Source organism: Ramlibacter lithotrophicus (assembly GCF_012184415.1).
In the GTDB taxonomy this organism is placed as follows: domain Bacteria; phylum Pseudomonadota; class Gammaproteobacteria; order Burkholderiales; family Burkholderiaceae_C; genus Ramlibacter; species Ramlibacter lithotrophicus.
Map to the genome: position 1 here is coordinate 892264 of NZ_VTOX01000001.1, position 221255 is coordinate 1113518.

The 221255-nt window shown below is 69.0% G+C and carries 210 protein-coding genes and 3 tRNA genes (1 of these 213 running past the window's edge); 82 read left to right on the plus strand and 131 right to left on the minus strand.

Annotated features, from left to right (window positions below):
* Positions 1-135: 135 nt before the first annotated feature.
* From RAMLITH_RS04185 to RAMLITH_RS04220, 8 genes are all read right to left on the minus strand, one after another.
* Positions 136-1341, minus strand: coding sequence for a sodium ion-translocating decarboxylase subunit beta (locus RAMLITH_RS04185; RefSeq protein ID WP_168106036.1), 1206 nt, complete (start codon positions 1339-1341; stop codon positions 136-138).
* A gap of 1 nt (position 1342) precedes the next feature.
* Positions 1343-1486, minus strand: coding sequence for a hypothetical protein (locus RAMLITH_RS04190; protein ID WP_168106037.1), 144 nt, complete (start codon positions 1484-1486; stop codon positions 1343-1345).
* A 118-nt stretch (positions 1487-1604) separates the two neighbouring features.
* Positions 1605-1997 carry a RidA family protein gene (locus RAMLITH_RS04195; RefSeq protein ID WP_168106038.1) on the minus strand — a complete coding sequence of 131 codons (393 nt, stop codon included), beginning with the start codon at positions 1995-1997 and terminating at the stop codon, positions 1605-1607.
* Positions 1997-3169: an acyl-CoA dehydrogenase family protein gene (locus tag RAMLITH_RS04200; protein WP_168106039.1), complete on the minus strand. Its 1173-nt coding sequence runs from the start codon at positions 3167-3169 to the stop codon at positions 1997-1999. The genes RAMLITH_RS04195 and RAMLITH_RS04200 overlap by 1 nt, the downstream gene beginning before the upstream one ends.
* Before the next feature lie 21 nt (positions 3170-3190).
* Positions 3191-4051, minus strand: coding sequence for an enoyl-CoA hydratase family protein (locus RAMLITH_RS04205; protein ID WP_168106040.1), 861 nt, complete (start codon positions 4049-4051; stop codon positions 3191-3193).
* 20 nt (positions 4052-4071) lie between these two features.
* Complete coding sequence (locus tag RAMLITH_RS04210; RefSeq protein WP_168106041.1) at positions 4072-6429, minus strand: bifunctional salicylyl-CoA 5-hydroxylase/oxidoreductase; 2358 nt, start codon at positions 6427-6429, stop codon at positions 4072-4074.
* A 64-nt stretch (positions 6430-6493) separates the two neighbouring features.
* A complete protein-coding gene (dusA, locus tag RAMLITH_RS04215; protein WP_168106042.1) occupies positions 6494-7495 on the minus strand; it encodes a tRNA dihydrouridine(20/20a) synthase DusA in 1002 nt (333 codons plus the stop codon).
* Positions 7496-7583: 88 nt separating this feature from the next.
* Positions 7584-8777, minus strand: coding sequence for an MFS transporter (locus RAMLITH_RS04220; RefSeq protein WP_168106043.1), 1194 nt, complete (start codon positions 8775-8777; stop codon positions 7584-7586).
* A gap of 214 nt (positions 8778-8991) precedes the next feature.
* On the opposite strand from RAMLITH_RS04220, the gene RAMLITH_RS04225 reads away from it, so the two are divergent.
* Complete coding sequence (locus RAMLITH_RS04225) at positions 8992-9396, plus strand: RNA-binding protein (RefSeq protein WP_168106044.1); 405 nt, start codon at positions 8992-8994, stop codon at positions 9394-9396.
* Between the two features lie 45 nt (positions 9397-9441).
* Here the strand turns inward: RAMLITH_RS04225 and phbB are convergent, their stop codons facing one another.
* The 3 genes from phbB to phaC all read right to left on the minus strand — a co-directional run bounded on the left by phbB (position 9442) and on the right by phaC (position 13147).
* Entirely contained in the window at positions 9442-10179 is a 738-nt protein-coding gene (phbB, locus tag RAMLITH_RS04230) for an acetoacetyl-CoA reductase (protein WP_168106045.1), read from the minus strand.
* Between the two features lie 75 nt (positions 10180-10254).
* The gene (locus RAMLITH_RS04235; protein ID WP_168106046.1) at positions 10255-11436 is read right to left on the minus strand and encodes an acetyl-CoA C-acetyltransferase; all 1182 of its coding nucleotides are present in this window, start codon (positions 11434-11436) and stop codon (positions 10255-10257) included.
* A gap of 31 nt (positions 11437-11467) precedes the next feature.
* On the minus strand, positions 11468-13147 hold the full coding sequence (gene phaC / locus RAMLITH_RS04240) for a class I poly(R)-hydroxyalkanoic acid synthase (RefSeq protein ID WP_168106047.1): 1680 nt from the start codon (positions 13145-13147) through the stop codon (positions 11468-11470).
* An 86-nt stretch (positions 13148-13233) separates the two neighbouring features.
* Between phaC and RAMLITH_RS04245 the strand changes: the two genes are divergently transcribed.
* Positions 13234-13521 carry a hypothetical protein gene (locus RAMLITH_RS04245; RefSeq protein ID WP_168106048.1) on the plus strand — a complete coding sequence of 96 codons (288 nt, stop codon included), beginning with the start codon at positions 13234-13236 and terminating at the stop codon, positions 13519-13521.
* Here RAMLITH_RS04245 and pgeF read toward each other — a convergent pair.
* Both pgeF and maiA read right to left on the minus strand, forming a co-directional pair.
* Positions 13450-14226, minus strand: coding sequence for a peptidoglycan editing factor PgeF (gene pgeF / locus RAMLITH_RS04250; protein WP_168106049.1), 777 nt, complete (start codon positions 14224-14226; stop codon positions 13450-13452). The two genes, RAMLITH_RS04245 and pgeF, sit on opposite strands and share 72 nt — an antisense overlap.
* Positions 14227-14228: 2 nt before the next feature.
* On the minus strand, positions 14229-14870 hold the full coding sequence (gene maiA, locus RAMLITH_RS04255; RefSeq protein ID WP_168106050.1) for a maleylacetoacetate isomerase: 642 nt from the start codon (positions 14868-14870) through the stop codon (positions 14229-14231).
* A gap of 75 nt (positions 14871-14945) precedes the next feature.
* On the opposite strand from maiA, the gene RAMLITH_RS04260 reads away from it, so the two are divergent.
* Positions 14946-15890 carry an alpha/beta hydrolase gene (locus RAMLITH_RS04260; protein ID WP_168106051.1) on the plus strand — a complete coding sequence of 315 codons (945 nt, stop codon included), beginning with the start codon at positions 14946-14948 and terminating at the stop codon, positions 15888-15890.
* A gap of 58 nt (positions 15891-15948) precedes the next feature.
* On the plus strand, positions 15949-16260 hold the full coding sequence (locus tag RAMLITH_RS04265; protein ID WP_168106052.1) for an antibiotic biosynthesis monooxygenase family protein: 312 nt from the start codon (positions 15949-15951) through the stop codon (positions 16258-16260).
* Positions 16261-16305: 45 nt separating this feature from the next.
* Here the strand turns inward: RAMLITH_RS04265 and RAMLITH_RS04270 are convergent, their stop codons facing one another.
* Entirely contained in the window at positions 16306-16980 is a 675-nt protein-coding gene (locus RAMLITH_RS04270; protein WP_168106053.1) for a YiaD family glycine zipper/OmpA-like lipoprotein, read from the minus strand.
* A 153-nt stretch (positions 16981-17133) separates the two neighbouring features.
* Between RAMLITH_RS04270 and RAMLITH_RS04275 the strand changes: the two genes are divergently transcribed.
* The 8 genes from RAMLITH_RS04275 (at position 17134) to RAMLITH_RS04310 (ending at position 25103) form a co-directional block, all read left to right on the plus strand.
* Complete coding sequence (locus RAMLITH_RS04275; RefSeq protein ID WP_168106054.1) at positions 17134-18327, plus strand: 3-hydroxybenzoate 6-monooxygenase; 1194 nt, start codon at positions 17134-17136, stop codon at positions 18325-18327.
* Positions 18328-18331: 4 nt separating this feature from the next.
* On the plus strand, positions 18332-19672 hold the full coding sequence (locus RAMLITH_RS04280; RefSeq protein WP_168106055.1) for an FAD-dependent oxidoreductase: 1341 nt from the start codon (positions 18332-18334) through the stop codon (positions 19670-19672).
* Between the two features lie 21 nt (positions 19673-19693).
* Positions 19694-20749: a gentisate 1,2-dioxygenase gene (gene gtdA / locus RAMLITH_RS04285; protein WP_168106056.1), complete on the plus strand. Its 1056-nt coding sequence runs from the start codon at positions 19694-19696 to the stop codon at positions 20747-20749.
* Positions 20746-21447, plus strand: coding sequence for a fumarylacetoacetate hydrolase family protein (locus tag RAMLITH_RS04290; protein ID WP_168106057.1), 702 nt, complete (start codon positions 20746-20748; stop codon positions 21445-21447). The genes gtdA and RAMLITH_RS04290 overlap by 4 nt, the downstream gene beginning before the upstream one ends.
* Before the next feature lie 71 nt (positions 21448-21518).
* The gene (locus RAMLITH_RS04295; RefSeq protein WP_168106058.1) at positions 21519-21995 is read left to right on the plus strand and encodes a TRAP transporter small permease subunit; all 477 of its coding nucleotides are present in this window, start codon (positions 21519-21521) and stop codon (positions 21993-21995) included.
* Positions 21992-23308, plus strand: a complete 1317-nt coding sequence (locus RAMLITH_RS04300; RefSeq protein WP_168106059.1) for a TRAP transporter large permease — start codon at positions 21992-21994, stop codon at positions 23306-23308. Before RAMLITH_RS04295 ends, RAMLITH_RS04300 begins: the two co-directional genes overlap by 4 nt.
* A gap of 68 nt (positions 23309-23376) precedes the next feature.
* Complete coding sequence (locus tag RAMLITH_RS04305; protein WP_168106060.1) at positions 23377-24444, plus strand: TRAP transporter substrate-binding protein; 1068 nt, start codon at positions 23377-23379, stop codon at positions 24442-24444.
* A gap of 113 nt (positions 24445-24557) precedes the next feature.
* Entirely contained in the window at positions 24558-25103 is a 546-nt protein-coding gene (locus RAMLITH_RS04310; protein WP_168106061.1) for an NUDIX hydrolase, read from the plus strand.
* 13 nt (positions 25104-25116) lie between these two features.
* Here RAMLITH_RS04310 and RAMLITH_RS04315 read toward each other — a convergent pair whose 3' ends face one another.
* The 12 genes from RAMLITH_RS04315 to aceA all read right to left on the minus strand — a co-directional run bounded on the left by RAMLITH_RS04315 (position 25117) and on the right by aceA (position 37796).
* Positions 25117-27066 carry a serine/threonine-protein kinase gene (locus tag RAMLITH_RS04315; RefSeq protein ID WP_337786100.1) on the minus strand — a complete coding sequence of 650 codons (1950 nt, stop codon included), beginning with the start codon at positions 27064-27066 and terminating at the stop codon, positions 25117-25119.
* Between the two features lie 107 nt (positions 27067-27173).
* Positions 27174-28064 carry an adenylate/guanylate cyclase domain-containing protein gene (locus RAMLITH_RS04320; RefSeq protein ID WP_168106063.1) on the minus strand — a complete coding sequence of 297 codons (891 nt, stop codon included), beginning with the start codon at positions 28062-28064 and terminating at the stop codon, positions 27174-27176.
* 121 nt (positions 28065-28185) lie between these two features.
* A tRNA-Pro gene (locus RAMLITH_RS04325) sits at positions 28186-28262 on the minus strand.
* A 54-nt stretch (positions 28263-28316) separates the two neighbouring features.
* Positions 28317-28766 carry a MerR family transcriptional regulator gene (locus RAMLITH_RS04330; RefSeq protein ID WP_168106064.1) on the minus strand — a complete coding sequence of 150 codons (450 nt, stop codon included), beginning with the start codon at positions 28764-28766 and terminating at the stop codon, positions 28317-28319.
* 100 nt (positions 28767-28866) lie between these two features.
* Entirely contained in the window at positions 28867-29196 is a 330-nt protein-coding gene (locus RAMLITH_RS04335; protein WP_168106065.1) for an integration host factor subunit alpha, read from the minus strand.
* Positions 29197-29240: 44 nt separating this feature from the next.
* Positions 29241-31655 (minus strand): phenylalanine--tRNA ligase subunit beta, encoded by a 2415-nt coding sequence (gene pheT, locus RAMLITH_RS04340; RefSeq protein ID WP_168106066.1) that lies wholly within the window; start codon positions 31653-31655, stop codon positions 29241-29243.
* Positions 31656-31674: 19 nt separating this feature from the next.
* A complete protein-coding gene (pheS, locus tag RAMLITH_RS04345; RefSeq protein ID WP_168106067.1) occupies positions 31675-32730 on the minus strand; it encodes a phenylalanine--tRNA ligase subunit alpha in 1056 nt (351 codons plus the stop codon).
* 104 nt (positions 32731-32834) lie between these two features.
* Positions 32835-33194, minus strand: a complete 360-nt coding sequence (gene rplT, locus RAMLITH_RS04350; protein ID WP_168106068.1) for a 50S ribosomal protein L20 — start codon at positions 33192-33194, stop codon at positions 32835-32837.
* 29 nt (positions 33195-33223) lie between these two features.
* Positions 33224-33427 (minus strand): 50S ribosomal protein L35, encoded by a 204-nt coding sequence (gene rpmI / locus RAMLITH_RS04355; RefSeq protein ID WP_168106069.1) that lies wholly within the window; start codon positions 33425-33427, stop codon positions 33224-33226.
* Positions 33428-33590: 163 nt separating this feature from the next.
* Complete coding sequence (gene infC / locus RAMLITH_RS04360) at positions 33591-34193, minus strand: translation initiation factor IF-3 (RefSeq protein ID WP_168106457.1); 603 nt, start codon at positions 34191-34193, stop codon at positions 33591-33593.
* 100 nt (positions 34194-34293) lie between these two features.
* Positions 34294-36201, minus strand: a complete 1908-nt coding sequence (gene thrS / locus RAMLITH_RS04365) for a threonine--tRNA ligase (protein WP_168106070.1) — start codon at positions 36199-36201, stop codon at positions 34294-34296.
* Between the two features lie 269 nt (positions 36202-36470).
* Positions 36471-37796: an isocitrate lyase gene (gene aceA, locus RAMLITH_RS04370; RefSeq protein ID WP_168106071.1), complete on the minus strand. Its 1326-nt coding sequence runs from the start codon at positions 37794-37796 to the stop codon at positions 36471-36473.
* 376 nt (positions 37797-38172) lie between these two features.
* Between aceA and RAMLITH_RS04375 the strand changes: the two genes are divergently transcribed.
* Entirely contained in the window at positions 38173-39072 is a 900-nt protein-coding gene (locus tag RAMLITH_RS04375; protein ID WP_168106072.1) for a DMT family transporter, read from the plus strand.
* A 355-nt stretch (positions 39073-39427) separates the two neighbouring features.
* Positions 39428-39871 (plus strand): SWIB/MDM2 domain-containing protein, encoded by a 444-nt coding sequence (locus RAMLITH_RS04380; protein ID WP_168106073.1) that lies wholly within the window; start codon positions 39428-39430, stop codon positions 39869-39871.
* Between the two features lie 77 nt (positions 39872-39948).
* Here the strand turns inward: RAMLITH_RS04380 and RAMLITH_RS04385 are convergent, their stop codons facing one another.
* Positions 39949-41682 (minus strand): thiamine pyrophosphate-binding protein, encoded by a 1734-nt coding sequence (locus RAMLITH_RS04385; protein WP_168106074.1) that lies wholly within the window; start codon positions 41680-41682, stop codon positions 39949-39951.
* A gap of 38 nt (positions 41683-41720) precedes the next feature.
* On the opposite strand from RAMLITH_RS04385, the gene RAMLITH_RS04390 reads away from it, so the two are divergent.
* The 5 genes from RAMLITH_RS04390 to RAMLITH_RS04410 all read left to right on the plus strand — a co-directional run bounded on the left by RAMLITH_RS04390 (position 41721) and on the right by RAMLITH_RS04410 (position 46728).
* Positions 41721-42371 (plus strand): TetR/AcrR family transcriptional regulator, encoded by a 651-nt coding sequence (locus RAMLITH_RS04390; protein WP_168106075.1) that lies wholly within the window; start codon positions 41721-41723, stop codon positions 42369-42371.
* A gap of 74 nt (positions 42372-42445) precedes the next feature.
* Positions 42446-43426, plus strand: coding sequence for a tripartite tricarboxylate transporter substrate-binding protein (locus tag RAMLITH_RS04395; RefSeq protein ID WP_168106076.1), 981 nt, complete (start codon positions 42446-42448; stop codon positions 43424-43426).
* Between the two features lie 49 nt (positions 43427-43475).
* Entirely contained in the window at positions 43476-44639 is a 1164-nt protein-coding gene (locus tag RAMLITH_RS04400; protein WP_168106077.1) for a Gfo/Idh/MocA family protein, read from the plus strand.
* An 8-nt stretch (positions 44640-44647) separates the two neighbouring features.
* Complete coding sequence (locus tag RAMLITH_RS04405) at positions 44648-45832, plus strand: dihydrodipicolinate synthase family protein (protein WP_168106078.1); 1185 nt, start codon at positions 44648-44650, stop codon at positions 45830-45832.
* Between the two features lie 5 nt (positions 45833-45837).
* A complete protein-coding gene (locus tag RAMLITH_RS04410) occupies positions 45838-46728 on the plus strand; it encodes a sugar phosphate isomerase/epimerase family protein (protein WP_168106079.1) in 891 nt (296 codons plus the stop codon).
* 24 nt (positions 46729-46752) lie between these two features.
* On the opposite strand, the gene RAMLITH_RS04415 is transcribed toward RAMLITH_RS04410, so the two are convergent.
* The gene (locus RAMLITH_RS04415; RefSeq protein WP_168106080.1) at positions 46753-47298 is read right to left on the minus strand and encodes a bactofilin family protein; all 546 of its coding nucleotides are present in this window, start codon (positions 47296-47298) and stop codon (positions 46753-46755) included.
* 224 nt (positions 47299-47522) lie between these two features.
* Here RAMLITH_RS04415 and RAMLITH_RS04420 point away from each other — a divergent pair, with 224 nt between their 5' ends.
* The gene (locus RAMLITH_RS04420; RefSeq protein WP_168106081.1) at positions 47523-48242 is read left to right on the plus strand and encodes a DUF1444 domain-containing protein; all 720 of its coding nucleotides are present in this window, start codon (positions 47523-47525) and stop codon (positions 48240-48242) included.
* A gap of 45 nt (positions 48243-48287) precedes the next feature.
* Here the strand turns inward: RAMLITH_RS04420 and RAMLITH_RS04425 are convergent, their stop codons facing one another.
* The 12 genes from RAMLITH_RS04425 to hutG all read right to left on the minus strand — a co-directional run bounded on the left by RAMLITH_RS04425 (position 48288) and on the right by hutG (position 59894).
* Positions 48288-49292 carry a tripartite tricarboxylate transporter substrate binding protein gene (locus tag RAMLITH_RS04425; RefSeq protein ID WP_168106082.1) on the minus strand — a complete coding sequence of 335 codons (1005 nt, stop codon included), beginning with the start codon at positions 49290-49292 and terminating at the stop codon, positions 48288-48290.
* A 126-nt stretch (positions 49293-49418) separates the two neighbouring features.
* Positions 49419-49988, minus strand: a complete 570-nt coding sequence (locus RAMLITH_RS04430) for a histidine phosphatase family protein (RefSeq protein ID WP_168106083.1) — start codon at positions 49986-49988, stop codon at positions 49419-49421.
* Between the two features lie 8 nt (positions 49989-49996).
* Positions 49997-50821 (minus strand): general secretion pathway protein GspB, encoded by an 825-nt coding sequence (locus tag RAMLITH_RS26010; RefSeq protein WP_168106084.1) that lies wholly within the window; start codon positions 50819-50821, stop codon positions 49997-49999.
* 2 nt (positions 50822-50823) lie between these two features.
* A complete protein-coding gene (locus tag RAMLITH_RS04440; RefSeq protein WP_168106085.1) occupies positions 50824-52458 on the minus strand; it encodes an AAA family ATPase in 1635 nt (544 codons plus the stop codon).
* 91 nt (positions 52459-52549) lie between these two features.
* Positions 52550-52987 carry a DUF6691 family protein gene (locus RAMLITH_RS04445; protein WP_337786101.1) on the minus strand — a complete coding sequence of 146 codons (438 nt, stop codon included), beginning with the start codon at positions 52985-52987 and terminating at the stop codon, positions 52550-52552.
* 10 nt (positions 52988-52997) lie between these two features.
* Entirely contained in the window at positions 52998-53429 is a 432-nt protein-coding gene (locus RAMLITH_RS04450) for a YeeE/YedE family protein (RefSeq protein ID WP_168106086.1), read from the minus strand.
* 2 nt (positions 53430-53431) lie between these two features.
* Entirely contained in the window at positions 53432-53761 is a 330-nt protein-coding gene (locus RAMLITH_RS04455) for an ArsR/SmtB family transcription factor (RefSeq protein WP_168106087.1), read from the minus strand.
* A gap of 191 nt (positions 53762-53952) precedes the next feature.
* Positions 53953-54243, minus strand: coding sequence for a metal-sensing transcriptional repressor (locus RAMLITH_RS04460; RefSeq protein WP_168106088.1), 291 nt, complete (start codon positions 54241-54243; stop codon positions 53953-53955).
* Positions 54244-54349: 106 nt separating this feature from the next.
* Positions 54350-54574 (minus strand): YgaP family membrane protein, encoded by a 225-nt coding sequence (locus RAMLITH_RS04465; RefSeq protein ID WP_168106089.1) that lies wholly within the window; start codon positions 54572-54574, stop codon positions 54350-54352.
* Positions 54575-54608: 34 nt separating this feature from the next.
* Positions 54609-57887 carry an efflux RND transporter permease subunit gene (locus RAMLITH_RS04470; protein WP_168106090.1) on the minus strand — a complete coding sequence of 1093 codons (3279 nt, stop codon included), beginning with the start codon at positions 57885-57887 and terminating at the stop codon, positions 54609-54611.
* Between the two features lie 7 nt (positions 57888-57894).
* Positions 57895-58983, minus strand: coding sequence for an efflux RND transporter periplasmic adaptor subunit (locus RAMLITH_RS04475; protein ID WP_168106091.1), 1089 nt, complete (start codon positions 58981-58983; stop codon positions 57895-57897).
* A 110-nt stretch (positions 58984-59093) separates the two neighbouring features.
* Positions 59094-59894, minus strand: a complete 801-nt coding sequence (hutG, locus tag RAMLITH_RS04480) for an N-formylglutamate deformylase (protein ID WP_168106092.1) — start codon at positions 59892-59894, stop codon at positions 59094-59096.
* Positions 59895-60056: 162 nt separating this feature from the next.
* Between hutG and RAMLITH_RS04485 the strand changes: the two genes are divergently transcribed.
* From RAMLITH_RS04485 to RAMLITH_RS04495, 3 genes are read left to right on the plus strand one after another with little or no spacing between them, the layout of a single operon-like run.
* Positions 60057-60245, plus strand: a complete 189-nt coding sequence (locus RAMLITH_RS04485) for a hypothetical protein (RefSeq protein ID WP_168106093.1) — start codon at positions 60057-60059, stop codon at positions 60243-60245.
* Positions 60242-60442 (plus strand): hypothetical protein, encoded by a 201-nt coding sequence (locus RAMLITH_RS04490; RefSeq protein ID WP_168106094.1) that lies wholly within the window; start codon positions 60242-60244, stop codon positions 60440-60442. The genes RAMLITH_RS04485 and RAMLITH_RS04490 overlap by 4 nt, the downstream gene beginning before the upstream one ends.
* A gap of 17 nt (positions 60443-60459) precedes the next feature.
* Positions 60460-60918 carry an NUDIX hydrolase gene (locus RAMLITH_RS04495; RefSeq protein ID WP_168106095.1) on the plus strand — a complete coding sequence of 153 codons (459 nt, stop codon included), beginning with the start codon at positions 60460-60462 and terminating at the stop codon, positions 60916-60918.
* 81 nt (positions 60919-60999) lie between these two features.
* Here RAMLITH_RS04495 and RAMLITH_RS04500 read toward each other — a convergent pair whose 3' ends face one another.
* Positions 61000-61449, minus strand: coding sequence for a hypothetical protein (locus RAMLITH_RS04500; RefSeq protein ID WP_168106096.1), 450 nt, complete (start codon positions 61447-61449; stop codon positions 61000-61002).
* 212 nt (positions 61450-61661) lie between these two features.
* Here RAMLITH_RS04500 and RAMLITH_RS04505 point away from each other — a divergent pair, with 212 nt between their 5' ends.
* Complete coding sequence (locus RAMLITH_RS04505) at positions 61662-62435, plus strand: SDR family oxidoreductase (protein WP_168106097.1); 774 nt, start codon at positions 61662-61664, stop codon at positions 62433-62435.
* 6 nt (positions 62436-62441) lie between these two features.
* Here RAMLITH_RS04505 and RAMLITH_RS04510 read toward each other — a convergent pair whose 3' ends face one another.
* A complete protein-coding gene (locus tag RAMLITH_RS04510; protein WP_168106098.1) occupies positions 62442-62579 on the minus strand; it encodes a DUF3096 domain-containing protein in 138 nt (45 codons plus the stop codon).
* A 125-nt stretch (positions 62580-62704) separates the two neighbouring features.
* Between RAMLITH_RS04510 and RAMLITH_RS04515 the strand changes: the two genes are divergently transcribed.
* The gene (locus RAMLITH_RS04515; RefSeq protein ID WP_168106099.1) at positions 62705-62974 is read left to right on the plus strand and encodes a hypothetical protein; all 270 of its coding nucleotides are present in this window, start codon (positions 62705-62707) and stop codon (positions 62972-62974) included.
* A gap of 3 nt (positions 62975-62977) precedes the next feature.
* Here the strand turns inward: RAMLITH_RS04515 and acuI are convergent, their stop codons facing one another.
* Entirely contained in the window at positions 62978-63958 is a 981-nt protein-coding gene (gene acuI, locus RAMLITH_RS04520; protein WP_168106100.1) for an acrylyl-CoA reductase (NADPH), read from the minus strand.
* 188 nt (positions 63959-64146) lie between these two features.
* Here acuI and RAMLITH_RS04525 point away from each other — a divergent pair, with 188 nt between their 5' ends.
* The gene (locus RAMLITH_RS04525; RefSeq protein WP_168106101.1) at positions 64147-64635 is read left to right on the plus strand and encodes a hypothetical protein; all 489 of its coding nucleotides are present in this window, start codon (positions 64147-64149) and stop codon (positions 64633-64635) included.
* Position 64636: 1 nt separating this feature from the next.
* Here RAMLITH_RS04525 and RAMLITH_RS04530 read toward each other — a convergent pair whose 3' ends face one another.
* Together RAMLITH_RS04530 and clpB are read right to left on the minus strand one after the other, a co-directional pair.
* On the minus strand, positions 64637-64927 hold the full coding sequence (locus RAMLITH_RS04530) for a hypothetical protein (protein ID WP_168106102.1): 291 nt from the start codon (positions 64925-64927) through the stop codon (positions 64637-64639).
* A 96-nt stretch (positions 64928-65023) separates the two neighbouring features.
* Positions 65024-67642: an ATP-dependent chaperone ClpB gene (gene clpB / locus RAMLITH_RS04535; protein ID WP_168106103.1), complete on the minus strand. Its 2619-nt coding sequence runs from the start codon at positions 67640-67642 to the stop codon at positions 65024-65026.
* 99 nt (positions 67643-67741) lie between these two features.
* Here clpB and RAMLITH_RS04540 point away from each other — a divergent pair, with 99 nt between their 5' ends.
* Positions 67742-68320, plus strand: coding sequence for a hypothetical protein (locus tag RAMLITH_RS04540; protein ID WP_168106104.1), 579 nt, complete (start codon positions 67742-67744; stop codon positions 68318-68320).
* A 22-nt stretch (positions 68321-68342) separates the two neighbouring features.
* On the opposite strand, the gene moaE is transcribed toward RAMLITH_RS04540, so the two are convergent.
* The 7 genes from moaE to RAMLITH_RS04575 all read right to left on the minus strand — a co-directional run bounded on the left by moaE (position 68343) and on the right by RAMLITH_RS04575 (position 75000).
* Positions 68343-68816: a molybdopterin synthase catalytic subunit MoaE gene (gene moaE / locus RAMLITH_RS04545; RefSeq protein ID WP_168106105.1), complete on the minus strand. Its 474-nt coding sequence runs from the start codon at positions 68814-68816 to the stop codon at positions 68343-68345.
* 3 nt (positions 68817-68819) lie between these two features.
* Complete coding sequence (moaD, locus tag RAMLITH_RS04550) at positions 68820-69074, minus strand: molybdopterin converting factor subunit 1 (RefSeq protein ID WP_168106106.1); 255 nt, start codon at positions 69072-69074, stop codon at positions 68820-68822.
* Complete coding sequence (locus RAMLITH_RS04555; RefSeq protein ID WP_168106107.1) at positions 69071-70294, minus strand: molybdopterin molybdotransferase MoeA; 1224 nt, start codon at positions 70292-70294, stop codon at positions 69071-69073. Before RAMLITH_RS04555 ends, moaD begins: the two co-directional genes overlap by 4 nt.
* Positions 70291-70824 (minus strand): molybdopterin-guanine dinucleotide biosynthesis protein B, encoded by a 534-nt coding sequence (mobB, locus tag RAMLITH_RS04560; protein WP_168106108.1) that lies wholly within the window; start codon positions 70822-70824, stop codon positions 70291-70293. The genes RAMLITH_RS04555 and mobB overlap by 4 nt, the downstream gene beginning before the upstream one ends.
* On the minus strand, positions 70821-72245 hold the full coding sequence (gene thrC / locus RAMLITH_RS04565) for a threonine synthase (protein WP_168106109.1): 1425 nt from the start codon (positions 72243-72245) through the stop codon (positions 70821-70823). The genes mobB and thrC overlap by 4 nt, the downstream gene beginning before the upstream one ends.
* 176 nt (positions 72246-72421) lie before the next feature.
* Positions 72422-73777, minus strand: coding sequence for a homoserine dehydrogenase (locus RAMLITH_RS04570; RefSeq protein WP_168106110.1), 1356 nt, complete (start codon positions 73775-73777; stop codon positions 72422-72424).
* Positions 73774-75000: a pyridoxal phosphate-dependent aminotransferase gene (locus RAMLITH_RS04575; RefSeq protein ID WP_168106111.1), complete on the minus strand. Its 1227-nt coding sequence runs from the start codon at positions 74998-75000 to the stop codon at positions 73774-73776. Before RAMLITH_RS04575 ends, RAMLITH_RS04570 begins: the two co-directional genes overlap by 4 nt.
* Positions 75001-75100: 100 nt before the next feature.
* Here RAMLITH_RS04575 and RAMLITH_RS04580 point away from each other — a divergent pair, with 100 nt between their 5' ends.
* The 3 genes from RAMLITH_RS04580 to RAMLITH_RS04590 all read left to right on the plus strand — a co-directional run bounded on the left by RAMLITH_RS04580 (position 75101) and on the right by RAMLITH_RS04590 (position 77936).
* Positions 75101-75478 carry an Mth938-like domain-containing protein gene (locus RAMLITH_RS04580; RefSeq protein ID WP_168106112.1) on the plus strand — a complete coding sequence of 126 codons (378 nt, stop codon included), beginning with the start codon at positions 75101-75103 and terminating at the stop codon, positions 75476-75478.
* Positions 75479-75586: 108 nt separating this feature from the next.
* Positions 75587-76063, plus strand: a complete 477-nt coding sequence (locus tag RAMLITH_RS04585) for a peroxiredoxin (protein ID WP_168106113.1) — start codon at positions 75587-75589, stop codon at positions 76061-76063.
* Positions 76064-76235: 172 nt separating this feature from the next.
* Positions 76236-77936, plus strand: coding sequence for a PhoH family protein (locus RAMLITH_RS04590; RefSeq protein WP_168106114.1), 1701 nt, complete (start codon positions 76236-76238; stop codon positions 77934-77936).
* A gap of 58 nt (positions 77937-77994) precedes the next feature.
* On the opposite strand, the gene RAMLITH_RS04595 is transcribed toward RAMLITH_RS04590, so the two are convergent.
* Together RAMLITH_RS04595 and dnaB are read right to left on the minus strand one after the other, a co-directional pair.
* The gene (locus tag RAMLITH_RS04595) at positions 77995-78282 is read right to left on the minus strand and encodes a hypothetical protein (RefSeq protein WP_238343991.1); all 288 of its coding nucleotides are present in this window, start codon (positions 78280-78282) and stop codon (positions 77995-77997) included.
* Between the two features lie 106 nt (positions 78283-78388).
* Positions 78389-79795 carry a replicative DNA helicase gene (gene dnaB / locus RAMLITH_RS04600; RefSeq protein ID WP_168106115.1) on the minus strand — a complete coding sequence of 469 codons (1407 nt, stop codon included), beginning with the start codon at positions 79793-79795 and terminating at the stop codon, positions 78389-78391.
* Between the two features lie 216 nt (positions 79796-80011).
* Between dnaB and RAMLITH_RS04605 the strand changes: the two genes are divergently transcribed.
* The gene (locus RAMLITH_RS04605) at positions 80012-82246 is read left to right on the plus strand and encodes an alpha,alpha-trehalose-phosphate synthase (UDP-forming) (RefSeq protein WP_168106116.1); all 2235 of its coding nucleotides are present in this window, start codon (positions 80012-80014) and stop codon (positions 82244-82246) included.
* Positions 82247-82376: 130 nt separating this feature from the next.
* Here the strand turns inward: RAMLITH_RS04605 and rplI are convergent, their stop codons facing one another.
* The 6 genes from rplI to RAMLITH_RS04635 all read right to left on the minus strand — a co-directional run bounded on the left by rplI (position 82377) and on the right by RAMLITH_RS04635 (position 86516).
* Positions 82377-82829 carry a 50S ribosomal protein L9 gene (rplI, locus tag RAMLITH_RS04610; protein ID WP_168106117.1) on the minus strand — a complete coding sequence of 151 codons (453 nt, stop codon included), beginning with the start codon at positions 82827-82829 and terminating at the stop codon, positions 82377-82379.
* A gap of 12 nt (positions 82830-82841) precedes the next feature.
* Positions 82842-83123 (minus strand): 30S ribosomal protein S18, encoded by a 282-nt coding sequence (gene rpsR, locus RAMLITH_RS04615; RefSeq protein WP_048438842.1) that lies wholly within the window; start codon positions 83121-83123, stop codon positions 82842-82844.
* Positions 83124-83133: 10 nt separating this feature from the next.
* On the minus strand, positions 83134-83430 hold the full coding sequence (gene priB / locus RAMLITH_RS04620; protein WP_168106118.1) for a primosomal replication protein N: 297 nt from the start codon (positions 83428-83430) through the stop codon (positions 83134-83136).
* A gap of 14 nt (positions 83431-83444) precedes the next feature.
* Entirely contained in the window at positions 83445-83813 is a 369-nt protein-coding gene (gene rpsF, locus RAMLITH_RS04625) for a 30S ribosomal protein S6 (protein ID WP_168106119.1), read from the minus strand.
* A gap of 158 nt (positions 83814-83971) precedes the next feature.
* Positions 83972-84619 (minus strand): 3'-5' exonuclease, encoded by a 648-nt coding sequence (locus tag RAMLITH_RS04630; RefSeq protein WP_168106120.1) that lies wholly within the window; start codon positions 84617-84619, stop codon positions 83972-83974.
* On the minus strand, positions 84609-86516 hold the full coding sequence (locus tag RAMLITH_RS04635) for a DUF294 nucleotidyltransferase-like domain-containing protein (RefSeq protein ID WP_168106121.1): 1908 nt from the start codon (positions 86514-86516) through the stop codon (positions 84609-84611). The genes RAMLITH_RS04630 and RAMLITH_RS04635 overlap by 11 nt, the downstream gene beginning before the upstream one ends.
* A gap of 134 nt (positions 86517-86650) precedes the next feature.
* Between RAMLITH_RS04635 and RAMLITH_RS04640 the strand changes: the two genes are divergently transcribed.
* Positions 86651-87034 (plus strand): hypothetical protein, encoded by a 384-nt coding sequence (locus RAMLITH_RS04640; RefSeq protein WP_168106122.1) that lies wholly within the window; start codon positions 86651-86653, stop codon positions 87032-87034.
* A 68-nt stretch (positions 87035-87102) separates the two neighbouring features.
* Here the strand turns inward: RAMLITH_RS04640 and RAMLITH_RS04645 are convergent, their stop codons facing one another.
* From RAMLITH_RS04645 to ppsA, 6 genes are all read right to left on the minus strand, one after another.
* Complete coding sequence (locus tag RAMLITH_RS04645; protein ID WP_168106123.1) at positions 87103-89247, minus strand: sodium:solute symporter family protein; 2145 nt, start codon at positions 89245-89247, stop codon at positions 87103-87105.
* Positions 89248-89251: 4 nt separating this feature from the next.
* On the minus strand, positions 89252-89509 hold the full coding sequence (locus tag RAMLITH_RS04650; protein WP_168106124.1) for a DUF4212 domain-containing protein: 258 nt from the start codon (positions 89507-89509) through the stop codon (positions 89252-89254).
* 112 nt (positions 89510-89621) lie between these two features.
* A complete protein-coding gene (locus RAMLITH_RS04655) occupies positions 89622-90197 on the minus strand; it encodes a tetratricopeptide repeat protein (RefSeq protein WP_168106460.1) in 576 nt (191 codons plus the stop codon).
* Complete coding sequence (locus RAMLITH_RS04660) at positions 90197-90493, minus strand: hypothetical protein (protein ID WP_337786102.1); 297 nt, start codon at positions 90491-90493, stop codon at positions 90197-90199. Before RAMLITH_RS04660 ends, RAMLITH_RS04655 begins: the two co-directional genes overlap by 1 nt.
* Positions 90494-90586: 93 nt before the next feature.
* On the minus strand, positions 90587-92686 hold the full coding sequence (locus RAMLITH_RS04665; protein WP_168106125.1) for a VC_2705 family sodium/solute symporter: 2100 nt from the start codon (positions 92684-92686) through the stop codon (positions 90587-90589).
* Positions 92687-92864: 178 nt separating this feature from the next.
* A complete protein-coding gene (gene ppsA / locus RAMLITH_RS04670) occupies positions 92865-95255 on the minus strand; it encodes a phosphoenolpyruvate synthase (RefSeq protein WP_168106126.1) in 2391 nt (796 codons plus the stop codon).
* 184 nt (positions 95256-95439) lie between these two features.
* Between ppsA and ppsR the strand changes: the two genes are divergently transcribed.
* The 5 genes from ppsR to RAMLITH_RS04695 all read left to right on the plus strand — a co-directional run bounded on the left by ppsR (position 95440) and on the right by RAMLITH_RS04695 (position 99676).
* Positions 95440-96264, plus strand: a complete 825-nt coding sequence (gene ppsR / locus RAMLITH_RS04675) for a posphoenolpyruvate synthetase regulatory kinase/phosphorylase PpsR (protein WP_168106127.1) — start codon at positions 95440-95442, stop codon at positions 96262-96264.
* Positions 96265-96418: 154 nt separating this feature from the next.
* The gene (gene ahpC, locus RAMLITH_RS04680) at positions 96419-96982 is read left to right on the plus strand and encodes an alkyl hydroperoxide reductase subunit C (protein ID WP_168106128.1); all 564 of its coding nucleotides are present in this window, start codon (positions 96419-96421) and stop codon (positions 96980-96982) included.
* A 202-nt stretch (positions 96983-97184) separates the two neighbouring features.
* A complete protein-coding gene (ahpF, locus tag RAMLITH_RS04685) occupies positions 97185-98747 on the plus strand; it encodes an alkyl hydroperoxide reductase subunit F (protein ID WP_168106129.1) in 1563 nt (520 codons plus the stop codon).
* A 69-nt stretch (positions 98748-98816) separates the two neighbouring features.
* Complete coding sequence (gene bfr, locus RAMLITH_RS04690; protein ID WP_168106130.1) at positions 98817-99293, plus strand: bacterioferritin; 477 nt, start codon at positions 98817-98819, stop codon at positions 99291-99293.
* 140 nt (positions 99294-99433) lie between these two features.
* Positions 99434-99676 (plus strand): (2Fe-2S)-binding protein, encoded by a 243-nt coding sequence (locus RAMLITH_RS04695; protein ID WP_168106131.1) that lies wholly within the window; start codon positions 99434-99436, stop codon positions 99674-99676.
* Between the two features lie 14 nt (positions 99677-99690).
* Here the strand turns inward: RAMLITH_RS04695 and RAMLITH_RS04700 are convergent, their stop codons facing one another.
* Entirely contained in the window at positions 99691-100098 is a 408-nt protein-coding gene (locus RAMLITH_RS04700; protein WP_168106132.1) for a GlcG/HbpS family heme-binding protein, read from the minus strand.
* Between the two features lie 407 nt (positions 100099-100505).
* On the opposite strand from RAMLITH_RS04700, the gene RAMLITH_RS04705 reads away from it, so the two are divergent.
* A complete protein-coding gene (locus RAMLITH_RS04705; protein ID WP_168106133.1) occupies positions 100506-101192 on the plus strand; it encodes a Bax inhibitor-1 family protein in 687 nt (228 codons plus the stop codon).
* A 46-nt stretch (positions 101193-101238) separates the two neighbouring features.
* On the opposite strand, the gene rlmD is transcribed toward RAMLITH_RS04705, so the two are convergent.
* Genes rlmD through surE form a run of 6 tightly spaced genes read right to left on the minus strand, consistent with a single transcriptional unit; the run spans position 101239 to position 107011 of the window.
* Positions 101239-102645 carry a 23S rRNA (uracil(1939)-C(5))-methyltransferase RlmD gene (rlmD, locus tag RAMLITH_RS04710; RefSeq protein WP_168106134.1) on the minus strand — a complete coding sequence of 469 codons (1407 nt, stop codon included), beginning with the start codon at positions 102643-102645 and terminating at the stop codon, positions 101239-101241.
* Positions 102646-102670: 25 nt separating this feature from the next.
* On the minus strand, positions 102671-103468 hold the full coding sequence (locus tag RAMLITH_RS04715) for a 3'-5' exonuclease (RefSeq protein ID WP_168106135.1): 798 nt from the start codon (positions 103466-103468) through the stop codon (positions 102671-102673).
* 36 nt (positions 103469-103504) lie between these two features.
* Positions 103505-104524, minus strand: coding sequence for an RNA polymerase sigma factor RpoS (gene rpoS, locus RAMLITH_RS04720; protein ID WP_420376885.1), 1020 nt, complete (start codon positions 104522-104524; stop codon positions 103505-103507).
* A gap of 50 nt (positions 104525-104574) precedes the next feature.
* A complete protein-coding gene (locus tag RAMLITH_RS04725) occupies positions 104575-105474 on the minus strand; it encodes a peptidoglycan DD-metalloendopeptidase family protein (RefSeq protein ID WP_168106136.1) in 900 nt (299 codons plus the stop codon).
* 14 nt (positions 105475-105488) lie between these two features.
* Positions 105489-106238 carry a protein-L-isoaspartate(D-aspartate) O-methyltransferase gene (locus RAMLITH_RS04730; protein ID WP_168106137.1) on the minus strand — a complete coding sequence of 250 codons (750 nt, stop codon included), beginning with the start codon at positions 106236-106238 and terminating at the stop codon, positions 105489-105491.
* Positions 106235-107011 carry a 5'/3'-nucleotidase SurE gene (gene surE / locus RAMLITH_RS04735; protein WP_168106138.1) on the minus strand — a complete coding sequence of 259 codons (777 nt, stop codon included), beginning with the start codon at positions 107009-107011 and terminating at the stop codon, positions 106235-106237. The genes RAMLITH_RS04730 and surE overlap by 4 nt, the downstream gene beginning before the upstream one ends.
* Positions 107012-107109: 98 nt before the next feature.
* On the opposite strand from surE, the gene RAMLITH_RS04740 reads away from it, so the two are divergent.
* The 4 genes from RAMLITH_RS04740 to mepK all read left to right on the plus strand — a co-directional run bounded on the left by RAMLITH_RS04740 (position 107110) and on the right by mepK (position 110465).
* On the plus strand, positions 107110-108084 hold the full coding sequence (locus RAMLITH_RS04740) for an NADPH:quinone oxidoreductase family protein (RefSeq protein ID WP_168106139.1): 975 nt from the start codon (positions 107110-107112) through the stop codon (positions 108082-108084).
* 35 nt (positions 108085-108119) lie between these two features.
* Positions 108120-108195, plus strand: a tRNA-His gene (locus tag RAMLITH_RS04745).
* 133 nt (positions 108196-108328) lie between these two features.
* Positions 108329-109894 carry a L,D-transpeptidase family protein gene (locus RAMLITH_RS04750; RefSeq protein WP_168106140.1) on the plus strand — a complete coding sequence of 522 codons (1566 nt, stop codon included), beginning with the start codon at positions 108329-108331 and terminating at the stop codon, positions 109892-109894.
* A gap of 10 nt (positions 109895-109904) precedes the next feature.
* Positions 109905-110465, plus strand: coding sequence for a peptidoglycan L,D-endopeptidase MepK (gene mepK / locus RAMLITH_RS04755; RefSeq protein ID WP_168106141.1), 561 nt, complete (start codon positions 109905-109907; stop codon positions 110463-110465).
* Positions 110466-110556: 91 nt separating this feature from the next.
* Here the strand turns inward: mepK and RAMLITH_RS04760 are convergent, their stop codons facing one another.
* The 4 genes from RAMLITH_RS04760 to RAMLITH_RS04775 form a co-directional block, all read right to left on the minus strand.
* Positions 110557-112476, minus strand: a complete 1920-nt coding sequence (locus tag RAMLITH_RS04760) for a SurA N-terminal domain-containing protein (protein WP_168106142.1) — start codon at positions 112474-112476, stop codon at positions 110557-110559.
* Between the two features lie 111 nt (positions 112477-112587).
* Positions 112588-112663, minus strand: a tRNA-Val gene (locus RAMLITH_RS04765).
* Positions 112664-112674: 11 nt separating this feature from the next.
* Positions 112675-113067 carry an HU family DNA-binding protein gene (locus tag RAMLITH_RS04770; protein WP_337786103.1) on the minus strand — a complete coding sequence of 131 codons (393 nt, stop codon included), beginning with the start codon at positions 113065-113067 and terminating at the stop codon, positions 112675-112677.
* Between the two features lie 193 nt (positions 113068-113260).
* Positions 113261-114346 (minus strand): tartrate dehydrogenase, encoded by a 1086-nt coding sequence (locus RAMLITH_RS04775; protein ID WP_168106144.1) that lies wholly within the window; start codon positions 114344-114346, stop codon positions 113261-113263.
* A gap of 113 nt (positions 114347-114459) precedes the next feature.
* Between RAMLITH_RS04775 and RAMLITH_RS04780 the strand changes: the two genes are divergently transcribed.
* On the plus strand, positions 114460-115392 hold the full coding sequence (locus RAMLITH_RS04780) for a LysR family transcriptional regulator (RefSeq protein WP_168106464.1): 933 nt from the start codon (positions 114460-114462) through the stop codon (positions 115390-115392).
* Here the strand turns inward: RAMLITH_RS04780 and RAMLITH_RS04785 are convergent.
* The 3 genes from RAMLITH_RS04785 to uvrC are packed head-to-tail and all read right to left on the minus strand — an operon-like array spanning position 115367 to position 118835.
* Positions 115367-116203, minus strand: a complete 837-nt coding sequence (locus RAMLITH_RS04785; RefSeq protein ID WP_168106463.1) for a DMT family transporter — start codon at positions 116201-116203, stop codon at positions 115367-115369. The genes RAMLITH_RS04780 and RAMLITH_RS04785 overlap by 26 nt on opposite strands.
* Positions 116204-116236: 33 nt before the next feature.
* Positions 116237-116803 carry a CDP-diacylglycerol--glycerol-3-phosphate 3-phosphatidyltransferase gene (pgsA, locus tag RAMLITH_RS04790; RefSeq protein ID WP_168106145.1) on the minus strand — a complete coding sequence of 189 codons (567 nt, stop codon included), beginning with the start codon at positions 116801-116803 and terminating at the stop codon, positions 116237-116239.
* Between the two features lie 52 nt (positions 116804-116855).
* Entirely contained in the window at positions 116856-118835 is a 1980-nt protein-coding gene (gene uvrC / locus RAMLITH_RS04795) for an excinuclease ABC subunit UvrC (protein WP_168106146.1), read from the minus strand.
* A 24-nt stretch (positions 118836-118859) separates the two neighbouring features.
* Here uvrC and earP point away from each other — a divergent pair, with 24 nt between their 5' ends.
* Complete coding sequence (gene earP, locus RAMLITH_RS04800) at positions 118860-119963, plus strand: elongation factor P maturation arginine rhamnosyltransferase EarP (protein WP_420376886.1); 1104 nt, start codon at positions 118860-118862, stop codon at positions 119961-119963.
* A gap of 15 nt (positions 119964-119978) precedes the next feature.
* Here the strand turns inward: earP and RAMLITH_RS04805 are convergent, their stop codons facing one another.
* Both RAMLITH_RS04805 and RAMLITH_RS04810 read right to left on the minus strand, forming a co-directional pair.
* The gene (locus tag RAMLITH_RS04805; protein ID WP_168106147.1) at positions 119979-121652 is read right to left on the minus strand and encodes a phosphoethanolamine transferase; all 1674 of its coding nucleotides are present in this window, start codon (positions 121650-121652) and stop codon (positions 119979-119981) included.
* Complete coding sequence (locus RAMLITH_RS04810; protein ID WP_168106148.1) at positions 121649-122350, minus strand: phosphatase PAP2 family protein; 702 nt, start codon at positions 122348-122350, stop codon at positions 121649-121651. Before RAMLITH_RS04810 ends, RAMLITH_RS04805 begins: the two co-directional genes overlap by 4 nt.
* A 182-nt stretch (positions 122351-122532) precedes the next feature.
* Here RAMLITH_RS04810 and efp point away from each other — a divergent pair, with 182 nt between their 5' ends.
* Together efp and RAMLITH_RS04820 are read left to right on the plus strand one after the other, a co-directional pair.
* Positions 122533-123087 (plus strand): elongation factor P, encoded by a 555-nt coding sequence (efp, locus tag RAMLITH_RS04815; protein ID WP_168106149.1) that lies wholly within the window; start codon positions 122533-122535, stop codon positions 123085-123087.
* A gap of 61 nt (positions 123088-123148) precedes the next feature.
* The gene (locus RAMLITH_RS04820) at positions 123149-123943 is read left to right on the plus strand and encodes a heme-dependent oxidative N-demethylase subunit alpha family protein (protein WP_168106150.1); all 795 of its coding nucleotides are present in this window, start codon (positions 123149-123151) and stop codon (positions 123941-123943) included.
* Between the two features lie 4 nt (positions 123944-123947).
* Here the strand turns inward: RAMLITH_RS04820 and RAMLITH_RS04825 are convergent, their stop codons facing one another.
* Positions 123948-124634: a hypothetical protein gene (locus RAMLITH_RS04825; RefSeq protein WP_168106151.1), complete on the minus strand. Its 687-nt coding sequence runs from the start codon at positions 124632-124634 to the stop codon at positions 123948-123950.
* 69 nt (positions 124635-124703) lie between these two features.
* On the opposite strand from RAMLITH_RS04825, the gene RAMLITH_RS04830 reads away from it, so the two are divergent.
* On the plus strand, positions 124704-125567 hold the full coding sequence (locus tag RAMLITH_RS04830) for an LOG family protein (RefSeq protein WP_168106152.1): 864 nt from the start codon (positions 124704-124706) through the stop codon (positions 125565-125567).
* Here the strand turns inward: RAMLITH_RS04830 and RAMLITH_RS04835 are convergent.
* The 3 genes from RAMLITH_RS04835 to RAMLITH_RS04845 are packed head-to-tail and all read right to left on the minus strand — an operon-like array spanning position 125564 to position 129053.
* A complete protein-coding gene (locus RAMLITH_RS04835) occupies positions 125564-126715 on the minus strand; it encodes an MFS transporter (RefSeq protein ID WP_168106466.1) in 1152 nt (383 codons plus the stop codon). The genes RAMLITH_RS04830 and RAMLITH_RS04835 overlap by 4 nt on opposite strands.
* Positions 126716-126723: 8 nt before the next feature.
* Positions 126724-128067: a DNA recombination protein RmuC gene (locus RAMLITH_RS04840; RefSeq protein ID WP_168106153.1), complete on the minus strand. Its 1344-nt coding sequence runs from the start codon at positions 128065-128067 to the stop codon at positions 126724-126726.
* Positions 128064-129053 carry a 2-hydroxyacid dehydrogenase gene (locus RAMLITH_RS04845; protein WP_168106154.1) on the minus strand — a complete coding sequence of 330 codons (990 nt, stop codon included), beginning with the start codon at positions 129051-129053 and terminating at the stop codon, positions 128064-128066. Before RAMLITH_RS04845 ends, RAMLITH_RS04840 begins: the two co-directional genes overlap by 4 nt.
* A 239-nt stretch (positions 129054-129292) precedes the next feature.
* Here RAMLITH_RS04845 and RAMLITH_RS04850 point away from each other — a divergent pair, with 239 nt between their 5' ends.
* A complete protein-coding gene (locus RAMLITH_RS04850) occupies positions 129293-129514 on the plus strand; it encodes a CsbD family protein (protein ID WP_168106467.1) in 222 nt (73 codons plus the stop codon).
* A gap of 21 nt (positions 129515-129535) precedes the next feature.
* Here RAMLITH_RS04850 and RAMLITH_RS04855 read toward each other — a convergent pair whose 3' ends face one another.
* Entirely contained in the window at positions 129536-129982 is a 447-nt protein-coding gene (locus RAMLITH_RS04855) for an acyl-CoA thioesterase (protein WP_168106155.1), read from the minus strand.
* Complete coding sequence (locus RAMLITH_RS04860; RefSeq protein ID WP_168106156.1) at positions 129979-130929, minus strand: histone deacetylase family protein; 951 nt, start codon at positions 130927-130929, stop codon at positions 129979-129981. Before RAMLITH_RS04860 ends, RAMLITH_RS04855 begins: the two co-directional genes overlap by 4 nt.
* Before the next feature lie 186 nt (positions 130930-131115).
* Between RAMLITH_RS04860 and RAMLITH_RS04865 the strand changes: the two genes are divergently transcribed.
* From RAMLITH_RS04865 to RAMLITH_RS04880, 4 genes are all read left to right on the plus strand, one after another.
* Complete coding sequence (locus tag RAMLITH_RS04865; RefSeq protein WP_168106157.1) at positions 131116-131667, plus strand: phasin family protein; 552 nt, start codon at positions 131116-131118, stop codon at positions 131665-131667.
* A 316-nt stretch (positions 131668-131983) separates the two neighbouring features.
* Positions 131984-133027, plus strand: coding sequence for an extracellular solute-binding protein (locus RAMLITH_RS04870; RefSeq protein WP_181017743.1), 1044 nt, complete (start codon positions 131984-131986; stop codon positions 133025-133027).
* Between the two features lie 147 nt (positions 133028-133174).
* Positions 133175-133933, plus strand: coding sequence for a 3-hydroxyacyl-CoA dehydrogenase (locus tag RAMLITH_RS04875; protein WP_168106469.1), 759 nt, complete (start codon positions 133175-133177; stop codon positions 133931-133933).
* A 35-nt stretch (positions 133934-133968) separates the two neighbouring features.
* The gene (locus RAMLITH_RS04880) at positions 133969-135750 is read left to right on the plus strand and encodes a gamma-glutamyltransferase family protein (RefSeq protein ID WP_168106158.1); all 1782 of its coding nucleotides are present in this window, start codon (positions 133969-133971) and stop codon (positions 135748-135750) included.
* Here RAMLITH_RS04880 and RAMLITH_RS04885 read toward each other — a convergent pair.
* The gene (locus RAMLITH_RS04885) at positions 135699-136637 is read right to left on the minus strand and encodes a YihY/virulence factor BrkB family protein (protein ID WP_238344053.1); all 939 of its coding nucleotides are present in this window, start codon (positions 136635-136637) and stop codon (positions 135699-135701) included. The two genes, RAMLITH_RS04880 and RAMLITH_RS04885, sit on opposite strands and share 52 nt — an antisense overlap.
* Before the next feature lie 172 nt (positions 136638-136809).
* Here RAMLITH_RS04885 and RAMLITH_RS04890 point away from each other — a divergent pair, with 172 nt between their 5' ends.
* Positions 136810-137793 (plus strand): tripartite tricarboxylate transporter substrate binding protein, encoded by a 984-nt coding sequence (locus RAMLITH_RS04890; protein WP_168106160.1) that lies wholly within the window; start codon positions 136810-136812, stop codon positions 137791-137793.
* A gap of 3 nt (positions 137794-137796) precedes the next feature.
* Here RAMLITH_RS04890 and RAMLITH_RS04895 read toward each other — a convergent pair whose 3' ends face one another.
* A complete protein-coding gene (locus RAMLITH_RS04895) occupies positions 137797-139443 on the minus strand; it encodes an acyl-CoA synthetase (RefSeq protein ID WP_168106161.1) in 1647 nt (548 codons plus the stop codon).
* A gap of 99 nt (positions 139444-139542) precedes the next feature.
* Between RAMLITH_RS04895 and dnaG the strand changes: the two genes are divergently transcribed.
* Together dnaG and rpoD are read left to right on the plus strand one after the other, a co-directional pair.
* The gene (dnaG, locus tag RAMLITH_RS04900; RefSeq protein ID WP_168106162.1) at positions 139543-141408 is read left to right on the plus strand and encodes a DNA primase; all 1866 of its coding nucleotides are present in this window, start codon (positions 139543-139545) and stop codon (positions 141406-141408) included.
* Positions 141409-141650: 242 nt separating this feature from the next.
* The gene (gene rpoD / locus RAMLITH_RS04905; RefSeq protein WP_168106163.1) at positions 141651-144020 is read left to right on the plus strand and encodes an RNA polymerase sigma factor RpoD; all 2370 of its coding nucleotides are present in this window, start codon (positions 141651-141653) and stop codon (positions 144018-144020) included.
* Between the two features lie 477 nt (positions 144021-144497).
* On the opposite strand, the gene RAMLITH_RS04910 is transcribed toward rpoD, so the two are convergent.
* The 6 genes from RAMLITH_RS04910 to RAMLITH_RS04935 all read right to left on the minus strand — a co-directional run bounded on the left by RAMLITH_RS04910 (position 144498) and on the right by RAMLITH_RS04935 (position 151362).
* Positions 144498-145292, minus strand: a complete 795-nt coding sequence (locus RAMLITH_RS04910) for an enoyl-CoA hydratase (RefSeq protein ID WP_168106164.1) — start codon at positions 145290-145292, stop codon at positions 144498-144500.
* Positions 145289-146518 carry a CaiB/BaiF CoA transferase family protein gene (locus tag RAMLITH_RS04915; RefSeq protein WP_168106165.1) on the minus strand — a complete coding sequence of 410 codons (1230 nt, stop codon included), beginning with the start codon at positions 146516-146518 and terminating at the stop codon, positions 145289-145291. Before RAMLITH_RS04915 ends, RAMLITH_RS04910 begins: the two co-directional genes overlap by 4 nt.
* Positions 146519-146529: 11 nt before the next feature.
* Positions 146530-147600, minus strand: coding sequence for an ABC transporter ATP-binding protein (locus RAMLITH_RS04920; protein ID WP_168106166.1), 1071 nt, complete (start codon positions 147598-147600; stop codon positions 146530-146532).
* Positions 147597-149342, minus strand: a complete 1746-nt coding sequence (locus RAMLITH_RS04925) for an ABC transporter permease (protein WP_168106167.1) — start codon at positions 149340-149342, stop codon at positions 147597-147599. Before RAMLITH_RS04925 ends, RAMLITH_RS04920 begins: the two co-directional genes overlap by 4 nt.
* Positions 149343-149359: 17 nt before the next feature.
* A complete protein-coding gene (locus RAMLITH_RS04930; RefSeq protein ID WP_168106168.1) occupies positions 149360-150409 on the minus strand; it encodes an ABC transporter substrate-binding protein in 1050 nt (349 codons plus the stop codon).
* A gap of 176 nt (positions 150410-150585) precedes the next feature.
* Positions 150586-151362 carry an enoyl-CoA hydratase gene (locus tag RAMLITH_RS04935; protein ID WP_168106169.1) on the minus strand — a complete coding sequence of 259 codons (777 nt, stop codon included), beginning with the start codon at positions 151360-151362 and terminating at the stop codon, positions 150586-150588.
* Between the two features lie 126 nt (positions 151363-151488).
* Here RAMLITH_RS04935 and RAMLITH_RS04940 point away from each other — a divergent pair, with 126 nt between their 5' ends.
* The gene (locus RAMLITH_RS04940) at positions 151489-152520 is read left to right on the plus strand and encodes an alcohol dehydrogenase catalytic domain-containing protein (protein ID WP_168106170.1); all 1032 of its coding nucleotides are present in this window, start codon (positions 151489-151491) and stop codon (positions 152518-152520) included.
* An 18-nt stretch (positions 152521-152538) separates the two neighbouring features.
* On the opposite strand, the gene RAMLITH_RS04945 is transcribed toward RAMLITH_RS04940, so the two are convergent.
* The 7 genes from RAMLITH_RS04945 to RAMLITH_RS04975 are packed head-to-tail and all read right to left on the minus strand — an operon-like array spanning position 152539 to position 158472.
* On the minus strand, positions 152539-153561 hold the full coding sequence (locus tag RAMLITH_RS04945) for an aldo/keto reductase (RefSeq protein WP_168106171.1): 1023 nt from the start codon (positions 153559-153561) through the stop codon (positions 152539-152541).
* 5 nt (positions 153562-153566) lie between these two features.
* Positions 153567-154523: a Gfo/Idh/MocA family oxidoreductase gene (locus RAMLITH_RS04950; RefSeq protein ID WP_168106172.1), complete on the minus strand. Its 957-nt coding sequence runs from the start codon at positions 154521-154523 to the stop codon at positions 153567-153569.
* Entirely contained in the window at positions 154520-155380 is an 861-nt protein-coding gene (locus tag RAMLITH_RS04955) for a class III extradiol dioxygenase subunit beta (RefSeq protein WP_168106173.1), read from the minus strand. Before RAMLITH_RS04955 ends, RAMLITH_RS04950 begins: the two co-directional genes overlap by 4 nt.
* Positions 155380-155781: a protocatechuate 4,5-dioxygenase subunit alpha gene (gene ligA, locus RAMLITH_RS04960; RefSeq protein WP_168106174.1), complete on the minus strand. Its 402-nt coding sequence runs from the start codon at positions 155779-155781 to the stop codon at positions 155380-155382. The genes RAMLITH_RS04955 and ligA overlap by 1 nt, the downstream gene beginning before the upstream one ends.
* Positions 155782-155786: 5 nt before the next feature.
* Positions 155787-156710, minus strand: coding sequence for an amidohydrolase family protein (locus tag RAMLITH_RS04965; protein WP_168106175.1), 924 nt, complete (start codon positions 156708-156710; stop codon positions 155787-155789).
* Between the two features lie 9 nt (positions 156711-156719).
* Complete coding sequence (locus RAMLITH_RS04970; protein WP_168106470.1) at positions 156720-157769, minus strand: amidohydrolase family protein; 1050 nt, start codon at positions 157767-157769, stop codon at positions 156720-156722.
* Between the two features lie 13 nt (positions 157770-157782).
* Positions 157783-158472, minus strand: a complete 690-nt coding sequence (locus RAMLITH_RS04975) for a substrate-binding domain-containing protein (protein WP_168106176.1) — start codon at positions 158470-158472, stop codon at positions 157783-157785.
* A gap of 153 nt (positions 158473-158625) precedes the next feature.
* Between RAMLITH_RS04975 and RAMLITH_RS04980 the strand changes: the two genes are divergently transcribed.
* A complete protein-coding gene (locus RAMLITH_RS04980; RefSeq protein ID WP_168106177.1) occupies positions 158626-159522 on the plus strand; it encodes a LysR substrate-binding domain-containing protein in 897 nt (298 codons plus the stop codon).
* A 13-nt stretch (positions 159523-159535) separates the two neighbouring features.
* Here the strand turns inward: RAMLITH_RS04980 and RAMLITH_RS04985 are convergent, their stop codons facing one another.
* The 6 genes from RAMLITH_RS04985 to RAMLITH_RS05010 are packed head-to-tail and all read right to left on the minus strand — an operon-like array spanning position 159536 to position 164971.
* On the minus strand, positions 159536-160435 hold the full coding sequence (locus RAMLITH_RS04985; RefSeq protein ID WP_168106178.1) for an NAD(P)-dependent oxidoreductase: 900 nt from the start codon (positions 160433-160435) through the stop codon (positions 159536-159538).
* Positions 160432-161184 carry an ABC transporter ATP-binding protein gene (locus RAMLITH_RS04990; RefSeq protein ID WP_168106179.1) on the minus strand — a complete coding sequence of 251 codons (753 nt, stop codon included), beginning with the start codon at positions 161182-161184 and terminating at the stop codon, positions 160432-160434. Before RAMLITH_RS04990 ends, RAMLITH_RS04985 begins: the two co-directional genes overlap by 4 nt.
* A complete protein-coding gene (locus RAMLITH_RS04995; RefSeq protein WP_168106180.1) occupies positions 161177-161938 on the minus strand; it encodes an ABC transporter ATP-binding protein in 762 nt (253 codons plus the stop codon). The genes RAMLITH_RS04990 and RAMLITH_RS04995 overlap by 8 nt, the downstream gene beginning before the upstream one ends.
* Positions 161935-162903 (minus strand): branched-chain amino acid ABC transporter permease, encoded by a 969-nt coding sequence (locus tag RAMLITH_RS05000; RefSeq protein WP_168106181.1) that lies wholly within the window; start codon positions 162901-162903, stop codon positions 161935-161937. Before RAMLITH_RS05000 ends, RAMLITH_RS04995 begins: the two co-directional genes overlap by 4 nt.
* Positions 162900-163772, minus strand: coding sequence for a branched-chain amino acid ABC transporter permease (locus RAMLITH_RS05005; RefSeq protein WP_168106182.1), 873 nt, complete (start codon positions 163770-163772; stop codon positions 162900-162902). The genes RAMLITH_RS05000 and RAMLITH_RS05005 overlap by 4 nt, the downstream gene beginning before the upstream one ends.
* A 26-nt stretch (positions 163773-163798) precedes the next feature.
* Positions 163799-164971: an ABC transporter substrate-binding protein gene (locus RAMLITH_RS05010; RefSeq protein ID WP_168106183.1), complete on the minus strand. Its 1173-nt coding sequence runs from the start codon at positions 164969-164971 to the stop codon at positions 163799-163801.
* A 225-nt stretch (positions 164972-165196) separates the two neighbouring features.
* Between RAMLITH_RS05010 and RAMLITH_RS05015 the strand changes: the two genes are divergently transcribed.
* The 4 genes from RAMLITH_RS05015 to RAMLITH_RS05030 all read left to right on the plus strand — a co-directional run bounded on the left by RAMLITH_RS05015 (position 165197) and on the right by RAMLITH_RS05030 (position 169520).
* Positions 165197-166309 carry a 5-methyltetrahydropteroyltriglutamate--homocysteine S-methyltransferase gene (locus tag RAMLITH_RS05015; RefSeq protein WP_168106184.1) on the plus strand — a complete coding sequence of 371 codons (1113 nt, stop codon included), beginning with the start codon at positions 165197-165199 and terminating at the stop codon, positions 166307-166309.
* Positions 166310-166350: 41 nt separating this feature from the next.
* Complete coding sequence (locus tag RAMLITH_RS05020; protein ID WP_168106185.1) at positions 166351-167340, plus strand: Vgb family protein; 990 nt, start codon at positions 166351-166353, stop codon at positions 167338-167340.
* Positions 167341-167482: 142 nt separating this feature from the next.
* Complete coding sequence (locus RAMLITH_RS05025) at positions 167483-169003, plus strand: S8 family peptidase (RefSeq protein WP_168106186.1); 1521 nt, start codon at positions 167483-167485, stop codon at positions 169001-169003.
* Positions 169004-169163: 160 nt separating this feature from the next.
* Complete coding sequence (locus tag RAMLITH_RS05030; RefSeq protein WP_337786104.1) at positions 169164-169520, plus strand: SPW repeat protein; 357 nt, start codon at positions 169164-169166, stop codon at positions 169518-169520.
* Positions 169521-169550: 30 nt separating this feature from the next.
* On the opposite strand, the gene RAMLITH_RS05035 is transcribed toward RAMLITH_RS05030, so the two are convergent.
* From RAMLITH_RS05035 to RAMLITH_RS05060, 6 genes are all read right to left on the minus strand, one after another.
* Positions 169551-170330 (minus strand): SDR family NAD(P)-dependent oxidoreductase, encoded by a 780-nt coding sequence (locus RAMLITH_RS05035; RefSeq protein WP_168106187.1) that lies wholly within the window; start codon positions 170328-170330, stop codon positions 169551-169553.
* Between the two features lie 66 nt (positions 170331-170396).
* Positions 170397-171941 carry a hybrid sensor histidine kinase/response regulator gene (locus tag RAMLITH_RS05040; RefSeq protein ID WP_168106188.1) on the minus strand — a complete coding sequence of 515 codons (1545 nt, stop codon included), beginning with the start codon at positions 171939-171941 and terminating at the stop codon, positions 170397-170399.
* A 222-nt stretch (positions 171942-172163) separates the two neighbouring features.
* The gene (locus RAMLITH_RS05045) at positions 172164-173696 is read right to left on the minus strand and encodes a SpoVR family protein (RefSeq protein WP_168106189.1); all 1533 of its coding nucleotides are present in this window, start codon (positions 173694-173696) and stop codon (positions 172164-172166) included.
* An 11-nt stretch (positions 173697-173707) separates the two neighbouring features.
* Positions 173708-174985: a YeaH/YhbH family protein gene (locus RAMLITH_RS05050; RefSeq protein ID WP_168106190.1), complete on the minus strand. Its 1278-nt coding sequence runs from the start codon at positions 174983-174985 to the stop codon at positions 173708-173710.
* A 58-nt stretch (positions 174986-175043) separates the two neighbouring features.
* Positions 175044-176966, minus strand: a complete 1923-nt coding sequence (locus RAMLITH_RS05055; RefSeq protein WP_168106191.1) for a PrkA family serine protein kinase — start codon at positions 176964-176966, stop codon at positions 175044-175046.
* 254 nt (positions 176967-177220) lie between these two features.
* The gene (locus RAMLITH_RS05060) at positions 177221-179515 is read right to left on the minus strand and encodes a PAS domain-containing sensor histidine kinase (RefSeq protein WP_168106192.1); all 2295 of its coding nucleotides are present in this window, start codon (positions 179513-179515) and stop codon (positions 177221-177223) included.
* 175 nt (positions 179516-179690) lie between these two features.
* On the opposite strand from RAMLITH_RS05060, the gene RAMLITH_RS05065 reads away from it, so the two are divergent.
* Positions 179691-180863, plus strand: a complete 1173-nt coding sequence (locus RAMLITH_RS05065; protein ID WP_168106193.1) for a sensor histidine kinase — start codon at positions 179691-179693, stop codon at positions 180861-180863.
* 25 nt (positions 180864-180888) lie between these two features.
* Here the strand turns inward: RAMLITH_RS05065 and RAMLITH_RS05070 are convergent, their stop codons facing one another.
* Entirely contained in the window at positions 180889-181830 is a 942-nt protein-coding gene (locus RAMLITH_RS05070) for a 2-hydroxyacid dehydrogenase (protein ID WP_168106194.1), read from the minus strand.
* A 25-nt stretch (positions 181831-181855) separates the two neighbouring features.
* Positions 181856-183598: an L-arabinonate dehydratase gene (gene araD, locus RAMLITH_RS05075; RefSeq protein WP_168106195.1), complete on the minus strand. Its 1743-nt coding sequence runs from the start codon at positions 183596-183598 to the stop codon at positions 181856-181858.
* A 164-nt stretch (positions 183599-183762) separates the two neighbouring features.
* Between araD and RAMLITH_RS05080 the strand changes: the two genes are divergently transcribed.
* The 10 genes from RAMLITH_RS05080 to RAMLITH_RS05125 all read left to right on the plus strand — a co-directional run bounded on the left by RAMLITH_RS05080 (position 183763) and on the right by RAMLITH_RS05125 (position 193781).
* Positions 183763-185625, plus strand: a complete 1863-nt coding sequence (locus tag RAMLITH_RS05080) for a feruloyl-CoA synthase (protein ID WP_168106196.1) — start codon at positions 183763-183765, stop codon at positions 185623-185625.
* The gene (locus RAMLITH_RS05085; RefSeq protein ID WP_168106197.1) at positions 185622-186407 is read left to right on the plus strand and encodes an SDR family NAD(P)-dependent oxidoreductase; all 786 of its coding nucleotides are present in this window, start codon (positions 185622-185624) and stop codon (positions 186405-186407) included. Before RAMLITH_RS05080 ends, RAMLITH_RS05085 begins: the two co-directional genes overlap by 4 nt.
* A gap of 37 nt (positions 186408-186444) precedes the next feature.
* Positions 186445-187578 carry an ABC transporter substrate-binding protein gene (locus tag RAMLITH_RS05090; protein ID WP_168106198.1) on the plus strand — a complete coding sequence of 378 codons (1134 nt, stop codon included), beginning with the start codon at positions 186445-186447 and terminating at the stop codon, positions 187576-187578.
* 70 nt (positions 187579-187648) lie between these two features.
* The gene (locus RAMLITH_RS05095) at positions 187649-188686 is read left to right on the plus strand and encodes a branched-chain amino acid ABC transporter permease (RefSeq protein WP_168106199.1); all 1038 of its coding nucleotides are present in this window, start codon (positions 187649-187651) and stop codon (positions 188684-188686) included.
* 2 nt (positions 188687-188688) lie between these two features.
* Positions 188689-190509: a branched-chain amino acid ABC transporter ATP-binding protein/permease gene (locus RAMLITH_RS05100; protein WP_168106472.1), complete on the plus strand. Its 1821-nt coding sequence runs from the start codon at positions 188689-188691 to the stop codon at positions 190507-190509.
* Positions 190509-191249: an ABC transporter ATP-binding protein gene (locus RAMLITH_RS05105; protein WP_168106200.1), complete on the plus strand. Its 741-nt coding sequence runs from the start codon at positions 190509-190511 to the stop codon at positions 191247-191249. The genes RAMLITH_RS05100 and RAMLITH_RS05105 overlap by 1 nt, the downstream gene beginning before the upstream one ends.
* Positions 191246-191728: a MarR family winged helix-turn-helix transcriptional regulator gene (locus RAMLITH_RS05110; RefSeq protein ID WP_168106201.1), complete on the plus strand. Its 483-nt coding sequence runs from the start codon at positions 191246-191248 to the stop codon at positions 191726-191728. Before RAMLITH_RS05105 ends, RAMLITH_RS05110 begins: the two co-directional genes overlap by 4 nt.
* 106 nt (positions 191729-191834) lie before the next feature.
* Entirely contained in the window at positions 191835-192167 is a 333-nt protein-coding gene (locus RAMLITH_RS05115; protein WP_168106202.1) for a winged helix-turn-helix transcriptional regulator, read from the plus strand.
* A gap of 24 nt (positions 192168-192191) precedes the next feature.
* The gene (locus RAMLITH_RS05120; RefSeq protein ID WP_168106203.1) at positions 192192-193370 is read left to right on the plus strand and encodes a fumarylacetoacetate hydrolase family protein; all 1179 of its coding nucleotides are present in this window, start codon (positions 192192-192194) and stop codon (positions 193368-193370) included.
* A 60-nt stretch (positions 193371-193430) separates the two neighbouring features.
* Positions 193431-193781 carry an FKBP-type peptidyl-prolyl cis-trans isomerase gene (locus RAMLITH_RS05125; protein ID WP_168106204.1) on the plus strand — a complete coding sequence of 117 codons (351 nt, stop codon included), beginning with the start codon at positions 193431-193433 and terminating at the stop codon, positions 193779-193781.
* 118 nt (positions 193782-193899) lie between these two features.
* On the opposite strand, the gene RAMLITH_RS05130 is transcribed toward RAMLITH_RS05125, so the two are convergent.
* Together RAMLITH_RS05130 and RAMLITH_RS05135 are read right to left on the minus strand one after the other, a co-directional pair.
* Positions 193900-194670, minus strand: a complete 771-nt coding sequence (locus tag RAMLITH_RS05130; RefSeq protein ID WP_168106205.1) for a response regulator — start codon at positions 194668-194670, stop codon at positions 193900-193902.
* A complete protein-coding gene (locus tag RAMLITH_RS05135; protein WP_168106206.1) occupies positions 194667-195743 on the minus strand; it encodes a sensor histidine kinase in 1077 nt (358 codons plus the stop codon). The genes RAMLITH_RS05130 and RAMLITH_RS05135 overlap by 4 nt, the downstream gene beginning before the upstream one ends.
* Positions 195744-195985: 242 nt before the next feature.
* Between RAMLITH_RS05135 and grpE the strand changes: the two genes are divergently transcribed.
* The 4 genes from grpE to RAMLITH_RS05155 all read left to right on the plus strand — a co-directional run bounded on the left by grpE (position 195986) and on the right by RAMLITH_RS05155 (position 200633).
* Positions 195986-196567: a nucleotide exchange factor GrpE gene (grpE, locus tag RAMLITH_RS05140; RefSeq protein WP_168106473.1), complete on the plus strand. Its 582-nt coding sequence runs from the start codon at positions 195986-195988 to the stop codon at positions 196565-196567.
* A gap of 83 nt (positions 196568-196650) precedes the next feature.
* Positions 196651-198597 (plus strand): molecular chaperone DnaK, encoded by a 1947-nt coding sequence (gene dnaK, locus RAMLITH_RS05145; protein WP_168106207.1) that lies wholly within the window; start codon positions 196651-196653, stop codon positions 198595-198597.
* Between the two features lie 103 nt (positions 198598-198700).
* Positions 198701-199840 carry a molecular chaperone DnaJ gene (gene dnaJ / locus RAMLITH_RS05150; protein ID WP_168106209.1) on the plus strand — a complete coding sequence of 380 codons (1140 nt, stop codon included), beginning with the start codon at positions 198701-198703 and terminating at the stop codon, positions 199838-199840.
* A gap of 226 nt (positions 199841-200066) precedes the next feature.
* Complete coding sequence (locus RAMLITH_RS05155) at positions 200067-200633, plus strand: phosphoethanolamine transferase domain-containing protein (RefSeq protein WP_168106210.1); 567 nt, start codon at positions 200067-200069, stop codon at positions 200631-200633.
* Here the strand turns inward: RAMLITH_RS05155 and RAMLITH_RS05160 are convergent.
* Positions 200630-201718, minus strand: coding sequence for a PA0069 family radical SAM protein (locus RAMLITH_RS05160; protein WP_337786105.1), 1089 nt, complete (start codon positions 201716-201718; stop codon positions 200630-200632). The genes RAMLITH_RS05155 and RAMLITH_RS05160 overlap by 4 nt on opposite strands.
* A 131-nt stretch (positions 201719-201849) precedes the next feature.
* Here RAMLITH_RS05160 and RAMLITH_RS05165 point away from each other — a divergent pair, with 131 nt between their 5' ends.
* Positions 201850-203232: a cytochrome ubiquinol oxidase subunit I gene (locus tag RAMLITH_RS05165; RefSeq protein WP_168106213.1), complete on the plus strand. Its 1383-nt coding sequence runs from the start codon at positions 201850-201852 to the stop codon at positions 203230-203232.
* A 10-nt stretch (positions 203233-203242) separates the two neighbouring features.
* Positions 203243-204265 carry a cytochrome d ubiquinol oxidase subunit II gene (locus tag RAMLITH_RS05170; RefSeq protein WP_168106214.1) on the plus strand — a complete coding sequence of 341 codons (1023 nt, stop codon included), beginning with the start codon at positions 203243-203245 and terminating at the stop codon, positions 204263-204265.
* Here the strand turns inward: RAMLITH_RS05170 and RAMLITH_RS05175 are convergent.
* The 7 genes from RAMLITH_RS05175 to RAMLITH_RS05205 all read right to left on the minus strand — a co-directional run bounded on the left by RAMLITH_RS05175 (position 204262) and on the right by RAMLITH_RS05205 (position 212344).
* Positions 204262-205227: an NAD(P)H-dependent flavin oxidoreductase gene (locus tag RAMLITH_RS05175; protein WP_168106215.1), complete on the minus strand. Its 966-nt coding sequence runs from the start codon at positions 205225-205227 to the stop codon at positions 204262-204264. The two genes, RAMLITH_RS05170 and RAMLITH_RS05175, sit on opposite strands and share 4 nt — an antisense overlap.
* A gap of 56 nt (positions 205228-205283) precedes the next feature.
* On the minus strand, positions 205284-207086 hold the full coding sequence (locus RAMLITH_RS05180) for an acyl-CoA dehydrogenase (protein WP_168106216.1): 1803 nt from the start codon (positions 207084-207086) through the stop codon (positions 205284-205286).
* A gap of 207 nt (positions 207087-207293) precedes the next feature.
* Positions 207294-208226: an electron transfer flavoprotein subunit alpha/FixB family protein gene (locus tag RAMLITH_RS05185; RefSeq protein ID WP_168106217.1), complete on the minus strand. Its 933-nt coding sequence runs from the start codon at positions 208224-208226 to the stop codon at positions 207294-207296.
* A gap of 132 nt (positions 208227-208358) precedes the next feature.
* Positions 208359-209108 (minus strand): electron transfer flavoprotein subunit beta/FixA family protein, encoded by a 750-nt coding sequence (locus RAMLITH_RS05190; RefSeq protein WP_168106218.1) that lies wholly within the window; start codon positions 209106-209108, stop codon positions 208359-208361.
* 191 nt (positions 209109-209299) lie between these two features.
* Entirely contained in the window at positions 209300-210565 is a 1266-nt protein-coding gene (locus RAMLITH_RS05195) for a mechanosensitive ion channel family protein (protein WP_168106219.1), read from the minus strand.
* Positions 210566-210587: 22 nt separating this feature from the next.
* Positions 210588-211370 (minus strand): enoyl-CoA hydratase, encoded by a 783-nt coding sequence (locus RAMLITH_RS05200; protein ID WP_168106220.1) that lies wholly within the window; start codon positions 211368-211370, stop codon positions 210588-210590.
* Positions 211371-211390: 20 nt separating this feature from the next.
* Positions 211391-212344 (minus strand): arginase family protein, encoded by a 954-nt coding sequence (locus RAMLITH_RS05205; protein WP_168106221.1) that lies wholly within the window; start codon positions 212342-212344, stop codon positions 211391-211393.
* Between the two features lie 42 nt (positions 212345-212386).
* Between RAMLITH_RS05205 and RAMLITH_RS05210 the strand changes: the two genes are divergently transcribed.
* The 4 genes from RAMLITH_RS05210 to mltB are packed head-to-tail and all read left to right on the plus strand — an operon-like array spanning position 212387 to position 217561.
* Positions 212387-213307 carry an AAA family ATPase gene (locus RAMLITH_RS05210; RefSeq protein ID WP_168106222.1) on the plus strand — a complete coding sequence of 307 codons (921 nt, stop codon included), beginning with the start codon at positions 212387-212389 and terminating at the stop codon, positions 213305-213307.
* Positions 213304-214341, plus strand: coding sequence for a DUF58 domain-containing protein (locus tag RAMLITH_RS05215; RefSeq protein WP_168106223.1), 1038 nt, complete (start codon positions 213304-213306; stop codon positions 214339-214341). The genes RAMLITH_RS05210 and RAMLITH_RS05215 overlap by 4 nt, the downstream gene beginning before the upstream one ends.
* Positions 214332-216371 carry a transglutaminase TgpA family protein gene (locus RAMLITH_RS05220; protein ID WP_168106224.1) on the plus strand — a complete coding sequence of 680 codons (2040 nt, stop codon included), beginning with the start codon at positions 214332-214334 and terminating at the stop codon, positions 216369-216371. Before RAMLITH_RS05215 ends, RAMLITH_RS05220 begins: the two co-directional genes overlap by 10 nt.
* Positions 216371-217561 (plus strand): lytic murein transglycosylase B, encoded by a 1191-nt coding sequence (gene mltB, locus RAMLITH_RS05225; protein WP_168106225.1) that lies wholly within the window; start codon positions 216371-216373, stop codon positions 217559-217561. The genes RAMLITH_RS05220 and mltB overlap by 1 nt, the downstream gene beginning before the upstream one ends.
* On the opposite strand, the gene RAMLITH_RS05230 is transcribed toward mltB, so the two are convergent.
* The 4 genes from RAMLITH_RS05230 to RAMLITH_RS05245 form a co-directional block, all read right to left on the minus strand.
* On the minus strand, positions 217545-218300 hold the full coding sequence (locus RAMLITH_RS05230) for a hypothetical protein (RefSeq protein ID WP_168106226.1): 756 nt from the start codon (positions 218298-218300) through the stop codon (positions 217545-217547). The two genes, mltB and RAMLITH_RS05230, sit on opposite strands and share 17 nt — an antisense overlap.
* A gap of 117 nt (positions 218301-218417) precedes the next feature.
* Positions 218418-219377: an alpha-E domain-containing protein gene (locus RAMLITH_RS05235; RefSeq protein WP_168106227.1), complete on the minus strand. Its 960-nt coding sequence runs from the start codon at positions 219375-219377 to the stop codon at positions 218418-218420.
* An 8-nt stretch (positions 219378-219385) separates the two neighbouring features.
* The gene (locus RAMLITH_RS05240) at positions 219386-220876 is read right to left on the minus strand and encodes a circularly permuted type 2 ATP-grasp protein (RefSeq protein ID WP_168106228.1); all 1491 of its coding nucleotides are present in this window, start codon (positions 220874-220876) and stop codon (positions 219386-219388) included.
* A gap of 47 nt (positions 220877-220923) precedes the next feature.
* Positions 220924-221255, minus strand: the end of a protein-coding gene (locus tag RAMLITH_RS05245) for a DNA internalization-related competence protein ComEC/Rec2 (protein ID WP_168106229.1). Its footprint extends 2119 nt past the window's final position; only the last 332 of its 2451 coding nucleotides appear in the window; its start codon lies beyond the right edge, outside the window; it ends in the stop codon at positions 220924-220926.

Here is a 221255-nt window from a genome sequence, read left to right on the forward strand (position 1 = left end):
AGGGGACGGCGCTGCACGATGCTCCGCGCTTTCCACGTGCCGCTGGCGGAAATTTTCGCGCGCTATTTCTGCAGCGTCGGGAAGACGGATTCGCACGAGGCCATCACGCGGCCGAACACCCGGTCACGTCCACGGTCAGCGCAGCAAGGTCACGTAGATTGCGGCGAGGATGGCCGACGAGATCACGCCGCAGATGCTCGCCCCCATCGCCCAAGGCAGGATCTGCACGAGTTTGTTGGCGTCGCGCGCTTCCTTCTGCGCCACCTTGGCGGTCGTCGGCACGCAGGACACCCCGGCGATGCCGATGACCGGGTTGAACGTGCGGCCGTTGGCCCAGTAGACGATATAGCCCCCGATGATCCCGCCGATACCGGAGATCAACAGCGCGAGCATGCCGAGAACGAGCAGCGTGAGCACCTTGGGGTTGAGGATGGTCCCCGCTTCGCACAGCACACCGAGCAGCAGCCCGAGGAAGAACGTGGCGCCGTACAACAGGGGGCCGCCGATGAAATCGATGAACTGGGTCACTCCGGACTCGCGGATGACGACGCCCAGGAAGAAGGACATGAACAGCGGCGCCGCCACCGGGAACAGCAGGCAGAGCAGAGTGGACGCAACGACGGCGAAGGTCATCTTCTCGGCCTTGCTGGCCTTCGGATTCTGTCGGGTGTCCATCTTGATTCCCCGAAGCTCCTTGGGTATCAGCAGCCTGATGACCATCGGATAGACGGCGTAGGTCAGGCTCAGGTAGAGATAGGCCACGATCGTGATCGGAACGAAGAGGTCCTTGGCGAGGATGAGGGAGGTGTAGAGCACCATCGGCCCGTCGGCACTGCCGATCATTGCGATCGCCGCCGCCTCCTTGTAGCTGAAGCCGACCGCGACCGCGATCGGAAACGTCAGCACCGTGCCCAGTTCGGCACAGATGGCGATGAACATGCTGCGGAAGGGCGCAATCAGCACGTATCCAACATCAGAGATCACCCCGATGCCCATGAACACCAGGCAGGCAATCAATCCGTTGCTGAACATGAACGTGTAGATCGGCTGCAGGAAATCGATCTGCAGGACGGTGAGGAGCTGGCCGGTTTCGCTCGTCATCGGATCGAGAAAAATCGTTCCGGTGGTGTCTTTCGAGAGATAGAGAACGCCCGCGTTGACGGCAGACATTCCGAACCCCATCGGAATCATGATCAGGGGCTCGAGCGTCCCCTTGGCGCCCAGGTACACGAACAGAATCCCCAGCGCGATGAGCACGATGCGGGCGATCGCGATGGTCGGACCCGCCGCCACCATCGTGGCCACACCCTGAAAAAGGTGGAGGACGTCGATTTCCGGCATGTCAGGCCTCCGGCGTTGGCTTCGCCGGCGATCCGGGCGCCACCGCGCTTCGGGAGCCATGAAAGCGAATGGCGCTGAAGGTCAGCTTGATCACCCAGGCCACGAGGAACGAAACCACCGCCGCCATGCCGTAGATGATGAACATCAGCTTGGTTGCGTCCCAGACATTTTCCATGTTGGATTCCCCGGGGTATGGCGCCGCGGTGGGCAAGCCAGCGCTACCGGAAATTGGTAACGTGTTGCCGGATTGTATGAAGGATGAGCTACCCGGGCAATACCGCCGTCACCTCGATTTCAACCTTGGCACGGTCCTCGATCAGGGCCCTCACCTCCACCGCCGTCATCGCCGCGTTGTAGGCGCCGATGATTTCGCGATACGCCTGGCCGACCTCCCTCGAAGCAGCCAGGTACTCCCGCTTGTCCGTGACGTACCAGGTCATCCGGACGATATCTTCAGGCTTTCCGCCTGCTTCCCTGAGGACCTCGGCAATGTTCTGAAGCGCTTGCCGCGCCTGGGCCCCGAAATCGTCGCTGTGGAACCTGCCTTCGGCGTCCCAGCCGATCATCCCGGCGATGAAGAGCATCTCGCCGCGTGCAACGACACCGTTCGCATAGCCTTTCGGGCGCGGCCAGCCTGGGGGCAGGATCACACGCATCAGGCGGCCCTCCCAGCGACGTCCTTCAGCAGTTCGCGCGCGATGATCAGTTGCTGCACCTCGCTGGCGCCTTCGTAGATGCGAAGCGACCGGATCTCGCGGTACAGCCGCTCGACCGGCTGCTCGCTCACCACGCCCAGCCCGCCGAAGATCTGCACTGCGGAATCGATGACCTGCTGGGCGCCTTCGGTCGCCGTGAGCTTGGCCATGGCCGCCTCGCGGGTGATCGTCCGGCCCTGGTCGCGCAGCCATGCCGCCCGGTACACCAGCAGCGCCGAGCTGTCGATGGTGGTCGCCATCTGCGCCAGCCTGGCCTGCGTCAGCTGGAAGTCGGCCAGGGTCTGGTTGAACATCCGGCGGGTGGTCGCCCGGTGCAGCGCCTCGTCGAGCGCGCGCCGGGCGAAGCCGAGCGCGGCGGCCGCGACCGAGGTGCGGAATACGTCCAGCGTTCGCATCGCCACCTTGAAGCCTTCGCCCGGCTCGCCGATGCGCTGCGACAGCGGCACGCGGCACCCGGTGAAGCGCAATTGCGCGAGCGGGTGCGGCGCGATCACATCGATGCGCCTGGCGATTTCCAGGCCCGGCGTGCCAGCCTCCACGATGAAGGCGGAGATGCCGCGCGAACCGGCCGCCTCGCCGGTCCGCGCGAACACCACGTAGAAGTCGGCGATGCCCCCGTTGGAGATCCAGGTCTTCTCGCCATCGATGACGGCCTCGCCGCCTTCGATGCGGGCGCTGCACTGCATCGCGCCGACGTCGGAGCCGGCCTCGGGCTCGGACAGGGCAAAAGCCGGGATCGCCTCGCCGCGGGCGACCTTGGAAAGGTAGCGGTCGCGCTGTGCGGGCGTGCCTTGCAGGCTGATCGCCCCCGAGCCCAGCCCCTGCATGCCGAAGGCGAAGTCGGCCAGGCCGCTGTGGCGCGCGAGCGTCTCGCGGATCAGGCAGATGGCGCGGGTGTCGACCTGGTCCCCGCTGCCGTGCGGCACGCCGGCGACGGCATGCTTGAGCCAACCGTCGGCACCCAGTGCGCGCACCAGCGAGCGGCACTGCGCATCGACGTCGGCGCCGTGGTGCTGCGGCACATGGTCCCTGGCCCACGCCTCCAGCTCGCGCGCGAGGCGCCGGTGCCGTTCCTCGAAAAAGGGCCACTCCAGGTAGCGGGTATCGCTCATCGTCATCTCCTCGATGTGTCGTCAGTTGCCCTCAAAGCGGGGCCTGGTCTTCGCCACGAACGCGTGGTAGGCACGCGAGAAGTCCTCCGTCATCATGCAGATCGCCTGCGCCTGGGCCTCGGCTTCCAGCGCCTGGTCCACCGTCATCGCCCATTCCTGGTGCAGCATGGTCTTGGTGATGCCGTTGGCGAAGGTGGGACCTTGCGCGAATTCGCGCGCCAGCGCCTGCGCCTCGTCCAGCAGGGCCTCCGGAGCGCAGAGCCGGTTGAAGAAGCCCCAGCGCTCGCCCTCCTCGCCGCCCAGCGCGCGGCCGGTGAAGAGCAGCTCGCTCGCCCTGCCCTGGCCGATGATGTGCGGCAGGATCGAGCAGGCACCCATGTCGCAGCCGGCCAGGCCGACGCGGTTGAAGAGGAAAGCCGTCTTGCTGCGGGCGGTGCCCAGCCGCACGTCCGAGGCCATGGCGACGATGGCCCCCGCGCCGGCGCAGACCCCGTCGATCGCGGCGACGATGGGTTGCGGGCAGGCGCGCATGGTCCTGACCAGGTCGCCCGTCATGCGGGTGAACATCAGCAGCTCGGGCGCCTTCAGCCGCACCAGCGGCCCGATGATCTCGTGCACGTCGCCGCCGGAGCAGAAGTTGCCACCGGCGCCCGTGACGACCACCGCCGTGACGTCATCGGCGTACTTCAGCTGCGCGAAGAGGTCGCGCAGTTCGGCGTAGGACTCGAAGGTCAGCGGGTTCTTGCGCTCGGGCCGGTTCAAGGTGACGGTCGCGACCTTCTCGCGCACCTCCCACAGGAAGTGGGTGGCGCGATAGCCCGCCAGCTGCCTGCGGTTGCCCGCGGCCAGCGCCGGGTCGAGCCGCTCGTTCGTTTCACTCATGGTGCTCTCCTCGTTCGTGATCAGACGCCTTCGGCCTGCCGGGCCTGCTCCAGCGGCGAGAGGCCGGCGGTCTGCGTCGCGGCCGCCTTCTCGCGCTCCAGGTTGCGTTCGAGCTGGGTCTTGGCCGAGCGGTATTGCCTGGGCCACGACAGGTCGTGGTAGCCGACCTTCGCCGCTTCCAGCAAGGTCCAGGCGGGGTTGGCCAGGTGCGGCCGCGCGATCGCGCACAGGTCGGCGCGGCCGGCGGCGATGATGCTGTTCACATGGTCCGCCTCGGAGATCGCCCCCACCGCGATCGTCGGGATGCCGGCCTCGTTGCGCACGCGGTCGGCAAACGGCGTCTGGTACATGCGGCCGTAGACCGGCTGCTGCTGCTTGCTCACCTGGCCCGACGAGCAGTCGATCATGTCGGCCCCGGCGACCTTGAACGCGCGCGCGATCTCCACCGCGTCGTCTGGCGTGATGCCGCCTTCGACCCAGTCGTGCGCGGAGATCCGCACCGACATCGGCAGGTGGTCCGGCCAGGCGGTGCGCATCGCGCGAAAGACTTCCAGCGGATAGCGCAGCCGGTTCGCCAGCGAGCCGCCGTAGTCGTCGGTGCGCTGGTTGGTCAACGGCGAGATGAAACTCGACAGGAGGTAGCCGTGGGCGCAGTGCAGCTCCAGCCAGTCGAAGCCGGCCTGCGCCGCCAGCCGCGTGCTGTGCACGAAGTCCTCGCGCACCCGGTCCATGTCGGCACGGTTCATCGCGCGCGACCAGTCGCTCACCCCGTCGACGTATTGCTGCGGGGAGGCCGAGACCAGCGGCCAGTTGCCGGATGGCAGCGGCTGGTCCTCGCCTTCCCACGGCACGCGGGTCGAGCCCTTGGCGCCGGCGTGCCCGAGCTGGATCGCGATCTTCGCGTCGGTGTTCGCATGCACGAAATCGACGATCCGTTTCCAGCCGTCCCGCTGCCCTTCGTTCCACAGCCCCGGGCAACCGGGGGTGATGCGGGCGTCCGGCGTCGGGCAGGTCATCTCCGCGACCACCATGCCCGCGCCGCCCATGGCACGCGCCCCGAGGTGCACCAGGTGGTAGTCCGCCGGCAGCCCGTCGACACAGGAGTACTGCGCCATCGGCGACACCACGACGCGGTTCTTCAATGTGACGCCGCGCAGGCGGAACGGCGTGAGCATGGGCGGCACCGTTTGCTGCGCCGGCCCGCGCTGCAGCCCCGCATGCTGCGCGATCCAGTCCTCGTACTGTTCGACATACTGCCTGTCGCGCAGCCGCAGGTTCTCGTGGCTGATGCGCTGGCTGCGGGTGAGCAGCGAGTACGCGAACTGCTCTGGGGGCAGCTGCACGTAGCGCGCCACGTTCTCGAACCATTCCGTCGAATTGCGGGCAGCGTTCTGGATGCGCAGGACCTCGACGCTGCGCACGGCCTCGTAGTCGGTGAGCGCCCGCGGCAGGTCGCCGGGGGAGCGGGCTATGCAGCGGGCCAGCTCGATCGCGTCTTCCAGCGCCAGCTTGGTGCCAGAGCCGATGGAAAAATGCGCCGTGTGCGCCGCGTCGCCCATGAGGACGACCGGCGCGCGCCCGTTGTGGTGGACCCAGGTGCGGCAGAGCACGCGCGGAAACCGGATCCACTGCGCGGATCCGCGCAGGTGCGCCGCGTTCGACATCAGCGGCTGCCCGTCCAGGTATTTCGCGAAAAGCCGTTCGCAGAAGGCGATGCCCTCCTCCTTGCTCATTTCATCCAGCCCCGCCTTGCGCCAGACGTCCTCGGGTGCCTCGACGATGAACGTGGACGTGTCGCCGTCGAACTGGTAGGCATGGGCCTGGAACCAGCCATGTTCGGTCTCCTCGAAGGCGAAGGTGAATGCCTCGAACCGCTTGTGCGTGCCGAGCCAGACGAACCGGCAGCGCCGCAGGTCGATGTCGGGCTGGAACGTGTCGGCGTACTTCGCGCGGATGCGGCTGTTCAGGCCGTCGCTGGCGATGACCAGGTCGGCTTCGGGAAAGGCAAGCTCGTCCTGGACATCGGTTTCGAACACCAGTTTCACGCCGAGGTCCTCGCAGCGCCGCTGCAGGATGTTCAGCAGGCGCTTGCGGCCGATGCCGCAGAAGCCGTGGCCGCCGGAGCGGATCCTGCGGCCGCGGATGTTGACTTCGATGTCATCCCAGTGGTTGAACGCGCCCAGGATCTCCCCGGCGGTCTGCGGATCGGCGGCCTGCAGGTTGCCCAGGGTCTGGTCCGAGAACACCACGCCCCAGCCGAAGGTGTCGTAAGGGCGGTTGCGCTCGACGACGGTGATCTCGTGCGCCGGATCCTGCTGCTTCATGAGCAGCGCGAAATACAGGCCGGCCGGCCCCCCGCCGATGCACACGATGTTCATGTCCGCTCCAGGTGGATGCTTCAAGTCTAAAGCATCGGCCGGGATGCCATCCCCTGGATATCCCTCAGGCGGTTGCCGGCGCTCCTTCGCGCGCGAGCGCCATGACCTCGGTCGCGGTCAGGGATTTCAGCCGGTGGTCGCTCCAGACCTGGCGCCAGCGGCGGGCGCCGGGCTGCCCGTGGCGCAGGCCCAGCATGTGGCGGGCGATCGAATGCCAGGGCGTGCCGTGGGCGGCGGCCTCCCGCATCATGTAGGCGACCAGTTGCTCCTCCACCGATTCGCGGGTGCGCGGCGCCTCGCCGGCCGCACCGAAGAAGCGGCTGTCCCATTCGGCCAGCCACCACGGGTCGTGGTAGGCCTGGCGCCCCACCATCACGCCGTCGAGCTCCTGCAGTTGTTCCTCGACCTGCCGGCTGGTCGTGATTCCGCCGTTGATCGCGATCGTCAGGTGCGGAAATTCCCGCTTGAGGCGGTGCACCAGCTCGTAGCGCAGCGGCGGCACCTCGCGGTTCTCCTTGGGCGACAGGCCCTTCAGCCACGCATTGCGGGCGTGGACGAGGAAGACGCTGCAACCGGCTTCGCTCACGGCGCCCACGAAGTCGCGCACGAACTCGTAGCGCTCCTCCCGGTCGATGCCGATGCGGTGCTTGACGGTGACCGGGATCCGCACCGCGTCGACCATCGCCTTGACGCAGTCGGCCACGAGCCGCGGCTCGGCCATCAGGCAGGCCCCGAACGAGCCACGCTGCACGCGTTCGCTGGGACAGCCGCAGTTGAGGTTGATCTCGTCGTAGCCCCACTGCTCGCCCAGGCGCGCGCTGCGGGCCAGGTCGGCCGGTTCGCTGCCGCCGAGCTGCAGCGCGACCGGATGCTCTTCGGGATTGAAGTCGAGGTGCCGCGGCACGTCGCCATGGATCAGCGCGCCGGTCGTCACCATCTCCGTGTACAGCAACGCGTGCCGGCTCAGCAGCCGGTGAAAGTAGCGGCAGTGCCGGTCGGTCCAGTCGAGCATCGGCGCGACGCTCAGGCGCCACGGCGACAAGGGAGCTCCAGATTCTTGGTTCATGGTCGGGATTCGGGCCGGCTCTGGCGCGGGCGGGCCCGAACACGCCGCCGGCCAGCCGCTGCGCGCGCTGCGGTGCGGATGCCCGAGTCTACGCGCCGGCCTGCACGTCCCGGCGCGTGCGCAGCAGCGCCGCGAGGCACAAGGCGGTGGGCAGGGCGAGCGCGGCAAAGCCCGCCCGGTAGCTGCCGAACAGCCCCGACAGCGCGCCGAACAGCGGCGGCCCCAGCACCACGCCCAGGAACGTGATCGACAAGGTGCCTCCGGTCGCCAGCCCGGCCTGTCCCGGGGGCGCCTGGCGTGCCACCTCGGCCAGGTACACGCCGTTCCAGCCGATCGCCGACGCGCCGAACAGCAGCAGGATGGCCAGCACGAGCAGGTCCGGCATGCCCGGCTCGAGCAACGCGGTGGCGGCGGACAAGACGACCATCAACGCCGCCAGCAGCGCCAGGGTGCGGCGCGCGCCCAGTCCCCGGTCGCTGACCCAGCCCCAGAACACCCGGCCGCCGATGCCGCCGAACTGCGATACCGACAGCGCGAGGCCGGCGGCGACCAGCCCGTACGACAGGGTGTCGGTGAGGTACGTGACCAGGTACGTCGTCAGCGACAGTTGCGCGATCGAGAACACGAACGAACATCCGGCCAGCAGGCGCAGGCCCGGATGCGAGAGCGCCAGGGAGATCGGGCGGCCCAGGTGGCCCAGCACCATGGGCCGCGCGGGGTCGCGGTCCGCGTCCAGCGCCGCCCGCAGCGGCTGCGCCACCGCGGCGCAGGCCAGGCACGCTGCCGCCACCGCCACCAGTGCGCCTTGCCAGCCCACCAGGTGCTGCAGTCCGGGCACGATGGCGCCGGCCAGCGCGCCGCCCAGCGGCACCCCCGTCTGCTTGATCGAGAACACCAGCGACATGCGCTCCGGCGGCGTGCTGAGCGCCAGCAGGTGCGAACTGGCGGGCGTGACCGGACCGTAGCCGACGCCGATCAGGAACGCGCCGGTGGCGATGGCGGCCGGCGTCCCGGCCATGCTCAGGACCAGGCCGGCGGCGCACAGGAGCAGGCCGGCCTGGCTCACCCGGATCGCGCCGAAGCGCGCGACGGCGGGCCCCGCCGCCAGGCTGGCCACGATCGCGCCCGAATAGACCACGGCCACGTAGATGCCGATGTAGACCGCCGAAATCCCGACGGCCTGCGCCACCGCCGGCGCCATGGCCGGCAATGTCAGCAGCGCCATGGCGACCATCGCCTGGATCGCCAGCGTGACGCCCAGGACGGACCAGGCGCCCTTCACGCGGACGGTCCGCGCCGCAAGGCCGCGGCTGCGCGGCCCGGTCGTGTCGCAAGCGGCAGGAGTGGGTTCGTCATGCCCGCCACTGTAGTGCGAAACCGCGGCCCCCCGCGCAGCGCCGCCCGCGGCTCGGCAGGCGCGCAACTGTCGACGTCGTCCGACAGCCGGCCAGCGGCGGTCGGGCCGTAATGCTCATTTGCGACGACAAGGAGCCGACATGAAGCACTTCGAACTCGAACCCGGCATGCTGACCCTGCGGGGCGTGTTCTATCCGACAGGCCACCTGTTCCTGATGTTCCCGACGGAGGCCGACGCGCGCGAGGCCGAACGTGCGCTGGAAGACAAGGGCCACAACGGCGAGCACATTTCGCTGCTGACGCCCGCGGACATCGAGAAGCTGGCGCAGGCGCCCGGCGGCGCGGAATCGCCCCTGCCTTCACCGGGCACCGAGCTCGAGACCGTCCGCCATTTCGCGGAACTCGGCCGCCAGGGCCATCACGCGCTGCTGATCCACGCGCCATCGCACGACGAAACCGAGCACATCATGCAGGTGCTCAAGGGGCATAGTGTCTCCTACGGCCAGAAATACCGCCACCTGGTGATCGAAGACCTGGTGACCTGAAGACGGATCACGGCCGGGGCCGCGATCCCGCCTCGGCCCGCAGAATCAGTTCATGTGCAATCCGCCGTTGACGGAGAACTCCGCCCCGGTGGAATAGCCGCTCTCCTCGGAGGCCAGCCACGCGATGATCGAGGCGATCTCGCTCGGCTCGCCCAGCCGCTTGACGGGAATCGTCGCCACGATCTTGTCGAGGACGTCCTGCCGGATCGACTTGACCATGTCGGTGCCGATGTAGCCGGGACTCACCGTGTTGACGGTCACGCCCTTGGTCGCCAGTTCCTGCGCCAGCGCCATGGTGAAGCCGTGCATGCCCGCCTTGGCCGCCGAGTAATTGGTCTGGCCGGCCTGGCCCTTCTCGCCGTTGACGGAGCTGATGTTGATGATCCGGCCCCACCCCTTCTCCACCATGTCGCCGACGACCTGCTTGGTCACGTTGAACATCGAATTCAGGTTGGTCTCGATCACGGCGTCCCAGTCTTCGCGCGTCATCTTCAGGAACATGCGGTCGCGCGTGATGCCGGCGTTGTTCACCAGCACGTCGATGGGCCCGTGTTCGGCCTTCGCCTTGCTGAAGGCCTCCACGGTGGAGTCCCAGCTGCCGACGTTGCCGACGGATGCGTGGAACGTATAGCCCTGGTCGCGCTGCTCGCCGACCCAGCGCGAGAAGTCGCGGGTCGGTCCGCAGCCGGCGATGACCTTGAAGCCCTCGCGATGCAGGCGTTGGCAGATGGCGGTGCCGATGCCGCCCATGCCACCCGTCACGTAGGCGATTTTCTGGCTCATCATGTTCTCCCTTGCGTTGAAGTTGCGAGCTTCGCACAGCCCGCCGACGGCAGGCGCTAAATCCCTGTGGCGCGCTCAGGCGCGCTCCAGTGCCATGGATACGCCCATGCCCCCGCCGATGCACAGCGCGGCGATGCCCTTCTTCGCCTCGCGGCGGCGCATCTCGTGCAGCAGCGTCACCAGCACCCGGCAGCCGGAGGCGCCGATCGGGTGGCCCAGCGCAATCGCGCCGCCGTTGACGTTTACCCGCACGCTGTCGATCCCGAGTTCCTTGTTGACCGCGCACGCTTGGGCTGCGAAGGCCTCGTTCAGTTCGAACAGGTCCACCTCGCCCGCCTGCCAGCCGGCACGGCCCAACACCTTGCGGGTGGCCGGCACCGGGCCCAGGCCCATCGTCGCGGGGTCGAGTCCGCTGGTGGCGAAGGCGCGGATCCGGGCCAGCGGCGTGCAGCCGAGTTCCGCCGCCTTGCGGGCACTCATCACCACCACGGCGGCGGCGCCGTCGTTGATGCCGGAGGCGTTGCCCGCCGTGACGGAGCCGGCCTTGTCGAACGCGGGCCGCAGGCCGGCCAGGGCCTCGGCGTTGGTCTTGCGGTTGATGTATTCGTCGCTGTCGAACACCACCGGATCGCCCTTCTTCTGCGGGATCGCGACGGGAACGATCTCGTCCTTGAACCGGCCGGCCTCCTGCGCCGCCGCTGCCTTCTGCTGGCTGGCCAGCGCCAGGGCGTCCTGCGCTTCACGGCTGATGCTGTGCAGGCGGGCGACGTTCTCCGCGGTGATGCCCATGTGGTACTGGTTGTACACGTCCCACAGCCCGTCGACGATCATGGTGTCGACCAGCTTCCAGTCGCCCATGCGCTGGCCGTCGCGCGAATTCGGCAGCACGTGCGGCGCCGCACTCATGTTCTCCTGGCCGCCGGCCACCACGATGTCGCTGTCGCCCCAGGCGATGGCCTGGGCCGCGAGCATCACCGCCTTCAGTCCCGAGCCGCAGACGGCGTTGATGGTCATTCCCGGCACCTCCTTCGGCAGCCCGGCCTTGAGCAGCGCCTGGCGCGCCGGGTTCTGGCCGGAGCCCGCGGCGAGCACCTGGCCCATGATCACCTCGCCCACCAGCGCGGGGGCGACCTTCGCGCGCGCGAGCGCCTCGCGGATCACGATCGATCCCAGTTCGGGCGCCGCCACCCGTGCCAGGGAACCGCCGAACTTGCCGACCGCGGTGCGGACGGCGGAAACGATGACGATGTCTTCCATTCCTCAATCTCCTTCGCTGAATGTCCTGCGCTCAGGCCCTGGCGCGCACGTAGCGGCCCGGAGCCGCCTCGATCGGCTTGTACCTGGCGTTGCCGTAGCGCTTCGGCGCCGCGACCTGCTTGCCGCCATGCCGCTCGAGCCATGCGGCCCAATCCGGCCACCAGCTGCCCGGGTGCTCCTTTGCCCCGGCCAGCCACTCTTCGTGCGTTTTCGGCAGCTTCTCGTTCGTCCAGTATGAACGCTTCTTCCTGGCCGGCGGGTTGATGACGCCGGCGATATGCCCGGACGCCCCCATCACGAACCGCTTCCTGCCCGGCAGGTGCCGGGTGGAGGCATAGGCGCCGGCGATCGGCACGATGTGGTCCTCGCGCGAGCCGTAGATGTACACGGGGATGTCGACCTGGCGCAGGTCGACCTTCTCGCCGCAGACGACGCACTGGCCGGGCTTGACCAGGTTGTTCTCGAGGTAGGTGTTGCGCAGGTACCAGGCGTACATCGGGCCCGGCAGGTTGGTCGAATCGCTGTTCCAGTACAGCAGGTCGAACGGCGGCGGCGTCTCCCCCTTGAGGTAGTTGCCGACGACGTAGTTCCACACCAGGTCGTTCGGCCGCAGGAAGCTGAAGGTGGATGCCAGCTCCTGCCCTTTGAGGATCCCGCCTTGCCCCAGCTGCATCTCGCGGAACCTGACGAACGCGTCGTCGATGAACACGTCGAGCACGCCGGTTTCGGAGAAATCGAGGAAGGCCGTCAGCAGCGTGGCCGACGCGACCGGCTGCTCGCCGCGTGCCGCCAGCACGGCCAGCGCGGTACCGAGAATGGTGCCGCCGACGCAGAAGCCGAGCGCGTTGATCTGCGGCGCGGCGGCGATCTCGCGCACCACCTCGATCGCCTTGAGCGCGCCGTCGCCGACGTAGTCGTCCCACGTCACGCCGGCCATGGCCGCGTCGGGATTGCGCCAGCTCACCAGGAAGGTGCGATGCCCTTGCTCCACGAGGTAGCGAACGAGCGAGTTCTCCGGCTGCAGGTCGAGGATGTAGAACTTGTTGATGCAGGGCGGCACCAGCAGGAACGGGCGCTCGTACACCTTGGCCGTCAGCGGCTTGTACTCGATCAGCTGGAACAGCTCGTTCTCGAACACCACCGCGCCTTCGGTGGTCGCGACGTTGTGCCCGACGTCGAAGACGCTTTCGTCGGTCATCGACACGTGGCCCTGCTGGATGTCCTTGAGCAGGTTCTGCACGCCCCTGGCGATGCTCTCGCCGCGCGTCTCGACGGCCTTGCGCTGCGCCTCGGCATTCAGCGCCATGAAGTTGCTCGGCGCGGCCGCCGCCATCCACTGCTCCACGGCGAAGCGCAGGCGCGCCTTGGTCTTTTCGTCGGCCTCCGCCGCTTCGGCCAGGCCCAGCAGGGCGCGCGCATTGAGCAGGTACAGCGCCGCTGAATAAGCGGCGACGGGATTCGCGCTCCACGCGTCCGACGCAAAACGCCTGTCGCCGGCGGCTGGATTGCTGGCCAGGCCCTGGTTCCACAGCTGCGCGGCCTCGCGCAGGTACGCGTCGCGCAACTCCTGCAGCTTGTCGGGCGCGAACCGGAGCGGCGCGGCGCCGGGGCCCGCGGCCGGCACGAACGACTGCAGCGCCTTCGTCCAGTTGGCACCGAGGTCTTGCTGGAACTGGCGGGCGGCTGCCGTCCAGTCTGCGTCAGAATTCATGCTCTTTCCCCGCGACCGTTGTTGCCCGCGCCGGGCAAGTATCCCATCAACGATGTTGCGCCGCAACACGACACAACGCTTCCCGGATGTACCTCGTCGTCATTGCCTGGCTGTACGTGGCCCTCATGATGGCCGTGGCCGAAGCCACGCACAGCGCCGGCACAGTGCTCGGTGCATTCTTCACCTTTGTACTCTATGGCGCCGTTCCCGTGGCGCTGGTGATCTACCTGGGCGGGCGGCCCGCGCGGCGCCGCGCCGCGAAAGCGCGGGAAGCGGCGCAGCTGGAGCAGCAGCGGGCCGCGTCAGCGGCGCCAGATGGCAGCGGCGAAGCGGCCGCTGAGGCCCCTGTCGCGCCGGTGCGAAAAGAACCGTGAAGGATCGGCGACGGTGCACCAGGCGGTGCCGCCGTCGTTGCCGTGGATGCGCTCGATGCCAAGCGCGCGCAGGCGCCGGCGCGCGAGCCCCGGCAGGTCGGCCAGCCACTTGCCGTTGCCGTACGGCATGAAGAGGGCGGCGCAACCGGGATCGGCTGCCTCGAACGCGGCCTTCACTTCGGCCCCGACCTCGAACGCCTGCGGGCCGATGCAGGGGCCGAGCCAGGCCAGGGTGTCGGCGGCGCCGGCGCCGCCGGCTGCCCACAGCGCGCGGCACGCGGCTTCGAGCACGCCCTCGCCGGCCGAGCCGGCCAGGCCGCGCCAGCCGGCGTGCGCCGCGGCCACTGCCTTGCCGTCAGCGGTCGCGAACAGCACCGGCAGGCAGTCGGCGACCATGATCGTGCAGGCGATGCCGGCCTCGGTCGCCACGCAGGCGTCGGCCTGCACGCCGTCGCGGGTCGCGGAGGACAAATGCGCCACCCCGCGGCCATGCACCTGCTGCAGGAACACCGGCCGCGCCTGCACCGCGGCGGCGAAGATGCGGCGGTTGGCGCTGACCGCTTCCGGGGCGTCGCCCACGTGGTCGCCGAGGTTCAGGCTCGCGTACGGTCCCGCGGACACGCCGCCTTCGCGCGTCGTGCACACGGCCTGCACGCCGGCGGGCAGCGGGCAGTCGGGAATGATCCAGCCGGCGGCGGGCTGCATCTTCAGCCCTCGGCGTCGGGACAGCTCGATGGCTGGGCGCGCTGGAAGGCCGGCAAGGCCATGCACGCGTCGAAGGCGGCCATCGTCCGCGGCAAGCCGTCGAAGTCGACGTCGAAGCGACGGCCGTTGAAGATCTGCGGCACCAGGCAGCAGTCGGCCAGCGTCGGCGTGTCGCCGAAGCAGTAGGTGCCGGCCGGCAGCTGCGCTAGTTCGCGCTCGAAGGCTTCCAGCCCGTCGCGGACCCAGTGCCGGTACCAGGCGTTCTTCGCCTCTTCCTCCACCTTCAGGTCGCGCACCAGGTACTTCAGGACGCGCAGGTTGTTGAGCGGATGGATTTCGCAGGCGATGAGTTGCGCCAGGGCGCGCACCCGGGCCCGCGCCAGCGGGTCGCGCGGCAACAGCGGCGGCTGGGGATGGGTTTCGTCGAGGTACTCGATGATCGCCATCGACTGCCCCAGGTGCTCGCCCGTGTCGAGCTGCAGCGCCGGCACCAGCAGCGACGGCGACATGGCGGCGTATTGCGGCTGCTTGTGCTCGCCCTTGACCAGGTGCACCGGCACGTAATCGTAGGCCAACCCCTTCAGCTCCAGCGCGATGCGCACGCGGAACGACGCGGACGAACGGAAGTAGTTGTACAGTTTCATGGCGCAAGCATAAAGGAAGCCCCGCACGAATCCACTCGCGCCGGCGGCTTCGCACCAACAACCGGAGACCACGCGATGCTGCATCCGCAAGCACGGGCACTGCTCGACCTGATGGTGGAAAAGGGCGTGCCGCCGACCCACACGCTCGCCCCGTCCGAGGCCCGCGCGATGTATCGCGAGCGGCGCTCCTTCACCCAGCCCAAGCCGCCGCATTGCCTCGTGCGGGAACTCACGATGCCCGGTCCCGCCGGGCCCATCGCGCTGCGGCTGTACCGGCCCGCAGGCAGCGCCCCGTCGGGCGTGCTGCCGGCACTGGTCTACTACCACGGCGGCGGCTGGGTGATCGGCGACCTCGACACCCACGACACGCTGTGCCGCGAACTCGCCAACGGCTCCGGTTGCGCGGTGGTGTCGGTCGACTATCGGCTGGCGCCGGAACACCGCTTCCCGGCCGCCGTCGACGATTCGATCGCTGCCCTGCGCTGGGTGCACGACAACGCCGCGCAGCTCCAGGTCGACCCGGCCCGCCTCGCGGTGGGCGGCGACAGCGCGGGCGGCAACCTGGCGGCCGTCGTCGCCATTGCCGCGCGCGAGGCCGGTGGACCGGCCCTCGCCTTCCAGCTGCTGATCTACCCGGCCACCGACCAGCGCCGCACCGCGCCATCGCACCGCACCAACGGCCAGGGCTACCTGCTCACGAGCGACAGCATCGCCTACTACCACGACCACTACATCGCCGATGCGGCGCAGGACCTCGACTGGCGCGCCTCGCCCCTGCTGCACGAGAACCTGGAGGGGCTGCCGCCGGCGTTCGTCCTCACGGCCGGCTACGACCCGCTGCGCGACGAGGGCCTGCAGTACGCGCAGCGCCTGACGGCCGCCGGCAACCGGGCCGCGCTAGTGTGCTTCGAACGGCAGATCCACGGCTTCGCGCCAATGGGCAAGTTCATCGACGAGGCCAACGTCGCCGTGCAGCTTTGCGCCGCCCAGTTGCGGCAGGCGCTGCGGCCCGGCGCTTAGACTTGCCGCTCCCGCGGGCCGCGAGTGACCGGCCCGAACTCACCAGCCAAGGACCGACATGATTCTCGAGATTGCCGATATCCGCATCCAGCCTGGCCAGCAGGCGGCCTTCGAGGCCGCGATCCAGCACGGCGTCGCCACGGTGGCCTCCAGGGCCCAGGGCATGCGCGGCTACAAGGTCAACCGCTGCATCGAATCGCCGGAGCGCTACGTCCTGCAGATCTTCTGGGACCGCCTGGAGGACCACACGGTCGGCTTCCGCGAGGGCCCGCTGTTCGCGCAGTGGCGCGCCATCGTCGGTCCGTTCTTCGCCGCGCCGCCGCTCGTGGAGCATTTCGAGCTGGTCGCGAAGTCCCAGCTCCCCGAGTAGGCAAGGGCCGCCCGGAGGCGGCCGTGTGCCGTGCGCGCGCGCCCGTCACCGGGCAGCGACGTTGGCGCGTTCGCCGAGGAAGATCTCGACCCGCCGGTTGCGCGCGCGCCCGGCCTCGGTGCCGTTGTCGGCGATCGGCTCGCGCTCGCCGCGCCCGGCGATCGCGATGCGGTTGGGGTCGACGCCGCGCGCCGCCAGGTAGTTCTTCGCCGACTGCGCCCGCTGCACCGACAGCGGATCGTTCACTGCGTCGGAGCCGGTGTTGTCGGTATGCCCGACGATGCGGACCTCGGTGTTCTGCTGGTTGGCCAGGCCGCTGGCAAACTGGTCCAGGATCGGCCTGAGGTTGGGCTTGATGTCCGCGCGCCCGGTGTCGAACGAGATGTCGCTGGGAATGTTCAGCTTGAGCTGGTTGTCGGGCGTCTGCGTGACCTGCACGCCCGAGCCCATGGTGGCCCGCTCCATCGCCAGCTTCTTTTCCTGCATGTGGCGCGACCACACGTAGCCGCCGGCGGCGCCCACCAGGCCGCCGATCGCCGCGCCGCGGGTGTCGCCGCCGATGGCCGCACCGGCCAGGGCGCCCACGCCGGCGCCAATCGCCGTGCTCTTGGCCGTCGGCGACATGTTGCCCATGTTCATGTCGGCGCAACCGGCCGTCACCAGCGCGGCGGCGGCAGCCAGGGCCAGCAACGGCCGGCTCGCGATGTGTTTCTTGTCCATTTCTCTTCCCTTTCGTAGCTTGCGCCTCTTATTCAAGGCCACAAGCGCGCAAACTTCCAATCGGCCGCGGCTGAATGACATGTAGGACAACGCTGCGGATCGCGCGCGGCTGCCGCTATGCTGTCGCTCTTCGCGTTCGATCCGGGAGCCCCAGTGGCACAGCGCCTGAACCTCATCGTTGCCGGCGGCGGCATCGGCGGCCTGGCCGCCGCGTACGTGCTCGGCCGCGACGGGCATGCCGTCACCGTGCTCGAGCAGTCGCCGGCCTTCGGGGAAATCGGCGCCGGCATCCAGCTCGGCCCCAACATCTTCCGCATGTTCGAGTACCTCGGCCTCACCGACGCAGTGCGCCGGGTGGCGTACTTCCCGCCAGGGATGGGCATGAACGACGTGCGCACCGGCGAGCCGGTGGTGCGGGTTGCGCTGGGCGACACCGCGCTGGCCGCCTATGGCTTTCCCTATGGCGTGATCTACCGCGCCGACCTGCACCAGGTCCTGCTGGATGCCTGCCGCGCCCTGCCCGACGTGGCGCTGCGCACGTCGAGCAAGGTCGAGTCATTCGCGCAGGACGCCGGCGCCGTGACCGCGCGGCTGGCCGGCGGCGAGGAAGTGCGTGCTGATGCGCTGGTCGGCGCGGACGGCCTGTGGAGCCGCATCCGGGAGGCGGTGGTCGGCGACGGCAGGCCGCGGGTGTCCGGCCACATCGCCTACCGCGCGGTGCTCAGGCGCGAGGAAGTACCGGCCCACCTGTGGCACGACGACGTGGTGCTGTGGGGCGGCGAGAAGACGCATCTGGTGCACTATCCGCTGCGGCGCGGCGAACTCTTCAATCTGGTCGCCGTGTTCCACAGCAACAAGTACGACGAAGGCTGGAACACCTTCGGCGACACCGCGGAGCTCCACGAGCGTTTCGCGCAGGCCGTGCCCCGGGTGCGCGAGCTGCTCGGCAAGATCGAGACCTGGAAGATGTGGGTGCTGTGCGACCGCGAGCCGGTCAGCCACTGGAGCGACCGGCGGGTCACCCTGCTCGGCGACGCGGCCCACCCGATGCTGCAATACCTGGCACAGGGCGCAGGTCAGGCGATCGAGGACGCGGTGGTGCTGGGCGCCGCGCTGCGCCACACGCGGGGCGACGTCGAGCAGGCGTTCCTGAAGTACCAGCAGGCGCGCTACCTCCGCACGGGCCGGGTCCAGCTCACGGCCCGCTTCTACGGCGACATCTACCATGCATCCGGCGTCGCCCGCGAACTGCGCAACCGGATGTTTCGCAGTGGACGCGAATCGGCGGGTTTCGCCGGGCTCAAATGGATGTACGACGGCATCGCGCCCGACCAGTTGTTCGACTGACACCATGCGAGACACATTGACGGAGCCGGCGCGGCGCACGCCGGTGCTTGGCGAGTACGAGGTGGTGGTCCTGGGCGGCGGGCCGGCGGGGATGGCCGCGGCCGTGGCCGCGGCTCGGGCGGGACGCTCGACGCTGCTGGTCGAGCGCTACGGCTTTCTCGGCGGCATGGGCACGGCGGCCGGCGTCACCAACTTCTGCGGCTTGCATGCCAACGTGCACGGCGACATCCGGCAGGTGGTGCACGGCGTCGCCGACGACCTGCTGCAGCGCATCGATGCCTTGGGCGGACTCAATGCGCCGCATGCGCTCTTCGGCAAGACCGTGGCGCAGGCTTACGACACCGCGGCCTACAAGATCGCGGCCGACGACCTGCTCGCGGACGCTGGGGTGCAGGTGCTGTTCCATGCGCTGGCGGCGGGGGCCGTGATGGACACCGCCAGCCGCGTGCAGGCGCTGCTGCTGGAGACGAAGTCGGGACGGCGCGCCGCACTGGGCCGCACGTTCATCGACTGCTCCGGCGACGGCGACCTCGCCGCGTGGGCCGGCGCGCGCTACGAGAAAGGCGACGGCGCCGGGCACATGCTGTATCCGTCGACGATGTTCCGCATCAACGGCGTCGACCCGCGGCGCGCCGGCAGGGCCTGGGAGGCGATCCCGCGGCTGATGGCGCAGGCCGAGGCCGAAGGCCGCTGGCGCTTCCCGCGCAAGGGCGCGATCGTGCGGCCGCAGAAGAGCGGCATCGAATGGCGGGTCAACCTGACGCAGCTCGCGAACGCGGACGGCGACGCGATGGACGGCACCGACGCGCTGGAACTCAGCGAGGCCGAGATCCTCGGGCGGCAGCAGATTGCCAGCGTGGCCGGCTTCCTCAAGGAAGTGCCGGGGTTCGAGGCTTCGTACATCGTCGACATCGCGCCGCAGGTCGGCATCCGTGAAACGCGTCGCGTGATGGGCCACTACCTGTTGACCGAACGCGACGTGCTGGACTGCGCCAGTTTCGACGACACGATCGGCGTCAACGGCTGGCCGCTGGAACTGCACCTCAAGGGCGACGTGGAGTTTCGCTGGCCGAAGATCCCCGAAAGCCGCGGGTTCAACCACCTGCCGTATCGCATGGTCGTGCCGCAGGGCCTCGACAACCTGTGGGTCGCGGGACGCTGCGCGTCCATGACGCACGAAGCCCAGTCGGCGGCGCGGGTGACCGGCGCCTGCTTCGTCATGGGACAGGCGGCCGGCACCGCGGCGGCCCTGGCGCTGGACGCGGGCTGCAGCGCGTCGCAGGTGGACGTCGCGGCCTTGCAGTCGCGCCTGGAGGCCGCGGGCGCATACCTCGGCCGCAACTGACAGGCACCCAAGGAGATCGCCATGAACGCACCCCATCCCGCCGCGCAGCTGCGCCAGCAGCTCTATCGCGACATGGAGCCGCTCCATCTCACCCCGCTGTGGGAAGTGCTGCATGCGCTGGTGCCGCGGCAGCCGGCCAGTCCGTGCGTGCCCGCCTTGTGGCGCTACGAAGAAGTGCGCCCGTTCCTGATGCGGGCCGGCGATGCCATCACCGCCGAAGAAGCCGTGCGCCGCGTACTGATCCTGGAGAACCCGGCCTTGCGCGGACAGTCCGCGGTGACGCAGTCGCTGTATGCCGGCCTGCAACTGATCCTCCCCGGCGAAGTGGCGCCCAGCCACCGCCACACGCAGAGCGCGCTGCGCTTCATCGTCGAAGGCGCCGGCGCCTACACCGCCGTGGACGGCGAGCGCACCACCATGCATCCGGGCGACTTCATCATCACGCCGAGCTGGACCTGGCACGACCACGGCCACGAAGGGAACGACCCGGTCGTGTGGCTCGATGGCCTGGACATTCCGATGGTCCGGTTCCTCGACGCCGGCTTCGCCGAAAACGACACGCGCCGCTCGCAGGTGGTGACGCGGGCCGAAGGCACCAGCCTCGCCCGCTGGGGCCACAACATGGCGCCCGTGCGCCACGAGAAGCCCTTCGGCGCCACCTCGCCGATCTTCAGCTACCCCTACGAGCGCAGTCGCCAGGCGCTGGAGCAGCTGGAACGCGACGCCGCCGTCGACGAGTGGGACGGGGTGAAGCTGCGCTACGTCAATCCGCAGACCGGCGGCTCGCCAATGCCGACCATGGCCACCTTCATGCAGAAGCTGCCGGCCGGTTTTGCCGGCAAGCCGTGGCGCCAGACCGACGGCGCGCTGTACAGCGTCGTCGAAGGTTCGGGCGAGGTCACGATCGAGTCGGCCGCCGGTGCGTGGCGCTTCGCGTTCGGCCCCCGCGACCATTTCGTCGTGCCGTCGTGGCACACTGCGCGGTTGAGCTCGCAGCCAGGCTGCGTGCTGTTCAGTTTTTCCGACCGCCCGGTGCACCAGGCACTGGGCCTCCACCACGAAGAAAGGTTGTCATGAGCTACGTCATCCCTGCGCCCGCGGTCGCTTCCGTGCCGGTGGCCGGCCGCCCCGAGCGGTTTCCGGTGCACCGCATCTACTGCGTCGGCCGCAACTACGCCGAGCACGCCAAGGAGATGGGTTTCACCGGCCGCGAGGCGCCCTTCTTCTTCCTGAAGCCCGCCGACGCGGTGCTGCCGGTGAACCAGGGCGAGACCGGGACGATGCCGTACCCGACGCTGACGAAGGACCTGCACCACGAGATCGAGCTGGTGGTCGCGATCGGCACCGGCGGCAAGAACATCAAGGCCGCCGACGCGCACAAGCACATCTGGGGGTATGCGGTCGGCCTGGACATGACCCGGCGCGACCTGCAGGGCGAGATGAAGAAGCAGGGCCGGCCCTGGTGCATCGGCAAGGGCTTCGAGAAGTCGGCGCCGATCGGCCCGATCACGCCGGCGGCGCAGGCCGGCGACGTCGCCAATGCCGAGATCTGGCTGCAGGTCAACGGCAAGGATCGCCAGCGCAGCACGGTGTCGCAACTGATCTGGAACATCGGCGAGGTGATCGAGCACGTGTCCGCCGCATGGGAACTGCAGCCCGGCGACCTGATCTTCACCGGCACCCCCGAAGGCGTGGCGGCGGTCGTGGCCGGCGACACGCTGGTCGGCGGCGTCAAGGGCGTGGGCGAGGTCTCGGTGCGCATCGCCGCGGCCTGAGCCCGGGCGGCCCGGGGCCGCACCGGGCTTATCGAATCGAGAACAAGAACTGACAGAGGGGAGACAGCCGAGTGCGCGTCCTGGAGACCCTGGCCAAGCTGTGCGCCATCCTGGCCGGCGTCCTGCTCACCGTCATCACGCTGATGATCTGCGTGAGCCTGATCGGCCGCAATACCGTGGGCTGGACGCTGGTGGGCGACTTCGAACTCACCGGCGTGGCGGCCGGCGCCGCGATCGCCATGTTCATGCCGTGGTGCCAGGTTCGCCGGGCCAACATCATCGTGGACTTCTTTACGGCGCGCGCCAGCGACCGAACCAACGCCGCGCTCGATCGGGTGGGCGCGCTGCTGCTCGGCACGGCGATGGCCCTGCTGGCGTGGCGCTCGACGCTCGGCGGACTCAATGCGTGGACCAACAACTCGGGCACCATGATGATGGGCTTTCCCGAGTGGGTCGTGTACGCCGCGATGGTGCCGCCGCTCGCGCTGACGGCGCTGATCGGCGTCGTGCAGGCTCTGCGCGGCTTCGGCCCGAGGCCGGGCGAATGAGCCCGATCGTCCTCACCCTGCTGATCTTCGGCATCATGCTGGTGCTGATGGCCGTGCGCGTGCCGATCGCGATCTCGATGTTCACGGCCGGCGCGGTCGGCTACGTGGCGCAGGCGGGCTGGCTGCCGCTCGCCAACTTCCTGAACACCCAGGCCTTCGCGCGCTTCGCGAGCTACGACCTGTCGGTCATCCCGCTGTTCATCCTGATGGGAAATTTCGCGACTCAGGGCGGCATCTCCAAGGCGCTGTTCGAAGTGGCGAGCTCGATCATGTCGCGCTTTCGCGGGGGCCTGGCGATGGCGGCCGTGATGGCCAGCGCGGCGTTCGGCGCCATCTGCGGCTCCTCGGTGGCCACGGCGGCCACCATCACCTCGGTGGCATTGCCGGAGATGAAGCGGCACGGCTATTCGGGCCGCCTCGCCACCGGCACGCTGGCCGCCGGCGGCACGCTGGGCATCCTCGTGCCGCCGTCGGTGCCGCTGGTGATCTACGCCATCCTGGCCGAGCAGAACATCGCCAAGCTGTTCGCGGCAGCCATGATTCCGGGCCTGATCGCCGTGGCCGGCTACATGATCGCGATCGCCATCTACGTCCGGGTGGTGCCCGGGCACGCGCCGGCGCACGACGACGCGCCGCGGCTCACAGGCCGCTCCGCGCTGGGCGTGCTGCCGATCGCGATCATCTTCACCATCGTGTTCGGCGGCATTTACGGCGGCCTGTTCACGCCGACGGAAGGCGCGGCCGTGGGCGCCGCCTCCACCTTCATCGCGGCCCTGCTGCGCGGCGAAATGACGTGGCGCAAGTTCAAGCACTGCTTCTATGCGACGGCCGAAGGCTCGGCGATGATCTTCATGATCTTCCTGGGCGCGGACCTGATGAACGCGGCCCTCGCGTTGACGCAGGTGCCCAACCAGCTGGCCGCGGTGGTGGGCGGCTGGGGCCTCTCACCGCTGATGGTGGTCGGCGCGATCCTGCTGTTCTACGTGGTGCTCGGCGCCGTGATGGACGAGCTGTCCATGATCCTGCTCACGATCCCGATCTTCTTCCCGCTCGTCATGGGACTGGACTTCGGCCTGCCGAAGGAATCGGTGGCCATCTGGTTCGGCATCATGGTGCTGATGACCGTGGGCTTCGGCCTGCTGGCCCCGCCCGTGGGCCTCAACGTATACATCGTCAACGGTATGGCGCGCGACGTGCCAATCGCGGAGAGCTACCGCGGCGTCATGCCGTTCCTGATCAGCGACGCGCTGCGCACCTTGCTGCTGCTGTTCTTCCCGGCGATCTCCCTCTGGCTGGTGAAGTACATCGGTTGAGGGAAAGCCCCGAGCGCGGCCCGCAGCGCGGTGCAGTACCTTAGGCGGCTTTCAGGGAGAACGAGAGAATGATCCAGCGCCGCACGCTCCTGCAATCCTCGGCCGCCGTCGCCCTGGGCGCCCCCGGGCTCGCCGCCCTGGCCCAGCAGTCGGTCACCCTGAAGTTCCACACCTTCATGCCGCCGCAGTCGAACGTGTGGCTGACCATGCACAAGGCGTGGATGGACAAGGTCGAGAAGGCGTCGAACGGCCGCATCAAGTTCGAGGCCTATCCCGCGATGCAACTGGGGGGCACCCCGGTGCAGCTGTACGACCAGGCCAAGGACGGCGTGGTCGACATCGTCTGGACGCTGCCCGGCAACACCGCCGGTCGCTTCCCGCGGATCGAGGTGTTCGAGCTGCCGTTCATGATGAACAACGCCGAGGCTACGTCGAAGGCCTATTGGGAATACGTGCAGACGATGGCGCCCGACGAGTTCAAGGACACGCAGGTGCTGGCGCTGCACGTGCACGGCCCGGGCATGTTCCACACCAAGGACAAGCTGGTGAAGACCGCCGCCGACCTGCGCGGCATGAAGCTGCGGGGCCCGACGCGCCAGATCACGAAGATGCTCGGCTACCTGGGCGCCACGCCGGTGGGCATGCCGCTGCCCGGCATCCCCGACGCGCTGTCCAAGGGCACCATCGACGGCTGCGTGATCCCGTGGGAGGTGGTGCCTTCGGTCAAGGTGCACGAGCTCACGAAGTTCCACAGCGAGTTCGATCCGGCCGGCGGCGCCTTGTACACGACGACTTTCGTGATGGCCATGAACAAGGCGAAGTACAACTCGCTCGCGCCCGACCTGAAGAAGGTGATCGACGCCAACTCGGGCCTCGCCACCTCCGCCTGGCTGGGCAAGGTTCAGCAGGGCAACGACCCGGCGGGCCGCAAGGCCGCCGAGGCCGTCAAGGACACCACCATCTACACCATTCCCGCGGCGGAAGCGCAGGAGTTCAAGCGCAAGGCGCGGCTGGTCGAAGTCGAGTGGGCCGAGGACATGAACAAGCGCGGCTTCGACGGCAAGAAGCTGCTGGAGGGCGCGCGCGCGTTGATCGACAAGCACGGCAAGGGCGGTGCCCCGGCAAGGAAGGCCTGATCCGCAAAGGTTCGTCGAAGGGGTCCGTCGGGCCCCTTTTTCTTCGTGGGCGGCCCGCCGGCTCGGCGCCCGGCGCCGTCGCTGCACCGGCGGTTTGAAATTACACTCGCACGATGCTGCGCAGCCCCATCAGACATTGCCGGAATTGCGGGGCGGCGGTGGTCTACCGCGTGCCCGACGACGGCGATACGCGCGAGCGGGCGGTCTGCCCGGCCTGCGACACCATCCATTACGAGAACCCCCTGAACGTGGTCGGCACCGTGCCGTACTGGGGCGACCGCGTGCTGCTGTGCAAGCGCAACATCGAGCCGCGCTGGGGCAAGTGGACCCTGCCGGCCGGCTTCATGGAACTGGGCGAGAGCACCGAGGAAGGCGCGGCGCGCGAGACCGTGGAAGAGGCGGGCGCGCATTTCGAGATGGAGGACCTGCTGTCCGTGCTGAGCGTGCCCCGCGTCGGGCAGGTGCACCTCTTCTACCGCGCCCGCCTGCTGAGCGACCGTTTCGATCCGGGCCACGAAACGATCGAGGCCCGGCTGTTCGCCGAAAGCGAGATTCCCTGGGACGAGATTGCCTTCCGCACCGTGCGCGAAACGCTGCTGGCCTACTTCGCCGACCGGCGCGCCGCCCGCTTCCGCGTGCACAACCTCGTGATCACCTGACCGCCGCGCACGCCTAGTTCCGCACGCGGCTTTCCTCGCGCAGCTTCGCGTCGGCGCGCCGCTGCACGCAGAGCGGATGGTTGCGCGCGGCGGGCTTGTCGCACTGCTCCGCCAGGCACAGTTCCCGGGAGATGAAGACCTTGTCGCGGCATGCGTCGGCCGGATTGCTGGCCGCGGGGCGCGCCGGAGGCGGCGCCGGCCGCGGCTGCTCACGCGCTTCCGGCGCCGTCGACGGAGCAGGCTCGGGGGTCGCCACCCGCGGCGTGTCGACCGGCGCCGGCGCGGCGGGTGCCGGCTTGGCGACCGGCCGGGGTCTGGCCGGCGGCGGCGGCTTCGACGCGGTCGCGGCGGGCCGGCGCCCCGGCTCGGCTGCCACGGGAAGAGCGGCGGAAGACGGCACTTGAGGCGCCACCGCCGACGCGGCGGAGGCGGCCGCGACCGGCGCGGATGCGGCCCCGGCCGCCGCGTCCGAGTTCTGCGCGCCGCCGCCGCGCAGGACCATCACCAGCGCCACCACGCCGCCGACGGCCAGCGCGGCGACACCGGCCAGCACCGCCGTCGCCGGCAGTCGTGACGCCGCGCCCGCATCGTTTTCGGGCGCCGCGGCGTCCTGGTGCGCGGGCGGTGCCGGCCGCAGCGGCACGGTCGTGGCGTCGCCGCCGGAGGGCCCCGGTGACGGCGCCACCGCGGGAACGCTCATGTCGACGGCCACGGCGCGCGGCTGCGGCACGGTCGGCATCGACTCCTGGGGCGCCCTGCGCGCGCCAGCGCCCGGCGCGAGCGGAATCGTCGAGAGGCCGTCGCTCGCCTCCGGAGACCGTTGCGGCGCGACCGCGCCAGCCGCCAGCTCCGGACGGGACGAAGCCGCCGCGCCGGCCTCGGCCGCCGTCATGCCGCTCAGCACGGTCTGGTCCGGCGCCGGATCGGTCCCGAGCTTGCGCAGGCGGCGCCGCGCCAGGTCGGCATAGATGCCGGACGGGAATTTCGCGAGGAACACCTCGAGGTCTTCCGGGTCGCTGGAGTCCTTGACGTCCTTCCAGTAGACCAGTTCCAGTTCCTGGGTCACGGTGCTGCCCATCGGCATCGTGCCGCCGGGACTCGTCACCAGGTAGATGCCGCCCTTGGCACTGCGCGCGGGGTTGGGCGGCGGCACGACCGTGGGATCGTCCGCCTGTCGCATCGCCGACCGCAGGGCGTTGGCGAACTCGCCGGCCGTCGCATAGCGCTGCTCCCGGTCCTTCGCCAGCGCCTTGGCCACGACCGCGTCGATGGCCGCCGGCAGCCGCGCGTTCACCGAACTCGGCGGCCGCGGCGCCTGGCCGACGATCTGCTGGATGATCGCGAACTCGTTGTCGCCGTCGAACGGCCGCTGGTCGGTCAGCAACTGGTACAGCAGCACGCCCGCGGAGAACAGGTCGGCGCGCGCGTCGATCTGCTGCCCCTGGACCTGCTCGGGCGCCATGTACTTGAGGGTGCCGACCATCGCGCCCTGGGTGCGCGTGGCGTCGCCCCCGTCCTGGATCCGCGCGACCCCGAAATCGGTCAGCTTCACGCGGCCGCTGGCCTCGATCAGCAGGTTCGCCGGCTTGATGTCGCGGTGCACGATCCCCTGCCGGTGCGCGTAATCGAGCGCCGACAGCAGGTCGTCGACCATGCGCAGCGACTGTTCCAGCGAATAGCGCTCGCCGCCATCGAGATGGTGCTTGAGGTCGTCGCCATGGATGTACTCCATGACCAGGAAGGCGACGTCGCCGTCGCGGTCCGAGTCGTAGACGCTGACGATGTTGGGATGCTGCAGCCGGGCGGCCGAGCGCGCCTCGGTGCGAAAACGCGACTCGTATTCGGTCGCGGCTTCCGGGGAGAGGTTCTCCACCTTGACGGTCTTGATCGCGACGCGCCGGTCGAGGTTGGGATCGCGGCCCTCGTACACGATCCCCATGGCGCCCTTTCCGAGAACGCGCACGATTTCGTAGCGGCCAAGCTTTCGAAGACTCACAACAGCAAACGCGCTCCAGGCTGGGGTGAACGCATTCTAGTGCGCTGTCGCCGCCGCGCCCCGCCCGATGGCGCTCAGCCCCTGACCGCGAACCGCACGGGCGGGCCGCTGCCGGGGCCGCGTTCGCAGCCCAGGGCGATCTCCCCGTGTCCCACCAGGTAGCACTCGGTGCGGCGCAGCACCAGCGGTTCGCGCTGCTCGCCGAAATAGACCCAGGAGCCGGAACTCGAGGTGTCGCTGAGGACGAACTGGCCGCCGCGCCACTCCACGGTGGCATGGACCCGCGACACGCGGGCGTCGTTGACCGCGAGCGACGCGGTGGTGGCCCGGCCCAGCGTCAGCTTCTCGCCGCGCGGCTCAAGGCGCAGCAGTTGTCCCGGCGCCGACAGCTCGAGCCAGCGCGTGCCGGCCTCGCTGAACATCGACGTCCCCAGCAGGGTGCGGTCGGAGTCGGCCTCTTCCTGCCAGTCGACCCGGAACACGTCGGTCGCCTCGGACTTCCCGCGCAGGTACATCGGGCCCAGGCTGCGCAGGCGCGCGCGCGCGGCCGCCGGCAGCGCATCGTGAACGCGCTGGGTCGCCAGGATCTGCTCGCCGCCGGCCAGGTCGGCGAGCCGTGCCGCGCTGTTGACAGCGTCGCCGTAGCAGTCGCCGCCGATCTCGACCACGTCGCCCGAATCGATGCCGATCTGCATCTGGACCGGGGCGCCGCCGGCCCCCGCGTGCACCGGTTGCTCGCGCAGGCGGCGCTGGATCGCGACGCACGCCGCGACCGCGTCGCCCTCGGCCGGAAAGACGACGAACAGCCCGTCCCCGAGCAGCTTCACCACGCGCCCGCGGTGCTGCTCGAAGGTCTTGCCGATGGTGGCCGTGAGCTGCGTGACGAAGCGGCCGGCGGTCTCGTCGCCGAGGCGCTCGAACAGGCCCGTGCTGCCGACAAGATCCGCGAAGACGACTGTCGCCATGATGTTCAGTGCAATGCTGTGGGAATGGAGTGCCCCTCGCGGCACATTCTCGCCGAGGGCGGCGGGCCGCGCAAAAGCAAACGGGCTCCCGCATCGCTGCGGGAACCCGTTGACGTTCGACTGGTCGGCGTGGCGGGATTCGAACTCGCGACCCCTTGCACCCCATGCAAGTGCGCTACCAGGCTGCGCTACACGCCGGACAAGCTGCAGATTATAGCGTGGCGCGAACGCGTGCCGCGCGGCGCACCCTCATCAATGCGTGGTCGAGAGCAGGTCGCGGATCTCGAACAGCTCACGGCGCACCAGCAGGAGCTGCTGCGACACGGCCTCGCGCTCCTCGGGCGGCAGGCTGTCCTCGAAGTCTGGAAAGGCGGAGTCCTCGACCTCGATCACCTCGACGCCTTCGAGCATCACCTCGCCGGCGCGGCGCTTGTCGCGCTCCACCTGCACCAGCTCCTGCAACTTGTTGCGCGCGCCGCTGATCGTGAACCCCTGGTCGTACAGGAGGTCACGGATGCGGCGGATCATCAGCACCTCGTGGTGCTGGTAGTAGCGCCGGTTGCCGCGCCGCTTCATCGGGCGCAGCTGCGTGAACTCCTGCTCCCAATAGCGGAGCACGTGCGGCTTGACGCCGCACAGGTCACTGACTTCGCCGATGGTGAAGTAGCGCTTGGCTGGGATGGCTGGAAGAGCTTTCTCCATTGAAAATCAACGTGATACGGGAGAAAGCTCCGAGGTTACTCTAAGGCGCGGCGGCGCGCAAAGCCTGTTACCCGCGCCTGGCCCGCAGTGTTGCGCGGGGTCAATTCCCTTCGCCGCCCTGGCTCTGGATCTGTTCCTTCAGCTTGTGGCTGGCATGGAATGTCACCACCCGCCGGGCCTGGATCGGGATCGCCTCGCCGGTGCGCGGATTGCGGCCCGGCCGCGGCGCCTTGGTGCGGATCTGGAAATTGCCGAATCCGGAGATCTTGACGTCCTTGCCTTCGACCAGGCTGTCCGCGATGAGGTCGAAGAACGCATCGATCATGTCCTTGGACTCGCGCTTGTTGAGGCCGATCTGCTCGAACAGCAACTCGGAGAGCTGGGCCTTCGTCAGGGCCGGCGTTTCCAGGCTTTCAACGGCGAAGTCCATGCTCTCCTCGTCCTGCGGTGTTCCGGCGAGCGCGTCCATTGTGATCAACCCCTCAATCGGCCGCCGAGCTGCGTGGCGATGCGATCGACCACGGTTGCGACGGCCGCCTCGATCTGCTCGTCCGTCAGTGTGGCTTCGCTGCTGGCGAGCGTCAAGCGCACGGCCATGCTTTTCTCGTTCGCGGCGATGCCGGCCACTGCCTGCTTCGGCTTGTACACGTCGAACAGGAAGGCGTCGCGCAGCAGCTGGCCGCCGGCGGAGCGCACGGCTTCGAGGACGGCATCGTGGGCCACGTGGTCGGCCACGATCACGGCGATGTCGCGCTCCGCCGGCTGGAAGCGCGGCACCGGCTGCGCGGCGGGCACCCGGCGCTGCGTCACCGCCTCCAGGTCCAGTTCGAACAGCACCGGGGCGTTGGCGAGCTCCCAGCGCTGCCGCCAGCGCGGGTGCAGTTCGCCGACGAAGCCGACCTCGCAGCCGTCGACCCACACGGACGCACAGCGCCCGGGGTGCAGGGCCGGATGGGCGGCAGGCTTGAACTGCGCCCGCACCGGCGCAAGCAGGCTCTCGACGTCGCCCTTGCCGTCGTAGAAATCGACGGGGCCCGCCTTGCGTGCCCACTGCAGGCCCTCCGCGTCACCGTAGGCCAGTCCGGCCACGCGCATCGGCTGGCGGATGCCGCGCACCGTCGTGTCGGTCGTCGCCACGGCCGCATCGCGCATGAAGACCCGGCCCAGCTCGAACAGGCGGACCCGCTCGGCCTTGCGGTCCAGATTGAACTTCAGGGCCTGCAGGAGCGAGCCGAACAGCGACGAGCGCATGACGCCCATCTGGCTGGCAATGGGGTTGAGCAGCTTGATCGGGTCGGAATTGCCGGCGAGATCGCGCTCCCAGCTCTCCTCGACGAAGCTGAAGTTGATCGTTTCCTGGTAACCGAGCCCGGCCAGCAGCCGGCGCACGGCGAAGCGGCTGCGCCGTCCCTCCGGCGGCAGCTTCGCCGTGATCGGCGCGAGCGGCGGTGTCGTCGGCAACTGCTCGTACCCGATGACCCGCGCCACCTCCTCGATCAGGTCTTCCTCGATCGTCAGGTCGAAGCGGTACGGCGGCGGCTTGACCGTGAGCGTTCCATCGGCGGCAGCGACCTCCAACCCCAGGCGGGTCAGGGCGTCGTTGCACTGCTGCGCCGTGAGCGGCATCCCGATCACCTTGGCCGCGCGGGCGACCCGCAGCGTCACCGGCTTGCGCTCCGGCAGCCGAAGCACCTGGTCGTCCATCGGTCCGGCCTCGCCGCCGCAGATCTCCAGGATCAGCCGCGTGATGTGCTCGATGTGTTCGACGGTCTGGCTGGGGTCGACGCCGCGTTCGAACCGATGGCCGGCGTCGGTCGAGAAGTTGTAGCGGCGCGAGCGGCCCTGGATCGCCTGGGGCCACCAGAAGGCGGCCTCGACGTAGACGTTCCTCGTCTCGTCGGACACGGCCGTGGCGTCGCCGCCCATGATGCCCGCGAGCGATTCGACCTGCCGGTCGTCGGCGATGACGCCGACCTGCTCGTCCACCGTCACCGTGTTGCCATTGAGCAACTTCAACTGCTCGCCGGGCGCGCCCCAGCGCACCTCGAGGCCGCCATGGATCTTGTCGTGGTCGAAGATGTGCGAGGGCCGGCCGAACTCGAACATGACGTAGTTCGAGATGTCCACCAGCGCGGTGACGCTGCGCTGGCCACAGCGCGCCAGCCGGTCCACCATCCACTGCGGCGTTTTCGCCCTGGTGTCGACGTTGCGCACCACCCGGCCCGAGAAGCGGCCGCAGAGGTCGGGTGCGTGGACCCTCACACGCAGCATCGCGTCGTGCGCCGGCCGCACCGGCGCGAACGCCGGCTCCTTCAGCGGCGCGCCGGTCAGGGCGGACAGCTCGCGGGCGACCCCGTACACGCTGAGCGCATGCGCGAGATTGGGCGTGAGCTTGAGCGTGAACAGCGCGTCGTCGAGCTTGAGCACCTCGCGCACGTCCGCGCCCACCGGCGCGTCCGCGGCCAGCTCCAGCAGGCCCGCGTGATCCTCGGAGAGCTGCAGCTCGCGTGCCGAGCACAGCATGCCCTGGCTCTCGACACCGCGCAGCTTGGACAGCTTGATCTGGAACGGCTTGCCGTCCTCGCCGCCCGGCAGCTCGGCGCCCACCAGCGCACACGGCACCTTGATGCCGGCACGCGCGTTCGGGGCGCCGCAGACGATGTTCAGCAGGGCGCCCTGCCCCGCGTCGACCTGGCACACGCGCAGCCGGTCGGCCTGGGGATGCGGCACCGCTTCCTTGATCTGGCCGACGACGATCTTCGTGAACGGCGGCGCGACCGGCCGCAGTTCCTCGACTTCGAGCCCGCCCATGGTGAGCGTGTCGGCGATCTGCTGGGTGGTCAGCGGCGGATTGCAGAACTCGCGCAGCCAGGACTCTGGGAATTGCATATCTGGATTCGGGTCGGGATCAGCGGAACTGCTTGAGAAAACGAACGTCGCCGTCGAAGAAGAGGCGCAGGTCGTTGACGCCGTAGCGCAGCATCGTCAGGCGGTCCGGTCCCATGCCGAACGCGAAGCCGATGAAGCGCTCTGGGTCCAGCCCCATGTTGCGCACGACTTCCGGGTGCACCTGGCCGGAGCCCGCCACCTCCAGCCAGCGCCCGGCCAGGGGGCCGTGCTGGAACTGGATGTCGATCTCCGCGCTGGGCTCGGTGAACGGGAAGAAACTGGGACGGAAGCGCAGCGCCAGGTCGTCGCTCTCGAAGAAGGTGCGGCAGAAGTCGGTGAAGACGACCTTCAGGTCCTTGAAGCTCACGTTCTCGCCGAGCCACAGCCCTTCGCACTGGTGGAACATGGGCGAGTGGGTGGCGTCGCTGTCGACGCGGTACGTGCGCCCCGGGGCGATCACGCGGATTTCCGGCATCGTGCCGCCGGCCTTCACCGCGTCCGCGTACTTCTTGATGTGCTGGTGCGCGTAGCGGACCTGCATCGGGCTGGTGTGCGGCCGCAGGTTGTACGGAATGCCGTCGTCGCCCTGGATGTCGACGTAGAAGGTGTCCTGCATCGAGCGCGCCGGGTGGTTGGGCGGATTGTTCAGCGACGTGAAGCTGTGCCAGTCGCTCTCGATCTCCGGGCCGTCGGCCACGTCGAAGCCCATGCTCGCAAAGATCCGCTCGATCCGCTCCATGGTCAGGCTCACCGGGTGCAGGCCGCCGGGCTCGCGCGCGCGCCCAGGCAGGCTGACGTCCAGCGCCTCGGCCTTCAGCTGCGCCTCCAGTTCGGCATCGGCGAGCTGCTGGCGCCGCTCGGTGAGGGCGGCCTCGATCGCCTGCTTGGCCACGTTGATCGCCGCGCCGCGCGCCTTCTTCTCTTCGACGGAGAGCGCGGCCAGGCCCTTCATCAGCTCCGTGATGCGGCCGGACTTGCCGACGAACTGCGCCTTCGCGTTCTCGAGGTCGGCGGGGGTGGCGGCGCGGGCGAAGGCTTCGCGCGCGCTGCCGACGATGGGATCGAACTCGTTCATGGTGGTCTTCGATGGAAAACAGGGGCTAGTGCCGTCAGCCCTAGCCCCTGTTCCTGTTCTGTCGTAGGCACCCCCGCAAACCGGGTGCGTGCCTCGCCTGAACCTCAAGCAGCCAGCTTGGCCTTCACCTGCTCCACGATGCCGGCAAAAGCGGCCTTGTCGTGCACGGCGATGTCGGCCAGCACCTTGCGGTCGATCTCGATGCCGGCCTTGCGGATGCCGTTGGCGAACTGGCTGTACGTCATCCCTAGTTCCCGGGCCGCCGCGTTGATACGGGCGATCCAGAGCTGGCGGAAGACGCGCTTCTTGGTGCGGCGGTCACGGTACGCATACTGGCCCGCCTTCATCACCGCTTCCTTGGCGATGCGGAAGACGTTGCCGCGGCGGCCGCGGAAGCCCTTGGCAAGGGCGAGCACCTTCTTGTGGCGGGCGCGGGCCGTTACTCCACGTTTGACGCGAGGCATATGAGTTCTCCTTCAGTTCGTCAGTGGGTCTACAGGCCGGCGAAGGGCAGCATCTGCGCCATGTGACCCATGTTGGTCTCATGGACGGCGACGGCCCCACGCAGGTGGCGCTTGTTCTTGGTGGACTTCTTCGTCAGGATGTGACGCTTGAAGGCCTGCGCGCGCTTGACGGTCCCACCGGGACGAACGCGGAAGCGCTTCTTGGCCCCGCTCTTGGTCTTCATCTTGGGCATTGCTGCTCCTTCTTTTCTTGTGCTCGTGAGGCGCCGCGAAGCATTCGCGTCTTGATGGCCCCGAGCCACTTGTGTGGCGGGTCTTTCGACCCTCCACCGGCGGCGGGGCGAGCCCCGCCTTCATCGCCGCCCCGGCGACCAGCCGTTGCAGCGTGATTCTTCGTCAGGCCGAGGCTTGCGAGGCCTCGGCGGCCGCCGGCCTGGGCGCCGGCTTCTTCTTGCCCGGCGCGATCATCATGATCATCTGCCGGCCTTCCAGTTTCGGAAACTGCTCCACCACGATCAGGTCGGCCAGCTCGTCGCGGATGCGGTTCAGCAAGGCCATCCCGATTTCCTGGTGCGTGATCTCGCGGCCCCGGAAGCGCAGCGTGATCTTGCACTTGTCGCCTTCGGCCAGGAAGCGCCGGATGTTGCGCATCTTGATGTTGTAGTCACCGTCGTCGGTGCCCGGCCTGAACTTGACTTCCTTGATCTCGATGACCGTCTGCTTGGCTTTCGCCTCCGCCGCCTTCTTCTGTTCCTGGTACTTGAACTTGCCGTAGTCCATCAGCCGGCACACCGGCGGATTGGCCGTGGCGGCAATCTCGACCAGATCGACGTCCAGCTCGCCCGCCATGCGCAAGGCCTCTTGCAGGCTGACGATGCCGAGCGGCTCGTTTTCGGGCCCCGAGAGGCGGACTTCCGGGGCCATGATTTCCCGGTTCAGGCGGTGTTTGCGTTCCTCGCGGTGGCGACGGTCGCGAAAATCAGTAGCGATGGTCCAAATCCTTCAATGACACTGCCGCCTTCCGGCGGCGACAACTGCCTGCACGCGCGCGCCGCGCAAGCCGCCGGAAATCCCGGCGCGACGGGCGCGGCCGCACCCGTCAATGCTTGCTGGCGATATCCGCCGCGATCCTCTGGGAGAAGGCTTCGAGGGACATCGCGCCGAGGTCCTGGTTGCCCCGTGCGCGCACTGCGACAGCACCAGCCGCCTTTTCCTTGTCGCCCACGACCAGGATGTAAGGCAGCTTCTGCAGCGAATGCTCGCGTATTTTATACGTAATTTTCTCGTTCCGCAGATCGAGCTCCACCCTAAGCCCTTGATTTTGCAGAGCTTTGGCAACATCCCGGGCGTAATCGGCCTGCGCGTCCGTGATATTGAGCACGGCCACCTGCTGTGGCGCGAGCCACACGGGCAGCGCCCCGGCGTGCTGCTCGATGAGGATGCCGATGAAGCGCTCCATGCTGCCGACGATCGCCCGGTGCAGCATGACCGGGCGGTGGCGGGCGCCGTCCTCGCCGACGTACTCGGCGTCCAGCCGCTCGGGCATGGAAAAGTCCACCTGGATCGTGCCGCACTGCCATTGCCTCCCGATCGCGTCCTTGAGCGTGTACTCGATCTTGGGGCCGTAGAACGCGCCTTCGCCGGGCGAGATCTCGAATTCGCAGCCCGACGCGCGAAGGCTCTCCATCAGCGCGTGCTCGGCCTTGTCCCAGCTCTCGTCCGAGCCGATGCGCTTCTCGGGCCGGGTCGCGATCTTGTAGATGATGTCGCTGAACCCGAAGTCGCGATAGACCTTCTGCAGCAGCGTCGTGTAGGTCGTGCACTCCGGCAGGATGTGCTCTTCCGTGCAGAAGATGTGGCCGTCGTCCTGGGTGAAGCCGCGCACGCGCATGATGCCGTGCAGGCCGCCCGTCGGCTCGTTGCGATGGCACTGGCCGAACTCGCCGTAGCGCAGCGGCAGGTCGCGGTAACTCTTGACGCCCTGCTTGAAGATCAGGATGTGCCCGGGACAGTTCATCGGCTTGAGCGCGTACTCGCGCTTTTCCGACTCTGTGACGAACATGTTCTCGCGGTACTTGTCCCAGTGGCCGGTCTTCTCCCACAGCGACTTGTCCAGCAGCTGCGGGCCCTTGACCTCCTGGTAGCCGTTCTCGCGGTAGACGCGGCGCATGTACTGCTCCACCTCCTGCCAGACCGTCCAGCCCTTCGGATGCCAGCACACCACGCCGGGCGCATGGTCGTCCATGTGGAACAGGTCCAGTTCGCGGCCCAGCCGTCGGTGGTCGCGCTTCTCCGCCTCCTCCAGCATCTTCAGGTATTGCTGCAGTTCCTCCTTCGAGGCCCAGGCCGTGCCGTAGACGCGCTGCAGCATCTCGTTGCGGTGGTCCCCGCGCCAGTACGCGCCGGCCACTTTCATCAGCTTGAAGTGCTTGAGCCGGCCGGTGCTCGGCACGTGCGGGCCGCGGCACAGGTCCTCGAAACCGCCCTCGCGGTACAGCGAGACGTCCTGGTCCGCCGGGATGCTCTCGATGATCTCGGCCTTGTAGTGCTCCCCCAGGCTCTTGAAGTGGCGCACCGCCTCGTCGCGGGGCAGCACGCGGCGCGTGACCGGCTCGTCCTTCGCCGCCAGCTCCGCCATCCGCTTCTCGATCGCGGCCAGGTCCTCCGGCGTGAAGGGCCGCTTGTACGCGAAGTCGTAGTAGAAGCCGTTTTCGATGACCGGGCCGATGGTGACCTGCGCCTCGGGAAACAGCTCCTTGACGGCGTAGGCCAGCAGGTGGGCCGTCGAGTGCCGGATGACCTCCACCCCTTCGGGGTCCTTGGCCGTGACGATGGCGACCGGCGCGTCGTGGTCGATCGGGTGGCTGGTGTCGACCACCTTGCCGTCGACCTTGCCGGCGAGCGCCGCCTTGGCGAGTCCGGGGCCGATGGAGGCGGCGACGTCGGCCACCGTGACCGGGCCGGGAAACTGGCGTTGCGAACCGTCGGGGAGCGTGACTTGGATCATGGTGCGAGATGAGGAGCGTGAGGCCAACGAAAAAGCGCGGGACGAGCCGCGCTTTTCGAAGGTGAAGTGCGAAAGACTTCGCTGCCCGCGCGCGACCGCCCGACCCTAGCGGGTGGTGAACCCTGTGGTGGACGTTCGCGGTGTCATAACCGGGGTGCCTTTCTCGCTCTTGTTGGCCGGGGAATGCCGCCATTCTACCCGTCCACGGTGGCGCTGCGGTCGCCGCCCCCGGCCGCGGACCGGGAGCGCGCCGCCGCGCCGCGCCGTGTTCAGGCCGCCTTGCGCTCGTCGAGGAATTGCGCGTCCTCGGTGGAACCCTTCAGGGCGGCCGTCGACGCCTGCGCTTCGATCGTCGTGGTCACGGCGTCGAAGTAGCCGGTCCCCACCTCGCGCTGGTGCTTCACGGCCGTGAAGCCCTTGCTGGCCGCGGCGAACTCGGCCTGCTGCAGTTCCACGAAGGCCGTCATGCCGTTGCGGGCGTAGCCGTGCGCCAGGTTGAACATGCCGTAGTTGAGGCTGTGGAAGCCGGCCAGCGTGATGAACTGGAACTTGTAGCCCATCGCCCCAAGCTCCTTCTGGAAGCGGGCGATGGTCGCGTCGTCCAGGTTCTTCTTCCAGTTGAACGACGGCGAGCAGTTGTAGGCCAGCAGCTTGCCGGGGAATTTCGCATGGATGGCGTCGGCGAACTGCTTGGCGAACGCCAGGTCCGGCGTGCCGGTCTCGCACCAGATCAGGTCGGCGTACTCGGCGTAGGCCAGGCCGCGGCTGATCGCCTGCTCGATGCCGTTGCGGCTGCGGTAGAAGCCCTCCACCGTGCGCTCGCCGGTGAAGAACTGCTGGTCGTTCTCGTCGACGTCGCTGGTCACCAGGTCGGCGGCCTCGGCGTCGGTGCGCGCCAGCAGGATCGTGGGCGTGCCCATCACGTCCGCGGCCAGGCGGGCGGCGACCAGCTTGGACACGGCTTCGCGGGTGGGCACCAGCACCTTGCCGCCCATGTGGCCGCACTTCTTGGCGGCGGCCAGCTGGTCCTCGAAGTGCACGCCGGCGGCGCCGGCTTCGATCATCGCCTTCATCAGCTCGAAGGCGTTCAGCACGCCGCCGAAGCCAGCCTCGGCGTCCGCCACGATCGGGGCGAAGTAGTCCACGTAGCCCTCGTCGCCGGGAGCCTTGCCTTCGGCCCACTGGATCTGGTCGGCGCGGGTGAAGGTCGCGTTGATCTTCTTCACCACTTTGGGCACCGAGTCCACGGAGTACAGCGACTGGTCGGGGTACATCTCGCCGTTGCTGTTGGCGTCGCCGGCGACCTGCCAGCCGGACAGGTAGATCGCCTTCAGGCCGGCCTTGACCTGCTGCATCGCCTGGTTGCCGGTCAGCGCGCCCAGCGTGTTGACGAACGGTTCGGTGTTGATCAGGCTCCACAACTTCTCGGCGCCGCGCCTGGCCAGCGTGTGTTCCACCTGCAGCGAGCCGCGCAGGCGCACGACGTCGGCGGCGCTGTAGCCGCGCTTGATGCCCTTCCAGCGGGGGTTCTCCGCCCAGTCCTGTTCGATCTGGGCGATCTGCTGTTCGCGGGTGAGATGGGTCCAAGAGGTCATGGCGTGTGCTCCAAGGTTGATTGAAAACTCGCGGCCGTACTGCGTTGCCTTGGATCTGACTTTAGGTCTTCTAGAAGACTTGCGGAGCATCTTGTGTCTTATACAAGAGATAATTTTTCTTTTTGTATATCAATGACTTGCGATCATGCTTTCTCGATGAGAAATTCCGTCTCTCATATCGAGAAATTTCGCTGCGGTGCAATACGCACTTTATTCATCATGTGAAATGTCGTTTTCGCCCCATGCGCAGGCACCCCCGCCGGTGGCACGCGGCGACGGCGCTCGCGCGCGCCGGGGACAAGCCCCCGGCCGGGCGGGCGATGCGCTCATGCGCGGTGGTGCATGATCGAGTCTTCGACTCACCACTCACACGTCCATGGGGCCGCAGCGCCTTCTTGCCTATGCCTGCCTCGCCCTGAGCATGTCGCTGGTGGGCAGCTACGTCGCGCTGTCGAAGACGCTGGTCGCCGCGTTTCCCGTGCTGCTGCTGGCGTGGCTGCGCTTCGGGATCGGCGGCGCAGCGATGTTGCACTGGCTGCGCCGGCCGGCGGACGAGCCGCCCATGACGCAGCGCACACGCCAGCTCCTGTTCCTCGAGTCGTTCCTCGGCAACTTCCTGTTCTCGATCTTCATGCTGTACGGCGTGAGCCTGACGAGCGCCGTGGCCGCCGGCGTCATCATGGCTTCGATTCCCGCCGCAGTGGCGCTCCTGAGCTGGGCCTTCCTGCGCGAGCGGATCGCGCCGCGGACCTGGGCCGCGGTCGGCTGCGCCGCCGGCGGCATCGCGCTGCTGGCGCCGAGCCGGTCCGCCACGGGACCCGCCGGCGGCGAGTGGCAGTGGCTCGGCAACCTGCTGGTGTTCGGCGCCGTGCTGTGCGAGGCCTCGTACGCCGTGATCGGCAAGAAGCTCACCGGCAGCCTCGGCCCGAAGCGCATCACCGCGATCATCAACCTGTGGGGGCTGGCGCTGGTCACGCCGCTGGGTCTCTGGGCGGCGCTGCGCTTCGATTTCGCGGGGGTGGCGCCCGGCATCTGGCTGCTGCTGCTGTTCTATGCGCTGGCGGCCAGCGTCTGGACCGTGTGGCTCTGGATGACGGGCCTCAAGGGTGTGCCTGCCGCGCAGGCCGGCGTGTTCACGGTGATGCTGCCGGTTTCGGCCGCGCTGGTCGGCGTGTTCGTGCTGGGCGAGCCGCTCGGCGGCACGCAGCTGCTCGCCTTCGTGCTGGCGCTCGCCGGCGTGCTGCTCGCGACGCTGCCGCCGGGCCGCGGCCTCTAGCGACCGCTCGCGGGCCGGTGCACGCCACGTGCGCCGCGACGCGGTGGGAAGGGCTTTTTCCCAGTGGCGGCGCGCGCTTGATCGCGCTTTCTCCTGCGCAGCGTGAGGAGCGCACGGCCCGCGCCATGCGCCTCCCGTGGCGCCGGGAGCGCGTGCGACGCACCGCGCAACGTCGCGATCGGGTCCGCGCCAGAGGGAAAACAGCCTGAAATGCGCGTGCAAAAAACGCACACGCCAGAGTGAAAAAAGCGATTTTTCGCTTGGAAACGCGTTTTTTCTCCAGTAGCATCCGCAGTGCCAGTGGGGAATGCAGGTTCCCATTGGTGATTAATCAACTTCTAGAAGGAAAATCATCATGGCAACTGCGAAAAAAGCCGCCGCGAAGAAGGCACCGGCGAAGAAGGCTGCCGCCAAGAAGGCGGCACCGGCCAAGAAGGCCGCGGCGAAGAAGGCCCCCGCGAAGAAGGCCGCCCCGGCGAAGAAGGCCGTCGCGAAGAAGGCGGCTCCGGCCAAGAAGGCAACTGCGAAGAAAGCCGCCCCGGCGAAGAAGCGCACCCCCAACGCGGCGTTCATGAAGCCCCTGACCCCCGACGCGTCGCTCGGCGCCGTCGTCGGTGCGGCGCCCCTGCCGCGCACGGAAATCGTCAGCAAGCTGTGGGCTTACATCAAGAAGAACAAGCTGCAAGACCAGAGCAACAAGCGCATGGTCAACGCCGACGACAAGCTGCGCGTGCTGTTCGGCAAGAACCAGGTCTCGATGTTCGAGATGGCCGGCCTCATCGGCAAGCACGTGAAGTGAGCTTCGCCTGAGACGGAAGAAGCCGGCGTCAGCCGGCTTTTTTCTTTGCGGGCAGCGCGCACGCCGCCCGACCGCCGTCATTTCTTCAGCGCGTTCTCGCGGATGGCGCTCAGCGTGCCCCGGGTCGAGATCACCTCCGGATCCAGCATCACCTCGATCAGCGTGCCTTCCGGGCGCTCCAGCGCGGCGAGCAGCGCCGGCTCGAACTCGGCGGTCGTCGTGATGCGCACCCCCGCATAGCCATACGCACGCGCCAGGCCCACGAAGTCGGGATTGGCCAGCGGCGTGCCGCTGATGCGCGCCGGATACTCGCGCTCCTGGTGCATTCGGATGGTGCCGTACATGCCGTTGTTCAGGAGCACGATGATGGACTTGCCGCCGTGCTGCACGGCCGTCGCGAGTTCCTGCCCGTTCATCAGGAAGTCGCCGTCGCCGGCCATCGTCAGCACCGGCCGCCCGGTCACGAGGCTGGCCGCGATGCCGGCCGGCACGCCATAGCCCATCGCGCCATTGGTGGGCGCCAGCTGCGTCCGGTGCCCCTTGGCGAGGCCGTGGTGCCTGAAGAAGCGGTGCATCCAGCTGGCGAAGTTGCCGGCGCCGTTGGTGAAGACCGCGTCCGCCGGCAGGTGCTTCTGGATCAGCGACACGATGGCCGGCATGTCGATGCTGCCGGGCAGCGCCTGCGGCACCAGGTTCGCGTCGTAGTCGGCGCGTGCGGCCTGCGCCCAGTCGCGCCAGGGCACCTGCGGCGGCGCCTCCAGCGCTTCGAGCGCCACGGCCGCCGCCCCCATCGATGCGTTGATCGCGAGGTCGGCGCTGTAGACGCGGTTCAGTTCCTCGGCGCCGCCGTGGATGTGCACCAGTTGCTGGGCCGGCCGCGGCACCTGCAGCAGCGTGTAGCCGCCGGTCGTCATTTCACCCAGCCGCGGGCCGACAGCGATCACCAGGTCGCTCTCCCTGATGCGCGCGGCCAGCTTCGGGTTGATGCCGATGCCCACGTCGCCGGCATACAGCGGGTGGTGGTTGTCGAAGATGTCCTGGAAGCGGAAGGCATTGCCCACCGGCAGCGACCACTTTTCCGCGAAACGCTGCAGCGCCTGCGCGGACTCGACGGTCCAACCGCCGCCGCCGGCGACCACGAACGGCTTGCGCGCCGCGAGCAGCAGGTCGCGCAACCGGGACAGCGACCCCGGATCGGGCCAGGCCTGCGAGGCTTCGACGCGCGGCAGCGGGCGCGCCCGGGTCGTCTTGGTGAGCATGTCTTCGGGCAGCACCACGACCACCGGACCCGGCCGGCCGTTCATCGCCGTGGCAAAGGCACGGGCGACGTACTCCGGAATGCGGTCGGGGTCGTCGATGCGCTCCACGCGCTTGGCCAGCCCCTTGGTGCTGGGGCCGAAGAAGCTGGTGTACTCGACTTCCTGGAACGCCTCGCGGTCGCGCTGGTCGCCGGCGACGTCGCCCACGAACAGCACCATCGGCGTCGAGTCCTGGAAAGCGGTGTGCACGCCGATCGAGGCGTTGGTGGCGCCCGGCCCGCGGGTGACGAAGCAGACGCCGGGACGGCCGGTGAGCTTGCCCTGGGCCTCCGCCATGAAGGCGGCGCCGCCCTCCTGCCGGTTGATCACGAAGCCGATCTTGTCGCGGTACGCGTGGAAGCCGTCCAGGACGGCGAGGTAACTCTCGCCGGGCACGCCGAAGACGCGCGGCACGCCTTGCGCGACCAGGCACTCCACCAGCAGGTGGCCGGCGAGCTGGCCCGGATCACGCGCCTCGGGGGCGCCGGAGGGGTTGCTGTTCGATGAAACCATGGCTTGACTTTATTAACTGTACGGTGAATTATGCGGCCATGCCAAGAGACGCTGTCCCGGCCGCCGAAGAGCGCCAGCGCGATGCCGACCGCTCGCAGAGCACGATCTTAGCGGCGGCCCGCGACGAGTTCGCGGAGCACGGCCTGGGCGGCGCGCGGATGGAGCGCATCGCCGAGCGCGCCGGCGTCAACAAACGGCTGATCTACTACTACTTCGAGGACAAGGACCGCCTGTTCCAGGCCGTGCTGGAACAGGCCTACCGGCACATCCGGGACGAGGAGCGGCAGCTGAACCTGCTGGCGCTCAGGCCCGTGGACGCGGTGCGGCGGCTCGTCGAGTTCACCTGGGACTACTACCTCGCCCATCCCGAGTTCCTGTCGCTGCTCAATAGCGAGAACCTGCAGGCCGCGCGGCACCTGGAGAACTCGCAGCGGGCGCGCGAGATGAACTCGCCGCTGATCGCCACGCTGGGCGAGATCCTCGAGCGCGGCCGCAAGGAAGGGAGCTTCCGCGGCGGCATCGACCCGCTGCAGCTGTACGTCTCGATCGCCGGGCTGGCCTACTTCTACCTGTCCAACCACTACACCCTGTCGGCGATCTTCGGCCGCGACCTCATGACGGCGAAGGCACGCAACGAGCGGCTCACGCACATCTGCGACGTGATCCTCGGGTATGTCCTGAGGAACTGAGGCGCGTCCACCCGCTTGCGGACTGCCATTTCCTGCCCCCATAATTCACCAATCAGTTAATTAGGAGACACATCGTGAACATCACCCGTCGCACGTTGGCAGCTTCCCTCGCGAGCCTGGCGCTGCTGTCGCCGCTCGCCGCGCAGGCGCAAGCCGGCTACCCGAACAAGCCCATCCGGGTGATCGTGCCCTTCGCCGCCGGCAGCACGACGGACATCATCGCCCGCGCCATCTCCGACAAGATGAGCCAGAGCATGGGCCAGCAGCTGGTGATCGAGAACCGGGGCGGCGCCAGCGGGACGATCGGCCAGGCCCTGGTGGCGCAAGCGGCGCCAGACGGCTACACGATCATGGTCCATTCGTCGTCGCACACGGTGAGCCCGTCCACCTTCGCGAAGCTGCCGTTCGACACCGAGCGCGACTTCGCCGGCGTCACGCCGATCTCGAGCACCCCCAACGTCCTGGTCATCTCGCCGGCCAGGAACATCCGGACGCTGAAGGACCTGCTGGCGGCGGCGCGGGCCAAGCCGGGCAGCATGAACTTCGCGTCGGCCGGCCAGGGCAGCGCCACCCACCTGAACGCGGAGAAGTTCAAGCTCGCGGCGAAGATCGAGGCCACCAACATCCCCTTCAAGGGTTCGGCGGAGGCCGTCACGGAAGTCATGGCCGGACGCGTCGACTACTACTTCTCGCCGATCGCGCCGGTCATCGGCCACATCCGCACCGGCCAGCTGCTGGCGCTGGCGGTGGACTCGCGCAAGCGCGCGAGCGCACTGCCCGACGTGCCGACCACGGCCGAAGCGGGCGTGCCAGGCTCGGAGTTCAACTTCTGGATCGGCATGATGGCTCCCGCCAGGACACCGCGCGAGATCGTCAACCGGCTGCACGACGAGGTGGTCAAGGCCCTGAACACGCCCGAAGTCAAGGAACGCTTCGCCGCCCTGGGCGCCGATGCCTGGACGCTCAAGCCGGAGCAGTTCGACGCCTACATCCGCGACGAGATCAAGTCCAACGCCGTGCTGGTCAAGGCCGCCGGCCTGGAAGTCCAGAAATGACGACGGGCGGCGGCGGCGCGCCGGCGGCGACCTGAAAGGACCGAGCTTCATGCCCACCCAACGACTTGGACTGATCATGCACGGCGTCACCGGACGCATGGGCATGAACCAGCACCTGATCCGCTCCATCGTGGCGATCCGCCAGCAGGGCGGCGTGACCCTGGCCAACGGCGACAAGGTGATGCCGGACCCGATCCTGATCGGCCGCAACGCCGAGAAGATCGAGGCCCTGGCCCGCGCCCACGGCATCGAGCGCTGGGGCACCAGCCTCGAACAGGCCCTGGCGAACCGCGAGGACACCGTGTTCTTCGACGCGGGGACCACCCAGATGCGCCCCACCCTCCTCGCGCAGGCCATCCGGGCCGGCAAGCACGTCTATTGCGAGAAGCCGATCGCGACCAACCTCAACGAGGCGGTGGAGATCGCCCGCCTCGCGCAAGGCTCCGGGCTCAAGCACGGCGCCGTGCAGGACAAGCTGTTCCTGCCGGGCCTGCGCAAGCTCGACATGCTGCGCCGCGCCGGCTTCTTCGGCCGCCTGCTGTCGCTGCGGCTCGAGTTCGGCTACTGGGTGTTCGAAGGCGACCTGCAGCCGATCCAGCGTCCGAGCTGGAACTACCGCGCCGAGGACGGCGGCGGAATCATCCTGGACATGATGTGCCACTGGCGCTACGTGCTGGACAACCTGTTCGGCGAGGTGAAGTCCATCTCGTGCCTGGGCGCGACGCACATCCCGCAGCGCTGGGACGAGGCCGGCCGGCCCTACCCCGCCACCGCCGACGATGCGGCCTACGCCACCGCGGAACTGGTGGGCCACGGCGGCGAGCCGGTCATCGCGCAGCTGAACATGTCGTGGGCGACGCGCGTGCGCCGCGACGACCTGGTCACCTTTCACGTCGACGGCACCCATGGTTCGGCCGTGGCCGGCCTGCAGGAGTGCCGCGCGCAGAGCCGCGTCACCACGCCCCGGCCGGTCTGGAACCCGGACGTGAAGCAGACGATGAACTTCTTCGACCAGTGGCAGGAAGTGCCCGACACCCAGGTGTACGACAACGGCTTCAAGATCCAGTGGGAGCACTTCATCCGCCACGTGGTGGACGACGAACACTACCGCTGGACGCTGCCCGAAGGCGCCAAGGGCGTGCAGCTGGTGGAAGCGGCGCTGCAAAGCTGGAAGGAGCGGCGCTGGATCGACGTGCCGCCGCTCGCGATCTGAGAACGGCCATGGCACTCGCACTGCACCTGCCGACGCCCGCCGGCGCCCTCGCCGCCTACCAGTTGCGTGGCACCAGTCCCGCCCGGCCGGTGGCGGCAATCAGGTTCGACCGCATCGCGTACTCCGCGGCGCACGTGGTGGCCGATCCGCTGGCCGCCGTCGATCCCTGGATCCAATGCGCCGTGGACTGGGACGCGACGATCGCGTACCGGCGGCACCTCTGGTCGCTGGGCCTGGGCGTCGCCGAGGCCATGGACACCGCCCAGCGTGGCATGGGGCTGGACTGGCCCACCTCGCTGGAGCTGATCCGCCGTTCGCTCGATGCGGCCAGGGACGTCCCCGGGGCACTGGTCGCCTGCGGCTGCGGCACCGACCACCTTTCGCCCGAGGCCGCGCATTCGCTCGACGACGTGATCCGCGCGTACGAGGAACAGATGGCCGCCATCGAGCGGCTCGGCGGCCGGCTGATCGTGATGGCCAGCCGCGCGCTGGCACGGGTCGCGAAGTCGCCCACCGACTACGAGAAGGTCTACCAACGCATCCTGTCGCAGGCCAGGCAGCCGGTCATCCTGCACTGGCTGGGCGACATGTTCGACCCGGCCCTGGCCGGCTACTGGGGCACCAAGGACATCGACGCCGCCATGGACACGGCGCTGGGCATCATCGCCGCGCACGCCGACAAGGTCGACGGCATCAAGATCTCGCTGCTGGACAAGGACAAGGAGATCGCGATGCGCCGGCGCCTGTCGCCGGGCGTACGGATGTACACCGGCGACGATTTCAACTACGCGGAGCTGATCGCCGGCGACGGCCATGGCACGGCGACCACGCATGGCCGCAGCGATGCGCTGCTGGGGATCTTCGACGCGATCGCGCCCGCGGCCAGCGCCGCGCTGGGCGAACTCGCGCAGGGGAACGTCGAGAAGTTCCACGCGATCCTGGGCCCCACGGTGCCGCTGTCGCGCCACATCTTTGCGGCCCCCACCCGCTTCTACAAGACGGGCGTGGTCTTCATGGCGTGGCTCAATGGCCACCAGCGCCACTTCACGATGGTCGGCGGCCAGCAGAGCGCGCGCTCCCTCGTGCACTTCGCCGAGCTGTTCCGGCTGGCCGACGCGGCCAACCTGCTGGAGCAGCCGGAGCTGGCCGTGCGTCGCATGAAGACGCTGCTGGCGCTGCACGGCGTCGACTGACACCGATGCGCGACTTCTCGCACGACCACCGCTGGCTCTCGATCAATACCGCGACAGTGCGCCGGTCGCATGGCGTCGACCTGCCGTTGCCGCGGATCATCGACGCATGCGCGCGGCGCGGGATCCGCGCGATCTCCCCTTGGCGCGACCAGGTCGCCGCGGCCGGCCTGGACACGGTGTCGAAGCTCGTGAAAGCGCATGAGCTGGAGCTGTCCGGCTACTGCCGCGGCGGCATGTTCCCCGCCGCCGATGCGCCGGGGCTTGCCGCGGCACGCGACGACAACCGGCGCGCGGTCGACGAAGCGTGCGAACTGCGCGCGGCCTGCCTGGTGCTGGTCGTCGGCGGCCTGCCGGGCGCGCTCGCCGGGCGGCCCGCGCACAAGGACATCGCCGGAGCGCGCGCGCAGGTGCGCGACGGAATCGCCGAACTGCTCGAGTACGCGCGGCCGCGCCGCATGCCGCTGGCGATCGAGCCGCTGCATCCGATGTATGCCGCCGACCGGGCCTGCGTCAACACGCTGGAGCAGGCCCTGGACCTGTGCGAGGAACTGGATCCGGCCCGCGACCCGGCGGGGCCGCCCGCGCTGGGCGTGGCGGTGGACGTCTACCACGTGTGGTGGGACCCGAAGCTGCAGGCCCAGATCGGTCGCGCCGGCCGGCGGCGGCTGCTGGCCTTTCACGTGTGCGACTGGCTCACGCCGACCACCGACCTGCTCAACGACCGCGGCATGATGGGCGACGGCGTGATCGACATCCCGCGCATCCGCGGCTGGGTCGAGGCGCAGGGCTATGCCGGCTACAGCGAAGTGGAGATCTTCTCCACCGGAAACTGGTGGCGCCGCGGCCACGACGAGGTGCTGGACACCTGCATCGCGCGTCACCGCAGCGCCGTGTGACGCCGGCCTCGGCCGGCACGAGGCTCAGCCGACGGCCTGGACCCGCTGCACCGTGTTCGTCGTGCGCACCGGGGCGGCGGCGGGGGTGGAAGCGCCGTACTCGATCTCGCCGGAGAGCTGGCCGCCCTCCTCGATCACCACCTTGCCGTAGCGCACGCGGCCGGTCACCTTGCCGGTGGCGTAGATCACGAGCTTCTGCCGCACCGTCAGCGTGCCGTCGAACGAGCCGCGGATCTCGGCGATGTCGATCTCGGCCGACCCCTTGAAGGAGCCGCGCTCGGAAATCTGGATCACGCGCGAGTCCATGGTGGCCTCCACCGAGCCTTCGACGACCAGCGTGTCGCAATCGGTGATCTCGACGCCCTTGAGCTTGATGTTGGGTCCGACGGTCAGCTTGCTCTCGCCTTCAGCGGTGGACACCGTGCTTGCGGCGGCGGGGGCCGGAGCCGCGGTGGCCGGCGTGGCGGCCGTGCTCGCGACCGTGCCAGTCGCTGCCGCGTTCGGGCCGGTCTGGCGCTGGGCGTAGGTGTCCGGCTCGCGCTTGTTGAAGAAGGGAGACTGCAGTGCCATGGTGAACTTCCTCTGAGTGGCGTTGAATGAGGTGCCGATGCTACGGACGAGATCCGCCGCGTTCCAGACCGGCGGCGCAAGATCGGTAACAAACGTCGTTGGCTCGTTGCGACGCCACCATCGGTGCGCGCGACTTATTCCGCGCGTTGCATCCGGCGGCCTTGCCGCGCGGGTGGCGGCGCGTCACCATGTGTGTTCGAGGATGGGACCGGAGGAGAAGCCGCATGGGCAAGAGCAGTCATCACCGCTCCAGGGTCGCGCGCATCGCGCTGGCATGGGTGCTCGCCTGCGGCAGTGCCGCCGCGGGACAGGCCGGATCCGACGCGGAAGCCATAGCCACCGGCGCCGGCAACCTGCTCGCGGTGCTGCGCGAGTCGGCGGGCGAGAACAAGCTGGACGAGGCACTGCGGCCGTATGGGCCGCTGCAGGCCACGACGCCGCAGGGGCGGCGAGTGGAGTTCGAGACCAGCTGGTACCAGTACCTGGGCGACATGCACATCCGGCTGGTGTTCGACGGCGAGCGCACCCTGCAAAGCGCTTCGCCCGACGACCTCGCCCGGCTGCAACTCACCCCCGACGAGGCGCTGCAACTGGCGGTCGCGAACCTGCGCCGGGTCTACGGCGAGCCGCACGTGCAGCCATGGAGCGGCGGCCTGATGCAGGTGAAGGCCGCCGCGCCGGAGTTGACCAGCAGCTACTTCCTCGACCGCGAGTTCTGGCAGGCGCTGCAGACCCGCCATCCGGACGGATTGGTGGTCGCCGTGCCGCGCCGCGGCGGCCTGGTGTACGCCAGCGCGCGCGATGCAGCCGCCGTCGAGAGCCTGCGCTTCAGCGCGGCCGCTCTCTACGCCGGCGGCCCCGGCGCGCGCCTCTCTTCGGCGCTGTACCTGTTCAAGGACGGCCGGTGGTCGGTCTTCCAGGCGCCGCAGCCGCCGGCCGACTGAAGCGGCCCGGAACGAGCGCATCGCCCCTGGTGGGCGATGCCCCGGTCAGTCCACCTTGGCGCCGGACAGCTTGACGGCGCGGCCCCACTTCTGGATCTCGGCAGCGACGAAAGCGTCGAACTGCGGCCCGGTGGTGGGCGCCGGCACCGAGCCGCGTTCGGTGATGAAGCGCACCATGGGCTCGCTGCTCAGGATGGCGTTCACCTCGCGCTGCAGGCGGGCGACGATGTCCGGGCTGGTGGCGCGCGGTGCCATGAGGCCGAGCCAGCCGACGGCCTCGAAGTTCTTCACGCCCGGGACGCCGGTTTCAGCGACGGTCGGCACGTCGGGCAGCAGCGTCGAGCGGGTGATCGAGGTGACCGCCAGCGGCACGGCCCTTTTCGACTGGATGTGCGGCAGGGCTGCAGTGACCGAGTCGACCATCAGCGGAACCTGGTTGCCGAGGAAATCGGCCTGGGCGGGCCCGCTGCCGCGGTAGGGGATGTGCGTCACGTACAGGCCGGCCATGGCCTTGAACAGCTCGCCCGAGAGGTGTTGCGTGCCGCCGATGCCGGCACTCGCGTAATTGAGTTCGCCCGGCTTCGCCCTGGCACGCGCGGCAAGTTCCTTCATGGAACGGATGCCGGCGTCGGGGTGGGCCAGGAACACCAGCGGCACCTTCGCGACCAGCGAGATCCCGACCAGGTCCTTCGTCGGATCGAAACTCACCTTCGGGTACAGCGTCTGGTTGACGGCCATCGCGCTGCCGGCCACCAGCAGCGTATAGCCGTCCGGCGCCGAGCGCACGACGAATTCGGAGCCGATGTTGCTGCCGGCACCGGCCTTGTTTTCGACGATCACCGGCTGGCCCAGGCGCTTGCCGAGTTGCTCGGCGAGCGCGCGCGCGAAGATGTCGGTCGCCTGTCCGGTCGGGAAGGGGACAATGAACTTGATCGGCTTGTCGGGCCACTCGGCGCGCGCCGGTTGCGAGAAGAGGGCCGCGCCGGCGAACAGGGCTGCGGCCAGCGCCGCCAGTCGGCGGCGCTGGAGCGGTTGCTTGGGAGAAGTCATCGGAGAAGGGAGAAATCGAATGAAGGGGATCGGCGAGCGACCGGCCGCTGGGGCCGCGCGACGCCAGGCGCAAGCATAGACGTTTCGCCGCGGCGCCCGCCGCCCCGGCCTGCCCCCTCCCGCGAGTCAGCGCCCCGGCGCCGGCAGCCGGCCGGCGACCGTGAACCGGCCGCCGCCTTGCGGGGTGACCACCAGCATTTCGGCGGGGGCGAGGTAGACGCCGGTGAGCGCCTGGATGGTCGACCCGTGCGAGACGAGCACGCGGTTGCCGCCGGCCGGCGGCTCCACCAGCGCCTTCATCTGCGCCACCTGTCGCCCTTGCGGATCGTCGCGGCCGAACAGGTTGCCCAGCGCCGGCGAGGTCTCCGGCGCGCGCCCGAACGCGATGCGAGCGGTGTCCACGCAACGGCACCAGGGGCTGGAGATCAGCCGCTCCACGGGCACCTGCCGCGCGCGCAGCGCGGCACCCGCCGCGGCAGCCTGCGCGCGCCCCGCTGCCGACAGGTTGCGCTGCGTGGCGCAATCGGCGAGCACCATCCCCTGCGGATCGCCGACGCCAGGATCGGTCTGGGCGTGGCGCATCAGGACGACCTGTCCGCCTCGCTGCAGGAGCGCCAGGAGCGCGGGGTCCGCGTGCACGCCGGACGCGAGTCCCAGCGCGAGGCCGGCGACGGCAACCAGGTCGCGGCGGCGCATGGGCGGCCTCAGAAACCCACGTTGTAGCGGCCGCCGCGGAAGCGCAGCACGGCGGCCTTGGGTCGGATTTCCTCGAGCACGATGCCGCCGCCGAGGTCGGCGCCCTCGTTCACCACCTGGCCGTTGACGATCAGCATGCGCTGGGCGCGGTTGGCCGAATACACGCCGCCGCTGATGGCCAGCCTGGGCGCGTCGGCCGGCAATCCGTTGCCGACCGGAGGCTCGCCTGCCGCCACGGGCGCGGCCGGGGCCGCAGCCGGGGCCGGTGCAACAGGGCGTGCGGCGACAGGCGGTGGCGGTGGCGCTGCAGCCGTGGCGGCGGGTGGCGCGGGTGGCGGCGCCGCCGTCGCACTGGCCGGCACGGCCGGCGCCACCGGGGCATTCACTGCCGCCGCAGCGCGCGCAGCATTCCCGGTGGGCGTCGTGGCGGCCCTGGGTGGGGCCGCGGCAACGACGGCGGGCGCGACCGGCGCTGGCGGCGGCAACACGGCGTCGGCCACGGGCTCGGGCGCCGCCGCCGTCGTGCCGCGCGGCGGGGGCGTGGCGCCCAACGGCGCCGGTGCCGCCGCCGGCACGGCGGCCGTGCGCGGCGGCTCGGCGTCACTGGCCACCTCGGGCGAGCGCTGCGGGTCCGAGCGTCCCTGCGATACGAACCAGCCGGCGACGGCCAGCACGGCGATCGCCGCCACCCCGGTGACCCAGAACCACGGCCGCCCGCCGATTCCCGGCTCCGGCACCGTGGGCAGCGGCGCCGGCTGGGCATGAATGCCACGTGCCGGATCGCGCTCGCGCTGCGCGTCGGCCTTCTTCAGTGCATCGAGGATGTAGGACATGGTCAGGATCCGGAGTGCAGTCGCGGCTCGTCGACCCCTGCCGCGCGATTGAGTTGCATGAAGGTCATCGGGCCCGGCTGGCCGTCGGCGGCGAGCCCCTGCGCCGTCTGGAACGTGCGCAACCGCGCCCGCAAAACGGCATCCAGCGTGACCGTGCCGGTGGGCGCCGGCGCCCCCGTGGCCTTTGCCAGGCCCGCGGCCATCCAGGCGACCGTTTCCGGGTGGTCGCTGCGCCCGCTGTAGCCGGGCGGCGAGCGCCACAGCGTCGCGAAGCCGCCTTGCCAGCGCTGCGCCAGCGCCGTCAGGGTCACCGTCTGCTCGGTGCCCCCGGCCTGCAGGGTCGCGCTATCGCGAGTGAGTCCCGTGAGCAGGGCATAGCGGGGCGAGCCCGTGGCAGCGTCGAGCGTCAGGATGCCGGGCCGCCCGAGTTCCCGGATCACGGGCAGGCTCAGGGTGCGGCTGAAGCACTGCACGCCCTCCTTGCGCAACACGTCGCACGGGTCGCCCTGCTGCGGCACCGGCAGCTTCCACACCTGCGCCAGTTCGCGCCACGCCTGGTCCGCCTCGTGCAGCAACGTGGGCTGGGGCGCGGACGCCGCCGGGGCGGGTGCGATCGCCGCCGGCGCCGCCAGGGACGCCGCCGCCGCCGGGGGCTCCGCCGGAGTTGCAGCGTTGGCAGGACCCGGCGCCTGGATCGCCACCGGCTGCAGCGTCGCCGGCTCCAGCCAGCGGCTGGCCGCCGCGTACAGGCCGGCGCCGGCCGCCACGCCGAGTCCAAGGACCACCGCCGCCCGCGGCCATCGCGCCACCGTTCGCGGCGCGTCGCCGAAGACTTCGGCGGCGGCCTTCTCCACCGTGCGACGGTCGGCAGCCGGCTGGCCGCCGGCAAAGGCGCCGAGCAGCGCCCGGTCGCACAGCAGGTTCACGCGCCGCGGCACGCCGCGCGCAAGTTCATGGATGCGCCGCAGCGCGCGGCGGTCGAACGGCAGCGGCCGCTGCAGGCCCGCCACCTCCAGCCGGTGCTGGATGTAATGGGCGGTCTCGGGCGCCGTCATCGCGTCGAGGTGGTAGCGCGCGATCACGCGCTGCGCCAGTTGCTCCAGTTCCGGGCGCGCCAGCATGCTGCGCAGTTCCGGCTGGCCGATCAGGATGATCTGCAGCAGCTTGCGCTCGCTGGTTTCCAGGTTCGTGAGCAGGCGCAGCTGCTCCAGCACCTCCGCCGAGAGGTTCTGCGCCTCGTCGATGATCAGCACGTTGTTGCGTCCGGCCGCGTGCTCGCGCAGCAGGAAGTCGTTGAGCGGATCGAGGTAGTCCTTGACGGTGGGGGCGTGGTCCGCCGGCGGCACGGCGATGTGGAACTCCTCGCAGACCGACTGCAGCAGCTCGATCACCGTGAGCTTCGGATTGAAGATGTAGGCGACGTTGCAGTCGGCGGGGACCTGCTCCAGGAACAGGCGGCACACCGTGGTCTTGCCGGTGCCGATCTCGCCGGACAGCAGGACGAACCCGCCGCCGGCGCCGAGGCCGTAAAGCAGGTGCGCCAGCGCCTCGCGGTGGCGCTCGCTCATGTACAGGTAGCGGGGATCGGGCGCGATCGAGAACGGCTCGTGCGCGAGTCCGAAATAGGCGGCGTACATGGCGCCAAGCATACCCGCCGGGCCGTGGCGCGCCGCCTACCCGCGGTGGCGTTGGCGGCGGGCGCAGGCAGCGCCCGCCCGCTGCCCCGGTCTACTCCAGCACCGGAGCGCCGCGGGAGGCCGGCTGCGCGCCGAACTCGTGCACCGCCATGCCGGCGATCATCGCCAGGGTGAACACGAGCGCCTCGGTGACGCCGGCGCCGGCGGCCACCACCGCGGGCCCGGGGCAGAACCCCGCCAGCCCCCAGCCGACACCGAACACCAGGGCGCCGATCAGCAGCCGCCGGTCGATCGGCGCGTTCCCCGGCAGGTGCATGGCCCCACCCAGGAAGGCGGTGGTGCGCCGGCGTGCCAGGGCAAACGCGAAGAACGCGACCGCGATCGCACCGCCCATCACGAAGGCCAGCGACGGGTCCCACGCGCCGGCGATGTCCAGGAAGCCGAGCACCTTGCCCGGATCGGTCATGCCTGAGAGGATCAGGCCCAGGCCGAACAGGAGGCCCACGAGGAATTCGACGAGACGGTTCACGGCGCCCCCTTCAGGCCAGCAGATGACGCACCGCGTACACGGTGGCGAAGCCGGCGCCCATGAACGCCGCCGTGGCGGCCAGGGAGCGTGGCGACAGCCGCGAGAGGCCGCAGACACCGTGGCCGCTGGTGCAGCCCGAACCGTATCGGGTGCCCCAGCCCACCAGGAGGCCGGCCACCATCAGCACCGTTCCGTCGGCATCGATCCGCACTGGCGGCAGCTCGGCGAAGAGCGCCCAGGCGGCCGGCGCGGCCAGCAAACCCGCGACGAAGGCGAGGCGCCAGCCGGCGTCGCCGCGGCGCGGAGCCAGCAGCCCGCCCAGGATGCCGCTGATGCCCAGCAGGCGGCCGCTCAACAGGATGAACAGCGCCGAAGCGGTGCCGATCAGCACGCCGCCGGCGAGCGACTGCCACGGCGTGAAGTCGTTCCAGGCCATGGTCATCGTCAGGTCCTCGCCACCGCTTCGCCGTGGCAGAACTGGGCGTGCAGCACCTGCATCACGGCCAGCGCCTGGCGGCTCGCGATGCGGTAGTAGACGTGCTTGCCTTCGCGCCGCGTGTCCACCAGCCGCGCCTCGCGCAGCACGCCAAGTTGCTGCGAGAGCGTCGGCTGGACGATGCCGAGCGCCTGTTCCAGCTGGCCGACGTTGCGCTCGCCCTGGGCCAGTTCGCACAGCACGAGCAGCCGGTCGGGATTGGCCATGGTCTTGAGCAGGGCGCAGGCCCCCGCGGCCGCCACGCCCAGTTCGTCGAGTTCCACCGCGCCGTCAATCATGTTCTTGCCTCCCTGACCTTGATGCGCCTCAAATCTCCAGCATATTCACAGATGTTTGAGGCATATATTATCTTTTCGATATTCCATTCCGGCGGGCGGGGCATCCGGGCGGCGGCCAAAGACAGCGCGCCCGCGCAGCAGGTGCGGCGCGGGCGCGGCAGGGACGGGGACAGCGGGTGGCGCGGGATGGCTCAGGTGATGCGACCGATCAGCCGTTCCATCTCGGCCATGATCGGCGCGAGCTTGGCCTGGGTCTTCGCATCCGCGCCCAGCCGCGCTTCGACCTCCTGCTGGACCAGGCACACGGTCAGGTGGACGTAGGTGCTGTCGAGCGCCTTGCGCACGGCCGAGAGCTGCTGGGCCACCTTCACGCAGGTCTCGCCTTCTTCGACCATGCGCTGGATGCCCCGCAACTGCCCCTCGGCCCGCTTCAGCCGGTTGACGATGTCGGAACGTGCTGCGGCGTTGTCCAGCGAGGCCATTGGTTGTTGCTCCAGTCGATCAGGCGGCGCGCAGCCGGGATGGCGGGGCGCGAAGTCCTGCATGATGCCAGCACTCGAGCGGGAAGTCGGGCGGGGCCTGTGCCGTTCAGCGCGCGCAGCTCGCCGCGCCCTCGGGCACGCCCAGCTTCTTCAGGAAGAAGGCGAGCGGGCACAGGTTCGTGAATCCGGACTGGAACAGGTTCGCGCCGACGAACGCCGTGAACGCCAGGGCCCATTTGCTCACGAACAAGGGGCTGCCTTCGACGCCGAGCGCCAGCGAAACGAGGACGAAGAGTCCGGCAAACACACGGATGAAACGGTCGACGGTCATGGAGATCTCCTGGGTTGGTTGATGGGAAAAGAGGTCAGGCGGCGGCCGGCGCCACCGGCGGATGGCGCCGCCGGTAGAGCGCGAAATAGAGCACCGGGATCACGACCAGCGTGAGCAGGGTCGACACCAGGATGCCGAAGATCAGCGACACGGCGAGGCCGTTGAAGATCGGGTCGTCGAGGATGAAGAAGGCACCGATCATCGCGGCGAGCCCGGTGAGCGCGATCGGCTGCGCCCGCACCGCGGCGGCGTCGACCACGGCGTCGGCGAGCGCCCGCCCCTGCGCCACCTGCAGCTCGATGAAGTCGACCAGCAGGATCGAATTGCGCACGATGATGCCGGCCAGCGCGATCATGCCGATCATGCTGGTGGCGGTGAACTGCGCGCCCAGCAGCGCATGTCCCGGCATCACGCCGATCAGCGTCAACGGGATCGGCGCCATGATCACCAGGGGGGTGAGGTAGCTGCGGAACTGGGCCACCACGAGCAGGTAGATCAGCACCAGCCCCACCGCGTAGGCCGCGCCCATGTCGCGGAAGGTCTCGTAGGTGATCTGCCATTCGCCATCCCACTTGATCGCGTAGTGGCGCCACGCGTCCGGCGGTTGCCGGATCCAGTACTCCTGCAGCTCGCCGGTCGCGGGCAGCGCCGCGGTGGCCAGCCGGTCGCGGATGGCGAACAGGCCGTACAGCGGCGAGTCGAGGCGGCCGGCCATGTCGCCGAACACGTAGCTCACCGGCAGCAGGTCCTTGGTGTAGAGCGGCTTGTCGATGACGTCGCGCTCGATGCTGACCAGTTCAGACAGCGGCACCACCTGGCCCGAGGCGGCGCGCACCGGCATCGCCAGCAGCGACTCCAGCCCGATCTGCGATTCGCGCGGCAATTGCAGCCGCACCGGCACGGGATGCTTGCTCTGGCCGTCGTGCAGGTAGGCGGCGTCGGCGCCGGAAAGGGCCCCGTGCACCGTCTGGGCGACGACGGCGACCGGGATCCCGAGCGATTCGGCCCGCTGCCGGCGCACCGTCAACCGGACGCGCCTGGCGTCCTCCTTCAGCGTCGTGTCGATCGCCACGATGTCCGCGGTGGCTGCGAACGCGCCCGCGATGCGGCCGGCGAGCGCCTGGCGACCTGCCTCGTCGGGGCCATACACCTCGGCCACCAGCGGGCTCATCACCGGCGGTCCCGGCGGCACCTCGACGACCTTGATCCGCGCCTTGTGCGTGCTCGCGATCTTCTCGAGCTCCGGCCGCAGCCGCTGCGCGATCGCATGGCTCTGCTCGTTGCGGTGCTTCTTGTCGACCAGGTTGACCTGCAGGTCGCCCTGCTCCGCGTCCGCCCGCAGGTAATACTGGCGCACCAGCCCATTGAACGTGATCGGGCTGGCGGTGCCTGCGTAGCCCTGCAGATCGCGGACCTCGGGTTGCCGTGCGAGGAAGGCGCCCAGGTCGTGCAGCGCGGCCGCCGTGTTTTCCAGCGGGGTTCCGGCCGGCATGTCGACCACGACCTGGAACTCGCTCTTGTTGTCGAAGGGCAGCATCTTGAGCACCACCCACTGCACCACGGCCAGCCCGGCCGACAGCACCAGCGCCGCGACGATGCCGCCCAGCAGCAGCCAGCGCTTGCGCGCGCTGGCCAGCAGCGGCCGCAGGATCGCGCCGAAGAAGCGCTGCAGCCGCGCGGCCAGTCCCTTGGCCTGCTCGCCGGCCGCGCCGTGGACGCGGTGCGGCTTCATCAGCTTGAGCGCCAGCCACGGCGTCACGGTGAACGCGATCGCGAGCGACAGCGCCATGCCCAGGCTCGAATTGATCGGGATCGGGCTCATGTAAGGGCCCATGAGCCCGCTGACGAAGGCCATCGGCAGCAACGCGGCGATCACCGTCAGGGTCGCCAGGATGGTGGGCCCGCCCACTTCGTCGACGGCGCCCGGAATGATCTCGCGCAACGACTTGTGCGGCTCCAGTTGCTGGTGGCGGTGGATGTTCTCCACGACCACGATGGCGTCATCCACCAGGATGCCGATCGAGAAGATCAGGGCGAACAGCGACACGCGGTTGAGCGTGAAACCCCAGGCCCATGAGGCGAACAAGGTGGCCGTCAGCGTCAGGATGACGGCGGCGCCGACGATCACCGCCTCGCGCCGGCCCAGCGCGAAGCCCACCAGCAGGATCACCGAGCCGGTGGCGAACGCCAGTTTCTGGATCAGCTTGTTGGCCTTCTCGGCCGCCGTCTCGCCGTAGTCACGGGTGATCGTGGCCTCGATGTTGGCGGGGATCACCGCGTTGCGCAGCGAGTCGATGCGTTCGCGGGCGCCCTGCGCCACGTCGACGGCGTTTTCGCCCGGCTTCTTGGTCACGGTGAGGGTCACAGCGGGAAACACCTGACCCGCGGCGGCGCTGTCCGCCGCTGCGCCCGCGGCCGTGCCCGGCGAAAACCAGACGTAGCGCTGCGGCAGTTGCGCGCCCGACTCCACCCGCGCCACTTCGCGCAGGTAGACCGGCCGGCCCTGGCTGACGCCGACGACCAGCGAGGCCACGTCCTCGGCGGAACGCAGGAACTCGCCGGTTTCCACCGCCAGCATCTGCGCGGCGTCGCCATCCACCACGCTGCCCGACGGCATGCGCAGGTTCGCGCCGGCCAGCGTGCGCTTGAGCCCCAGCACGTCGACGCCGCGTTCGCGCAGCCGCGCCGGGTCGAGCCAGACATGGACCGCGCGGCCGGGGCCGCCGGTGGTCTGCACCTCGCGCGCACCGGGCACCGTCTTCAGCTCCGCTTCGAGGGTGCGGGCCACCCGCTCCAGGTCGTTGGCGGCCAGCGCGTCGCGGCTCCACAGCGTCACCCCGAGCACCGGCACGTCGTCGATCCCCTTGGGCTTGACGATCGGCGTCAGCGCGCCCAGGTCCGCCGGCAGCCAGTCCTGGTTGGCCGCGAGCACGTCGTGCAGGCGCACCAGAGCCTCGGTACGCGGCACGCCGACCTTGAACTGCACCGTGAGCACGGCCATGCCGGGCCGCGCGACCGAATACGTGTGCTCGATGCCGGCGATCTGGGACAGCACCTGTTCCGCCGGCCGGGCCACCATGTTCTGCACGTCGGCGCTCGCCGCGCCCGGAAACGGGATCAGGACGTTGGCCATGGTCACGTTGATCTGGGGCTCTTCCTCGCGCGGCGTGACCAGGACGGCAAAGAGGCCCAGCAGCAGCGCCACGATGGCCAGCAGCGGCGTGATGGCATTGGCCTGGAACGCGGCAGCGATGCGGCCGGAGACACCCAGGCGCGCGGGCCCGTGGCCGGTGGCGGGAAGGTCGTCGTGCATGGTCACCTCAGCGCGCGGCGCGGGCGCCGGCCAGGCCGGCACGCACCGGATCGACGGCCACCTGGTCGTCCGGCCGCAGCCCCGCGACCACTTCCACGCCCGCGGCGCCATGGTCGGCACCCAGGCGCACCGCCTTCAGCACGAAGCCGCCTTGCGGCGCGGCCACGTAGACGGCCGTGAGTTCGCCGCGGCGCAGCACCGCCCCAGGAGGCACCAGCATGCGGACCGATTGGCTGCCGCTGAAACGAACCCGCACCTGCTGTCCGGGCGCGAGCTGGCCGGCGACCGCGCCGGGCAGTTCCAGCCGCCACTCCAGGGTCTGGGCGACCGAATCGGCCACCGGCAGGATTTCCCGCTGCACCGGCTTGATCCAGGCGCCGCCGCCGTTGCTGCCCGGCACCCGCACCTCGACGTCGGACGCGGCGCGCGCCGCCGCGCCGCGCGACATCGGCACATGCACCACGGCGCGCAGCGGCAGGGGCGCGTACAACGTAACGATCGGCTTGCCCGGCACGGCCAGGTCACCGGCCTGCGCCAGCGTCTCGCGCACCCAGCCGTCGTACGGTGCCGTGACCCGCGTGAAGCCCTGGGCCAGGGCCGACTGCCGCTGCCCCGCCACCGCCTGGTCGCGCGCCGCCTGCGCCGCCTTCAGCGACGCCTCGGCGGTGTCGAGCGCGGCGCGGCTGACGAACCCCTTTGTCTCCAGTTCGCGCGTGCGCCTGGCATGCGCCTGTGCGTTGCGCAGTTCGGCGTCCGCCTGCGCCACCTGCGCCTGGCTGCGCTGCAGGCCGGTCTGGCTTTCCCGGTCGTCGATGGTCGCCAGCAACTGGCCGGCGCGCACGCGGTCGCCGGCGGTGACGGCCAGCTGGACCACCCGGCCGCTGGCCTGCGCGGAGACCGTGCTCTGCTTGACCGGCTCGACGACGCCGTCGAACTCGAAGCCGACCGCCACCGCCTGGGCCGCGGCCTTGACCACGGCCACTTCCGGGCCGGCCGCGTCGGCCGCGGCGGCCAGCGCAAGCGCGGGAGCCAGGAACAGCCCGGCCAGCCACTGGCGCGTGCGGATGGGAAGCGAAGCGGAAATTGGCGTTGGCATGGATCGGGCCTTGATACTGGCAGGAGTATACATCAATACTCCCAGGGGTACCAAGACCCGACCGCTGCGGGGGGTTGCCGCCGGGCACCACAGCCCGACAGTGCGTCAGCTCACCGGCTGTACAAGGTCCCGCAGGCGCCGATCGCCGCGTCCATCATGGCGCGCACCACTGGCTGGACGCGGCGCGCGCGCGTTTCCTCGTAGCCATAGGGGGCCTGCTCGCTCATGTAGGTGCACTGGCACATCTCGAGCTGTACGACGTGGATGTCGCGCGCTGGGTCGCCGTAGTGCCGTGTAATGAAGCCCCCCTTGAACCGTCCGTTGAGCGCGTGCGTGAACCCGCTGTGCGCGGCTGCGGCCGCCTTCACGGCCGCGCCGATGGATGGATGCGCGGCGGCACCGTCCGCCGTGCCGATGTTCAGGTCCGGCAGGACGCCTTCGAACAGCCAGGGGATCACCGAACGGATGCTGTGCGCATCCCACAGCAGGACGTAGCCGTGCTCGGCCCGGATGCGCTCCAGTTCGCCCTGCAGGGCGTCGTGGTACGGCTGCCAGTAGTCACGGCGTCGGCGCTGCCGCTCGTCCGCCGCCGGAGCCTGCCCTTCGCGGTACAGCGGCGAGCCGTCGAAGAACCGGGTGGGACACAGCTCGGTGTTCGAGGCGCCGGGATACATGGGCGCATCGTCCGGGGGGCGGTTCAGGTCGATCACGTAGCGCGAGAAGCGTGGCTGGATCACGGAGGCGCCGAGCGCCGGCAGCCAGTCGTACAGGCGGTGCAGGTGCCAGTCGGCATCCTCCACGTCCAGGGCGCGCGGCACGTAGCGCTCGCGCAGTTCGGCCGGGATCTCCGTGCCGATGTGGGGCATGCTGACCATCAGGGGCGCGCTGCCGCGGTGCAGGGAAAAGCTCATCGATTCCTCGGGAAAGACGTCGTTCGACGCATGGACGGGCCCATGTGTCGGAGCACATCCTACAAAAACCTCAGACGCGGTCCGACCGCTGAGCTTGGCGCCGCGCTCCGAAAATCCTTGCGCCAGCGGGCAGTGTGAGCCGCACGCAACGAGGACACCAGCATGAGCGGTTCGGACAGCAGCAACGACGGCCTCGGCCGCGAGGAGCAGCCCTCGCGCGGCGAGGAGCAAGGCGGCGGCCACAGTGGCGAGGGCGCCGCCAGCGCCATGGCCCACATGATCTCGCAAGGGCAGCGCCAGCGCCGGCACCAACCCGAGGCCGACGACCACCCGGGGGGCCAGGCATCATGAGCCAGGACCCCTCGCGCGGCGGCGACGCCGGCACGGCCCCCGACCAGCAGCAACAGTCAGCACGGCGCACCGGCGCCGGGGCCGGCACGGCGATGGAAGCGATGCTGAAGAAGCGCCAGATGCAGACCCGGGACCCCGATCCCGATCCCGACGCGTCCGAGGCCTCCCACGTGGGCAAGACGCCGCCGAAGAAGTAGCGGACGGGCACCCTGCCATGAAGCGCAGCGCGGGGCTCCTGATGTTCCGCCGTCCCGGCGGCGCGCTCGAAGTGCTGCTGGCCCACCCCGGCGGGCCGTTCTGGCGGCACCGGGACGCGGGCGCGTGGACCATTCCGAAAGGTGAGTTCGCCGACCCGGAACGCGCCGTGGACGCGGCACGGCGCGAATTCACCGAGGAGACCGGATTCGCGGTCACGCCGCCCTTGCTGCCCCTCGGCCACGTCGTGCAGAAAAGCGGCAAGCGCGTCAGCGCATGGGCATTCGAGGGCGAGTGCGACCCGGCCCGGCTGCGCTGCAACGAGTTCGAGCTGGAATGGCCCCCTGGGTCCGGCCGCACGCAACGCCATCCCGAAATCGACCGGGTGGCCTGGTTCGGCACCGCCGAAGCGCGGCGCAGGCTCGTGCCGGCGCAATGCGTCTTCCTCGACCGGCTGGTGCGGACGCTCGAGCGCTGACGGGGCCCGGGTCCGCTGCCGCGGGAGGGCCGCCACGCTGCGGATGCCGTCCGCCCTGCGCCGGCAGCGCCGCCGGCGAGATCAGAGCGTGGCGAGCGCCGCCTCGGCCCGGGCGGGGGCGGTGCGGCTGAACGCGGTCGCCGCCCGCGTGCTCCGGCGGCCGAAGCTCGGGTCGTTGACGGCGGGTTGCATCTCGCGCCGGCGCAGCCGCACGAGGCGGTCCCAGGCGGCGCGGATCGCCGGCAGCGCCTGCTCGCGCGACAGGCGCGAGTCGCCCTTGATGCGCTCCCAGTTTGCCCACAGACAGCGCTGCGCGTCCTCGAATTCGCCGCCGTACTGGGCGCAGCCGGCGTACCCGACGCAGTACGCCGGGGCATAGTCCTCGTACTCGAAATCGTCCTGGTAGTAGCGCTCCTGCCAGAAGCTGCGCTGCCAGAAGGCGTCTTCGCGCTTCGCTTCCTCACGGCTGAGCGCGCCGGGGCGGTCGCAGGTGCTGTCTTGCTCGAGTTCTCGTGGTGCGGCGGCTTGCATGGGGCGGTCCTCTGATGCGATGCCGCATCCTCGTTCAGGAGCCGCGGGAGCCCTGTAGGACGCCGGATTTCGGCACCGTGGGAACCGCCGCCGATCCGCCTGCCGCCAACGTCCCGCGGCCGGGCAGGAGCGCGCCGCACGGCGGGCTGTCGCCTGCGCGGCTGGTCGCCAGGCGGCGCGGCGCCGATACTGGCGCCTTCGCGGAGATGCTCATGGACATACGAGGAAAAGTGGCCGTCGTCACCGGCGGCGCCAGCGGGATCGGCGCCGGGCTCGCGCGCCGCATGGCGGCCGAAGGCGCGCGCGGCGTCGTCGTCGCCGACGTCAACCTGGAGCGCGCGCAGGCCGTGGCGAGCGAAATTGGCGGGCTCGCCGTCGCGTGCGACGTGAGCCGCGAGGCCGACATCCGCCAGCTCGTGGCGGTGACGCGGGAGCGCTTCGGCCAGGTCGACATCTACCTTTCCAACGCCGGCATCCTCGGCCGCATGGGCGGCATCGAGCTGGAAGACGAGCTGTGGGACAAGATGTGGCAGGTGCACGGCATGGCCCACGTCTGGGCAGCGCGCGCCGTCGTGCCCGAGATGGTGGCGCGCGGCGAGGGCTACTTTCTGGTCACGGCTTCGGCGGCCGGCCTGCTGAACATCGTGGAGACCGCGCCGTACGGGGTGACCAAGCACGCCGCGCTGGCGTTTGCCGAATGGCTGCGGATCGCCTATGGCCGTCGCGGGGTGCGCGTCTCGTGCCTCTGCCCGCAGGCGGTGCGCACCGACATGGTCCCGGCCGATGGCGGCTCGGCCGGCATCAACGGCATCCTGTCGCCGGAGCAGGTGGCGGCCGAGGTGGTGGCGGTGATGCGCGACGAGAAGTTCCTGGTGCTGCCGCATCCGGAAGTGGCGAAGTACTTCCTTGCCAAGGCGCAGGACTACGACCGCTGGCTCGGCGGCATGCAGAAGCTGTACGCCCAGCACATGGCGAACGCGGCCTGACGTTCGCTACTTGCCGAACAGCCCGACCGCGCCCGTAACGATCAGGTAGATCGCGACGATGTAGTTGAGCAGGCGCGGCATCAGCAGGATCAGGATGCCGGCCACGAGTGCGGCGACGGGGCCGATCTGCGGAATGAAATTCATGCGGGGACTCCCTCGGGACGTGGAGCGCCTGCGGCGCAGGCGCGAACCCCAGTATGGGCCGGCGCGCGCCGGTTGTGGGCGCGCCACCGCGGGGCCACAATGGAACTCCCAGCAAGGACACGGCAGTGGCGCAGTTCTTCCGCAGCAGCAAGGTATGGGTGGTCGACTACACCTACGATGGCCATCCCCGGCGCTGGCTGAAGGCGCTGCCGCGGCACGCCGACGCCCGGGCCGACATTGCGGCGCACCTGGAAGACCTCTACGGTGGCCGCGCCCGCTTGTTGGCGGTGCGCGAGGCGACGCCCGAAGAGGAAACGCAGTACATCCGCGGCGACCTGCCGCGCAACGTCTTCTGCCCGACCGGCCGCGCCGCACCCGGACGCGGCGAGCGGTAGCCGCTACTCGCGCGTGCGCACGACGATGCGGCCGCGCACGGCGCCCGCCATGAGGCGTCCAGCGGCATCGATGGCGCCGGAGAGCGGGATCTCGGTGGTCATTGCGGCGAGCCGTGCCGGGTCGAGGTCCCGCGCGAGTCGGCTCCAGGCCAGTTCGCGCCACCCCATCGGCGCCATGACGCTGTCGACGCCCAGCAGCGCGACGCCGCGCAGGATGAACGGCATCACGGTGCCGGGCAGGTCGGCGCCCTGGGCCAGGCCGCAGGCGGCGACGGCACCGCCATAGCGGGTCTGCGCCAGCGCATTCACCAGCGTGTGGCTCCCCACCGAGTCGACGACCGCCGTCCAGCGCTCTTTCTGCAGCGGCTTGCCCGGGGCCGCCAGTTCGGCGCGGTCGATCACGGCGGCGGCGCCCAGCGACTTGAGGTAATCGGCCTCGCCCGCCTTGCCCGTGGCCGCCACCACCTTGTGACCGAGCGCGGACAGCAGTGCGACGGCGGTGGAACCGACGCCGCCGGTGGCGCCCGTCACCAGCACCTCGCCGCCATCGGGCCGCAGGCCGTGCCGCTCGAGCGCCAGCACGCACAGCATGGCCGTGTAGCCGGCGGTGCCGATCGCCATGGCCTCCCTGGCGCTGAAGCGCGACGGCCGGCGAATCAGCCAGTCGCCCTTGAGGCGGGCCCGCCCCGCAAGGCATCCCTTGTGGGTCTCTCCCACGCCGAAGCCGTTGAGCACCACCTGGTCGCCGGCCTTCCACTTCGGCGATGAGCTCTCGACGACGGTTCCGGAACCGTCGATGCCGGCCACCATGGGCCAGCTGCGCACGACGGGCGAGCGGTTGGTGATCGCCAGCGCGTCCTTGTAGTTGATCGTCGAGTAGGCGACGTCCACCGTGACGTCGCCTTCGGGCAGGAAGGTGTCGTCCACCTCCCGCACGCCGGCGCCGAACTCGGGGTTCTTCTCCAGCACAAGTGCGTTGAACATGCGTTTCCTTTCCGGCCGTCGCATCGAGGCGGCGCGACGCGCCCCGTCGGCCAGCGCCGCAGAGCGCTGGCCCAGCGATTCTGCACCCGCTACGGGCGCCCGGCCGTCCCCGAAGTCACGCCGGCGCCGCAAGAAGCGCTTGAGTTTGCTCAAGCGTCCATCGTCCCCGCCTCGCTAGGCTGTCGTCCATGACCCGCTTTCCCCGTTCAGCCCTCTCCGGCTTTCTGCTCGCTTCGTGCGTGCTCCTGGTCGGCGCCACCGGCAACGTAACCCAGGTGCAGCCCGGGGCGCTCCTGCCCGACATGGTGCTGAAGGACCAGCACGACCAGCGCCTGACCGTAGGCCGCGACACCAGGATCATCTTCGTCGCCGCGGAAATGGCTACCAGCCGGATGATGACCAAGGCGCTGGAGGCACTGCCGCCCGCGGCGCTGAAGGAGCGGCAGGCCGTCTACATCGCCGACATCAGCAGCATGCCCGAGCCGATCAGCACGATCGTCGCGATGCCGAAGATGCGCAGGCTCCCGTATCCGGTGGCCGTGGCCCGGCATTCGGGCGAGGTGGCGCACCTGCCGCGCAAGCCGGGCGCGGTCACCGTGGTCAGGACCGAAGGCGGCACGGTGCGCGCGGTGGACTTCGCGAACAGTCCGGAGGCGCTCGCCACCTATCTCAAGTAGGTCACGCGGACGGCGGCCGCGCCTCGACGTCGGTCACGTCCGCGCGCCCCGGACGGCGTTGCACGACCGAGTCCGCCCGCGGCGTGCGGCTGGCCTCGCGGCGGCGCATCATCTCGCCCGGCCCGCCGAAGCGATGCATGCGTGCCACGAACGGCGTCACGGGACGGCCGGTGAGTTTCGCCCAGCCGGCGCGCACGGCCCAGACGGCGAGCAGCACCACGAACACCACGACGGCGCTGGCGGCGACGACCAGGCCAGCCAGCACGAGAAAAACGCGAAGTAGAAGATTCATCCGGATCGGGAACGTGGCCCGTGCCACGGCAGGGAAAAGGCCGGAGCGCCTGCTCCGGCCATCGGGTCATTATCGGGCAGCGGCCAAGCCGTCTCCTCAGGCGGCGGCCTCGGCCAGCGGCTGGGCGTTGCCGAAATGGAAGACGCCGGGCTCGCGCACCGGGTCGACTTCGACCGGGATCCGGCTCTTCGGCGGGAAGCGCCCTTCGAGGATCAGCCGCGACAGCGGATTCTCGATGCGCTGCTGGATCGCCCGCTTGAGGGGCCGCGCCCCGAACACCGGATCGAAGCCGACCTTCGCCAGTTCCTCCAGCGCCGCCGGCGAGACCTCCAGCTTGAGGTCCATCTTCGCCAGCCGCTGCTCCAGCACCCGCAGCTGGATCTGTGCAATCCGCGCGATGTGCTCGGCGCCGAGGCCATGGAAGACCACCGTCTCGTCGATGCGGTTGAGGAACTCCGGCCGGAAGTGGTTCTTCAGCTCGTCCCACACCGCGTCCTTCACGTCCTCGTACGGCCGGCCCACCATGTTCTGGATCATGTGCGAGCCGATGTTGCTCGTCATCACGATCACCGTGTTCTTGAAGTCGACGGTGCGGCCCTGGCCGTCGGTCAGCCGTCCGTCGTCGAGCACCTGCAGCAGAACGTTGAAGACGTCGTGGTGCGCCTTCTCGACCTCGTCGAGCAGGATGACGCTGTACGGCTTGCGCCGCACGGCCTCGGTGAGGTAGCCGCCCTCCTCGTAGCCGACGTAGCCCGGCGGCGCGCCAATCAGCCGCGCCACCGAATGCTTCTCCATGAACTCGCTCATGTCGACGCGGATCAGGTGCTCCTCGCTGTCGAACAGGAAGTTCGCCAGCGCCTTGCACAGCTCGGTCTTGCCCACCCCGGTGGGGCCGAGGAACAGGAAGGAGCCGGTCGGGCGGTTCGGGTCCGCCAGGCCCGAGCGTGACCGGCGGATGGCATTGGCCACCGCGCTGATCGCCTCGTCCTGGCCGACCACGCGCTCATGCAGCCTGTCTTCCATCAGCAGCAGCTTCTCGCGCTCGCCCTGCATCAGCTTGGACACCGGGATGCCCGTGGCCCGCGCCACGACCTCGGCAATCTCCTCGGCGCCCACCTGAGTGCGCAGCAGCTGCGGCTTGCCGCTCTTGCCCTTGGCCGTCTCGGCTGCCTGCGCTTCCTTCAGCTGCTTTTCCAGTGTGGGCAGCTTGCCGTACTGCAGCTCAGCGACCTTGTTGAAGTCGCCCTTGCGCGTGAAATCGTCGATCTCGCGCCGCAGCTTGTCGATTTCCTCCTTGACCTGCGCGGAGCCCTGCGCGGTCGCCTTTTCGGACTTCCAGATCTCCTCGAGGTCGGCGATTTCCTTGCCCAGCCGCGCAACCTCCTCCTCGATCAGGGCGAAGCGCTTGCGCGAAGCCTCGTCCTTTTCCTTGCGCACGGCTTCCCGCTCGATCTGCAGCTGCACCAGGCGCCGGTCGAGACGGTCGATCGCCTCCGGCTTGGAGTCGATCTCGATCTTGATCTTGGAGGCCGCCTCGTCGATCAGGTCGATCGCCTTGTCCGGCAGGAAGCGGTCGGTGATGTAGCGGTGCGAGAGTTCGGCCGCGGCGACGATGGCCGGGTCGGTGATCTCGACGCCGTGATGCACCTCGTACTTCTCCTGCAGGCCGCGCAGGATGGCGATGGTGGCCTCCACCGTCGGCTCGCCGACCAGGATCTTCTGGAAGCGACGTTCCAGCGCGGCGTCCTTCTCGATGTACTTGCGGTACTCGTCGAGCGTGGTCGCGCCCACGCAATGCAGTTCGCCGCGCGCGAGCGCCGGCTTGAGCATGTTGCCGGCATCCATCGCGCCCTCGGCCTTGCCGGCGCCCACCATGGTGTGGAGCTCGTCGATGAAGACGATCGTCTGGCCCTGGTCCTTGGCCAGCTCGTTGAGCACGTTCTTGAGCCGCTCCTCGAATTCGCCGCGGTACTTGGCGCCGGCCAGCAGCGCCGCCATGTCGAGCGACAGCACGCGCTTGCCCTTCAGCGTCTCCGGCACTTCGCCGGCGATGATCCGCTGGGCCAGGCCTTCCACGATCGCGGTCTTGCCGACCCCGGGCTCGCCGATCAGCACCGGGTTGTTCTTGGTGCGGCGCTGCAGCACCTGGATCGCGCGGCGGATTTCCTCGTCGCGGCCGATCACGGGATCGAGCTTGCCCTGGCGAGCCCGCTCGGTCAGGTCCAGCGTGTATTTCTTCAGGGCTTCGCGCTGGCCTTCGGCCTCGGGCGTGTTCACGTTCTGGCCGCCGCGCACCGCGTCGACGGCGGCCTCGAGCGACTTGCGGGTGAGCCCGTTTTCGCGCGCGATCCGGCCGATGTCCTGCTTGGTTTCGGCAAGCGCCAGCAGGAACATCTCGCCGGCGATGAACTGGTCGCCACGCTTGAGCGCCTCCTTTTCGGCGCCCTGCAGCAGCGTCACGAGATCGCGGCCGACCTGCACCTGTTCCTGGCCCTGCACCTGCGGCAGCCGGTGCATGGCACCCTCCGCGCCCGCCAGCAGCCCGGGCACGTTCACGCCCGCGCGCTGCAGCAGCGCCGTCGGACCGTCCTCCTGGCGCAGCATCGCGACGAGCAGGTGCGCGGGCTCGATGTAGGCATGGTCGTTGGCGAGGGCCAGGCTCTGGCCCTCGGCCAGGGCCTCCTGGAATTTCGTCGTGAGTTTGTCCAGTCGCATGGGGAACCTCCGGTCACCTCCCCAGCTTAGGCTTGCCCACAGCTTTTCAAGGGCCAAAGGCCGGGCAGCAAAAGCCGGCCCAGCAACTAAAATTGCGCCATGCAGATCCACCAGCTGTCCGTCACGTACCTGGCCGAGCAGGACCGCATCCTGGTGCGGATCAAGACGGCGGGCGCCGAGGAGATCCGCATGTGGCTCACACGGCGCCTGATGCTGGGGCTGTGGCCGCTGCTGAGCAAACTGCTCACCAGCCACCTGCTCAAGCTGGAGGCCGCGGGCCGGTCCCTCGACAGCGCGGACGACAGCCTGAAGAAGATGCTGGCGGACTTTCGCAAGGAAGAGTTCCTGCGCCAGGCCGATTTCGACACGCCGTACCAGGAGGGCGATGCCGGTACGCCGCTGGGCGCGGAGCCGCTCCTGATCACCGACGTCGACGCCACCCCGCTGGCCGACGGCCGCTTGCGGCTGAGCTTCAACGAGCGGCTGCCGAACGTGGACGAGCCGCGCAGCTTCCAGATCGACCTGCAGCCGCCGCTGATGCAGGGCCTCATGCACCTGCTGGAGCAGTCGCTGGCCCGCGCCCAGTGGGCGGAGCCGTTCGGCTCGCACGTGCCGAGCGAGGCGAGCGGCGTGATGGACGACCACCAGACCCTGCGCCGGCCGCGCTACCTCAACTGAGCGCGCGGGGGCCAATCCTGCCTCAGGTGTTGCTGCCCTCGATGCCCCAGCGCGCGAGCGCCGTGTCGTCGCTCGCGCGGGCGTCGACCCAGCGGGCGCCTTTCGGCGTCTGCTCCTTCTTCCAGAACGGCGCCTGCGTCTTCAGATAGTCGATCAGGAATTCGCAGGCCTGGAAGCTCTCGCCACGGTGCGCGGACGTCACGGCGACGAGCACGATCTGGTCCAGCGGCTGCAGCAGACCGACGCGGTGGATGACGCGCGCCGCGTGGATGTCGAAGCGGCGATGCGCCTCGTCGATCATGGCCTCGATCGCCTTCTCGGTCATGCCCGGGTAGTGCTCGAGCTCCAGCGAACTCACGTCGTCGCCGTCGTTGCGGTCGCGCACGGTGCCGACGAACGCGCAGACGGCACCGACGCGGCGGTCGCCCGCGCGCAGCGCGGCGACCTCCTGCGCGACGTCGAAGTCGGCTGCCTGGATGCTCACGCGCGGCGCCACGGCTCAGCCCCCGGTCACGGGCGGAAAGAAAGCCACTTCGCAGCCGTCGCGCAGTGCCTGCGACTCTTCGCTCATCACCTGGTCCAGCGCCACCCGCACCGCCTTGCCGCGCGCCAGGCTCTGGCCATGGGCGCCGCCACGGGCGATCAGTTCGTCGCGCAGCGCCGCGAGCGTTTCCGCGGTCGTGGTCACGTCCTCGCTGCCCTGCCCCACCGCCTCGCGGATCGAGGCGAAATAGCGCACCCGGACCGTCTTCATCCGAGCAGCTCCGCCAGCGGCAGGAAGCGCACCGGATCGCCCTTGGCGATGGTGGCGCCAGCCGGGTTGTCGACCAGCCCGTCGGCCCACACCGCGGACGTCAGCACCCCCGAGCTCTGGTTCGCGAACAGCTCCACGGCCCCGGCCGCGTTGCGGCGCACCCGCAGGAACTCGCGGCGCTTGTCGGCCCGGGGCCAGTCGAACGCGGCGGGCACGGTCATCGCGCGCACGCCCGCTTCAGCCGCGCCCTGCAGCTTGAGCAGGAAAGGACGCACCAGCAGCAGGAAGGTGACGAAGCTCGAGACCGGATTGCCGGGCAGCCCCATGAAATGCGCCGAACGCACCCGGCCGTGGGCAAACGGCTTGCCCGGCTTGATCGCGATCTGCCACAGGTCGAGCGTGCCGAGCGACTGCACGGCCGGCTTCACGTGGTCCTCTTCCCCGACCGACACGCCGCCGCTGGTGAGGATCAGGTCGTGCTCGCCGGCCGCCAGGTCGAGGGCGCGCACGGTCGCCTCGCGCGCGTCGGGGACGATGCCGAAGTCGCTGACCTCGCAGCCGAGGCGGCGCAGCAGCGCCTGCAGGAAGAACCGGTTGGAGTTGTAGATGGCCCCCGGGCGCATCTGCTGCGGCGGCACGTCGCCCGGCATCACCAGTTCGTCGCCGGTGGAGAAGAGCGCCACCCGTGGCCGCCGCGCCACCGTCAGGCGATCCATGCCGATGCTCGCGGCCAGGCCCAGCGCTGCCGGATCGAGCCGGTGCCCGCGCGCGAGCACGACGGCGCCGCGCGTCACGTCCTCGCCGCTGCGGCGGATCCACTGGCCCGCCACCGGCGCGCGCAGGATCCGCACCGCGTCCTGGCCGGCGGCCTCGGCGTCCTCCTGCATCACGATCGCATCGGCGCCCTCGGGCACGGGTGCGCCGGTGAAGATGCGGGCCACGCTGCCGGGCGCCAGTGGCGCCGGCGCGCTGCCGGCGGGAATGCGCTGGGTCACCGGGAGCGTGACGCCTTCATCGGCAATCTCCCTGGCCCGCACGGCATAGCCGTCCATCGAGCTGTTGTCATGCGGCGGCACCTGCAGCTGCGACACCAGGTCCTGCGCCAGCACCCGCCCGTCGGCATCGAACGTGCGGACCTGCTCCATGCCGGCCAGCGGCTGCGCCTGCGCCAGCAGCTCGGCCAGGGCGTCATCGAGCGGACGCAGCGGCGCGCGGGTCATGAATACCTTTCGGGGTCGTAGTCGAAGCGGTCCTGATTGTCGACCAGCCACTGCGCCACGGCATCCGCGTCGTTCAAATCCAGCACCGGCCGCAGGGTACCTTGCGGCAGTTGCTCGGGCGAGTCGGTCGCGACGGCGACGATGAACGGATCCTCCGGGTACAGCGCCGGCTTGCCCGACGCCGCGCGCCAGACCTCGACCTTGAGCAGGTCGCTGTCCTTGAAGCCCTCCACCAGCACCCAGTCGGCGCCGGGGTACAACTCGGCCAGCGCCTGGTGCGCCGTCAGCTGCGCCTCGCGCTCGAATTCACGGACCAGGGCCAGCCGCCGGCTGGAGGCCACGACGACCTCGAACGCGCCGGCCTGGCGATGCCGCCAGCTGTCCTTGCCGGGATGGTCGATGTCGAACTCGTGGTGGGCGTGCTTGATCACCGACACCCGCAGCCCGAGCAGCTTGAGCGCGGGAATCAGGCGTTCGACCAGCGTCGTCTTGCCCGACCCGGAAAAGCCGGCGAAGGCGACGACCTTCATGGCTCGCAGTGCGAGGCGATGAAGTCCTTGACCGCCCGTGCCGACGCCGGCAGCAACGTGACGCGCCGCGGCAGGCCCTCGATGCCCTCGAAGCGCGCCGGCCGGTCGGGCTCGCGGCCCAGGGCCTCCACGATCGTCGCCGCGAACTTGATGGGCAATGCGGTTTCCAGCACGATCATCGTCTCGCCCGCACGCCGCCGCTCGCGCGCGACCTTCAGGCCGTCGGCGGTGTGGGTGTCGATCATCACGCCGAAGCGCTGCCAGGTGTCGCGGATGGTGGCCAGGCGGTCGGCATGCGTGCTGCGGCCGCTCGTGAAGCCGAAGCGCTCCCGTGCCTGCCGGAAGGCCGGATCCGCGCCGAGGTCGAACCGTCCCGTCCGCGCGAGCTGATCGCCGAACAACCCGCGCACCCTGGCGGCATCGCGTCCGAGCAGGTCGAACACGAAGCGCTCGAAGTTGCTGGCCTTGCTGATGTCCATCGACGGGCTGGAAGTCTCGTGCGTGTCGGCGCTGGCGCGGACACGGTACACGCCGGTTCGGAAGAATTCGTCGAGGACGTCGTTCTCGTTGGTCGCCAGCACCAGCTGGTCGACCGGCAAGCCCATCATCCGCGCGACGTGGCCGGCGCAGATGTTGCCGAAGTTGCCCGAAGGCACCGCGAAGCTCACCTTCGCGCCGGCGGGGGCGGACCGCGTCGCCTGGAAATAGCCGGCGAAGTAGTACACCACCTGCGCCAGCAGCCTGGCCCAGTTGATCGAGTTCACCGTGCCGATGCGGTACCGGCGCTTGAACTCGAGGTCGTTGGAGACTGCCTTCACGATGTCCTGGCAGTCGTCGAACACGCCTTCGATGGCCAGGTTGTGGATGTTGGCGTCCTGCAGGCTGAACATCTGCGCCTGCTGGAAGGGACTCATGCGGCCGTTCGGCGAGGTCATGAAGACGCGCACGCCCTGCTTGCCGCGCATCGCGTATTCGGCGGCGCTGCCGGTGTCGCCGGAAGTGGCGCCCAGGATGTTGAGCTCCTCGCCGCGGCGCGCCAGCTCGTACTCGAACAGGTTGCCCAGCAACTGCATCGCCATGTCCTTGAAGGCGAGCGTCGGGCCATTGGAGAGCGCCTCCAGGTAGACGCCTTCTTCCAGGGGCTTCAGCGGCACGATCGCCGCGGTGCCGAACACGCTTTCCGTGTAGGTCTTGCGGCACAGGGCCCGCAGGTCGCCTGCCGGAATGTCGTCGATGTAGAGCGACAGGATCTCGAAAGCGAGGTCGGCGTACGGCAGGTCGCGCCAGCGCACCAGGGTGGCGGCGTCGACCTGCGGATAGCGCTCCGGCAGGTACAGGCCGCCGTCGGGGGCCAGCCCTTCGAGCAGGATCTCGCAGAAGTGCTTGCGGTCCGGGTGGCCGCGCGTGGAGATGTACAGCATGGGAGTGGACCGGCTCATTGGCCGCACGGCCGTCCGAAGGTCAATGACGGCCCCCTCGGGGCTGAAGACTGCGGCTCCATGCGTGCCTGCGCACGCATGGACAGTCTGAAGAGGCACTGCGTCGCGCAGTGCCGCGGCCTGCAAGGTGCGGGAGCGAAGCGACCGTGGGGGTTCATTTACGCCAGCTCTTCCTTGCGGATGCGCACGATCGGCGCCAGCACTGTCGGCAGGCCCTGCATCTGGGCCAGCACCTCGTTCATGGTGCCTTCGCGCACGGTGTGGGTGAGGATGATCAGGTCGGTCTGCGGCACGCCGCGCTCGCCGTCGGTTTCGGCGCCGGCGCCGGCCGGGCGCTGCAGCATCGCGTCGATGCTGATGCCCGCCGCGGCCAGCAGGCCCGTGACCTTCGCCAGCACGCCCGCCTGGTCGGCCACCCGCAGCCGCAGGTAGTAGCTGGTGACCACCTCGCTCATGGGCAGCACCGGCGCATCGCTCATCTGGTCCGGCTGGAAAGCCAGGTGCGGCACGCGATGCGCCGCGTCGGCGGTATGCAGGCGCGTGATGTCCACCAGGTCCGCGATCACCGCGCTGGCCGTGGGCTCGCTGCCGGCGCCCTTGCCGTAATAGAGCGTGGTGCCCACCGCATCGCCCTGCACCATCACCGCGTTCATGGCGCCTTCCACGTTGGCGATCAGCCGCCTGGCCGGCACCAGCGACGGGTGCACGCGCAGCTCGATGCCCTTGAGGGCGCCGGTGGCGGGATCGAAGCTGCGCTTGGTGATGCCCAGCAGCTTGATCCGGTAGCCGAGCTGCTCCGCATAGCGGATGTCCTGCGCGCCCAGCTTCGTGATGCCTTCGACGTACGCCTTGTCGAACTGCACCGGAATGCCGAACGCGATCGCGGACATGATGGTGGCCTTGTGGGCCGCGTCGACGCCTTCGATGTCGAACGTCGGGTCGGCCTCGGCGTAGCCCAGCCGCTGCGCGTCCTTCAGCGCCACGTCGAAGTCCAGCCCCTTGTCCCGCATCTCGGACAGGATGAAGTTGGTGGTGCCGTTGATGATGCCGGCGATCCACTCGATGCTGTTGGCCGTGAGGCCCTCGCGCAGCGCCTTGATGATCGGGATGCCGCCGGCGACGGCCGCCTCGAAGTTCACCATCACGCCGCGGCGGTGCGCGGCCTCGAAGATCTCGGTGCCGTGCACGGCCAGCAGCGCCTTGTTGGCGGTGACGACGTGCTTCCCGGCGGCGATCGCCTCCATGACCAGGTCGCGTGCGATCCGGTAGCCGCCGATCAGCTCGATGACGATGTCGATGTCGGGGTTGGCGATCACGGCACGGGCGTCGTTGACCACCTGGACGCCCTCACCGACAACGGCCTGGGCGCGAGCGGTGTCGAGGTCCGCGACCATGGTGATCTCGATGCCGCGGCCGGCACGGCGGCGGATCTCTTCCTGGTTGCGCTGCAGGACGTGGAATACGCCGCTGCCGACGGTGCCGATGCCCAGCAGGCCTGCTTGGATGGGTTTCATGTGGAATGGCGCTTGCGATAACTTTCGAGGAACCGGGCGATCCGGCCGATGGCCTCGCGCAGGTCGTCCTCGTGCGGCAGGAACACGATGCGGAAATGGTCGGGCGTCGGCCAGTTGAACCCGGTGCCCTGCACCAGCATGACGCGGGTGTCCTGCAGCAGTTCGAGGAAGAACTGGCGGTCGTCGGCGATGGGATAGATCTTGGGGTCCAGCCGGGGGAACATGTACAGGGCGGCGCTGGGCCTGACGCAGGACACGCCCGGGATCGCGGTGATGAGGTCGTACGCCAGGTCGCGCTGGCGGCGCAGCCGGCCGCCCTCGCCCACCAGCTCGTTGATGCTCTGGTAGCCGCCGAGCGCGGTCTGGATCGCCCACTGCCCGGGCACGTTGGCGCACAGCCGCATGTTCGAGAGCATGTTGAGCCCCTCGATGTAGTCGGCGGCGGCCCGCTTGTCGCCCGAAACGACCATCCAGCCGGCGCGATAGCCGCACGAGCGGTAGCTCTTGGACAGCGAGTTGAACGTGAGGGTCAGCACGTCCTCGGACAGGCTGGCGATCGCCGTGTGGCGTGCGCCGTCGTAAAGCACCTTGTCGTAGACCTCGTCGGCGAGGAGCACCAGCCCGTGGTCGCGCGCGATCCGCACGATCCCGCGCAGGAGCTCGTCGGAATAGAGCGCCCCGGTGGGATTGTTCGGGTTGATCACGACGATGCCCTTGGTCGCGGACGTGATCTTGCGCCGGATGTCGTCGAGGTCGGGCATCCAGCCGTTGGCCTCGTCGCAGCGGTAATGCACCGGCGTGCCGCCCGACAGCGTCGCCGCCGCGGTCCACAGCGGGTAGTCGGGCATCGGCAACAGCAGTTCGTCCCCATTGTCCAGGAGCGCGTTGGTGGCCATCGCGATCAGCTCGCTGGCGCCGTTGCCCAGGTACACGTCGTCGAGGACCACGCCCTTGACGCCCTGCTGCTGCGAGTAGTGCATCACCGCCTTGCGCGCCGCGAAGATGCCCTTGCTGTCGGAGTAGCCTGCGGAGTTGGGCAGGTTGCGCGCCATGTCCTGCTGGATCTCCTCGGGCGCGTCGAAGCCGAACACGGCGAGGTTGCCGATGTTGAGCTTGATGACCTTGTGGCCCTCCTCCTCCATTTGCCGCGCCGCGTCCATGATCGGTCCGCGGATGTCGTACAGGACATTCGCGAGCTTGGCTGACTTCTGGATGGTTCTCAAAGCCCCTCCGGACCGTGGTTGCGCGGGTGAAAACCTATAATTTGACCACAGTTCGGCTGCGCCACCCGGAGCGCGGCAGGCAATCCCGGGGCCCCGATCCATGAAGCTGCAACCCGATCGCTCCGACGCCCAGACCATCAGCGGCTACGGCCCCGGCTGGGTCGGCGTGGGCAGCGAAAAGATCACGCACAACGTCATCATCTGCTCGCGCGGCGACCGCGTCGCGTGGGCCCGGGGCGGGTTCGACGATCTCGACGCGGCGCATTTCGAACAGCTCGCGCATCTCGAGGCCGAAGTGGTGATCTTCGGCAGCGGCTCGCGCATCCGGTTTCCGCGCGCCGCGTGGCTGCAGCCCCTGATGGCCCGGCGCATCGGTCTCGAGACGATGGACACGGCCGCGGCCTGCCGCACTTACAACATCCTGGCCCAGGAAGGGCGCGACGTCGCAGTGGCCCTCCTCCTGGAAGACCCTGCCTGAGCGGGCCCGCCGACAGAGGCGATTCGGGGTAAAATCACGGGTTGCAACGGGCCGAGCGCGGCGCCCGCAGTCGCATGCGACCAATCCTGCTACACGAGAAACAATCCCATGGCGATCGTTGTCAACAAACCAATCCCCGAATTTGAAGCAAACGCCACGGGCGGCATCAAGGTGACGAACACGTCGCACAACGGGCAGATCCTGGTGCTGTATTTCTACCCGAAGGACAACACCCCCGGTTGCACCACGGAAGCCATGCAGTTTCGCGACAAGTTCAAGGATTTCGTGAAGGCCGGCGCCACGGTGTTCGGCGTTTCGCGCGACAACATGAAGTCGCACGACGAATTCAAGGCCAAGCTGGAACTGCCGTTCGAACTGATCGCCGACACCGAAGAGAAGATGTGCCACATGTTCGGCGTGGTGAAGAACAAGATCATGTACGGCAAGAAGGTGAAGGGCATCGAGCGCAGCACCTTCCTGATCGGCGCCGACGGCGTCCTGAAGCAGGAGTGGCGCGGCCTGAAGGTGCCCGGCCACGTCGACGACGTGCTGAAGGCCGTGAAGCTGCTGAAGAAAGCCGCCTGACGTATTGTCACAACATGCAAGCCCTCTGGTTGCCGGCCATTGGGAGTTGTGCATAATGAATTCATGCCGTTGAACTGGACGCACAGCGTCTGTACAGCTGAGTCTGAAAAAGCCGCCCGGCGACCCCGGCGGCTTTTTTGCTTGTCGACCTCATCCGGGAACCTGCCGTTCTATGCCACTGCCCCCCGCTCCCACGAAGCGCGCCGCCCTGCTCCCACCGGAAGCGTACGACGCCCCGGCCCGGTCCTCGCACAAGGCTGCTCGAAAACTGGAGGCGGCACAGCAATCCAGCCCCATCCCTGAGAAGCCGCAGGCGGTCGACTTCGATCCGCGCCTGGGCGGCGGCGAGCCCCATCTCGAAGCCTATCGCGACAGCGTGGAGAGCTATCTCGAACGCGTGGCCGCGCCCACGCCGAAGAAGAAGGAAAAGGCCGGGGTCGAGCCGCAGCCGGCGGCCCGTGCGCCGCGCAAGGCCAAGGCGACCGGTCCCGCCAAGCTGTTCGTGCTGGACACCAACGTGCTGATGCACGATCCGATGAGCCTGTTCCGGTTCGACGAGCACGACATCTTCCTGCCGATGATCGTGCTGGAGGAACTGGACGGCCACAAGAAGGGCACGACCGAGGTCGCCCGCAACGCGCGCCAAGCAAGCCGCACGCTGGACGCCCTGGCCGGTGCGCAGGGCGCTGACATCAGCAAGGGCCTGAAGCTCAGCGCGACCGGCCACACCGAGTCCGGCGGGTGCCTGTTCTTCCAGACGCAGACACTGCAGAACCACTTGCCGGCGAGCCTGCCGCAGGGCAAGGCCGACAACCAGATCCTCGGCGTCGTCCAGGCGCTGCGCGAGCAGCACGCGCCGCGCGAGGTGGTGCTGGTGTCCAAGGACATCAACATGCGGGTCAAGGCGCGCGCCCTCGGGCTGGCGACCGACGACTATCGCAACGACAAGACGCTCGACGACCTGGAACTGCTCTATTCCGGCTCGCTGGCGCTGCCGCCGGACTTCTGGGCCAAGCACGGCAAGACGGTGGAGAGCTGGCAGAGCGGCCAGCACACGTTCTACCGCATCAGCGGGCCCATCGTGCCGAGCCTGTTGATCAACCAGTTCGTCTACTTCGAGTCGCCCGGCGAACCCAGCCTGTATGCCCGGGTGACGGAGATCCGCGGCAAGACGGCGGTGCTCAAGACCTTGAAGGACTACGGCCACCTGAAGAACTCGGTCTGGGGCGTCACCACCCGCAATCGCGAGCAGAACTTCGCGATGAACCTGCTGATGGACCCGGAGGTCGACTTCGTCACGCTGACCGGCACCGCCGGCACCGGCAAGACGCTGATGGCGCTGGCGTCCGGGCTGACCCAGGTGCTGGACGACCGCCGCTACACCGAGATCATCATGACCCGCGCCACGGTGAGCGTCGGCGAGGACATCGGCTTCCTGCCGGGCACCGAGGAAGAGAAGATGGGTCCCTGGATGGGCGCGCTCGACGACAACCTCGAAGTGCTCGGGAAGACCGACACCAGCGCCGGCGAGTGGGGCCGCGCCGCGACCAACGAGCTGATCCGCAGCCGCATCAAGATCAAGAGCATGAACTTCATGCGCGGCCGCACGTTCCTGAACAAGTACGTGATCATCGACGAGGCCCAGAACCTCACGCCCAAGCAGATGAAGACGCTGATCACCCGCGCCGGCCCCGGCACCAAGATGATCTGCATGGGCAACCTGGCCCAGATCGACACGCCGTACCTCACCGAAGGCTCGTCGGGCCTGACGTTCGCGGTCGACAAGTTCAAGGGCTGGCCGCACAGCGGCCACATCACGCTGGCGCGCGGCGAACGGTCGCGGCTGGCGGACTTCGCGAGCGAAGTGCTCTGACGAACGCAGGCGCGCCGCGGCGGCACGCCTGCCGCGGCCCCTGCGTCACCGCGGCGCGCTAGCGGATCCCGCGCCCGATCGGCAGCAGGCGCAGCACCTTGGCGAGGCCGTCGCGGCCGCTGGCGGCGCGGCCCACCAGCGCCGTCGCGACCAGGGTGCCCACGCCGCGAACGATAGCCGAACGGTGTCTGCTGGTGGCGCGCCACGCCAGCAGGCCGGCCCCCAGCACCAGCCAGTGTTCGCCCGGGAAACCCGGACGCGCGTCGTCCCTGGCCTTGAGGCGTCGCAGCGTGTCGGTGGTCTTGGTGATGGTCTCGTTCATGGTGGAAGCGTGCTCGGTGGTCATGCCCCCAGCATGCCGCGGGAAACGCGGCGCCGTGCGGGTGCGCACACGGCCGCTCAGGCCGGACGGGCGCGCGCCAGCATGTCAGCCGCCGCCGACGAACGGCCCGCTAGAAATCGGCGCCGCCGCCGGACGCCAGGCTCTCGAAGCGGGTCAGCTCCTTCATGAACGCGAGCTTCACCGTGCCGGTGGGGCCGTTGCGCTGCTTGCTGATGATGATCTCGGCGACGCCGGGCTCCTTGGAGTCCTTGTTGTAGTAGTCGTCGCGGTAGATGAACATGATCACGTCGGCGTCCTGCTCGATGGCGCCCGATTCGCGCAGGTCGCTCATCATCGGGCGCTTGTCGGTACGCGACTCCACGCCGCGCGAGAGCTGCGACAGCGCGATCACCGGGCACTGCAGCTCCTTGGCGAGCATCTTCAGTCCGCGCGAGATTTCGCCAACCGCCGTCGCGCGGTTCTCGTCGTTCATGCTCGTCGACACGCTCATGAGCTGCAGGTAGTCCACGACGATCAGCCCCAGCTTGCCGCATTGGCGCGCCAGCCGGCGCGCGTTGGCGCGCAGTTCGCTGGTCGTGAGGCCCGGCGTCTCGTCGATGTGCAGGGAGATGTTGCGCAGCTTCTCGATCGCTTCCGTCAGGCGCGGCCATTCGGCGTCGGTCAGCCGGCCGGTGCGCAAGTGCATCTGGTCGATCCGCCCGATCGAGCCCACGATCCGCACGGCGAGCTGGCTCGCCCCCATCTCCATCGAGAACACCGCCACCGGCAGCCCTTCGTTCAGGGCGACGTGCTCGGCAATGTTGATGGCGAACGCGGTCTTGCCCATCGACGGGCGGGCGGCCAGCACGATCATGTCGCCGGCCTGCATGCCCGACGTCATCCGGTCGAGGTCGTAGAAGCCGGTCGGCACCCCCGTGATGTCGTTCGGGTTGTCCGCCATTTCCTGGACGCGGTCCAGCAGCTGCACGACGAGGCTGTCCATGCCCTGGAAGCCCTGCTTCATCCGCGAGCCTTCCTCGCCGATGTTGAAGATCTTCTGCTCGGCCTCGTCCAGGATCTTGTCGACCGGCTTGCCCTGGGTGTTGAAGGCGGCCGTGGCGATCTCGTCGCTGGCACTCACCAGCTTGCGCAGGATCGAGCGTTCGCGCACGATTTCCGCGTAGCGGCGGATGTTGCTGGCGCTCGGAACGTACTGCGCCAGCGAGTTGAGGTACGCGAGCCCGCCCACCTCGTCCGCTTGCCCCTGGCTTTGCAGGTTCTCGAAGACGGTGATCACGTCGGCCGGCCGCGTGGCGTTGATCAGGCTGCCGATCGCGGCGTAGATGAGCCGGTGCTCGTAGCGATAGAAATCGCCGTCGGTCAGCAGGTCGCCGACCCGGTCCCATGCGCCGTTGTCCAGCAGCAGGCCGCCCAGCACGCTGGATTCGGCTTCCACCGAGTGCGGCGGAATCCGCAGCTGCGCGACCTGCCGGTCCCGCGGAAAATCGTCGTCGACGGGGGAGAGAACGGCTGACATCGTCATTCTTGAGATAAACCGGGATGCTACGCTGGCCGGCTGCCGCCGTCACTGGACAAGCATGTGGATAACCGGTGGGTTGCCAGTGCGTTGCGGCCGCGAGCTTGTGGATGGGCTGGCACGGCGCCCCGCGCGGCGCGGCAGCAGGTACAGTGCAGCGATGCCGTCCTTCCCGTCCCCCGCCCCCTTCCGGCGTCCCGGCCGGCCGCGCCGCTGATGCGCAACCTGCGGCTGCAGCTGCGCTTCTTGGTGCCGCTGGTCGTCATCCTGGCCGCGGCCGCGTACTTCGCGCTGCCGCTCATGGACCGGCTGACCTTGCGCTGGTTCGCCCGCGACCTGAACCTGCGCGGTTCCCTGGTCACCAATGCCCTGTCCGAGTCGATTGCCGACGCCCTTCCGGATCCCAAAGGGCGCAAGCTGCAGGCGCTGTTCAGCCGCGCCACCCAGGACGAGCGGCTGGTCGCGATCGGCCTGTGCTCGGCCGACGGGCGGTTGCTGCGTTCGAGCGCCGGCTTTCCAAAGGCGCTGACCTGCGCCGGCGCCCAGCAGACCGCCAGCCTGCCCGAGCCGCTGATGCGCATCGAAGGTGGCCCGGTGCACGTGGGCGTGCATCCGGTCAATGCCGAGGCCGGGACGATCGGGCAGCTGGTGCTGCTGCAGGACCTGAGCTTCATCGAGCGGCGCAGCCAGGACACCCGCCAGTACCTGGTCATCCTGATCGCCAGCATCGGGGTCCTGATCGCCCTGGTGACCATGATCGTTGCGCAGCTGAGCTGGCGCGGATGGATCTCGGGGACGCGGGCCCTGCTGCGCGGCGAAGGATTGATCCGCCCGCTGTCGGGGAGCGCGCCGGAACTCGAGCCGCTCGCGGCGGACCTCCGGGCCCGCCTGCGCGAGCTCGAAGACGAGTACCGCCGCTCGCAGGGTCCCGAGGCGGAGTGGAACCCGCAGCGGCTGCAGGCGCTGCTGCGAACGCAGCTGAGCGGCGACCAGGTCATCGTCGTGTCCAACCGCGAACCGTACATCCACGAGCTGCTGCACGGGGCGGTGGTGGTGCGGCGGCCGGCCAGCGGACTGGTCACCGCCGTCGAGCCGGTGATGCGGGCTTGCTCGGGTACCTGGATCGCCCACGGCAGCGGCAGCGCCGACCGCGACGTGGTGGACCGCAACGACCGAGTGGAACTGCCGCCCGGCCAACACGAGTACCTGCTGCGCCGGTTGTGGCTCACCCCGGAAGAGGAACAAGGCTATTACTTCGGGTTCGCCAACGAAGGCATGTGGCCGCTGTGCCACGTGGCGCACGTCCGCCCGGTGTTCCGCGAGTCCGACTGGCAGTACTACCGTGCCGTGAACCAGCGGTTCGCCGACGCCGTGGTGGCCGAAGCCCGCGAGGACGACCCCGTGGTGCTGGTGCAGGACTACCATTTCGCCCTGGTGCCGGCGATGGTCCGCGAGAAACTGCCGCGCGCCACCATCATCACCTTCTGGCACATCCCGTGGCCGAACCCCGAGTCGTTCGGCATCTGCCCGTGGCGGCGTGAGATCCTCCAGGGCATGCTGGGCAGCACCATCCTGGGCTTTCACACGCGTTTCCACTGCAAGAACTTCATCGAGACGGTGGACCGCTACCTCGAGGCGCGCATCGAGCACGAACACTCGACGATCCAGTTCCAGGGCGTCAGCACACTGGTGGAAAGCTACCCGATCTCGATCGAGTGGCCCACCGCCGCCGAGACCGCCCTCTGGCGGCCGGTGCCGGAGTGCCGGCGCCGGGTGCTCGACCGCCTCCATCTGCCGGCCGACCAGCGGCTGGCGGTGGGGATCGACCGCTTCGACTACACGAAGGGCATCCTCGAGCGGCTGCACGCGGTGGAGCGCATGCTGGAAAAATACCCGGAATGGCTCGGCCGCTTCACCCTGGTGCAGGTGGCCGCGCCCTCGCGCAGCGCGCTGGAGGAATACCGGGCCTTCCGCGACCGCATCACCGTGGTGACCGATCGCATCAACCAGCGCTTCGGCACCGGCGGGACGCTGCCGATCCTGCTGCTGGCGGAGCACCACGAGCATGACGCCGTCAACGAGTTGTACCGGGCCGCCGACGCGTGCCTCGTCACCAGCCTGCACGACGGCATGAACCTGGTGTGCAAGGAGTTCGTCGCGGCACGCGACGACGAGCGCGGCGTCCTGATCCTGAGCCGCTTTGCCGGCGCCGCGCGGGAACTGCCGGAGGCGCTCATCGTCAACCCGTACCACGTGGAAGACACGGCCGACGCCCTGCACCGGGCGCTCACGATGCCGGAGGCGGAACAGCGCGAGCGGATGGCCGCGCTGCGCACCACCGTGCGCGAATTCAACGTCTACCGCTGGGCCGGCCGCATGCTCGCGGACGCCGGCCGCTGGCGGCTGCGCGAACGCATCGCCGAGCGGGTGCAGCGCCACGCCGGGGAATAGCGGGAACCATCCCCCTCAAAACAAAGAGACCGCCAAGGCGGTCTCTTTTCCACAAGGACGAGGCTGCTTGCAGCCTCGTTTCGTGTTGGAGCGTAGCGGTTACCAGCGTAGCGGTTACCAGCGTAGCGGATCAGGCCGTCTCGCCGTAGACCGTCACGGTGATGTCGACCACCACGTCGGTGTGCAGCGCCACGCTGACGCCGCTGTCGCCGACATGCTTGATCGGACCCTGGGGCATGCGCACCTGGGCCTTGGCCACCGGGTAGCCGAGCTTCTTGAGTTCTTCGGCGATGTCGGAGTTGGTGACCGAGCCGAACAGGCGGCCGTCGACGCCGGCCTTCTGGGTCAGCTTGACGGTCGTGCCGGCCAGCTTCTCGCCCTGGGCCTTGGCTTCGTCGAGCTTGGCCTGGGCGGCCTTTTCGAGTTCGACGCGCTTGGCCTCGAATTCAGCCTTGTTGGCTTCGGTCGCGCGGCGGGCGCGGCCCGTCGGGATCAGGAAGTTGCGGGCGTAGCCGTCCTTGACCTTGACGATCTCACCGAGTCCGCCGAGGTTGACGACCTTGTCGAGCAGAATGACTTGCATGTGCGGTGCTCCTCAGATGCGGTGCTGGTCGCTGTACGGGACCAGGGCCAGGAAGCGCGCGCGCTTGATGGCGGTGTTGAGCTGGCGCTGGTAGATCGCGCGGGTGCCGGTCAGGCGCGCCGGGATGATCTTGCCGTTCTCGGCGATGAAATCGCGCAGGGTGTCGACGTCCTTGTAGTCGATTTCCTCGACGCCGGCGACCGTGAAGCGGCAGAAGCGCTTGCGCTTGAACAGCAGCGACTGCGTGTTGCGCTTCGGACGCTTGTCCTTGTTGAATTTCTTGAACGTGGCCATGTTGGACCTCTCAGGAATTGGGTGTTTGCTGGAACGACTGGATATGGAGCACGGGATGCTTGCCGTTGCGGGGCGTGGCGAGGAAGCCGGTAAACGTCCATCCGCTGCCGATGGCCTGCTGGCTCAGCGTCTCCGCGACGCTGCCCAGGGCCACCGCCCTGATCGCCGCCTTCACCTTGCGTTCGCGCCCCGCCTCGCTCAGGTCCGACTCGTGTTCGAGCCGGACATCGAGGGCCGGCATGCCGGCCGGCGTGTAGCGCAGTGGTGAAGCCTCGACGATCCAGGCGCTGAGGACGACCTGGTTCACTCGGGCGCCGGCCGTCAGGCCTGCTGGTACTCCGCCTGCTGCGCCTTGCGCGCTTCTTCGCGCTCGACGGTCTTCATCATGGCGGAAGAACCGGTCTCGGCCTTCTTCTTGACCACCGTCAGGTGGCGCAGAACGGCGTCGTTGAAACGGAACGCGTGCTCCAGCTCGCCCATCACGGCCTGGTCGGCTTCGATGTTGACGCACAGGTAGTGCGCCTTGGCCAGCTTGTTGATCTGGTAGGCCAGCTGGCGGCGGCCCCAGTCTTCGACGCGGTGCACTTTCCCGCCGCCGGCGGTGATCATGCCCTTGTAGCGCTCCAGCATGGCCGGAACCTGTTCGCTCTGGTCCGGGTGGATCAGCAAGACGATTTCATAATGACGCATGGCACTCCTTGAGGTTGAGGTGTCAGCCGCCCGCTGCGTCAAGAAGCGGTGCGGCAAGGAAAGCTCTCCATTATAGCCGCAAGGCGTTTTGCCCGCCTTGGGCGGGTTCGGTGGTGACTTGCCTCCCTCCTCCCCGGTCTCCGCGAGGCCTCGCCGGCTCAGGCCCGGCGCACCCAGCGGTGACGCGACGCGAGCTGCCGCACGTCGCGCCAGCCGGAACACTCCGCCGCCACCTGCGGCCAGATCCGCAGCAGCAGTTCGCACTCGGCCAGCGTGTCGGCGGCCGCTTGGTGGCGCGCCGCGCACCGGATCCCGAAATGGGCCAGCCACTCGTCGAGCGACCGGGCGCGGACGTGGGGGTGGGTGACGCCGCACAGCTGCTCGATGTCGAGCCATTGGTTGGGCAACTTCGTTCCGAGCGCCATCCGGACGTGCCGGCCGATCAGCATCTGGTCGAAGGCCGCATGGAAGGCGAGCAGCGGCGAGTGCCCCGCGAACCGGGCGAACGCCTCGAGCGCCTCGCGGGCGGGCACGCCCTCCTGCTGGCGCTGCACTCCGATGCCATGCAGCAGGATGTTGTCGCGCGTGCTCGGCTCGTCCTGCCGCAGGACCACCTCGAAACTGTCGCCGATCACCACCTCCAGCCGCCTGTCCTGCCAGTCGACGCGCAAGGCGATGGCGGCCACGGCGAGCAGCCGGTCGCGCGCCGCGTCCAGGCCGCTGGTCTCGACGTCGACCATCACCCAGCGCGCCTCATCCATGACCCGGCGGCGCCACCAGGGCCAGCCGGGCACGCTAGCGGTCATAGTCCAGCTGCAGCCGCTGCTGCAGCTGCCGCGCGAGACGGAAGGATTCCTTCAGGATGCGGCGGTCGATGTCGTTGAGGTCGGCCAGCCGCACACGGTTGGGCGCGTCGCCGGCATCGGCCCCTTCGAGCTGGTGGCGCAACCGCAGCATCTGCAGGAACTCGAAACCGCCGACCCAGGCCTCGTATTCGGCGCTGGCCAGGCCGATCCGGGCCCCCACGGACTCCAGCCGCTCCCGGGTGCCGGTCGCGGCGATCCCGTGCGCCAGGCTGTACAGCCGGGCCGCGTCCACGAAGATGGCCGCGCCCTGCAGCTTGAGGTCCACGGTGCCGCGTTCGTCGGTATCGATGCCGCCCAGCCAGTTCAGCGGCGTGCCGCGAGCCAGCGCGTTGAGGGCCATCTGCTTGAGGAACCGCGGCGTGCGGCGCGCCGACTCCAGAACTTCGTGGCGCAGCGCCTCAGCGAGCTCGAAATCGCCGGCGAGCGGCCGCAGGTCGAAATAGATGCTGGCGTTCAGCAGGTCCTGGGGCGCGCCGTGCTCGATCCAGTCGGAGAAGCGCCCGCCCCATTCCCGCAGCGTGAGGCAGCAGGCCGTCTCGCCGGCCATGATCCCGCCGCGGCACAGCGGGTAGCCGCAGTCCTCCAGGGCCAGGTTCACGTCGCGCCCGAACGCAAGGGCGGCGGCCCGCTGTGCCTGGCCGGCGTCGTTGCGCAGGATCAGCGCGTTGTCCTGGTCGGTGGCGACCGTCTGCTCGCCCCGGCCCTCCGAGCCGAGCGCCAGCCAGCACAGGTGCTCCAGCGAGATGCGGTGCTCGGCCGCCTTCAGTTCCACGAGGTGCTGCGTCAGCACGTCGTTGAGGTGGCTGATCAGCCCGGTGAGCTGCCGCGCCTGCACGCCCTGGCTCAGCAGGTTGCGGGCGAAACGGCGAATGTCCTGCGCCACCAGCCGCAGCGTCGGGACGTCGGCGGCGGTGCGGATCGACGTGCTCACCTGCTTCAGGGACAGCCGCTGCATCGCGAACAGGTCGCGCTCTGAGACCAGGCCCACCACCGCCCCGCCGCGCGTGACCGGCACGTGCCGGATGCCGTGGCGCGACATGAGCAGCGCGGCGTCCTGGGCGGTGTCCGACACGGCCAGCGTATGGACCGGCTGGACCATCACCTGCGAGATCGGCGTGTCCAGCGGCACCCGCGGCAGCGTGACGCGGCCGATCACATCGTGGCGCGTCAGGATGCCCTTGGCCTGGCCGGCAGCGCCGGTGACGATCATCGAGCCGACGCGCCGGCGCTGCATCTCGGACAACGCCTCGTGCAAGGACGTCTCGGGGCTGCAGGAGACGGGACCCCGCAGGCCGAGCTCCCCCAGCGGCGTTTCGAGGGACTGTTCCGCGAGCGTCTGCGACGCGTACGCCACCTGGACAGCGCGGCGCGACAGGTCCAGGAAGCGGGTGATCCGCCGATTGAGGAAATCCGCGAAGACCGGACTGCCGGCCGCCAGTTCGTTCATCGCCGCGCTGGGCAGCGCCAGCACGAAAGTGTCCGCGATCGCCTTGTAGGTTGCGGTGACCGCCCGGCGCGCCAGGGCCGCGCCCAGCGGGAACAGGTCGCCGGCCTCGTAGTGGAATGCGCCGCCCGACAGTTCGGCGAGCCCCTCCACGCCAGACACCGCCCCCTGTCGAATGAAGAAGATTTCCTGCACGTCGCCCGTCGCCGGTGCGATCAAGATCTCCCCTGGAGCGTAATAGCGCTGGTGCGAGCGGGTCAGGAAGAAGTCGACGGCTTCCGGGGCCATCTGCGCGAAGGGCGGGTGGCGCAACAGGTCCGGCCGCAGTGCCTCCAGCAGGCCGCCCGACGGCGACGGCTGGGCCGCGACGGGCGCCGGTGCCGGCTGGACCATCACGCAGCGCCTTTCCCGGCACGACCGGAAGGCCGCGCGCTCCGCACACGGTCGCTGCTCTTGCGCATGCGATGGATTATGGTGGATGGCCCCGGTCGCCGCGCAGGTGCCCGGGGCGACCTGGGAGGACTGTCATGAACGGCCGATTGTTCGAAAGCGTGAAGCGCAACGGGTTTCGCAAGTGGTACGAACGCCAGCTGTTGTCGAGCCATGCCCACATGGTGCTCGCCTTCCTCAGCATGATCGCGCTGGTGGGCAGCATGGAGGCACAGCGGCACGCCGAGGGGCTCACGCAGGCCGTCGACGTCCTGTTCGTCCTGGTCTGCGCGCTGATCGGAATCTGGGCGCTGCGGCGCTACCTGTTCCTGCTGATGCGCGCCGAGGAGACCGCCAACCAGGCCACATGCCCCGACTGCGGCGATTACGGGCGGTTCCGCCCGGTGTGCGAGCGGATCCAGGCGATGGACGTGTGCTGCCGCAAGTGCTCGCGGCAGTGGGTCATCACCACGCCGAAGTGACACGGCGCGGGTCGCGGAAGTGAAAAGGCCCCGACCGGAGCCGGGGCCCTTGGATTGCGCCGAGGCGTTCAGGAGGCGACGCGGGCGGCGGAACCGGTCAGGTGCGGGTAGCGCACGTGCTCGACCAGCTCCTGGGTCTTCTTGTCGGGCGCCGGGGTGACCAGGCTCACGAGGATGATCACCGCGAACCCGAGCGGTACGCCGAACACGCCGGCCGAGATCGGCTGGATGCCGAACCAGATGTTCTCGGCGATCGGCGAGGTGACGCCGAAAATGCTGCGCATCCAGGGCTGGGTCATCGCCATGTAGTAGAAGGTGATGCCCAGGCCGGCCACCATGCCCAGCGTGGCAGCGATGCCCGTCGCGCGCTTCCAGAAGATCCCCAGCACCAGTGCCGGGAAGAACGCTGCCGCGGCGAAGGAGAATGCCGCCGAGACCAGGAACAGGATGTCCGCCGGTTTCTGCGACGCCACCCCCGCCGCCGCGAGGGCGACCACCAGCAGCAGGATCTTCGACAACATGACCCGGCGTGCCGTCGGCGCGTTCGGATCGATCATCTTGTAGTACAGGTCGTGGCTCAGCGCGTTGGCGATCGTCAGCAGCAGGCCGTCGGCGGTCGACAGCGCCGCCGCGAGGCCGCCGGCAGCCACCAGGCCCGAGATGACGTACGGCAGTCCGCCGATGGCCGGCGTGGCCAGCACGACGATGTCGCCGCCGATCTTCATTTCACCGAGCTGCAGGATGCCGTCCTTGTTCACGTCGACGACCGAGAGCAGCGACGGATCCACCTTGTTCCAAGCCTCGATCCAGTATGGCAAGGCGTTGAATGAGCTTCCGACCACCGCGTTGAACATCTCGAACTTCACCAGGACGGCCAGCGCCGGCGCCGTGAAATACAGCAGGAAGATGAAGAACAGCGACCAGGTGACCGAGGCGCGCGCCTCCTTCACGCTGGGGGTGGTGTAGTAGCGCATCAGGATGTGCGGCAGCGCCGCCGTGCCAACCATCAGGCAGAAGATCAGGGCCAGGAAGTTGCGCCGCGACGTGTCGTAGGTCTCCTTCGCCTTGGCGTCGCCGTTGGGATCGCCGGCGAAGATCTGTGCGTGGCGCGGCATGCCCGCCAGCGGCTTGTCCCTCGCCTCCGCGGCCGCCTTGGCCGAGGTCCACCCCTTCACCGCGGCTGCTTCGTCCTTCGGCACGGCAGCCAGTTCCTTCTCGGCCGCTGCGACCTGTGCCACGGCTGCGTTGGAGGCCTTCAGGTCGGCGACCTTCTTCTCGGCGGCAGCGCGGTCGGCGGCGAGTGCGGCCTTCGGATCCTTCAGCTTGTCGGCCAGTCCCTTCGCCTGGTCGGCGAAGATCTTGCGCACTTCGAGCTCCTTCGGATCGTTGATCAGCTGGGCTTCCTTGGCCGTGACTTTCTCCAGCTGGTAGCCATAGACCGCCTGCGGAACCGGAACGCTGGTCTGCTTCACCGAGAGCCACACCACCGGGATCATGTAGGCGATGATCAGGATGATGTACTGGGCCACCTGGGTCCAGGTCACCGCCCGCATGCCGCCGAGGAACGAGCACACCAGGATGCCGCCCAGGCCCAGGAAAATGCCGATCTCGAACGCCACGCCGGTCAGGCGCGAGGTGATGATCCCGACGCCGTAGATCTGCGCCACCACGTAGGTGAACGAGCAGAGGATGGCCGCGACGATGCCGATGAAGCGCGGCAGGTTGCCGCCGTAGCGCTCGCCGAGGAAGTCGGGAATCGTGAATTGTCCGAACTTGCGCAGGTACGGCGCGAGGAACAGCGCCACCAGGCAGTAGCCGCCGGTCCATCCCATGATGAACGCGAGGCCGCTGTAGCCGGTGAGGTACAGCGTGCCGGCCATGCCGATGAACGATGCGGCCGACATCCAGTCGGCGCCGGTGGCCATGCCGTTGTACACGGCCGGCACGCGGCGTCCCGCGACGTAGTACTCGGCGGCATCCGTGGTGCGGCTCATGATGCCGATTCCGGCATACAGGCCGATGGTGGCGAGCAGGAAGATGAAGCCGATCCACTCGCGGTTCAGGCCCATCTGTTCCAGGATCGCCAGCACGATCACGAACGCGATGAAGCCGCCGGTGTAGAAGGCGTAGACCTTGTTGAGCTGCTTCTTGAACGCGCTGTTCGAAGCCGTGGAAACGTTCGGCTGCGGCCGATCGGGTGCGATGGTAGCCATGTGCTCAGTCCTCCTCGGCGACGCCGTATTCCTGGTCCAGCTTGTTCATGTAGCGCGCATAGAACCAGATGATCGCGACGTACACGACCAGTGCTCCCTGCGCGCCCATCCAGAAGCTGAACGGCCAGCCGAAGAAATTGAAGCTCAGGTCGCGGGCGAAATAGCCCACGACGAACGTCACGACGAACCAGATCGCCATCAGGATGCCGGTGATACGCAGATTTCTCTGCCAGTACTCCCGGTGCCTATCGCTCATCTCCATGGTGTTGTCTCCTAAATGTGGACGGATGTCCTCTTCTCGCGCCTTGCCACATGGCCCGCCCGCGGCTCGCGCCGCGGCCTGCAATCCGGGCCGTCCCCGGTCCGCCAGCTGCTCAGCCAGGCTGCTCGACGAGCAAGCCCGTCTCGCGTTCCAGCTGGGCGGCCACCTTGGGCTCGAACCGGTGGAGGTGCCGGATGATCCTGCGCGCCTCCTCCGGCTCGTGCCGGTCCACATGGACCCGCGCGAGCTGATACCAGCCGTACGGGCTCATGGGTTGCAATTGGGTGTTGCGCTTCAGCGCCGCCACGGCCTCGTCGAGGCGGCCGAGCCGGATCAGGACCAGCCCGAGTCCGTACCACGCGCGATCGAGCTTCGGGGCGAGCTCGGTCGCGCGCCGGAACGCGCCTTCGGCCCGCTGGAACTCACCGGCCTCCTCGAGCAGGAAGCCGTAGTTGAACCAGTGGCTGGCGGCTTGCGGGTATGCCTGCAGCAGTTGCTCCATCGCCTGCCGCGCGACCGCAGGCCCGCCGGTCTGCGCCAGCAGGTGCGCGCGGCTGGCCAGGGCATACTCGTCGCCGGGAAACTCGCGCAGCATCTGCTCGAACAGCGCCAGCGCGGCGGGCCGCCGCTCCAGCACCAGATGCGCCATGGCGCGCCACTTCAGCCCAAGGTAGCGCAGGCGCAGCATCACTTGCACAGGTGCACCCCGATGCGAACGCAGATGTCGATCTTGGTGATGGTCGCGACCACCCACACGAAAAACAGCAGCAGGAAGGCCACCAGCGGCAGGTGCCGGTCGAGCACTACCCGTGGTGACACCAGCCGGGCGCCGGCGATGAGCGGCTTCGTGACCACCTGGAACAGCTGGTAGAACAGGTTCTGTTCCCGCTTCGCGCCCGCGAGCAGTCCCAGCACCCATTGCCCGGCGATCGCCAGCAGGGCGATCTCGGCCAGCATCTTCAGGATCTCCACCAGCAGCAGCACGCGGTCTCCTCGCGGTTGTGTGAGTGGCGCGATGGTTCGCCGCGCTTGCTTACTGATCGCTTACAAAATCAGAGGCGGCGGGTGTTTGCCCGGCTAGGGAATGCCCGCCCCCGCGGCTTTCGCGACGGGCCCGCGCCCGCTGGGCTGGGCCGGCGCCGCCAGGCTGCCCGCGACGATCACGGCCACTCCGGCGGCGAAGCCGAACACGCCCGCCGCCACCGGCTGGATGCCGAACCACAATGAGGGCTCCGCCGCCAGACCCAAGGCGCTGCGCAGCGATGGTGCGTTGACGGCCATGTAGGCGACCGTGACGGCGCCCCCCGCCAGCATGCCGCCGACGGCGGCCGCGCCGGAGCAGCGGCGCCAGTAGATTCCCAGCACCATGGCCGGCACCAGTGTCGATGCCGCGAGCGAGAACGACGCCGCCACCAGCGGCAGGATGTCCGCCGGCTTCAGCGTCGCGACCATGGCCGCCAGCAGCGCCACGCCCAGCAGTGCGAACTTGGACAGGATCACGCGCTGCTCCTGGCTCATGCTCCGGCCGGCCTCGTGGCTGTAGATGTCGTGCACCAGGGCATTGCTGATCGTGAGCAGGAGTCCGTCCGCCGTCGACAGGGCCGCCGCCAGACCGCCGGCGGCCACCAGCCCGGACACCACGTAGGGCAGGCCCGCGATCTCCGGCGTCGCGAGCATCACCAGGTCGGCGCCGAGGCGGATCTCGCCCCATTGGAGGATGCCGTCGCCGTTGACGTCGTCCACCGAGATCAGCAGCGGATCGACGCGCGCCCACTGCGCGATCCAGGGCGGCAATGCGTCGAAATGGCTGCCCACCAGGTTGTTCATCACCTCGAACTTCACCATGACGGCCAGCGCCGCGATGCCCGTGTACACCAGCGCGATGAAGAACAGCGTCCAGGCGACCGAATTGCGCGCCCCCGCCACCGACGCGGTCGTGTAATAGCGCGTCAGCAGGTGCGGCAGTCCGGCCGTGCCTACCATCAGGCAGAACGCGAGCGCCAGGAAATTGAGTCGCGACGTGTCTAAGGCAGCCCGCTCCTGCGGGGTGCCTTGCGGATCGCCCGCGAAAGGCTGGCCGTGCGGCGGCAGTCCGCCCAGGGGCTTGGCCCGCTCAAGGCTGTCCTGCATCGCCTGCCGCCACTGCTCGCGGGCGGCTGCCGCGTCGCGGGGCAGCGCGGCGAGTTCGCGGTTGGCCTGCACCACGAGCGCGGAATCGGCGCCTTGCGCCTTGAGGCTGCGGACCCGCTCCCTGGCCACCGCACGTTCGCGCGCCAGGGACCCTTCGACGTCCTCGAGCCGCTCCTCGTAGTCGCGGGCGCGCTGGCGGAAGACGGCGGCGACCTCCCGCTCCGCCGGGTCGTCCTGCAGCGCCCGTTCGAGCTGCGCGATCTTCTGCAGCTGCGTGCCGTAGGCGAGCGGCGCGACCGGGTTGCCGAGCTGCTTGTAGGCCAGCCAGGAAACCGGCAGCAGGAACGCGAGCAGCAGGATGCAGTACTGCGCCACCTGCGTCCAGGTAATGGCCCGCATGCCGCCGAGGAAGGAACACAGCAGGACGCCGCCGAGGCCCAGCAGGATTCCGATCTCGAACTGCACGCCCGTCAGGCGCGAGGCGATCAGGCCGACGCCGTAGATCTGGGCCACCACGTACGTGAAGGAGCACAGCACCGCGGCGCAGGCGGCGATCACGCGCGGCCAGCGGCCGCCGAAGCGCAGGCTGAAATAGTCGGGGACGGTATACAGGTTCAGCCGCCGCAAGTGCGGCGCGACCAGCAGCGCCACCAGGCAGAAGCCGCCGGTCCAGCCCAGCACGTAGGCGAGTCCGCCGGGGTGGCCGGCGGCGCCGCCGAATCCCTGCATGTAGAGCCCGCCGGCCATGCTGATGAACGATGCGGCGCTCATCCAGTCGGCCGCCGCCGCCATGCCGTTGTACATCGCCGGAATCCGCCGCCCGGCGACGTAGTACTCCTGCGCCTTCGTCGTGCGGCCGGAGATGCCGATCACCGCATACAGCATGATCGACGTGAAGAGGAAGATGGGGCCGATCCAGAAACGGGACAGCCCCAGTTGTTCGGCCCAGGCCATGCCGGCGACGAAGGCGAGAATGCCGGCAAGGTACAGCGCCAGCCGGCGGTGCAAGCGCCGCTCGTAGGCGGCGTCGGCCGCGGTGTCAGCCATCGTGGCGGCGCCGCGGCCCGCGCTCACGCCTGTCGCCGCAGGCGCGCGGACCGGGACGCGCGGCCAGGGTCCGCCAGCATCGGGCATCGGAGCGCTGCGGTGCCTTCTCCATTGCGCGATGATGGCAGCCGCCGCCGGTCGCCGCCCTAGGTGTTTTGCCAGGGCGGGCCCCGGCGCGTCAGGCCTCGGCGAGCCGCTGCCAGGTCGCGATCACGCTGTCCGGATTCAGCGAGATCGAGGAGATGCCCTGGGCGGCCAGCCACAGGGCGAAGTCGGGATGGTCGCTCGGCCCCTGCCCGCAGATGCCCACGTACTTGCCCGCGGCCTTGCAGGCGCCGATGGCACGTTCGAGCAGCGCCTTGACCGCCGGGTCGCGCTCGTCGAAGTCCACCGCCAGCAGTTCCAGCCCAGAGTCGCGGTCCAGGCCCAGCGTCAGCTGGGTCAGGTCGTTGGAGCCGATCGAGAAGCCGTCGAAATGCTGCAGGAACTGCTCGGCGAGGACGGCGTTGCTGGGCACCTCGCACATCATGATGATCTTGAGCTCGTCGCTGCCGCGTTGCAGGCCATGCTGCGCCAGCAGCCCGATCACCCGTTCGGCCTGGCCGAGCGTCCGCACGAACGGCACCATCACCTGCACGTTGGTGAGGCCCATCTCGGTCCGGACGCGGCGCAACGCCTCGCACTCCATGGCGAACGCCTCGCGGAAATCGGCGCTGATGTAGCGCGCGGCACCGCGGAAACCCAGCATCGGGTTCTCTTCCTCGGGCTCGTAGCGCGAACCGCCGATCAGCTTGCGGTATTCGTTGGACTTGAAATCCGACAGCCGCACGATCACCGGCTTGGGCCAGAACGCGGCGGCAATGGTCGCCACCCCTTCCGCGACCTTGTCGACATAGAACGCGCGGGGCGATGCGTGGCCCCGCGCCACCGACTCCACCGCCGTCTTCAGGTCGGCATCCACGTTGGGGTACTCCAGGATCGCCTTGGGATGGACACCGATGTTGTTGTTGATGATGAATTCGAGGCGCGCCAGGCCCACTCCTTCGTTGGGCAGCTGCGCGAAGTCGAACGCGAGCTGCGGATTGCCGACGTTCATCATGATCTTGGTGGCGATGGGCGGCATCTCGCCGCGCTGCACCTCGGTGACTTCCGTCTCGAGCAGCCCGTCGTAGATGTAGCCGGTGTCGCCCTGGGCGCAGCTCACCGTCACCAGCGTGCCGTCCTTCAGGTGCGCGGTGGCGTCGCCGCAGCCGACGACCGCGGGGATCCCGAGTTCGCGCGCGATGATCGCCGCGTGGCAGGTGCGCCCGCCGCGGTTGGTGACGATGGCGCTGGCGCGCTTCATCACCGGCTCCCAGTTCGGATCGGTCATGTCGGTGACCAGCACATCGCCGGCCTGCACCTTGTCCATCTCGGCGATGCTGTGCACGAGCCGCACCGGACCGGTGCCGATCTTCTGGCCGATCGCGCGGCCCTCGGCCAGCACGGTCCCCTTGCTCTTGAGCTTGTAGCGGGTCTCGGCCTTGCCGCCTTGCTGGCTCTTCACCGTCTCGGGCCGCGCCTGGAGGATGTACAGCTGGCCGTCGCGGCCGTCCTTGCCCCATTCGATGTCCATCGGGCGGCCGTAGTGCCGCTCGATCACCAGCGCATACCGCGCCAGCTGCTCGACGTCGGCGTCGGTGAGCGAATAGCGGTTGCGCTGCTCCAGCGGCACGTCGACCGTTTTCACCAGCGGCTTGCCGGGCGCGCGCTCGCCGTCGTTGAACACCATCTGGACCAGCTTGGAGCCGAGGCTGCGGCGGATCACGGCCTTCTTGCCGGCCTGCAGCATCGGCTTGTGCACGTAGAACTCGTCGGGATTGACGGCGCCTTGCACCACGGTTTCGCCCAGGCCGTAACTGGACGTGATGAACACCACGTCGGGAAAGCCGGACTCCGTGTCCATCGTGAACATGACGCCGGCGGCCCCGAGATCGCTGCGCACCATGCGCTGCACGCCGGCGGAGAGCGCGACGTCGGAATGAGCGAACCCCTTGTGCACGCGATAACTGATCGCGCGGTCGTTGTAGAGGGACGCGAACACTTCCTTCGCCTTGTGCAGCACGGCGTCGATGCCGACGACGTTGAGGAACGTCTCCTGCTGGCCGGCGAAGGAAGCGTCGGGCAGGTCTTCGGCCGTGGCGGAGGACCGCACCGCGAAGCTCGCCCGCTCGTCGCCGGCACACAGCTTCGCGAAGGCCTCGCGGATCGCCTGCTCCAGGTCCGCCGGGAACGGCTGCGCCTCCACCCAGCCGCGGATCTCCGCGCCGGCGGCAGCGAGCGCGCGCACGTCCTCCATGTCGAGCGCGGCGAGCCGCGCGTTGATGCGCTGCGCGAGCCCGCCGTGCGCCAGGAACTGGCGGAAGGCATGGGCGGTGGTGGCGAAGCCGGTGGGCACCCGCACGCCGCCGGGCAGCTGGGAGATCATTTCGCCGAGGCTGGCGTTCTTGCCGCCGACCGCCTCGACGTCGCTCATTCTCAGGTTCTCAAACGGAACGACCAGGGCGGTCGGGCTGAAAAGTGCGGACATGGGAAAGCTCCAGAAGTTGAAACCGGGACGGCGGCGCAGCGGCGCGCTTTCGCATGGCACGGGGTGCGGCTTTGGTCTTGTTCGAATGGGCCGGGACGGTGCATGGCGAGTGAGGATAATCGGACGCATTGTAGGCCGGCACCGCCCGTCGTGGGGGTGCGGCCCGGCACCTGAAAGCCGCGACATGCAGCACACGCGAACGGTCTTCTTCATCTCGGACGGCACCGGCATCACCGCTGAAACGTTCGGCAACGCCATCCTCGCGCAGTTCGAGTTCAAGCCGCGCCACGTGCGCCTGCCGTTCGTCGACACCGTGGACAAGGCGCACCAGGTCGTGCGTCACGTCAACCACATCGCCGAGGTCGAGGGCCGCAAGCCGATCGTCTTCACGACGCTGGTCAACGTCGAAATCATGCAGGTGCTCGAGCAGGGCTGCAAAGGCATGCTGCTCGACATGTTCGGCACCTTCGTCGCGCCGCTCGAAGTCGAGCTGGGGATGAAGTCCAACCACCGCATCGGCCGCTTTTCCGACGTCAGCAAGAGCAAGGAATACCATGAGCGGATCGAGGCGATCAACTTCACCCTCGCCCACGACGACGGGCAGTCCACGCGCGACCTCCAGCGCGCCGACGTGATCCTGGTGGGCGTCAGCCGCAGCGGCAAGACCCCGACTTCGCTGTACCTGGCGATGCAGCACGGCCTGAAGGCCGCCAACTATCCGCTGATCCCCGAGGACTTCGAGCGGCAGCAACTGCCGGCCGCGCTGCAGCCGCACCGGCAGAAGATCTTCGGCCTGAGCATCCAGCCGGAGCGGCTCTCGGAGATCCGCCACGAGCGGCGGCCGAACTCGCGCTACGCATCGCTGGAGAACTGCCGCAGCGAGGTGGCCGACGCCGAAGCGATGATGCGGCGGGCCGGCATCCGGTGGCTCAGCACCACCACGAAGTCCATCGAAGAGATCGCCACCACCATCCTGCAGGAAATCCGGCCGGAGCGGCTGGAGTATTGAGGCACTGCCGTCCGGCCTCGCCGGTGGCACATGTCGGCTGGATAGTCTTTTCCAATTCACAAAATTGACTCAATGAATTGGATTAATTGACGGATCGCTCTTAGTCTCTCCCTGTCACCCGTTTCGACAACCTTAGACAAGAGAGGAAACCTGCATGTCCGTCATCAACACCCATATCAAGCCCTTCAGGAACATGGCCTTCAAGGAAGGCAAGTTCATCGAAGTCACGGATGAGGCCGTCAAGGGCAAGTGGTCGGTGTTCTTCTTCTATCCCGCCGACTTCACCTTCGTCTGCCCGACGGAGCTGGGCGACGTGGCCGACCGGTACGCCGAGTTCCAGAAGCTCGGCGTGGAGATCTACTCGGTGTCCACAGACACGCACTTCACCCACAAGGCGTGGCACGACAGCTCGGACACGATCCGCAAGATCAGGTACACGATGATCGGCGACCCGACCGGCACGCTGACCCGGAACTTCGATGTCATGCGCGAAGCCGAGGGCCTGGCCGACCGCGGCACTTTCATCGTCGATCCGCAGGGCGTCATCCAGGCCGTGGAAATCACCGCCGAGGGCATCGGCCGCAACGCCACCGACCTGCTGCGCAAGGTCAAGGCCGCCCAGTACGTGGCAGCCCACCCGGGTGAAGTCTGCCCCGCCAAGTGGGAAGAAGGCGCCGCCACGCTGAAGCCTTCGCTCGATCTGGTCGGGAAAATCTGATCACTTCAGCAAGTCGCAAGCGACTTGCTGAAGTGGCCCGGCCAGTGCGGCGAGGACCGGCGAAGCCGGATCCTCACCGCAGGTGAGACCGCGCTGCACGCTGTTCCGCGCGGTCTGGTGCCGCTAGCGGAAGAACAACGTCATGGCCTCGACGCGACCAGCGCCCGGGCCTTGCCATCCCAGAACTCGAAACGGAATCCCCATGCTCGACGCCAATCTGAAAGCCCAGCTCGCCGCCTACCTGGAACGCATGACGCAGCCGGTGGAACTCGTCGCCGCGCTGGACGAGAGTCCCGCTTCGGCCGACCTGCGGGCGCTGCTCCATGACGTGAGCGAAGCGTCGCCGCAGGTGCGCGTGATCGAAACCACGGGCGCCGGCAAGCGCACGCCTTCGTTCTCCGTGAACCGGCCCGGCCAGACGCACGGACCGCGCTTCGCCGGCCTGCCCCTCGGCCACGAGTTCACTTCGCTCGTGCTGGCACTGCTGCAGGTCGGTGGCTACCCGCCGAAGGTGGACGAAACCGTGCTGCGGCAGATCCGCGAACTGCAAGGCGACTTCGAGTTCGAGATCTACATCTCGCTCACCTGCCACAACTGCCCGGACGTGGTGCAGGCGCTCAACCTGATGGCGGTCCAGAACCCGCGCATCAAGACGACGATGATCGACGGTGCCCTGTTCCAGGACGAAGTCAGGGAGCGCGAGATCATGGCCGTGCCGACGGTCTTCCTCAACGGCACCCGCTTCGGCCAGGGACGCATGAGCCTGGAAGAGATCCTGGCGAAGATCGATACCGGCGGCGCCGCGCGCGAAGCCGAAAAGATCGCGGCCAAGGCGCCGTTCGACGTCCTGGTCGTCGGCGGCGGCCCGGCCGGCGCGGCGGCGGCCGTGTATGCGGCGCGCAAGGGCATCCGCACGGGCATCGCATCGGAACGCTTCGGCGGCCAGGTGCTGGATACGCTGGGCATCGAGAACTTCATCTCGGTCAAGGAGACCGAAGGGCCGAAGTTCGCGCTCGCCCTGGAGGAACACGTCCGCCACTACGACGTCGACGTCATGAACCTGCAGCGGGCCAAGGGACTGGTCCGCCACGGCGACCTGGTCGAAGTGCAGCTGGAAAGCGGCGCCTCGCTCAAGGCGCGCAGTGTCATCCTGAGCACGGGCGCCCGCTGGCGCACGATCAACGTGCCTGGCGAGCAGGAGTACCGCAACAAGGGCGTGGCCTACTGCCCGCACTGCGACGGTCCGCTGTTCAAGGGCAAGCGCGTGGCGGTCATCGGCGGCGGCAACTCCGGCGTGGAAGCGGCGATCGACCTGGCGGGCGTCGTGGAGCACGTCACCCTGATCGAATACGACACGCAGTTGCGCGCCGATGCGGTGCTGCAGCGCAAGCTGGCCAGCCTGCCGAACGTGACGACGATCGTGAACGCCAGGACCACCGAGATCACCGGCGACGGCAGCAGGGTCGACGGCCTGGTCTACGAGGACCGGGCCTCCGGCGAAAGCCATCGGGTGGAACTGGCCGGGGTGTTCGTGCAGATCGGCCTGGTGCCCAACACCGAATGGCTGCGCGGCACGGTCGAGTTGTCGCGGCACGGCGAAATCGTCGTCGATGCTCGCGGCGCCACCTCGGTGCCGGGCGTATTCGCCGCGGGCGATGCCACCACGGTGCCGTTCAAGCAGATCATCATCGCGGCCGGGGACGGCGCGAAGGCCGCGCTGGCGGCGTTCGACCACCTGATCCGCCAACCTGTGAATGCCGCGTAACGACGCCGCCGCGCTTCACGCGGGGAGCCGAATTCCGGGAGAATCGGCGGCTCACCCGCGGGAGAACGTATGCAAGGCGATCCACAAGTCATCCAGCACCTGCAGGCCCAGCTCAGGAACGAGCTGACCGCCACCAACCAGTACTTCCTGCACTACAGGATCCTCAAGCACTGGGGCTTCGACCATCTCGCCAAGAAGGAATACGAAGAGTCCATCGGCGAGATGAAGCACGCGGACCGGCTGATGGAGCGCATCCTGATGCTCGACGGGCTGCCCAACCTGCAGGACCTCGGCAAACTGCTGGTGGGCGAAAACGTGCCGGAAATCCTGGAATGCGACCTGCGGCTGGAACGCGCCGCGCAAGCGACCATCAAGGACGGCATCGCCCACTGCGAGGCGGTACGGGATTACGTGTCGCGCGAGATCCTGGCCGACATCCTCGAGGACACGGAAGAGCACGTCGACTTCCTGGAGACGCAGCTCGACCTGCTGGGCAAGGTGGGTTTGCAGAACTACCTGCAGTCGCAGATGGGGCACGCCAGCTGAACGCGGTGCGGCAGCGGATGCGCTGACCCACCGCCCCAGCATCCGCAGGAACCTTGGGGGCTTGACTTATGTCATTGCAAATGCGAGCCATTCGCATTCATAATGCATGACATCAGCCACCCAACCCAGCAGTACCTGCCATGATCGTCTGCGTTTGCCGCCGCGTCTCCGACCGGGACATCGCCCGCCACGCCCGCGCCGGCATGGATTTCAGCGACATCCAGTTCGAGCTGGGCGTGGCGACCCAGTGCGGCCAGTGCGAATGCAGTGCCCGCGAGATCGTCGATCAGTGCAGCGCCACCGCACCGGTGGCGGCCATCCGGCGCGATCCGGCCGGCTGCGGCGGTGATTGCGGCTGCGCCGGGGCGGCTGCGCGGGCCTGACCGCCGCCGTCCTGCTACAGCCCCAGCGCGGCGATGCCCGCGCGGGCGATCTGCGCATCTTCCGTCGACTTGACGCCGCTCACGCCCACGGCGCCCAGGCAAGTGCCGTCCTTCATGATCGGCACCCCGCCCTCCAGCAGGCCCCTGAGGTCGGGCGCGCTCAGGAACGAGACCCGTCCGCCGTTGATCATCTCTTCGTAAATCCGGCTCTCGCGCTGCCCGACGGCAGCCGTGTTGGCCTTGGCCGGCGCGATATGAGCGGAAATGGGGGCGGCGCCGTCCAGGCGCTGCAGCCACAGCAGGTGCCCGCCGTCGTCCACGATGGCGATGCTGACCGCCCATTTGTTCTTCACAGCTTCGGCCTCGGCGGCGGCGGCGATCGCCTTGACGTCGGCCAGTTCCAGGGAAGGTTTGTTCTTCATGCTGCGTTCTCCTGTCTTGCAGCCCGGGAGCATAGCCGCCGGGAAGCGCCTTATTGCCGGGCTTGCGGTCAACTCACCTTGAACCAACTCTGTGCCCTGCCCCTCAAATATCTGTGCTCTCGCTGGTTCGTATCGGGCTGCAGGCAAGGCGCGGGCGCCGGCCAATACTCGACGTATTGGCCGGTGACCGCAACGCGGCATGCAGCCCGATACGAGCCAGCCCGAAGGGTTCGGCGCCTGCGGGGCCCTCGGCGGCCGTCCGAAACGGGTCCAGACGTCCAGTCTGGACCCGCTCCGGCCAGCCACCGATGATCCCCGCATCCATCCGAACGAGAGTACAGATATTTGAGGGGCGGGGCACTAGAATGCGCCCATCTAATCGCCATCAGGCAAAAGGAGTACCACCCATGACTGACCAGGTCCGGACCATCGACTATGGCCGTGCGCTGCCGGCGGCCGAACAACGCAATCGCGTCCTGCGCAACACCTACTGGCTGCTCGCCCTGAGCCTGCTGCCCACGGTGCTGGGCGCCTGGCTGGGCGTGGCGACGGGCATGACCGCCGGCCTCGGCGGCGGGCTGGGCCTGATCGTCTTCCTCGGCGGCGCGTTCGGCTTCATGTTCGCCATCGAGAAAACCAAGAATTCCGCCGCCGGCGTTCCGGTGCTGCTGGCGTTCACCTTCTTCATGGGATTGATGCTGTCGCGGCTGATCGCGGTGATCCTGGGATCGCAGAACGGCGCGAGCATGATCATGACGGCGTTCGGCGGGACGGCCGGCGTGTTCCTGGTGATGGCGACGCTGTCCAGCGTGATCAAGCGCGACTTGTCCGGCATGGGCAAGTGGCTCTTCGCCGGCGCCCTCGTGATCATGGTCGGCGCCATCATCAACGTGTTTGTCGGCTCCAGCGTCGGCATGATGGTGATCAGCACGCTGGCGATCGGCGTGTTCAGCCTGTTCATGCTGTTCGACCTGAAGCGGATCGTCGACGGCGGCGAGACCAACTACATCTCCGCCACGCTGGCGCTGTACCTGGACATCTTCAACGTCTTCCAGAGCCTGCTGGTGCTGCTGGGCCTGTCCGACGGCGACTGAGACCTGCTCGGGAACGACGACGGGGCCTGCGGGCCCCGTTTTCATTTCAGTGGCCGTCCGCCGCGTCGAGATCGAAGACGGCGATGCTTTCCACGTGCGCCGTGTGCGGGAACATGTTGACCACGCCGGCTGCGGTGCAGCGGTAGCCGCCCTGGTGCACCAGGAGGCCGGCGTCGCGGGCCAGCGTCGCCGGATTGCAGCTCACGTAGACGATGCGGCGCGGCGGCCGCCACCCGCCGCGCGATCCGGGCTGCTGGTGCAGGTCCGCCACCGCCTTGGCCAGGGCAAACGCGCCTTCGCGCGGCGGGTCCACCAGCCAGCGGTCGGCCACGCCGTCGGCGGTGAGCTGCTCCGGCGTCATCAGGAACAGGTTGCGGGCCACGAAGCCGGTCGGCGCCAGCCGCTGCCTGCCACCGTTGTGCTCGTAGTTCTCGCGCGAGCGCGCGACCAGCGTCTCGCTGCCTTCGATGCCGAGCACCGAGCCGGCCCGCGTCGCGATCGGCAGCGTGAAGTTGCCCAGGCCGCAGAACCAGTCGATGACGCGCTCGTCCGGCTGCGCGTCCAGCAGGCGCACGGCGCGGGCCACCAGCACCTGGTTGATGTGGGGATTGACCTGCGTGAAGTCGGTCGGCCTGAACGGCATCGTGATCCCGAATTCGGGCAGCGAGTAGGTGAGCGGTGGCCCGTCCGTGTCCATGGGCCGCGCGGTCTCCGGGCCCTTGGGTTGCAGCCACCACTGAACGGGCGGATGCTCCCGCGCGAAGGCCCGCAGCTTGTCGAGATCGCCGCTGCCGAGCGGCTCCAGGTGCCGCAGCACCAGCGCCGTCACGTCGTCGCCGCAGGCCAGTTCGATCTGCGGGCAGGTCTCGATCGCGTCCATGGATCCGATCAGCGCGCGCAGCGGCAGCAGCAGCCGGCTGACGTGCGGCGGCACCACGTGGCACTCGCGGATGTCGGCCACGTAGCGGCTCTTGCGCTCGTGGAAGCCGACCAGCACCGTCTCCTTCTTGCGCACGTGGCGCACCGAGAAGCGGGCGCGCCAGCGGTAGCCCCAGGTCGGCCCCTCGATCGGCCGCAGCACCATCTCCGGCTTGACCTTGCCCAGGTGCCACAGGTTGTCCTCGAGCACCCGCTGCTTGATCGCGACCTGCGCCGACACCTGCAGATGCTGCATCTTGCAGCCGCCGCACGCGCCTTCGTGCAGCCCGAAATGCGGACAGCGCGGCCGCACGCGCTGCGCCGATTCGCGGTGGATCTCGGTAAGGGCGGCCTGCTCCCAGTTGTTCTTGCGGCGCCTGACCTGCGCCGACACCTGCTCGGACGGCAGCGCGCCGTCGATGAAGACCACCTTGCCGTCGGCGCGCCGCGCGACGCCCTGCGCATCGATGTCGAGGCCGTCGACCTGCAGCCATCCCTCGGGCAGGGCTGCCCTGTTCTCTACTTCGTCGCTCATCCCCGGATTGTCTCAGGCGGGCGAATCAGCCCCAGGCCTCGAGGTATTCCTGCCAGTGCGGCTCGGCCGGCGCCAGGCTGGCGAGCGTGCCCTTGACCATGGCGATCTCCTGCTCGTACTCGGCCTCGGTGAAGCCGCAGCGCATCTTCTGGAAGCGGCAGTACAGCAGGTAGGTGTTCATGACGTCCGTTTCGCAGTAGCGGCGGATCTCGTCGATCTTCCCGTCGCGAAAGGCACCGTACACCTGCGATCCGTCCATGCCGAGCTTGCCGGGGAAGCCGCACAGCTTGGCCATGGCATCCAGCGGCGCGTTGTTCTTCGGCTGGTACATCGCCAGCAGGTCCATCAGGTCCAGGTGCCGCATGTGGTAGCGGCCGATGTAGTTGTTGTACTTGAACTCGCGCGCTTCCGGTCCGCCCTCCTCCCCCATGCACCAGTAGCGGTCAGCGACCACGCCGTGGCGCAGGCCGCGGTAATGCAGCACCGGCAGGTCGAAGCCGCCTCCGTTCCAGCTCACCAGCTGCGGCAGGTGCTTGTCCACCGCCGAAAAGAAGTTCTGGATCACGCGGCCTTCGCTGGCGTTGTCGCGGTCGACGAACGAGTGCACGCGCAGGCCCTCGGCGTTGCGGAACACGCAGCTGATGACGAGCACGCGCTGCAGGTGCAGCGGCATGAAGTCGCTCTGGCCCTTCTCGCCGCGCTCCTGCAGCCACTGCGCATACACCTGCTCGTCGGAGAGCGCGGCGTCGGCGCCGCGCACCGCGCGCAGCCCCGCCACGTCGGGAATGGATTCGATGTCGAAGACGAGGACCGGCCAGCTCATGCGCCCACTGTAGCAGGCGCGCCGCCCCGGCAACGGCTAGAACAGCGCCTGCTTGCTGATGCCGTTGCGCACCATGTAGCGCTTCAACTTCACCAGCGCCTCGTTCTGGATCTGCCGCACGCGCTCGCGGGTGAGGCCCAGGCGGTCGCTCAGGACCTCCAGCGTCTCCGGCTCGCGGTCGTGCAGGCCGAAGCGGCCTTCCAGCACTTCGCGTTCGCGGCTGGAAAGCGCATCGATCCAGTTGTTCAGGAGCCGCTCGACCTCGTGGTTCTGGGTGACGCCGGTGGGGTCGAGCGTGAGTTCGTCGGCCATCGAATCGCCGAGCGTGTGCTCGTCGTCGGAGCGGTCCATCACCGCGTCGAGCGACTTGGGCGTCTCCGCCATGGCCAGCAGTTCCGCGACTTCCTGCACCTCCCGACCGAGCAGCGCGGCGACATCCTCGACGCGCACGCCCTCACCCTGGAAGCCGTTGCGCGCCGCCGCGAAGGCGGGATCGTTCTCCAGCGTGCGGCGCGCGCGCAGGACCTGCTGCAGTTCGCGCACCACGTGCACCGGCAGGCGGATCACGCGGCCCTGGTTCATCACCGCGCGCTCGACCGACTGCCGGATCCACCAGGTGGCATAGGTGGAGAAGCGGAAGCCCCGCTCCGGCTCGAACTTGTCGATCGCGTGCATCAGGCCGAGGTTGCCTTCCTCGATCAGGTCCGACAGCGGCACGCCGCGCCCGAGGTAGCCCTTCGCGATGCTGACGACCAGGCGCAGGTTGTGCTCGATCATCGACTGGCGGGCCTGGAAGTCGCCGGCGCGCGCGCGCGTGGCCGTCTCGAATTCCTGCTGCGGGGTGAACAGGTCGGTGCGCCGCACCTCGCGCAGGTACAGCGTCAGCGTATCGCTGGATTCGCCGGCCAGTTCGGCAGGCAGGGTGTCACGGGGAGGCTCTTCGACGGATTCGCCCGCCCCGGGGACACGGGCCGCGCGCACTTCCGTATGCTGCGCGGCACCGTCCTGGTTCGCTCCAGGAGCGGCGGTCTGGCGTCGGCCGTCGCGCTGTTTCACGCGGCCATTCTATCCGGCTTCAGCGAAAAGCCAGAGTACCCGAGCGACCTTCAGCGCTGCGGAAGGTAGCGGGCCGGATCGACGGGCTTGCCCTGGCGCCGGATCTCGAAGTGCAGCTTGACGCGATCGGAATCGCTGCTGCCCATCTCCGCGATCTTCTGCCCCTTGCGCACCGTCTGGTCTTCCTTCACCAGCAGCGTCTGGTTGTGCGCATACGCCGACAGGTAGGTGTTGTTGTGCTTCAGGATGATGAGGTTGCCGTAGCCGCGCAATCCGGCCCCGGCATACACGACGCGGCCGTCGGCCGTTGCGAGCACCGGATCGCCCGGCTTGCCGGCGATGTCCAGTCCCTTGTTGCGTTGCTCGTCGAACCCGCCGATCACGGCCGCGCCGGGCAGCGTAGGCCAGGACCACCCGATATCCTCCTCGCCCGGGGGCGCCGGCGTCGGAGTGATGGGCGGCACGCTCGCCACCACCGGGGCCGACGCCGCCCGCGGGGCGCTGGCGGCGGCGGCCGGTGCCGAGGCCGACGGCGCTGCCGCGGACGCCGGCGGCATCGGCGCGGCGCTGACGGCGGGCGGCGCCACGGGCCTGGCGACGGCGACTTCGCTGGCCGGCGGCGTCACCCTCAGCACCTGGCCGACTTCGATGACGTTCGGGTTCTCGATGTTGTTCCAGCGTGCAATGTCGCGCCAGTTCTGGCCGGCGTCGAGCGCGATGCGGATCAGCGTGTCGCCGGGTCGCACGACGTACTGGCCCGGCTTCACGGCCGCATCGGCGGGGGCGGCCGGCTTGGGTGACTCGGTGACGACGGCCGCGGGGGCTCGCCGCCCGGCGCTGCGATCCTCGACGGGCGCGGGGACACGCGTCTTCGACGCGCAGCCGGCCAGCAGGGCCAGCAGCAGCACGCCCGCCGTCAAGGTCCATCCGCGGTGGCGCCACCTCTGCATCGTGTGTTGTTCCTTCAAGCGATTCCCGATTTTAGGGGGACGAAATGCACGGCCTCGAGCACACTTTGTTGCAATCCGCGCGCGGTCTTCTCGATGACGACCAGCGCCTGCTGGCCGCCTGCCATCTGGGTCGGCGCGACGATGCGCCCGCCGACGGCGAGCTGGTCGCACCACGCCTGCGGCACCGCCTCGCCGCCGGCAGCGGCAATGATGCCGGCGTAGGGCGCGCCGCGCGCATAACCCGCCATGCCGTCGCCGAACAGCAGGTGCACGTTCGGCAGCCGGAACGGGCGCAGGTTGTCGCGCGCCTTGTCATGCAACTGCCGCAGGCGCTCGACGCTGTACACCTCGGCGGCGACCAGGCTCAGCACCGCCGCCTGGTAGCCGCAACCGGTGCCGATCTCCAGCACCCGGCCGAGCTTGCCACCGGTCGCCGGTCCCAGCAGCAGTTCGACCATGCGTGCCACGACGCTGGGCTTGGAAATGGTCTGCCCCAGCCCGATCGGCAGGCTCGTGTCCTCGTAAGCCTGGTTCGCCAGGGCCGTGTCGACGAAACGGTGGCGCTGCACGGCGCCGACGGCGGCCAGCACGCGCTGGTCGCGGATGCCCTGGGCGGCCAGGCGCTGCACCATGCGCGCGCGCACCGCCTGCGAGTCGAGGCCGACCCCATCTGGGGCCGGGGCGGCAGCAGCAGCGGCCGGCCGCGACCCCGCGGGCGCCGGCTTCGCGTCGAGCCGGACTGGAAAGGCGGGCCGCCGGTTCATCCCGCGCCGGTCCCGGCCGCGGGCAGCGGCGCGACCAGCCGCGACCAGCCGCGCAGCGCGTCGTGGTCGGTCAGGTCCACCTTCAGCGGGGTCACGGACACATGGCCCAGCGCCGTCGCGTGGAAGTCGGTGCCCTCGGCGTCGTCCTTCGCCGGGCCGGCGGCCCCGATCCAGTACATGGTCTCGCCGTGCGGGCTGGTCTGGGAGATCACCTTCTCCGCTGCATGCCGGCGACCGAGCCGGCAGACCTTGAACGACTTCAGCTCCTCGTACGGCAGGTTCGGAATGTTCACGTTCAGCAGCCAGGGCAGCGCCTCCGGCGGCGGACAGGCGAGCACCTGCTGCACCAGTTCGCGCGCCTTGCGCGCCGCGGCGTCGAGGTGCGACCAGCCTTTTTGCGTCTGCGAGAACGCGATGGCGGGAATGCCGAACAGATAGCCTTCCATCGCAGCGCCGACGGTACCCGAGTAGATCGTGTCGTCGCCCATGTTGGCACCGTTGTTGATGCCGCTCACGACGAGGTCCGGCGTGTAGCCGAGCAGCCCCGTGAGCGCCACGTGCACGCAGTCGGCCGGCGTCCCGTTGACATAGCGAAAGCCGTTGGCCGCGTCGTGCACGTACAGCGGCGAATGCAGCGTGAGCGCGTTCGACTTCGCGCTGTTGTTGTGCTCGGGCGCGACGACCTCGACATCGCCGAGGTCGCGGATGGCCTCGTACAGGGCCTCGATGCCGGGCGCGCGGTAGCCGTCGTCGTTGGAAAGCAGGATCTTCATGAAGGGGGCGCAAGCGCGAGCCGATTGTAGGGCGACAGTTCGCGGCGGCGGCGCCGCGCACGCTTATCATTCCCGACTTTCAGCGAAAGGACCCACCGATGCATGCCTGGCTGTGCGAGAACCCCGTCGGCGTCGAGGCGCTGCAGTGGAAGGAACTGCCGACGCCGCAGCCCAGGGCCGGTGAGGTGCTGGTCGAGATCAAGGCGGCGAGCCTGAACTTCCCCGACCTGCTGATCGTCCAGAACAAGTACCAGATCAAGCCGCCGCTGCCCTTCGTGCCGGGATCCGAGTACGCCGGCATCGTGGCCGCGCTGGGCCCCGATGTGAAGCATCTGAAGGTGGGACAGAACGTGGCGTGCCTCTCCGGCACCGGGGGCTTCGGCACCCACACGATCGCCCCGGCGGCGCTGTGCCTGCCATTGCCCGACGCTTTCCCCCACGCGGACGCCGCCGCATTCATCATGACGTATGCGACGTCGCACCACGCGCTGGTGGACCGGGGCCAGGTGAAGGCCGGCGAGACCGTGCTGGTGCTCGGTGCGGCCGGCGGTGTCGGCACGGCCGCCATCCAGATCGCCAAGGCGCTCGGCGCGCGGGTGATCGCCGCGGCGTCCTCCGACGACAAGTGCGAGCTGTGCCGCTCCATCGGGGCGGACGCCACCATCAACTACACCCGCGAAAAGCTGCGCGAGGCGGTCGCCGCGGCCACCGGCGGCCGTGGGCCGGACGTGGTGTACGACCCGGTGGGCGGCGATCTCGCCGAGCCGGCGCTGCGCTCGCTCGCCTGGCGCGGGCGCTACCTGGTGATCGGCTTCGCGTCCGGCACCATCCCGTCGCTCCCGTTGAATCTGCCCCTGCTGAAGGGAACGTCGATCGTCGGCGTGTTCTGGGGCAGCTTCTCGCGGCATGAGCCACAGGCAGCGGCCGCGGTGCTGGCGGAACTCGCGGGCTGGTACGGCCAGGGCAGGATCAAGCCGGTGATCGACCGGCTCATGCCGATGGCCGAGCTCAAGGCGGCGTACGAGTACATGGGCACCCGCGGCGTGAAGGGCAAGGTGGTGATGGTCAACTGAGGCCGCCGCGTCCCGCTATAATCGCCGTCTCTGCGGTGGCTGTAGCTCAGTTGGTAGAGTCCAGGATTGTGATTCCTGTCGTCGTGGGTTCGAGTCCCATCAGCCACCCCATCCGATCGATCGAAAGCCCGCCCTCCGGCGGGCTTTTCATTTGGCAAGGTCCGATCGGCCTTGTCTTTCGTCAACGCGGATGGCACCAGCACACCTATCGTTGTCGCAGACACGCTGCAAGCGCAGGACATCGATGCTGCCCCTTCCAGTCCGCAAGCTGCTGTTCGCGCTGAGCCTGTGCGGAACGACGGCATTGGCGTCCGCGCAGCTCCAGTGGTTCGAGGCCGGGCAACCGACCAACGAGGCCATGCACGCGGCACGGGTTCTCGCCGCGGCGGGGGAGCACGGACTGGATCCCGCCGACTACGCAGCTCCTGCGCTGCAATCGCGCCTTGCGGCCGCGGCGGATGGGCCGGCCGCGGGCGAGCTCGAACAGCGCGAACTGGGCGCGGCCCTCACGGCGGCCTTGCAGCGCTACCTCACCGACCTGCAACGGGGCCGGGTCGATCCGCGCCAGCTCCATGCGGGCTTCAACCTGCCACGACGGCCCGGCGTCGACACCCTGGGCCTTCTGGGCGACGCCCTCGCCGCCCGGCGGCTGCCGCAGGCCTTGCGCGAAGCCGAGCCGCAGTTGCCGATGTACGCCAACCTGCGGCACGCGCTGGCACGCTATCGCGGCCTCGAAGGCCACCCGGCCTGGGCCGCGCGCCTGCCACCGCTGCCCGCGCGCAAGCTGGTGGCGGGACAGGCCTGGGCCGGCCTGGCGGCGATGGCCCGGCGCCTCGAAGCCCTGGGCGACCTCGAACCGGGGCATGCCGCGCCTGAGCGCTTCGACGCGCGGCTGGTCGATGCGCTGCAGGCATTCCAGGAGCGCCACGGGCTCACCCCCGATGGTGTGCTGGGCGCCGCGACGCTGCGCGAGCTCGACGTCGTCCCGGCCGCACGCGTGCGGCAGATCGAGCTGGCCATGGAACGGCTGCGCTGGACGCCGCTCCTGCAGGCGCCGCGAATGATCGTGGTCAACATCCCCGAGTTCGTCCTGCGTGCGTACGAAGTCTCCGACCACCGCATCGACGTGCGCCTGACGATGAAGGTGATCGTGGGCAAGGCGCTGCGCACGCGCACGCCCTTGCTCGCCGAGGCCATGCGCTTCATCGAGTTCAGTCCCTACTGGAACGTGCCGCCCTCGATCGCGCGCGACGAGACCGTGCCGCGGCTGCGCCGCGATCCTGGCTATCTGCAACGCGAGGGACTGGAATTCGTCACCCCTTCCGGCCAGGTGGTGACCACGCTCGATCCGTCCTACCTGGAGGCGGTGCTGCGCGGCGATTGGCGCATTCGCCAACGCCCCGGGCCGCAGAACGCGCTCGGTGGCATCAAGTTCGTGTTCCCGAACAACGCCAACATCTACCTGCACGACACCCCCGCGCGGCGGCTGTTCGAGCGGGAGCGGCGCGACTTCAGCCACGGCTGCATCCGGCTGGAAGCGCCGGCGGCGCTCGCCCGGTTCGTGCTGCGGGACCAGCCGCCGTGGACCGGCGACCGCATCCGCGAGGCCATGGACGCCGGGGTCGCCAGCACCTTGCGGCTCGAACAACCGGTGCCGGTGCTGATCGCGTACAGCACCGTGGTGGCCAGGACCGGAACCGTGTATTTCTACCGCGACCTGTATGGCCACGACGCGGTCCTCGACCGCGCCTTGCGGCAACGTGCCGCCGGATTGCCCCCTCTGCACGGGCGGAAAGGCCCGGTTCCCTAGAATCCGGACGATGCCGACGCCAGCCCACCGTCCCGACCGCCGCCTGTTCCTGCATCGTTTCGCGCAGTTCGCCGCGCTGGGTGCTGCCGGATCCGCCGTGATGCCGGCCCTGGCCTCGCGCCCTGATGCGCGCACGCTCGCGTTCGACCACACCCATACCGGCGAACGGCTGAGCCTGGTCTACGCCGTCGGCGATCGTTATGTGGATGACGCCCTGGGTGCGCTCAACCATTTCATGCGCGACCACTACACCGGCGACGTCGGCGTGATGGACCCGCAACTGTTCGACCTGCTGCACCGGGTGAAGAACGAGCTCGGGACGGCCAATTCGTTCCAGGTCATTTCGGGCTACCGTTGCCCCCAGACCAACGCGACGCTGAAGGCCACCCGTGGCGGCGGCGTGGCCAAGCGCAGTCTGCACATGGACGGCAAGGCCATCGACGTCCGGCTCCCCGGCGTGCCGCTCGGCGACCTGCGCGACGCGGCCCTGTCCCTGCGCCAGGGCGGCGTCGGGTACTACCCGCGCGACCAGTTCGTCCACCTCGACACCGGGCGCGTGCGCCACTGGTAGGCGTGTCGCGCCGGCGCACGGGCGGCGCCGGGCAGCAGCACCCACGCGGGATGACACAGCGCCGCCGGGCTTGCGGCGGGCCGCGTTCGCCTTACTGCTTCGGCTCCGGCTCGTCGGCCGGCTTGGGTACGAGGATCTGCGCCTTGAAGCGGTCCTTCAGCATGTTGTAGTACGCCAGGTTCTCCGCCGTGGCCCAGGCCTGGGCGTACTCCTGCCGCTCCTGCTGCGCCATCTGCGGCGCCGGCGCGGGGCGAGGTATGACCTTGTTGACCTTCGCCACGACGTAGCCGTCGTTGCCGAGGTCGATGCCCGCCCATCCAGGCAGCGCCGCCGGGTCGACGCGCAGGACCGCCTCGATCACCGGCAGCGGCTGGTTGCGCGTCTCCACGCGCGAGAGCACCACGGGCGGAGGCAGGCTCGCGCTCGCCAGCGCCGCTTTCCACGCCGCCAGCCTGGCGGCGCCGTCCTTGCGCGCGAGCTCCGCGCTGCGAGCGGCCACCAGGCGCTCGCGCACCCGGTCCCTGACCTCGGCGAACGGCAAGGTGCGCGCCGGGGTGTGCTGCACGACGCGACCCGACGCCAGCGTGCTCGGCGCGACCTCCACCGCCTCGGTGTTGCGCTTCTTCTCGAGGTTGTCGGGCGCGAACAGCGCGCCGAGGAACTTGGGGTTCGCGAGCGGCCCGGTCGCGCCCGGCGCCGGCTGCCGCGTCACCGTGGCCGTGCGCACCTGCAGCTTCAGCTTGTCGGCGGCGGGCTTCAGGCTGTCGGATTGCTCGTAGACCGTGTTGGTGAACGTGTCGGCCGCTTCGGCGTACTTGCGCTGCGCGAGTTGCTTTGCGACCTCGGCCTCGAGTTCCGGTTTCATCTGCTCGAAGTTGCGCTGCTTGGGCACCTTGACGTCGGTCACCTTGACGATGTGGTATCCGAAGTCGGTTTCGACGATGCCACTGATCTCGCCCTTGCCAAGCGCGAAAGCCGCGTCCTCGAAGGGCTTGGTCATCGCGCCGCGGGCGAAGAAGTCGAGATCGCCGCCCTGGGCCGCGGACCCCGGATCCTGCGAGTGCTTCTTCGCGAGTTCGGCGAAGCTGTCCGGGGCCTTCTTCACCTGTGCCAGCAGCTCCTGGGCTTTCGCGCGCGCCTTCTGCTTCTCGGCATCGGGCGCGCCCTTCGGCACGGCGATCAGGATATGGCTGGCACGCCGCTCCTCCTGGCCGCCCAGCCGCGCGACGTTCTGCTCGTAATAGGTCTTGAGGTCCTGCTCGTTGACGGTGAGGCCCTTGCGCACCGACTCGACGTCCAGCACCACGTACTCGATCGCGGCCTGCTCGGGCGCCTGGAACAGCGCCTGGTTCTCCTTGTAGAACGCCTCGAGTTCCGCGTCCGCCGGTTTCACCTGGCTCGCGTAGTCGGCGGGGGAGAATCGGGCCAGTTGCACTTCGCGCTGCTGCAGGAAGGCATCCAGTGCCAGTTGCACCTGCGCCGGGGTGACCAGCGTCGTGCCGCCGACGCCGAGCAGCACCTGGTTGGCCGACAACTCGGCGCGCACGCCGGCCTCGAACATCTCCGGCGTCATGCCCTGCGCGCCGACCAGCTGCCGATAGCGCGCCATGTCGAGCTTGCCGTCGGGGCCGCGCAGCGCGGCGATCATCTCGTTGCGCTGCAGCTCGCGCGCGAGGCGCTGGTCGCTCGTGACCAGCTTGGACTGCGCCGCCGCGGCGGCGAGCACGCGGTCCCGGACCATGCGCTCCAGCGTGGCGTACTTCGCCGCCGGCGACTCGAGCATCTTCGAGTCGAGGTTCGGCAGCTGCTGGCGCAGCCGCTCCACCTCCTGCTTGTGCGCCGCGTCCCAGTCGCCCTGCAGGATCTCGCGGCCGTCGACCTTGGCGACGGCGTCGCCCTTCTCGCGGAAGCGGTTGTAGCCTTCCAGTCCGAACAGCACGAACGAAGGGAAGATCAGCAGGAACAGTATCAACTGCATGATCCGGGTGTGCTTGCGGACGAAATCAAACATGCTCAGACTCACAACGATGGGACACTTCGGCGGCTGCGCCGCCGGTCGGGCCGGGCTCCGCGTCCCGGATGCCGGACAAACAAAAGGCGAACAACTGTTCGCCTTTGCTGTTGGTGGGTGCTGACGGGATCGAACCGCCGACCTACGCCTTGTAAGGGCGCCGCTCTACCAGCTGAGCTAAGCACCCCGCATGACCGCTCAGTTCAGCGCATCCTTCAGCGCCTTGCCCGGACGGAACTTGGGAACCTTGGCAGCCTTGATTTTAATCGCTGCGCCGGTGCGGGGATTGCGACCGCTGCGCGCCGCCCGCTTGCCGACCGCGAAAGTGCCGAACCCCACCAGCGAAACCGAGCCGCCCTTCTTCAAGGTGATCTTGACGGCGCCGATCATCGACTCCAGGGCGCGCGTGGCCGCCGCCTTGGAGATGTCCGCATGCCTGGAGATGTGCTCTATCAGTTCGGTCTTGTTCACGGGGCCCCTCGCAGAGAGATTGAGTTGACAGGAAGTGTCTGTTCGGTTTTCTTGTTCTCGCCTCTCGCTGCCGACCGCATTGGAGGCGGCACTTGAGGCTTGGTCGCGGCGTCCAGCCACCGAACGATTAAAGCCACCGTGCCAGACGGTGTCAATACGAGGGGCGGCTTTACAACAGCGCGGACGCGGATTCTAGACGCTTTTGGCTTCTTTCCACCTCGATCCGCGCAAGGCACTTCATGTCGCAGCGCGTCAATTCTGCCGTCACGCGACGCGGCGCGCGCGTCGCGTTCCACCGTCCGGGAAAGCCGCCTCAGAGGGCCGCGGCGATCGCCTTCCCGAGGTCGGTGGTGCTGCCCTTGCCGCCGATGTCAGGCGTGCGCGGCGCGCCGCTCTTCGGATCGAGCACCTTCTCGATGGCGGCGAGCACCGCGTCGTGCGCCTGCTTATGGCCCAGGAACTCCAGCATCATCGCGCCGCACCAGATCTGGCCGATCGGGTTGGCGATGTTCTTGCCATAGATGTCCGGCGCGGACCCGTGCACCGGCTCGAACAGCGACGGGAACTTGCGGTCCGGGTTGAGGTTGGCGCTCGGCGCGATGCCGATCGTGCCCGTACACGCCGGCCCCAGGTCGCTCAGGATGTCGCCGAACAGGTTGCTCGCGACCACCACGTCGAAGAAGTCGGGCCGCTGCACGAAGTGCGCCGTCAGGATGTCGATGTGGAACTTGTCCAGCTTGACGCCGGGATACGACCTGGCCATCTCGGCGACCCGCTCGTCCCAGTACGGCATGGTGATCGCGATGCCGTTGGACTTGGTGGCGCTGGTCAGGTGCTTCTTCGGGCGCGACTGCGCGAGCTCGAACGCGAACTTCAGCACCCGGTCTACGCCGATGCGCGACATGACGGTTTCCTGCATCACGATCTCGCGCTCCGTGCCGGGATACATGCGCCCGCCGATGCTGGAGTACTCGCCCTCGGTGTTCTCGCGCACGATGTACATGTCGATCTCGCCCGGCTCGCGCTTGCTGCCGTCGCGACGCACGACGGGCGCGACGATGCCCGGCATCAGGCGCGCGGGGCGCAGGTTGACGTACTGGTCGAACTCGCGCCGGAACAGCAGCAGCGACTGCCACAGCGAGGTGTGGTCGGCGATCTTCTCGGGCCAGCCCACGGCGCCGAAGAAGATGGCGTCGTGGCCGCCGATCCGGTCCTTCCAGTCGTCGGGCAGGTACTTGCCGTGCTTCTCGCAGTACTCCCAGCTGGAAAAATCGAAGTGGTCGAACGCCAGGTCGATGCCGAATTTCGTCGCCGCCGCCTCCATGACGCGCACGCCCTCGGGCATCACTTCCTTGCCGATGCCGTCGCCGGCGATGACGGCGATGCGTTTCTTGCTCATTGCCTGCTACTCCTTGGAAAGATCGATGGCCGATTCTCGCGGCGGGCGGTGATGCCGGCAAGCAATAATCCGGCAACCCATTCTTTCCAGACGTGCAGCAATCGAATCTCCACCTGGACCGCGCGGACCTCGAACTGCTCCTGGCGATCCGGCGCCACGGCAGCCTCGCCAGCGCGGCGGACGCGGCCGGCGTCGTGCCTTCGGTGATCACCAAGCGGCTCGCCGCGCTGGAGGCTCGGCTCGGCCTCAAGCTGTTCCAGCGCACCACCCGCCGCGTCGTCGCCACGGCGGAAGGCGAGGTGCTCTGCACGCGGGCGGTCGGACTGCTGGCCGGGTTCGAGGCGATGGAAGCGGAACTGCAGGAGCGCCAGCAGGAACCGGCCGGGCGCATCCGGCTGGCGGCGACCTTCGGCTTCGGGCGCGCGTGGCTCGGACCGGCGCTCGCCGAGTTCCAGGCGCGCCATCCGCAAGTGGAGATCCAGCTGCAGCTGACGGAGCAGTTGCCCGACCTCGCCGTCGAGGGTTTCGATGGCGCGGTGTGGCTGTGGGCGGTGCGCGGCCCGCGCGCGAGCGAGTGGACCGGGCGCCGCCTGGCGCGCAACCAGCGGGTGCTGGCGGCCGCGCCGCAGTACCTCAGGCAGCATGGCACGCCGGCTTCGCTGGATGAACTCGCCGCGCACGACTGCCTGCTGGTGCGCGAGAACGAGGGGTTCGACGTGTGGCGCTTGCAGCGCGAGCGCGATCACACGGAAGTGCGGGTGCGCGTAGGCGGCGTGTTGTCCAGCAACTCGGGCGAGCTGGTGCGCGACTGGTGCCTTGCCGGCCGCGGCATCATGCTGCGCAGCCTGTGGGACATCGCCGGGGCGTTGGCGAGCGGCGAGCTGGTGCGGGTGCTGCCCGGCTATGCGATGGTGGACGCCGACATCCACTGGATCGCGCCGCACACGGCGTCCACGCCCAGGCGGATCCGGCTGCTGGTGGACTTCCTGGCGGAGCGCTTTCGCGGCGAGCCGTGGAAGCTCAAGCCCGCCGCACGACGAGGCTGACGCCCAGCGCCGTGAGGGCCATCCCGGACACCGTGGTCAACCCGATCGGCTCGCGGAACAACACCCAGGCCATGAGGGCCGTGCACGGCGGCACCAGGTACATCAGGCTGGTCACGGCCGTCGCCGCGCCGCGCTGGATCAGCAGGTACAGCAGCGAGCTGCCCCCCAGCGTGAGGCCCAGCACCGACCAGGCCAGGGCGCCCACCAGTTGCCCGTTCCAGCGCATGGCCTCGGTCTCCAGCAGCGCCAGCGGGATGGTGACGGCGAACGCCGCCACGAGTTGCACCAGGTTCGCCGCGCGGACGTCGCACGGTCCGAGGAACCGCTTCTGGTAGAGGGTGCCCGCGGTGATGCTGACCAGCGCGCCGAGCGCAAGCGCCAGATTCGGCCCGCTGATCTCGCCGACGCCGAGCTTGTCCCAGACCACGAGGGCCAGACCGGCGAACCCCAGCACGAGGCCCAGCCACTGGCGCGCTTCCACCGCGCCGCCGCGGCCGGCGATCCACACCGCCGTCAGCACCGGCTGCAGCCCCACCAGCAGCGCCGCCAGGCCGGCGCCCATGCCCAGCTTCACGGCCGCCCAGACCCCGCCGAGGTAGCCCGCGTGCATCAGGATGCCGGTGACGGCGAGGTGCGCGAGCTGGCGGCGGTCCGTGGGCAACTTCACGCGCGCCGCGACGGCCCAGACGATGAAGCAGGCGACCGACAGCGCGTACCGCGCGGCCAGGAACTTCATCGGCGGCGCGTGCGGCATGCCGTAGCGCGCGACGATGAATCCGGTGCTCCAGATCACGACGAACACCGCCGGCATCGCCCGCACCAGGGCGTCGTCGCGTGCGGCCACCTATTTCACCCGCTTGCGGATTTCCGGCAAGGCCTTCTGCAGGTAATAGACCATCGACCACACCGTCAGGATCGCGGAGATCCAGATCAGCCAGGTGCCCCACAGGCCGGTGTCGATGGCGCCGAACAGGCGGCCGTCGAACAGCAGGAATGGAATCGCGACCATCTGCACGGTGGTCTTCACCTTGCCCAGCATGTGGACCGCCACGCTCTTGGCGGCGCCGATCTGCGCCATCCATTCGCGCAGCGCGGAGATCGCGATCTCGCGGCCGATGATGATCAGCGCGACGAACACGTCGGCCCGCTTCAGGTGCACCAGCACCAGCAGCGACGCGCAGACGAGGAACTTGTCGGCCACCGGGTCGAGAAAGGCGCCGAAGGCGGAAGTCTGGTTCAGCCGCCGGGCGAGGTAGCCGTCGAGCCAGTCGGTCAGCGCGAACACGACGAACATCACCGTGGCGATGAGGTTCTGCAGCCGCGGCTCCAGCCCCACGTAGAAGACGCCCACGATCAGCGGGATCGCGACGATGCGGGTCCAGGTGAGGATCGTGGGAACCGTGAAGAACATGGGCCTCGATTCTGGCATGCCGCCGCCGGGAGCCGGGTCGCGACGCCGCAATTCAGTGCAGCGCCCGGTAGATGGCCTCCGCGAGATCCCGCGAAATTCCCTCCACGCTGGCGATGTCGTCGACGCCGGCGGCGGCCACGCCGCGCACGCCGCCGAACCGCTGCAGCAGGCGTGCACGCTTCTTCGCGCCGATGCCGGGAATCTCCTCGAGCTGGCTGCCACCCACGCGCACCCGCGCGCGGCGGGCGCGCATGCCGGTGATGGCGAAGCGGTGCGCCTCGTCGCGGATCTGCGCGACCAGCATCAGCGCCGCGGAATCGCGCCCGAGGAACACCTTGGCGCGGCCATCGGCGAACACCAGTTCCTCCAGGCCCACCTTGCGCCCTTCGCCCTTCTCCACGCCGACGATCACGGACAGGTCCAGCCCCAGCTCGGCGAAAACCTCGCGGGCCATGCTGACCTGGCCCTTGCCGCCGTCCACCAGCACCAGGTCCGGCAGGCGCCCCGCGCCGCCGCCGCTGCCCTTGGGCGGGGTCGCATCCGGCGCGTCGCGCCCGGCTTCCGCGAGCCGGCTGTAGCGGCGCAGCAGCACCTGGCGCATGGCGGCGTAGTCGTCGCCCGGCGTGATGCCTTCGATGTTGTAGCGCCGGTATTCCGAGTTCTGCATCTTGTGGTGATGGAACACGACGCAGGAGGCTTGCGTCGCTTCGCCGGCCGTGTGCGAGATGTCGAAGCACTCGATGCGGAACGTGTCGAGGTTGTCCGGCGCCAGGTCGAGCGCGTCCACCAGCGCCCGGGTGCGGGCCTGCTGCGAGCCCTCCTCGGCCAGCAGGCGCGCGAGCTGGATGTCCGCGTTCTGCTGCGCCATCTCCAGCCACAGGCGCCGCTGTTCGCGCGGCTGGTGCACGGCATTTACCCGCACGCCCGCCTGCGCGGACAGCGCCGCGATCAGTGCAGCGCTGACGGGCACGCTGGTGATCAGCGTCGAGGGCACGGGCACGCCGAGGTAATGCTGCGCGATGAAGGCTTCGAGCACGTGCACTTCCACCGGCTGTGCCGGTGCGGGCGATTCCACTTCCGTTTCCGCCGCCTCGTCGAAGTCCTGCACGGCCGCCGCGTCCTCCAGGTGGCTCGGGAAGTAGGCCCGGTCGCCCAGATGGCGGCCGCCCCGCACCATGGCCAGGTTCACGCAGGCCTTGCCGCCTTGCACCTTGACCGCGAGGATGTCCGTGTCCTTGTCGGAGATGGTCTCCACCGACTGCTGGTGCAGCACCTTCGACAGGGCCGCCATCTGGTTGCGCAGTTCCGCCGCCTGCTCGAACTGGAGGCGCTGCGCGTGCTGCATCATCCGCGCCTCCAGCGCGGCCAGCACCTGCTGGGTGTCGCCGCGCAGGAACGCCTCGGCGTTCTCCACGTCGTGCCGGTAGTCGTCGGCCGAGATCAGGTTGACGCAGGGCCCCGAGCAGCGCTTGATCTGGTACAGCAGGCAGGGCCGCGTGCGGTTGGCGAACACGGTGTCCTCGCAGGTGCGCAGCCGGAACACCTTCTGCAGCAGCTGGATCGATTCCTTGACCGCCCACGCGCTCGGGTACGGCCCGAAGTAGCGGTGCTTGCGGTCGACGGCGCCGCGGTAGTACGCCACCCGCGGAAAGGCGTCCGCGCCGGGGGGCTGCTCCTCCCCCAAACCGGCCTTCCGGGCGCCGGCGATCTTCAGGTACGGGTAGCTCTTGTCGTCCCGGAACAGGATGTTGTAGCGCGGGTTGAGCGTCTTGATCAGGTTGTTTTCGAGCAGCAGCGCCTCGGCCTCGGAGCGCACCACCGTCGTCTCGAGCCGCGCGATCCTGGAGATCATGTGGCCGATGCGCGTTCCACCGTGGTTCTTCTGGAAGTAGCTCGATACGCGCTTTTTCAGGTTGCGCGCCTTGCCGACGTAGAGCACGCCACCCTCCGCGTCGAAGTAGCGGTAGACGCCCGGCAGCGAGGGCAGCGCGGCCACCTGCGCGAGCAGCTGTTCGGAATGGACCTCTGACATACGCGCGTATTGTGGACAATCCGCGTGGATCGAGTCCGCCCCGCCATGCTCTGGGACATCTTCTGCAAGGTCATCGACAACCACGGCGACATCGGCGTGTGCTGGCGGCTGTCCGCGCAACTGGCGCGGACCGGCGAGCAGGTCCGGCTGTGGGTCGACGACGCCCGCGCCCTGACGTGGATGGCCCCGGCCGGGGAGCCCGGCGTCACGGTGCTGGCGTGGAGCGCGCAGGCGGCAGGCGAACCGGGGGATGTGGTGATCGAGGCATTCGGCTGCGACCCGGAGCCACAGTTCCAGGCGGCACTCGCGGCCGCTTCACGCCAGCGCCCGACGCAGCCGCCGTGGATCAATCTCGAATACCTCACCGCCGAGCGCTTCGCGCAGCGCAGCCACTTGCTGCCCTCACCCGTGCTGTCCGGGGCTGCGGCCGGCCTGACGAAGCATTTCTTCTACCCGGGATTCGTTGCGGGCACCGGCGGCCTGCTGCGCGAACCCGACCTCGCGCGACGCCAGGCGGGCTTCGACCGCGCCGGCTGGCTGCGGGGCCACGGGATCGCGGCCGACCCGGACCTGCGCGTGGTCAGCCTGTTCTGTTATGAACCGGCGGCCCTCGGCCATCTCCTGCGGCAACTGGCCGCCGGTCCGGGGCGCACCGCCTTGCTGGTGACTGCGGGGCGCGCGGCGGACGCGGTGCGGCGCTGCCTGGACGAGCGCGAACGGGCGCAGCCAGGGTGGCTCGCCGCATCGAAGCTGGCGGTGCACTGGCTGCCCCTGCTCTCGCAGGACGATTTCGACCACCTCCTGTGGTCTTGCGACCTCAACTTCGTGCGGGGCGAAGACTCGCTGGTCCGCGCGCTGTGGGCGGGCCGCGCCTTCGTCTGGCAGCTGTACCCGCAGGACGACGGCGCCCATCACGCCAAGCTGGCCGCCTTCCTCGACTGGCTGGAGGCGCCGCCCTCGTGGCGCGCGTTCCACGAGTTCTGGAACGGTGGCACGGCGCAGGCCACTCCGCTCGCCCTGCCGGACTGGGCCGCGGCAGCCCGGGCGGCCCGCGAGCGGCTGCTGGAGCAGGCGGACCTCGCCCGGCAATTGCGTGCGTTCGTGCAGGAGCGGCGCCGCGCCGGCTAGGGCCCGGCTTCCCCGCTAGGGCGCCGAGGCCCGGGCGTGCAGCGCCGCCGGCATGCGGCAACCGTCGAACAGGTCCAGGTCGCGCTCGTAGGCCGCGGTCTGCACGTCGAGGACGCCCAGCAGCGAGTGGAACAGGTTGTCGTGGGACGCCGGCTGCGCGGCGCGACGCCGCAGGCACGCCTCGTCGATGTCGTGGCTGCGGCGGAACGCCGGGGACAGCCACATCACCATCGGCACCCGCGTCTGCACGTCCGGCGCGATCGGGTACGGCACGCCGTGCAGGTACAGGCCGCCCTCGCCGAGCGACTCGCCGTGATCCGAGACATAGAGCATCGCCGTATCGTGGGTCGCCTGCGCGCGCTCGAGGAGGTCGACCAGGGCGCCGAGCACGTAGTCCGTGTACAGCAGCGAGTTGTCGTACGCATTGACGATTTCCTCGCGGGTGCAGCGGCGCAGGTCCTCGCTTTCGCAAGCCGGCGCGAAACGCCTGAACGCCGCCGGGTAGCGCTTGTAATACGCGGGGCCGTGGCTGCCGAGCTGGTGCAGCACGACGAACAGGTTTCCGCGTTCGTCGCGGGCGGCGCCCTCGAGCCCCTGGAGCAGGACCTCGTCGGGGCACTGGCCGCCGGCGCAGGACGCCGCCGCCGCGGCACCATTGAACTGCTGCTGCGCGAGGCCGCTGCACACCCCCTTGCAGCCGGACTGGTTGTCGCGCCATTGGACCTGGAAGCCGGCGCGCGCCAGCACGTGCAACAGCGACTCGTGGCCGAGAATCCGGCCCTCGTCATAGCGGCCGCGGCCCCATGGCGAGAACATGCAGGGCAGCGAGACCTCGGTCGACGTGCCGCAGGCGGTCACCTGGGGGAAGTTGATCACCGGACGCCGGGCGAGGTCGGGGTTGGTGGGACGCCCGTAGCCGTTGAGCGCGAAGTTCTGCGCCCGGGCCGTCTCGCCGACCACCAGCACGAACAGCGTGGGCCGGACGCGTTGCTGCCAGGCGGCATTGAATTTCGCGTCGGCGCCGACCGGCAGCCGCGGCCCACCGGGACCCTGGCCGCTTCCCCATGCGTTGCCGGCCAGCGCGGCCACCACGTTGCCGGGGTTCAACAGGTAGCGCACTTCCTTGTGATTGCGCATCAGGGACGCGAAATCGGCGAAGACCGGCACCAGGGCGCCGGCCGCCACGGCAGCGGCCGCCACCAGCCAGGCCAGCCGTAGGGCAACCGCCCGTCCCGGCGTGCGGCGCTTCAGTCGCGGCCACCAGACGAGCAGCGAGGGCAGCGCGCCCAGTCCCAGCAGGTAGAGCGCGAGCGGCCACCCGAGCAGTTCGCGGGCCTCGTGGAGGTCGGTGGCCAGGATGTTGCGCAGCATCGCGCGGTCGAAGTAGACGGCGTAGCGGTCGCTGTAGCAGGCGGCCGCGGCCGACGCCAGCAGCAGCACCGTGAGCAGCGGCTTGACGGTGTGGCGCGTGGCGACGGCGGCGCCGGCCAGCAGGTACAGTGCCGACAGCGCGACGAACAGCGCTGCCGAGAAGCCCCAGGTCGCAGGCTCGGCCCACGAGCGTTGCGCCAGGGCCGCCTGCCAGAAGCGGCCGTTGCCCGCCGCCAGCATGAACACGGCGCTGCACAGCACCAGCGTCTCCACGCTGATCTCGGGCCGCCACCGCAGGACGCCAGGTACCCGGCTCATGCCGCCGCTCCCGCCGGCGTACCGGCCTGCAGGCGAGTGGCGAGCGACGCCAGCACCACCGCGCTCGCCCAGCAGAGCCAGCCGGTCCACAAGGTGTGGCTCACGAAGTGGGCGCCGCGCAGCTGTTGCGCGCCGCCCAGCAGGAACCCGGCACCGAGCGACAGCCACAGGCACAGGCGGGCGGCGCGCGGGGAATGGTCGCGCAGGGCGAAGAAGCCGCCGATGAAGCCGAACCCGGCCGACGCATGCCCGGCCGGAAAGCAGTGGCCCCGCCCGCCGTCGCCCGCCGCCCAGATCCAGTGCGAGACATGGGACGCCGTCCCGCCGAAGTCGGCGAGATCCCACGGGCAGCTGGTCCGGCTGGCATGCTTGAGCGCATTGACCAGGAGCACGGCGATCACCAGCGAGGCGAGCCACTGCACTCGGGCGCCGCGGGGCACGTCGCGCAGGGGACCGGTCGGCCACCAGATGCCCAGTGCCAGCCAGCCGGCAACCGCGAAGGCCAGCAGCCGTGCTCCGTCGTGCAGCACGGCCGCGAGGAGCCAGTGGTCGCGCCAGGGAAAGCCCTGCGCGCCGCCGGCCAGCCGGGCCAGCGCCGGATCGAGGCCGCTGGCATCCCACAGCAGCACCGGGGCCAGCAGGGCGAGCGTGACGACGGCGCCGTGGCGGCGGCGCAGAGGGAAGTCGGCGGTGGTCATGGGCCGCGACTGTGGCGCGGCCACGCTTAAGAGAACCTGAACGGCAGCCCGGGCATCACTGGCGGGCTGAAGAAAAAACGTTAAAATGCAGGGCTTTGCGCGCTGGCGGCCAGGCCCTCTCGTGCGCACCCGCCGCGGCCCGGCCTCTGGGCGAGCGCGGCCTATCCCTCGCTTCAACCGCTATGAAAATCGCTCAAGAAATCCGCGCCGGCAACGTCATCATGCACGGAAAGGATCCGATGGTCGTGCTCAAGACCGAATACGCCCGCGGCGGGCGCAACGCCGCCACCGTGCGCATGAAGCTCAAGAGCCTCATCGCCAACTTCAATACCGAGGTGGTGTTCAAGGCGGACGACAAGATGGACCAGATCGTGCTGGACAAGAAGGAGTGCACCTACTCCTACTTCGCCGACCCGATGTACGTCTTCATGGACTCCGAATTCAACCAGTACGAGGTGGAAGCCGAGAACATGGGCGACGCCCTGAACTACCTCGAGGACGGCATGCCGGCCGAAGTGGTGTTCTACGAAGGCAAGGCCCTGTCGGTGGAACTGCCCACCAGCCTCGAGCGCGAGATCACCTGGACCGAGCCGGCCGTCAAGGGCGACACGTCGGGCAAGGTGCTCAAGCCGGCCAAGATCGCCACCGGCTTCGAGATCGGCGTGCCGATCTTCGTGGCGCAGGGCGACAAGGTCGAGATCGACACGCGCACCGGCGAATACCGCCGCCGCGTCTGAGGACGACACGCCGTCGCACCAGGGCTCCGCAAGGGGCCCTTTCTTTTGGGACACTGGCCGCATGGACTTCGACTTCAGCCTGATCGGCGTGCCGTTCGGCATGCGGCCGGGGCTGCGGCGCGTCGAGCCGGGGTCGTCCCAGCTGACACCGCTGGCCGCGCATGGCCAGCTGCACGCCGAGAAGGACGCGGTGTTTCGGGCCGGGGCGTCGCGCCACCAGGTCCGGGAGTTCGATCCGGCGCCGGCCTTGCAGGCGATCTCCAGCCATGCCGCTGGCGCCGGACTGCCCTTCGGCGCCCAGGATCCGCCCGAGCTGGCGTTCGAGGAGGACCTGGCTGTGCTCGACGGCGCCAGTGGCACCCTGCCCTGGCTATGCGTCTGCGTCCCCTCCCACTGGGCGCCTGAAGACAAGATCGGGCTCGATTTCGCCGCATTGCACGGCCCGGTCGCAGACAACGCGGCCCTGGTTGCCGCATCACGGCAACTGGTGAGCCTGGTGACTGACGGCAGTTCCTGGGAGCGGCATGTCTGGACGATCAGTGCGTCCGGACGCTACGACCAGCACCCGCGGCGACACCAACGCACGCCCTGGCCCAGCGCCGACGATCCGGAGTTCGCCGACCGGTGCTGGCTGCGCGCCGAGCGCCAGACCTTCTTCCCGGTGGGCCGGGGCACCCGGCAGGCGGTGTTCACGATCCGCGTGATGCTGCAACCGCTGCCGCAAGCGGTGGCGCAGCCGTGGCAGGCCCGGCGCCTGCACGATTCGCTCGCCTCGATGTCGGCCGCCGTCCTGGCGTACAAGAACCTCGGGCCCGCCCGCGAGCCGCTGCTGCGCTGGCTCGAGGCCCGTGCCTGAGCGCTCAGTAGATCCGCGACATCAGCACCAGCAGCACCAGCACGATCACGGCGGAGATCCCGAGGGCGGCCACGACCAGCGCCCGGCCGGCCGGCGCCGCGGCCCGGGCCCCGGCGGCTCGCACGCGCGCCGCAGCCGGTTGGTCCGGGTCGGTGATGGCAGGCGGCAGGCAGGCAAGGAGTTCCTCCGCCGCCTCGGCGGTGAACATGTGCAGCGCGATCCGCCGCAATTGCCCGGAGCCCCCCGGCTGCAGCCAGACGTCCACCCGCGGCCCCTTGCCGCTGGCGTGGACCACGTCCGCCAGCGCGATCTTGACGCGGTCGTCCTTCCAGCCGAAACCGCGGCGACGCCGCCCTGCCAGGCGCAGCAGGTCGGCGTGCACCCGCACTTCCAGTTCACCCTTGAACGCGGGCACCGCAACGCCACGCCGCGCCGTCTCCATGAGGATGCCGGTATAGGTTCCCAGGACCGGCGAGGTTCCTGCCGGGCCTGCGGACGCGTTTCGCCTCGCGGACGGGCGGGCCGACGGGCCGCCGACGAGTTCGCGCACCGTCAGCCGCGTGCCGTCCGCAGCGACGAGCAGGTGATCGCCGGTCAGCATGCGCTTGATCCGCATGCCGACGATCGTCTTGCGGTCGTATGGCCCCACCGTGCGGCCGTCGAGCAGAACGTGATAGTTCGGCTGGTCCACCTCGGTCCCCGGAATTCTTTGCGCCCAATCCTACCGGAGCGCCGTTGGAATGCCCCCAAAATCGGGGCCATGTCATCTCCACGCAACATCCATGATCGCCGGCTGGCGGACGCCTGGGCCACCTTGCAGGCCCATGCAGATTCCGGGCTGCCGCTGGATCCCGATGCCAGCCGGCTCGCCTTCGCCGACCCTGAGTTCCTGCTGCGGCGCGAGACGCGCGGCATCCGGTTCCAGCTCGAACTGCTCAAGCCCGACCTGGAACAGCAGGCCATGGGCATCGAGAACACCATCGTTGTGTTCGGCAGCGCGCGCTTTCGCAGCGAGGAGGAGTCCGCGGAACTGGTCGCCGCCGCCGAAGCGGCCGGCGACGAGGCGGTCATCCGGCGCGCACGGGCGCTGGCGCGCAACGCCCACTACTACGAGAAGGCCCGGGCCTTCGGCAAGCTGGTGGCGCACTACAGCGCCAGCAAGGACCCGGAAGACATGTTGTTCATCTGCACGGGGGGCGGCCCCGGCATCATGCAGGCGGCCAACCGCGGCGCCTACGAGGGCGACGGCATCAGCGTCGGACTGTCCATTGCGCTGCCGATGGAAGAGCACGCCAACCCCTACGTGACGCCGGCGCTGTCGTTCAAGTTCCACTACTTCGCGCTGCGCAAGATGCACTTCATGATGCGGGCGAAAGCCCTGGTGGCCTTCCCCGGCGGGTTCGGAACGCTCGACGAGCTGTTCGAGGTGATCACGCTGGTGCAGACCCGCAAGGCCAGGCAGGTGCCGATCGTGCTGTTCGGCTCCGACTACTGGAAGCGCCTGGTCAATTTCGACGTGCTGATCGAGGAAGGCGTGATCTCCCCGGCCGACCTGGACCTGTTCCAGTACGCGGACGATCCGGAGACCGCCTGGGAGATCATCCGCAGCTTCTACCGGCTCTAGTGCGCCGGCGGCGCATCCTTCAGGCGCAGGGCCAGCCGGATGCCGCCGGCGACGACGGCCCCCACGGTCCAGAACACACCGGCGATGCCGATCACGCTGCCGGCAACCCCGAAGAGCAGCGGCATCGTGACGCTCGACGCGTTGATGGCCATGACCCGCATCGCCACCGCCTCACCGTGCCGGTGCTCCGGCGTGATCTGGTGCAGCATGCTCATGATCATGGGCTGCACCGTGCCCAGGGACGCGCCCAGCAGCACGGAGCAGATCCCCATCGCCAGCGGGGCATGCAGGAGCGGATAGACCGCGAACAGCAGCGCCGTCGAGCCCATGGCGCCGGCGATGACGACCCACTCGCGCAACCGTGCGGCGACGATCGGCAGCAGCACCCGGATCAGGGCCGCGGCCACCGCGAAGGCGCCCAGGATCGTGCCGATGACCGATGCCGACAGCCCACGTTCATGGCCGAGGACAGGAACGACGAAGGTGTGGACGTCCCAGCACGAAGCCAGAAACCAGTTCACCAGCAGCAGCCGGCGGAACATGGGCTCGCCCAGCAGGTCCCAGGCGCGGCTCTTCCTCGCCCCGGCCGGCGCGACCACGGGCGGCAGCTCGGTCACGTCCCGGACCCAGAACCAGCAGACCAGCGGCAGGATGGCCAGTACCAGAAACGCGAGCCGATAGCCGCCGTGGTCGATCACCAGTCCGGCGGTGAACGGCCCCAGGAAATTGGACACCGCCGGACCGATCGCCAGCCAGGAGAAGACCTGCTTCATCTGCGTCGGCGTCTCGGCGGCGCGGCCCACGTGCCGCTGCAGCGCGATGGACGCGGCGCCGGTCGCGCCGCCGGTGAGCAGTGCGCTGGCGCAGAGCACCGGGAACACCGGGAATGCCACGGCGAGCCCGGCGCCCGCGGTCGCCGCCAGCACGCTGAAGCCCACCGGCCGGCGCAGGCCGTGCCGGTCGGCATAGCGCCCGGCCGGCAGGGCCAGGAAGACCTGGGTGAGGGCGAACAGCGCGAGCAGCACGCCCACCGCGGCCTCGCTGTGCCCTTCGCGCAGCGCCAGCAGCGGTGCGGCCATGCGGGTGCCGGCCATGCAGGCATGCAGGAACACATGGCCGGCGATCAGGCGCGCGAGCGCCGGGCTCAACCCGCCCATCACGGCAGCGGCACCGCCGGACCACCTTCGCCGTCGGCCTCGGCCGGCGGCAGCAGCGCGCCGGCCTGCGCTTCCGGCAAGGCCTCGACCACCTTCAGGGCGCGGCGCATCTGGTTGGTGCGGGTCTGCGCCGTGTCCAGCGTGTCGGCGGCCTTGCGCACCTGGTCGCGCACCTTTTCCACCCAGCCGCCGTAGCGCTCGAACTCGGTCTTCACCGCGCCCAGCACCTTCCAGACCTCGGAGGCCTGCTGCTCCAGGGCGAGCGTGCGAAAGCCCATGTGCAGGCTGTTGAGCATCGCCAGCAAGGTCGTGGGGCCGGCCAGCGTCACCCGCCAGTCGCGCTGCACGGCATCCATCAGCCCGGGCCGGCGCAGGACTTCGGCATAGAGGCTTTCGACCGGCACGAACAGGATCGCGAAGTCGGTGGTGTGCGGCGGGCACAGGTAGCTCTCGCAGATCGACTTCGCCTCGGCCCGGATGCGCGCTTCGAGCGCCCGCGCGGCCGCTTCCGCCGCCGGGCCGTCGGCCCGGTCCTGGGCGTCGAGCAGGCGCTCGTAGTCGTCGCGCGGGAACTTGGCGTCGACCGGCAGCCACACGGCGCTGCCGTCGCTGCTGCGCCCGGGCAGCCGGATCGCGAAGTCCACCCGCTGGTTGCTGCGCGGCTTCGTTTCCACCTGCCGCGCGTACTGGTCGGCGGTCAGCACCTGCTCCAGCAGCGCTTCGAGCTGCACTTCGCCGAACATGCCGCGCGATTTCACGTTGGTCAGCACCCGCTGCAGGTCGCCGACGCCTTGCGCCAGCACCTGCATCTCTCCCAGGCCCTTGTGGACCTGTTCCAGCCGCTCGGCCACGTGGCGGAAGCTCTCGCCCAGGCGCGCCGCGAGCGTCGCCTGCAGCTTCTCGTCCACGGTGTTGCGCATCTCGTCGAGCTTGGCCGCGTTGGACTGCTGCAGCAGCGCCAGCTGCGACTCCAGCGTGGTCCGCATCTCGCCGAGCCGGCGCGCGTTGGACTCGCCCAGCGTCTGCAGCTGGAGGGTCATCGTGTCGGCCAGCGTCTTCTGCAGCAGCGACAGCTGCTGCCCGAACGCGTCGATCTGGCTGTTCTGCGTGCGCGTCGTTTCGGCTCCCTGCCGCAACAGCGCGGCCTGGAAGGTCGCGATCGTCTGCGTCAGTTCGGTGCGGGCAGCGCGCGAGGACTCGCTGATCTCGCGCCGCAGTTCACGCTCGAGCCGCTCGCTCGCGGCGAGGAGCTCGACCCGCGCCGGGTCGCGCCGCAGCAGCAGCGCCAGCAGCAGCGCCAGGTTGGCGGCGCCCAGGCCGATGGCGAGCCACAGTTCGATCACCGCGCCCGGCCCAGCACCTCGGGGTTCAGCGGCGTCACCGGCTTGCCGTCGACCAGGAACCCGACGAGGTTGTCGGCGGCCAGCCTGGCCATCGCCAGACGCGTCGGGATCGTCGCGCTGGCGATGTGCGGCGTGAGAACCACGTTGGGCACTTCGAGCAGGGCCGGGTGCACCTTCGGCTCGCCCTCGAACACGTCGAGGCCGGCGGCGGCGATGCGCCGCTCGCGCAGCGCCTGGGCCAGGGCCGCGTCGTCGACGATGCCGCCGCGGGCGATGTTCACCAGGTTGGCCGTGGGCTTCATCAGCGCGAGCTCGGCGGCCCCGATCGCGTGGTGCGACTCGGCCGAATACGGCAGCACCAGCAGCAGGTGGTCGGCCGTGCGCAGCAGTTCTTCCTTGGAGACGTAGCGCGCCTTGCACTCGGCTTCCAGCGCCGGGGCGAGCCGCGACCGGTTGTGATAGATCACGTTCATGCCGAAGCCGTGGGCGCCGCGGCGCGCGATGCCCTGCCCGATGCGGCCCATGCCGAGGATCCCCAGCGTGCTGCCGTGCACCTCGGTGCCCGCGAACATGTCGTAGGTCCAGCGCTCCCACTTGCCGGCGCGCAGGTAATGCTCGCTCTCGGCCACCCGGCGCGCGGTCGCCATCAGCAACGCGAAGCCGAAATCGGCCGTCGTCTCCGTCAGCACGTCGGGCGTGTTGGTGCCGAGCACGCCGCGGGCCGTCATGGCGGCGAGGTCGAAGTTGTTGAAGCCCACCGCCATGTTGGCGCAGACCCGCAGTTCGGGCGCCTGCGCCAGCACCTCGGCGTCGATGCGCTCGCTGCCGGTGGTGAAGGCGCCGGCCTTGCCGCGCAGTCGCTGCGCGAGCTCCGCCTTGGTCCAGGGCGTGTCTTCCTGGTTCGCTTCGACTTCGAAATGCCGCTGCAGCAGGTCGATGATTTCCGGGAAGACGCGGCGCGCGACGAGGATGGTGGGCTTGCTCATGGGACTGGAGGCAGTGTTCGCGCCGGGCCACGCGCCCGGCCGCGGGATGTTGGGAGACGCCGATTATGCGGGGCTTGCCGTCGAGCCGCGGCCGCATTGCGCGCGTGTGCCCGCCATGTCGGCGATGAGCCTACGAAAGTGTTCACGCGCCTCCTACCGGCCGCGCCGGAGGGCCCTCCTACAGTGTTCGCATGCCGCCGGCCTTCGCCCGGGTGGCGATCGAACCCATGGAGTCCAGCATGAATCATGACCGCATCGAAGGCAACTGGAAGCAGATGAAGGGCAAGGTGAAGGAGCAGTGGGGCAAGCTCACCGACGACGACCTGGACGTCATCGCCGGGCGGCGCGACCAGCTCCTGGGCCGCATCCAGGAGCGGCATGGCCTGGCCAGGGACGAGGCGCAGCGGCAGGTCGACACCTTCGAGCGCCGCAACCCGGACTTCTTCTTCGAGAAATCCTGAGCGGGCCGCTGCCGGCGCCCCTCAGCGCAGCGTCTCGAGCACCGCCAGGAGCTTGCCCGGCAGCGGCACCGGCCGTCGTGTCTCGCGATCGACGTAGACGTGCACGAAGTGGCCGCGCGCGGCGGTGAGCGGCTGGCCCTGCCCGAACAACCCCACCTCGTAGCGGACGCTGGACGTGCCGATCGAAGCCACGCGCAGGCCGCCTTCGACGGTCTGCGGAAACTCCAGTGGGGCGAAGTAATTGCAGTGGGTCTCCACCACCAGTCCGATGGTCTGTCCCTGCTGCACGTCGAGCGCGCCCTGCTCGATCAGGCAGGCATTGACCACGGTGTCGAACCAGCTGTAGTAGACGACGTTGTTCACGTGGCCGTACGCATCGTTGTCCATCCAGCGCGTGGTGATCGTGCGGAATGCGCGGTAGTCGCCGCGCGCGGCGGGTTGCGGTTTCGCGGCAGGAGCGGGCGTCATGGGCGGAGATTCTGCCAGCGGCACCAGTACTCGCTGGCGATTGCGAAGGTGTTCACCTGGACCTGCACGGTGTCCTCGATCCGCACTCCGTAGCCGCCGGCCATGCACAGGGCCAAGGGCACGCGGCGCTGCCACGCCCAGTCGAAGACCAGGCGGTCGCGCGCCTGCAGTCCGCCGAAACTGAGCTCCAGCCGCCCGAGCCGGTCGCCCTCGTGCGGGTCGGCCCCGGCCAGGTAGATGACCAGCCCGGGCGCGAAGCGCCGTTCGAGCCGGGCCAGTGCCGACTCCAGCGCCTGCAGGTACTCGCCGTCACCGCAGCCGTCCGGCAGGTCGACGTCCAGATCGCCGGCCTGCTTGCGAAACGGGAAGTTGCGTGCGCCGTGCATCGACAGCGTGAAGACGGAGTCGTCACCCCGAAAGATGGCAGCCGTGCCGTTGCCCTGGTGCACGTCGAGGTCGATCACCACGACCCTCAGCGGCTCGCCGCCGCCGGGCCCGGGTGGAGCCGGCGCCCTGCCCCGTTCGGCCTGCATCAGCCGCGCTGCCACGGCAGCATCGTTGAAGACGCAGAAGCCGCTGCCCTTGTCGCTGGACGCGTGGTGCGTGCCGCCCGCGATGTTCGCGGCCACCCCTTCGCGCAGCGCCACGCGCGCGGCGGCGATCGTGGCGCCGACCGACCGCCTGGCGCGATCGACCATCGCTTCGCTCCACGGAAAGCCGATCTCGCGCATCGCCGGGGCCGCGATGGCGCCGGTGCAGATTGCCTGGATGTAAGCCGGCTGGTGTGCGAGTGCGAGTTCGCCGATCGAGGCCGGCTCGGCCTGCCTGAGCTGGATTCCCTCGACCTCGGCCGGGAGGCGGTCGCGCAGCAACTGGTACTTCGCCATCGGGAAGCGGTGCCCGGTCGGCAGTGGCAGCACGAACTGCGTTGCGTAGAAGACCTGCATGGACCCGGATTGTCGCAACCAGGGGCTTCTTCCAGCTCGACCGCAAAATATTTGCTGCACTGCACCAAAAAACCCTTGCAAACGTTCCGGACGTCCTTATAATTCGTTCATGCTGCACTGCACCATTACTGGCTCGGCCAAGGGTTCGGCGCAGGTTCCTGCCCCCTCATCCTCTGGAGAATCGTCATGCTGACCACCGAACAAGTCCTGGCCTCGCAAAAAGCCACCCTCGACACCCTCTTCGGCCTCACCGGCAAAGCCTTCGAAGGCGTGGAAAAGCTGGTCGAGCTGAACGTCACCGCCTCGAAGGCCGCGCTGGCCGAAGTCGCCGGTTCGACCCAGGCCCTGCTGGCCGTGAAGGACCCGCAGGAACTGCTGGCCCTGCAGACTGCCATGTTCCAGCCGCTGGCCGAGAAGACGGCCGCGTACAGCCGGCACGTCTACGACATCGCCACCGGCACCAGCGCCGAGTTCAGCCGCACGTTCGAGGAGCAGGCGGCGGAAGCCCAGCGCAAGTTCCTGGCCGTGGTCGACAGCGCTTCCAGGAACGCCCCCGCCGGCAGCGAGACGGCCGTGGCCGTGCTGAAGAGTGCGATCGCCGCAGGCACCAACGCGATGGAGAGCGTGCAGAAGGCCGTGAAGCAGGCGTCCGAAGTCGCCGAGGCGAACTTCAACGCCGTCGCCAACCAGGCCGTGAACGCCGCCAAGGGCGGTTCGGCCAAGAAGCGCACCTCTTGAAACCACTGGGGCCAGTCCCCAGGTACTGAGCATACGGAACTCGCGCCGCCGCCACGCGTCTATCAAGAGACTCTTGTGCGTGACTGAGCGGGAGTTCTTCAGGTTGTCTCCTCGGGTCCTTTCGACACCTCAACAGGTTCAGGGATCCTTCAACCCCGATCGAAAGATCGGGGTTTTTTTATGGTCGTCCCACGGGGCGAGGGAGCCCAGCGACGTCAGGGATGGACTCGTTGACCTGGATCAACAAGAAAGTAATGCGAATGATTCGCGTTTGGCATTATCATCTGAGCCATCCGCAACCTCCACGAGCATTCCGATGATCAACAAGACCACCACCATCGCCGCCGTCCTGCTGACCCTGGCCGCGGGCGCCAGCGCGCAGGAACAGGTGCTGAATCTGTACTCGGCGCGGCACTACTCCACCGACGAGGCGCTGTACGCCAACTTCACCAAGGCGACTGGCATCCGGATCAACCGGGTCGACGCCGACGACGCGGGGATCCTGGCCCGCCTGAAGGCCGAGGGCACCGCCTCCCCGGCGGACGTGATCCTCCTGGTCGACGCGGCGCGGCTCGTGAAAGGCGAACAGGACGGCCTGTTCAAGCCCGTGAAATCGAAGGTGCTCGACGACGCGATTCCCGCCCAGTACCGCTCGAAGTCGACGGCCGAAGGGACCTCGTGGTTCGGCTTCTCGACCCGCGCCCGCGTCGTCGTGTACGACAAGCAGAAGGTCCAGAGCGCGGACGTCGATACCTACGAAGAGCTGGCCGACCCGAAGAACAAGGGCAAGCTGTGCATCCGCTCCGGCTCGCATCCGTACAACCTGTCGCTGTTCGGCGCGGTGACCGAGCACCTGGGCGAGCAGAAGGCCGAGGCCTGGCTCAAGGGACTGGTCGCCAACATGGCGCGCGCGCCCAAGGGCGGCGACACCGACCAGATCAAGGCCGTGGGCGCCGGTGAATGCCAGGTCGCGGTGAGCAACAGCTATTACATCGCCCGCCTGCTGCGCTCTGACAAGGCGGAAGACAAGGCGCTGATGGAGCGCGTTGGCATCGTGTTCCCGAACCAGTCCTCCTGGGGCACGCACGTGAACATCGCCGGCGGGGCCGTCGCGAAGAACGCCAAGCACGAGGCGAACGCCGTGAAATTCCTGGAGTACCTCGCCAGTCCCGAAGCCCAGAACTACTTCGCCAACGGCAACAACGAGTGGCCCACCGCCAAGGGTGTGAAGGTGAACAACGCGGCGCTGCAGGCGCTGAGCGGCGGCGGCGACTTCAAGGCCGAGACCGTGCCGCTCGCCGCGGTGGGCGCCAACCAGGTGAAGGTGCAGCAGATGCTGGACCGCGTCGGCTTCAAGTAAGCCGACCCGCGGCAAGGCCCGGCCGGCGCGCGCCGACTCCCGCGACCGGCCGGCGCCGCGCCGATGAACGCCCAGGCCCGCCTCGAGCGGGCTTTTTGATGGGCCATAATTGACGTGAACGTCAACGTCACTCACCAGGAGCGGGATATGGAGATCAAGGGCAAGGTATTCATCGTCACGGGCGGCGCCTCCGGACTGGGCGAAGGAACGGCGCGCATGCTCGCCGCCGCCGGCGGCAAGGTCGTCATCGCCGACATGCAGGCGGAAAAAGGCGAAGCCGTGGCGAAGGACATCGGCGGCACGTTCGTGAAGTGCGACGTCAGCCAGGAAGCGGACGGCCAGGCCGTGGTCGCCAAGGCGGTGGCCATGGGCAAGCTGATGGGCCTGGTGAACTGCGCCGGCATCGCGCCCGCAGAGAAGACCGTGGGCAAGAACGGCGCGCATTCGCTGGCCGTCTACACCAAGACCATCACGGTCAACCTGATCGGCAGCTTCAACATGATCCGGCTGGCGGCCGAGGCCATGTGCAAGAACGAGCCGGAGCCGACAGGCGAGCGCGGCTGCCTGATCTCCACCGCTTCCGTCGCGGCTTACGACGGCCAGATCGGCCAGGCGGCGTACAGCGCCAGCAAGGGCGGCGTGGTCGGCATGACGCTGCCGATCGCGCGCGACCTGGCGCGCAACGGCATCCGCAACATGACGATCGCCCCCGGCATCTTCGGCACGCCCATGTTGTTCGGCATGCCCAAGGAAGTGCAGGATTCGCTCGCCGCCAGCGTCCCCTTCCCTTCCCGCCTGGGCACGCCCGAGGACTACGCGAAGCTGGCCAAGCACATCTTCGAGAACGACATGCTCAACGGGGAAGTGATCCGCCTCGACGGGGCGATCCGCCTCGCGCCGCGCTGAGTGCGGGCAGTCGGCAGCACCCTGCCTTGCGGCGGATGATTCGCGCGTGGGCCCTGCTCGCGGCGGTGCTGCTGCTGGGCGGCTGCGCCACGGCGCCGCCCGTTCCCGGACGCGCGCCGGATGCGCAGCCAGAAGCCGCGTCGAGATTCGAGGCCAAGCCCGGCTGGTCGACGCGGAAGTTCGCGGTGGCCGCGGCCAATCCGCTCGCGGCCGACGCCGGCTCGCGGATGCTGAAAGCGGGCGGCTCCGCGGTCGATGCCGCCATCGCGGTGCAGATGGTGCTGACGCTCGTGGAGCCGCAGTCCAGCGGCATCGGCGGCGGCGCGTTCCTGCTGCACCATGACGGCCACACCGTGGAGGCTTTCGACGGTCGCGAGACCGCGCCGGTCGGCGCCGACGAAAAGCTATTCCTCAACCGCGGTGGCAAGCCCTTGCCGTTCGACCATGCCGTCGTCGGCGGCCGTGCGGTCGGCGTGCCGGGTGTCGTGCGCATGCTGGAAATGGCGCACCGGCAGCACGGCAGGTTGCCGTGGGCCCGCCTCTTCGAACCCGCCATCGAGCTGGCCGAGCGGGGCTTCCCGATCAGCCCACGCCTGCACGCGCTGCTGGCGGCCGATCCGCACCTGAAGCGCGACCCCGCCGCACGAGCCTACTTCTACCAGTGGCACGGCGGCCCGCGCCCGGCCGGAACGACGTTGCGCAATCCGCAGCTGGCGGCCGTGCTGCGCCGCCTCGCCGCCGAAGGATCGAAGGCGCTGCACGAGGGCGACATCGCGCGGGCGATCGTCGCCAAGGTGCGCGAGCATCCGGCCAACCCCGGCCGCATGACGCTGGCCGACCTGGCCGGCTACCAGCCGAAGAAGCGCCCGCCCATCTGCCACGAGCACCGGGCCCGCGGCAGGGACTATCGAGTCTGCGGTTTCCCGCCCCCCGGTTCCGGGGCCATCGCCGTCGGCCAGATCCTCGGCATCCTGGACGCCGTGCGCGCCCAGGCACTGCCGCTCGACGAGGGACTGCCGGGCGCCGACTGGCTGCACCTGTACCTGGAGGCGTCGCGGCTGGCGTTCGCCGACCGGGCGCAGTACGTGGCTGACCCGGATTTCGTCGCACCGCCGGCCGGACGGTGGGAGAGCCTGCTCGAGCCGCAGTACCTGAGGCAGCGTGCGCAGCTGATCGGCAAGTCGAGCATGAAGGTGGCCAGGCCCGGCACGCCGGCCGGCGCGCACGCCCGGTTCGCGCCGTCTGCGCAGCAGCCGGAATACGGCACGTCCCACATCAGCATCGCCGATGCGCATGGCAACTCGCTGGCAATGACCACGACCATCGAGGCCCAGTTCGGCTCGCGCCTGATGGTGCATGGCTTCCTGTTGAACAACCAGCTGACTGATTTCAGCTTCGTCCCCGCCGACGCCGATGGCAGGCCGGTCGCCAACCGCGTGCAGCCGGGCAAGCGACCCCGCTCCTCGATGGCGCCCACGCTGGTGTTCGACAAGGCCAGCGGCGAACTGGTCCTGAGCGGTGGCAGCCCCGGCGGCGCGCTGATCGTCCATTACACCGCCAAGGCCCTGTACGGCGTCCTGCACTGGGGGCTCAACGCGCAGCGGGCGGCCGACCTGCCGAACTTCGGGTCGCTGAACGGCCCCAGCCTGCTGGAGGAACGCCGCTTTCCACGATCGACGGTCGACGCGCTGCGCGAGCGCGGCGCCGAGGTGCGCGAGCAGCCCATGACGAGCGGGCTGCACGTGATCCAGAAGAGGCCGGACGGCTATTTCGGCGGCGCCGACCCGCGACGCGAAGGCGTCGTCGTCGGCGACTGAGCAGGCGCGCGGGCGAACCGCGCCGCGCCTTCGGACCGTTCGATCCGTTCGTACTCGGAGATCACCTGCGCGCCCAGCAGCAGCAGCCCGGCCGCGATCTCCAGGGTCAGCAGCACGACGATCGCCGTCGTGAGCGAGCCGTACACCACGTTCACCTGCGACAAGGTGCCGAAGTACCACACGAGCACGTGGCGGGTCACTTCCCACAGCAGGGCCGCCGTGACCCCGCCGATGAGCGCGTGGCGCCACGACAGGCGTCCGACCGGCATCACCATGTAGACCGAGGTGAGTACGAAGATCTCGCCGGTCAGTCCGAGCAGGTACAGCAGCAGGCCGGACAGGCCCCTGAGCGACCATTCGCGACCCAGCAGGCGGAAGCTCTCCTGCCCCATGGCCTGGAGGCTGCCGGCGACCACGGTGACGATCAGCAGCCCGAAACCGAGGCACAGGATGTAGCAGTACGGCAGCAGCGCCGAGACCAGGAAATGGCGCCGCCGCACGACCACCCGGTGCAGGAAGATCACCGACATCGCCTTTTCCAGCACCGTGAAGGCGAGCGAGCTGAAGAACAGCATCGTCGCCAGGAGAACCCAGCCCAGCACGTCGCGGTGTTCCAGGAACGAAGCGAGCTCCTCGACGATCGCGCCGGACTGGCCCGGCATCAGCCATTCCAGGTAGATCGCGAGCGTCTCCAGCAACTCGCCCTGGTCGATGACGTGCGACAGCGCGATCACGCTGAGGATCAGGAGCGGCACCACGGACAGCAGCGCGTAGTACGCGACGGCACCCGCCAGCAGAAGGCCCTGGTTCGCGGCGAATCCCTTGAGCACCCGTCCCAGGAACTCGGCCGGGTGCGCCATGACATGGGCCGCAGCATCGGTGAGCATGGCCATCGCCCGAGTATGCGTCGACGCCGCGTGGCCCGGGTGCGGTCGGGGCCCAGTTCCGCACTGCAGCCCCCCGGATTTCCCTGACGCTGCGAAGAGCCGATCTGCCATAGATTCGGGCCTGACCCGCCGGCAGCGGCTCCGCCACCGCCGTCACATCCATGGAGACAACATGAACCAGAGCTCACAATTCAGCCGCCGCCGCTTCGTCCAGGCGGCCGCCGCATCGTCGGCGGCCATTGCCCTGCCGGGCTTCGCCCAGGGCGCCTACCCGGCCAAGCCGGTCAAGCTGATCTGCCCCTGGCCGGCGGGCGGCTCCACCGACGCCGTCATGCGTTCCATCGCCGAGAGCGCCGGCAAGGTGCTGGGCCAGCAGATGATCGTCGAGAACAAGGCCGGGGCGAGCGGCATGCTCGGCCCGAACGAGCTGGTGAAGGCCCAGCCGGACGGCTACACCTTGTCGCAACTGACCATCGGCGTGGCGCGGCTGCCGCACATGCAGAAGATGCAGTTCGACCCGCTCAAGGACTTCACCTACATCCTGTGCATGACCGGCTACACCTTCGGGCTGGTGGTGCGGGCCGACTCGCCGATCAAGACGGTGAAGGACTACGTCGACTATGCGAAGGCCAATCCCGGCAAGCTCACGTTCGGCTCGCCTGGCCAGGGCACCACTCCGCACCTGGCGGTCGAGGAATTCGCGTTCAAGGCCGGCATCAAGCTGCAGCACGTCCCGTTCAAGGGCGTGGCGGAAGGCATGCAGTCGCTGCTGGGCGGCCACGTGATGTCGCACAGCGACTCCACCGGTTGGGCTTCGCACGTGGACGCCGGGACGATGCGCCTGCTGGCCACCTACGGCGCCAAGCGCACCAAGCGCTGGCCCAACGTGCCGACGCTGCACGAACTCGGCTACCAGACGCTGGCCGATTCGCCGTTCGGCATCGGCGGGCCCAAGGGCATGGACCCGGCCGTCGTGAGGAAGCTGCACGACGCCTTCAAGAAGACGCTGGAGGATCCGGCGGTGCTCGCCACGTTCGAGAAGTACGACCAGAACGTGATCTACATGAACACCGAGGACTACACGAAGTACATCCGCGAGCAGTACGCCAAGGAAAAGGACATCATCGAGAAGCTGGGGCTGGCGCTGAAGACCTGAGCGTTACACGTCGATGGCGGAGGCCGAGCCGGCCTGCTTGCGCAGCTCGAACTTCTGGATCTTGCCGGTGGAGGTCTTCGGCAGCTCGCCGAAGACCACCGCCCGCGGCACCTTGAAGCCGGCCAGGTGCTTCTTGCAGTGCGCCACGATGTCCTGCGCGCTCACCTGGGCCCCGGCTTTCAGCTCGACGAAGGCACACGGCGTCTCGCCCCAGCGCGCGTCCGGCTTGGCGACCACCGCGGCGGCCAGCACCGCCGGGTGCCGGTACAGCACGTCCTCTACCTCGATCGACGAGATGTTCTCGCCGCCCGAGATGATGATGTCCTTGCTGCGGTCCTTGATCTTCATGTAGCCGTCGGGGTATTGCACCGCCAGGTCGCCGGTATGGAACCAGCCGCCGGCGAACGCCTCGCCGGTCGCCTTGGCATTCTTCAGGTAGCCCTTCATGACGATGTTGCCGCGGAACATGATCTCGCCCATGGTTTCGCCGTCCCAGGGCACCGGCTCCATGGTTTGCGGGTCGAGTACCCGCGCTCCCTGCTGCAGGTGGTAGCGCACGCCTTGCCGCGCGTTGAGCCGCGCCCGCTCGCCGATGTCGGCTTCGTTCCATTCGCCGTGCTTGGGGCACACCGTCGCCGGGCCGTAGACCTCGGTCAGGCCGTACACGTGCGTCAGGTCGAAGCCCAGGCGCTCCATGCCTTCGATCATCGATGCCGGCGGGGCGGCGCCCGCCACCATGGCCTTGACCCCCGTGGGCAGGCCGCGCTTGAGTTCCTCGCTCGCGTTGACCAGCAGGCCGTGCACGATCGGCGCGCCGCAGTAATGCGTGACGCCATGGGTCTTGATCGCCTCCACCATCGCCGCGGCCTCCACCTTGCGCAGGCACACGTTCACACCGGCGCGCGCCGCCAGCGTCCACGGGAAGCACCAGCCGTTGCAATGGAACATCGGCAAGGTCCACATGTAGACCGGGTGCTTGGGCATGTCCCACTCGAGGATGTTGGAAATCGCGTTCGTCGCCGCGCCACGGTGGTGGTAGACGACGCCCTTCGGATTGCCGGTGGTGCCGCTGGTGTAGTTCAGGGCGATCGCATCCCATTCGTCGTCGGGCATCCGCCAGCCGAACGAAGGATCGCCGCCAGCGACGAATTCGTCGTAGCGCACCGAACCGATGCGCTGCACCGGGCCCGTGTAGAGCTCGTCGTCGACGTCGATCACCAGCAAGGGGGTGCGCCGCTCGCGCAGTTCGAGCGCCTTGGCCATGGTGCCCGCGAACTCCGGATCCACGATCACCGCCTTGGCCTCGCCGTGGTCGAGCATGAAGGCGATGGCCGCGGGATCGAGCCTGGTGTTCAGCGCGTTGAGCACGGCACCGGCCATCGGGATGCCGAAGTGGGCCTCCACCATCGGCGGCGTGTTGGGCAGCATCACGGCCACCGTGTCGCCCTTGCCGATGCCATGGCGCGCCAACGCGCTCGCCAGCTGGCGGCAGCGGTCGTACAACTCGCCCCAGGTGCGGCGCAGGCCCCCGTGCACGACGGCCAGGCGGCGCGGATAGATCTCGGCGGTGCGCTCGATGAAGGAAAGCGGCGACAGCGGCGCGAAGTTCGCCGCGTTGCGCGGCAGGTCCTGGTCGAAGATGGACGGCATGGTGTTCTCCCGGGGATGCTGGTGGCCGACGGGCGGCGTGCCGCGGAGGTTACCTCGTTTGGCGCGCCGGCCGCCGACTGAGCAAGAATACGCACTCCGATGGCCATTCCCCAGTCGTTTCTCCAGGAGCTGCTCGCGCGCGCCGACGTGGTGGAAATCGTCGGGCGCTACGTGCCGCTCAAGAAAGGCGGCGCCAATTACATGGGGCTGTGCCCGTTCCACGGCGAGAAGAGCCCGTCCTTCTCGGTGAGCCCGACCAAGCAGTTCTTCCACTGCTTCGGCTGCGGCAAGAACGGCAACGCCATCGGCTTCCTGATGGAGCATGCCGGGATGAGCTTTCCGGAGGCCGTGAAGGACCTCGCGCAGCAGTACGGGATGCAGGTGCCCGACGACGACACCTCGCCGCAGGACCGGGCCCGGGCGGCGGAGCAGAAACAACGGCAGGCCACCTTGAACGAGGTGCTGGAAAAGGCCGGCGCGGCCTGGCGCAAGCACCTGAAGGCGTCGCCCCGGGCCGTCGAGTACCTCAAGGGTCGCGGCCTGTCCGGCGAGATCGCCCGCCAGTTCGGTCTCGGCTACGCGCCTGAAGGCTGGCGCACGCTGGCCAGCGTCTTCCCGCAGTACGACGATCCGCTGCTGGCCGAGAGCGGCCTGGTCATCGTCAACGAGGACGAGGACAAGCGCTACGACCGCTTCCGCGACCGGATCATGTTCCCGATCCGCAACGTCAAGGGCGAGTGCATCGGCTTTGGCGGGCGGGTGATCGGCGACGGGACGCCCAAGTACCTCAATTCCCCCGAAACACCGGTCTTCAGCAAGGGCCGCGAGCTCTATGGGCTGTTCGAAGCCCGAAACGCGCTGCGCGAGCACGGCTACGTCCTGGTCACCGAGGGCTACATGGACGTGGTGGCCCTGGCACAGCTGGGATTCCCCAACGCGGTGGCGACGTTGGGCACCGCGTGCACGCCCGATCACGTCCAGAAGCTGTTCCGCTTCACCGACGCCGTGGTGTTCAGCTTCGATGGCGACGAGGCGGGGCGCCGGGCCGCGCGCAAGGCGCTGGAAGTGGCCCTGCCCTTCGCGACCGACGTGCGCAGCGTGAAGTTCCTGTTCCTGCCCGCCGAACACGATCCGGACAGCTACATCCGCGAATTCGGACGCGAGGCCTTCTCCCGGTTCGTGGGCGAAGCCACGCCGCTGTCCCAGTTCCTGGTCCTGGCCGCCCGCGAGGGCTGCGACCTGGCCACGGCCGAGGGCCGCGCCCATCTTGCGGCCAACGCCAAGCCGCTGTGGACGCAGTTGCCGGAAGGCGCGTTGCGCCGCCAGCTGCTGGGCGAGATCGCCGACCTGGTGCAGATCGACCTGCGCGAGCTGGAAGGCCTGTGGACCGGCAAGCGCCCCGGGGCCGCACCTGCCCGAGGGCCGCGCTCCGGGCGCGACGGCCCGGGCGGCTGGCGCTCCGGCGGCGAGGCGCCGGCGCGCCGCCCCCGCAGCGGGGTGCGGCCGCCGCTGGAGGCCAGCGCCAGCAACATCGCGCGGATGCTCCTGGCCGATGCGCGGTTGTGGGAAGTGCTCAGCCACGCCGAGCACGACCTGCTGTGCGGGCTGGAAGGCGACTTCGGTGAACTTTTCCGCTGGCTCGACCACCAGGCCCACGAGCACGGGCCGCAGCCGCTGGCGGCGCTCTCGGTGGGAATGCAGGGCCAGCCGTTCGAGGCGGCTGCGCGGCGGGTGATCGAACTCGACAAGCTCCAGCCGTCGGGCCGGGTGGTGGAAGACCCCGGATTCACCACGGCCGACCTGCGGACGGCCCTGCTGAAACTGCAACTGGATGTCCTCGACCAGGAGCTCAAGCGGGTCCAGGCGCTGCCGCCCACCGATCCGGACAGGGCGATCCGGGAAGAACAACTCATCCGCCGCCAGTTTGCCCTGAAGAAGCAACAGGCTCTTGAAAAAGCCGGTTGAAGATATAATGTAGGGTTTGCTGGCGGCAAGAGCGACAGCAGCACCTCCGGACCCTGGCCAATGGCGGACATCAGCTCCCGACCGGCCGACCTTTCCGCAAGGACTGCACACCAAATGTTCGCCCTCCCATCTTGCCCGGGCAAAACAGCATGACGCGCGGCCTCCGCGCGTGCGTGCTCGTTCCACCCGCGCCGGGTCCGTGGCGCTTGATGTGTTCCTGAAGAGTCCCGAGGTATCGATTCATGCCCGCTTCAAAGTCCGCAAAGCTCCTCAAACCCGCCGCGAAACCCGCCGCCAAGAAAACGATCAAACGTCCCGCCCCCGCCAAACCGAAGCTGAAGGTCGTCAAGAGCGCCTCCAGGCCGGCCGGCGAGGCCCAGAAGTCCGCAACGAAAGTCAAGCCAGTGCCCGCCACCAAGTCACCTGCCAAGCCCTCCGAGAAAGCCGCCGCCAAGGACGAAGCCAAGAAGCCCGTGAAGGCCGCCGCCGAGGAAGTGGTCAAGAAAAAGCCCGGCCGGCCGCCGAAGGCGCAGGTCGCCGACGCGGGTGACGCCCCCAAGACCGGCGCCAAGCGCGGCCGCAAGCCCAAGGCCTCGACCGAGAGCAAGGCGGCCGACGACCTCGACCTGTCCGACATCGAGGAAGAGCTCGACGCCGAGCCGGTGGCGGAAGCCGCCACCACCGAGAAGGTCAAGCCGCTGCGCATGAAGATCAGCAAGGCCAAGGAACGGGCCTTGATGAAGGAATTCGGGCTGGACGAGGCGATCCTCACCGAAGAGGAAATGCTCAAGCGCCGTCAGCGCCTGAAGACGCTGATCAAGCTGGGCAAGACCCGCGGGTACCTGACGCACGCCGAGATCACCGACCACCTGCCCGAGAAGCTGGTGGACGCCGAGACGCTGGAAGTCGTCGTCTCCATGCTCAACGACATGGGCGTGGCGGTGTACGAGCAGACCCCCGATGCCGAGACCCTGCTGCTGACCAACACCGGCCCCACGGCGGCCACCGAGGAGGAAGCCGAAGAGGAAGCCGAGGCCGCCCTGTCCACCGTCGACAGCGAGTTCGGCCGCACCACGGACCCGGTGCGCATGTACATGCGCGAGATGGGCACCGTGGAACTGCTGACGCGCGAAGGCGAGATCGAGATCGCCAAGCGCATCGAAGGCGGCCTGCAGGCGATGATGGAGGCGATCTCCGCGTCGCCGGCGACGATCGCCGAGATCCTGCGCCTGGCCGGCGAGATCCGCGACGGCAAGATCGTCATCTCCACCGTCGTGGACGGCTTCTCCAATCCGAACGAGGCCGACGACTACGTGGCGGAGGAGGACTTCGACGAGTTCGATGCCGACGACGACGACGACGGCAACGGCGGCTCGAAGGCGCTGACCAAGAAGCTGGAAGAGCTCAAGACCCAGGCCCTCGAACGCTTCGCCCGCATCCAGGAGCTGTTCGAGAAGGTGCACAAGGTCTACGACAAGGAAGGCTACGGCACCCCGGCCTACGTGAAGGCCCAGCACCAGCTGTCCGAGGAGCTGATGACCATCCGCTTCACGGCCAAGACCATCGAGAAGCTGTGCGACATGGTGCGCAGCCAGGTCGACGACGTGCGCAAGAAGGAGCGCGAGCTGCGCCGCATCATCGTCGACAAGTGCGGCATGCCGCAGGAGATCTTCGTCAAGGACTTCCCGCCCAACCTGCTGAACCTGAAGTGGGTGGAGAAGCAGGCGACCGCCGGCAAGCCGTGGTCCACCGTGATGGCCCGCAACATCCCGCCGATCCAGGAACTGCAGCAGAAGCTGATGGACATCCAGTCGCGCGTCGTGGTGCCGCTCACGCAGCTGAAGGACATCAACAAGCGCATGAACGAGGGCGAGGCGTCGTCGCGCGAGGCGAAGAAGGAGATGATCGAGGCCAACCTGCGCCTCGTGATCTCGATCGCCAAGAAGTACACCAACCGCGGTCTGCAGTTCCTGGACCTGATCCAGGAAGGCAACATCGGCCTGATGAAGGCGGTGGACAAGTTCGAATATCGCCGCGGCTACAAGTTCTCGACCTACGCCACCTGGTGGATCCGCCAGGCGATCACCCGTTCGATCGCCGACCAGGCCCGCACGATCCGGATCCCGGTGCACATGATCGAGACCATCAACAAGATGAACCGCATCTCGCGCCAGCACCTGCAGGAGTTCGGCTTCGAGCCGGACGCCGGCATCCTGGCGGCCAAGATGGAGATCCCGGAGGACAAGATCCGCAAGATCATGAAGATCGCCAAGGAGCCGATCTCCATGGAAACGCCGATCGGCGACGACGACGATTCGCACCTGGGCGACTTCATCGAGGACCAGGCCAACACCGCGCCGATCGAGGCCGCGATGCAGGCCGGCCTGCGCGACGTGGTCAAGGACATCCTCGACTCGCTGACGCCGCGCGAAGCCAAGGTGCTGCGCATGCGCTTCGGCATCGAGATGAGCACCGACCACACGCTGGAGGAAGTCGGCAAGCAGTTCGACGTCACCCGCGAGCGGATCCGCCAGATCGAGGCCAAGGCGCTGCGCAAGCTGAAGCACCCCAGCCGGTCGGACAAGCTGCGGTCGTTCATCGACACGCTGTAAGTTATTCACTCGAAAAACACCGCGTGTTTTTCGAGTGATCTGATCAGATGACAAAGGCCGGAGTGAATCCGGCTTTTGTCATTGAGGGACCGCCCTGCGCGTTGCTCCGCGCGGTCCGGAATGCGAGCTCGCGAGCTCGCTCGCAAGACGGCGAAGGCGCGCAGCGAACCGCCCGCACGCGGCTTCAACGAGACGGATCTGCTCTCGGAGAGGCGGGGCATCGCTTCGCCGCGACAGGCGGTGTCCGGTGGGGCCGATTTTGTGCAGCGCCGGCGCCGAGCGGTCTTGCGGCCTTCGTCTCATGCTCGGCGCACTTTGCTTGAACGGAGCGCTCGCTTGCGAGCGCGCAGTGAGTTGTGCGCCGGTGCGAACCGCGGAACCATGAGGCCACGCCGGACACCGCCTGACGCGGTGTGAGGTACACGCGCAGTCTGACCTCCTACGCATGGCCCCGCACGCGGGCGGAGGGAGGAACGACTACCGCCCGGTGAACTTCGGCTTGCGCTTTTCCATGAACGCCTGCCGGCCTTCGACGTAGTCGGCACTGTTGAAGCAGCGGTCGACGACGTCCTGGCACAGCTTGGGGTCGCGCTGCGATTCGTCCTTCAGCGCCTGCTCTACCAGCGTCTTGATCGAGGCGACGGTGAGCGGTGCGTTGGCGGCGATCGAGGCCGCGTAGTCGCGCACGTACGACTCGAGCCAGTCGGCGGGCACGAGCCGGTTCACCAGCCCCATGGCCAGCGCCTCCTGGCCCGTGAACTGGCGCGCCGTGTAGAAGATCTCGCGGGCGAACGCCGGGCCGACGACGTCCACCAGCTTGCGCACGCCTTCCAGTTCGTAGCCCAGGCCAAGCTTGGCGGCCGGCACGGCGAAGCTGGAGCCCTCCGCCGCGATGCGCATGTCGCACGCCAGCGCGATCGACACGCCGCCGCCCACGCAATAGCCGCGGATCATCGCGATCGTCGGCTTGTTCACGTGCTTCAACGCCAGCGTGGCCTTCTGGCCGGTCTCGTTATACAGCCGGGTCGTCTCGGGCGACGAACGCTTCTCCTCGAACTCCGAGATATCGGCGCCCGAGACGAACGCCTTCCCGCCGGCGCCCTTGACCACGATCACGCGGATGTCCGGGTCGCCGGCATAGTCCTGCACGATCTCGAACAGGCCTTGCCACATCGACATCGACACGGCGTTGTGGCGCGCCGGGTTGTTGAAGGTGATCCAGCCGATCGCGCCGTCCTTCTCCGCGATCATCTTGTCCGTGAGCAACTTCATTCCTGCTCCGTCGTTGCCGGCGCCCCGGAACGCGCACTGTCGTAGACGACGCCGGCCGCGAACATCTCGCGCACGTCCCCGTCCGCATAGCCGATCTCGCGCAACACCTCCTCGGTGTGCTGGCCCAGCCACGGAGCGGGCTGCCGGATCTGGGTCAGCGCGCCGGTCGACTTGATCGGCAGGCCCAGGGTCTTCATCGGCCCGATCTTCGGATGGTCGATGTCGACCACCATGTGGCGCGCCTTGATGTGCGGGTCCTTCATGATCTGGTCGTAGCCGTAGACGGGCCCGCCGGGGACGCCCGCGGCATCCATCTTCTCCACCCAGTAGGCCGTCGGCTGCGTCGTCAGCACCTTCTCGAGTTCGACCTCCAGCGCGTCGGCATTCTTGACACGGATGTTGGGATCGTTGAAGCGCGGGTCTGCCAGCCATTCCGGCTTGTTGCAGACCTGCGTCGCGAAGGCTCGCCACAGCTTCTCGCTACCCGCCCCCACCGTGACGTAGCCGTCCTGCGACCGGTAGGCCTGGTACGGCGCGGAGCGGCGATGGCGCGTGCCGGTCGCCGTGGGCAGCTCGCCGCCGCCGAAGTACGCGCCGAACTCCCAGATGCTCCACGCCAGCCCCGCCTCGAGCAGCGACGTCTCCAGGTACTGGCCGCTGCCGTGGCGCAGGCGCCCGATGTACGCGCCGAGGATCCCGTACAGCGCCGTCACGCCGCTGGCGATGTCGTTCATGGCGATGCCGACCTTCGCCGGCCGCCCGCCCGGGTAGCCGGTCATCATCATGATGCCCGACATGCCTTGCGCGATGATGTCGAAGCCGCCCTTCCTGCCGTACGGGCCGGTCTGGCCGAAGCCCGACATCGACGCGTAGATCAGCCCCGGGTTGTGCTGCTTCATGCTGTCGTAGTCCAGTCCCAGCTTCTTCACGACGCCGGGACGGAAGTTCTCCATCATGATGTCGGCCTTCGCGGCCAGCTGCATGACGAGCGCCTTACCGCGCGGGTTCTTCATGTCGACGGCGATGCTGCGCTTGTTGCGGTTCAGCACTGCGAAGCAGTAGGACTCGCCGCCCACCTGCGGCTCGAACCGGCGCGACGTGTCGCCGTCGAAGCTCTCGACCTTGATGACCTCGGCGCCCATGTCGCCCAGCACCATGCTGCAGTAGGGACCGGCCATGACGTTGGTGAGGTCGAGGACCCTCACGCCTTCAAGAGGAAGTGGCATACGGATGGTGCTCAGCTGACGAGGGTGATCTGGGAGGTGTCGATTTCAGCATAGATGCGCTGGCCGACGTCGAAGACCTCGTTGGGCCGCGCCGTGACTCGGATCGGCTCGGCCGACTGCGGCACGGTGATGTGGTAGTCCCACGATTCGCCGAGGTAGGCGCGCCGCTGCACGCTGCCTTCCACGCAGCAGAACTGCGGCGAGGCCGCCGGCCGGTCGCGGCGCAGGTGGATGCTCTGCGGCCGGATCGAGACCTGCACTTCAGCGGGCAGGCTGGCGCCGGGCGCGAGCTCGCGCACGGGGATGCGAAAGCCCCCGAAATCGACATCGTCACCGCCGCTGCGCCCGGTGAGGAAATTGGTGCGGCCTATGAAGCCGGCGACGAACTTCGTCTTCGGCCGCCGATACAGCTCGAACGGCGCATCGATCTGCTCGATCCTGCCCTTGTTCATCACGGCGATGCGATCCGACGTGACCATGGCTTCGGCCTGATCGTGCGTCACGTAGACCATGGTCATCTTGAATTCGTCGTGCAGCCGCCGGATCTCGAAGCGCATCTCCTCGCGCAGGTTGGCGTCGAGGTTCGACAGCGGCTCGTCCAGCAACAGGATGGCCGGCTTGACCACCATGGAGCGCGCGAGTGCGACCCGCTGCTGCTGGCCGCCGCTCAACTCCGCGGGATAGCGGTCGCGCAACGGCCCGAGCTGCACGACGTCCAGCATCTGGCTGACACGGCGCTTCGCCTCGTCCGCCGAAATCCTGCGCAGCTTCAGGCCGTACGCGACGTTTTCCTCCACGGTCATGTTGGGCCAGATCGCGTAGCTCTGGAAGATCATCGACATCTGCCGCTTCTCCGGCGGCAGGCTCGATTGCGGCGACGAGATCACCTGGCCGTCCAGCTCGATCGTGCCTTCGGTCGGCGTCATGAAGCCGGCGATCATGCGCAGCGTCGTCGTCTTGCCGCAGCCGGACGAGCCGAGCAGCGATACGAGTTCCCCTTCGTGCAAGGTGAGATTCAGGTTGTCGACGGCGGTGTAGCTGCCGAACGACTTGGTGATGTTTCTGAGCACCAGCTTGCTCATGCGACTGTTCTCCTCAGCATGAAGTCCCGCCCCATGAGCCGGAAGCCGAGCAGGATCAGGGCGACGGTGATCACGACCAGCAGCAGCCCGATCGCCGCCAGCGATTCGAAGTTGCCTTCGTCGCTCTTGTCGAACAGCAGCACCGACAGCACCTGGGTGTTGATCGAATACAGGAAGATCGCGGTGCTCAGCTCGCGGGTGGCCGGGATGAACACCAGGATGAAGGCGCCGGCCAGGCTGCGTTTGAGCAGCGGCGCGACGACGTCGAAGATGGCGCGCCGGCGCGAGCCGCCGAGGATGCGCACCGCGTCCTCGAGTTCCGGGTTGATGCTGCGGATGGCCGAGCTCGCGTTGACGAAGGCGATCGGCAGGAAGCGCGTGGTGAAGGCCAGGATCAGGATCCAGGCCGTGCCGTACAGCAGCAGCGGCGGATTCGTGTAGGCGGCATAGAAGCCGATGGCCAGCACGATCCCGGGCACCACGAACGGCGCCATCGTGAGGAAACCCAGCACCGAGCCGACGTGCCGGTTCACCAGGTTGCGGTTCACGATGTACGCGATGCACAGCGCCAGCGCGATCGCGATCAGCGACGCCGCGCCGGCATACACAAAGGTGTGCCAGGTCGCCACCCGCGTGAGGTCATTGTCGAAGACCGTGCGGTAGATGTTGTCGAAGGTCAGGTTGTCGAGCGAGAAGCCCCGGCCCCAGGCCTTGGCGAACGCGGCCTGGCAGATCACCACCAACGGCATGAAGAACGACAGCGTGACCACGAACAGGCAGTAGGCCAGCACCAGCCACTTCCAGGGGCCGAGCGGCATCGGCCGGCGCTCGCCGCCCTTGCCGGTGAGCGCCACGTAGCCCTTGCGGCTGGTGATGCGGCGCTGCACCCAGAACAGCACGATCGTGATGATCAGCAGCGGCATCGCATACGCCGCGGCAACGCCGACCTTCGGCGGAAACTCGAAGAACTGCCACAGCTGCGTCGTGACGACATGGAAGCGCCCGGGCAGCGCCAGCAAGGCGGGCGAGCCGAACAGGGCAATCGCCTCCAGGAACACCAGGATGAACGCGCCGAGGATGGCCGGCATCACCAGCGGCATGGTGATCGTCAGCGTCGTACGCATGTTGCTCGCGCCGAGGATGTTCGCCGCGTCCTCCATCTCCGACGAGATGAGGTCCAGCGCCGACTTCGTGAGCACGAACACGTACGGGAAGCTGTAGCACGCCACGACCAGGATCAGCCCGGGCATCGAGTAGATGTTGAACGGGCCGCCATCGCTGCCGAACAACTCGACGAAAACCCGGTTCAACCAGCCGGCATTGGGGCCGGCCAGCAGGATCCAGCCCACCGCGCCGAGGTACGGCGGGATGATGAACGTGCCCAGGATCGAGATCCAGATCAGCGGCTTGAACGGCATGTCCGTGCGCGACAGCGCCCACGCCATGGGAAGGCCGAACAACAGGCACATCACGCCGGCGCCGAGTCCCAGCACCAGCGAGTTGCCGAGCGCCTCCAGGTGGCGCACCCGGCCGTACGCCGCCGCATAGTTGGCCAGGGTAAATGCGCCGGTCGCGTCCTGGAAGCTGACGACGAAGAGCCGCAGCAGCGGGTTGATCACCAGGAACGCCAGCACGACGATCGCCAGCATCCATACCCAGACTGACTTGTCCAGGTGTCTCCAGCGCTGGTCCAGGCCGGACAGCGCCCCTGCCTTGGGCAGGGCCCATTTCGCGTATGCCATGAAGGGTGGATCGCCCGTCAGACGCCGAACGTGTCGCGGAACTTCTCCTTCACCTCGGGGATGCCCTTGGTGATCTCCTCTTCGGTCGGCCGGGTCACCTTGATCTGCTCCAGCGGCTTGGCGCCCGGGGCGGGTGCGACACCTTTCACCACCGCCAGCGAATGAGCCTTGGTCTGGATCTCGCCGGCTTCCTTGCTCAGCAGGTACTCGACGTACAGCTTGCCGGCGTTGGGCGACGGTGCGTTCTTCGGGATGCCGCTGGGCGAGACCATCAGCAGCGCGCCGTCGGTCGGATAGACGACGGCCAGCGGGTTGCCCTTGTCCTTGCTCAGCAGCGTCGTCGCTTCCGGGCCCGCCGCGACCCAGCGTTCCTTGGAGTTGAGCATCGTCACGGTGTCATTGACCGAACGGCCGATCTGCGGCTGGTTCTTCTCCAGCTTGGTGAAGTAATCCCAGCCATAGAGTTTCTGCATCAGCACCACCCAGGTGCCCACGTAGCCGCTGAACGCGGGGTGGCCGATGGAGACCTTGCCTTTCCACCTGGCGTCCAGCAGGTCCGGCCAGTTCTTCGGGGCGTCCTTCTCGGCGACCAGGCTGCTGTTGTAGGTGATCAGCATCAGGGCCGCGGCGGTGACGTGGTAGAAGCCGTCCTTGTCGTTGTACGGCTTGAGGGAATCGACCATCTGCGCCAGGCTCTTGGGCTTGTACTCCATCAGCAGGCCCTTGCTCTTGAGCGCCGGATAGTGGCTCACGTCCGTGCTGCTGAAGACCGACGCGACCGGCGCGTTGGCCTGCACGTCCTGCTGGAACCGCTGGAACGCCACCTGCGCCGTCGTGCGCACGAAGTTGCACTTGAGGCCCGGGTACTTCTTCTCGAACCCGTTGCACAGGTTCTGCGCTTCCTCGGTGTTGTAGTGCGCCGTGTAGACGGTGACCGGCTTTTCCTTCTTGGCCGCCTCGTACAGCTCCTTTTCCCAGGGCGCCATCTGCGCCGCCGCCGGACCGGCAGCCAGGGCCACCGCGGCGGCCAGGCCGGCCAGGAACTTGTTTGCCACTCGACGATGCATGCTTGTCTCCTTGTTGATGACGACGCTTGTAGTACGCCGTCCCGACTGGCCCGGCGTCGCTGCAGCGCGGTGAAGCGGGTGCAGCGGGAGTCAGCCACTGTAGGAGGATCGCAGCGGAATCAAATAGGCAGTTTCCTCTAGGCCCGGGGCAACCGAAAGTAAACGCAGCGCGAGCGCTATCGGCCGCGAAAGACCGGCTTGCGCTTCTCGCCGAAGGCGCGTACGCCTTCGCGGTAGTCCTGGCTCGCGTTGCAGGCGTCCACCGCGGCGAGCGCGCGGGCCGAATCGCTCTCGGTGCCGAGGAAGGCGTTGACGGTGAGCTTCACGGCCTTGAGCGTCAGGGGCGCGTTCTCCGCGATCGCGCCGGCCAGGTGCCGCACGGCGTCGTCGAGATCGTCGGCGGCGACGGCCTGGCTCACGAATCCCATGCGCAAGGCGTCACCGGCGCCGAACACGCGGGCCGAGAAGAAGATGTCATAGGTGTTTTGCACGCCGATGAGCGAAACGAAACGGTTCACGCCTTCGGGCTTGTAGCCCAGGCCCAGCCGGCCGGCCGGCATGCGAAAGCGCGCGTCGAGCGAGCACAGCCGGATGTCGCAGGCGGCCGCGAGGCCCAGCCCGCCGCCCATGCAGATGCCGCGGATCTTGGCGATCACCGGCTTGCTGGCGCGCACCGGCGCCAGGTACGCGGCGTCGACGATGTCGCCGTAGCGCGCCTGCGCCTGCCGGTCGCCGCGCTCGCTCTCGAACTGCGAGATGTCCGCGCCCGAGACGAACGCCTGCTCGCCGTCGCCGGTCAGCACGATCGCGACGATCGCCGGATCGGCATCGAGCTCGGCGATGCGGGCCGGCAGGTCGCGCCACATGTCCATGGTCATCGCGTTGTGCTTCTCCAGGTTGGAGATGACGACGGTGCCGATGGCGCCGTCGCGTCGGATCAGGATTTCAGCCACTCATGCCTCCTTTGGATTCCGCATTGAACCAGATCGCCGTGCCGCCTGTGCGACTTGCGCCGCCGGCCCTGCGTCTTACCATGCGAGGGCGCGCCGCGCGCGCATGCCACTTTCGAGGAACCAGCCATGCAAGCCGCCGTTCTCCAGGAATTCGGTCCGTCGCTCAAGCTCCAGGACGTCGCCCGCCCGCAACCCGGCCCCGACGACGTCCTGGTCCAGGTCGAAGCCTGCGGAGTCTGCCACTCCGACCTGCACGTCGCCGAGGGCGACCAGCCGCCGCTGAAGGCAGTCACGAAGCCGCACCTGATCCCCGGCCACGAGGTCGTCGGCCGCGTGGTCGAGAAAGGCGCCAACGTGAGCCACCTGGCGCCCGGCGACCGCGTCGGTATCGCGTGGCTGCACGCCACCTGCGGCGAATGCGCTCCCTGCCGCGAAGGTCGCGAGAACCTGTGCCGCAAGGCCTTGATCACCGGCGTGATGGTCGATGGCGGCTACGCGGAATACATGGTCGCGCGGGCCTCGCATGCGCTGCGTGTGCCCGACAACCTCACACCCGAAGAGGCCGCCCCGCTCTTTTGCGCCGGACTGACCGTGTACCGGGCGCTGAAGAATGCCGACGTCGCGGCCGGGCAGAAGGTCGCGATCTTCGGCGTCGGCGGCCTGGGCCATCTGGCCGTCCAGATCGCCAAGGCCTGGGGTGCGGAAGTGATCGCGCTGGACCTGGAGCCGTCCAAGCTCGAACTGGCGCGTCGGTACGGCGCCGACCAGGTGCTGAACGCAGGCAGCGCCGACGACATCAAGGCCTTGCGCAAGCAGGGCGGCGTGCACGTCGCGGTGGTCACGTCCGCAGCGAAGGCCGCCTACGACACCGCCTTCAAGTGCCTGCGACCGGCCGGCATCCTGTCGGTGGTCGGCCTGCCGTCGGAGCCGCTCACCTTCCCGGCCCTGTCCCTGGTCGGCATCGAGGCGAAGGTGATCGGCTCGTCGGTCGGCACGCGCAACGACATGCGCGCGGTGCTGGAACTCGCCGCAGCGGGCAAATTGCGCTGCCTCACCGAAACCCAGCCGCTGTCCGAGGTCAACGCCGTGTTCGAGCGCATGCGGCGTGGGCAGATCAGCGGCCGGGTGGTGTTGAACTGCTGCGCCAGCCACGCATAGGCCGCGACACCGGCGCGGTCAGCTGCCGCTGCACCGCCATTCGTGGAAGGTCTCCGTGTCGACCTCACGGTTCGACTGCTCGCTGTAGCGGTCGCCGGCGACGGTGTTCTGGTTGATCAGCGCCTCCAGGCGCTGCATCAGGGCGGCTTGCAGTTTCACGCCGGCAGCGCCGAGGTTCTCTTGCAGGTGGTCGACGCGCGTGGTGCCGGGAATCGGGATGATGTGCGGCGCCTTGTGCAACAGCCACGCCAGTGCCAGTTGTGCCGGCGTGCATCCCGCCTCCCCAGCCAGGTCCCTGTACGCCGGCAGCAGCATGAGGTTTGCGGCGTAGTTCGCGGGGGCGAAGCGCGGCATGTGGCGCCGGATGTCCTTCGCGTCGAGCGCGGTCACGTCGTGCAGTGCATCGCAAAGAAAGCCGCGCGCGACCGGGCTGAACGCGACGAAGGTGGCGCCGAGTTCGCGGCAGGCGTCCAGCATCGCAATCTCCGGATTCCGGGTCCACAGCGAATACTCGTTCTGCACCGCGGCGATCGGGTGCACCGCATGGGCCCGGCGCAGCGTGGCGGCGGAGACCTCGGACAGGCCCAGCGCGCGCACCTTGCCGGCGCGCACCAGGTCCGCCATCGCACCGACGCTCTCCTCCACCGGAACCCTCTTGTCCCAGCGGTGCAGGTAATAGAGGTCGATCACGTCGGTCTGCAGGCGGCGCAGGCTGTCCTCGCAGTTGCGGCGGATCGATTCCGGCCGTCCGTCGATGACGCGCTTCATGCCCTCTTCCGTCTGCACGCCCGCCAGCCCGCCTTTGCTCGCCAGCGTGAACCGCCGGCGGTGCGGCTTGAGGACGCGGCCGACGAGTGTTTCGTTGGCCCCGAAGCCGTACAGCGCCGCCGTGTCGAAGAGCGTCACGCCGCCATCGAGCGCGGCGAGCAGCAGGCGCTCGCCCAGTTCGGCCGCCGGCGGCTGGCCATAGGCATGGCTCAGGCTCATGCACCCCAGCCCGATGGCACCGACCTGGAACGGCCCGACTTGTCGCTGCGGCATCGGCCTCAATCCTTCAACTGCTGTTCGAGCTGGTGCAACACCTCGTAGCAAGGCAGCACGTGCGCGACGCTGGCGTTGGGTTCGCGGCGCGCGCGGATCGCGGCGAAGAACTCGCGGTCCTGCAGCTCGATGCCGTTCATCGACACGTCGACTCCGGAGACGTCGATCTTTTCCTCCTTGCCGTTGTACAGGTCGTCGTATCGGGCGATGTAGGTCGCCGTGTCGCCGATGTAGCGGAAGAAGGTGCCGAGCGGGCCGTCGTTGTTGAACGACAGCGACAGCGTGCAGATCGCGCCGTTCGCCGCCTTGAGCTGGATGCTCATGTCCATGGCGATGCCCAGCGTCGGATGGATCGGTCCCTGGATGGCGTTGGCCTTCACGATTGGGCTGCCGCATTGGTACGCGAACAGGTCGACGGTGTGGGCAGCGTGATGCCACAGCAGGTGGTCGGTCCAGCTGCGCGGCTGGCCCAGCGCGTTCATGTTGGTGCGGCGGAAGAAGTAGGTCTGCACGTCCATCTGCTGGATGTGGAACTCGCCCGCGGCAATCTTCCGGTGCACGTACTGGTGGCTGGGATTGAAGCGGCGCGTGTGGCCGCACATCGCGACCAGCCCGGTCTGCTTCTGGATGGCGACGACGGCCTGCGCATCCGCGAGACTGTCGGCAAGCGGAATCTCCACCTGCACGTGCTTGCCCGCCCGCATGCACTGCATCGCCTGCAACGCGTGCATCTGGGTGGGCGTGCACAGGATGACGGCATCGACTTCCTTCAGCGCCAGGCTCTCGTCCAGGTCGGTCGTGACGTGGGAGATGCCGTACCTGTCGGCGACCTCCTTCGTCTTGCCGAATTCACGCCCCACCAGCGAGACCACCTCCACGCCGTCGATCAGCTTGATGCCGTCGAGGTGCTTGATGCCGAACGCGCCGGCACCCGCCAGCGCGACCTTGATCGTGTTGCTCATTGGTTCGATTCCTCGAGAATCAGGTGTCCAACGGCGGTGTTCGACGCAGGCACGTGATAAAAGCGGTGCCGCACCTTCGGCGGCGGCGCGCCAGCCAGGTCGCCCATCGCGCCGCGGGCGATCAACCACATCACCAGTTCGATGCCTTCGCTGCCGGCCTCGCGCACGTAGTCGATGTGCGGCATGGCCGCGAGACCCTCGGGGTCGGCGATCAGACGGTCGAGGAAGGCGTTGTCGAACTCCCGGTTGATCAGCCCGGCACGGGGTCCCTGCAACTGGTGGCTCATGCCGCCGGTGCCCCAGACCTGCACCTTCAGGTCGGCGTCGAAACTCTCGACCGCCTTGCGGATCGCCTTGCCGAGATTCAGGCAACGGCGCCCCGACGGCACCGGGTATTGCACGACGTTCACGGCGAACGGAATGACCGGACAAGGCCAGGCCGGCGGCTGGCCGCACATCAGCGACAGCGGCACCGTGAGCCCATGGTCGACGTCCATCCGGTTGACGATCGTGAGGTCGAAGTCCTGCTGGATCACGGACTGCGCGACGTGCGCCGCCAGTTCCGGGTGGCCGATCACCTCCGGCACCGGCCGCGGCCCCCAGCCCTCGTCCGCGGGCTTGAACTGGGCGGCGCAGCCGATGGCGAAGGTCGGGATCATCTCGAGGCTGAACGCCGTCGCGTGGTCGTTGTAGACCAGGAAGACGACGTCGGGCCGCTGCTCGCGGAGCCACTGTTTCGAGAACTCGTAGCCGGCAAAGACCTTCTGCCAGTACGGCTCGCCGGCCTTGCCGGTATCGAGGGCCGCGCCGATGGCGGGCACGTGCGAGGTGTAGACGCTGGCGGTGATGCGGGCCATCAGTTCTTCTCCGGCTTCTTCTCGCCGATCCGGCGGTTGCCCTCGATCGGGCGGCCGCCGGCAATCATCATGTCGCGGTACGCCTCCTCGCTCATGCCGGTCATGCTGCCGGCCATCTGCTGGAAGCTCTTGCCGTCGGTGGCGCCGATCTTGGCCAGGAAGTAGATGTTGCCGCCGAGCTGGATGCAGCGGTTCAGGTCGCGCGCCAGCACCGCCTGCTTCTGCTCCTCGGTCATCGGCCACTCGTCGAGGTAGGCGCGCTCGTTCGCCTTGAAGCGGACGCGGTTCTCCGCCTTCATCAGCGACATGCAGAACTGGTTGAGGTGGTAGCCCTTGCGCGACTGGTCGGCGTCGAAGATCGTCGTCCCCGGCACGTCGAGATAGGGTTTGTCCAGCGGCATGTCGATCACCTCGCCTCTTCCGGCCAGTACAGGCGCATCGGATTGTCCACCAGCAGCTTTCTCTGCAGTTCCGGCGAGACCGCGATGTGCGGAATGAAGTCCACCAGCAGGCCGTCGTCCGGCATGTGGTTCTTCAGGTTGGGATGCGGCCAGTCGGTGCCCCACAGCACGCGGTCGGGAAACGTCTCGACGATGCGGCGCGCGAACGGCACGACGTCGCGGTACGCGTTGCGTTCACCATGGAGCGCCGGCGGTCCGCTCACACTGAGGCGCTCCGGGCAGCTGACCTTGCTCCAGACGTTCGGATGGTCGCGCATGAACTTGACGAACAGCTCGAATTCCTCGCCGTCCACCGGCTTCGTCACGTCCGGCCGCCCCATGTGGTCGACCACCACCGTGGTGGGCAGCGCCGTGAAGAAGTCCCACAGCTCGGGCAGGTCGACGGCCTCGAAGTAGATCACCACGTGCCAGCCGAGCGGCGCGATCCGGCCGGCGATCTCCATCAGTTCGTCCTTGGGCGTGAAGTCGACCAGCCGCCTGACGAAATTGAAGCGGACGCCGCGCACGCCGGCTTCGTGCATGTCCCGCAGTTCCCGGTCGGTGATGCCGCGCCTCACGGTGACGACGCCGCGCGCCATGCCCCCGGAGTGTTGCAGGGCGTCCAGCAAGGCGCTGTTGTCGGCGCCGTGGCAGGTCGCCTGCACGACGACGTTGCGCGCGAAACCGAGGTGGTCGCGCAGCGCGAACAGCTGCTCGCGGCTGGCATCGCAGGGCGTGTACTTGCGCTCGGGCGCGAACGGGAACCGGTCGCCCGGACCGAACACGTGGCAGTGCGCGTCGACGCTGCCGGGCGGCACCTGGAACCGGGGCTTGCTCGGCCCCGGGTACCAGTCCAGCCAGCCCGGGGTCTTTTCGAACTTCGTGCCCATGGCAGGATCTCAGGCGGCGGAACCGCCGACCAGGCCGATGCGGGCCTTGAGATACGCATCCAGGCGCGGAAAGACGCGGCGCGCATTCAGCTCATAGATCTGCTCGCGGTCTTCCTCGGACAGCACCTTGCACGCCTCGATGTAGCGCTTCGTGTCGTCGTAATAGTGGCCGGTTTCCGGGTCGATGCCGCGCACCGCGCCGATCATCTCGGAGGCGAACAGCACGTTCTTCACCGGGATCACCGTGTTCAGCAGGTCGATGCCCGGCTGGTGATACACGCAGGTGTCGAAGAAGACGTTGTTCAGGAGGTGCTCGGTCAGCAGCGGCTTCTTTAGCTCCTGCGCCAGGCCGCGGAAACGCCCCCAGTGGTAGGGCACCGCACCGCCGCCGTGCGGAATCAGGAAGCGCAGCGTCGGAAAGTCCTTGAACAGGTCCGAGGTCAGGCACTGCATGAACGCCGTCGTGTCGGCGTTGAGGTAGTGCGCGCCGGTCGTGTGGAAGGCCGGGTTGCAACTGGTGCTGACGTGGATCATCGCCGGGATGTCGTACTCCACCATCTTCTCGTAGATCGGGTACCAGTGCCGGTCGGACAGCGGCGGCGAGGTCCAGTGCCCGCCCGATGGATCCGGGTTCAGGTTGATGCCGACACAGCCGTACTCACGGACGCATTTCTCCAGCTCCGGGATGCAGGTGGTCGGATCGACGCCGGGCGACTGCGGCAGCATCGCGACCGGCACGAAGTGGTCCGGGAACAGCCGGCTCACGCGGAAGCACAGCTCGTTGCAGATCGCCGCCCAGGTCGAGGAGACGTTGAAGTCGCCGATGTGATGCGCCATGAAGCTGGCGCGGGGCGAGAACAAGGTGACGTCGCTGCCTCGCTGGCGCATCAGCTTCAGCTGGTTGGTCTCGATCGACTCGCGCAGTTCGTCGTCGGAGATCTTCAGGTCGGCCGCGCGCGGCATGACGGCCGCGTCCTTGATGCCGGCGATCTGCTTGTTGCGCCAGTCCTCCAGCGCCTTGGGCGCCGTCGTGTAGTGGCCGTGGCAATCGATGATCAGCATGCGTTTCCTTTCAGGCGGGCTCCATGCCCTGGCGGCGCTTGGCGCTGTCCGCGTCGGGGCAAGCCATGAAGGCCAGCAGGCGGCGCGCCGCCTCGGCCCGGGACGAACCGGCGCACACCGCGCCGGAGAAAGTGGTGACGATCGCCACCGGGGGCGGCAACACGCCAGCCACGGCGATGCCTTCGAGGTGGATCAGTTCGCTCAGTTGCTGGAAGCCGAGGGCCGCCTCGCCGTTCGCCACCAGCGCCCCCACCGGAACGCCGGGCGGCGCCTGCACCAGCCGCGGCTGCAGTTCGGCGGCCAGTCCCCAGCGCTCGAACAGGCGCAGCAGCGCCGTGCCGCTCGGGCCGGTCGAATAGCCGATCGTCGCCGCGGCCTGCACTGCGCGGCGCAGTGCGTCCTCCGATCCGAGGTCGGGCACCGGGTCGCCGGCCCGCACCGCGACAGCGACGGGCGAGTGCACCAGGTCGACCTTGCTGCCGGCCAGTACGGCGCCCGCGGCGGCAAGCCGGTTGATGGCATCGGAGGCCAGCACCGCGACGTCGAAGTCCTCGCCGGCCTGCAGGCGGCGGGCGGCGTCGACGCCGCCCACGGATTCGACGTGCACGGCCTCGCCGGTCCGAGCTCGCCACGCGGCGGCGAGCTCGGCGAGCAGCTCGCGGGTCGCCATGGACGAGATGGCGCCGATGGCTTCACTCATGACGGGCTCGTTCGCGGACGGCGCGGCGTACGTCGGCTGGCTGGCTTGCGCATGCCGCGGATTGTGGCCCGCGCGGCGGCCTCGCAGAAGCGGCACGCGCCACTAGCAGCTATGCCCAGCCGGCATAATCGGCCGCAAGCTATTCCGCAATCCATGGACCTCAAGCAACTGGAGTATTTCGTCCGCGTCGCCGAGCTCGGCAGCTTCACCAAGGCAGCGGTAGCGCTCGACGTGGCGCAGCCGGCCCTGAGCCGGCAGGTGCGGCTGCTCGAAGTGGAATTGCGCCAGACCCTGCTGACGCGCAACGGCCGCGGCGCCATTCCAACCGAGTCCGGCAAGCTGTTGCTCGAGCATGGACGCGGCATCCTGCACCAGGTCGAGCGGGCGCGCGAGGAACTGGGGCGCGTGCGCGGCCGCCTCGCCGGCCGCGTCGCGGTGGGTCTGCCTCCCAGCGTCGCCAAGGTGCTGGCCCTGCCGCTGATCCGTGAGTTCCGCCAGCGGATGCCCGAGGCGACGCTCTCGATCAGCGAGAGTCTTTCCATCGGCATGCAGGAGGCCCTGGGCAACGGGCGCCTGGACATCGCCCTCCTCTACAACGCGCAACCTTCCCCCGGCATCGAGCTGACGCCGCTGCTGGAAGAACCGCTGTTCCTGGTCGAGCGCCGGACCGGTCGGACGCGCCCGAAGCCCATCGCGTTGCGCGAGGTCGCGAGCATCCCGCTGGTGATCCCGACCCGGCCGAATGCGATCCGGATGCTGGTGGAGTCCGAACTGGCCAACCTGGGCTGCCGCCCGCAGGTGGTGCTGGAAGTCGACGGGGTCTCCGCCATCCTCGACCTGGTCGCCGACGGCGCCGGCGCGGCCATCCTCTCGCGCCACGCGGTTGCGACCTCGCCGCAGCCGCAGACATTCGCCATGCGGCCGGTCGGCACCCCCGCCCTGCGCAGCAAGCTGGCGGTCGCCATGAGTTCGCAGCGGCCGGCCACACTCACGCAGCAGGCCATGCTGCGGCTGATCCAGGAACTGGCGCCACCGCTGATGGCGGCCTGAAGCACGTCGGGGCTCAGCGCTTGCGTCCGGCGAGCAGGCGATCGGCGTATGCCTGCCACGGCGCGTCCTTGGCCAGCCCTTCGAACAGCCGCGCGGCGGCCTGGTCGGCCACCCACTGCTGCCTGTCGGCGGTCGCTGACGCCATCAGCGGCTCGAAGCCGGCCTCGCGCACCGTGTTGGCGGCCTCGCGCATCTCTTCGGCCCGCCGCTTGCCGTGCTGCACGACGCGGCTGAAGAAATAGGCGCCCTGCCGCTGCCAATCGATGGAGGGAAACGTCTCGGCCAGCGTGGGCAACACATGCTCTTCGACGCCGTACGCCCTCGCCGTCGCGTAGCTCTCGATCACCAGCGCCTCGAGCCCCTTGATCATCACGCTGCGGCACATCTTGATGGCCGACGCGACGCCGATCCGCTCCGACACCGCCGTGGCGTCCATCCCCCATTGCCCGAGCTGCGCCGCCAGTCCGGGCGCGCCCGCCCCGCCGAGCAGCATCGGCACCTTGATACCGTGCGGCGGCACGGAAGTCATCACGCCGGCCTCGATATAGCGTCCGCCGGCGGCATCGATGACGGCCGCCGCCCTCTGCTTGGTGCCAGGCGACGCGGAGTTGAGGTCGAGGAACACCGTGCCCGCGCGCAGGAACGGCGCCGCCTCCTGGGCCACGGCGAACGTGCTGGACGCGGTGACGGCCGAGATGACCAGGTCGCAGGCGGCGCACAGCGCCTGCATGGAGGGCTGCACGACGATACCGGCTGCATGCGCATGCCCGGTTTCGGCTGCCCGCGCCGCCACCTGGGCGAATTTCAGGTCCCACGCACTGACCGCCGTCACGCCCGGCAGGGGCTTCAGGCCGGCGCCGAAGATCTTGCCAACCTCGCCGTAGCCGACCAGGCCGATGCTGCGGATGTTCATTCGACTGCTCCTCGTGTCGTGCTTGTCGCGCCCGTGGTCGCCGGATCCCGCGCCACACCGAGCAGGCGCTCCAGCAGTTCGGGCGCGGCCGCCAGTTCATGGGCCGGGCCGGCGTGCACCACCGTGCCGTGGTCCAGCACCAGGGCCTGGTGCGAGATCGCCAGGATCGCCCGCGGGTGCTGCTCCACGATGATCGCCGCCAGTCCTTCGCCGCGGGTGATGCGCGCAATCGCCTTCAGCAATTCCTCGGTGATGATTGGCGCCAGCCCCTCCAGGGGCTCGTCGAGCAGCAGCAGCCGCGGGTTGAGCACCAGGGCCCGCGCGATCGCCAGCATCTGCTGCTCGCCGCCCGACAGTTGCGTGCCGAGGTTGTTCCTGCGCTCGCCCAGCCGCGGGAACATGTCGTAGGCCTCGCGTGGCGTCCAGCGGCCGGGCCGCGCCACGGCCGTGAGATTCTCGTGCACCGTCAACGACTTGAAGATGTTGCGTTCCTGCGGCACCCAGCCGATACCCGCAGCGGCCCGCGCGTGCGCCGGCAGCTTGTTGAGTTCCACGCCGCCGAGCGTGATGGCGCCACTGTGGTGGCGCGTGGCGCCGGCCAGCGTGTCGATCAAGGTCGTCTTGCCGGTGCCGTTGCGACCCAGCAAGGCCATTGTCTCGCCGGCGGCCAGGGAAAGGGACACCTCGTCGATGACCACGGCCTCGCCGTAGCCGGCGCGCAGGCCCTCCACCTGCAACAGATCAGCCATGCACGCGCTCCGTGCCGAGGTACACCGCCCGCACCTCGGCGTTCCTTGCGATCTCGGCCGGCGTGCCTTCGGTCAGCACCGCCCCGTTCACCAGCACGGTCATGCGCGTGGCGAAGCTGAAGACCAGGTCCATGTCGTGCTCGATCAACAGCACCGAAACGTCGGCCGGCAGGCTGCCGACGGTGCGCAGCAACTCCTCGCGCTCGCCGGCCGGCACGCCGGCGACCGGCTCGTCGAGCAGCAGCACGCGCGGCTCGCAGGCCAGCGCGATGGCGATCTCCAGCAGCCGGCGCTTGCCGTAGGCCAGCACCTGCGTCGGCTCGTCGCGCACGGCGGTGAGGTGGAACTGCTCCAGCAGCATGTCGCAGCGCTCCGCGACGGCGCGATCCGCTCCCAGTGGCCGCCACCAGCGCGCGCCCAGGCCGCGGTGCTGCGCCACGGTCAGTGCGAGCGTTTCCAGCGGCGTCAGCCGGTCGAACAACTGGTTGACCTGGAACGTGCGCACCATGCCGCGCCGGGCGCGCTGGTGCGGCGCCAGTCCGGTGATGTCGCGGCCTTCGAGCGTGATGCGCCCCGCGGTCGGCTGCAACACGCCCGTCAACAGGTTGACCAGCGTCGTCTTGCCGGCGCCGTTGGGTCCGATCAGCGCATGGCGCGCGCCCTTGCGCAGGTCGAGGTCGACGTTGCCGGTGGCCGTGATCCCGCCGAAGCGCTTGACGAGGCCGCGCGTGCTGAGCACCACCTCGCCGCTCATGGCTTGCGCCCCCGCCGCCACCAGGTCCAGGGGCGCACCAGCCGGTCGCGACCCACCAGCACCAGCACCACCAGAAACAGGCCGAGCCAGAACGTCCAGTACTGCGGCGTCGCCGCCGAGAGAACGTCCTGCATCAGCTTGAACACGATGGCGCCTGCCACGCCGCCGTACAGCCAGCCCGTGCCGCCCACCACCAGCATCAGCATGACGTCGGCCGAGCGGTGGAAGTCGAACACGTCCAGCGACGCGAACCCGGTGGTCTGCGCCAGCAGCGCCCCGGCCGCGCCCGCGATTGCGGCGGCGACCGTATAGGAAAAGGCCAGCCGCGTGCCGACGGGGATCCCGATCGCCATGGCCCGCAGCCGGTTGTCGCGGATCGCCTGCAGGCTGGCGCCCAGCGGCGAGTTGACGAAGCGGCGCGCCAGGGCGAAGAAGATCAGGAGCACCGTGAGCGAATACCACGCGGCGGTGCGTCCGGAGAGGTCGAATTCGAAGCGCCCGAGCACCGGGCCCATCACCACGCCCTGCAGGCCGTCGGCGCCCCCCGTCAGCCAGTCGAGCTTGTTGGCCAGCTCCAGCAGGATCAGCCCAAAGCCCAGCGTCACCATCAGGCGCGTGAGGTCGCTGCCGCGCTGGATCGTGACCGAAGCCACCGCGCCCACCACGCCCGCCGCGGCGATGCCGACGGCCAGCCCCGTCAACGGGTCGGGCATGACGTGCTTGGCGAAGAGCGCCGCCGAATACGCGCCCATGCCGAGGAACGCGGCGTGGCCAAGCGACACGATGCCGGTGTACCCGAGCACGAGGTCGAGCGACAGCGCGAACAGCGCCACGATGGCGATCTCGTTGACGATCAGCGCATGCGACGGGAAGGCGAGCGGCGCGGCGAAGGCGCCCAGCCACAGCAGCGGCTCCCACGCGCGCCACCGGCGCCTGGCGAGCAGGGACGCCGAACCGTCGCTCATGCCTTGCTCCCGCGTGAGAACAGGCCTTGCGGACGCCAGATCAGGATCGCGATCATCAGGCTGTAGACGATGAAGGCGCCGAGCTTGGGGATGTAGTACTTGCCGGCGACGTCGGCGACGCCCAGCAGCAGCGCCGCCAGCAGCGGGCCGGTGATCGAGGACGTTCCGCCCACCGCCACGACGATGAGGAAATAGATCATGAACTTCAGCGGGAACGTGGGGTCGAGGCCGAGCACCTCGGCGCCCAGCGCGCCGCCCAGCCCGGCGAGCCCGGAGCCGAAGGCGAAGGTGGCGAGGAAGATCGCGTTGACGTTGATGCCCAGTCCCGCCGCCACGCGCTGGTCGTCCACCGCCGCCCGCAAGCGGCTGCCGAAGCAGGTGCGCGCCAGCACGTACTGCAGGCCCACGGTGAGGGCGGCGCAGACGGCGATGATGAACAGGCGGTAATGCCCCATGCCGAGGATCCAGTCGCCGGTGCCGATCTCGGTGCGGCCGCGCAGGAAGCCCGGCAGCTGGATGATCTGCTGCGTAGACCCCATGAACCAGTCGGCGGCGGCGACCGCCATGAACGTGAGGCCGATCGAGAACAGCACCTGGTCCAGGTGCGGCTTGCGGTACATGGGCCGGTAGAGCGTGCGCTCCAGCACCGCGCCGAGCAGTGCCGTGCCGGCGAAGGCGATCGGCAGGCACCAGAGGAACGGCACGCCCCAGCGCTGCATCAGCAGCACCGTGAGGTAGCCGCCCGCCATCGCGAACGCCCCGTGCGCGAGGTTGATGAAGTTCATCAGCCCCATGGTCACGGACAGCCCGACGGCCAGGATGAAGAGCAGCATCCCGTAGGCGATGCCGTCGAAGAGGATGGTGAGCATGAATGCCGGGGCCTGGCCTCCCGGCCTTACCTCGCCTTGCCCGGGTCCTTCACGTCCTTGATCACGTCGAACTCGACGTTCCAGAGCTGGCCGTCCTTCTTCTCCACCTTGCGGATGTAGACGTTGTGCACGACGTCGCGCGTCTGGGCGTCGATGAACATCGGGCCGCGCGGGCTCTCGAACACCTGTCCCTTCATCGCCGCCAGCAGCGCGTCGCCGCCGCCGGCACCCTTGGTCCTCTTTACCGCTTCGTAGATGACCCGCATGCCGTCGTAGCCGCCCACCGCCATGAAATTGGGCCGCAGGTTGCCGTTGGCCTTCATGAACGCGTCGACGAACTTGCGGTTGGCCGGCGAATCGTGCGCCGCCGAGTAGTGGTGCGACGTCACCACGCCCACCGCCACGTCACCCATGCCGTTGAGGATGTCGTCGTCCGTGACGTCGCCGGTGCCGATCAGGCGGATGCCGGCCTTGTCCAGCCCGCGCTCGGCGAACTGCTTCATCAGCGCGGCCCCCGCGCCCGAGGGAACGAACGTGAACACGGCGTCGGGTTTGGCGTCGCGCACTTTCTGCAGGAACGGTGCGAAGTCCGGATTGCGCAGCGGCACCCGCAGCGAGTCCACGACCTGCCCGCCGTTGAACTGGAAGCGCTCCTTGAAGAACTTCTCGGCATCGATGCCCGGGCCGTAGTCGGTGACCAGCGTCACCACCTTCCTGATGCCGTTCTTCGGCGCCCAGTCGGCGATCGCCACCGACACCTGGGGCAGCGTGAAGCTGCTGCGCACGATGTACGGCGATGCCTGCGTGATGCTGGAGGTGGCCGCCGCCATCACGACCAGAGGCGTCTTCGACTGGGTCGCGATCGGCGCCGTTGCCAGCGCGAGCGGCGTCAGCCCGAAACCCGCCAGCACGTTCACCTTGTCGTTGACGACCAGTTCCTGCGCGATGCGCTTGGTGACGTCCGGGGTGCCGGTATCGTCCTTGACGATCAGCTCGATCTTGCGGCCCGCTACTGTGTCGCCGTTCTGGGCCACGTACAGGCGCGCCGCGGCTTCCACCTGCTTGCCGGTGGACGCGAACGGCCCCGTCATCGGCAGGATGAGTCCGACCCGGAAGGTGCCGGACTGCGCCAGGCCCAGGCTGCTGGCCGCGAGCAGCACTGCGGCCAGGGCGGTTCGGATCATCGTTGGCTGGTGCATGGTGTCTCCTTGTCTCTTGTCTCTTGTCTCTTGTCTCGTTGTCTCGTCGCCGGGACGCAGCCGCGCGCGAACGTCGCGATTCTGGGCCCGCGCGCGCCATGGGCCAACCGGGCAAGCCCCACTACCAGCTATGCCGCAGCACTATAGCGGGCGGCCGGCTATCGCAGCGGCGCCGGGGCCGGTGTTCTAACATACCGGCTTCGCAGCACCGCCAGAGGAGACGCCATGCAACAGCTTCCCGCCCGCTACGACCATGTCGGCAGCTTCCTGCGACCCTTGTACCTGCTGGAGGCGCGCGCGCAGAAGGCCAGCGGCCAGATCGATGCGGCGCAACTGCGCGCCGTGGAGGACCGCGCGATCGCCGAGATCGTCAAGTTCCAGGAGGACGTGGGCCTCAAGAGCATCACCGACGGCGAGTTCCGCCGCACCTACTTCCACATCGATTTCCTGGAGCAGCTCGGTGGCGTGAAGACCGACATCCCGGTGACCATCCGCAAGCCCGACGGCACCGAGGAGCTGGCGCCTCCGGTGATGCGCGTGATCGACAAGGTGCGCCATGCGAAGGACATCCAGCGCGCCGACTTCGAATACCTCAAGAGCCGCGTCGGCCCCGGCCGCACGCCGAAGGTGACGATCCCCTCGCCCACCATGCTGCACTTTCGCGGCGGGCGCGCCGGCATCAGCCGCGAGGCCTACCCGGAGCTGGAGCCCGATTTCTACGACGACGTGGCGCGCGCCTATGGCGACGAGCTGCGTTCGCTGGCGGCGGCCGGCTGCACCTACGTGCAGATGGACGACACCAACCTCGCCTACCTCTGCGACGAGAAGATGCGCGAGGCGGCGCGCCAGCGCGGCGACGACCCCGACGAACTGCCGCACCGGTACGCGAAATTCATCAACAAGGTGGTCGCGCAAAAGCCCGAGGGAATGCTGCTGGCCATGCACCTGTGCCGCGGCAACTTCAAGAGCACCTTCGCGGCGCAGGGCAACTACGAGCCGGTGGCCGAGGCGCTGCTCAAGGAGATGAACCTCGACGCGTACTTCATGGAGTACGACGACGACCGCTCCGGCGACTTCCGGCCGCTGCGCTACCTGCCCAAGGGCAAGACCGTGGTGCTGGGGCTGGTGACGACGAAGTTCGGCGAACTCGAAAACAAGGACGTCCTCAAGCGCCGCATCGACGAAGCGTCGAAGTACGCGCCGCTCGAGCAGCTCGCGCTGTCGCCGCAGTGCGGCTTCTCGAGCACCGTGCACGGCAACAACATCGCCGTGGAAGCCCAGCGCCAGAAGCTCCGGCTGGTGATCGAGACCGCCCGGGAAGTCTGGGGCGATCGCTAGGCTGGCCGCACTCCGACGAACCTCTGAACACCGCTTCCGCCATGTCCTGCCTCACCCGACGCCACGCGCTTGGCACCGCCGGCGCCCTCGCCCTCCTCGCCACGGCCGGTGCCGCCGTGGCCGCGCCCCGGTTCCGGATGCAGTCGTGGCCGCTCAAGGCTCCCGAGCGGACCGGTATCCACGACGTGGCGCCGGCGCCGGATGGCGGCGTGTGGTTCACCGCGCAGGCGAGCGGCCACCTCGGATGGTTCGATCCGAAGAGCGGGCGCACCGAGCTGATCCCGCTGGCGCAGCGTTCGTCGCCGCATGGCGTGATCCAGGGTCCCGACAAGGCGGCCTGGATCACCGACGGCGCCCAGAACGCGATCGTGCGCGTGGGCTGGCCGGACCGCAAGGTCATGGCGTTCCCGCTGCCGGCGGGACTGCCGCACGTCAACCTCAACACGGCCGCCTTCGACAGGGACGGCGACCTGTGGTTCACCGGCCAGCTCGGCTACGTGGGCAAGCTCACCGTGAAGACCGGCCAGGTGCGGGCCGGCGTGGTGCCGCGCGGCCGTGGTCCATACGGCATCTGCGCCACGCCGGCCGGCGAGATCTGGTGGTGTTCGCTGGCCGGCTCGTACATCGCGCGCATCGACCGCCGCACCGGCGAGTCGGTGATGGTCGAGCCGCCGACCCGCGAGCAGGGTGCGCGCCGGATCTGGAGCGACAGCCAGGGGCGGCTGTGGGTCGCGGAATGGAACAGCGGGCAGCTCTCCATGCACGATCCGCAGGCCAGGAGCTGGAAGGCGTGGAAGCTGCCGGGCCAGTCGCCGCAGCCCTATGCCGTCTACGTCGACGAACGCGACCTGGTGTGGGTCAGCGACTTCGGCGGCAACGCGGTGTTCGCGTTCGATCCGCGCACCGAGAAGTTCGAACGCTTCGCCATGCCGCGCGCCAATGCCAATGTGCGCCAGATCCTTGGCCGCCCCGGCGAAGTCTGGCTGCCGGAAAGCGGCACCGAGCACATCACCGTGATCCGGACGGCGTAGCGACGGTGCTGCGCCACCGGCGGTGCTCGTGCGTGGGCCCGTGCGGCAAATCTTCGTAAGCGCTGTCACAACGCGGGGCGACGCTCTTGTGCAGTCGCAAGGTCTGCAGTGTCATGGCGTTCACTTTTCGGGAGTACACGCCATGGTCGCGCCGGTACGCTGCTTCGCCATTCTTCTGGCCGTCCTGGCTTCCGCGTGGAGCCCCGGCGCGAACGCGGACGGTGCCACCCATCCGTTCGCATCCTCGGTTCCGATTCCCGACCGTTACATCGTCGTGTTCCGCAGTACGGTCGCGAACCCCGCCGCCGAAGCCGCCAGCCTTGTGCGGGGTGCGGGACCCGGTGCGCAGCTGCATCATGTCTACGGGGTGGCAATCAGGGGGTTCGCCGCCACGCTGCCGGCGCAGGCACTCCAGGGGCTGCGGAACAACCCCCGCATCGAGTCCGTCGAACAGGACCAGACGGTCTCGCTGCAGGCCACGCAATTCGATGCCACCTGGGGACTCGATCGAATCGACCAGCATTACCTCGCACTCAGCAGCACGTACGTCTACGACCGCACCGGCGACGGCGTGACGGCGTTCATCATCGATACCGGCATCCGGGCGGACCACGTCGATATCACGGGGCGGGTGGGCAGCGGATTCGATTCGGTTGGTGACGGGCGCGGCACGGCCGACTGCAATGGTCACGGCACGCACGTGGCGGGCACGGTGGGCGGTTCGGCATGGGGCGTCGCGAAGTCGGTCGCGCTGGTCCCGGTCCGGGTGCTCAATTGCCGCGGGTCGGGCAGCTGGAGCGGCGTGATCGCGGGCGTGGACTGGGTCGCCGGCACCACGGTGCGCCCCGCCGTAGCCAACATGTCGCTTGGCGGCGGGAAGTCGGCTGCCGTGAACGCCGCCGTCGCGGGAGCGGTCGGCAAGGGAGTGACCATGGTCGTGGCGGCGGGCAACAGCACGGCGGATGCCTGCAGCTACTCGCCCGCCAGTGAACCCAGCGCGATCACCGTCGGCGCCACCACCCGCAACGATGCCGGCGCTTCCTACAGCAACTACGGCGCCTGCATCGACCTGTACGCGCCCGGCAGCAGCATCACCTCGGCGTGGCACACCAGCAGCACGGCCATCAACACGATCAGCGGCACCTCCATGGCGTCCCCGCACGTGGCCGGCGCCGCCGTCCTGGTGTCCGAGGCGAACTACGACGCGAACACCAGGAGCTACGCCTCGCCAGCCGCGATCGGTTCCTTCCTCACGACCAACGCGACCGCAGGCGTGCTGAGTGCGATCGGCGCCGGCTCGCCCAATCTGCTGCTCTACTCGCGCGGTTCCGGTGCGGCCGCCGAGCCCGGCACCACGACGGTCGGCATCGCCTCGGTGAACGGCTACGGCGCGAAGAGCGGCAAGAACTGGCGCGCCCGCGCCACCATCGCCGTAGGCAGCGGCACAGACAAGGCCACCCCCGTGGCCAACGTGACGGTCACCGGGTCCTTCGAGCCCGGCGGCAGCGCGAGCTGCGTCACCGACGGCAGCGGTCGCTGCACGGTGACGAGCAGCGCCATTTCCGCAGCGATCCCGCAGACGAACTTCACCGTCTCCAACCTCGCGGGGTCGCGCCTGTCGTTCGACGGCGCCACGGCCAGCATCGTGATCCTCAAGCCCTGAGCGCCACCGCGCCCCCCCTACTCGGCCGCTGCGTTGCCACCTTGACTCACGTCAAGGTAATCGACGGGCGGGCGACTATTGTTCAAGCGCCATTTGCGGGGCGCCGGACAGCACGGGCGACTCCGCCACAAGAGCTTCTTTCGCTCGACAGGAGACAACCATGATGAAGCAGTTGAAGCACTGGCAGGACACGGGCAATGCGGTCCTCGGTCTGTGGCTCGTGTTCTCGCCGCTTGTGCTCGGGTTCCAGACCGAGCTCGTCGACATGGGCAACACGGCGCTGGTGGGCCTGTTGCTGCTGGCGGCCGCCCTCGGCGGCATGTTCGTGCCGCGTGCCTGGGAAGACTGGACCGAAACCGCGCTGGGCTTGTGGCTTGCCGTGGCGCCGTGGGTGACCGGCTTCGCCACCACCATCGCGACGGTGAATGCCGTCATCGTCGGCCTGATCGTGCTGACGCTGGCGCTGTGGGCGCTGCAGGACTACGGGCTCGCGCCGCCCGAGAGCGCCGCGCACTGAAACACCGCGCCGGTCGCGCTTCGCGGTCCCCTATTCGGTCCAGGGAACGCCGCCGGCGAAGGTCTTGTAGCTGACGGCGGCGAGCCAGCCGCTGTCGACCGGCAGCGTGACGCCCGTGATGGCGCGGGCCGCATCCGAGCACAGGAAGAACACCGCCTCGGCGATGTCCTGTGGCGCCGGCAGGCGGTCCAGCGCATGCACCGCCATCATCTTCTTCTCGTCGCGCAGGCCGGCGTCCATCCGGGCGCGCAGCGGCGGCGTCATGACGTAGGTGGGCGCCACGCTGTTGACCCGGATGCCGTGCCGCCCGAGCTCCACGGCGAGCAACTGCGTCAGGCGCGAGACCGCGGCCTTGCCCGGGTTGTAGGCCGGCAGCGGCAGCGGCATGAAGCTGTTGATGGAGCTGACGGTGACGATCGCCCCCTCGCGGCGCTGGGTCATGCGCCGGCCGAAGCTGCGGCAGGCGTGCACGGTGCCGAGGTAGTTCACGCGCCAGACGCGCTCGTGGGCTTCCATGTCCATGTCCAGCACGGTCTCGGCGTTCGCGATGAGGCCGGCGGAGGTGAAGAGCACGCGCACCGGCGGGCCTTCCTGCTCGATCGCGTGGGCAACCCGCTCTACCGCGTCCGGGTCGCCGACGTCGCACGAATGGAAAGAGGCACCGCCTCCAAGTTCATTCGCCAGCGCCTCGCCCGCTTCGCGGTTCAGGTCGACGACCGCCACCCGCATCCCCGACAGCGCAAAACGCCGCGCCGTGGCCGCGCCGATGCCGCTCGCGCCGCCGGTGACGACAGCCGTTGCCTCGCTCATGTGGATCTCCTCTCAAGGCAGGCAGTATGCCGCAAGAGGCGCCGGCGTCGCGGTGGCCGGCCCGGCTCAGTGCAGCCGCGCGGGTTCGCGGGGCAGCGCGGCGAGCACGTGCCGGATCTCCTCCATGCCAACGGGCTTGACGAGATAGCTGAAAAAGCCCGGCGGTGATCCGCCCTCGTCGGCGTCCATCCCGCTCAGGGCGATCAAGGCCGGGCGCCGCGGCCCGAGCGCCTGCCCGATCCCGGTGGCCAGTTCGCGGCCTGTCATGTCGGGCAGGCACATGTCGATGAAGACGACGGACGGCGCCTCGGCCGTGGCTGCCGCGAGCGCCGATCGGCCGTCGTAGGCGACCAGCGCCTGGTAACCGTCCAGCCGCAGCAGTGTCGCGAGCGAGTCGGCGCAATCGACGTTGTCGTCCACGACCATCACCTTGGGCGCCCGCGGCGCCGCCACCTGGGCCGGGGCGGGCGCCTCGGGCCGCGCAATTGCGGGCCCGGCCAGCTCGGGCGCGCGCGGCAGCCGCACGCGGAACTGCGATCCGCGCCCGGGCCCCTCGCTGGAAGCCTCGATGGAGCCGCCATGCATCGCCACGAGCTTCCTGCACAGCGCGAGGCCGAGTCCGAGCCCGTTGCCGCGGCGCGCGCCGGGTTCGAGCTGGACGAAGGACTCGAAGATCGCCTGCAGCTGGGACGGCTCGATCCCGACCCCGGGGTCGGCGACGACGAAGGACACTTCCGTCGGCGAGGCCTCGACCCTGGTCTCGATCACCGCCCCTTCCGGGGAGAACTTGCACGCGTTGTGCAGCAGATTCCCGAGCACCTGTTCCATCCGGTGCGCGTCCACCTCCAGGCGGCCGGCGTCCTGCGGCATCGTGACCGAGATCCGCTGCCGCCGGCTGTCGGCGAAGGTCTGCGCGTCCGCGACGGCGGGCGCAACCACGGCGGCGACCTCGACCGTCTCCTTGATCAGCGCGAGTTTGCCCTGCTCGGCCCGCGCGGCGTCCATGAGGTCGCCGACGAGCCGCTTCATGTGCGCGGTCTGGCGCTCCAGGGCCTGCCACACGTCGTCCAGCGCATGCGGATCCAGCTTGCCCTGCCTGATCATTTCGGTTCCGGCCGACAGCATCGACAGCGGATTGCGCAGTTCGTGCGCCACCATCGCCATGAAATCCGACTTGCGGTGATCCGCCTCGGCCAGCCGGCGCACCCGATCCTGCATGCCCCGGTACGTGCACACGGCCACCTCGGTGACGCCGAGGAGCACGCCGGCGACGGCCAGGAACGATACGTGGGCGAGGACCTCGTGCAGGAGGCTCGCGTCGGCGGGACTGCGCGCCGCGAACAGCCCGGTGTTCGCCGCCAGGAACAGCGCCGCGGCGATCGCGCCCCCGCGCCACGAGGCCAGCCAGGCGGCGGCGACCACGGCCAGGTAGCCCGGCAGGAACTGATGCCGGTCACCAAGCCATGGATCGATCGCCCAGCGCCCCGCCAGCGCAAGCGCGGCGCACGCGGCGCCCACCCAAAGCTGCTGCGCGAGGCCTTCCACGCCACCGGCGAGACTCCCGGCGAGTCGCCGGAAATGGCGCCCGCTGCGCCCGAGAAACTCATGCATGCTGCCCTCGCCTTGACGTTCAACCTGGAGGACGCGCGCAGGCGGCGCCGCCATTGCCCGCAAAGATAGGCGCGCCGCCTGCGCACCGACTTGCCGGAAATCAAGCGGTCCCCCGCGCGGCGCGGGGCAGGTTGTCAGCGGATGTAGCTCGTCATCGAGCCGCGCCGCTCGCATGTGGCGGCCGCGGCGGTCATGACCGGCGCGGCGGCGCGGCGCCGTCCATCAGGCGTGATGCGGCGGCGGCGTGATTTCCCAGTGCTGCAGCACGCGGTCGTGGCCGTCGACGCTCTCCAGGCGCACCCTGAAGCCCCACAGGCGCGCGACGTGCTTGACCACCTCTTCCGCGCCGTTGTCCAGCGGGCGGTCGTTGTGCCGGATGTGGCGCAGCGTCAGCGAGCGGTCGCCGCGCAGGTTGACGTTCCATACCTGGATGTTCGGCTCGCGCATGCCCAGGTCGTACTGTTTCGACAGCGACTCGCGCACGCGGCGGTAACCCGAGTCGTCGTGGATCGCCGAGACCTCCAGTTCCTTGCGGCTCGCGTCGTCGACGATCGCGAACAGCCGCAGCTCGCGCATGAGGCGCGGCGACAAGTACTGGCCGATGAAGCTCTCGTCCTTGAAGTGCCGCATCGCGTAGTCCAGCGTCTTGTGCCAGTCGGAGCCCGCGATGTCCGGGAACCACTCGCGGTCCTCGTCGGTGGGGTGCTCGCACATGCGCCGCAGGTCGGTGAACATGTTGAATCCGAGCGCGTACGGATTGATGCCGCTGTAGCCGGGGTGCGTGACGGGCGGCTGGAACACGACGTTGGTGTGCGAGCTGAGTATCTCCATCATGTAGCCGTCGGTCAGCAGCCCCTGGTCGTACATGTCGTTCAGGATCGTGTAATGCCAGAACGTGGCCCAGCCCTCGTTCATCACCTGGGTCTGGCGCTGCGGATAGAAGTACTGGGCCACCTTGCGCACGATGCGCACGATCTCGCGCTGCCAGGGTTCCAGCAGCGGGGCGTTCTTCTCGATGAAGTACAGGATGTTCTCCTGCGGCTCCTCCGGGAACCGCCGGTGCTCCTTCTTCGACTGCTTGCCCGGCGTCTTGGGCAGCGTGCGCCAGAGATCGTTGATCTGCTGCTGCAGGTAGGCTTCGCGCTCCTTGCGCCGCATCTCCTCCTCCACCATGGAGATCTTCTGCGGCCGGCGGTAGCGGTCGACGCCGTAGTTCATCAGCGCGTGGCAGGCGTCCAGCACCTCCTCCACCGCGTCGATGCCGTGGCGCTCCTCGCACTCGCCGATGTACGACTTGGCGTACACCAGGTAGTCGATGATCGAGCTCGCGTCCGTCCACATGCGGAACAGGTAGTTGCCCTTGAAGAAGGAGTTGTGGCCGAAGCAGGCATGCGCCATCACCAGCGCCTGCATCGGCATCGTGTTCTCCTCCATCAGGTAGGCGATGCACGGGTCCGAATTGATGACGATTTCGTAGGCGAGGCCCATGTGGCCGCGGCGGTAGTTCTTCTCGCTGGAGATGAACTGCTTGCCGAACGACCAGTGCCGGTAGTTCACCGGCATGCCGACCGAGGCGTACGCGTCGAGCATCTGCTCGGCGGAGATCAGCTCCAGCTGCACCGGATAGGTGTCCAGGCCGAAGCGCTGCGCCGTGCGCCGGATCTCGTCGAAGTAGGTCTCGATCAGCTCGAAGGTCCAGTCGGAGGGACTGGGCAGGCGCTTGCCGACCTCTGGTTTGTCGTCCGTCAGGATCATGGCATCCCCACTCACGCGGTCGTCGTGCTCTTCTTGAACAGGTCGCGGAACACCGGGAAGATCTGCGCCGGCGTCACGATCTTCTGCATCGCGAAGTGCGGGTTGGCGTCGCGCACCCTGGTGTACTCCTCCCAGAGGTTCTGGTCCTCGTCCGCCACCTGAACGTAGGCATAGTAGCGGCACAGCGGGAGGAGCTTGTCCTCCAGCAGCTCGCGGCACTTGGAGGAGTCCTGCTGCCAGTTGTCGCCGTCCGAGGCCTGCGCGCCGTAGATGTTCCACTCGCTCCCCATGTACCGCTGGCGGACGATGTCGTTCATCAGCGTGAGCGCAGAGGACACCACCGTGCCGCCGCTCTCGGTCGCGTGGAAGAACTCGTCTTCCGACACCTCGGCGGCCTGCGTATGGTGGCGGATGAAGATCACGTCCGTCTGCTGGTAGTGGCGCGACAGGAACAGGTACAGCAGGATGAAGAAGCGCTTGGCGAGGTCCTTGCGCGCCTCGTCCATCGAGCCCGACACGTCCATCAGGCAGAACATCGCCGCCTTGCTCGTGGGCATGGGCTCGCGCACCCGGTTGCGGTACCGCAGGTCGAACGGGTCGAGGAACGGCACGCGCTTCAGGCGCTGCCTCAGCTCCTCGACTTCCGCCTTCACGGCCGCCAGCTCCGAAGGCGAAGTGCTGGCGTCCTGCTGCATCTGGCGCAGCACTTCCTCCAGGCGCCGCAGCTCGATGCGGGCGTCGCCGCCCATGGCGATGCGCCGGCCGAGCGCGACGCGCATGGAGCGCACCACGTGCAGGCTGGTCGGGTTCCCCTCCGAGACGAAGCCCGCGCGGCGGGTCTTCCATTCCGGGATGTCGGCCAGCAGTTGCGTGCGGATCAGGCGCGGCAGTGCCAGGTCGTCGAAGAAGTAGTTCATGAACTCTTCGCGCGTGATCCGGAAGACGAAGTCGTCCTCGCCCTGGCCGTCCGGCGAGGCGCCGCTGCCGCTGCCGCCGCCGCCACCGCCACCCTGCGGCCGCGGGATCCTGTCGCCGCGCACGTACTCCTGGTTGCCCGGGTGCACCATCTCGCGGGTGCCGCCGGGCGCGTGCTGGAAGACCGGCTCCGACACGTCCCGCCTGGGCAGCGTGATGTCCGTGCCTTCCTCGATGTTGTGGATGCTCCGGTCGCCAACGGCCTTGCGCACGGCCTCCCGGATCTGGTCCCGGTACCGCCTGAGGAAGCGCTCCCGGTTGCCGATCGATTTGTTCTTCCCGGACAGGCGCCGGTCGATCACCTGGTGGAGCATGGCCCGCTCCGGGCGCGCGTTGGATGACACTGCTGCAGCCTTCTCCGTGAACGGGCCGTCAGGAGCTCTTGCGCACGCGGAGGTACCACTCGCACAGCAGGCGGACCTGCCGGTGGGTATACCCCTTCTCGACCATCCGGTTCACGAAGTCCTCGTGCTTCTTCTGCTCGTCGGCGCTCGCCTTGGCGTTGAACGAGATCACCGGCAGCAGGTCCTCGGTGTTCGAGAACATCTTCTTCTCGATCACCGTGCGCAGCTTCTCGTAGCTGGTCCACACCGGGTTCTTGCCGGCATTGCTGGCCCGCGCCCGCAGGACGAAGTTGACGATCTCGTTGCGGAAGTCCTTGGGATTGGACAGCCCCGCCGGCTTCTCGATCTTCTCGAGCTCGGCGTTGAGCGCCGCCCGGTCGAAGATCTCGCCGGTGTCGGTGTCGCGGTATTCCTGGTCCTGGATCCAGAAGTCGGCGTACGTGACGTAGCGGTCGAAGATGTTCTGGCCGTATTCGGAGTACGACTCGAGGTAGGCGGTCTGGATCTCCTTGCCGATGAACTCCGCGTAGCGGGCCGACAGGTGTTCCTTGATGTACGCCAGGTATTTCTGCTCGATCTCCGGCGCGAACTGCTCGCGCTCGATCTGCTGCTCCAGCACGTACATGAGGTGCACCGGATTCGCGGCGATCTCGGTCGAATCGAAGTTGAAGACCTTGGAGATGATCTTGAACGCGAACCGGGTCGACACGCCGGTCATGCCTTCGTCGACGCCCGCGTAGTCGCGGTATTCCTGGTAGCTCTTCGCCTTCGGGTCCGTGTCCTTCAGGTTCTCGCCGTCATAGATCTGCATCTTGGAGAAGATGCTGGAATTCTCCGGCTCCTTCAGGCGCGTCAGCACCGCGAACTGGGCCATCATCTTGAGCGTGCCCGGCGCGCAGACGGCGTCCTTCAGCGACGAATTGCGCACCAGCTTCTCGTAGATCTTCACCTCCTCGGTCACGCGCAGGCAGTACGGCACCTTGACGATGTAGATGCGATCCAGGAAGGCCTCGTTGTTCTTGTTGTTCTTGAACGCCTTCCACTCGCTCTCGTTGGAGTGCGCCATCACGATGCCGTCGAAGGGGATCGCGCCGAAGCCTTCGGTGCCCTTGAAGTTGCCTTCCTGCGTCGCCGTCAGCAGCGGATGCAGCACCTTGATCGGGGCCTTGAACATCTCCACGAACTCGAGCAGCCCCTGGTTGGCCAGGCACAGGCCGCCGGAGTAGCTGTACGCGTCCGGATCGTCCTGGGCGAAGGTCTCGAGCTTGCGGATGTCGATCTTGCCCACCAGCGAGGAGATGTCCTGGTTGTTCTCGTCGCCTGGCTCGGTCTTGGCGATGCCGCACTGCTTCAGGATCGAGGGATAGCGCTTCACGACCCGGAACTTGCGGATGTCGCCGCCGAACTCCTCGAGCCGCTTGACGGCCCATGGCGACATGATCCGCTGCAGGTAGCGCGGCGCGATGCCGTACTGCTGCTCGAGCACGGGCGCGTCCTCGGCGTTGTTGAACAGGCCCAGCGGCGACTCGTTCACCGGCGAGCCCTTGATCGCATAGAACGGCACCTGTTCCATCAACTGCTTCAGGCGCTCGGCGATCGACGACTTGCCGCCGCCCACCGGTCCCAGCAAGTACAGGATCTGTTTCTTTTCTTCCAGTCCCTGGGCCGCATGCCGGAAGCAGGAGACGACCTGCTCGATGGGCTCTTCCATCCCGTAGAAATCCTTGAACGCCGGATAGATGCGGACCATCTTGTTGCCGAAGATGCGCGACAGGCGCGGATCGTGGCGGGTGTCGATCACTTCCGGCTCGCCGATCGCCGCGAGCATGCGCTCGGCGGCGGTCGCATACGCCATCTTGTCGCGCCGGCAGAGGTCGAGGTACTCCTCCAGCGACATCTCCTCCTCGCGCGTCTGCTCGTAGCGCGCCAGAAAATTTCGGACTACATCCATGAAACCCCCTTCCAGTCGGTGACAGCGGCTCGCGCGGTTGGAACTGCCCGTGCGAAAGTCACTGTACCCGACGACACGTTGTGTGAAACGTCACGAGTTGTAGGTCAAAACCGTCGTTCCGCGTAGGTGAGCGGTAGATCGCCTCGACGCCAGTGAAGTTTCTAGGGGAAAGCGCGCGTCGGCCTAGGGGAAATCGTGGGTGGACAGCGGGCGGGCCTTGTCGACAGACTGGCAGTCCGGCGGCTGCGCCGTCGTCAGCCGAGCGTGAAGAAGAAGGTGGCGCCTTCGCCTGCGACCGACTCGGCCCGGACCCCGCCGCCGTGCAGCAGCACCACCTTGCGCACGATCGCGAGCCCGATGCCGGTGCCCTCGAATTCGTCCTGGGTATGCAGGCGCTGGAACGGCTTGAACAGCTTGCCGGCCCAGGCCTCGTCGAATCCGGCACCGTTGTCGCGCACGAAATATGTTGCGGGCGACCCCTCCAGCCGGCCGACCTCGATGCGCGCGCACGCGACGCGCGAGGTGAACTTCCAGGCGTTGCCCACGAGGTTGTCGATCACGTGCGCCAGCAGCCGCGGATCGCCGCGGACGACCAGGCCGGGCGCGATCGCCACCTCCGCGCGGCGCTCCGGAGCGCCCTCGCGGCAAGCGGCGACGGCCGCGTGCGCGAGCGCCGACAGGTCGACCGGCTTGGCGCGCAGGCTGCCTTGCGAAAGGCTGGCCAGCGAAAGCAAACCGTCGGTGAGTTCGCGCATGTGGTGCACGCCGGCGACGATCCGCCGCAGGTAGTGCCGGCCGCGCTCGTCCAGGCCCGGGCCGGCCAGCCGCTGCAGGCAGTCGCCGAAACCCTCGATGGCGCCGAGCGGCGCGCGCAGGTCGTGCGCGATGGCATAGGAGAACGCCTCCAGCTCGCGGTTGGCGATCTCCAGTTGCGCAGTGCGTTCCTTCACCCGCGCTTCCAGCTGCGCGTTCAGCTGCAGCAACTGCTGCCGGCCCCGCACCCGCTCGGTGACGTCGCGCACGTACACGGCCACCCCTTCCGCGGACGGGTAGATCTTCAGCTGCACCCACAGGTCCAGCGGTTCGTAGAACTCCTCCGCCTGCACCACGGTGTTCTCTTCGAGCGCGCGCCGGTAGTGCGCGAGGATGCCGCCGGCGCCGGGCGCCGGAAACTCGTCGGTGATGCGCCGGCCCAGCAAATCCCCGCGCGGGCGCGCCATCAGGCGCTGCGCTTCCGGGTTCAGGTACGTGAATCGCCAGTCGCGATCGAGCGTGAAGAACCCGTCGGTGAGGCGCTCCAGCGTGTTGGTGAGCTGGCGTGCCTGGCGGCGGGTGTGCTCGGCCGCCAGGCGCCTCCCGGTGATGTCCTGGCACGCCCCGTGGAGGCGCAAGACCCGCCCGTCGCCGTCGCGCTCCGCCTCGCCGATCAGCCGGAACCAGCGGGTACGGCCGCCGGCCAGCGCGACCGGCGTCTCGACGTCGAATCCCTCGCCGACGGCGAGGCAGCGCTGCAAGGTGCTGCGGGCAAGCGGCCGGTGCCCCGGCGCGAAGAACGCGCTGGCCTGCTCGAGCGTCGGCGCGAAGCCGATGTCGACCTCGCACAGGCGGCACAGCTCGTCCGACCAGGTCATCCGCTCCTGCCCCGCAACGTAGGTCCAGGCGCCGAGCCGGCCCATTCGAGCCGCCATGTGCAACAGGCCTTGCGCTTCCCGCAAGTGCGTTTCCAGCGCCTTGGCCGCCGTGATGTCCCGCGTCGTGCCGCGGTAGCCGGTGAAGCGGTCGTGCTCGTCGAAGACCGGCTCACCGCTGATGGAGACGTACACCGGGGGCCGGCCGGGGCGAACCCGAACGCACTCCAGCTCGCGGAAGGCGCGGTGCGCCTGCACGTCCAGGCGGTGCGCGGCCCAGGTTCCGTCGACCGGCCGCAGCCCGGCGATGTCCCACCGGCACAAGCCGAGCGCCGCGGAGTCGGGCCGCCAGCGGCCTTCCTGCGGGTGGCCCTCGAAGGCGACGAACCGGAACTGGGCGTCCTGCTCCCAGTACCAGCTCGCCGACAGCAGCGTCAGGCTGCGAAACCGCGCTTCGCTCTCGCGCAGCGCCAGCTCCGCCCGCTTGCGCCCGCCGATGTCCTGCGCCTGGACGATGAAGTGCAGGGGCTCGCCGCCAGTGCGACGCACCAGGGCGCAGCTGAGGTCGACCCAGACGAGCTCGCCACGGCCGTGCCGGAGGCGTACCTCGCTGCGGAACGCCGACTGCGTTCCGGCGAGGCACAGCGCGCGCTCGCCCGCTTCGCCAGCTTCGTCGCCGGGATGCAGGAGCGCTGCGCCGCCGGCCAGGATCTCGTGCTCGCCGCGGCCGGCCAGCTCGCAGAACGCGCGATTCACGCGCAGCGGGCGCCCGTCCGGCGCCAGCAGCAGCATGCCGACCGGGGCATGGTTGAACGCGCTGGCGAAGTGGCGCGCGGCGCTGTCGCTGTCCAAGGGCGCCGCGGCGGGAGCATCGGTTTCGCGATCGGGGGAGGCGGCCGGCGAGCCGGGAAAGGACTGCATGGAACTGATGAGCAAGGCCGTGCGACTTTACGGCCGAGCTCGCCCCCCTGCCATGGCACTGCCTAGGGAATTTTCCTAACGGACGCACGAACGGACACGGTCCAAGCGGACCTTTCCGGCGCCGGCTCGCGGCCCGGCCGGTGGAGAATCCATCACCTCCCCATTGCCAAACCCCATGCCAGAGCAAGCCAGCGCCGATTCCTTGTCCGACCAGACGCGGGAGCTGGCTCCCGTCCTGCTGGACCACACGCGGGACGCCGTCGTCCTGCACGATGCCGACCAGCGGATCGCCTCGTGGAACCGTGGCGCCGAGCAGATGTTCGGCCATTCGAGACATGTTGCGATCGGGCGCCGGTTCGAGGACCTCATGGGGCCGACCGCGGCCCTGCCCGAAGATGCACACCGGCAACTCGCCGAGCGCGGCGAGTGGTCCGGCGTGCTCGAGTGCATCGACGCACAGGGCCAGGTCGTGACCGTGGAGCGCCGCTGCACGCTCCTGGACAGGGGCGGCGGCCAGGGCCGCCTGGTGCTCAGCGTCGACAGCGACATCACCGAGCAGCGGCGCGCCGAAAAGGAGATCGTGCTGCTCAACAACCTGCTGGAGCAGCGTATTCGCAGCCGCACGGCCCAATTGCAGGAGAGCAACGAGGACCTGCGCGGCCTGGCCTATTCGCTGGCGCACGACCTGCGCGCGCCGCTGTCGTCGGTGGACGTCTTCACCGCCCAGCTGGAGCACAGGCTTGCCGACCGCCTGGACGAGAAATCCCGCCACTACCTGCGGCGGGTGCGCGCCGGCGTGCGGCTGATGTCCGAACTGACCGAAGGCCTGCTCGCGCTCGCCAACCTCTCGAGCGCGCCCTTGTTGCACCACAGCGTGGACCTGTCCGCGCTGGCGCAATCGACCGTCGACCGGTTGCGCGAGCGGGACCCCGGGCGCCAGGTGACGGTGGTGATCGAGGAGACGCCGCGCGCGCGGGGCGACGTGCGCCTGCTCACGGACCTGATGGAGAACCTGCTGGGCAACGCCTGGAAATTCACCTCGGGCACGCCCGGCGCCCGGATCGAGTTCGGCGGCGAGCGCGGCCCGGGCGGCACCTGGCGCTATTGCGTGCGCGACAACGGCGCCGGGTTCGACCCGGCCTACGCCTACAAGCTGTTCAACCCCTTCCAGCGGCTGCACACCGCCGCCGAATTTGAAGGCACCGGCATCGGCCTGGCGATGGTGCGCAAGATCGTCTCGCGCCACCACGGCAGCATCTGGGCCGAGTCGCGGCCCGGCGGCGGCGCGGCGTTCCGGTTCACGCTCGGCGACCGCGGCGCCGCCCCGGCGGGGCCGACACCGGCCTGAAGAGATCGCAATCCAGCGGCGTGACTCAGAGCGCCGACACCTTCACCGCGCCGCTCGCGAAGAACGCGTCCAGGTTGGCCAGGGCCAGGTCCGCCATCGCCTTGCGGGTCTCGTGCGTGGCGCTGGACATGTGCGGCAGCAGCACGGTGTTGTCCAGTGTCAGCAGCGCCGGCGGCACGTTGGGCTCGTCGGCGTAGACGTCCAGCCCGGCGCCGCCCAGGCGGCCCTCGGCCAGCGCCGCCACCAGGGCTGTCTCATCGACGACGCTGCCGCGCGCGATGTTGACCAGGAACCCGCGCGGCCCCAGCGCGTTCAGGACGGCCGCCGACACCAGGTTGCGGCTTTCGTGGCCGCCGGCGGCCGCCACGACCAGGAAATCCGCCCAGCGCGCCAGTTCCTCGAGCGAGGCCTCGTAGCCATAAGGCACGTCGACGACCGGGCGGCGGTTGTGGTAGCGGATCTCCATGTCGAAGCCGGCGCAGCGCTTCGCGATCGCCCGGCCGATCCGGCCGAGGCCGACGATGCCCAGCCGCTTGCCGGTGACGCTGGTGCTGAGCGGAAACGCAGTGGTCTGCGTCCAGCCGCCGCGCCGCACGAAACGGTCGGCCTCGCTGCCGCGGCGCGCGACGTCCAGCAGCAGCAGCATCGCGGTGTCGGCGACGCAGTCGTTCAGCACCTGCGGCGTGTAGCCGACGGCGACGCCACGCTCGCGCGCCGCGGCCAGGTCGACCGCGTCGAGTCCGACGCCGACGATGGAGGCCACGCGCAGGTGCGGCAGCGCCGCCAGCATGGCGGCGTCGATGCCCAGGCGCGCCGACGCGATGTAGCCGGCGAACTCGCCGCCATGGACGGCCAGGAAAGCCTGGGGGTCCGCTTCGCGCCACAGCGCATGGACCTCGTAGCGCCCGGCCAGGTCCGCTTCGAGCGCCGGCAGCAGCCGGCCGTTCTGGAGCACTCGCTCTTTCATTTCTTGCCTTCGTGGACCGTGGTCGTCAGTGGATTTCCGGCTCGCCGCCCTGCGCCGCCTGCGCACGCTCGGTCTCCAGGAAGTCGAAGTCGCACCCGGTGTCCGCCTGTCCGATGTGCTTGAGGTACAGCACGCCGTAGCCGCGCGTGAACTTCGGCGCCGGGGCCTCCCACGCGGCGCGGCGGTGCGCGAGTTCCTCGTCGCTGACCAGCACGCGGATGCTGCGCGCGTCGACGTCGAGCTCGATGTGGTCGCCGTCACGCACCAGCGCCAGCGGCCCGCCCACGTGCGACTCGGGCGTGACGTGCAGCACGCAGGCGCCGTAGCTGGTGCCGCTCATGCGCGCGTCGCTGATGCGGACCATGTCGCGCACGCCTTCCTTCAGCAGCTTCTGCGGGATCGGCAACTGCCCCCACTCGGGCATGCCGGGCGCGCCTTGCGGGCCGGCGCTCTGCAGCACGATCACGCTGTCCTTCGTCACCGGCAGCGCCGGGTCGTCGATGCGCGCCGCCATGTCGTTGTAGTCCTTGAACACCACGGCTGGCCCCGTGTGCTTGCGCAGGTGCGGTTCCATGGCGGCCGGCTTGATCACGGCGCCGGCCGGCGCCAGGTTGCCGGTCAACACGGCCAGCCCGCCGCTGGCCAGCAGCGGGTTGGCGCGCGGCCGGATGACGTCGTCGTTCCAGACCTTGGCGCCTTCGACGTTGTCGCCCAGGCAGCGGCCGTTCACGGTCTTCTGCGTGAAATCGACCAGGTCGCCGAGCTGCGTGAGGAAGGCGCGCACGCCGCCGGCGTAGAAGAAGTCCTCCATCAGGTACTTCCCGCCCGGGCGGATGTTGGCGATGACCGGCGTCTTGCGTGCCAGCTCGTCGAAGCGGGCGAGGTCCAGCGCGATTCCGGCGCGCCGTGCCATCGCGATCAGGTGCACGATCGCGTTGGTCGAACCGCCCAGTCCCAGGACGGCCGTCACGGCGTTGTCGAAGGAGGCGGCGGTGAGGATGTCCGAGGGCTTGAGGTCCTCCCACACCATGTCGACGATGCGCTTGCCGGTCAGCGTCGCCATCTGCGCATGGCGCGAATCGGGCGCCGGGATCGATGCCGCCCCGGGCAGCGTCAGCCCCAGCACTTCCACCGCACTGGTCATGGTGCTGGCGGTACCCATCGTCATGCAGTGCCCCGGCGAGCGCGCGATGCCGTCCTCGACGTCCTGCCAGTCCTGCTCGGTGATGTTGCCCGCGCGCAGCTCGGCCCAGTATTTCCAGGTGTCCGAGCCCGAGCCCAGGTACTGGCCCTGGTAGTCGCCGCGCAGCATGGGCCCGGCCGGCATGAAGATCGCAGGCAGGTTCATCGAGATCGCGCCCATGACGAGCGCCGGCGTGGTCTTGTCGCAGCCGCCCATCAGCACGCAGCCGTCGGCCGGGTACGAGCGCAGCAGCTCCTCGCATTCCATCGCCAGCAGGTTGCGATAGAGCATCGTCGTCGGCTTCTGGAACGGCTCGGACAGGGAAATCGCCGGCATCTCCACCGGAAAGCCGCCCGCCTGCCAGATGCCGCGCTTGACCTCCTCCACCCGCTGCTTGAAGTGCGTGTGGCAGGGATTGATGTCGCTCCAGGTGTTGATGATCGCGATCACCGGCTTGCCGGCGTAGTCGCTGCGGTGGAATCCCATCTGCGCGGTGCGCGAGCGGTGGCCGAAGGAGCGCATGTCCTTCACGCCATACCAGCGGTGGGAGCGGAGTTCTTCTGGTTTCTTGCGTTGGGCAGTCATGGGGAGCGATGGTAGTGGACGCGCCAGCCCCCGGGAAAGTCCCAGTGCGAAAGGTTATGGCGCATAACCAACGCGCCGCCAATAATCCCTCCTCCGGCGGCCCGCCACCTGCGCCGCCACCACCCGCCCCCTGCGGCGCCGCCGCGGCGAAAGGTCGAGACCGGATGAACGCGCCGCGCTACCGCCCGCTCGAGTTTCCGATCACGCGGGTGGAACTGCGCGAAGGCCGCGCCGAGGTGCGCTACCTCGAGGCGCCGGTGCCGCTGCAGCCGCATGCCTGGCGCCTGACCGACCGGCTGCTGCACTGGGCCGAGGTGGCGCCCGCGCGCAGTTTCATCGCCCGGCGTGTCCGGCTTGCCGATGGCAGCACCGGCGACTGGCGGCACGTCTCTTACCAGGAAGCGCTGCACGGCGCCCGCTGCATCGCGCAGGCACTGCTCGACCGGGGCCTGTCCCCCGAGCGGCCGGTCGCGATCCTGAGCGGCAACGACCTGGAGCACGCCCTGCTCTCGCTCGGCTGCCTGTATGCCGGGATCCCTTTCTGCGCGATCTCGCCAGCGTATTCGCTGATCAGCCAGGACCACCAGAAGCTGAGGCATGCGCTGGCGACGCTCACGCCTGGCCTGGTGTTCGCCGCCGACGGCGCGGCCTACGCGAAGGCGATAGCCGGCGCGGTGGACCCCGGCGTCGAGATCGTGCTCGCCGGCGGGGCCGTGCCCGGCCGCCGGGCGACGCCGTTCGCCGCGCTGCTGGCAACCGTGCCCACGGCCGCCGTCGACGCCGCGATGCAGGCGACCGGGCCCGACACGATCGCCAAGTTCCTGTTCACGTCGGGGTCGACCCGGCTGCCCAAGGCGGTGATCAACACCCACCGCATGTGGTGCGCCAACCAGCAGCAGATGCTCCAGTCGATGCCGGTGCTCGCGGAGGTGCCGGTGCTCGTCGACTGGCTGCCGTGGAACCACACCTTCGGCGGGAACCACAACTTCGGCCTCGTCCTGTACAACGGCGGCACCCTCTACATCGACGACGGCAAGCCGGTGCCGCCGCTCGTGGGCGAGACGCTGCGCAACCTGCGCGAGATCGCGCCGACCGTGTACTTCAACGTGCCGACCGGCTTCGAGGCGATCGCGCAAGCCATGAAGACCGACGCGGCGCTGCGCCGCAACCTGCTCTCGCGGGTCCGCATGTTCTTCTACGCCGGCGCGGCCCTGGCCCAGCCGGTGTGGGATGCGCTGCACGAGGTCCAGGAGCGCGAGATCGGCGAGCGCATCGTGATGGGCACCGGCCTCGGGATGACCGAATCGGGTCCCTTCGCCATCTTCATCACCAATCCGCACGTCAAGGCCGGCTACCTCGGCGTGCCTGCCGCCGGGATGCAACTGAAGCTCGCCCCCGTGGACGGCAAGACCGAGGTGCGCTACCGCGGCCCCAACGTGACGCCCGGCTACTGGCGCGCGTCGGAAGCGACCGCCGCGGCCTTCGACGAGGAAGGGTTCTTCCGCAGCGGCGACGCGGTGCTGTGGATCGACGAGCGCGACCCGCACCAGGGGCTCAGGTTCGACGGCCGGATCGCCGAGGACTTCAAGCTGGCCACCGGCACGTTCGTCAGCGTCGGGCCGCTGCGCGCGAGGATCATCGCGGCCGGCGCGCCGCACGTGCAGGACGCCGTGATCACCGGGATGAACTGCAACGAGGTGGGCGCCCTGATCTTCCCCACCGCCGCCGTGCGGCAACTGGCCGGCCTGCCGGCCGACGCGCCGCTGCGGCATGCGCTGGAAAGCGCGCCGGTGCAGGCGCGCTTCCAGCAACTGGCCGACCAGCTCGCCGCGAGCGCGACCGGCAGCGCCAGCCGCATCGCGAGGCTGCACCTGATGCACGAGCCGCCGTCGATCGATCGCAGCGAGATCACCGACAAGGGTTCGATCAACCAGCGCGCCGTCCTGGAGCAGCGCGCCGCGCTGGTCGAAGCGGTGCACGCAGGCAACTTGCCATTCACCATCCAACCCCGAGGAGACAGCGCATGAAGATCGAAGGACAGGCAGCCCTGGTGACCGGCGGCGCGTCCGGCCTGGGCGAAGCGACCGCGCGCGAGCTGGCGCGGCTCGGCGCCAAGGTGGCCGTGCTCGACGTCAACATCGAGCAGGCGCAAGCCGTGGCGCGGGAGATCGCCGAGCAATACGGAAACGGCTGCGCCGTCGCGTGCCGCTGCGACATCACCGACACGGCCAGCCTCCAGGCCGCGCTGGACAAGGCGGCGACGGCGCACGGACCCGCCCGCATCCTGATGAACATCGCGGGCATAGGAACCGCCAAGCGGATCGTCGGCAAGGACGGCAACCCGGCACCGCTGGAGGACTTCGTGCGGGTGGTGAACATCAACCTCATCGGCACCTACAACGCCAGCCGCCTGTTCGCCGCCCAGTGCGCGAAACTCCCGCCGCTCGAGGACGGTGAGCGCGGCGTCATGATGTTCACGGCATCGGTGGCCGCGTTCGATGGCCAGGTGGGCCAGCAGGCCTACAGCGCCTCCAAGGGCGGGCTGGTCGGCATGACGCTGCCGATGGCGCGCGACCTGGCGCAGCACGGCATCCGCGTGTGCACGGTGGCGCCCGGCCTGTTCGCCACGCCGCTCATGAAGCAGTTGCCCGAAGCCGTGCAGCAGTCGCTCGCCGCGTCGATCCCGTTCCCGCCGCGCCTGGGTAAACCCGGTGAGTTCGCCCAGCTGGCATGCCATATCGTGACGAACACCCACCTCAATGGCGAGGTGATCCGCCTCGATGGCGCGCTGCGCATGGCGCCGCGCTGAAGCTTTCCGCACCGACCCTTGCAACAGGAGACAAGCCATGAGAGCACTACGCAAGACGCTGATCGCACTGGCCACCCTGGCGGCATCCGCCGCCGTCCTGGCCGACGTCAACATCGGAGTGAGCCTGTCGCTCACCGGCCCCGGATCGGGCCTTGGCATCCCGATGCAGAACTACTACAAGATCTTCCCGAAGGAAATCGCGGGCGAGAAGGTCAACCTGATCATCCTGGACGACGCGAGCGACCCCGGCAAGGGCGCGCAGAACGCCCGCCGCTTCGTCACCGACGACAAGGTCGACATGATCATCGGCTCGTGCCTGACCACCGTGGCCGCGGCGATGGTGGACATCGCGGCCGAATCGGGCACGGTGCAACTCGCCGCCTCGCCGGTGGGCGTGCCGCCGGGCAAGGACCAGTGGCTGTTCCGGCTGCCGCAGTCGAACACGGTGATGGCGCACGCGATGATCGGCCACATGAAGAAGCAGGGGGTAAAAACCGTCGGCTTCCTCGGCTACACCGACGCCTACGGCGAGCAGTGGCTCAAGGAGTTCACGCCCGAGGCCGAGAAGAACGGGATCAGGATCATCGCCGTGGAACGCTTCGCCCGGCCCGACACCAGTGTCACGCCGCAGGCGCTGAAGCTGGTGGCGGCCAACCCCGACGCCATGCTGATCGTCGCCTCCGGCAGCGGCGCCGCGATGCCGCACAAGGCGATCGTCGAGCGCAACTTCAAGGGCAAGATCTACCAGACCCATGCAGCGGCCACCAAGGACCTGATGCGCATCGGCGGCAAGGACGTCGAAGGTTCGTTCGTCGTTTCCGGCCCGGCGGTGATCGCCGAACAGCTGCCGGAGAGCCATCCGTCCAAGAAGCTCGCCATCGATTTCGTGCAGAAGTACGAGAAGGCGGTGGGCCCCGGCACGCGCAACCAGTTCGCCGGACACGCCTACGACTCGCAGGTCGTGCTGGAAAAGGTGCTGCCGATCGCGCTGAAGCAGGCCAAGCCCGGCACCAGGGAGTTCCGCGCCGCGATCCGGGATGCGATGGAAACCATGGGCCGCACCGTCTTCTCCCATGGCGTGATGAACTGGAGCAAGACCGACCACTGGGGCTTCACGAACGAGACCGGCGTCATGCTGAAGGTCTCGGGCGGCGACTTCAAGGTCGACTGACCACGCGCCCTGCGGACGGCCGCGCGCGCCCCCGGCGGCGCGGGCGCCGTCCTGCACCCAGCGACACCCCATGGACTCCTCGATCGCCGGCATCCTGCTGCTCGACGGCCTGACCAACGGCGCGATCTACGCGCTGCTGGGCCTGGCCACGGTGCTGGTGTTCGCCGTCACCCGCGTGATCTTCATTCCGCAAGGCGAGTTCGTCGCGTACGGCGCGCTGACGCTCGCGATCCTGCAGACCGGCAAGGTGCCGGGCACGGTGTGGCTGCTGCTGCTGCTCGCCGCCGTCGCGGCCCTGATGAACGCCGCCGGCGAATGGCAGCGTAGCCGCCGGCCGCTGGCGACGCTGCGTGCCGCGGGTCTCACGTTGTCCGTGCCGCTCGCCGTGGCGTTGCTGACCGCCTGGGCCGCGCCGCTGCGGCCGCCGATGCTGGTGCAGGCGCTCCTGAGCGTCGGCGTGGTCACGGCCTACGGCCCCCTCGTCTACCGCGTGGCCTACCAGTCGCTGGCCGGTGCCACGCCGCTGGTGCTGCTGATCGTGTCGGTCGGCGTGCACTTCGCCATGACCGGGCTGGGCCTGCTGTTCTTCGGCGCCGAGGGCTTCCGCAATCCCGCGTTCTGGGACCTTCGGCTGCCGCTGGGCCCCGTCACGCTGAGCGGCCAGGCCATCATCATCGCCGGCGCCTCGCTTGCCCTCATCGTGCTGCTGTGGCTGTTCTTCGAGCGCACCTTGAGCGGCAAGGCCCTGCGCGCGACGGCCGTGAACCGGCTCGGCGCCCGCCTCATGGGCATCTCGTCGGAAAGCGCGGGCAAGACGACCTTCGCGATGGCGGCGCTGATCGGCGCATTGTCGGGACTGCTGATCGGCCCCACCACCACCGTCTTCTACGACTCGGGGTTCCTGATCGGGCTCAAGGGCTTCGTCGCCGCGGTGATCGCCGGCCTCTCCAGTTACCCCGTCGCCCTGTTCGGCGCGCTGTTCGTCGGCGTCATCGAGTCCTTCGGGTCGTTCTGGGCCAGCGCGTTCAAGGAGGTGATCGTCTTCACGCTGATCCTGCCGGTGCTGCTGGTGCGCTCCATGACCAGCCACCACGAGGAGGAAGCTTGACCCTGCGCGCCGCGTTCCTCGCGTGGCGGCGCCGCGACGGCGCGGCCGTCGGCGCCGGGCTTTCGCGCCGCCGGCTGGGCCTCGCGGCCCTCGCGGCGATCCCGCTGGCCGCCATCCTGCCGTTGCCCGACTTCTGGATCACCCAGCTCAATTACATCGGCCTGTACAGCCTCACCTGCCTGGGGCTGGTGCTGCTGACCGGCATCGCGGGGCTCACCTCGTTCGGGCAGGCAGCCTTCGTCGGCATCGGCGCCTACACCACGGGCTGGCTCACCGTGAACCTCGGCTGGTCGCCCTGGCTCACGCTGCCGGTCGGCCTGGCGATCACGGCCGCCAGCGCGCTGGTGCTGGCGCTGGTCACCCTGCGCATGTCCGGCCACTACCTGCCGCTGGCCACGATCGCGTGGGGCCTGTCGCTGTACTACCTCATGGGCAACCTCGACGCGCTGGGCAAGTACGACGGCATCCTGGGCCTGAAGAGCCTCTCGCTGTTCGGGGCCGACCTGGGCCAGGGCCGCGGTTTCTTCCTGCTCACATGGTCCCTGGTGGCCGTGATGGCGGTGGCGCTGCTGCACCTGCTGGATTCGCGTGCCGGCCGCGCCATGCGCTCCCTCAAGAGCGGCGCCTTGATGGCCGAATCGGTCGGCATCAGTACCTTCCGCTACAAGGTCCTGATCTTCGTGATCGCGGCGCTGCTGGCCTGCCTCGCCGGCTGGCTGCTGGCGCACTTCCAGCGCACCGTCAACCCCACGGCGTTCGGCCTGAAGATGGGCATCGAGTACCTGTTCATGACGGTGGTCGGCGGCGTGGGCCATGTGTGGGGCGCGATCGCCGGCGCCGCGCTGACGCGGCTGCTGGAGGACCAGTTGCAGGTGCTGCTGCCGCGCCTGATCGGCACCAGCGGCAGTTACGAAGTCATCGTCTTCGGCATCGCGCTGGTGCTGATGCTGAAGTACCAGCCTGACGGCCTGTGGGACTTCGTCGAGCGGCGGCTGCCGCGCCCGCCGCGGCGCAACGATTGGGCGGACGCGGCGGCGCTGGCGGCGCAGCCGCGGCCGGCGGCGGGCGACCCGGTGCTCGAGGTCCACCAGCTGCGCAAGGAGTTCGGCGGCCTGGTCGCCGTCAACGATGTCGGCTTCCAGGTGCGCGCCGCCGAGATCGTCGGCCTCATCGGTCCCAACGGCGCCGGCAAGACCACCACCTTCCACATGATCAGCGGCGTGCTGCCGCACACCAGCGGCACGGTGCGCTTTCGCGGCCGGCCGATCGGCCACCTGCCGTCGCGGCAGATCGCGCGGCTGGGACTCGCGCGCACCTTCCAGCACGTCAAGATGATTCCCGACATGACGGTGCTGGAGAACGCGGCGTTGGGCGCCCACGCCCGCGGCGGCAAGGGCGTGCTCGCCGCGATGGCGCGGCTCGACCGCGCCGAGGAGCGAACGCTCTTTCGCGAAGCGCAGCGGCAACTGGAGCGCGTCGGCATGGGCTCGCACCTGCACGAACTCGCCGGCAACCTGGCGATGGGGCAGCAGCGGCTCCTGGAGATCGCGCGCGCGCTGTGCGCCGATCCGGCTCTGTTGCTGCTGGACGAGCCCGCGGCAGGCCTGCGCCACCAGGAGAAGCGGGCGCTCGCGCAGGTGCTGCGGCAGCTGCAGGCCGAGGGCATGACGATCCTGCTGGTGGAGCACGACATGGACCTGGTGATGGAAGTGTGCGACCGGCTGGTGGTGATGGAATTCGGGACGCTGCTGATGGAAGGCACGCCGCGCGAAGTGCGGCAAAGCCCCGCGGTGCGCGCCGCGTACCTCGGAACGGAGCACTGATGGCCACGCACCCTCTGCTCGACGTCGCCGACCTGCACGCGGGGTATGGCCGCGCCGAGGTGCTGCATGGCCTGCACCTGCAGGCGGCGGCCGGCAGCGTCGCCACCGTCATCGGGCCCAACGGCGCCGGCAAGTCGACCTTGCTCAACACGGTGATGGGCATCCTGCCGGCGCGCGGCCGGCTGCTGTTCGACGGCCAGGACATAGTCCACCTGTCGCTGGAGGAACGAGTGATGCTCGGCATCGCGCTGGTGCCTGAGCGGCGCGAGCTGTTCGGCACCATGCCGGTCGAGGACAACCTCGTGCTCGGCGCCTGGCCGCAGGTGCGGCTGGGCAACCGCCGCTGGCGCGACCGGCTCGCGGACGTGTACGCGATCTTTCCGCGTCTGCAGGAGCGCCGGATGCAGCTCGCCGGAACGCTCTCCGGCGGCGAGCGGCAGATGCTGGCCGTGGGACGCGCGCTGATGTCGCGGCCCCGCCTGCTGATGCTGGACGAGCCGAGCCTGGGCCTGGCACCGCTGGTCGTCCGCGACATCTTCCGCACGATCGTCGACTTGCGCCGCATCGGCGTGACGATCCTGCTGGTGGAGCAGAATGCGCGGGCCGCGCTCGAAGTGGCCGACGACGCCTATGTGCTCGAAATGGGCGAGATCGCGCTGCACGGTCCGGCGCGCGAGCTCGCGGGCGATGCGCGGGTAATCGACACCTACCTCGGCGCCAGCGCCGGGCACGAAGCATGAACGCGGCCCGCGAGCGCGCGGCGGAGCCCACGGCGGCCGTGGCCGTCGACGAGGTCGACGCGGCCTACCTGGAAAGCCTGATCGGCTACAACGCGCGCCGCGCCGCGCTGGCGATGATCGGGGCCTTCCTGCCCGGGATGGCGGCATTCGACCTGCGGCCGGTGGACTTCTCGGTGCTGTCGCTGGTGCTGCACAACCCGGGCATCACCTCGCGGCAACTGTGCGCCACCCTCGGCATCCTGCCGCCCAACCTGGTCGGCCTCGTCGGCACGCTGGAGCGGCGGGGGCTGGTCCTGCGCCAGCCGCACCCCACCGATCGCCGCGCGATGGGCCTGCACCTGACCGCGCCTGGCCGCGCGCTGATGCGCAAGGCCGAGCGCACCGCCGCCGGGATCGAAGCGGCCGTCGCGTCGCGGCTGAGCCCGGCCGAGGCCAGGACACTGATCAGGCTGTTGCGCAAGGTGTACCTGGATCGATGACCGCCGTCTGGTCGCGCCCGACGACTGCTATTGTTTGCATAGCATTCTGTGCTTACACTTGCCTGCAAGCCGGGCGGCAGCGGCCGGCGGGCGAGGAGAGGCATCCATGAATTCCAGGGAACACGCCGCGATCAACCAGCTCCTGGGGCTGCTGGAATCGCGCTACGCCATCCGGGTGCTGTGGGCCCTGCGCGACGGCCATGCCCAGACGTTCCGCCTGCTGCAGGACAGCGTGGGCGGCATCACGCCGAACACGCTCAACACCCGCATCAAGGAACTGCGCCAGGCGGGCTTCGTGAACCACGGCGACGATGGCTACGTGGTCACCCCCGCCGGCTCCGAATTGCTCAGGCGCATGTCGGAGCTGCCCGCGTTCGCGGCAAAATGGTCGGCGGTCCAGTCCAGAAAGAAGTCGCAACCTTCGTCGCGCGCTGCCTGACGCCCCATATTCCCGCCACTCCTCATGATTTCATCGCACCTGCGGCCGGAAACGGCCCTGCCTTCCGACCACCACGACGCCGTCCTCGTGGGCCGCATCCACGTCCCCGGGACCGGCCCGGTGCTGGTGCAGGTCCGCGCCGACGGCGTCCACGACCTGTCGCGGCTCGCGCCCACCTGCAGCGAGCTGCTCGAGTTGCCCGACCCCGCCGCGGCGGTGCGCGCGCACGACGGCCCCCGGATCGCCTCCGCCAGGGAGGTGCTCGCCAACAGCTCCTGCGACGCCCGCGTCGAGGACACGCCGTTCCTCCTCGCGCCGTGCGACCTGCAGGCGATCAAGGCCGCCGGCGTGACCTTCGTCGCGTCGATGCTGGAGCGCGTCATCGAGGAGCAGGCGCGCGGCGACGCGAGCAAGGCCGAATCGGTGCGGCAGGCCGTCATTGCCGTCATCGGCGACAACCTCGGTGCCGTCAAGCCCGGCTCGCCCGAAGCGGCGCGGCTGAAGGACATCCTCATCGCGCAAGGGATGTGGTCGCAGTACCTGGAGGTGGGCATCGGCCCCGACGCCGAGGTCTTCACCAAGTCGCAGCCGATGAGCGCCGTGGGCACCGGCTCCGAGGTCGGCATCCATCCGGGGAGCGAGTGGAACAACCCCGAGCCGGAGGTCGTGCTGGCGGTCAACAGCCGCGGCGAGGTCGTGGGTGCGGCGCTCGGCAACGACGTGAACCTGCGCGACTTCGAAGGCCGCAGCGCCCTGCTCCTGGGCAAGGCGAAGGACAACAACGCGAGCTGCGCCATCGGGCCGTTCATCCGGCTGTTCGACGCGAAGTTCGGCATCGGCGACGTGCGCGGCTGCGAGCTCTCGATGCGCGTGGAGGGCCCGGACGGCTTCGTCATGGACGGCGCCAGCTCGCTCGCGAAGATCAGCCGCGACCCGCTGGACCTGGTGGGCCAGGCGATCGGCGCGAACCACCAGTATCCGGACGGCTTCATGCTGTTCCTGGGCACCATGTTCGCGCCCACGCAGGACCGCCACGGCCCGGGCCAGGGGTTCACCCACGTCGTCGGCGACGTGGTCACGGTGGCCACGCCGCGCCTGGGTACACTCGCCAATCGCGTCAACACCAGCGACCGGGTGGCGCCGTGGACGTACGGCACCCGCTCGCTCATGCGGGACCTGGCGCGCCGCGGATTGCTGGGCTGACCTAGCCGGTCGCTGCCGGGCGGACGCGCTCCCGCCCTCTTTGCCATCAAGGACATCGCAATGATCACGACCCCTTCGGGCCTGCAATACGAAGACACCACGCCGGGCACCGGCGCCGAGGCCAGGCCCGGGCAGCACGTGCGCGTCCACTACACCGGCTGGCTCTACAACGGCGGCCAGCAGGGCGCCAAGTTCGACTCTAGCGTCGACCGCGGCGATCCGTTCTCCTTCTCCCTGGGCGCGGGCATGGTCATCAAGGGCTGGGACGAAGGCGTCGCCGGCATGAAGGTCGGCGGCAAGCGCACCTTGATCATCCCGCCGCAGCTTGGCTACGGCGCTCGCGGCGCCGGCGGCGTGATCCCCCCCAACGCCACCCTCAAGTTCGACGTCGAGCTGATCGGCGTCCAGTAATCCGCTAGCGGCACCGGCCGATCGGAGCAACGCGCAGATCGGCCACTCCTTGAGCGGGATCCGGCTCCGCCGGTCCCGCTCAACTGATCAGACCGCTCTGAAAACGCGGCACGCGTTTTCAGAGCGCCTGGAAGAGGTGCTGGTAGCTGCGGCTGACCGGCACGCGGTCGCTGCGGCCCTTCAGGAACAGCTCGCCGCTCTCGCCGTCGCCATGGACGAAATGGCTCACCCGCTCGAGGCACACGATGGCGCAGCGGTGCACCTGCACGAAGCGCCCGGGATCGAGCTCGCCGGCCAGTTCGCGGATGGTCTTGCGGATGAGCGCCTCGCCGCCCTCCCATACCACCAGCGTGTACTTGTTGTCCGACCTCAGGTAGATCACCTCGTCCACCGGGATCAGCCGCACGGTATTGCCCACGGACGCCTTGATCCATTGCAGCCGGGCCGGCGGCGTGATCCGCTCGCGCAGTTCGGCGGCGATGCGCTCGAGCGCCGCCTCGAAGGCCGGGCCGCCCCCGGCGGGCGGCTGCCGCAGCCGCGCCTGCAGACGGTCGACGGTTTCCGCCAGCCGGGCCTCGTCCAGCGGCTTGACCAGGTAGTCGATGGCGCGGTGCCGGAAGGCCTCGACCGCGTACTGGTCGTACGCGGTCACGAACACCACTTCGGCGCGCCCGCCGATCCGGCGCGCCACCTCGATGCCGTTCACGCCCGGCATCTGTACGTCCAGGAAGGCGACCCGCGGCCGGTGCTCCTCGAACAGCTGCAGCGCCTCCGGACCGTTGCGCGCGCTGGCAACGAGTCGCAGCTCCGGCCAGAGCCGGTCCAGCAACGCGGCCAGCCGCTGTCGCAGCAGCGGCTCGTCGTCGGCGATCAGCGCGCTCGCGATCACGCTGCGGCTCCCGCGCCGACCGGAACCCGGATGTCGGCTCGCACGCCGCCGGCCGCCTGCTCGCTCAATTCCACTCGCGCGGCCTCCCCGAAGAAAACCCGCAGCCGCGCCTTGAGGTTGGCGAGTCCCTGGCCTTCGGGCGCGTGCGGCGAGAGTCCCACGCCGGTGTCGGCGACCCACAGCCGGATCGTCTGCGCATCGGTTCGGCCGGCGCCGACCTCGATGCGGCCGCCGTCGCACGCCGGGTCGATGCCATGCCGCACGGCATTCTCCACGAGCGTCAGCAAGGCCATCGGGGGAAAGCGCAGGGCCCGCAGCTCCGCCGGGATGTCGACGGAAAACGCGAGCCGGTCGGGCATGCGCATGTGCATCACCTCGAGGTAGGCGCGCACCAGCCGCTCCTCGTCCGCGAGCGTGGCGTCCGGCTGCTGCAGCCGCGGCATGCAGGCCCGCAGGTACTCGATCAGGCTGCGAAACACGGGCACGGCCTGCGGCGAGCCGCTCTCCACGAGCTCCTGCACGTTGGCCAGCGTATTCAGCAGGAAGTGCGGCTGGATTTGCGCCGTGAGCAGCGCCAGCCGGGCGTCCGCCGCCTGCCGCTCCAGGGTTTCGCGCTCCAGGGCGAACTGCAGCGCCTGGGCCCGCGCGCGCTCCCCGCGCAAGGCCACCGCCGCGAACATCGTCCCGATGAGGGTCGCGACCACCGCGATCAGCACGTAGCCGATCACGTGGTGCCGTGAGGCCGCGAAGGCGGCGAAATCGCCCCTGAAGGTCACCAGCTGGACGATCAGCGGCGAGACGACGGCCGCGAGGGTCACGGCCGCGAACTGCGCCGCCCGGCGCGGGAGCCAGCGCTGGCGCCAGGCGCCGGCGGCGCTGAAGGCAAACAGCAGCATGAGGCCCACGAACAGGGTCTCGCCGAACAGCTCGTCGTAGCGGTTGAACGTCACCGGCTTGAGCACGGCCGCCACCACGATCGCGCCCAGCACGACCGCCAGCAGTTGCCGGCCCCGCGGCAGCGCCTTGCGGCGCGGCTCGGCCGGGGGGGTGACGGACGGGGGAGCCGTTGACATCGGCCGACGATAAGTGCCGGGCCACGGCACGGTCAAGCCGCCGGCAGGGCCCGTGCGACGGAGCCCCGCTTTGAATGGATGACCCGCCCCCGGCGCGGCGCGAAGCGGCACAATCCGGGGCCCGCTGCGCGTCGCCCGGCTTTCCGGCACGGACGCCTTGAAATAGGCGGCACCACCCCAAGCTGGTGCGCAGCGTGTGATTTCACCCAGAACCACCCATGCCCGAAAAGAACCAGACCGCCATGCCTGACAACGAGCGGATCGAGCCCACCATGGACCCCATCGGCGTGCCTGTGGACGCCAGCCCGGAAGAGCGGGAGGCTGCGCAGGCGGCCCACGAAGCGACCGGCCTGGCCGACCTGCAGGCGCAGTTCGCGGAGCTGCAGGCGCAGAACGCCCAGCTCGCCGAGCAGTACCTGAGAGCCCAGGCCGACGTCCAGAACACCCGCCGCCGTGCCGAGGAAGAGATGTCCAAGGCGCGCAAGTTCGCGATCGAGGGCTTCGCGGAGAGCCTGCTGGCCGTCGCCGACAGCCTGGAGGCCGGACTGTCGATCCAGGAGGCGACCCCCCAGCAGATCCGCGAAGGCGCCGAAGCGACCCTGCGCCAGCTCAAGTCGGTCCTGGAGCGCAACAAGGTGGTGGAAATCAATCCCCAGGCCGGGGCCAGGTTCGACCCGCACCAGCACCAGGCCATTTCGGTGGTCCCGGTTCCCACCGGTTCCGCACAGGAACCCAACACCATCGTCTCGGTACTGCAGAAGGGCTACCTGATCGCCGAACGCGTCCTGCGCCCGGCGCTGGTGACGGTGGCGGCGCCGCAGTGACCGCTTGAAACGCCACAGCTTATCCACATTTAACCAACAGATTTGAATAGGGCCCCGGCGGGCCGCGCGAAAGGAGCAGCAACATGGGAAGAATCATCGGCATCGACCTGGGGACCACCAACTCGTGCGTCGCGGTGATGGAGGGCAACACGCCCAAGGTCATCGAGAACAGTGAAGGCGCGCGCACCACGCCGTCGATCGTCGCGTACCAGGAGGACGGCGAGATCCTGGTCGGCGCCTCGGCCAAGCGCCAGGCCGTCACCAACGCCAAGAACACGATCTACGCCGTCAAGCGGCTGATCGGCCGCAAGTTCGAGGAAAAGGAAGTCCAGAAGGACATCCACCTCATGCCCTACCAGATCGTGCGCGCCGACAACGGCGACGCCTGGGTCGAGGTGCGCGGCAAGAAGCTCGCGGCGCAGCAGATCTCGGCGGAGATCCTGCGCAAGATGAAGAAGACGGCGGAGGACTACCTGGGCGAGCCGGTGACCGAAGCGGTGATCACCGTGCCGGCGTACTTCAACGACAGCCAGCGCCAGGCGACCAAGGATGCCGGCCGCATCGCCGGCCTGGACGTCAAGCGCATCATCAACGAGCCGACCGCGGCCGCGCTGGCCTTCGGCCTGGACAAGCAGGAAAAGGGCGACCGCAAGATCGCCGTGTACGACCTGGGCGGCGGCACGTTCGACATCTCGATCATCGAGATCGCCGACGTCGACGGCGAGAAGCAGTTCGAGGTGCTGTCCACCAACGGCGACACCTTCCTGGGCGGCGAGGACTTCGACCAGCGCATCATCGACTACATCATCGGCGAGTTCAGGAAGGACCAGGGCGTCGACCTGTCCAAGGACGTGCTCGCCCTGCAGCGCCTGAAGGAAGCCGCGGAGAAGGCCAAGATCGAGCTTTCCAGCAACTCCCAGACCGACGTGAACCTGCCGTACATCACGGCCGACGCGAGCGGTCCGAAGCACCTGAACATCAAGCTGACGCGCGCCAAGCTGGAAGCCCTGGTGGAGGAACTGGTCGAGCGCACCATCGCGCCGTGCCGCACCGCCATCAAGGACGCCGGCGTGTCGGTCTCGGACATCCACGACGTGATCCTGGTGGGCGGCCAGACCCGCATGCCCAAGGTGCAGGAGAAGGTCAAGGAGTTCTTCGGCAAGGAGCCGCGCAAGGACGTCAACCCGGACGAAGCCGTGGCCGTGGGCGCCGCGATCCAGGGCCAGGTGCTGGGCGGCGAGCGCAAGGACGTGCTGCTGCTGGACGTGACGCCGCTGTCGCTGGGCATCGAGACCCTGGGCGGCGTGATGACCAAGATGATCACGAAGAACACGACCATCCCGACCAAGTTCGCGCAGACCTTCTCGACGGCCGACGACAACCAGCCGGCGGTGACGATCAAGTGCTACCAGGGCGAGCGCGAGATGGCTTCCGGCAACAAGCTGCTGGGCGAATTCAACCTGGAGGGCATTCCCCCGGCGCCGCGCGGCCTGCCCCAGATCGAGGTCACCTTCGACATCGACGCCAACGGCATCCTGCACGTGAGCGCGAAGGACAAGGGCACGGGCAAGGAGAACAAGATCACCATCAAGGCGAACTCGGGGCTGTCGGAAGCCGAGATCCAGAAAATGGTGAAGGACGCCGAGCTGAACGCCGAAGAGGACAAGAAGAAGCTCGAGATCGTGCAGGCCAGGAACCAGGGCGAGGCGCTGGTGCACAGCGTGCGCAAGAGCCTGACCGAGTACGGCGACAAGCTCGATGGCGGCGAGAAGGACAAGATCGAGGCCGCCGTGAAGGACCTCGAATCCGTGCTCAAGGGCGAGGACAAGGCCGCGATCGAGGAAAAGTCGAACGCCCTCATGTCGGTCAGCCAGAAGCTCGGCGAGAAGATGTACGCCGACATGCAGGCGCAGCAGAGCGCGCAGGCGGCCGCCGGCGGCGGCCAGTCCGGCGGCACCGAAGCCGGCGCGGGTTCGCGGCCGGCCGACGAGAATGTCGTCGACGCCGAGGTGAAGGAAGTCAAGAAGTGACAATCGAGGCCGGCGGCCCCCGCCGCCGGCGCCAGTTCGCCGCGTTGGAACGTGACCGTTGCGGGAACGTCGACGCGGCGTTCTTGCTGTAGCGAACGAGAACATGGCCACCAAACGAGACTATTACGACGTCCTGGGCGTCCCGAAGAACGCGTCGGACGAGGAAATCAAGAAGGCCTATCGCAAGCTCGCGATGAAGTACCACCCTGACCGCAACCAGGGTGATGCGCACCAGGCCGCCGAGGCCAAGTTCAAGGAGGCCAAGGAGGCCTACGAGATGCTGTCGAACGCCGAGAAACGCTCGGCGTACGACCAGTTCGGCCATGCCGGCGTCGACCCCAACATGCGCGGCGGCCCCGGCCAGGAAGGTTTCGGCGGGTTCGCGGAGGCCTTCGGCGACATCTTCGGCGACATCTTCGGCCAGCAGCAGCGCGGCGGCCGGGGCGGGCGCCAGGTCTACCGCGGCAGCGACCTGTCGTACGCGATGGAGATCACCCTCGAGGAAGCGGCGCTGGGCAAGGAGGCCCAGATCCGCATCCCCTCGTGGGAGCAATGCGACACCTGCCACGGCAGCGGCGCCAAGCCAGGCACCCAGGCCAAGACCTGCGGCACCTGCAACGGCCAGGGCGTGGTCCAGATGCGCCAGGGCTTCTTTTCGGTGCAGCAGACCTGCCCGCACTGCCGCGGCACCGGCAAGATCATTCCGGAGCCGTGCACGACCTGCCACGGCCAGGGCCGCGTCAAGAAGCAGAAGACGCTGGAAGTGAAGATCCCGGCCGGCATCGACGACGGCATGCGCATCCGCAGCGCCGGCAACGGCGAGCCCGGCACCAACGGCGGCCCGCCGGGCGACCTGTACATCGAGATCCGGCTGAAGAAGCACGACATCTTCGAGCGCGACGGCGACGACCTGCACTGCGTGGTGCCGATCAGCTTCACCCGGGCCGCGCTCGGCGGCGAGATCGAGGTGCCGACGCTGGCCGGCAAGGCCGCGATCGACATTCCCGAAGGCACCCAGGCCGGCAAGCAGTTCCGCCTGCGCGGCAAGGGCATCAAGGGCGTGCGCTCGAGCTACCCCGGCGACCTGTATTGCCACATCGCCGTGGAAACGCCGGTCAAGCTCACGGAACACCAGCGCAAGCTGCTGAAGGAACTGGACGACTCGCTCAAGAAGGGCGGCGCCAAGCACTCCCCCACCGAGGAGTCCTGGGCGGACAAGCTCAAAGGGTTCTTCAGCGCCTGAGCGCTGAAGAACCGCAGCCCACGGCTGCGGCAGCGCGGGACGCGCTGACCCTTTGAGTTTGCAGCGAAGGCTAACAACTGCCGCGAAGCGGCTTGTTATGCCGGAGCTACAAGCTGAAAGGATTCTTCAGCGCCGGAGCGTTGAACCACCGCAGCCCGTGGTTTCGGCAGGGCCCCCCGCGCCGATTCCTGATGCCAAGCCCCTCACCGAAGGGCAGAATGCCGGTATGGGCCTCAAGCTCTTCCATGAAACCGGGTATTCCTCGATCCTGATGCCCGGCGAGACCCGCGTCGGTCTTCATCCCGGATGGCTGGTGCTCGCCGCGAGCCTGTGGACCGGCTTCGCCGCCAACGTGGCCCTGTGGCGCGCCATGGCCGGCACCGCGGGTGCGCTGGGCCCGGCCCTGGCGACCGGGCTCCTGGTGGCCGGCAGCACCGCCGCGCTGCTGAGCCTGCTGGGATGGCGCAAGACGCTCAAGCCGGCCGCAATCCTGGTCCTGCTCGCCGCCGGTCTCGTGGCGGCATCGATCTGGAGCAAGGCCCTGCCCGTCGACGCATCGCTGCTCTCGCAGAAACCTTCGTCCCTGGTCGTGCCGTCGTGGGCAAGCTTCCTGCGATGGCAGGTGCTGGCAGCCTTGGCGGGGCTGGGCCTGGTGCCGGCCATCTGGGTCTGGCGCGCCCACCTGCGCCGGCTGCCCGCCGGCCAGCAACTCGGCGTCAACGTGCTCGGCCTGTCGGCCGGGCTGGCGGCGGCCGCCGCCGGCGCCTACCTGCTCGGCGACGTCCCGCTCTAGAACAGGTGCGACTGCCCGGCCGGCGCCGCGGGCCGGAACAGGCTGGTGTCGAACTCGACCCGCTGCGTGTTGAAGCCCAGCTTGCGCACCGCGCGCCGGAAGCGCTGGCCGATCAGCTCGGCCCAGGGACCGCTGCCCTTCATGCGACTGGCGAAATCGCTGTCGTAGTCCCGGCCCCCGCGCATGTCGTGGATGCGCGCCATGATGCGGTCGGCCCGCTGCGGGTAGTGCAATTGCAGCCACTGCCGGAACAGCGGCGCCACCTCCCAGGGCAGCCGCAGCACGTGGTAGAACGCGCTGCGCGCGCCGGCGTCCCACGCCGCCTCCAGCACGCGCTCCATGTCGTCGGTGAGGAACGGGATCTGCGGCGCCAGGCTCACGCCGCACGGCACGCCGTGTTCCGCCAGCGTTCGCAGCAGGCGCAGGCGCCGGTGCGGCGCGGCGGCCCGCGGCTCGAGCCGCCGCGCCAGCTCCGCATCGAGCGTGGTGATGGTCACGTACACCGCCGCCAGCCGCTGCGCCGCCATCGGCGCGATCAGGTCGAGGTCGCGCTCGACGCCGCTCGACTTGGTGACCAGCGAGAACGGGTGCCGCGCCTCCTGCAGCACCTCGATCACGGCGCGCGTCAGCCGCAGTTCGCGCTCCACCGGCTGGTAGCAGTCGGTGGCGCTCCCGATGGCCACCAGATCCGGCCGGTACGACCTGCGGGCGAGTTCCCGCCGCAGCACCTGCGCGATGTTGCGCTTGGCGATGATCTTCGTCTCGAAGTCCAGCCCTGGCGAAAGGTTGAGATAGCTGTGGGTCGGCCGCGCGTAACAGTAGATGCAACCGTGTTCGCAGCCGCGATACGGATTGAGCGAGCGGTCAAAGCCCACGTCCGGCGACTCGTTGGTGGTGATCGCGCTGCGTGCGTCTTCCCAGATCACCTCGGTCGGCAACGGCTGGCCGGCGGCGCCCGCACCCTCGGCCACCGTGTCCCAGCCGTCGTCGAACGCCGCTCGCGAGTCGGCCTCGAACCGGTGCGGCAGGTGCGTCGCCGCGCCGCGTCCCTTGATCGCGTGCAGCGGGATGAGTACTTCTTCCACGGCGTCTCCCGTAATACTGTCTGCACATACAGTATCAGACTTCGACCCAGCCGTGGCGCGGCCGGGCGAAGGCCCCACGGCCGCCGGGGGCCGCCCATAATGGCAGGCCATCGCCGCCAAAGGAACGCCCCGTGGACACGCTGCTGCTCTCGCGCCTTCAGTTCGGGGCCAACATCAGCTTCCACATCCTGTTCCCCACGATCACGATCGCGCTGTGCTGGTTTCTCGTCTATTTCCGGTTGCGGCACGATGCGGCGCCGGACCGGGCGGCCGCCCAGGAGTGGGAAGAAGCGTATTACCTGTGGACCAAGGTCTTCGCGCTGAGCTTCGCGATCGGCGTGGTCTCGGGCATCACGATGAGTTTCCAGTTCGGCACCAACTGGCCGGGCTTCATGGAGCGCGCCGGCAACATCGCCGGGCCGCTGCTCGGCTACGAGGTGCTGACGGCTTTCTTCCTGGAGGCAACCTTCCTCGGCATCATGCTGTTCGGCCGCAACAAGGTGTCGCCGCGGATGCACCTGCTGGCCACCTTGATGGTCGCGGCCGGCACCACCTTGTCCGCGTTCTGGATCCTGAGCCTGAACTCGTGGATGCAGACGCCGCAGGGCCACGAGATGATCGACGGCAAGCTGCACGCGGCCAGCTGGCTCGAAGTGATCTTCAATCCCTCGTTTCCCTACCGGCTGGCCCACAAGCTGCTCGCGTCGACGCTCACCGCCTCGTTCCTGATCGCCGGCCTGTCGGCCTGGCAGCTGCTGCGCGGCACGGCGAACGGCGGCACGCACCGCGCCTTGCGCTCGGCGGTGGTGGCGGCAGCCCTCGCCATCCCGGTGCAGATCTTCGTCGGCGACCTGCACGGGCTGAACACCCTGGAGCACCAGCCGGCCAAGATCGCCGCCATCGAAGGCGTCTGGCACACCGAGAAAGGCGTCGCGCTGACGCTGTTCGGCTGGCCCAACGAACAGGAGCGGCGCACCGACTACGCAATCCAGGTCCCCAAGCTGGCCAGCCTGATCCTCGCGCACGACGCCGACGCCGAACTCAAGGGGCTGGACGAATTCCCGGACGCGCACCCACCGGTGGCGCCGGTGTTCTGGAGCTTCCGGGTGATGGTGGGCATGGGACTCCTCATGCTCGCGGTCTCCTGGTCCTGCGCCTGGACCCTGTGGCGCCGCGGGACGGCGGCCGGAGCGAGCCCGTTCGCGCACTGGCAGTTGCGGCTGCTCGCCGCCATGACCTTCTCGGGGTGGGTGGCTACGCTGGCCGGGTGGTGGGTGACCGAGATCGGCCGCCAGCCCTTCCTGGTCTACGGCATCCTGCGCACCGCCGACCTGGTGGCCGACCATCCACCGCAGATGGTGCTGGCGACGCTGGTGGCGTACCTGGCCGTGTACGCGTTCCTGCTCGTCGCGTACGTGCTGGTGCTGATGTACATGGCGGCGCATCCGGCGCAGGCCACGCCAGAGACACCGCAAAGCGCGAAGGCCGCGACGCCGGTCCGCGGGCCGGCCTGAGGAGCACACGATGACATTCACCTGGGCCGACACGCTGCCGCTGGTGTTCATGGCGGTGATGGGACTGGCGCTGCTGGCGTACGTGGTGCTGGACGGCTACGACCTGGGCGTCGGCGTGCTGCTGCCGTTCGCCACCGACGACGAGAAGGACCTGATGATCGCCAGCATCGGGCCGTTCTGGGACGCCAACGAGACCTGGCTGGTGCTGGGCATCGGCGTGCTGCTGGTGGCGTTCCCGCTGGCGCACGGCATCGTGCTGTCGGCGCTGTACCTGCCGGTGGCCGTGATGCTGATCGGGCTGATCCTGCGCGGGGTGTCCTTCGACTTCCGCGTCAAGGCGCGTGCCGCGCGCAAGGGGATGTGGAACGCGCTGTTCGCCGCCGGGTCGCTGATGGCGGCGGCCGCGCAGGGCTGGATGCTGGGGCGCTACCTCACCGGGTTCGTCCACGACGTGCGCTCCACCTTGTTCAGCGCCGGCATCGCGCTCACGCTGCCCACGGCCTACTCCATGCTCGGCGCCGGCTGGCTGATGATGAAGACGGGCGGCCCGCTGCGCGACAAGGCCAGCCGCTGGGCGCGCCGCGCGTTGTGGCCGATGGGCATCGCGCTGGTCGGCATCTCGCTGGCGACCCCCCTGCTCAGCCGGACGGTGTTCGACCGCTGGTTCGCCATGCCGCAGTTCATCGGGCTGCTGCCGATCCCGGTCGCCTGCGCCGTGGCGTTCTATGCGGCGTTCCACGTGACGCGGCGGCCGAACGTGATCGCGGCCGGTTATGGCTGGGTGGTGTTCGCGAGCACCGTGCTGATCTTCGTGCTCTCGTTCCTCGGCCTCGCCTACAGCCTCTATCCGTACATCGTGATCGACCGCCTGACGGTCTGGGAGGCGGCGGCCGCCACGAAGTCCCTGGTCTTCATCTTCGTCGGCGTAGCGATCACCGTGCCGGCGATCGTCGTCTACACGATCTACATGTACCGGGTGTTCTGGGGGCCGGCGGAGGCGCTGAGCTACGGCAAGACCTCAGCCGACTACTAGGCTCCGCCGCACAGCCGCTGGCGCGCCTGCTGGTACTCGCGCTTCAGGCGCTCGATGAAGGCCGCGGCGGTCGCGACCTCGGTCACGGCGCCTATGCCCTGGCCGCAGCCCCAGATGTCCTTCCAGGCCTTGCCCTTGCTGCCCTCGCCGCCCGCGAAGTTCATCTTGCTCGGATCGCTCTCGGGCAGATGGTCGGGGTCCAGTCCCGCGGCACGGATCGACGGCTTCAGGTAGTTGCCGTGCACGCCGGTGAACAGGTTCGTGTAGACGATGTCGTCCGAGTTGCAGTCGACGATCGCCTGCTTGTAGGCGTCGGACGCGCGTGCTTCCTGCGTGGCGATGAACGCCGAGCCGATGTACGCGAGGTCGGCGCCCATGGCCTGCGCCGCGAGCACCGCGCCGCCGTTGGCGATCGAGCCGCTCAGCACCAGCGGACCGTCGAACCACTGGCGGATCTCCTGCACCAGCGCAAACGGGCTCTTCACGCCGGCATGGCCGCCGGCCCCTGCCGCCACGGCGATCAGGCCGTCGGCGCCCTTTTCCACCGCCTTGCGGGCGAACATGTTGTTGATGATGTCGTGCAGCACGATCCCGCCATAGCCGTGGATCGCGTCGTTGACGTCGGTGCGGGCGCCCAGCGACGTGATGATCACCGGCACCTTGTACTTGACCACCATCTCCAGGTCGTGATCGAGCCGGTCGTTGCTCTTGTGCACGATCTGGTTGATCGCGAACGGCGCCGCCGGCCGGTCCGGGTGGGTGCGGTTCCACGCCGCCAGCGTTTCGGTGATCTCGTGCAGCCACTCGTCCAGCTGCGAGGCGGGACGCGCGTTGAGCGCCGGCATCGAGCCGACGATGCCGGCCTTGCACTGCTCGATCACCAGCTTGGGGTTGCTGATGATGAACAGCGGCGAGCCGATCACCGGCAGGGCGAGGCGTTGCAGGACTGGCGGCAGTGACATGGTGGCTCCGTCTGGTTTCGGTATTCGTTGCGCCTGAAAGCGGACAGCCCCGAATTTCAGTAAGCGTCCACGGGCAAAGCCGTCACGCTCTCCGCGCCTTCGACGATCGCGTCGCGGATCGCCGGGGCGCGACTCAGGATGTGGTCGGCATAGAAGCGCGCAGTCGCGATCTTCGAGCGCAGGAACTGCGGGTCTTCGCCGCCCGTGTCCGGCTGCGCCAGCAGCGCCTCCGCGACGATGACCGAGCGGGCCAGCTGCCAGCCGGCCATCAGGTTGCCCGCCAGCATCAGGTACGGCACCGATCCGGCGAACACCGCGTTGGGCGAAGCCCTGGTGTTGCCGGCGACGAAATCCACGACCTCCAGGAAGGCCTGGCGGGCGGCCGTCAGCCGCCTGAGCACCGCCTTCGCCTGCGGGCTCTCCGACTTCGCGAGCTGGCCCTCGGTGGCCGCGACCTGCGCGGCGATGCCCTTGGCCGTCTGCCCGCCGTCGCGCGCCGTCTTGCGTCCCACCAGGTCGTTGGCCTGGATCGCCGTCGTGCCTTCGTAGATGGTGAGGATGCGGGCGTCTCTGTAGTACTGCGCGGCGCCCGTCTCCTCGATGAAGCCCATCCCGCCGTGCACCTGCACGCCCAGCGACGCCACCTCGATGCTCATCTCGGTGCTGTAGCCCTTCACCAGCGGCACCATGAATTCGTAGAACGCCTGGTTCTGCCGCCGCACCTCGCCATCCGGATGGTGATGCGCCGCGTCGTAGGCCGCGGCCGCGACGCTGGCCAGCGCACGGCAGCCTTCGGTGTACGCGCGCATCGTCATCAGCATGCGCTTGACGTCCGGGTGATGGATGATGGGTGCGCTGGCGTTGATCGAGCCGTCCACCGGCCGCGACTGCACGCGTTCCTTCGCGTACGCGACCGCTTTCTGGTAGGCGCGTTCCGCGACGGCGATGCCTTGCACGCCGACCGCGTAGCGCGCGGCGTTCATCATGATGAACATGTACTCGAGGCCGCGGTTTTCCTGGCCGACCAGGTAGCCCACGGCCCCTCCAGCGTCGCCGAACTGCAGCACCGCGGTCGGCGACGCCTTGATACCGAGCTTGTGCTCGATGCTGACGCAGCGCACGTCGTTGCGCTGGCCCAGCGAGCCGTCCTTGTTCACCAGGAACTTCGGCACGACGAACAGGCTGATGCCTTTCACCCCTTCGGGCGCGCCGGTGACCCGCGCGAGCACGAGATGCACGATGTTGCGAGCCATGTCGTGCTCGCCGTAGGTGATGAAGATCTTGGTGCCGCTGATCCGGTAGGTGCCGTCCGGCTGCGGCTCGGCCTTGCTGCGCACCAGGGCCAGGTCCGAGCCCGCCTGCGGCTCGGTCAGGTTCATGGTGCCGGTCCACTCGCCGCTCACCAGCTTCTCGAGGTAGACCGCCTTCACGTCGTCGGAGGCTGCCGTGAGCAGCGCCTCGATGGCGCCGTCGGTCAGCAGCGGGCACAGCGCGAAGCTGAGGTTGGCGGAGTTGAGCATCTCCACGCATGCGGCGCCGACCGCCTTGGGCAGCCCCTGCCCGCCGAATTCCGCCGGATGCTGCAGTCCCTGCCAGCCGGCCTCCGCGAACTGCGCGTAGGCCTGCCTGAAACCCGGGCTGGTGGTGACCTCGCCGTCCCTCCAGGTCGACGGATTGCGATCGCCGTCGACGTTGAGCGGGGCGACCACGCCTTCGTTGAACTTCGCGCATTCCTCCAGCACGGCCTGCGCGGTGTCGAAGCCAGCCTCCTCGAAGCCCGGCAGCTTCGCGATCTCGTCGATGCCGGCGAGATGCCGCAGGTCGAACAACATGTCCTTGAGGGGGGCGGTGTAGCTCATTGCTGAACTCCAGGGGCTAGGGGCTAGGGGCTAGGGGCTAGGGGCTAGGGGCTAGGGGCTAGGGGCTAGGGGCTAGGGGCTAGGGAGCACCGGTGCACTCACAGACCGGCGCCTCCATGGCGAGGTGTCTTCGGAGACCGGGCTGTTCCCCTAGTCCCTAGTCCCTAGTCCCTAGCCCCTAGCCCCTAGTCCCTGCTGACCAAGGCGCTACAGCGCCTTGGTCAGCTCCGGCACCGCCGTGAACAGGTCCGCTTCCAGGCCGTAGTCGGCCACGGCGAAGATCGGCGCCTCGGCGTCCTTGTTGATCGCGACGATCACCTTGGAATCCTTCATGCCGGCCAGGTGCTGGATCGCGCCGGAGATGCCCGCGGCGATGTACAGCTGCGGCGCGACGATCTTGCCGGTCTGGCCGACCTGCCAGTCGTTGGGCGCATAGCCGGCGTCCACGGCGGCTCGGCTGGCGCCCAGGGCGGCGCCCAGCTTGTCCGCCAGCGGCGTCATGATCTCGTTGAACTTCTCGGCCGACCCGAGCGCGCGCCCGCCCGACACCACCACCTTGGCGGCGGTGAGTTCGGGGCGGTCGTTCTTGGCCAGTTCGTTGCCGAGGAAGCTCGACTTGCCGCTGGCCGGCGCGGCGGCGGCCTGCTCGATCGCGGCCGAGCCGCCGGTCGCGGCGGCGGCATCGAAGCCGGTCGTGCGCACGGTGATCACCTTGATCGCGTCCACGCTCTGCACCACCGCGATGGCGTTGCCGGCGTAGATCGGGCGCTCGAAGGTGTCGGCGGCATCGACGCGGGTGATGTCGGAAATCTGGCCGACGTCGAGCTTCGCCGCCACGCGCGGCGCGATGTTCTTGCCGCTGGCGGTGGCCGGGAAGAGGATGTGGCTGTAGTTGCCGGCGATCGCCAGCACCTGCGCCGCCATGTTCTCGGCGAGGCCGTGGGCGAGGTGCTCGCCTTCGGCATGGATCACCTTGGCGACGCCGGCGACCTGGCTGGCCGCCTTGGCGGCTTCACCGGCGTTGTGGCCCGCGACCAGCACGTGCACGTCGCCGCCGCACTGGGCGGCGGCCGTGACGGTGTTCAGCGTGGACGGCTTGAGGGTGGCGTTGTCGTGTTCTGCAATGACGAGAGAGGTCATGATGGAAAAGGGGCTAGGGTCTAGGGTCTAGGGTCTAGGGTCTAGGGATGGCCGCGGGGGTTGGCGCCTCGGGCAGCTACGGACTGGCTGTTTCCCCTAGTCCCTAGCCCCTAGGCCCTAGCCCCTGGCTGTTCAGATCACCTTCGCTTCGTTCTTCAGCTTCGCCACCAGCGTCGCCACGTCGGGCACCTTGATGCCGGCCGAGCGCTTGGGCGGCTCCGTGACCTTCAGCGTCTTCAGATGCGGCTTGATCTCCACGCCCAGGTCCGCCGGCTTCACGGTATCCAGCTGCTTCTTCTTGGCCTTCATGATGTTGGGCAGCGTCACGTAGCGCGGCTCGTTCAGGCGCAGGTCGGCCGTGATCACGGCCGGCAGCGTGAGCTCCACGGTTTCCATGCCGCCGTCGACCTCGCGCGTGACCTTGGCCTTGCCATCGGCCACTTCCACCTTCGATGCGAACGTCGCCTGCGGCAGGTCCGCCAGCGCCGCCAGCATCTGGCCGACCTGGTTGGCGTCGTCGTCGATCGCCTGCTTGCCCAGGATGACCAGGCCCGGCTGCTCCTTGTCGACGATCGCCTTCAGCAGCTTGGCGACCGACAGCGGCTGCAGTTCGTCCGCGCTTTCGACCAGGATGGCGCGGTCGGCGCCGATCGCCATGGCCGTGCGCAGCGTTTCCTGGCATTGCGCGACGCCGCAGGAGACGGCGATGACTTCCGTCGCGACACCCTTCTCCTTCAGGCGGACGGCTTCCTCGACGGCGATCTCGTCGAAGGGGTTCATGCTCATCTTCACGTTCGCGATGTCGACGCCCGTGTTGTCCGACTTGACCCGGACCTTCACGTTGTAGTCGACCACCCGCTTCACCGGGACCAGGACCTTCATGCTAGGGACTCCTCAGAGTTGCTGGATTGACGTGTACGTAACACGGGATTCTATGCGGCGCTGCACCACGGGCCGCCCGCGCAGGCGACAGGCGGACCGGCAAGAAAACCGCACGACCGTTCGTTTTTGATTCTATCGGGATGGGCCCCTCCGCGGGGGCGCTGCTGCCGCATGGGCGACTCGCCGATCGATCAGGCGGCACCCGCCGGCGCCGCCGCCGGGGCCCGCCGCACATGCACCACCCGCTGCGGATAAGGGATGTCGATCCCGGCGCCGCGCAGCGCCTGCAGCACGCGGATGTTCACGGCTGAACGCACGCCCAGTTCGCCCGCCTGCGGATCGGCGATCCAGAACAACAGCTTGAATTCCAGTCCGTCCGCGCCGAGGTTCGCCAGCCGCGCCGCCGGCGCCGGATCCGCCACGACCCGATCGACGCCGGCGGCGGCCTCGACCAGCAACCGCTCGACCTGCGCCACGTCGCTGTCGTAACCCACCGTGACGTCGGTGGTGATCAGCACCCGCGGATCGGCCAGCGACAGGTTCTCGATGCGCTCGGTGATCAGCTTTTCGTTGGGCACGATGGACTCCAGGCCCGACAGCGAGCGGATCAGCGTGTAGCGGGTCTTGATGTCGACGACGATGCCCTCGAAGCCGTCCACCCGCACGGTGTCGCCGATGCGCAGGCTTCGTTCGAACAGGATGACGAAGCCGCTGACGTAATTGGCCGCCAGCTTCTGCAGGCCGAAGCCGATGCCGACACCAAGCGCGCCGCCCAGCACCGAGAATGCGGTGAGGTCGACGCCCACCGCCGACAACGCGAACAGCAGGCCCACCAGCAGCAGCAGCGCGCGCACGGCGTTGGCGGCGACCTTGCGCAGCGACAGGTCGGTCACCGCCTCGCGCAGCACCTTGCGCTCCACCGCCGCCGAGATCCACAGGGCCACCACCAGCACGGCGCCGGCCGACAGCGTGGCGTTCACGATCGCCAGCAAGCTGATGCGCGATGTGCCGAAGGCCAGGTGGATCTCGTCCATCTCGCGCATCACGGCCGGCAACAGGCCCACGATCCAGAGCACGGCCGCGATCCACGCCAGCCAGGAGAACAGCCGCTCCACCAGGCGCGCCACGCCCGACTTGGGGAAGACGACGGTGAAGACCCGAGCGATGAAGCGGATGCCGGCCAACGACACCAGCACCGGCACCGCCATCCTCAGCAGCGGCACCGGATGGGCCGCTCGCAGCGCCAGCGAGGCGCTGTACGTGAAGACCAGCGCCAGCAACGCGAACAGCAGGCCGTCGACGGTGGCGCGGCCGAACCAGACCGACTCGGTCGAATGGCGGCGGCCGATCAGCCAGCTGAGCGCGAAGGCCAGCGCCAGGCAGCCGGCCAGCACCGCCGCTTCCACCGCCAGGGCGGGGTGCGCGAGGCGCTGCAGCAACTCGTCCAGCGGCGTCATCGGGCGCTCGCGCTGCCGCGGCTCACGCCTTCCATGCCGGCTCGCGCTTCTCGGTGAACGCGGTGAAGCCTTCCAGCGCGCATTCGTTCATCATGTTCACAGCCATGGTCTCGTTGGCCAGCTGGTAGGCCGCCTCAATCCCCAGCTCGCGCTGGCGGTAGAACAGCTCCTTGCCCATCGCCAGCGCCGCCCGCGGCTTGGCGAGGATGCTCGCGACCAGCTTCTCGATCTCGGCATCGAGCTGGTCGGCGGTCACCACCCGGTTGACGAGCCCGCGCTCCATGGCCTGCTGCGCGCTGATGAACTCGCCGGTCACCAGCATCTCCATCGCCTGCTTGGGCGGCACGTTGCGCAGCAGCGGCACGCTGGGCGTGGAGCAGAACAGGCCGTAGTTGATGCCGCTGACGGCGAACCTCGCCTCCTGCGCGGCCACCGCCAGGTCGCACTGCGCCACCAGCTGGCAGCCGGCCGCCGTGGCGAGGCCGTGCACGCGCGCGATCACGGGCACCGGCAGCTTCAGGATGGAGAGCATCACCCGGCTGCACTGCGCGAACAGCCGCTGGTAGTACGCCAGCGACGGCGCGGCGATCATCTCCTTGAGGTTGTGCCCCGGGCAGAACGCCTTGCCGGCCGCGGCGATCACCACGGCGCGCAGCGACTGGTCCTGCGCCAGCCGGTCCAGCGCCTGCTGCAGGGCGCCGAGCATTTCCTCGCTCAGCGCGTTGAAGTTCGCCGGCCGGTTCATGGTCAGCGTCACCACCCCGCGCGGGTCGCGGGTCTCGAGCACGGCAGCGTCGTCGGCCATGGCGTTCTCCTCGTTTCAGTTCACAGGTCGGCCAGCACGCGCAGGTGCGCCTCGACGCTGCGTCCCAGGGCGCTCAGGTTGTAGCCCCCTTCCAGCGACGAGACGATGCGGCCCTGCGCGTATTTCTGCGCGATTTCCTTGATGCGTCCGGTGATCCAGGCGTAGTCGGACTCGTTCAGGCGCAGCTGCCCCAGGTCGTCCTCGCGGTGCGCGTCGAAGCCGGCGCTGACGAACACCAGCTGCGGCTTGAACGCCTCCAGCCGCGGGATCCAGAGCATCTCGATCATCTCTCGGATGTCCATGCCCTTGGTATAGGCGGGGACCGGCAGGTTCAGCATGTTGTCGGCACGGCTCGCGTCGCCGGTAAAAGGATAGAACGGGTGCTGGAAGAAGCCCACCATCAGCACCCGCGGATCGCCGGCGAGGATGTCCTCGGTGCCGTTGCCGTGGTGCACGTCGAAATCGACCACCGCCACCCGCTTGACGCGATGGCGCTCCAGCGCGTACTTCGCGCCGATCGCGATGTTGTTGAAGAAGCAGAAGCCCATCGCCTTGTCGCGGCAGGCGTGGTGGCCGGGCGGCCGCACGGCGCAGAACGCGTTTTCCAGGTCGCCGGACATGACGGCGTCGGTCGCCGCCAGCACGGCACCGGCCGCGCGCAGCGCGGCGGTCCAGGTGTGCTCGTTCATGGCGGTGTCGGGATCGATCTGCGAGTACGGCGGGCCGCCGGCGGCGATCGACTCCTTCAACTCCTGCCGCAGCCCGCGCATCGCCGCCACGTGCAGCCGGGTGTGCGCCAGCTCGATGTCGCTCACGGGAGCCTCGGGCGCGAGCCGCCGGTCCAGGCCGATCCCGACGCCGGAGGCGAGCAGCCGGTCCTCGATCGCATCGAGCCGCTCCGGACATTCGGGATGGCCGGGACCCATCTCGTGGCGGCGGCAATCGGGATGCGTGAAATACCCGGTTTTGGTCACAGTGGCGCTCGACTCGGCGGAAATTCGGATAACGTCCGGGCCATGGATTCACTGAGGAAACTCCAGGCGCTGCTGGACCAGCTTAACACGGTCATCGTCGGCAAGCCGGCGCAGGTGCGCGACTGCGTCGCCTGCCTGCTCGCGGGCGGCCACCTGCTGATCGAGGACGTTCCCGGCGTCGGCAAGACGACGCTGGCCCACGCGCTGGCGCGCTCGTTCGGCCTGCAGTTCTCGCGGGTGCAGTTCACCGCCGACCTGATGCCCAGCGACCTGCTGGGCGTCTCGATCTACGAGCGCGCGACGGAATCCTTCGTCTTCCATCCCGGACCGGTGTTCGCCCAGGTGCTGCTGGCCGACGAGATCAACCGCGCCAGCCCCAAGACGCAGAGCGCGCTGCTCGAGGCGATGGAGGAAAAGCAGGTGACGGTGGAAGGCGCGACCCGCGTGCTGCCGACGCCCTTCTTCGTGATCGCCACCCAGAATCCGCACGACCAGCTGGGCACCTTCGCGCTGCCCGAGTCGCAGCTGGACCGGTTCCTGATGCGCATCTCGCTCGGCTACCCCGATCGCGCCGCCGAGCGCGAACTCCTGGACGGCGCCGACCGGCGCGGCATGGTCGACGCCATGCGCAGCATGCTGACGCCGGGGGACCTGCAATCCTTGCAGCAGAAAGTGCTGCAGGTGCATGCGGCCGAGCCGCTGATCACCTACGTGCAGGACCTGGTGGCGGCGACGCGCTCGGGCCGCTGGTTCCTGCAGGGCCTGTCGCCGCGCGCGGGCATCGCCGTGATGCGCGCGGCCAAGGCGCAGGCGCTGCTGGCCGGCCGCGACTACGTGGCGCCGGACGACGTGCAGGCGATCCTGCCGCAGACCATCTCGCACCGGCTGCTGCCGGTCGGCGACGCCGGCCGCGGCCCGATGGAACAGGTGCGGGCGATGGTGGAGACCGTGCCGCTGCCATGACGGGCGGCGGCACGGCACCGGCGGGGGCGGCGGACGCAAGCAGCGCACCGCGGGCGGCCGCCTTCCCGCGGCACCCCGTCGCGTTCGTGCGCGACCGCTTCCGGCGCTGGTGGCAGCAGCGGCTGCCGCTGGCGGACGCCACGCTGCTGACGCAGCGCAACGTGTACATCCTGCCCACCGCGCCCGGCTTCATGCTCGGGGCGACGCTGCTGGTGCTGCTGGTCGGAGCGATCAACTACCAGCTGAACCTCGGCTACCTGCTCACGTTCCTGCTGGCCGGCAGCGCGCTGGTGAGCATGCACCTTTCGCACGCGACCCTGCGCGGCCTGACGCTGAACCTCCTGCAGCCCGATCCGCAGTTCGCCGGCGCCAGCGCCTTGCTCTCGGTCGTGCTGACGAACACGCGCACCGCGCCGCGCCACGCGATCGGCGTGGCGGTGCTCGACGCGACCGGCGACGACCGGTGGGTGTGGACCGACGTGCCGGCGCAAGGCACCGCCGTCGTCCACGTCGCGTTCAGGCCGCGCACGCGCGGGGTACACCGGGTGCCGCCCCTCACCGCCGAGACGCGCTTTCCGCTCGGCATCTTTCGCGTCTGGACGGTCTGGCGGCCGGCCGCCCAGGTCCTGGTCTACCCGGCGCCGGAGCCGAACCCGCCGCCCCTGCCGCCGGGGGAACCGCGCGCCGGCGGCGCCGGTGTGACGCGGGCGCAGCAGACCGGCGACTTCGACGGCGTGCGTTCGTACCGGCGCGGCGACCCGCTGAAGCTGGTGGTCTGGAAAAAGGTGGCGAAAGCCGACGAACTGGTGAGCCGCGACTCGGAGCAGGCGCAACGCTACGAACTGTGGCTCGACCTCGCCAACGCCGGCGGCCGCGACGTCGAGCACCGGCTGTCGCGGCTGGCCGCCTGGGTGCTGCAGGCCGACCGCCTCGGCGCCGACTACGGATTGCGCCTCGGCGGCCGCGTCCTTGTGCCGGCCACGGGGCCCGTCCACCGGCGGGCGTGCCTGGAGGCGCTCGCGACATGGCAGTGACGGCGTTCCAGGATCGGGCGCCGGGCGTGCGGCAATGGCTGCAGGCGCTGCCGCGCGAGACGCGCGACACGCTGTTCCTGCTCGCGGTCATTGCCTGGGTGGTGCTGCCGCAGGTCGGCAACCTGCCATGGTGGTGCAGCGCGCTGGCCGGCGGAGTGCTGCTGTGGCGGGGCCGGCTCGCCGTCGCCGGACGGCCCCTGCCGCGCGCGCGCTGGGTACTCGGCCTGCTCATCGTCGCGGTCGCGGCGACGCTGGCGACGCACCGCACGCTGCTCGGACGCGACGCCGGGGTCACGCTGATCGTGGTGCTGCTGGCGCTCAAGACGCTGGAGCTGCGCGCGCGGCGCGACATCTTCGTCGTGTTCTTCCTGGGCTTCTTCACTATGCTCACGAACTTCTTCTTCTCGCAGTCGCTGCCGACGGCGCTGGCCATGCTGGTGGCGTTGCTGGGGCTGCTCACGGCGCTGGTCAACGCCCACCTTCCGGTCGGGCGGCCGCCGCTGGCGCAGGCCGCCCGCACGGCCGGCTGGATGGCCCTGCTCGGCGCACCGATCATGGCCGCGCTGTTCCTGCTGTTCCCGCGGCTCGCGCCGCTGTGGGGCATCCCGGGCGACGCGATGAGCGGCCGCAGCGGCCTGTCCGCCACGATGCAGGTCGGCAACATCGCGCAGCTGGTGCTGGACGAGAGCATCGCCATGCGCGTGCGGTTCGAAGGCCCGGTGCCGCAGCAGAGCGACCTGTATTTCCGCGGGCCGGTGCTCTCGGTCTTCGACGGGCGCGAATGGCGCGCGCTCGCGCCGCGCCGCGGCGCCTGGCGGGTGGACACCGGATCGCTGGCGCGGCTGCAGGTGCTGGGCGAGCCGGTGCGCTACGAGGCCACCCTGGAGCCGAACAACCGCCCCTGGCTGCTGGTGCTCGACGCGGTGGCGTCGAGCCCGGCGATCCCCGGCGTGGGCACCACGATGACCAGCGAACTGGTGTGGATGACCGACCGGCCGGTCACGGACCTGCTGCGGTTCCGCGCCGGGAGCCACACCGACTTCCGGCACGGCCCCGGCAGCATCGCCGCGGTGCTGCCGGAGTACCTGGAACTGCCGGCCGGGTTCAACCCGCGCACCCTCGCCCTGGCCGCGCAGTGGCGCAGCGAGCCGGCGCTGGCGCGCGGCGGTCCGCCGGCCTTCGTGCAGGCGGCCCTGGATCGCCTGCGCACGGGCAACTACCACTACACGCTCGATCCCGGCGTGTTCGGCGAGCACTCGGCCGACGAGTTCTGGTTCGACCGCCGCGAGGGCTTCTGCGAGCACATCGCCTCGTCCTTCGTGGTGCTGATGCGGGCGGCCGGGATTCCGGCGCGCATCGTCACCGGCTACCAGGGAGGCGAGCGCAACCCGGTCGACGGCTACTGGGTGGTGCGCCAGAGCGACGCCCATGCCTGGACCGAGGTCTGGCTGGCCGGTCGCGGCTGGGTCCGCGTCGACCCCACGGCCGCCGTCGCGCCGGCGCGTACCGGCCAGTTCCAGCGCCTGCGGCCGCGGCCGGGGCTGGTGGCCGGCGCGATCGGCGACGCGGCGCCGAACCTCGCCGCGAGCCTGCGCGCGTTCTGGGACGCGGTGAACAACGGCTGGAACCAGTGGGTGCTGAACTACACCCAGACCAAGCAGCTCGACCTGCTGAGGAACATCGGCTTCCGCTCGCCGAGCTGGGAAGACCTGGCGTTCCTGGTGCTGGGCCTCGTGGTCGCCGCGGCGCTGGCCGGCGCCGGCTGGACCGCCTGGGAGCGCAGCCAGCACGACCCCTGGCTGCGACTGCTGCGCCGGGTGCGCCGGCGGGTACGCCAACTGGGCCTGCCGGTGCCGGACCACGCGCCCCCGCGGGAAATCGCGACGCTTGTCACGGCGCGTTTCGGCGCCGCGGCCCGGCCGCTGGCAGACTGGCTCCTCGAGCTCGAAACGCAGCGGTACGCCCGCTCCCCCGCCGTCCGCCTGCCCGCGCTGCGGCGCCGCTTCAAGCGCATCCCCTGGCCTGCCTGATGTCCCCACTGCCCGTCATCGCCGCCCTGCTCCTGGCCGTCGCGCTCGCGCCGGCCTCCGCCGCCTCCCACTCCAAGCGCAAGCTCGTCGAGCGCAACAGCCAGCGCGGCGTGCCCTACGCCACGCACGAGGAGGCGATGCGCTGGGCCGACGAAGCCGCCGCACGGCGCGGTCTCGATCCGGGCTGGGTGCGGCAGGCCGTCGGCCGCGCCCAGTTCCTGCCGGTCGTCTCCAGGCTCATGCAGCCGGCGCCGCCCGGTACGGCCAAGAACTGGCGCGTCTACCGCAGCCGCTTCATCGACCCCGTGCGCATCGCGGCCGGCGTGCGCTTCTGGCGCGAGAACGACGCGCTGCTGCAGCGTGCCCACAGCGAGTACGGCGTGCCGCCCGAGATCGTCGTCGGCATCATCGGCGTGGAAACGATCTACGGCCAGCAGATGGGCACGTTCCGCGTGCTCGATGCGCTGGCCACCCTCTCGTTCAACTTTCCCGGGAGCCACCCCCGGGCCGCGGAACGCACCGCGTTCTTCCGCGGCGAGCTGGAGCAGTTCCTGGTGCTGCAGGCGCAGCGCGGCGCCGATCCGACCCAGCCGGTCGGCAGTTTTGCCGGCGCCATGGGCATGCCGCAGTTCATGCCCAGCAGCATCGCGCGCTGGGCGGTCGACTTCGACGGCGACGGCCGCATCGACCTCGCCCGCAGCGCGGCCGACGTGATCGGCTCGGTGGCGAACTACTTCAGGAGCTACGGCTGGCAGCCCGGCATGCCGACGCACTACCCGGTCCGCTTCGACCCCGACCGGCTGGACAAGGAGGCGCTGCTGGCGCCCGACATCCTCCCCACGTTCAGCGTTCCCAGCTTCCTCGCCAAGGGCGCCGTGCTGGAGGGCGCGGCCGTGCAGCACCAGGGCCCGCTGGCCCTGGTCGAGCTGCAGAACGGCGACGCCGAGCCGAGCTACGTCGCCGGCACCGAGAACTTCTACGTCATCACGCGCTACAACTGGTCGAGCTACTACGCGATGGCCGTGATCGAGCTGGGGCAGGAGGTCAGGCGGGCCATCGAGCCCCGAGAGAGCGCCGGGCCCGCGCCCTCCGACCCGCTGCCGACGCCGGCAGCGCCGGCGCTGCCGGAGACGCCGAGCACGACGGAGACGCCCGCGGCGCCGGACGCACCGCCTACAGGAAGCCGGTGAGCAGTTCGTCGAATAGGCTCGCCGGATCGTGCGTCATCAACGTGACCAGGGCCCGACCCGAGCCGACCGCCACCTCGGCGATCCGGCCGTCGTCCAGGAACGGCGGCGCGCCCGGATCCGACACCACCGACCCCAGCAGCGCCAGGAACTGCTGGACGACCGTCTCGTTCGTGTCGAACGCCTCCCAGTTCACCGCCACGAAGTCCGCGAGCTGCCGGGCCTCGACGGCGTCGATGGCATACGCGACGCGGATGATCGTGCCGTAGAACAGTGACTGGAGGTTCTCGGACGTGGCCGCCAGGTCGCCGAGCGTGGCGATGCCCAGCTCGCTCGTGGTGAACACGCCGTCCAGCCCGCCTTCGTAGCGGTTGGGATCGAACGCGGCCAGGTACGCCTGGCTGCCCGTCTGCGCGATCACCTGCTCACGCAGGCTGGCCGTTGCCAGCACCCCGCTGTCGAAGGGGTTCAGGCCGACGACGCTGCTGAAGTGCAGCACATCCCCGGTGAGCAGCGGCTCGGGATCGAGCATCTGCGCATTCATGCCGCGGAACGCGAAGAACTCCCGCACCTGCTGCGCGCTGTAGCCGCCGGCGATCTCGCCCAGCATCTCGTTGGTGATCCCGTACTGGCGGGCGGTGTCCAGCACCAGTTGCGGATGGTCGCGGTAATGCGTGAGAACGAAGTCACGTGCCTGCTGCATCGTGACGCCCAGGCTGGCCAGGTAGGTCGCTGTGGTCATGGAATCCTCCAACGGAAGCGGGAACGCCATGCCAAGTATGGTCGGCCGGGACGCCTGCGCCAGTCCCTCGCGCGTCGCCGTCTCCCGCGACTGCCACCTTGGCGACAGCGGCGGGGCTCAGGCCGGCGCCGGGATCAGGAAGTCGCGGCTGATGCGCGAACCCAGTTCGTTGACGCGATCGAGGAACTGGGTGAGGAACGCGTGCAGCCCCGTCGCCAGGATCTCCTCGATGCTGCCGTACTGCAGGTCGGCGCGCAGCTTGCCGGCGCGACGCTGGGTCTCGGCCGACTGGTCGTTCGCCACCACGGCGAGATTGCCGACCACCTCGTTCATGCTGGCGTGCAGCGAGCGCGGCATGTCGGCGCGCAGGATCAGCAGGTCGGCCACCCGTTCCGGCTTGATGACGTCGCGGTACACCTTGCGGTAGATCTCGAAGCCGGAAACGCTGCGCAGGATCGAGCTCCAGTGGTAGAAATCGTATTCCTGGTCCTTCTCGCTGGCGGTGCCGAAGAAGTCGCTGCGCACCGCGTGGAACTTCACGTCCAGCAGCCGCGCCGTGTTGTCGGCGCGCTCGAGGAAGGTGCCCAGGCGCAGGAAGTGCAGGGCCTCGTCCATCAGCATGGTGCCCACGGTGACGCCGCGCGACAGGTGCGAACGGAACTTGACCCATTCGAAGAACTGCCCCGGGTCGCGTTCGAACTCGCCCGCCGCGAGCATCCGGTTCACCTCGAGCCAGGTCTGGTTCTGGGTCTCCCACACCTCGGTGGTCAGCGAGCCGCGCACCGCCCGGGCGTTCTCGCGCGCCGCCCGCAGGCACGACAGGATCGACGAAGGATTGTTCTCGTCCTTCACCATGAACTCCAGCACGCTGCGGGGCGTCACCGCGCCGTGCCTGGCCTCGTACGCGGGCAGCAGTTCGCTGATCGAAAGCAGACCCTGCCAGCCGACCTGCGCCACCGCCGCCGACTGCGGCAGCAGCGACGTCTGGTAATTGACGTCGAGCATGCGGGCGGTGTTCTCTGCCCGCTCGGTATAGCGGGACAGCCAGAACAGGTGGTCGGCGGTGCGAGACAGCATAGGTCGGTTCAGATTTCCATGATCCACGTGTCCTTGGTGCCGCCACCCTGGGACGAATTCACCACCAGGGAGCCTTCCTTCAGCGCGACGCGCGTCAGTCCGCCGGGCACCATCTGGACCTCCTTGCCCGACAGCACGAACGGCCGCAGGTCGATGTGGCGCGGCGCGATGCCCTGCTCGACGAAGGTCGGACAGGTCGACAGCGACAGCGTCGGCTGGGCGATGTAGCCGGCCGGGTTGCGCTCCAGCGCGGCGCGGAAGTCCTCCAGCTCCTGCCGGCTCGCCGCCGGGCCGATCAGCATGCCGTAGCCGCCGGCGCCATGGACCTCCTTGACGACCAGCTCCTGCAGGTGCGCCAGCACGTACTTGAGATCCTCGGGATGCCGGCAGACGTAGGTCGGCACGTTCTTCAGGATCGGCTGCTCGCCCAGGTAGAAGCCGATCATGTCCGGCACGTAGGGATAGATCGACTTGTCGTCGGCGATGCCGGTGCCGATCGCATTGCAGATCGCGACGTTGCCCGCGCGGTACGCCTCGACCAGTCCCGCGCACCCGAGCGTCGACGCCGGACGGAACACCGAAGGATCGAGGAAGTCGTCGTCCACCCGCCGGTAGATCACGTCGACGCGGCGCGGGCCGCGCGTGGTGCGCATGTACACGAAGCGGTCCCTGACGAACAGGTCCTGCCCTTCGACCAGCTCCACGCCCATCTGCTGGGCCAGGAACGCATGTTCGAAATAGGCGCTGTTGTACATGCCCGGCGTCAGCACCACCACCGTCGGATCGGGCGCCCCGGGCTGCGCGGACGCGCGCAAGGTCTCCAGCAGCAGGTCCGGGTAATGCATCACCGGCGCGACCCGGTGCGAACTGAACAGGTCGGGGAACAGCCGCATCATCATCTTGCGGTCTTCCAGCATGTAGCTGACGCCGCTGGGCACGCGCAGGTTGTCCTCCAGCACGTAGTACTCGCCCTCACCGCGGTCGTTCGGCGCCCGCACGATGTCGACGCCGGCGATGTGCGAGTAGATCCCGTGCGGCACGTCCACGCCCATCATCTCGCGGCGGAACTGGCTGTTCTTCACGATCTGGTCGGCCGGCACGATGCCGGCGCGCAGGATCTCCTGGCCGTGGTAGATGTCGTGCAGGAACCGGTTCAGGGCCGTGACGCGCTGCACCAGCCCGCGCTCGAGCGTCTCCCATTCGTGCGCCGGAATGATGCGGGGAATCAGGTCGAACGGGATCAGCCGCTCGGTGCCGGCGCCGTCCTCGTCCTTCGCCCCGTACACGGCGAACGTGATGCCCACCCGCCGGAAGATCATCTCCGCTTCCTCGCGCCGCGCCCGCATCGTCTCCTGCGGCTGGCGCGCGAGCCATTGCGCGTACGCACGATAGTGCTCGCGCACGCCTTGCACCTGCGCCTGGCCCTGCCCGCCCTGCGACTGGCCCTGGACCTGGAACGAACCGGGCGAGTCGGCGAACATCTCGTCGAATTTCTGCATCAGGGATCTCCGGCCGACAGGATAGCCGCGAACGCGCGCGCGCGGGCTCAGGGCACCCGATGGAGCCAGTAGCGCGGGGCCTGGAGGCGGTGGCACCGCACCTCGCCGGGGAGGTCGGAACGCCAGTGCGCCGCGCCGCAGCGCGGCGAGTCCACCACCTGCACGCCGCGCTCGCGCAACCGCTCCAGCACCACCGGCGCCGGATGGCCGAACCGGTTGCGGTAGCCGGCCTGCAGCAGCGCGATGCGCGGCTGCACGGCGTCCAGGAACGCGGGCGTCGACGAGGTCCGGCTGCCATGGTGCGGCACCAGCAGCACGTCGGCCCGCAACGGAGCACCACCCCCGCCCACGCCCTCCGCGGCCAGCCGCGCTTCCTGTG

What these genes read in the sequence shown, in the direction of transcription:
- RAMLITH_RS04185 (WP_168106036.1), bottom strand. Translation starts at nt 1,341, where the DNA reads ATGCCGGAAATCGACGTCCTCCACCTTTTTCAGGGTGTGGCCACGATG.
- RAMLITH_RS04190 (WP_168106037.1), bottom strand. Translation starts at nt 1,486, where the DNA reads ATGTTCATCATCTACGGCATGGCGGCGGTGGTTTCGTTCCTCGTGGCC.
- RAMLITH_RS04195 (WP_168106038.1), bottom strand. Translation starts at nt 1,997, where the DNA reads ATGCGTGTGATCCTGCCCCCAGGCTGGCCGCGCCCGAAAGGCTATGCG.
- RAMLITH_RS04200 (WP_168106039.1), bottom strand. Translation starts at nt 3,169, where the DNA reads ATGAGCGATACCCGCTACCTGGAGTGGCCCTTTTTCGAGGAACGGCAC.
- RAMLITH_RS04205 (WP_168106040.1), bottom strand. Translation starts at nt 4,051, where the DNA reads ATGAGTGAAACGAACGAGCGGCTCGACCCGGCGCTGGCCGCGGGCAAC.
- RAMLITH_RS04210 (WP_168106041.1), bottom strand. Translation starts at nt 6,429, where the DNA reads ATGAACATCGTGTGCATCGGCGGGGGGCCGGCCGGCCTGTATTTCGCG.
- dusA (WP_168106042.1), bottom strand. Translation starts at nt 7,495, where the DNA reads ATGAACCAAGAATCTGGAGCTCCCTTGTCGCCGTGGCGCCTGAGCGTC.
- RAMLITH_RS04225 (WP_168106044.1), top strand. Translation starts at nt 8,992, where the DNA reads ATGAAGCACTTCGAACTCGAACCCGGCATGCTGACCCTGCGGGGCGTG.
- phbB (WP_168106045.1), bottom strand. Translation starts at nt 10,179, where the DNA reads ATGAGCCAGAAAATCGCCTACGTGACGGGTGGCATGGGCGGCATCGGC.
- RAMLITH_RS04235 (WP_168106046.1), bottom strand. Translation starts at nt 11,436, where the DNA reads ATGGAAGACATCGTCATCGTTTCCGCCGTCCGCACCGCGGTCGGCAAG.
- phaC (WP_168106047.1), bottom strand. Translation starts at nt 13,147, where the DNA reads ATGAATTCTGACGCAGACTGGACGGCAGCCGCCCGCCAGTTCCAGCAA.
- RAMLITH_RS04245 (WP_168106048.1), top strand. Translation starts at nt 13,234, where the DNA reads ATGTACCTCGTCGTCATTGCCTGGCTGTACGTGGCCCTCATGATGGCC.
- pgeF (WP_168106049.1), bottom strand. Translation starts at nt 14,226, where the DNA reads ATGCAGCCCGCCGCCGGCTGGATCATTCCCGACTGCCCGCTGCCCGCC.
- maiA (WP_168106050.1), bottom strand. Translation starts at nt 14,870, where the DNA reads ATGAAACTGTACAACTACTTCCGTTCGTCCGCGTCGTTCCGCGTGCGC.
- RAMLITH_RS04260 (WP_168106051.1), top strand. Translation starts at nt 14,946, where the DNA reads ATGCTGCATCCGCAAGCACGGGCACTGCTCGACCTGATGGTGGAAAAG.
- RAMLITH_RS04265 (WP_168106052.1), top strand. Translation starts at nt 15,949, where the DNA reads ATGATTCTCGAGATTGCCGATATCCGCATCCAGCCTGGCCAGCAGGCG.
- RAMLITH_RS04270 (WP_168106053.1), bottom strand. Translation starts at nt 16,980, where the DNA reads ATGGACAAGAAACACATCGCGAGCCGGCCGTTGCTGGCCCTGGCTGCC.
- RAMLITH_RS04280 (WP_168106055.1), top strand. Translation starts at nt 18,332, where the DNA reads ATGCGAGACACATTGACGGAGCCGGCGCGGCGCACGCCGGTGCTTGGC.
- gtdA (WP_168106056.1), top strand. Translation starts at nt 19,694, where the DNA reads ATGAACGCACCCCATCCCGCCGCGCAGCTGCGCCAGCAGCTCTATCGC.
- RAMLITH_RS04290 (WP_168106057.1), top strand. Translation starts at nt 20,746, where the DNA reads ATGAGCTACGTCATCCCTGCGCCCGCGGTCGCTTCCGTGCCGGTGGCC.
- RAMLITH_RS04300 (WP_168106059.1), top strand. Translation starts at nt 21,992, where the DNA reads ATGAGCCCGATCGTCCTCACCCTGCTGATCTTCGGCATCATGCTGGTG.
- RAMLITH_RS04305 (WP_168106060.1), top strand. Translation starts at nt 23,377, where the DNA reads ATGATCCAGCGCCGCACGCTCCTGCAATCCTCGGCCGCCGTCGCCCTG.
- RAMLITH_RS04310 (WP_168106061.1), top strand. Translation starts at nt 24,558, where the DNA reads ATGCTGCGCAGCCCCATCAGACATTGCCGGAATTGCGGGGCGGCGGTG.
- RAMLITH_RS04320 (WP_168106063.1), bottom strand. Translation starts at nt 28,064, where the DNA reads ATGGCGACAGTCGTCTTCGCGGATCTTGTCGGCAGCACGGGCCTGTTC.
- RAMLITH_RS04330 (WP_168106064.1), bottom strand. Translation starts at nt 28,766, where the DNA reads ATGGAGAAAGCTCTTCCAGCCATCCCAGCCAAGCGCTACTTCACCATC.
- RAMLITH_RS04335 (WP_168106065.1), bottom strand. Translation starts at nt 29,196, where the DNA reads ATGGACTTCGCCGTTGAAAGCCTGGAAACGCCGGCCCTGACGAAGGCC.
- pheT (WP_168106066.1), bottom strand. Translation starts at nt 31,655, where the DNA reads ATGCAATTCCCAGAGTCCTGGCTGCGCGAGTTCTGCAATCCGCCGCTG.
- pheS (WP_168106067.1), bottom strand. Translation starts at nt 32,730, where the DNA reads ATGAACGAGTTCGATCCCATCGTCGGCAGCGCGCGCGAAGCCTTCGCC.
- rplT (WP_168106068.1), bottom strand. Translation starts at nt 33,194, where the DNA reads ATGCCTCGCGTCAAACGTGGAGTAACGGCCCGCGCCCGCCACAAGAAG.
- rpmI (WP_168106069.1), bottom strand. Translation starts at nt 33,427, where the DNA reads ATGCCCAAGATGAAGACCAAGAGCGGGGCCAAGAAGCGCTTCCGCGTT.
- thrS (WP_168106070.1), bottom strand. Translation starts at nt 36,201, where the DNA reads ATGATCCAAGTCACGCTCCCCGACGGTTCGCAACGCCAGTTTCCCGGC.
- aceA (WP_168106071.1), bottom strand. Translation starts at nt 37,796, where the DNA reads ATGACCTCTTGGACCCATCTCACCCGCGAACAGCAGATCGCCCAGATC.
- RAMLITH_RS04375 (WP_168106072.1), top strand. Translation starts at nt 38,173, where the DNA reads ATGGGGCCGCAGCGCCTTCTTGCCTATGCCTGCCTCGCCCTGAGCATG.
- RAMLITH_RS04380 (WP_168106073.1), top strand. Translation starts at nt 39,428, where the DNA reads ATGGCAACTGCGAAAAAAGCCGCCGCGAAGAAGGCACCGGCGAAGAAG.
- RAMLITH_RS04385 (WP_168106074.1), bottom strand. Translation starts at nt 41,682, where the DNA reads ATGGTTTCATCGAACAGCAACCCCTCCGGCGCCCCCGAGGCGCGTGAT.
- RAMLITH_RS04390 (WP_168106075.1), top strand. Translation starts at nt 41,721, where the DNA reads ATGCCAAGAGACGCTGTCCCGGCCGCCGAAGAGCGCCAGCGCGATGCC.
- RAMLITH_RS04400 (WP_168106077.1), top strand. Translation starts at nt 43,476, where the DNA reads ATGCCCACCCAACGACTTGGACTGATCATGCACGGCGTCACCGGACGC.
- RAMLITH_RS04405 (WP_168106078.1), top strand. Translation starts at nt 44,648, where the DNA reads ATGGCACTCGCACTGCACCTGCCGACGCCCGCCGGCGCCCTCGCCGCC.
- RAMLITH_RS04410 (WP_168106079.1), top strand. Translation starts at nt 45,838, where the DNA reads ATGCGCGACTTCTCGCACGACCACCGCTGGCTCTCGATCAATACCGCG.
- RAMLITH_RS04415 (WP_168106080.1), bottom strand. Translation starts at nt 47,298, where the DNA reads ATGGCACTGCAGTCTCCCTTCTTCAACAAGCGCGAGCCGGACACCTAC.
- RAMLITH_RS04420 (WP_168106081.1), top strand. Translation starts at nt 47,523, where the DNA reads ATGGGCAAGAGCAGTCATCACCGCTCCAGGGTCGCGCGCATCGCGCTG.
- RAMLITH_RS04425 (WP_168106082.1), bottom strand. Translation starts at nt 49,292, where the DNA reads ATGACTTCTCCCAAGCAACCGCTCCAGCGCCGCCGACTGGCGGCGCTG.
- RAMLITH_RS04430 (WP_168106083.1), bottom strand. Translation starts at nt 49,988, where the DNA reads ATGCGCCGCCGCGACCTGGTTGCCGTCGCCGGCCTCGCGCTGGGACTC.
- RAMLITH_RS26010 (WP_168106084.1), bottom strand. Translation starts at nt 50,821, where the DNA reads ATGTCCTACATCCTCGATGCACTGAAGAAGGCCGACGCGCAGCGCGAG.
- RAMLITH_RS04440 (WP_168106085.1), bottom strand. Translation starts at nt 52,458, where the DNA reads ATGTACGCCGCCTATTTCGGACTCGCGCACGAGCCGTTCTCGATCGCG.
- RAMLITH_RS04450 (WP_168106086.1), bottom strand. Translation starts at nt 53,429, where the DNA reads ATGACCATGGCCTGGAACGACTTCACGCCGTGGCAGTCGCTCGCCGGC.
- RAMLITH_RS04455 (WP_168106087.1), bottom strand. Translation starts at nt 53,761, where the DNA reads ATGATTGACGGCGCGGTGGAACTCGACGAACTGGGCGTGGCGGCCGCG.
- RAMLITH_RS04460 (WP_168106088.1), bottom strand. Translation starts at nt 54,243, where the DNA reads ATGGCCTCGCTGGACAACGCCGCAGCACGTTCCGACATCGTCAACCGG.
- RAMLITH_RS04465 (WP_168106089.1), bottom strand. Translation starts at nt 54,574, where the DNA reads ATGACCGTCGACCGTTTCATCCGTGTGTTTGCCGGACTCTTCGTCCTC.
- RAMLITH_RS04470 (WP_168106090.1), bottom strand. Translation starts at nt 57,887, where the DNA reads ATGCACGACGACCTTCCCGCCACCGGCCACGGGCCCGCGCGCCTGGGT.
- RAMLITH_RS04475 (WP_168106091.1), bottom strand. Translation starts at nt 58,983, where the DNA reads ATGCCAACGCCAATTTCCGCTTCGCTTCCCATCCGCACGCGCCAGTGG.
- hutG (WP_168106092.1), bottom strand. Translation starts at nt 59,894, where the DNA reads ATGAGCTTTTCCCTGCACCGCGGCAGCGCGCCCCTGATGGTCAGCATG.
- RAMLITH_RS04485 (WP_168106093.1), top strand. Translation starts at nt 60,057, where the DNA reads ATGAGCGGTTCGGACAGCAGCAACGACGGCCTCGGCCGCGAGGAGCAG.
- RAMLITH_RS04490 (WP_168106094.1), top strand. Translation starts at nt 60,242, where the DNA reads ATGAGCCAGGACCCCTCGCGCGGCGGCGACGCCGGCACGGCCCCCGAC.
- RAMLITH_RS04495 (WP_168106095.1), top strand. Translation starts at nt 60,460, where the DNA reads ATGAAGCGCAGCGCGGGGCTCCTGATGTTCCGCCGTCCCGGCGGCGCG.
- RAMLITH_RS04500 (WP_168106096.1), bottom strand. Translation starts at nt 61,449, where the DNA reads ATGCAAGCCGCCGCACCACGAGAACTCGAGCAAGACAGCACCTGCGAC.
- RAMLITH_RS04505 (WP_168106097.1), top strand. Translation starts at nt 61,662, where the DNA reads ATGGACATACGAGGAAAAGTGGCCGTCGTCACCGGCGGCGCCAGCGGG.
- RAMLITH_RS04510 (WP_168106098.1), bottom strand. Translation starts at nt 62,579, where the DNA reads ATGAATTTCATTCCGCAGATCGGCCCCGTCGCCGCACTCGTGGCCGGC.
- acuI (WP_168106100.1), bottom strand. Translation starts at nt 63,958, where the DNA reads ATGTTCAACGCACTTGTGCTGGAGAAGAACCCCGAGTTCGGCGCCGGC.
- RAMLITH_RS04525 (WP_168106101.1), top strand. Translation starts at nt 64,147, where the DNA reads ATGACCCGCTTTCCCCGTTCAGCCCTCTCCGGCTTTCTGCTCGCTTCG.
- RAMLITH_RS04530 (WP_168106102.1), bottom strand. Translation starts at nt 64,927, where the DNA reads ATGAATCTTCTACTTCGCGTTTTTCTCGTGCTGGCTGGCCTGGTCGTC.
- clpB (WP_168106103.1), bottom strand. Translation starts at nt 67,642, where the DNA reads ATGCGACTGGACAAACTCACGACGAAATTCCAGGAGGCCCTGGCCGAG.
- RAMLITH_RS04540 (WP_168106104.1), top strand. Translation starts at nt 67,742, where the DNA reads ATGCAGATCCACCAGCTGTCCGTCACGTACCTGGCCGAGCAGGACCGC.
- moaD (WP_168106106.1), bottom strand. Translation starts at nt 69,074, where the DNA reads ATGAAGACGGTCCGGGTGCGCTATTTCGCCTCGATCCGCGAGGCGGTG.
- RAMLITH_RS04555 (WP_168106107.1), bottom strand. Translation starts at nt 70,294, where the DNA reads ATGACCCGCGCGCCGCTGCGTCCGCTCGATGACGCCCTGGCCGAGCTG.
- mobB (WP_168106108.1), bottom strand. Translation starts at nt 70,824, where the DNA reads ATGAAGGTCGTCGCCTTCGCCGGCTTTTCCGGGTCGGGCAAGACGACG.
- thrC (WP_168106109.1), bottom strand. Translation starts at nt 72,245, where the DNA reads ATGCTGTACATCTCCACGCGCGGCCACCCGGACCGCAAGCACTTCTGC.
- RAMLITH_RS04570 (WP_168106110.1), bottom strand. Translation starts at nt 73,777, where the DNA reads ATGAAACCCATCCAAGCAGGCCTGCTGGGCATCGGCACCGTCGGCAGC.
- RAMLITH_RS04580 (WP_168106112.1), top strand. Translation starts at nt 75,101, where the DNA reads ATGAAGCTGCAACCCGATCGCTCCGACGCCCAGACCATCAGCGGCTAC.
- RAMLITH_RS04585 (WP_168106113.1), top strand. Translation starts at nt 75,587, where the DNA reads ATGGCGATCGTTGTCAACAAACCAATCCCCGAATTTGAAGCAAACGCC.
- RAMLITH_RS04590 (WP_168106114.1), top strand. Translation starts at nt 76,236, where the DNA reads ATGCCACTGCCCCCCGCTCCCACGAAGCGCGCCGCCCTGCTCCCACCG.
- RAMLITH_RS04595 (WP_238343991.1), bottom strand. Translation starts at nt 78,282, where the DNA reads ATGACCACCGAGCACGCTTCCACCATGAACGAGACCATCACCAAGACC.
- dnaB (WP_168106115.1), bottom strand. Translation starts at nt 79,795, where the DNA reads ATGTCAGCCGTTCTCTCCCCCGTCGACGACGATTTTCCGCGGGACCGG.
- RAMLITH_RS04605 (WP_168106116.1), top strand. Translation starts at nt 80,012, where the DNA reads ATGCGCAACCTGCGGCTGCAGCTGCGCTTCTTGGTGCCGCTGGTCGTC.
- rplI (WP_168106117.1), bottom strand. Translation starts at nt 82,829, where the DNA reads ATGCAAGTCATTCTGCTCGACAAGGTCGTCAACCTCGGCGGACTCGGT.
- rpsR (WP_048438842.1), bottom strand. Translation starts at nt 83,123, where the DNA reads ATGGCCACGTTCAAGAAATTCAACAAGGACAAGCGTCCGAAGCGCAAC.
- rpsF (WP_168106119.1), bottom strand. Translation starts at nt 83,813, where the DNA reads ATGCGTCATTATGAAATCGTCTTGCTGATCCACCCGGACCAGAGCGAA.
- RAMLITH_RS04630 (WP_168106120.1), bottom strand. Translation starts at nt 84,619, where the DNA reads ATGACCGCTAGCGTGCCCGGCTGGCCCTGGTGGCGCCGCCGGGTCATG.
- RAMLITH_RS04635 (WP_168106121.1), bottom strand. Translation starts at nt 86,516, where the DNA reads ATGGTCCAGCCGGCACCGGCGCCCGTCGCGGCCCAGCCGTCGCCGTCG.
- RAMLITH_RS04640 (WP_168106122.1), top strand. Translation starts at nt 86,651, where the DNA reads ATGAACGGCCGATTGTTCGAAAGCGTGAAGCGCAACGGGTTTCGCAAG.
- RAMLITH_RS04645 (WP_168106123.1), bottom strand. Translation starts at nt 89,247, where the DNA reads ATGGCTACCATCGCACCCGATCGGCCGCAGCCGAACGTTTCCACGGCT.
- RAMLITH_RS04650 (WP_168106124.1), bottom strand. Translation starts at nt 89,509, where the DNA reads ATGGAGATGAGCGATAGGCACCGGGAGTACTGGCAGAGAAATCTGCGT.
- RAMLITH_RS04655 (WP_168106460.1), bottom strand. Translation starts at nt 90,197, where the DNA reads ATGCTGCGCCTGCGCTACCTTGGGCTGAAGTGGCGCGCCATGGCGCAT.
- RAMLITH_RS04665 (WP_168106125.1), bottom strand. Translation starts at nt 92,686, where the DNA reads ATGGCTGACACCGCGGCCGACGCCGCCTACGAGCGGCGCTTGCACCGC.
- ppsA (WP_168106126.1), bottom strand. Translation starts at nt 95,255, where the DNA reads ATGTCCGCACTTTTCAGCCCGACCGCCCTGGTCGTTCCGTTTGAGAAC.
- ppsR (WP_168106127.1), top strand. Translation starts at nt 95,440, where the DNA reads ATGCAGCACACGCGAACGGTCTTCTTCATCTCGGACGGCACCGGCATC.
- ahpC (WP_168106128.1), top strand. Translation starts at nt 96,419, where the DNA reads ATGTCCGTCATCAACACCCATATCAAGCCCTTCAGGAACATGGCCTTC.
- ahpF (WP_168106129.1), top strand. Translation starts at nt 97,185, where the DNA reads ATGCTCGACGCCAATCTGAAAGCCCAGCTCGCCGCCTACCTGGAACGC.
- bfr (WP_168106130.1), top strand. Translation starts at nt 98,817, where the DNA reads ATGCAAGGCGATCCACAAGTCATCCAGCACCTGCAGGCCCAGCTCAGG.
- RAMLITH_RS04695 (WP_168106131.1), top strand. Translation starts at nt 99,434, where the DNA reads ATGATCGTCTGCGTTTGCCGCCGCGTCTCCGACCGGGACATCGCCCGC.
- RAMLITH_RS04700 (WP_168106132.1), bottom strand. Translation starts at nt 100,098, where the DNA reads ATGAAGAACAAACCTTCCCTGGAACTGGCCGACGTCAAGGCGATCGCC.
- RAMLITH_RS04705 (WP_168106133.1), top strand. Translation starts at nt 100,506, where the DNA reads ATGACTGACCAGGTCCGGACCATCGACTATGGCCGTGCGCTGCCGGCG.
- rlmD (WP_168106134.1), bottom strand. Translation starts at nt 102,645, where the DNA reads ATGAGCGACGAAGTAGAGAACAGGGCAGCCCTGCCCGAGGGATGGCTG.
- RAMLITH_RS04715 (WP_168106135.1), bottom strand. Translation starts at nt 103,468, where the DNA reads ATGAGCTGGCCGGTCCTCGTCTTCGACATCGAATCCATTCCCGACGTG.
- RAMLITH_RS04725 (WP_168106136.1), bottom strand. Translation starts at nt 105,474, where the DNA reads ATGCAGAGGTGGCGCCACCGCGGATGGACCTTGACGGCGGGCGTGCTG.
- RAMLITH_RS04730 (WP_168106137.1), bottom strand. Translation starts at nt 106,238, where the DNA reads ATGAACCGGCGGCCCGCCTTTCCAGTCCGGCTCGACGCGAAGCCGGCG.
- surE (WP_168106138.1), bottom strand. Translation starts at nt 107,011, where the DNA reads ATGAAGATCCTGCTTTCCAACGACGACGGCTACCGCGCGCCCGGCATC.
- RAMLITH_RS04740 (WP_168106139.1), top strand. Translation starts at nt 107,110, where the DNA reads ATGCATGCCTGGCTGTGCGAGAACCCCGTCGGCGTCGAGGCGCTGCAG.
- RAMLITH_RS04750 (WP_168106140.1), top strand. Translation starts at nt 108,329, where the DNA reads ATGCTGCCCCTTCCAGTCCGCAAGCTGCTGTTCGCGCTGAGCCTGTGC.
- mepK (WP_168106141.1), top strand. Translation starts at nt 109,905, where the DNA reads ATGCCGACGCCAGCCCACCGTCCCGACCGCCGCCTGTTCCTGCATCGT.
- RAMLITH_RS04760 (WP_168106142.1), bottom strand. Translation starts at nt 112,476, where the DNA reads ATGTTTGATTTCGTCCGCAAGCACACCCGGATCATGCAGTTGATACTG.
- RAMLITH_RS04775 (WP_168106144.1), bottom strand. Translation starts at nt 114,346, where the DNA reads ATGAGCAAGAAACGCATCGCCGTCATCGCCGGCGACGGCATCGGCAAG.
- RAMLITH_RS04785 (WP_168106463.1), bottom strand. Translation starts at nt 116,203, where the DNA reads ATGCCGGCGGTGTTCGTCGTGATCTGGAGCACCGGATTCATCGTCGCG.
- pgsA (WP_168106145.1), bottom strand. Translation starts at nt 116,803, where the DNA reads ATGTTCTTCACGGTTCCCACGATCCTCACCTGGACCCGCATCGTCGCG.
- uvrC (WP_168106146.1), bottom strand. Translation starts at nt 118,835, where the DNA reads ATGTCAGAGGTCCATTCCGAACAGCTGCTCGCGCAGGTGGCCGCGCTG.
- RAMLITH_RS04805 (WP_168106147.1), bottom strand. Translation starts at nt 121,652, where the DNA reads ATGAGCCGGGTACCTGGCGTCCTGCGGTGGCGGCCCGAGATCAGCGTG.
- RAMLITH_RS04810 (WP_168106148.1), bottom strand. Translation starts at nt 122,350, where the DNA reads ATGACCACCGCCGACTTCCCTCTGCGCCGCCGCCACGGCGCCGTCGTC.
- efp (WP_168106149.1), top strand. Translation starts at nt 122,533, where the DNA reads ATGAAAATCGCTCAAGAAATCCGCGCCGGCAACGTCATCATGCACGGA.
- RAMLITH_RS04820 (WP_168106150.1), top strand. Translation starts at nt 123,149, where the DNA reads ATGGACTTCGACTTCAGCCTGATCGGCGTGCCGTTCGGCATGCGGCCG.
- RAMLITH_RS04830 (WP_168106152.1), top strand. Translation starts at nt 124,704, where the DNA reads ATGTCATCTCCACGCAACATCCATGATCGCCGGCTGGCGGACGCCTGG.
- RAMLITH_RS04845 (WP_168106154.1), bottom strand. Translation starts at nt 129,053, where the DNA reads ATGAGCAAGCCCACCATCCTCGTCGCGCGCCGCGTCTTCCCGGAAATC.
- RAMLITH_RS04850 (WP_168106467.1), top strand. Translation starts at nt 129,293, where the DNA reads ATGAATCATGACCGCATCGAAGGCAACTGGAAGCAGATGAAGGGCAAG.
- RAMLITH_RS04855 (WP_168106155.1), bottom strand. Translation starts at nt 129,982, where the DNA reads ATGACGCCCGCTCCTGCCGCGAAACCGCAACCCGCCGCGCGCGGCGAC.
- RAMLITH_RS04860 (WP_168106156.1), bottom strand. Translation starts at nt 130,929, where the DNA reads ATGCAGGTCTTCTACGCAACGCAGTTCGTGCTGCCACTGCCGACCGGG.
- RAMLITH_RS04865 (WP_168106157.1), top strand. Translation starts at nt 131,116, where the DNA reads ATGCTGACCACCGAACAAGTCCTGGCCTCGCAAAAAGCCACCCTCGAC.
- RAMLITH_RS04870 (WP_181017743.1), top strand. Translation starts at nt 131,984, where the DNA reads ATGATCAACAAGACCACCACCATCGCCGCCGTCCTGCTGACCCTGGCC.
- RAMLITH_RS04875 (WP_168106469.1), top strand. Translation starts at nt 133,175, where the DNA reads ATGGAGATCAAGGGCAAGGTATTCATCGTCACGGGCGGCGCCTCCGGA.
- RAMLITH_RS04880 (WP_168106158.1), top strand. Translation starts at nt 133,969, where the DNA reads ATGATTCGCGCGTGGGCCCTGCTCGCGGCGGTGCTGCTGCTGGGCGGC.
- RAMLITH_RS04885 (WP_238344053.1), bottom strand. Translation starts at nt 136,637, where the DNA reads ATGCTCACCGATGCTGCGGCCCATGTCATGGCGCACCCGGCCGAGTTC.
- RAMLITH_RS04890 (WP_168106160.1), top strand. Translation starts at nt 136,810, where the DNA reads ATGAACCAGAGCTCACAATTCAGCCGCCGCCGCTTCGTCCAGGCGGCC.
- RAMLITH_RS04895 (WP_168106161.1), bottom strand. Translation starts at nt 139,443, where the DNA reads ATGCCGTCCATCTTCGACCAGGACCTGCCGCGCAACGCGGCGAACTTC.
- dnaG (WP_168106162.1), top strand. Translation starts at nt 139,543, where the DNA reads ATGGCCATTCCCCAGTCGTTTCTCCAGGAGCTGCTCGCGCGCGCCGAC.
- rpoD (WP_168106163.1), top strand. Translation starts at nt 141,651, where the DNA reads ATGCCCGCTTCAAAGTCCGCAAAGCTCCTCAAACCCGCCGCGAAACCC.
- RAMLITH_RS04910 (WP_168106164.1), bottom strand. Translation starts at nt 145,292, where the DNA reads ATGAAGTTGCTCACGGACAAGATGATCGCGGAGAAGGACGGCGCGATC.
- RAMLITH_RS04915 (WP_168106165.1), bottom strand. Translation starts at nt 146,518, where the DNA reads ATGCCACTTCCTCTTGAAGGCGTGAGGGTCCTCGACCTCACCAACGTC.
- RAMLITH_RS04920 (WP_168106166.1), bottom strand. Translation starts at nt 147,600, where the DNA reads ATGAGCAAGCTGGTGCTCAGAAACATCACCAAGTCGTTCGGCAGCTAC.
- RAMLITH_RS04925 (WP_168106167.1), bottom strand. Translation starts at nt 149,342, where the DNA reads ATGGCATACGCGAAATGGGCCCTGCCCAAGGCAGGGGCGCTGTCCGGC.
- RAMLITH_RS04930 (WP_168106168.1), bottom strand. Translation starts at nt 150,409, where the DNA reads ATGCATCGTCGAGTGGCAAACAAGTTCCTGGCCGGCCTGGCCGCCGCG.
- RAMLITH_RS04940 (WP_168106170.1), top strand. Translation starts at nt 151,489, where the DNA reads ATGCAAGCCGCCGTTCTCCAGGAATTCGGTCCGTCGCTCAAGCTCCAG.
- RAMLITH_RS04945 (WP_168106171.1), bottom strand. Translation starts at nt 153,561, where the DNA reads ATGCCGCAGCGACAAGTCGGGCCGTTCCAGGTCGGTGCCATCGGGCTG.
- RAMLITH_RS04950 (WP_168106172.1), bottom strand. Translation starts at nt 154,523, where the DNA reads ATGAGCAACACGATCAAGGTCGCGCTGGCGGGTGCCGGCGCGTTCGGC.
- RAMLITH_RS04955 (WP_168106173.1), bottom strand. Translation starts at nt 155,380, where the DNA reads ATGGCCCGCATCACCGCCAGCGTCTACACCTCGCACGTGCCCGCCATC.
- ligA (WP_168106174.1), bottom strand. Translation starts at nt 155,781, where the DNA reads ATGCCGCTGGACAAACCCTATCTCGACGTGCCGGGGACGACGATCTTC.
- RAMLITH_RS04965 (WP_168106175.1), bottom strand. Translation starts at nt 156,710, where the DNA reads ATGGGCACGAAGTTCGAAAAGACCCCGGGCTGGCTGGACTGGTACCCG.
- RAMLITH_RS04975 (WP_168106176.1), bottom strand. Translation starts at nt 158,472, where the DNA reads ATGAGTGAAGCCATCGGCGCCATCTCGTCCATGGCGACCCGCGAGCTG.
- RAMLITH_RS04980 (WP_168106177.1), top strand. Translation starts at nt 158,626, where the DNA reads ATGGACCTCAAGCAACTGGAGTATTTCGTCCGCGTCGCCGAGCTCGGC.
- RAMLITH_RS04985 (WP_168106178.1), bottom strand. Translation starts at nt 160,435, where the DNA reads ATGAACATCCGCAGCATCGGCCTGGTCGGCTACGGCGAGGTTGGCAAG.
- RAMLITH_RS04990 (WP_168106179.1), bottom strand. Translation starts at nt 161,184, where the DNA reads ATGGCTGATCTGTTGCAGGTGGAGGGCCTGCGCGCCGGCTACGGCGAG.
- RAMLITH_RS04995 (WP_168106180.1), bottom strand. Translation starts at nt 161,938, where the DNA reads ATGAGCGGCGAGGTGGTGCTCAGCACGCGCGGCCTCGTCAAGCGCTTC.
- RAMLITH_RS05000 (WP_168106181.1), bottom strand. Translation starts at nt 162,903, where the DNA reads ATGAGCGACGGTTCGGCGTCCCTGCTCGCCAGGCGCCGGTGGCGCGCG.
- RAMLITH_RS05005 (WP_168106182.1), bottom strand. Translation starts at nt 163,772, where the DNA reads ATGCTCACCATCCTCTTCGACGGCATCGCCTACGGGATGCTGCTCTTC.
- RAMLITH_RS05010 (WP_168106183.1), bottom strand. Translation starts at nt 164,971, where the DNA reads ATGCACCAGCCAACGATGATCCGAACCGCCCTGGCCGCAGTGCTGCTC.
- RAMLITH_RS05015 (WP_168106184.1), top strand. Translation starts at nt 165,197, where the DNA reads ATGCAACAGCTTCCCGCCCGCTACGACCATGTCGGCAGCTTCCTGCGA.
- RAMLITH_RS05020 (WP_168106185.1), top strand. Translation starts at nt 166,351, where the DNA reads ATGTCCTGCCTCACCCGACGCCACGCGCTTGGCACCGCCGGCGCCCTC.
- RAMLITH_RS05025 (WP_168106186.1), top strand. Translation starts at nt 167,483, where the DNA reads ATGGTCGCGCCGGTACGCTGCTTCGCCATTCTTCTGGCCGTCCTGGCT.
- RAMLITH_RS05030 (WP_337786104.1), top strand. Translation starts at nt 169,164, where the DNA reads ATGATGAAGCAGTTGAAGCACTGGCAGGACACGGGCAATGCGGTCCTC.
- RAMLITH_RS05035 (WP_168106187.1), bottom strand. Translation starts at nt 170,330, where the DNA reads ATGAGCGAGGCAACGGCTGTCGTCACCGGCGGCGCGAGCGGCATCGGC.
- RAMLITH_RS05040 (WP_168106188.1), bottom strand. Translation starts at nt 171,941, where the DNA reads ATGCATGAGTTTCTCGGGCGCAGCGGGCGCCATTTCCGGCGACTCGCC.
- RAMLITH_RS05045 (WP_168106189.1), bottom strand. Translation starts at nt 173,696, where the DNA reads ATGATCCTGACGGACGACAAACCAGAGGTCGGCAAGCGCCTGCCCAGT.
- RAMLITH_RS05050 (WP_168106190.1), bottom strand. Translation starts at nt 174,985, where the DNA reads ATGCTCCACCAGGTGATCGACCGGCGCCTGTCCGGGAAGAACAAATCG.
- RAMLITH_RS05055 (WP_168106191.1), bottom strand. Translation starts at nt 176,966, where the DNA reads ATGGATGTAGTCCGAAATTTTCTGGCGCGCTACGAGCAGACGCGCGAG.
- RAMLITH_RS05060 (WP_168106192.1), bottom strand. Translation starts at nt 179,515, where the DNA reads ATGCAGTCCTTTCCCGGCTCGCCGGCCGCCTCCCCCGATCGCGAAACC.
- RAMLITH_RS05065 (WP_168106193.1), top strand. Translation starts at nt 179,691, where the DNA reads ATGCCAGAGCAAGCCAGCGCCGATTCCTTGTCCGACCAGACGCGGGAG.
- RAMLITH_RS05070 (WP_168106194.1), bottom strand. Translation starts at nt 181,830, where the DNA reads ATGAAAGAGCGAGTGCTCCAGAACGGCCGGCTGCTGCCGGCGCTCGAA.
- araD (WP_168106195.1), bottom strand. Translation starts at nt 183,598, where the DNA reads ATGACTGCCCAACGCAAGAAACCAGAAGAACTCCGCTCCCACCGCTGG.
- RAMLITH_RS05080 (WP_168106196.1), top strand. Translation starts at nt 183,763, where the DNA reads ATGAACGCGCCGCGCTACCGCCCGCTCGAGTTTCCGATCACGCGGGTG.
- RAMLITH_RS05085 (WP_168106197.1), top strand. Translation starts at nt 185,622, where the DNA reads ATGAAGATCGAAGGACAGGCAGCCCTGGTGACCGGCGGCGCGTCCGGC.
- RAMLITH_RS05090 (WP_168106198.1), top strand. Translation starts at nt 186,445, where the DNA reads ATGAGAGCACTACGCAAGACGCTGATCGCACTGGCCACCCTGGCGGCA.
- RAMLITH_RS05095 (WP_168106199.1), top strand. Translation starts at nt 187,649, where the DNA reads ATGGACTCCTCGATCGCCGGCATCCTGCTGCTCGACGGCCTGACCAAC.
- RAMLITH_RS05105 (WP_168106200.1), top strand. Translation starts at nt 190,509, where the DNA reads ATGGCCACGCACCCTCTGCTCGACGTCGCCGACCTGCACGCGGGGTAT.
- RAMLITH_RS05110 (WP_168106201.1), top strand. Translation starts at nt 191,246, where the DNA reads ATGAACGCGGCCCGCGAGCGCGCGGCGGAGCCCACGGCGGCCGTGGCC.
- RAMLITH_RS05115 (WP_168106202.1), top strand. Translation starts at nt 191,835, where the DNA reads ATGAATTCCAGGGAACACGCCGCGATCAACCAGCTCCTGGGGCTGCTG.
- RAMLITH_RS05120 (WP_168106203.1), top strand. Translation starts at nt 192,192, where the DNA reads ATGATTTCATCGCACCTGCGGCCGGAAACGGCCCTGCCTTCCGACCAC.
- RAMLITH_RS05125 (WP_168106204.1), top strand. Translation starts at nt 193,431, where the DNA reads ATGATCACGACCCCTTCGGGCCTGCAATACGAAGACACCACGCCGGGC.
- RAMLITH_RS05135 (WP_168106206.1), bottom strand. Translation starts at nt 195,743, where the DNA reads ATGTCAACGGCTCCCCCGTCCGTCACCCCCCCGGCCGAGCCGCGCCGC.
- grpE (WP_168106473.1), top strand. Translation starts at nt 195,986, where the DNA reads ATGCCTGACAACGAGCGGATCGAGCCCACCATGGACCCCATCGGCGTG.
- dnaK (WP_168106207.1), top strand. Translation starts at nt 196,651, where the DNA reads ATGGGAAGAATCATCGGCATCGACCTGGGGACCACCAACTCGTGCGTC.
- dnaJ (WP_168106209.1), top strand. Translation starts at nt 198,701, where the DNA reads ATGGCCACCAAACGAGACTATTACGACGTCCTGGGCGTCCCGAAGAAC.
- RAMLITH_RS05155 (WP_168106210.1), top strand. Translation starts at nt 200,067, where the DNA reads ATGGGCCTCAAGCTCTTCCATGAAACCGGGTATTCCTCGATCCTGATG.
- RAMLITH_RS05170 (WP_168106214.1), top strand. Translation starts at nt 203,243, where the DNA reads ATGACATTCACCTGGGCCGACACGCTGCCGCTGGTGTTCATGGCGGTG.
- RAMLITH_RS05175 (WP_168106215.1), bottom strand. Translation starts at nt 205,227, where the DNA reads ATGTCACTGCCGCCAGTCCTGCAACGCCTCGCCCTGCCGGTGATCGGC.
- RAMLITH_RS05180 (WP_168106216.1), bottom strand. Translation starts at nt 207,086, where the DNA reads ATGAGCTACACCGCCCCCCTCAAGGACATGTTGTTCGACCTGCGGCAT.
- RAMLITH_RS05185 (WP_168106217.1), bottom strand. Translation starts at nt 208,226, where the DNA reads ATGACCTCTCTCGTCATTGCAGAACACGACAACGCCACCCTCAAGCCG.
- RAMLITH_RS05190 (WP_168106218.1), bottom strand. Translation starts at nt 209,108, where the DNA reads ATGAAGGTCCTGGTCCCGGTGAAGCGGGTGGTCGACTACAACGTGAAG.
- RAMLITH_RS05195 (WP_168106219.1), bottom strand. Translation starts at nt 210,565, where the DNA reads ATGACGCCGCTGGACGAGTTGCTGCAGCGCCTCGCGCACCCCGCCCTG.
- RAMLITH_RS05200 (WP_168106220.1), bottom strand. Translation starts at nt 211,370, where the DNA reads ATGGCCGACGACGCTGCCGTGCTCGAGACCCGCGACCCGCGCGGGGTG.
- RAMLITH_RS05210 (WP_168106222.1), top strand. Translation starts at nt 212,387, where the DNA reads ATGGATTCACTGAGGAAACTCCAGGCGCTGCTGGACCAGCTTAACACG.
- RAMLITH_RS05215 (WP_168106223.1), top strand. Translation starts at nt 213,304, where the DNA reads ATGACGGGCGGCGGCACGGCACCGGCGGGGGCGGCGGACGCAAGCAGC.
- RAMLITH_RS05220 (WP_168106224.1), top strand. Translation starts at nt 214,332, where the DNA reads ATGGCAGTGACGGCGTTCCAGGATCGGGCGCCGGGCGTGCGGCAATGG.
- mltB (WP_168106225.1), top strand. Translation starts at nt 216,371, where the DNA reads ATGTCCCCACTGCCCGTCATCGCCGCCCTGCTCCTGGCCGTCGCGCTC.
- RAMLITH_RS05230 (WP_168106226.1), bottom strand. Translation starts at nt 218,300, where the DNA reads ATGACCACAGCGACCTACCTGGCCAGCCTGGGCGTCACGATGCAGCAG.
- RAMLITH_RS05235 (WP_168106227.1), bottom strand. Translation starts at nt 219,377, where the DNA reads ATGCTGTCTCGCACCGCCGACCACCTGTTCTGGCTGTCCCGCTATACC.
- RAMLITH_RS05240 (WP_168106228.1), bottom strand. Translation starts at nt 220,876, where the DNA reads ATGCAGAAATTCGACGAGATGTTCGCCGACTCGCCCGGTTCGTTCCAG.